Below are 194,646 nucleotides of genomic sequence, written 5' to 3'. Positions count from 1 at the left end.
GACTCGTGCGGATCGCCATCGACTCAGCTGACACTGATCCGCAACGGTGGGCCGACCTGGGGGTTCGTCTAGGACCACTTCCTCCAGCAGAGCGAAAGCGACTGATCGATGGGCTCGACCTCTTCAGCGAGATTGCGGAACTGGACTCGGATCAGCGCCTTCTATTGTGGGAACCAATCTACAAGGAGGTCAGCCGGAATCGCGCGTTCCGGACTGCGGCGTGGGCGATGGATGGCGACAGTCTTGCCCGTTTGGAAATAGTCGCCGAACGACTTAAGCCCACGACGAATGCGCAGCGGTATGCTTATCTTTTCGAGTGGCATCCGGATTTGCCTGAGATTGATCTTATGAATCACGAAGAATATGCCGCAGAAGTCCTCAGATTGCGGACGCAAGCTGTGACCGAGATACTCGCCGAAGGGTCGATTGATGGTCTGCAACGGTTGGCGGAGAAGAGCATTGCATCAGGCCAACTAGGATGGGTTGTCGGAGCTGTAGTTTCTGAAAATCTCACGCCGGCACTTCTTTCTTGGCTCGATTCCGAGAATCTAAGAATCAGGAACACTGCGGCGGCTTGGGCCGAACGTAAGCTATCGGACCACGGTATCCGATGGCTTCATGAGACGCTTCGGCGTCCGGAGGCCGCCCATCCTGCTCGGCGAGAGGCAATTGCTCTAAGTGTGCCCGCTCGTCCTGAATATTGGGACGCGCTGAACGACATCGATCCAGAGCTCATAAATACGTACTGGAAAAATACGTCGGCGAGATTTATTTCGGCCGTCGACATTGACCGTGCGGCACGAGAACTTCTTAGCCACGGGCGAGCTTGGGCCGCTGTACAGTTGATAGCAAGTCCCGGAGTTCTAGGGGGAGAGGGGGAATCGTTCTGTTCGCCAGCGCTTGTGGCCGCAGTACTCGACAAGGCGATAGTTACCGATCCAGCGGGTACTCAGCCGTCGTCGCTTGCATACGAAGTTGGACGTCTTCTTGACTACTTGGAAAGAGAGAATGTCGAATTTCAATTGCGAATGCGATACGAGTTCGCGCTCTTTCGATTTCTTGAAGATCAACGGGAACCACGAGCTTTGTTTAAGGCGCTTGACGGCGACCCGAGTTTTTTCGTCGACCTTATTTCTAGAATCTACCGTGGAAGAAATGAGGTGCGACGCCAGCTTAGCGAGCACGATGAGGCGATTGCTCGTCATGCATGGTGGATCATTAAGAACTGGCGTAATCTCCCGGGGCGCCGTGATGACGATACGGTTGATGCGGAACACCTCAACCGCTGGGTGCGCGAGGCTCGGCTCGCGCTTGCAGAGGCTGATCGGGCTGACGTGGGCGACGAACAGATAGGCGAAGTCCTTGCGGCGAGTCCAGCTGGCGCTGATGGTATCTGGCCTGCCGAACCTGTCCGGGAACTTCTGGAGGTAATCGGTAGCCCATCCATGCAGAACGGACTGCATATCGGGGTGATGAATGACAGAGGCGTCACTACACGTGGGGTTTACGACGGAGGTGAACAGGAGCGAGTCCTCGCGAGCCGCTACCGCGAATGGGCGTCTTTGGCGAAGATTAACTGGCCTCGGACGGCTCGTATCCTACAAAATATTTCGGAAGACTACGAACGACAGGCTCAGCAAGAGGACAGGCAAGCGCGATTTTGGGCTGACTCGGACTAGGCTAAGGTCAAGTGTTAATGGATGTGGCCGTGCCGCCCTCAACCCGGTAAAACACCTTGCCCTCATGCACCCGAGTACCCAAGGCGTCATAGAATGCCTGCGCTGCCGTGTTTTCCAGATCGGTCGTCCACTCGAACCGGCTGCACCCCTGCTCGGTGGCCATGGCCTGAAGCCGCTCCATGAGCAGCCGCCCCACACCGTGCCTCCGGGCGTCCGCGGACACGTACAGCTCCTTGAGAAACAGCGAGTGAGTGACTCCGGCAGCAGGCCACAAGTAGGAGTACGAAGCCATGCCGACCAGTCGGCCCTTGTCCCGGGCCAGCAAGACGTAGGCCACAGGGACCGGGCCGAAGAGAAGCCGCCGGATCTGGGCGAGACGCTCGGCAGGCTGCTCGGTGGGCGGCGCGCCGTAGAAGGAGTCCAGCTCGGCCATGAGGGCGGCCAGGTCTTCGGCGTCGTCCTGGCTGGCAGGCTGTACCGAAATCGTCACCCGCGAGAGTTTAGGCCCCGCCTCCGACAGATCCGGCAGGCAGTTCGAGCACTTCGTACAACTGCCGGACAGCAGGCAGCGTCCGGTGATGGCGGGCGGTGGCCTGGGCCAGGCCCCGAGCCCGCTGGAGGATGAGCCCGTCCCGCCGCCCCGGTGGCAGTTCCAGAAGGGTCCGCGCGACGCGGGCGGCCCCTTCGGCGACCTCGCCGTCATGGATGAGGCAATCGGCCCGGTCCAACTGGATGAGGGTGCGGTCCATGTAGTCGCTGGCCGGGTACAGGGTCAAGGCCCGATCGGTGGCCTCCCAGACCCGGCTTCGGTCGTGGAGATGGGTCAGGGCGTTGCCCTCGTGGAAGCGGAGTTGGGCTTCGTTGTAGCCGAAGGCGGACTCCGTCACGTCTTCTGTAGCCAGGCTGCTCAGGATGGCTTCGGCCCGGCGCAGGGCCGCGTCGGTTTCGGCTTGCTGCCCGAGGACTGCATGGGCGCGGGCCTGGAGCGCGGCGGCCAATACAGCCCCCACGCAGGGCGTTTGGCCCGCAAGGGCCTGGGCTTCCTTCGCCGCCGCGATGGCCTCAGGCACGGAGCCGCCGTAGTAATAGGTGTAAGCGTCCTGGGCCCGAACCCACGACGCCACCGCCGGATCTCCGGCTTCCCCGGCGGCCAACCGTGCCGTCCGGCCCCAGGCCCGGGCGGGGCCGCGCTGTCCCATCTTGATGAGCGACAAGCTGATGAGCCCGGCCAACTGCGCCGTGATGCGGGTGAGTTGCCTCGTCGTGCTGGACGGCTGGCGGGTTGACAAGGCGTGTTGCACTTCGGCGAAGTCGGCGGCCAAGTCGTCCAGCTGCACGGCGGCGGGCAGGTACCGCGTCGYCCGCCCGTGCCCGGCAACGAGCTGCTCCCAGTCATCGAGCGTGGCCGCGGCCGGTGCGCCGGTGGTGAGGTGGCCCTCGGCCTGGCGGCGCAGCTGCTCCAACTGGTCTACGGGACCGGCGAGCGTGACGCCCCCTGGCTGTGGCGGCAGCTTGAACCACAGCAACGCTTCGGGGATGCGCAGGGCCCGCGCCCAGCGGATGAGCCGCACCAGATCGGTGACGGGTTCGCCGGACTCGATGCGGGACAGCTGGGCCTGGGTCAGGCCCATCCAGCCCGCCACGATCTCCTGGGACAGGGGCGGGCTGTGGAAGGGGTGGGTGCGGTAAGCGGTGATCACCCGGCCCATGTGCCAAGCCGCGAGGGCGTCCCGCAGCTGGTCCGTCTCCCAGAACTGGGCGGGAACTTCCGGAGCCGCAGCCACCAGCTCCCGGGCCTGGCGGGCGCAAGCGGCGCATTGGGAGCCGGAGTTATCGCGGGCCAAGCGCGTGCCGCAGCGGCAGTACCGGCGGGAGGGTTCGCCCTCGTCCACCATGGCGCCCCCATTTCGCGCGAGACCAGATCATCCGGCCGGTTCCGCAGTCTAACCATCACGGTACGTGGTGGCGATTCCCCCATACGTCCGGCGCAWGATCCACATTCCCGGAACGTCTTGGCCGGGCCGGGTGGGTGCGCGAGTGTCCGGCCAGGCCCCGGGGCCGGGTGCGAGAAACCGTCGCCTGGCATATCCGCCCGGCCCCGGGTGCCCGCCACACGGGGCGAAGGCGAATGGCAGGAGGCAGGCAGTGGGTGGCTGGATCAGCGGGGCCTGTCCGGGAGAGCCACCGGAGCACGACAACTTGCCCTTACGCCTCCTCCAGATGGAGTGCCGGGTCGTGGTGGCGCAGATGGAGGAGTTGGAAGTCAATCTGGTCCGGCACCAGGACCGGCTGCCAGCGGAACCACTGGAATACGCCGCGCTGCTGGAGCGGACTGAAACCGTCACCGAGGAGGCCCGGTGGATCGAGACGCAGCTGGCGAAGCTGGCCGGGAGGGAACAGCGGCGAGCGTCCGGCCGGAACCAGTCCGACGCATCCGGCCCTACGCCGTCCTGAACGGCTACGGGGAGCAGCTTGCCACCTTCACCGACTGGAGCGAGGCCCATGCCTGGGCGCATCTGGCGGCCGAGAAGCCGGACGCCGTTCTCCCGCTCGAAGTCGAGGACCGATCCCAGCGGATTACGCGACGGATTGGGCAGGGCACCTGCGAGCTGATCGCCTGGACGATTTTCACCAAGATCGGTGGCTGTGAGCCGGTGGAAGATCCGGCCTTTCCCATCTGTGAGCCGGGAGAGGCTGGCCCTAYGGCCGCTATGACTCCTTGAGCAGGTMCAACGGATCAACGTGGAGGGYGGCCGCCAGCCGTTCCAGGGACCGCAGCGTCAGGTTGCGCTCGCCGCGCTCAAGGCCGCCCATGTAAGTGCGGTGGACGCCGACGACATCGGCGAAGGCTTCCTGGCTGAGGCCGCGTCCCTCGCGGTAGCGGCGCAGATTGCGCCCCACGATGCGCTGCAGGTCGCCCTCCATGACAGACCTGACGGTGCCCGGCCTGCTACTTGTAGGTCTACAGACTTATGAGTAGCATCGGGCCTGTCAGACAAATCCCGCGAGAAGAAAGGAGGTGGGAACATGACCGGCGGCGAGGGTAGCTGATGCACCGGGGGCAAGCGCCCCCGCAAAGCTCCGGAGGTTATCGGCATATGGCCGAGGCTCCGGAGCTTTGTGCTGCGCCCGAGGTACTCGCCGCCAGTGATCACAAAGTGTTACAATAATCGCGAAACACCATGGCAAACTTGCACGAAGACTATGACAAGCTCCAAACCGCCTTCATCGGCCTCGTGGTTGCCGTGCTCGGGGTCGGGTTGCTGGTGCTCGCCAAGAACTTGCATCTTTTTCCGAAGCTCGCCTGGCTCTCATTCTTCCCCGTGAGCGAGATCGGCGGCATCCTGTTTTCCTTCGGCCTGCTCGGGATCGGCCTGGACTACTTTCAGCGGAAGCAGGCGGGCCGCCTCCAGACAGAGCAACTACGGCAGGTCATCACGGAGGAAGCGCCCGCTCTGCGGGATGCCGTCATCCGCGGGTTCGCCTTCGATCAAGCAGACCTGGCGCGGGTGGCCACGCCCGAGATGCTGGACGAGATTTTGCGCAACAGCCTGGCGCTGCGTCTCGGCGACGCCACCTTCGCCCGCGAGCTGTACGACGACATCCGGGACCAGGCCATCGCCGCCACGGAGCGGTGGCACGACGCCCGGGTGGAGCTCACGCTGTCGCCTCTAACCATGGTTAGAGGCACTCCCGGAGGGAGTGCCTCTGCCGCTACCCGCACTCCGATGTTCGCCCTGACTGCCCGGTGGGAGTACACGACTATCCCGGCCAGCTCCATGCGCCGCTTCGTCTGCGTCTCCGACCGTCAGGAGTACCGGGACCTGAGCCAGGAGGCCGGGCCAACCTCGGCCTGGTGGTTCCGGGCCGTGGACGATCTCGACGGCGGCTCCCCGGAAGCCTTCGAGCTGGTCCAGTTCACGGTGGATGGCCAGGAGCGGCGCATCCGCCGTAGCTCCCGCGACGGGAGCCAGACCTACAGCGTCTCCGTCGGCAAGGCCGCCGTTGAGGCGGGTGAGCCGGTGGTGATCTCTTACACCTACCGGACGTTGGTACGCCAGGACGGAAGACTGATCAAAATTGATGTGGAAAAGCCCACCAGAGGGCTAACGGTCCAGCTGGACTACCGCGACGCGGATGTTCGGGACGTGCGGCTCCTCGACTTCTTCGCCAGTAGCAACCACGCCCGCATCAGCGAGGCGCCGGAGTCGGTGCCGGAGCAGGCGATCCGGRCCGAGTTCGACGGGTGGGTGTTGCCACGGTCAGGGGTGGTTCTGGCGTGGGAGCTAGAGAAATCCGAAAAATTGCAATAAGACACCCCAACCGCTCGACCGTTTCCGAAGGCTACCGTCGAGCTGTGGGGGAGGCTTAGCTAGCCTCTCCGATCTTCAACTTATTAGTTTACGTCACCCATTTTGAGATCCTCTTTAATTTTCAGATTATATCAAAACCTCCACGAAATGCCAGAGATGTTCCCTCGCTCGACTGGCTCACAAAGCGCATGTTCTACATATCCGGAGGTGTCGACCTCTAGAGGCTGTCCATTTTCTGGCCCTGTCGAGAATAGACCCGCTTTTACGTTATTAAAACACCAAATGCTCGCCGGGATCTTGCTGGGGTGGAACTGAAGCCTAAAAACCTCCTCTTCGACTCGCTGCTCCTCGGCACTCGTAAATACCAGCGGCTTGGAGGGGGCTGTAAGGTTGTATCTGAGACGGAACCCAAGAGGGTGACTTTCGCCCTTCTTGAGTTCGCGAGGAAGTTCAATAGGTATAGCCCAGTTTTGGACGCCGTCGAATTGAACATCAATCAAGCGGCCGCGCTTTATAGGGCCGTCGACTTCTACTGTGTTTCTCACGCAGTCGCCCAGATACACCAAGGTCTTCGTAACTATGCGGATTCCGTCGCGGGTTGCCTTGGCGGTTGCGCTGTAGTCAATGATACTGAGCCAACCGTTCTCGTCGTAGTAAGAAGTAAATTCATTGCCTCGCCAGACATAACCGCGGTCTTCGTTCATCACTGGCTCTCTTAGTGCTCTGGCTAGTCGATCCGCTAGCGCCGGAATTACCGTCTCATTTTCCCAGTCAATGATGGTCTCAATGCTCATACCGATACGCCTCGCCAAGACGTCTCGACGAGGCATCAAATCACCGTGGGCTGCCCACTCCTCAAGTCCCATACAGCACATGGCGACTTCTGACCTGGGCACATTCTTTACTCCTACAGTGCCCTCTAGGCTCCGGGCAACCTTGGTGAGAATCTGCTGAAACTCGCGAGCCTGAGCATCAAGGGAGCCCTCCAGTTGGCCTAGCTCCAAGAGCGGTTGCCGGTACTRCCCCGACCTGCCGGTGGGCATCTTCTGCCGCCCGATGCGTTCTACCGTTGCTCCGGCGCGCTGCCGCAGAGATGTCAGCGCACTCGTGAGCTGGGCCGCTAGCCGATGGATCTCATCTTCAGTCGCGCGTTGCATGCGGTGATCCTATCGGTGCTGCCTCGATCCGGATAGACCGATTAATTGGTAGCCCGCTTCAGGGGCCTGACTACCAATTGGTAGTCAGGCACTCCGTTAATCGTACTCGCCCCCGCTGTTTGGCCCATCCTGACCTTAGGCCACCTGCAGATCGGTGTGTTGGCATGAGAGACAGTTTGTTAACTTGAAGTCTCGTTGCGAGTATCTGCCAAAAGATCCGCGAGTTTAGCATTCAATTTTCAATGACGTGCTCCGACGATTTGGTGCATGGAAACGATGCTGGTCCTCGGTCTGGCCGTTGTCATCGCGGCCGTCGCAACTGGGCTCAGTCTTGTCTGCTACCTGAACGGCCTGCAGAGCGCCGCAGACACGCAGCGACTTCGCACCGTGCAACAGGAGCAGAGACAACGGTCGAGAACGGATGCCCCGAACCCCCAAAGCGAGGTATTGCCAGATGAACGATCTTGAACTCTACCGCGCCACCGGCCTCGACCGCTTCACCACCCAAGGCCGCACTGTCGCCCGCCGCCTGCGGGAGGTGGACGGCGAGGCCGTCATCCGTGCCCGGGCCGTGGCACGGGCGGAAGACCTCGCCCTCCTGCAGGCACAACTACGGGCGGCTGGTGGCGGGCAGCTGTACCGCGCGATTGCCCGGCAGGTCGTGCAGACGGATGCCCTCATCTCCRCAGTCTCGGAGGGCAAGCCAGGAGTGGAGCTGAACCTCAGGAAGATGGAGGAGATCCTCCACCTGGGCCTGACCGACCTCCTCGCCGGTTATATGACGAGGGGTTGACGTGGCCACCGACAAGGAGATCAAACTAGCTCGGCTGCGGGCTTGTGCCAAGTCGATACGTGCAGAGCACGAAGCTCATGCGCAATGGATGTTGCATACCTGGCCGGACCTCGCGCCTGCGGTAATCGCACTGCAAGCCGAGGCGGAGGCCGTGTTGGAGGAAATCATCCAGGAGTTCGAGAACGGGTGATCAGCACCATCATCGAAATCCTGGCCTACGCCTACTTCCTCGGCCTGGCAGCCTGGATGGCCCCCAAAGCTTGGCGTGAGATCCGGCGAAAGAGGCCATGATCCACACGCTTCTGAACACCTGGCCCGGCTACCTCATCCTCACCTGCGCAGGTTTCGGCGCCGCGTTCATCCTGGCGCTTGCCTGGCTCCTGCTCGTCGAGGAGCTACCTCGGCTGCGGGTTCGCCTACGTGAGGCGGTGTCGTACCGCCTCCATCTTCTCCTCATCCTCGCACTCTCCCGACTCCTCAAACTGGAGGTAGCCCGTGAAATCTCTAAAGATGCCAAGCGGCGCGACCGGTAAGGGCCTGGCGGCAGGCCTGGCCGGAGCCGCCGGCGTGCTCCTGGTGATCAAGCTGGCCTGGTGGGTGCTTGCGCCCATGCAGCCGGTGCTGCTCGCCTTCGTCATCGGCCATGCCGTGGTGAAGCTCTACACCGCCGCGGCCAAGGCCCGGGCCCGGGTGCTTCACGCGCAGATAGAGGCCAGGCGGGGGCGTCGTGACCGAGACTGACCGGCCCGAGCCGCCGGAAGACGATGACCTGAGGCCGGATGACAGCGGCGACGCCCCCGGCCGCCGGTTCGTAGGTTCGGCTCTCGCTCACGCCGTGCGGGCGGGCTGGTGCTGTTCGCGCTGCGGCGGCGGCTTCTGCCTGCATGTTTCGCCGTCCCGGTGCCCCTCATGCGGGGCGCGGTCCGGCCGCCGCCGGAAGCGCCCACCCGAGGAGCCGGAGGCGTGAGAAAGAAGCTCGGCGAGACGCTGGGTTTGGTTGTGGCGGTCTGCGTCGGGGTGAAGGTGGCGGCCGGGTTTGTCTCGGCCGCCCTGCCCGCCCTGGTACCCGTCTTCATCATGGTCCTGGTGGCCGTCATCATCCTACGCTGGCGTTCTCACCTGTGAGTTGTTCCAGGTGTTCGTATTTCGTTCGTACTCATTTTTGGCACTTTACCTGCGGAAGTGCTAGCGGTAGCAGGCTATAACTATTCGCGTAGCACGTCCGCACCCGAACTCGCCAGGAGGTGTCTTTCGTGCGGCCAAATTCCSGGGGGAMAGTAGGCAAGTAATCATGCAAGGAGGGTGTGTATGAGTCGTCGTATTCGCATTACGGGGGTGCCCCGCGAGAAACCACAAATTGGCCTGTACGTACTGGCGCTTATAGAGCTGGCCCGGCAGCAGCAGGTACGGGCCAAGGAGGGGCGGGCAGCAGAAACGCAGGAAGCCCAGGCCCAGGAGAAGGAGGCCCGGGATGAGCAGTGATCTTCTGTTCTGGACCTGCCTGGTCGTCTGCGGCCTGCTCACCTCGGCTATGGCGGGGATCGTGGCCCTGCGGGCACGGGAAGAGGCCCGCTGGCGGCGGGACCTGGCGGTTTTCGCCCTGCGTTTTCCCCGAGGTATGGAGCCGATGGCGGTGACCGCGATGCTCACCGGCCTGTCGGGGCTGGCCGCGCCCTGGTGGCGGCGGGCCTGGGCCGTGCGCGGGGTGGTGATCGAGGTATCGGCCACCGCCGCCGGGATCGCCCATCACCTGCTGGTGCCACGGGTGGACACGGCCGTGGTGCTGTCCGCCATCCGGGCCGCCCTTCCGGACGTGGCCGTCACCGAGGACCCCGCTTACAAGACTCCGACGGCCACGGCCGCCGTGAGCCTTGGCCTGTCCACCCTGCGCCGCCCCCTGGATACGAGCCGCCCCGAAGTGGTGTCGACGGCGCTGCTGGCGAGCCTCCAACCGCTGGCCGCTGGGGAACGGCTCGTCATGCAGTGGGCCCTGATGCCCGCCCGGCCAACACGGCCGGTGGCCGACAGCACGGGGCCGGGGTCCGCTGGGTTCATCGGGCAGGTGATGGAGCGGCTGGTGTCCGGGCCGAGGCTCGACGCGGCTGCCGCCAAGGACCTGCGGGCCAAGCAGTCCGGGGCCATGTGGGTGGCTGCCGGGCGGATTGGAGCCACGGCCCGGACGCAGGCACGGGCGGGGCAATTGCTCGGCAGGGTGAACGCCGCCATGCACACGGCCCACGCCCCTGGGGTGAGCTTCTACCGTCGTCGCCTCGGGCGGGGCCGGGTGGCCGCAGACTTGGCCGCCCACCGCCTGCCGGTGGTGACGTTCCCGCTGGTGCTGAACGTCTCGGAGCTCGCGGCGCTCGTGGCCTTCCCCTTGGGCTCCGTGATGCTGCCGGGTCTACGGCTGGGCGGAACCCGGCAGCTGGCACCGTCCTCCGACATCCCCATGGGGCCGCGGGTGCTGGCCCGGTCAACCTTCCCGGGCGCGGAGCGACCCTTGGGGCTGTCGGTGACGGACTCGCTTCGCCACCTGCATCTGATAGGCCCGACTGGATCAGGCAAGTCGTCCTTGATCACGAACCTCGTGACCCAGGACATGAAGGCCGGGCGCGGCGTGGTGGTCCTTGATCCCAAGGGCGACCTCGTGGCGGACGTCCTCGACCGCGTACCCGAAAACCGCCGGGATGACGTCGTGATCTTGGACCCGGCGGACGAGGCCCGTCCCGTAGGGCTGAACCTGCTGTCCGGCAGCCACCGTGCTCCGGAGCTGGCCGCTGATCAGATCGTCGGCATCTTCCACCAGCTGTACAAGGCATTCTGGGGTCCGCGCACCGACGACATCCTGCGCTCCGCGCTGCTCACCTTGGCGGCCGAACCCGGCATGACGCTGACCGAGGTGCCGCTGATCCTCACCGACGCCGGATTCCGGCGGCGGCTCGTGGCCAAGGTGGATGACCCGGTAGCCCTCGGCCCCTTCTGGGCCGCCTACGAGGCCATGAGCGACGCAGAACGTGCCCAGGCCATCGGCCCCGTGATGAACAAGTTGCGGGCCTTCCTCCTGCGCCGCCGGGTGCGCAACGTCCTGGGCCAGGCCACGCCCCGGCTGGATCTGGCCGACGCCTTGGCCCGTCGCCGCATCGTGCTCGTGCCCCTGACCAAGGGCGTCTTGGGCGAGGAAGCGGCGGCGTTAGTCGGGTCCTTGGTGGTTGCCCGCGTCTGGCAGGCCACGCTTGGCCGCAGTGCGATTGCGGCGGAGCAGCGGCCCACCACCTTCCTCTACGCCGACGAGTTCCAGGACTTCATCAACATGCCCCAGAACTTCGGCGACATCTTGGCGCAGGCTCGCGGCTTGGGGTTGGGCATGACCTTGGCCCATCAGCACCTCGGCCAGCTTCCGAATGATCTCCGGGAAGCAGTCCTGGCCAACGCCCGCTCCCGGGTGATCTTCCAGACCTCGGCCTCGGACGCGGGGCGGCTCGCCAAGGAGCTGTCGCCCCATCTGGGGGCGTCGGACCTGCAAGGGCTGGGCGCGTACGAGGTGGTGGTGTCGCTGTCGGCGGGCTCGCGGGTGGCTCCACCCGCTACCGGCGCGACGTTGCCGCCGCCTCCGCCCACGGGCCAGGCGGCCGCCCTGGTACGGGCAGCTTCGCGGCAGCGCTGGGGCCAGGACCGGGAACCCGTTGAAGCCGCCATTCGGGCTCGGCATGAAGGCCGCCGTCCTGCCGGACGGGTTGGCCGCCGGGAGGTGTCCGAATGAGCCGGGGACTTCCGGCCGCTGTGCCGGTCGCGTCGAGTTGGCTGCCACGTTTGCCGTGGCCGGGCGCGGTGTCCCGGCCAAATGTGCAGACGACTCCCCAGCTCCTTCGTGAGGTGCATTCATGAGCCGGGGCTACGTCACCGCACGGCAGGTGGCGGCTCTGGCCGCAACCATCACGCTCCGGGAGCGGGAGATTCTTTCAACCGTGGCGGTGGTGCGCGTAGCCACCGGGGCGCAGTTGGTCCGGCTGCACCTGGGCGGCGTCTCGGCGCGGCAGGCCCGTGGCGTCCTGGCCTCGATGGTGGCTCGGCGGCTGGTGGGGCGGCTGCCCCGGCGGATTGGCGGGGTGCGGGCCGGCTCGGCGGGGTTTGTCTACACGCTCGACGTGGCGGGCCTGCGACTGATGGCCCCGGAGCGGCAACGTTGGCAGCGGCCGTGGCCGGTGGGGACGCCCTTCCTGGCGCACTCCTTGGCCGTGACGGAGCTGTTCGTCTCGCTGCGCGAAGCCGAAACCGCCGGGCTCGTCGTGGTAGCTGGCTTCCAGGCGGAACCGGCCAGCTGGCGCAGCTTCCCCGGTGTCGGCGGCGGGCGGATGGTGCTGAAACCGGACGCCCGGGTCGCCTTGAAGCTCGGCCGCTACGAAGACACCTGGATGGTGGAGGTGGACCGCGCCACGGAGTCCATGCCGACCATCCGCCGCAAGTGCGAGGTCTACATCCGCTACTGGCAGTCCGGCCGGGAGGGCGAGGTCTTCCCCCGGGTGCTGTGGCTGGTGCCGGACGAAGCCCGCCGCGATCAACTCCTAGCCGTCCTGAGCCGCCTCCCCGCGGACACCTGGCAGCTGTTCACCGTCGCCACCTTCAGCGAGGCCATACCCMGCCTGATCCAGGGGGCAGGCGTATGACGGAGCTACCCCGCAACACCATCCTGGCGGGCGACGCCGCTACCCGCTTGAGCGAACTGCCTACAGCCTCGGTGGACTCCGTGATCACTTCGCCTCCGTATTTCGCGCTGCGGGATTACGGCGTCGATGATCAGCTGGGCCTGGAGGCCACGGTGGACGACTGGGTAGCAGACCTGCTGCCGGTCTTCCGCCAACTGGCGCGGGTCATCAAGCCCACAGGCAGCGTCTGGCTGAACCTGGGCGACAGCTTCAGCCGCCACGCCAAGTACGGCGCGCCGCCCAAGGGCTTGCTGCTGGCACCGGAACGGCTGGTCCTGGCGCTGGCGGCAGACGGGTGGTTGATCCGAAATAAGGTGATTTGGAGCAAGACCAACCCCATGCCGTCGTCGATCTCGGACCGCCTGACCTTGACCTACGAGGTGGTCTTCTACCTCACCCGCAGTCCCAGATATTGGTACAACCTGGATGCCATCCGGGAGCCACACCGCTCCGGCGGCGGCAAGGCCGCGGCCAAGGCCGACTACGCCAAGCCGACGTACCGGGGGCCGCTGGCCGCCTCCAACGAGGGCCTGCGACGGGAGCGTCCGCCGGGGCAACCGGGCCATCCGCTCGGAAAGAACCCTGGGGACGTTTGGCAGCTGGCAGCGGCCAACTTCCGGGGATCGCACTTCGCAACGTTCCCGCCGGGTCTGGTCCGCCGTCCGCTCCTCGCAACCTGTCCAGAGGCGGTCTGTACGGCCTGCGGCCAGGGCTGGAAACGGCGCTACACCGTGCGGCATATGTGGAACGCGAAAGATCAGGAAGCCACAACGACCCGTGAGGCCGGTGACTTCATCCGGTGCGACTGCGAGGCCCCGACCGTCCCGGGCGTCGCCCTTGATCCATTTTTTGGAACCGGGACCGTAGGGGTGGTGGCCTGCCAAAACGGTCGTGATTGGCTCGGCATCGAGCTGAACCCGGAGTACGTGAAGCTGGCCGAAGATCGGATATCGAAGACCTGCGGGCCGCCCGGAGAGGCGACGGTCTGCCCCGTTTGACACCTCGCCGGTGTCGTGCGGCCGAAGTCCTCATCCAAAGGGATGAGCGGCCGCACCCGCACCGAGGAGGTTTCCGTCATGACGGAGCCATCAGGCAAGTCCGGGGCCTACAAGACCCTGGCAGTCCGGCTGCCGAATGCCCTGCATTCGCAGCTGGAGCTGATCGTCCGGGTGGACGACTCCACCATGGGGGCGGCCCTCCTGGCCGCCGCCGAGTTCTACGTCGAGGCCAAGCGCTCCGCGCCGGACTTCGCCGAGAAGGCGCAGGCCGTTATTGCCGAAGCCGAGGTCCAAGCCGCGGCCGCCCGCCAGGCGGTTGAAGCCCTGCTGAGGCCCGCCGCCGAAACGCCGGTGCCTGGCGAGAGCCCTGTCAAGCCTGGAACGCGGGGCGCCAAGTGAGGTAGCCAAACAGCTACATCCAATCGGCCGGAGGGGTGCGCGAACGCGCATCTCTCCGGCCATCAACCTGCCAGTTTTTGCCTGTGCAAAGCTAAAAAACGGGCGTTCGTGTGGGTCCAAATTCCTGGAAGAATGACGGGTATTTTGGGCCGGAAATGAAATAGAATGGGCTGGGTCGCACAATGATTTTTGAAGAACGGGAGGTCACTTATGGAAAAGCTATCATCAAATGTCGAACAGGCTTCGCAGAAGAAGGCCGTCATCTACCTGCGGGTAGGGCGTACGCCGGGGTGGGAAGCCGCCATCGACCGCCAGCGCCAGGAGTGCGAGGACCTCGCCAGCCAGCTGGGTGCGCAGGTCACCGGCGTCTACGCCGATCACGGTGGCTCCGGCAGGTTCGGCGACCGGCCGGGCCTACAGAAGCTGCTGGGCGACCTGAGACGAAGCCGTGATGTGTCCTGGTTCCTCGTGGCCTCCCGCGACAAGCTGGGCCGGAACATTACTGACAATCGGGGCGTCCGACTTGCGTTGGACGGACTCGGGGTGCGGCTCGTGAGCGCCGCCGAAGGCGTGCCGAGTCACGCACCAACCGAGGTGGACCGCTTCGCGGCGCAGGTCCACAGCACCGTGGCCGAGCTGTACCGCCACCGGAGCGCCCGGTGAACACCGCAGCGGCCGGGGCCGCGCTGCCACCCCTCCCGCCAATGGACCTCGCCATAGCCGAGCCGGAACGCAGCAAGCGAGCCGTGATCTACCTTCGGGTGTCGACTGCCAAACAGGTGAAGCGTGACGATGACCCAGACGGCTGCTCTCTCCMCGCCCAACGCGACGCCTGTGAGCACAAAGCTGAGAGCCTGGACGCTGAGGTGGTTGCGGAGTTCGTTGACCGKGGTGAGTCGGCCAAGACCGCTGACCGGCGTGAGTTCCAGAAGATGCTGGTCTTCGTCAAGCAGCAAGGCGACATCGATTACGTCATCCTGGACAAGGTGGACCGCTTCGCCCGCAACCGACGGGACGACGCCAACATCATGTTCGAGCTGAAGACCGTGGGTACGACGCTGGTCAGCGTCAAGGAAAACATCGACGAGACCCCCGGAGGGCAGCTGCTGCACGCCATCATGGCGGGCATTGCCGAGTTCTACTCCCGCAACCTCGCCACCGAAGCCCTGAAGGGCATGACCCAGAAGGCGAAATTTGGCGGGACGCCAGGCCGGGCCCCGGTCGGCTACCTCAACACCCGGCAGCGCATCGAGGGCCGCGAAGTCGCCATCGTCATTATCGACCCGGAGCGGGCACCGCTCATCCGGTGGGCCTTCGAGGCCTACGCCACGGGGGAGTGGACCATCCGCACCATCACCGAAGCCTTGGCCGAGAAGGGACTTAAGGCCCTGCCACACGGCCCCAAGGTGCCGGGGCCGCTGGCCCCCTCCCACGTCTCGCGAGTCCTGCGTAACCGGTACTACATCGGCAAAGTGCTCTTCAACGGCACCGAGTACGAAGGGCGCCATGAGCCCCTCATCTCGGACAGCCTCTTCCAGCGCGTCCAGGAGGTACTGAAGGCCCACGACCTGGCAGGGGAGAAGCAGCGCGTCCACAACCACTACCTCAAGGGCACCGTCGCCTGCGCTTGGTGTGGCAGCCGCCTGTGCATCACGAGGGCCAAGCAGTACTTCTACCTCTTCTGCTTGGGCCGTCACCAGCGCCGCACCGACTGCACCATGCCCTACCTGAGCGTGGAGGCCGTCGAGCAGGCAGTGGAGCGCTACTACGCCAGCGTCCGCTTCACCGAAGCCGAGCAGGACGAGATCCGCACCCAGCTCCGCGCGGAGCTTGATCGCCAGCATGCGCAGTCCGACCCGGAGCTTCAGTGGGCCAAGCGTCGGGTCGCGGAGTTGACCGAAGAGYGGCGGCGACTCGCCCGGGGTGTCGTGACTGGCAGCATCCCGGAGGATCTGGCACACGAAGAGCAAGCGCGGATCGCCAGGGAGCTACGGGGTGCCCAGAACCTCCTCGTTGCCGCCGAGACGGTCTACGAAAGCGTCGAGGAGACCTTGAGGCTGGCTCTGGCCTGGGTCGGCCGCTGCGGCGACGTCTACCAGGCAGCCGACGCCCGCATCCGCCGCCTGAGCAACCAGGCGATCTTCAAGAAGCTCCTCGTGGAGCCAGACGACGATGGCCCCGTGGTCACGGGTGTCGTGCTCAGGGAGCCCTACGCCAGCCTGGCCGGCACCGCCTTCCAGCGCGCGACCATCGACCGGACACCGGCCTCAGACGCAGCGAACCTCGGCCACGATCTTGTTCCCGGAAGGGATCTTGAGCGTGGGCGAGGTTCGAAAGAGATCAATTTGGTAGCCCGGGTGGGATTCGAACCCACACTGTCGGTGGTTTGAGCACCGTCTCTCTGCCGTTGGAGTACCGGGCCTGGCGGGGGAGGTACGTGGGGCGTCTCCGGGGTGAACGCGGCGTGGCGGTCGCGCCTCGGTCCACCTGTCGCTGCGCCTCAGGAGGTGCTCCCGCTGATGACTCTAGCCGGGTAGGGTGCGTTTCGACCTCTCGCCCCGCCCGTCGGGGCTCGGGCGGTATCCCGGGATCGGTCCGTGGTGTCGGTGTCAGGCACCGGCCGCGGCGGATGTGCTCCCGGCTCCGCCGTCGCCGCGGCGGGTGGAGCGTGACGTCATCGCGTGCCAGGCGGTGGCAGGCGTCCGGCGGGACCGACCCGGTCCCGAGGGCGTCGCCGCCAAAACCATGACGGTGAGCTGCCGCCAACCGGCCGCTGGGCGCATGCATGTGCGCCCGGTGCCGGCAGAATGGTGACGACGCCGACCGATCCCCATCGACGCCGACCTCAGGAGAACGTCTCGATGAGCAGCCAGCCATCCTCGACTCCGCGCCGGGTGCTGATCGCCGAGGACGAGGCGTTGATCCGTCTCGACCTGCGCGAGATGCTGCAGGAGGAGGGCTACGAGGTCGTCGGTGAGGCCGGTGACGGTGAGGCGGCCGTCGCGCTGGCCGGCAAGCTGCGGCCCGACCTGTGCATCCTCGACGTGAAGATGCCGAAGATGGACGGCATCGAGGCCGGTGCGAAGATCGCCAAGGAGCGGATCGCCCCGGTCGTCATCCTCACCGCGTTCAGCCAGCGGGAGCTGGTCGAGCGGGCGCGGGAGGCCGGCGCGATGGCCTACGTCGTCAAGCCGTTCCAGAAGAAGGACCTGCTGCCGACGATCGAGATGGCGATGAGCCGGTTCACGGAGATCGTGAGCCTGGAGGCCGAGGTCGAGGACCTGCAGGGCCGGCTGGAGGCTCGCAAGATCATCGAGCGGGCCAAGGGCGTGCTGCAGACCGAGCACAAGATGACCGAGCCGGACGCGTTCCGCTGGATCCAGCGGACCTCGATGAACCAGCGCCGCACGATGCGCGCGGTCGCCGAGGCGGTCCTCTCCGGGGAGGCCCTCCCCGGCCAGTGACCCGCGAGCACAGGCCTGACGGCGCGGACGACGGCGACCGCGACGACGAGGGCCACGGGCACGGCCAGAGCCGGGGTCAGGGTCAGGGTCAGGGTCAGATCCAAGGGCAGAGCCAGGGGCTGGAGGGTCAGGGCCAGCAGGAACAGAGCCTGCAGAACCAGGGCCTGCAGAACCAGGGCCAGCAGGATCAGGGTGCCATGGGCCCGGCCGGGTCGCCGCTGCGACGGGTGGGGCGGTGGCTCTCCGGGAGCGCCCGGGGCGGCGAGATCGTCGCCACCGATCCGGTGGTGGGCGGCGGCGTCGATCCGGACGGTCCGCTGGTGCCGGGCTGGCAGGCCGCCAAGGCGTGGTTCGCGGCGGCGGGGCGGTGGGTGCGGCGCTCCGCGCTGGCGACGGGCGCCTGGGTCGGCCGGCGCGGCCGGACGCGGCGCGGGCGGGCGGCGCTGGCGGGGCTGCTAGCCCTGCTGGTCGCCCTCCCGACGGGCCTGACGCTCGGCCTGCTCACGCTGCGCGACGGCGGCGGCGCCGACGGCGGGCCGGGCGGCTCGCGCGGGCCGCTGGTGCTTCGGCTCGGGGTGATGGCGCCGCTGTCCGGTGACCTCGGCAACATCGGCGGGGCGGTGCGCGACGCGGTGACGCTCGCCGTCGACGAGGTCAACAAGGACCAGGCGATTCCCGGCTGGAAGGTCGAGCTGGTCGCCAAGGACGACCTCTCTCGGCCGGACGGCGGCGCCGCGGCCGCGGAGGCGTTCGGCAAGGAATCGTCGCTGATCGGGGTCGTCGGGCCGCTCAGCTCCAACGTCGCCCGCATCGCCGTGCCGGTGCTGGATGCCGCTGGCGTCCCGGTCGTCTCGCCGTCCAACAGCGCGCCGGAACTGACCGCGCAGGACGAGCCGGCCCGCACCCGCAAGCGTCCCTACGACCGCTATTTCCGGCTCAGCGGCAGCGACGCGCTGCAGGCGAAGGCGGGCGCCGACTACGCCGTGCACACCCTGCGGCGGACCAGGATCATCGTCGTCGACGGCGGCCCCAGCTACGGCGACACGCTCGCCGGGCGCTTCGCCAGTTACGCCCTCGCGGCCGGCGCCCAGGTGCTGACCACCTACCAGGTGAAGGGCGACGGCGCCGACGGGAAAGAGGTCCAGGAGGTCGCCGAGGGCATCCAGGAGCTCAGTCCGGACCTCGTGTACACCACCACCGGCTACCTGTTCGCCAGCGCGCTGCGCCAGCGTCTGGCGGACGAGGCGATCTCGGTTCCCCTCATGGGAACCGACGCCATGCTCAGCGCGCGCTACCTCGACTCCGCCGGCGAGGCGGCCGAGGGGGACCTCGCCACCGACCTCGCGGTGCCGCTGTCCCGCCTGCCCGCCGCCGGCGCCTTCGCCGCCGAGTACCTGAAGCGCTGGGGGCCGGTCGTCGGCGGTCCCGAGCAGCCCGCCATTCCTGACAAGAAGTCCGCCTCGCCGACGCCGTCCTCCCCGTCGGCTGGACCGTCCGGTTCGGTGGCCCTGCCGGGGGCCGGCGCCCCGCGTCCGGGTGGGAGCGGCGAGCAGGGCGGGGGTGGGCAGGGCCTGGGCACGGCGGGTACGCCGCGCGCCGATGACTCCGGCGCGGACGGCGCGGGCGCTGGCGCGGATGGCTCGGGCCGTGGCGACGAGCCGCCGGCGGTGACCGACCAGGAGGCGGACATGATCCCGGCCCTGGCCGCCTATGCCTACGACTCCGCGCGCGCCCTCCTGCGCGCCGCCGCCGTCGTCCTCCCCGGCCGGGCGGCCATCGACGACGCGACCAGGGCGGCGATCGCCGCCCAGATCGCCCGCGGCTCGTTCGCCGGCGTCACCGGCCAGGTCGCGTTCGACGCCTTCGGTGACCGCCGCGACCCGCCCGCCGTGATCTACGCGATCGCCAACGGCCGCTTCGTCCCGACGGTCCTCCCAGCCAGATAGTCCGTGCTCTGGGGGCGCTGTCCCACCCATCGGGACTACAAAAAGTGACGACACGCTTACATTTAGCTTTTGGTTTGGTCTGATCGGCCGTTAGGTTGCCGCCCGTCCGGCGATCGTCGGGCCCGCGTGGGGGCGTCCCGGTTACCGGGTCCCCGTCGATCCGCGCCAGCGGACCGGCGGGGAAACAGCGCCCACGCGGTCGGCACGGCTGGGCGAAGGGACAGACCATGGGTGGTCTGGGGCGGCGGCTTCGGCTGCTGGGAGCCGTCGCGGCGATGGCCGCGGTGGCGGTGGCGGCGGCCGGCTGCGGCGGTGGCGGCGACGACGGGGCCGGGGCGAAGAAACAGTTCGCGATCGGCTTCCAGGGCCCGCTGTCCGGCGAGAACCAACAGCTGGGCATCAACGCCTACGACGGCGTGCTGACAGCTGTCGACGCGGCCAACCGGAGCGGAACGCTGCCGTTCACGCTGCGCATCGTCGCCTCCGACGACCAGGGCTCCCCCGAGCAGGGCCCGACCGCCGCGCAGAAGCTCGTAGACAACTCCCAGGTCGTCGCCGTGGTCGGCCCGATCTTCTCCGGCGCGACGAAGTCCAGCGAGCCGCTGTACAGCCAGGCCGACCTGCTGTCGGTGAGTCCGTCCGCGACCAACCCGCAGCTCACCAGCCTCGGATTCGACAGCTTCTTCCGGGTGATCGCGCCCGACACCGTCCAGGGCACCGCCGCCGCGGACTACATCGCCAAGGCGCTCAAGGCAAAGCGGGTGTTCTCGCTCGACGACCGCAGCGACTACGGCACCGGCCTGTCCACGGCGCTCGAGAAGGCGCTGAAGGCCGAGAAGGTCACGGTCACCCACGACAGCGTCAACCCGACCAAGGACTACATCTCCGAGGCCACGAAGATCATATCCAACGGTCCGGACGCCGTCTACTACTCGGGGTACTACGCCGAGTTCGCGCTGCTGGTGAAGGCGCTGCGCGGCAAGGGCTACGAGGGCAAGATCCTCGCGGGCGACGGCTCGAACGACGACCAGCTCATCGAGCAGGCCGGCGCGGGCATCACCGAGGGCACGCTGCTCACCTGCGCCTGCGGCGACGCGAACTCCGACCCGAAGGCCGCGTCCTTCGTGTCCGAGTTCAAGCGGGTCAACAGCGGCATCAAGCCCGGCACCTACTCCGGCGAGGCCTACGACGCCACCCAGGCGATCATCTCCGTGCTCGCCAGGGAGGGTACGGGCGCCACCCGTGCCTCGGTCCTGCGCGACTTCCGCGCCGTCGACATGCCGGGCGTCACCAAGCAGATCAAGTTCGACAGCCACGGCGAGGTCGCGGGCTCGACGGTGTACGTGTACGAGGTCCGGGACGGCAAGCGGGTCGTTCTCGGCCCGACGACCGCCCTGCTCAAGCCGTGACCCCTGCTGACGAGGTCGCGGCGGTATCGCCGGCCGGCCACGCCCCCGACGCCCCGGCATCGCCGGAGGCGTCGGGGGCGCCCGGCGCACCACCGGCGTCGGAGCTGTCCAGCGGCCAGCCTGGCGATGGTGTGGACCAGCCGGATGGCGGCGCGCGGGACGGCAACGGCCTGACCGATCTTGCCGGTAGCTGGGACCGCCGGGTGCGCACGGGGAGATGGGGAGCGCGGTCCGCGCGTGGGTAGCGGGGGGCAGGTCGCGCGGCTGGCCATCGACGGGCTCACGGTCGGCGCGCTCTACGCGCTGATCGCGCTCGGCTACACCCTCGTCTACGGCGTGCTGCGGCTGGTCAACCTCGCGCACGGCGAGGTGTTCATGCTCGGCGCGTTCGGCGGCCTGTACGCGGCCCGCGCACTGATGCCCGCCGGGGTTGCCGGCGGCGGTCCGGGCGTCCTGGCCTGCATCGGGCTGGTGGCGGCCGGGATCGCCGCCGGCGGCCTCGCCGGGGCGCTGGCCGCTCTCGGCCTCGAGCGGGCCGCCTACCGGCCGTTGCGCCGCCGTGGCGCGCCACGGATCGCGTATCTGGTCAGCGCCGCCGGCGCGTCGATGTTCGCCGTGAGCCTGGCCGGCAAGGAGTTCGGCCGGCGCGACGTCTCCGCTCCGAGCCCGTTCACCGACGAGGCGGTGCTGCGCGTCGCCGGCGCCGGGGTCTCCGCCGAGGCGCTGGCGGTCGTCGTCGCCGCGTTCGGCCTGCTGCTCGCCGTCGACCGCCTGGTCGCCTGGTCGAGGCTTGGGCGCTCGATCCGGGCGGTGGCGCAGGACGCCGAGTGCGCCACCCTGCTGGGCGTCGACCGCGAACGGGTGGTCGTCGCGACGTTCGTGCTCGGTGGGCTGCTCGCCGGCGCCGGCGGCTTCCTCTACGCGATGACCTTCCAGGCGTCCTACACGATGGGCTTCGTTCCCGGGATCAAGGCCTTCGCGGCCGCCGTCCTCGGTGGCCTCGGCAGCGCGCGCGGGGCGCTGGCCGGGGGCCTGTTGCTCGGCCTGGTCGAGAGCTTCGGCGGCTACTACCTGCTCGACGCGGGCTATCAGGACGTCATCGCCTTCGTCGTGCTGTTCGCCGTCCTCCTCCTGCGCCCCTCGGGCCTGCTCGGCGCCCGCCTCGGACGTCCGGCATGAGTCCGGACGAGCCGGCGGCGGGGGAGGCGCTGGCGGGCATGCCGTCGGTCGCCGAGCGGGTGGCCCAGCTGCGCGCCGCGGGCGCGCCGCCGGACGCCGTGGCGGATGCCATGGCGGGCAGTGCGGCGGGCGGCGCGGCGACGACTGGTCCTGCGCCGCCCGGCGTCCGACCGGATGACTCCGTTCCGCGACCCCCCGAGCCCGCGCGGCGGCGCGGCCCCGGGGACGTCGTCGGTGGGGACGGGGACACGGCGAGGCCGGGCCGGTGGTGGCGCCGGCTGGGTGGGTGCCTGGTGCTCTCGGCGCTGGCCGCGCTGGTGACCGGGCCGTCCGGGAACGCCGACCGGCCGCTCGCCGGGACCCGTGGGTCGCTGGCGGGCGAGCGCGGCGCGCTCTTCCTCGCCGCCGCGCTGCTGACCTGGGCGGGGCTGACCTGCTGGCCGCTGCTGCGCGGCCCGGCCGGCCGCCTGACCGCGTCCCTGGCGGGGATCGCGGCCGAATGGGCGGACGACGCCCGGGACCGGTCGGGGTCGCGCCACCGCCGGCCGAGGCGCTCGCGGTGGGGAAGGGCCGCCCGGCGGCGCCCGTCGCTGGACGAGGCGGCCTCGCGGCGGGGCCGGATCGCCGTCGAGGCCGAGCCGGCGGGCCGGAGCGGGCCACCGCCGATTCCGATACCGGCGCCGATGCCGGAGCAGCGCGCGGTCGAGGATCACGCTGTGCCGCCCACGGACCGGACCTGGGCGGTCCGGTCGAAATGGGGAGACGGGCCCGCTCGGCCGGTGGCGGCCGAGCCAGCACCGGCCGAGCGGGTGGCGAGGAGCTCCGTCGAACCCACGCCCGCCGGGACCTCGGCTCGGGGACCGTGGCATCGGGGCCGTTGGTACCGGCGCCCATGGGCGCGGGGTGCCGGGTACGCGCTGGCGCTGGGGGCGGCGGTGGGCGCGCCGCTGCTGGTCTCGACCACGGCGCTGCAGGTGATGGTCAACGACATCGGGCTGTACGCGCTGCTCGCGCTGGGGCTGAGCATCACCGTCGGCCGGGCCGGCGTGCTCGATCTCGGCTCCGTCGCCTTCTGCGCGATCGGCGCCTATACCGCGACGTACCTGTGTGCTCCGGGCGCGATGCCCTGGCACGCGCCGTTCACCGTCTCTGCGCTGGCCGCGATGCCGATCGCGATGGCCGCCGCGGGCCTCGTCGGCCTCGTGCTGGGCGCGCCGCTCCTGCGCCGGCACGCCGACCTGTTGGCGATCGTCACCCTCGGCTTCGGCGGGGTCGTCCAGCTGCTCGCGAACAACGCCGAGGGGATCACCGGCGGTGCCGGCGGCGTGTTCGGGGTGCAGGCGCCGTCGGTGCGGATCGGCGGCGTCCACTACGCCTTCGGGCTGGACCCGTTGCCGTACTACTACCTGCTGCTCGGCCTGATCGTGCTGGTCCTCGTCGTGCTCGCAGGCTGGGACCGGTCGCGGGCCGGCCGGGCCTGCGCCGCGTTCCAGCAGGACGAGCTGGCCGCCGAGGCCCTGGGCGTCCGCGTCATCCGGACGAGGCTGCTGGCCTTCGCGGCCGGCGCGTCGGTCGCCGGCCTCGCCGGCGCGGTCCTCGCGACCAAGCAGTTCTTCAACCCGCAGACGTTCAGCCCACAGGCGTCGATGCTCGTGCTGACGGTGGTCGTCGCGGGCGGAGTGGGCTCGCGCCTCGGCGCCGTCCTCGGCGCCGTCGTCCTGCAGGGCCTGGCCTTCCTCCTGCGCGACCACGTGCCAGCCGCGGACCGGTTCCTCTATTTCGGCGCCCTCGTCATGATCATGACGGTCTTCCGGCCTGGACGCCTCCTTCCCGCGCTCCACCGGCCCGCCGCCCGACGCGGCACGGCGCCGTGACCGTCCCGGAGCCGGGCCGCCGGACCCCGGCGGTGGTGCCGGCTCGCCCTGGTCCGCGCGTCGGCTGGAAGCCGGACGCGCCGACCGTGCCCGCGCCAGGCTCGACGCCGCCGCCGCGGCCGATTCTCGACCTGGCGGGGGTGACGCTGCGCGTCGGCGGGCTCACCTGCCTCGCGGACGTCTCGCTGCGTCAGCGGCGCGGCACGGTGCTGGCCGTGGTCGGCCCGAACGGCGCGGGCAAGACGGCGCTGCTCGACTGCCTGACCGGGAGCCGGCGCCCGAGCCGCGGCAGCGCCCACTTCTGGCCGGCGCGCGGCCCCGGCGGGCCGGTCGAGCTGTTCGGGCGGTCGGCACCGGCGGTGGCCCGGCTGGGCATCGCCCGCACCTTCCGGGAGACCAGGCTGTTCGACCAGCTCACCGTGCTGGACAACGTCCGGGTCGGCGTCGAGGCGGCGGCGCGCGGCGGCACCCGCCGGGCGCTGGTCCCCGGGACGCCTGGGCGCGGGGGGATCCGCGCGGCCCGGTCCGCGGCGCGGGAGCTGCTGGACCTCGTCGGGCTCGCCGACCGGGCGGCCGAGCCGGCGGCCGGCCTGCCCCGCGGCGCGCGCCGGCGGCTCGAGGTCGCCAGCGCGCTGGGCACCCGTCCGTCGTTGCTGTTGCTGGACGAGCCGGCCGCCGGCGTCCCGGCCGCCGAGCGGGCCTGGCTCGCCGAGCTGGTCGGCCAGGTCCAGGCCCGCGGCGTGAGCGTCCTGCTCGCCGAGCACGACCCGCGCCTGGCCCTGGCGGTCGCCGACACGGTCGTCGTCCTCGAGGCCGGCGCCGTGGTCGCGACCGGCACGCCGGCCGAGGTCGTCGGCAGCCTTGCCGCCCTCGGGGCGTACCGGGCACCGAGCCCCGCCGGGACCTGACCGTCGCGCCGGCTGCCGGGACGTTCTTTTGCGCCAGGCTGTCCGTGGGGTCCCGCCGACTGGCCGCCTGGTTGTCTCCACGTCGAACCCGCCGGTTGGCGCCGAGACGTCCCCCAGCCAATTGGTGGGGGGAGCCATCGAGGCCGGCAAACAGGGAGATGAGTTGGCGGATACGGCGTGGCCGCGCCTGGGAGCGCACAACCGCGGGTCATCGCGCGCGGGCCCCGTTGACGTGGTTACCGAACGCTCCTAGCGTCTCACCCGCAGTGTGGAAACCGGGGGCGGGTGAGTAGAAAACGTCTTGGCATGGGGAAGGCCCGGACGGCACCAAAGCCCGCCCCCGGATCGTCCCGCGCGTCGTGGACTACCTGCTGCCGGGGATGCCGGGGATGGCGCCGCCGGCGGGCGGCCTGGACCGGAGCACGCAGGTCAGCCGGCAGGTGCAGACCGGGCGGCCGTCGTCGTCCGTGATCTTGATCTCGAACGTCGCCACCGAGCGACCGGCGTGCAGGCGGGTCGCGACCGCCGTGACCCAGCCGGTGGTCGCCGCCCGGTGGTGGGAGGCGTTGATCTCGAGGCCGACGGCCGCGTTCTCGGGGCCCGCGTTGAGCATCGCCGCCATCGAGCCGACCGTCTCCGCCAGCACCACCGACGCGCCGCCGTGCAGCAGCCCGTACGGCTGCCGGTTGCCCTCCACCGGCATCCGGCCGACCACGCGCTCCGGCGCCGCCTCGAGCAGCTCGATGCCCATGCGCTCGTTCAGCTCGCCGCGGTGCAGGTTCAGGGCGGCGACCAGCTCGGCCTGGCCGGCCGGCGCTCCGCCCTGGGTGGCACCGTCCGCGCCCGTCTCGACAGTCACCAGCCGACAATATGGCGACCGGGCAGGCGGCGCGGGCGGCGCGGTCGGTGGATTGTCCTACCGGCGGCCTAGACTTCGCCGGGTGTCCGGTTCGACGACGCAACCCGATCTGAGTAGCCCCTCCGACGTCCCGGTGGACGCCGCGCCACAGGCGGCGGCGGACGCACCCGGCGACGCCCCCGCGCGGGCGCCCGCGAAGCGTGCCCCGAGGGCCGCCGGCGCCGGGGCGCCGGCCAAGGCGCCCGCGAAGGCGCCGGCCAGGGCTGCCGGGAGGTCCGCGGCCACGGGCGGCGGGCCCGGCGGGCCCGCTCCCGGAACCGGTCGGCTGCTGCTGCTGGACGGGAACTCGCTGGCCTACCGGGCGTTCTTCGCCTTGCCGGTGGAGAACTTCTCCACCACCACCGGGCAGCCGACGAACGCCGTCTACGGCTTCACGTCCATGCTGATCAACGCGCTGCGCGACGAGAAGCCGACGCACGTCGCCGTCGCGTGGGACCTGCCGGCGCCGACCTTCCGGCACGCCCAGTACGCCGAGTACAAGGCCGGCAGGTCCGAGACCCCGTCGGACTTCGTCGGCCAGATCAGCCTGATCCACCAGGTCTGCGACGCGCTCGCCGTGCCGAGCATGTCGGCCGCCAGCTACGAGGCGGACGACATCATCGCGACCCTGGCCGTCCAGGGCGAGGCGGCCGGCATGGACGTCCTCATCGTCACCGGCGACCGTGACGCGCTGCAGCTCGTCACCGACCGGATCACCGTGCTGATGACCCGCAAGGGCATCAGCGACATGATCCGCTACACGCCGGCGGAGGTGGAGGCCAAGTACGGCCTCACCCCGACGCAGTACCCGGACTTCGCCGCGCTGCGCGGCGACCCGTCGGACAACCTGCCCTCGATTCCCGGCGTCGGCGAGAAGACCGCCACCAAGTGGATCCAGCAGTTCGGCGGCCTGGCGGACCTGGTCGACCGGGCCGACGAGGTCACCGGGAAGGCCGGCGCGGCGCTGCGGGAGCACCTGGCAGGCGTGATCCGCAACCGGGCGCTGACCGAGCTCGCCCGCGACGTGCCGCTGGAGCGCGGCCCCGCCGACCTGCGCCTGGTCCCGTGGGACCGCGAGGCGGTGCACACCCTGTTCGACACCCTGCAGTTCCGGGTGCTGCGGGAGCGGCTCTACCAGGCGCTCGCGATCGTGGAGCCGGCGGCCGGCGACGGCGGTTTCGCGGTCGAGTACACGATCCTCGGCCCGGGTGACGTCACCGAATGGCTCGCCGAACACACGGCGGGCGGTGCCCGCACGGGCCTGCACCTGCGTGGCACCTGGGGCCGCGGCACCGGGACGGTCGCCGGGATCGCGCTGGCCACCGCGGATGGCGCCGGCGCGTGGATCGACCCGTCGCAGCTGGTGCCGGCCGACGAGAACGCGCTGGGCGCCTGGCTCGCGGACGAGACGAAGCCGAAGGCCGGGCACGACGTCAAGGGCTCGATGCTCGCGCTCGCCGAGCTGGGCCTCACCCTCGACGGCGTCACCAGCGACACCGCGCTCGCCGCCTACCTCGCCCTGCCGGGCCAGCGTTCGTTCGACCTCGCGGACCTGGTGCTGCGCTACCTGCACCGGGAGCTGAGAGCCGAGGACGGCCCGTCGGACGGCCAGCTGACCCTCGAGGTCGAGGTCGAGGGCGTCACCGAGGCGGACGAGGCCGAGGTGGACGTCGTGCGCGCCCGCGCGGTCGCCGAGCTCGCCGACGCCCTCGACGGCGACCTGGAACGCCGCTCGGCCGCGCGCCTGCTGCACGAGATCGAGCTGCCGCTGCTGACCGTGCTCGCCGGGATGGAACGCGCCGGCATCGCGGCCGACGCCGACTACCTGACCGACCTGCAGTCCCAGTACGGCGCCGAGGTCACCAAGGTCGTCGAGGCCGCGCACGAGATCGTCGGCCGGCCGTTCAACCTCGGCTCGCCCAAGCAACTGCAGCAGATCCTGTTCGACGAGCTGAACCTGCCGAAGACCAAGAAGATAAAGACGGGCTACACGACGGACGCGGACGCGCTCGCGTGGCTGGCCGTCCAGACCGACCACCCGCTGATCCCGACGCTGCTGCGCCACCGCGACGTGGCCCGGCTCAAGACCGTCGTCGAGTCGCTGCTGCCGATGATCGACGACGCCGGCCGCATCCACACCACGTTCAACCAGATGATCGCGGCGACGGGCCGRCTGTCGTCGACCGACCCGAACCTGCAGAACATCCCGATCCGCACCGCCGAGGGCCGCCAGATCCGCCGCGCCTTCGTCGTCGGCCCAGGCTACGAGACGCTGCTGACCGCGGACTACTCGCAGATCGAGATGCGGATCATGGCGCATCTGTCCGGCGACGCGGGACTGATCGAGGCGTTCGCCTCCGGCGAGGACCTGCACACGTTCGTCGCCGCGCAGGCGTTCAACCTGCCCGTCGCCGACGTCGACCCGGAGCTGCGGCGACGGATCAAGGCGATGTCCTACGGCCTCGCCTACGGCCTGTCGGCCTACGGGCTGGCCTCCCAGCTCGGCATCGCCCCGGACGAGGCCCGCGAGCAGATGGAGGCCTACTTCGCCCGTTTCGGCGGGGTGCGGGACTTCCTGCGCGGCGTCGTCGACCGCGCCCGCACGGACGGCTACACCGAGACGATCCTCGGCCGCCGCCGCTACCTGCCCGACCTGACCAGCGACAACTCCCAGCGCCGGCAGATGGCCGAGCGGATGGCCCTCAACGCCCCGATCCAGGGTTCCGCCGCCGACATCATCAAGATCGCGATGCTGGGTGTGGAGCGGGGACTGCGCGAGCGCGGCCTGCATTCCCGCCTCCTCCTCCAGGTCCACGACGAGCTCGTCCTCGAGATCGCCCCCGGCGAGCGCGCGGACGTCGAGTCCCTCGTCCGCGCCGAGATGGGCGGCGCGTACACGATGTCCGTTCCGCTCGACGTCTCCGTCGGCGCCGGCCGCACCTGGGACGACGCGGGACACTGACGACGCGGGACACTGGCGACGGTCCGAGAGACGTCGCCGGAACGGGCGCCTAGAAGCGGCTGGTGGCCGGGCGGGGCCGCCGCCGGCCGGAGGAGTCGGCCTCGGCCGCCGCCAGGTCGTCCCGGCCACGCCGGCCCGGCGGGCCGGTGCCCGCGGGGGAGCCGCCCGCCGGGGAGTTCCCGGCCACCTGGCCCTGCGCGGCGCGCAGCTTGGCGAGGGTGAAACGGGCCTGGCCGCAGAACATCGTCACCGCGCACCGCACCGCCGGGTCGAGCTGGGACTGGTGCTCGGTCCAGCGGACGGTGATCATTCCCTGGATTCCGCCCTCGCCGAGCAGCGGCACCATCAGCGCGGACGCGATCCCCAGTCCGCGCACCTTCTCGGTCGGGATCATCGGGTGCGTCTCCGCGTCCGGGATGAAAACCGGACCGGTCGCGGACGCCAGCTCGCGGATCGCCTTCTCGTCGTCGCTGGTCGCGCGCACTCCGATCTCCGTCAGCGGCAGCGTCCCTTCGACGACGGACACGCCGGCGGCGCGGAAGACGGTCGAGCCGGGCAGCTCGGGCAGCATCACGGCGACCGCGTCGGCGTGGGCCAGCGTCCGCACGACGTCCGCGCACAGGGTGGCCGCGGCCGTCAGGTCATGGTGGTGCCAGAACGTCTCGAGCTGTTCCAGCCCGGCGCCCGCCTCCGCGAGCAGCATCCGCTGGAGCCGGGCGTCCAGCAGGCTCATGGCGTGCCTGGCAAGGGTGTCCAGCGCGGTCCGCTGACCGGTGGTGAGCCGGCGCGGCACCCGGTCGGAGACGCACAGGGCGCCGATCACGTGGCCGTCGGCGGTCCGCAGCGGTGCGCCGGCGAAGAAGGTCACAACCTGTGGCTCCAGCCTGGCCAGGTGCGCGTAGCGCAGGTCGCGGGAACAGTCCTGGATCTCCAGGTATCGGCCATCGGCGACGATGTGCGACCCCGCGCCGACCCGGGCGCGGAGCTCCGTCGGCTGGACGCCGTGACTGGCCTTGAGCCATTCCCGATCAGAATCGATGAACGTCAGATAGCCGAAGCCACAGTCGGCGAGCTGGGCGGCGAGGGTGACGAGAGCGTCGAACTCCGGCTCGGGCGCGGTGTCGAGGATCCGGTACCGACGCAGGGCGGAGAGCCGGCTCGGCTCGTCCGGCGGTTTGGGGGCGACCAGCCCGGTCCGCTCCCAGGTCCTGATCGCCTCCTCCGAGGCCTTCGGCTCCGGCTCGTGACGGCCCGGTGCCCGCGCCTGGCTGGCCCCGGCGGACTCGGCCCGCTCGCCGGTCCGGTGCCCGTTGCTGGACGGGGCGACGCCGGCCACCGCGCGCCCCGCCAGGCGCGCGGCGTCCGCGCGCGTCGCGTCCGCCTGGGCCTGGCGGGGATCGCCCCAGGCGGCGGTCAGCGGGCCGCGGCCGGGCGTGCGCCAGGCATCGCCGCCGGTGCCGCCACGGGTGCCGACCTCGGCTCCGCCTGACCCCGGCGGCGCGTCATGACCGGCGGGCCGAGGCTGGTCGGCGTGGACCTGTCGGACGTCCACACCGCGGGCCAGCAGGATCTCCAGCTCCTCGGCCGGCAGCGGCGGCGAGAGCACGTCGCCCTGCAGGAGGTCGCAGCCGAGCTCGGTGAGCATCCTGGCCGACTGCTCGTCCTCGACGCCCTCGCCGACGACGCGCAGGCCCAGCCGGTGGCCGAGGTCGACCACCGACCGCACGATCGCGACGTCCGGCAGGCTGCCGCGGGCGTCCGCCACGAAGCTCTTGTCGATCTTCATCTCGTCGAACGGGAGCGCCTTGAGGATCTCCATCGAGCTGTAGCCGGTGCCGAAGTCGTCGAGCGAGAGCTTCACGCCCGCGGTCCGCAGCTCGCCAAGCATGGCGGCGGCGCGCGCCGGCTGGGAGACCAGCGCGCTCTCGGTGATCTCCAGGGTGAGCATCTCCGGCGGCAGGCCGTGATGTTCCAGCCGGCGGGCGACCTTGCCGGGCAGGTCGTCGATGACGAGCATCCGCGCGGACAGGTTGGCCGAGACGGGGAGGCGCAGGCCGGCCCTGACCCACCGGGCACACTGGGCGAGCACCTCGTCCAGCTCCCACCAGGTCAGGCCGATGATCAGTGAGGAGCGCTCGGCCATCGGCAGGAACGAGCCGGGTGGCAGCAGCCCGCGCTCCGGGTGGCACCAGCGCATCAGCGCCTCGGCGCCGGCGATCCGGCCGGTCGCGGCCTCCTGTACCGGCTGGTAGTACATCACGAGCTCGCCCTTGGCGATCGCGTTGCGCAGCTCGGCGTGCAGGGCCAGCTCCCAGGAGCGCACGCCGACCGTCCCGGCCATCCCGACGCTCCAGACCCCGAGGCGCGCGCCGTCCCGCTTGGCGTTCGCCAGCGCCGCGTCCGCGCACGGCAGCACCTTCGACAGCCGGTCGCCGTCGCGCGGCGCGGAGGCGATGCCCGCCGTGGACTCCAGCTCGATGTTGATGCCGCGGATGCGCACCGGCCCGTCGAGCTGGTCGAGGACCTTCTCGCCGAGCCGCGCGAGCCATCCGCCGCCGGGTTCGACCCGGTCGTCGGCCTGGTCCTCGCCGGACAGCACGAGGACGAACTCGTCGCCCCCGAGCCGGCCGACGAACGCGGGCCGCGGGTGCACCTCGCGCAGCAGGTCGGCATACTCGCGCAGCGCCTCGTCGCCGGCCTGGTGCCCCAGCGCCGAGTTGATCTCCCCGAACCGGTTGATGTCCAGCACGATCACCGCCTGGGCGCGACCGGCGACCAGCGCCTCGGTGATGGCTGGCTCGCCGGCGTGCATGAGCCCCGCCCGGTTGGTCAGCCCGGTCAGCGGGTCGGCGAACGCCTGGCCGCGGCCCCATCTGAAGAACCCGTAGGTGAACATCGCCGACCCGATGGCACTCATCAGGATGGCCAGGTAGGTCAACGGGTAGACGGTCAGCTCGCCGCGCGCGGCCAGCGCGCAGGTCAGGGCGAGGCAGATGACGACGGTCAGCGCGGCCACCCGGCTGGGGCGGCGCGACACCAGGCCGGCGTAACCACCGGCCCACGGGTACCAGGCCAGGAAGGCGAGCGGCGTACGCGACGCGACGCCGATCACCGCGATCGTCAGCGCGGCCGTCATCGCGAGCGTCACGACCAGTGCATCGCGCTGGGTGTCGCCGTCGGGCGCGAAAAGGATATAGCAGAGAGTAGCGGCGGAAAGCAGAAAAGCCCCGAAGGCCTCGGGTTCCCGATAGGACAGCGGCAGGGGCAGGGTGAGCATGAGCAGCAGGAACAGCGTGCCAGCCAGCGGGAGCACGGCGAGGAACCCGCGCTCCCGGATCCAGCCCCTCCCTCGCATCCGACCAGCCCTCCTCGCACCGGGACGCTTCGGACAGCGCGAAGGATGTGCGTCTGCGCGCCGCCTTTGGCGTGGTGCCGGCCTCAGGTCGTGCCCGCGTGCCGGCGGGAGCCAACGGCCCGACCGGGGTCCAGGCCGGGTTCGACCGCCCCCCGGCGGCACGGCCCGTTTTCAGTCAGTCACACCATGTCCAGCGGCCGGCGCAGGGTAACCCGGCAGGCTTCCTTTCCCGGCCGCCCGCGACATGATCTGCCTACGTAAAGTGCCCGTACGGGCACGCTCCGTGCTGACCGATGGGCAAACCCGCCGCCATCGGTCAGTGCGGGAGCGTGCCGGCGGGACCCTCCAACGACGGCGCTGCCTCGGCCTCGGTTCCGGTTCCGGCCTCGGCCACGGCCACCGCGGCGGCGGCGCGACCGTTGGCGCGGCCGTGCAGCAGCGCGAGCGTGGCGTCGGCGCCGAGGAAGAGCACCGCGAGCCATGAGACGATCGCGACCTTGTCGAACTCCGCGACCCAGGAGCCGTTCACCGGCAGGTCGTAGCGGACCTGTACCTCGATGACGTAGGCCGCCGCCGCGGCGAGCGCCGCGACCGAGCCGACCCGCAGCAGCACCCGCCCGCGTGGCGCCAGCGCCGCCACCAGCGTCACCGCCGCCGTCGCGGCGCCGGCGGCCGGGCTGGCTATGAACGCCCCGATGGCCGCCGTCGCCAGGACCAGCAGGACCACCTGGCCCAGCGGCAGCCGCGGCGTGGCGGCGAACGGCCGGTCCAGCAGCGGGAGGTCGCGGACGGGCCCGGGCCAGCCGGCCCTGCGCCGCCGCCGGCCCGTCACCCCGAGCAGCGCCAGGCACAGCACCACGGTCACGACGGAGACGGTCAGCGCGGCGAAGACCACCCGCTGCGGCGTCCAAGTGAGCTGGACCTTGAAGCTCTCCGACGTCGGGTCGATCCGCCAGCCGTTGGCATAGGCGTCGACGAGCTGGGGCGAGCCGATGTCGGTGTTCTCGTCGATCTTGCCGTGCCATCCGGGGGAGAGGCTCTGCCCCAGCACCAGCCAGAACGGCGTGCCCGGCTTGGCGCCGGTGACCGTGAGGACGACCGTCGTCGCCCCCGCGACCTCCACCTTCACCGCCGGCGCCGCCGGGGCGGCGGCGCCGGCCGCGGTGCCCGACCGGGCCGCGAGGTCGGCCGTGCGCTGCTCGCGGGAGGTGTCCAGAGCGTTGATCGACGTCGCGTCCGGCCAGGTGGTGCCACCCATGTCGGAGGCGAGGACCAGCCGGTCCAGGTCGATCCCGGTCTTCGCCCCGTTCGCGGTGCGCACCACATGGTCACCGGCGGTCAGGTGCACCGGGGTGCCGCAGGTGCGCAGGTCCAGGCCGAGCCGGCCGGACGCGTCCTTGGTCGTGCCGTTGATCCGCACGCCGACCGGCTGACCGTCGACGGTCAGCAGGTCGGTCCGGCAGTCCGAGGTGAAGTCGGCCGGCAGCTGGGCGTTCGACGCGGTCTGGCCCGTGCCGGACACGCCCGGCAGCTCGATCTCCGCGATGCCGACGGGCATGGTCAGGGTCGAGCCGGAGATCGTGTCCGTCGTCGTCACCGGGCGGACCGCGTCGACGACGAAGCGGATCTGGTGGCCCTGGCCCACCGGCAGCGGCAGCGTCACCGTGGTGGTGGCGCCCCGCTGGCCCGTCGCGTCGGCGACCGGCGGCACGTCGACCGTGCCGGCCCGCTGGCCGTCGACCTCGACGCCGAGCCTCGTCGGGACCGAGTGCCGCCCATCGGTCACCAGGGTGACCTTCGCCGTCGACAGGGTGACGTCGTCCAGCGATGTCAGCTGCAGCCAGTTGCCGGTCTGGTCGCCGAAGCCCGGCGACCAGGCGGTGGCGGTGTCACCGTCGAAGGCGGCCGAGCCGCGCGCCTCGATGTCGCCGGGCAGCCGGCCCGACGAGTCCACCAGCGGTGGGCCGGCCGGCCGGCCGAGCAGCTTGTCGATCAGGTCGTCCGAGGCGTACGCGGACAGGCGCGCCGTGCCGGTCAGGCTGAACGTGCGGTCGGTCGGCAGGGAGAACACCCGCGCGATCGTCGACTCGGTGTCCTCCTTGAACGGCTCGGCCGGGTTCGCCCGGTCCCGCGTCATCGTCAGCACCAGCGGGTGGTCGAGCGAGCCCTGGCCGGCGGTGGCGAGCAGGTCGGTCGGCATCCGCAGCAGGTCCTGCGCGACGGCCGGCTTTCCGTCCGCCTTCGGGATCTCCACCTCGGCGAGCCCGACCGCGGACAGGCCGTCGTAGCTCTTCTGCTTGCCGAAGTTGGTCGCGTCGACCTGGATCGTCAGGGTCTTGAACGTCCGCTTCGGGAAGGTGATGACCTGGCCCTGGCCGGTCCTCGAACCGTCGATGAGGTCGGCCGTCACCGGCGCGCCGCCGTCGAAGGTCAGCGTGACCTTGGTGATCCACCGGTTGCGCGGGCCGGTGAGCGGTTGCACCAGCCGGACGTGGTCGGTGGTGGTGGGGGCGGCGAGCGTCGTCTGCCAGCGCTCGCCCGCGGGGTCGGTGAACGCGCCGACCCGCCACGCCGTCGTCGGGTCGGCGTCGATGGCGTGCACCGGGCGGTCGGCCGGGCCGTAGGCGAACGTGTTGCCGTAGCTCGACGCGGTCACCGCCGCGACCTGGGCCTGCTCACCCGGGGCGGTGAGCACGGCGACCGTCTGGTTGGAGGTGTCCTGGTCCGGGAACAGCGGCAGCCGGTTGTCGTCCGGGTCCTTCGCCAGCGCGGGGACGCCGGGCTGCTCGACGTAGCCGAAGTTCTCCCGGATGCCGGTCCAGCGCTCCGCCCGCAGCCGGTTGGAGTCGCTGACGAGCAGCTCGGCGCCGTCGGCGAGCGCCTGGTGCAGCCCGTCCGGGTCGCCCGCGAGCGCCGCCGTGTAGAGAACGGCCCGGTTGTTGTCGATGACGTCGCTCAGCAGGCCGGAGGCGGCCGCGTCGACCAGCGCCTCGCCGTTGCCGCTGACCAGCAGCGGGCGGCCGGTGGTGGCCGAGCGGACGATCGGCGTCGGGTCCTTGACCGCGAAGTCGGCGAGCGTCGGCGGGTCGGGGACGGCCGGGTCGGTGCCGAGGGTGATCTCGTCGAGGTAGGGGATGGTCGTCGTCTCGCTCACCGGGGGGCCGTACGTCGTCGGCTTCTCCAGCCCGTTCGGCAGCGGCGTGGTGAACAGCTCCCAGTCGGCCCGGGGCCGCGGGCCGCGGAAACGCTCGTACTGGTTGTTACCGCGCAGCACGACGTCCCCGACGCCCATCAGCCGGGCGACGTCGTAGAGCGAGGACGTCTCGAAGACGCCCTCCTGCAGCCGGCGGTCGAGCGAGCGGACCAGGTCGACGCTGCCGGCCTCGCCGTAGGGGACCAGCTCGCGCTGGATCGTCGGGCGGTCCATCAGGCCGTAGGTGACGGAGTCGAGCGTCGAGCCCCAGCGGTAGTGGGCGAAGTCGGAGCCTGGGAGCTCCAGCACCCGGGTGGCGTTGCCCTTGGCGCCCAGCGCGTCGGCTAGCGCCTGCTCGTACTCCGGGACGTTCTCCGGCCGTTGCAGGCCGGATTCCAGGAACTGGCCGCGGAACAGCGGTGCCATGTCCAGCGCGAGCAGCACCAGCACGACCACCGTCACGGCGGTCGGCAGCACGGCGCCGGGACGCGGCCGGAAGGTCATCCCCTGCCTGCGCCGGCGGCCCCCCGCGCGGCGGCCCGCCCCGCCGGCGCCGGCAGGGGAGCGCAGGGCCGCGGCACGCGCCACCGACCGCTCGGTGAACGCGGCGAGCGCGCCCGCCAGCAGCACCGACAGGCCCAGCACGACCAGCGGCGCGGCGCGCGGCAGCGAGCGCAGCGCGAGCCCCGCCGTCGACCCCTCGGCGAAGTCGCGGAAGAACCGGCCGAGCGGCGACGGGTCGTCGTACGGGTACACGCCGACGGCGACCGTCGTGCCCAGCACGACCAGTCCGACGAAGTAGGCGCGGTGGCCCCAGCGGATCAGCGACGCCGCCGCCAGCCCCAGCAGCGGCACGGCGAAGCTCACCGCCAGCAGCCACAGCGCCTGGGTGTAGCCGACCGCGGGGGTGATCCACGGGCCGAGCGCGTCCTCGCCGTAGAAGAACCAGTTGCCCAGGCCCCGCAGCACCTCGGAGGCCTGCGAGCTGCTGGCGACCGTCTTGACCGTCTCGGTGAAAGCCAGCACGTTCAGGCCGTAGCCGGCCTGTGTGTAGAGGCCGGCCACCCACCAGGCGTTCGCCAGGATCGTCAGGATGACGGCGCGGCCGATGAGGCCGGCGGCRGCGCGCGGCGTCGCCTCCCGGGTGCCCCAGATCGCGAACGGCACCCACAGGATCGGTGCCAGCATGATCAGGATCAGGCTGGAGGCGTTGATGCTGCCGACCGAGGTGACCACCAGCGCGAACGCGGCCGGCCATCGCCACGCGTCGGCGCCCCGCCAGCTRCCCTTCCCCTCGCGGGCCTCGCGCAGGCCGCGCACCGTGATCCCGATGAACCAGCCGAGGCCGGCGTAGGGCAGCAGGATCGCGGAGATCCGCGCCTCGTACTCCAGCGAGTACGGCGTGAGCATGTAGCCGAACGCGGCGACGACCGAGTACCGGTCGGGCCAGCCGAACGAGCGCAACAGGAACAGCACGCCGGCACCGGCGACGAACAGGATGGTGCCGGTCCACAGCCGCTGGGCGACCCAGTCCGGCAGTCCGACGACGTCCAGCACGTAGTACCAGAGGCCCTGCGGGAACAGGTAGCCGATGTTCTGGTGGGTGACGGTACCCATGCCGACGTCCGGGTCCCACATCGACACCGCGCGGCGCAGCAGCCGGCCCGGATCGAGGTAGAGGTACGCCTTCGTGTCGGCGCCGATCCGGCCGGGCGACGTGCGCAGCAGCGGCAGGTAGGCGACGGCGGCGAGCAGCAGCGTCGCCCAGGACGGCCGCGGCGGGCGCCAGCCGCGCCACCCGCGACGGTCGTCGGCGCCGGGCGCGGCGCCGGCCGACTCCGGGGTCCCTGCCGGATCGGCGGCAGGGTCCCTGCCGGATTGGCGAAGCCGATCTGGGAGGTCGGCGATCGGGGAAGTCCGGGCCGTGGCCGGTGTGGGCGCGGAGGCTTCGTCGGTGGTGACGGCCGCGGTGCCGGCCGCGTCGCCGCCGCCGGGGCCGGTGGGTCCGGAGGGTCCGCCCGGGTCCTGCGTCGTCAAGGTCACCGCAGCGGCCCGTGCAGCCGGTCGAGACCGCCGGGGCGGGGCGCGCGGCGGCTGTGCTTGGCGGCCTCCTGGACGAGGGCCGCATAGGTCTGGCGGGCGGTGTTGGCCCAGGTGAACGTGGCCGCGTGCGCCAGCGCGCCCGCGACGAGCCGGTCGCGCAGTTCCTGGTCGCCGAGCACCCGGCCGAGCGCGCCGGCGAGGTCACGCGGCTCGACGAGCAGACCGGACAGCCCGTCGGCGACGGCGTCGGTGTGCCCGGCGATGTTCGTCGCGACCGACGGGGTGCCGCAGGCCGCCGCCTCCGTGATCGTCATGCCCCAGCCCTCGCGGGCCGACGCGCTGGTGAGTACCCAGGCCCGCCGGTAGAGCGCGAGCAGGCCCTCGTCGTCGACCCGGCCCGCCAGCTTCAGCCAGTCGGTGGCGTTCGCCGCCCGGATCTGGGCCTCCAGCGCCGGGCGCTCGTAGCCCTCGCCGACGATGGTCGCCTCCATCGTCGGGTGCTGCTGGCGCAGCCGGACCAGCGCGTCGATGAGCAGGTCGAACCGCTTCACCGGCACCAGCCGGCCGACCGCCAGGACCAGCGGGTGTGGCGAGCGCTCTCCGAGCGGGGCGTAGCGCCCGTCGATGCCCGGCGGGATGACGGAGATGTTCGCCGGGGGCAGCCCGAGCATCTCGATGATCTCGTGGCGGGACGACTCGGACAGCGTCAGCATCCGGGTGCGCCGGTAGAGCGGCGGCGCGATGGTGCTCTCCAGCGTCTCGCCGATCTTCGCCAGCGGCGGCTTGAGCACCATCCGCCACATCTCGCCGTGGACGTGGTGCAGGAACACGACCCGGGGGCAGGGCKCCCACACCGGTGAGAAGAACGGCATGCCGTTCCAGATCTCCACCAGCCCGTCCCAGGGGCCGCCGTGGCCGAGCGCGCCGGAGATCGCCGAACGCGGGAACACCATGTACCTGCCCGCCTTGCGCACGACGGAGTAGCCGTTGCGGGTGGCCGTCTCCAGGTGGCCGGGGGCGTGCGCGGTCCGCATGCTCACGTCGACGCCGGCAGCGGCCCAGGCGGCGGCGACCTGGTCGGCGTGCAGCTCGGAGCCGCCGGCCTCCGGGTCGTCCAGGTCACGCCAGGCGAGCATGTGCACCCGGCGGACACCCGAACGCTCGACGAGCTCCGCCAGGGTGGGCTCGCGCACCTCGATCCACGGGGCCTTGCGTGGCTCGACGAGTCCCACAGCCGAGCCGAGGCGCCCGGGGGCGCCCAGCTGCCCGGTGATGCCCGAACGGCCCATGCCTTCGTCGAGCGCGCTCATGCGGGCGCCACCTCCGTCGCGGCGCGGCCGGCACCCGGCGCGGACATCGTCCGGCGGGCCGCGCGGGCGACGAGCAGCCCGGTGACCGTTGCGAGCACGGCCTGGACCGCGAGGTCCATCCGGGCGGTGGTGACCGGCGACCCGCCGGCCAGGGCGATCAGCCCGACGGCGGCCGCGGCGGTGAGCCCGAGCGCGACCAGCACAGCGCGCGAGCCCAGGGCCAGCAGGTAGTGGGTGAACAGCACAGTTGCTCCGAGACAGGTCATCGCTGCGGCCAGGGGGAGGAGAGCGCCGGAGGCGTCGGTGAAGCGGGGCCCGAAGGCCAGGGACAAGAGGGTCGCGGGCGCTGCGGACGCGGCCGCGAGGAGCGCGGCGGCCGGCAGCGCGAGGATCGCCAGCGTCGCGCCGAGCTGGTGCAGGGCGTGCTCGCCCTGGTGGCGGCGGTCGGCCGCCTCCGGCAGCAGGAAGCCGGCGAGCACCACGGCCCCGAACATCAGCACCTTGCAGGTGACGGACACGGCCGCGTACTGGCCGGACTCGCCGGGCGAGAGCCGGCCCTGGACCAGGACGTCGACGTTCTGCAGCAGGGCGAGGAAGGCCAGCGCCGTGAGCGCGGCGCCCAGCTCCGCCGCCAGCCGGCGCTCCCGCCCGCCGGGCGAGGCCGCGGTTCCGCCGGCGGCGGCCGCCACTGCCGCCACTGCCGCACTCGCCGCCACGGTCGCGCCGGCGGGTTCGGCTCGGCCAAGCGAGCGGCGGGCGTGCGCGAGCGCGGCCAGCACGCCGAGGAGGACCGCTGTGGCGGCGCCCGTCGCCCCCAGCCCGGCGAGCACCAGGCCGACCGTCGCCGCGCCCTTGACCGCCGCGTCGACCAGCAGGTTCGCGGCGAGCTCCCGGTAGCGGTGGGCCGCCTGCAGCAACCCGCGGTCGACGCACAGCAGGCACCAGGCCGCGCCGGCGGTGAGCGTCTCGGCGACCCCGCCCGGCCCCGGCAGCGACAGCTGGTGGGCGAGCGGATCGCGGACCACCAGTGCCAGCACGGCGACCGCGGCCACGCCCCGCAGGCCGGCGCGGCGCACCCGAGCCGCCCAGCCGGCGACCAGGTCGGCCCGCCCGGTGCGCGTCCAGGTGGTCACCCGGCGGACCACCCCGACCAGCAACGCGCTGCCCGGCATGGAAACGATCATGAAGAGGGCGAACAGCTGGGCGGTCGCTCCGTAGGAGCGGGTGCTCATCGCGCGCGCGATGACGAGCGTGACGCCCAGGTTCGCGACGTTCGAGAGCAGGCCGGCGAGCGCCAGCGGCGTCGCTCCGCGGACCGCGCAGCGCAGCCGGCCGCCACCGACCGCGGCGGCCGTGGCCGTGGATGCGGCGGCGGCGGCGACCGGAGGCACGGCGGCGACAGGAGGCGCGGTGGCCGGCGGGGCGGCGGCCGGGGCCGGGGCCGGGGCCGTGGTCGTGGTCGACCTGGATTCCGCGTCCGGCGCGGACGGGCCCTCGGCCGGCCCGGGCGGGACGAGGGCGTCGCTCGTCGGCTTGGCCCAGTCCACCGGGACCGCCGCGTCCCGCCCGGCCGAGAACAGGCCGGCGGGGCCGCCCTGGCTCGCCGGACGGGGCGTCGGTGTCGCGCGCGGGGGAACGTAGGGACGCCGTGACATACTGTTACTGTCACGCGGTGTAGCCGGCCGCGCTCCCGGTGTATCCGGTAGCGCGGCCGGCGCTGCCGCAGATGCTGCCGTCGGTGCACGGCGTCCCACCCAGGCACGGCCGTGGGCCGGGGTGGTCGCGCCGAACCGAGGACCGGTCACCGAATCGTCAGCGCCTGCCCCGCGGTCTCCCGCTCCAGCGCGAGGTCCGCGTCCACCATCATGTCGACGAGGGCGGTGAAGGTGACCGTCGGCTTCCAGCCCAGCTTGTCCATGGCCTTCGACGGGTCACCGACCAGCAGGTCGACCTCGGCCGGACGGAAGAACCGCGGGTCCTGCTTGACGTAGGGCTCCCAGTCGTCGATGCCGACCCGGGCGAACGCGGCCTGCAGCAGCTCGCGGATGGAGTGCGTCTCCCCGGTCGCGATGACGAAGTCGTCCGGCTCGTCCTGCTGGAGCATCCGCCACATCGCGTCGACGTAGTCACCGGCGAAGCCCCAGTCCCGGCGGGACTCGAGGTTGCCCAGGGTGATCGAGTCCTGCAGCCCGAGCGCGATCCGGGCGACGGCCCGGGTCACCTTCCGGGTGACGAACTCGATTCCGCGGCGCGGCGACTCGTGGTTGAACAGCATCCCCGAGCAGGCGAACATGTCGTACGACTCGCGGTAGTTGACGGTCAGGTAATGCCCGAAGGTCTTGGCGACGCCATAGGGAGAGCGCGGGTGGAACGGTGTGGTCTCCCGCTGCGGCGTCTCGCGGACCTTGCCGAACATCTCGGATGAGCTCGCCTGGTAGAAGCGCATCCGGGAGACGTCGCTGCCGGCGGTGATCCGCAGCGCCTCGAGGATACGCAACACACCCATCCCGGTCGTCTCGCCGGTCAGCTCAGCCTGTTTCCAGGACAGTCCGACGAACGAGATGGCGCCGAGGTTGTACACCTCGTCAGGCTGGGAGATCTCCACCGCGCCGATCAGCGAGGACAGGTCGGTGAGGTCGCCCTCCAGGAGCTGGACGCCCGGAATGATCCGCTCGACCGTGGCCACCTTCGGGTTGGACTGGCCCCTGACCAGTCCAAACACCTCATAGCCCTTGGCCGTGAGCAGCTCTCCCAGATACAGACCATCCTGGCCGGTGATCCCTGTAATGAGCGCGCGGGGCACGATCACCCTCCCGTCTGTGTGCGGCACGCTGCCGTCGAAAGATTAGCGTTCGGTAATGCACGCAGGTCAGCCGGGGGACGTGGTCGTCCCCACGGGGGCACGATCCGCGCCTGTCGGACGAACCAGCCCAACAATCGCGGGAAGCAACGCCTGACCAACGATTCGCCCACCTGGGGCAGTAATGTGCACGCCGTCGTCCCGGGTGAGGATGCCGTTCACGTGATCGGTGTAGCGATTACCCGGCGTGAGTACGCCGTTGAGATCCGAGATGGTCGCCACACCCCGATGCCGGTCGGCCGCGGCGCGCAGCAGCTGGTTGAACCTTGCCACTCGTTCCGGCCTCGTCTCCGGGTACTGCGACCCATCCGGCCCCTCCCGGGCGGCGACCGCGGGTGTGGTGAACAACACCACCTTCGCGCCGCCCGCGGACAGCGTGGTGATGGCCAGGTCCAGCTGGGCGGCGAGGTAGGCGTCGAACTTCGGCTCGCCGACGTGGCTCCAGTCGCCGTCCAGCAGCTGGTCGGTGACCTCCCAGCGGCCGATCAGCAGCGCCGCGATGTCCGGATGGACCTCGTTCACCCGCTTGGTGAACCGTGCCGGCCACTGGTCACAGCCGATCGTCGTCGGCCCGGGCTTGCCGTCCAGCTTCCTGGTCGGCAGCCGGGCCACCCCGCAGCCGAGCATGGAGGCGTCCGCGAGCTGCACGTTCATCGACGCCGCCACCTCGCCGAACTGGCTGCCGATCAGCGTCGTCGCCAGCGAGTCGCCGGCGATGAGCATCCGCAGCGGCCGGTTTCCCTGCGCGTCGGGCGCCGCCGTGGGCAGCGCCCCACCCGCCTGGACGCTCGCGGCGAGCTTCTCCAGGTCCGCGGGGCTGCGGGCGCTGGACGCCTGGGTGCTCGTCGCCAATATCGCCACGGCGACGACCCCGGCCATCACCACCGGCGTGGTCACGACCGGCCTCGGGATCCGGATCGACCGGCGCCGGATCGGGTTCTCCACCAGGTAGAACGACAGCAGCGTACAGGCCATGGTCGCGGCCACTCTGGCGGCCAGCAGAACCGGCCCATGTAGGCCGGTCCGTCCCGCGGTAACCGTCAGCAGGACCGGCCAGTGCCACAGGTAGAGGCCATAGGAGATCTTGCCGATGTAGGTCAGCGGCGAAATCGACAGCACCTTCGCCACCGCCGAGCCCGGCACCTCGACGATCGACGCGACCAGCACCGCCACGATGATCGCGACGCCGAGGAACCCGCCGGCATACAGACCGCGCGCCTGGYCGTCGACCGTCGCCCACAGCGCCAGCAGCGCGACCAGCGCCAGTCCGCCGGCGTACCCGAGCACCTTCTTGCCGCGTGCCGTGAACCCGGCCCGCCGCTGGGCCCGCCACACCGCCAGCGCCGCGCCGGTCAGCAGCGCCTGGACGCGCACCTCGGTGCCGTAGTAGATCCGGGACGCGTCGACGCCGACGAGCAGCAGCACGATGCCGATCAGCGCGCTCAGCTCCGCGCCCAGCACCGCCACCGCCAGCGCCGCCGACTGCGCCTTGCGCCGCTGCCCCTTCCACTTGTCGACCGTGCGCGCGCTGTGGCGCATCAACAGGAACACGATCAGCGGCCAGAGCACGTAGAACTGCTCCTCGACCGCCAGCGACCAGGTGTGCAGCAGCGGCGACGGCGCCGAGAAGTGGTCGAAGTAGCTCTGGTTCGACAGCGCGAACCGCCAGTTCGCGACGTAGAACAGCGACGCCAGCATGTCCAGGCGGATCTTCGTGATGTCGCCCGGCGTGGCGAGGAACCGTGCGTAGGCCGAGATCGCGAGCAACAGGAGCAGGAAGGCGGGCAGCAGGCGCCGCGCCCGCCGCGTCCAGAAGTCCTTGAGGTCGATGCGGCGGGTGGCCCGGTACTCGGCGACCAGCAGGCCGGTGATCAGGAACCCGGACAGCACGAAGAACGTGTCCACGCCCAGCAGGCCGCCGGGAACCCACGACAGCCCCGCGTGATAGGCGATCACGGCGAGCACCGCGAGCGCGCGCAGCCCGTCCAGGCCGGGGGAGTGGACGATCGGTGCGAGGAAGGTCCCGGTGGTGTCCGAGTCCCCCGGGCCGATCGCGGTCGCCGCCGGCGCGGCCGCAGGGTCCAGGAGCATCAGCCCCGCGGTCTTCGGCTCCGGGTCGGCCTCGCCGTCGCCGTCGCGATCGGCGGCGCGTTCCTGGGGCGAGCGGCGGGTGTAGACCGGGTCCGGCGCACGTGTGGGCTCCGCGCCGCGCGCGCGGCCGCCACGCTCGATGGCGCCGCGGACGAGGGCGATGGTGTGCTGGCTGGCGTCCTCATCGTCGGGTGCCGGCCGTCCGGCCGGGCGGGTGGCCGGCCGGCGGGTCTCCTCGCGGGCGGCGTCGCCCCGCCGCGCGTCGCCGGGGCGCCCGCCGCCGGCACGTTCAGGCCGCTCGCCTCCGCCTGGGATCCCGCCGTTCCCGCGGTTCCCGCTCGATCGGCGGAGCCGATCGGGGACGTCTGGACGCTCGGGGTCCCTGCCGGACGGGCGACGGGGTTCCCGCTGGGTCGGCGGTCCACCGGGCCGTCGATCGGGCAGGTCCGGGTCACCGGCGACGCCGCGCCCGCGCGCGGCGCGCTCGCCCGTGACACCGCGGTACGGCCCGGCGGGCGGGCGGAACGTGTCGCGGTGGCTGTCCCGTGGTCGCGCGCCGACGTCGTCGCGACCCTCGCTGGTCCGGCGGCCACGGGCAGCGCCGTCGCGCGCGCCGTCACCGCGGCCGGCGCCCGCGCCGCCGCGTTCCTCGTCGTGGTCGTGACCGTCGTCCCGGTGCTCGTCGTCACCGTGGGCGCCGCCGCCGCGGCCGTCGTCCTCGCGACCGTCCTGCTGGTCGTCGCCGGGCCGGCCGGGCCGGGCGGGCTGGTGAGCGCGGAAGCGAGTGGCGTCGGAGATCCGGACGGTGTCAGCGTCTTTGCCGCTCAGCCGGGGCCTCCTCCCGCTCGTCCGCCAGTCATGATCGGCGGCCAGCGTCCGGCTGACCGCTCTGCGAAGTATGCGGCAGACCCGGCGTGGTCCCGCGCGCGCGTCCTTGGCTACACCGCTCGACTAGCCTCCGGTCGCGCGAGGCTTCGCCATCGTCGCGCGACCTTTGGCTGTACCGCTCACCGGCCTCGCGCTCGCGCGCGACTCCGCCAGAGGCTAATCGTCACACCTATCGCGCTCAGATGACCGGAAGCGCCTTGGTACCTTCCGGCCGTGACCGAGACCGCTATCACGCCGGTTGTGGCGGAGGCGCCCGAGGCTGGCGGCGTGCGGCCGCGGGACCGGCGCTGGTGGCTGCTGCTGACCCTGATCATGGCTGTCGGCCTTGGCGTTCGCCTGTGGTACCTGTTCGGTTGGATGCATCCGGCGGTCGTGCAGGGCGACCCGCTCTACTACCACGAGGCGGCCAACCTGTTCGCCGACGGGCGGGGCTGGCCCGACCCGTACGAGCTCCACCTGAACCACCGGTACGTGCCGGACGCGCAGCACCCGCCGCTGACCAGCGCGCTGCTCGCGTTGCCGTCCCTGGTCGGCCTCAGCACGTTCCTCGAGCACCAGGTGTTCGAGTGCCTGCTCGGAACGCTGGCCATCCTGATCGTCGCGCTGACCGGGAGGCGCGCCGCCGGACCCGCGGCGGGGCTGGTCGCGGCCGGGCTCGCCGCCGTCTACCCCGGTATGTGGATCAATGATCCGCTGCTGATGTCGGAGACGACCGGGATCCTGGCCTGCTCGGTGGTGCTGTGGCTCGCCTATCGCTTCTGGGACCGGCGCGGCTACCTGGACGCCGCCCTGCTGGGGCTGGCCACAGCCGCGGCGGCGCTCGCCCGGGCCGAGTTGCTCCTGCTGGCGGTCTTCCTGGTGACGCCACTGGTCCTGCTGGCCCGCTCGCCCGGCGGGCCGGCGGCCCATCGTCCCGCGGATGCCGGAGCGCTCCCGGCGGCCAGGGCGTCGTGGCGGCGGCGGGTGGGGATGCTCGCCGCCGCGGGGGCGGCCTGTGTCCTGACGATCGCGCCGTGGGCCGTCTACAACCTGAGCCGGTTCAGCGAGCCGGAATACCTGTCCACGGGTCTCGGCACGACGCTCGCGGTCACGCACTGCGACACGACATACCACGGCACGTTCCTCGGCTGGTGGGACTTCAAGTGCATCCTGAAGATCCAGAACGAGCCGACCGAACGCTCCGAGCGCGATGTCTTCTATCGCGAGGCCGCCTACCGGTACATCGGCGACCACAAGGCCGAGCTGCCCAAGGTCGCGCTGGCGAGGGCCGGGCGGACCTGGGGGGTGTTCCGGCCGTTCCAGCAGGTCCGGTTCGACACGATCGAGTCACGGCCGGTGGGTCTCAGCAAGGTGGCGCTGTTCTCGCTGTGGGTGCTGCTGGCCGCGGGCGCCGTCGGCGCGGTGCTGTTGCGCCGGCGCCGCGCGTTGCTGCTGCCGCTGCTGGCACTGCCGGGAGCCCTCACCGTCGCCTCGACGATGGTCTACGGCACCAGCCGGTTCCGCGCGGTCGCGGAGCCGGCGGTGGTGCTGCTGGCCGCTGTCGCGTTCGCCTCCATCCGCGCCCGCTTCGTCCCCCGCGGCCGGCACAGCGGCTCCCGGGCGACGGCGCGCGCCGGGCAGCCCGCGGCGGTTCCGGTTCCGGCCCAGGCCCAGACCCCGGCCGCGTGAGCATGCCCGGTCCGCTGATCACCGTCGGTTCGTCCGTGGTCCTGAGTGGTTACCCGCGACGGCTCGGGCGGGGCCGTGACGGCGCTGGCTGGTACCTTGCGACCGTGCCGGACCGCAGCCACCCCCGGCCCGCGTCATGACCGGGGCCGGGCTTCGCCAGCTCGGGCGCCCGGACGACCCGACGACCGTCGCGGTCGACGCCGGCACCACCGTCGTGTCCGGGGCCCCGCTGGCGCCGGCGGACGAGCCCTCCGCGCCGGCGGCCCCCACCCCGCGCCGGGACACGACGGTCTTTCCCGGGTTCGACGGGCTGCGGGCGATCGCGGCGCTGCTCGTGGTCGTCGTGCACGCCGGCTTCATGACCACCCTGACGTTGCGGTCCTCGCTGGGGCCATATGCCGCGCGGGCCGAGATCGGCGTCGCGGTCTTCTTCCTGATCTCCGGCTTCCTGCTCTACCGACCGTTCGTCGCGCGCCATCTCGCGCTCGCCGACCGGGGCGGCGGCCGGGACGTCCCGGAGGTCGGTGGCTTCCTGCTGCGCCGGTTCATGCGGATCGTCCCGCTGTACTGGCTGGTGTTCGTGATCAGCCTGGTCGTCGTCACCGACAAGATGATCGTGGCGAACGTCCGGGGCCTGCTGGAGTGCCTGCTGTTCGTGCAGGGTTACCGACAGTCGTGGGCGCTGCAGGGCCTGACCCAGGCCTGGACGCTCGACGTTGAGGTCGCGTTCTACCTGTTCGTCCCGCTCTACGCGTGGCTGCTTGGCCGGCGGGTTCGCGCGCCGCGTACCCAGCTGTGGCTCGAGCTGACCGGCGTCGCCGCGCTTTACCTGCTGGGCACCCTGGTGCACTGGCGGATGATCGGCACCGACTCGGGGCTGGCCGACGGGTGGTCGGTGTGGCTGCCGGTCTGGTGGGACCTGTTCTCCCTGGGCATGTTCCTCGCGGTGGTCTCAGCCTGGTACGGCCGGCAGGGGCGCCACCCGCGCTGGTCGACGCTGCCGTTCTCCGGCACCATCTGCTGGCTGCTCGCGGCCGTCTGCTACTGGGTGGCCAGCAAGAAGATCGGGCTGCCGCTGTGGCCGATCTACGACGCCACCGTCCGGACCGATCTGGGCAAGCACCTGTTCTACGGCCTGTTCGGCTTCTTCCTGCTACTGCCGGTGGTGTTCGGCCCGCAGCGGCGCGGGGTCGTGCGCCGTTTCCTGGCCAGCCGGGTGATGACCTTCCTCGGTTCGATCTCCTACGGCATCTACCTGTGGCACCAGACCGTCATCGACGTGGTGATGGCGCGCAGCGGCTGGAAGATCTGGCAGGTCTCCTTCGCCMCGCTCTTCGCGGTGGTCCTGGTGATCACCGTGGCGCTCTCGACGCTGACCTACTACCTGGTCGAGCGGCCGTGCCAGAACCTCGCCCGTGACTGGGCCCGTCGCTGGAAGAACCGCCCCCGGCGCGGACGCGCGGCGACGGCCGCCTCCGCTCCTGTGGCCGCCTCGGAAGCGGCTCCGCACCCGGTCGTGGCCGGCGCCCATGGCCCGGTAGTGGTGGCGCAGGGCCGCCCGGCGCCGCTGCCGGCGCCAGCGTCCGCGGCGGCGCCCGTGACAGGGTCAACCCGGGGCGTCACGGCCGGGAGAGCGCTGGACGAGACCACCATCCCGCCCCTTCCCGAGCCGCATCAACCCGATAGGATCGGCCGACAGGACAGCGCGGGCGGCCGGTTCGGCCCAGGCGATCGACCATGACCGGTGGCTGCCATGCCGCCGCCCCAGGGGCGGCTTTTCCAGGGCCGTGATGGTGCCCGGGGCCGGGCCCCCGAACCCCTGATGTCGGGCTTCGCCCGACCTGCGACGCTGCGGGGTCCCCTCGGCGCGAGCGTGCCCGTCGGCTCCCGTTGACCTCGCCGGAGAGGCTTCCCTAGACTGGAGTCAGCACGAGGGTCTGTGGGTCTCGGACCGAGCAGATCCACTCGAGCAGTCGTTATCGGTTCTGACAGTGTCGTTGTCAGCGCAATGTCGTTGTAGCGCGTTCTCTGTCCCTCCGTCCCGGCGGTTCGACCCGGCTCTCGCGCTGACGTCAACCCCTAGTCGGAGYCGACCCCTTGACGAGCACCACCGACGTTCGACCCGTGGAGACCGTGACCAGCCCGCAAAGCCCGACCACACCACAGGTCGCGGTCAACGACATCGGCTCGGCCGAGGACTTCCTCGCCGCCGTCGACAAGACGATCAAGTTTTTCAACGACGGTGACATCGTCGACGGCACCATCGTCAAGGTGGATCGCGACGAGGTGCTGCTGGACATCGGTTACAAGACCGAGGGTGTCATCCCGTCCCGTGAGCTATCGATCAAGCACGACGTTGACCCACACGAGGTCGTCTCGGTCGGTGACCACGTCGAGGCTCTCGTCCTCCAGAAGGAGGACAAAGAGGGCCGGCTGATCCTGTCCAAGAAGCGCGCCCAGTACGAGCGCGCCTGGGGCACGATCGAGAAGCTCAAGGAGGAGGACGGCGTCGTCACCGGCACCGTCATCGAGGTCGTCAAGGGCGGTCTGATCCTCGACATCGGGCTGCGCGGCTTCCTCCCCGCATCGCTGGTGGAGATGCGCCGCGTCCGTGACCTTCAGCCGTACGTCGGCCGTGAGCTCGAAGCCAAGATCATCGAGCTGGACAAGAACCGCAACAACGTGGTCCTGTCCCGCCRGGCGTGGCTGGAGCAGACGCAGAGCGAGGTCCGCTCCGAGTTCCTGTCGCAGCTGGCCAAGGGGCAGATCCGCAAGGGTGTCGTCAGCTCCATCGTCAACTTCGGCGCCTTCGTCGACCTCGGTGGGGTCGACGGTCTGGTGCACGTCTCCGAGCTGTCCTGGAAGCACATCGACCACCCGTCCGAGGTGGTCGAGGTCGGCCAGGAGGTCACCGTCGAGGTCCTCGACGTCGACCTGGACCGCGAGCGGGTCTCGCTGTCGCTGAAGGCGACGCAGGAGGACCCGTGGCGCCAGTTCGCCCGGACGCACGCCATCGGCCAGGTCGTTCCCGGCAAGGTCACCAAGCTCGTGCCGTTCGGCGCGTTCGTCCGTGTCGACGAGGGCATCGAGGGCCTGGTCCACATCTCCGAGCTGGCCGAGCGCCACGTGGAGATCCCGGAGCAGGTCGTCAACGTCGGCGACGAGATCCTCGTCAAGGTCATCGACATCGACCTCGACCGGCGCCGGATCAGCCTCTCGCTCAAGCAGGCGAACGAGGCCTCCGGGCTGGCGGGCGACGGCGAGACGTTCGACCCGAGCCAGTACGGCATGGAAGCCAAGTACGACGAGGCGGGCAACTACGTCTACCCCGAGGGCTTCGACTCCGAGACGGGCGAGTGGCTGCCGGGCTTCGAGGAGCAGCAGGCCGAGTGGGAGCGGCAGTACGCCGAGGCCCAGTCCCGCTTCGAGGCGCACCAGGCGCAGATCCGCGCCGCCCGCGAGGCCGAGGCCGCCGCGGTCGCGCCGAGCTCCTACACCTCAGAGTCGCAGCAGCCGGCTTCGGCGATCGACGAAGAGGCCCTGCGCCGCCTGCGGGAGCAGTTCGGCCGGGGATGATCTCTCTCTAGTCAGCCCCTGAAGACGCCCCCGCCGAAACCGGCGGGGGCGTTTTCGTCTGCCTCGGGCGCCGCGTGGCCTGCTGGCCTCTCGGCCCGGTTTGCTACTCGGCACCACTCCAGCTCAGCAGCCGCGCACCGATCACCGCGGTCTGGAGGACGTAACGATCCGCCGGGGCGGTGGGGTCGTGGTGGGTCAGCTGGTGGATACGAGCCAGGCGGTAAGTGAGGGCACGGACCGAGAGGTGCAGACGGCGGGCGGTGGCCAGCGCGACGGCACCGGTGGCGAAATAGGCGTCCAGGGTCTCCAGCAGCGGGCCGGGGCCACCGCGGGCGGCTCGTAGTGGGCCGAGGACGGTCTCCACCAGCTCGGAGAGCGGCTCCCGGTCACGTAGCAGCACCTTGTAGATGAGCAGGTCGTCGGTGTGCACGGCCTGGCCGGCGACGCCGAGCCTTCCGGCGAGCTCGACCGCGCTCGACGCCTCGGCGAACCCGATCCGCACGCCCGTCACGCCGGTGCGCACCCGGCTGACCCCGACCCGCCACCCGGGCACGTTCCCCAGCGCCGCGGTCAGGGCCGCCACCGCCCGCGGAGCCCCCGAGGCGGCACCGGCCCCGCCGGCCGGCAGGGGAGCGAACCGCGCGGCCGGCCCGTCGCCCGCGGATCTGGCCAGGCCGGGGCCGCCCGGCCCGGCGGCCCGGTCCACGCTGGCGCCGAGGTCGGCGGCGTCGCCGGTCGCCGCGTCGCCGGTCGCCGCGTCGCGCTCGGCTTCCTGCGGGACGACGCAGACGAGCAGGCCGCCCTTGGCGACGACCAGGGGCGGGGTCGCGCAGATGACGCCGAGTGCGGTGTCGACGGCGCGGCTCGTCCCGCGGCCGTCGACGAAGCGGCGGTCCCCGGCGGCGACCAGGACGAGGTGTGGCGCCTCCAGTCGCAGCCCGAACGCGAAGGCACGTTCCAGGACCAGGCCCGGGTCGGTGGCGGTGCCGGTGAGCAGGTCGTCGACGAGCTCGCGGCGCAGGGACTCCTCGGCCCTGGCACGGGCCGTCCGGGCCGCCTCGTAGCCCTCGCAGACGGCCGCGACGGCGTCGTCGCTCGCCCGCAGCACGGCCGCGGCGGCGGCCCGCGTCCGCTCGGCCGCACCCGGGGCCTCAGGCCCGGCCCGGCGCCGCGACCGGGCGGACCGGGGCGGCATGGGTCGGGCCGGGCCGCCGGGATCTCGGGTGCCCCAGTCCGCCGGGTCGTCGCCCGTCTGGTGCTGCGGCGCCGCGGCCTGTTCGGTGGCGGGCAGCGACGGCCAGGCCCGCCAGGTCGCGGAAAGGTACAGGTCGACGAGCGCGCGCAGGGCGGCGCCCGACTCGGCCGCCGCCTGGCCGAGCTCGCTGAAACGGGCGAGTTCGGCGACCGTGAGCCGGCGGCCGGTCTGAGCCGCCGAGGCGAGCGCAGGCAGGTAGTCGCCGAGCAGGCTGGCGGGCAGCCGGGCGTCCTGGGCGGCGAGCACCGCGGCGCGTGGCAGCCGGGTCAGGCTCGTCCCCGGCAGGCCCGCCGCCTCGCCGAGCTCGTCGTCGACTGGCATCCGCCACCCCCTCCCGCACGCGGGCCGCGCCCGGGCTGGCCGTGCGTCCGAAGTCTTCTTCTTGCCGAGTCTCGGCAATTTGAGGATAGCGAATCCCGCCAACATCGATGCGCTACTGCCGGGACCTGGAAGGGTCTCAGCGGGTGAACTAGATACAGGTCAGCGCGCCACCCGGCGTGGCCGGCCGGCACCCGTACCCCATCCGCCGACTACCCGGACTCACCTGGAGACAGCCGTGCACGTCCCCTTCTGGGCCTGGGCAGCCTTCGTCGCCGCCCTCGTCGCCCTCCTCGCCATCGACCTGCTCGCCCACCGGCGGGCCCACGTCATCAGGCTCCGCGAGGCGGCGCTATGGAGCGCGCTCTGGGTGAGCCTCGGCATCGGCTTCGCCTTCGTCATCTGGGCCTGGCAGGGGCCGGCCGCGGCCGGCGAGTACACGGCCGCCTGGCTGCTGGAGAAGAGTCTGTCGGTCGACAACCTCTTCGTGTTCGCCCTGATCTTCGGGTACTTCCGGGTGCCGCGGGAGTACCAGCACCGGGTGCTGTTCTACGGCGTGCTCGGCGCGCTGGTGCTGCGGTTCGCGTTCATCGCGGGCGGCATGGCGCTGCTGAACACCTTCCACTTCATCATCTACGTGTTCGGCGCGTTCCTGGTCTACACCGCGGTGAAGATGGTCCGGGACTCCGGCGTCGACGTGGACCCGGGCCAGAGCCGGGCGGTGAAACTGCTCCGCCGGGTCATGCCGGTCACCGACGAGTACCAGGGCCAGCGCTTCGTGCTGCGCCGGGCGGGCAAGCTCGTCGCTACGCCGCTGCTCGCCGTCCTGGTCGCGGTGGAGACCGCCGACGTGCTGTTCGCGTTCGACTCGGTGCCGGCGGCGCTCGGCGTCACCGACGAGACCTTCCTGGTCTACTCGGCGAACGCGTTGGCGATCCTGGGTCTGCGGTCGCTGTTCTTCCTGCTCTCTGGCGCGCTGGACCGGTTCCACCACCTCGGCACCGGCCTGGCGGTGATCCTCGCCTTCATCGGCGTGAAGATGCTGCTCACCGACGTCGTGCACATGCCAATCGCCGTCTCGCTCGGCGTCATCGGCGTGCTGCTGACGGCCTCGGTCATCTGGTCGCTGGTGACGCCTCCGCCGCCGGCCGACCCCGATGAGGAGGACCCGGGCGCCGCGCACCTGCCCCCCGTGGCCGCGGTGGGCGCGGTCACGGGGGGCGGCCAGGACGCCTCGATCCGGTCGGAGGACCCCACTGCGCCACGGGACGGCGACGTCCTGAGCGGCTCGTCGCGAGCCGACCGCTAGGAGACGCCGCCGGGACGAGACGACGACGAGGTCTCCCGCCCCGGCGTGGAACGCCCCTGGTGCCCGGCACACGACGTGTGCCGGGCACCAGGGCGTACGGGCACCCCGATCGCCGGGCCGGTGCCGACCGAACCGCGCGTCACCCAGGCTCGCCGGGTGCCGCCTCGGGCCGGTCCGCGCGCCGGCGAACCCGGGACCGGATGGCCTGGGCGGCCAGGCGCAGCGCGCCGACCACCAGCAGGAGCAGCAGCCCCTCGGTGGCGTGGCTGTCCAGCCAGGTGACCAGACCGCGGGCCCACGGCGCGACGGCGCGCGCCGCCAGCAGGTAGGTCGTCGTCGAGATGACCGTGCCCGGGATGAGGAAGCGCAGGAAGCGCCGCCAGGGGACGTCGCCGCCGCCCAGCGCCGCGTCGACGGCCGCGTTGGTGTTGATCAGGCAGAAGTACAGCAGGGCCCGCTCGGTCGAATGGCGTGAGAGGGCGCCGACGAGGCGCTGCCCGCCGGGACGCAACATCATCAGTGAGCGCAGGTTCGCCCTGGCGACGCCGAAGTAGCCGACGTCGACCAGCGCCCGCAGCGGCACCGCGATCAGCAACGTCGGCAGCACCGGAGCGGACCCGCCGACCAGGAGCAGGATCGAGGGCGTCGGCCGCAGCGCGACGAGCAGCAGCGGCGCGGTCGACGCCAGCCGGGTGGACAGCGCCAGCCCCAGCACCCCGCCGCCGATGAGCACCGCCAGCAGCGCGACCGGCCAGAGCCTGGCCGCCCACCGCGCCCCGCGCCAGCCCGCCCCGCGCCACCGCGCCCCGCGCGACCGCGACTCCGCTGGCTCCGGCTGTTCCTCCACTGGACCAGCATGCCCGCGGCGTCTCCTCTGCCCGGCGCGTAGGGCAGACTCGGCGGCGTGCTGACGGTGGGACTAACCGGTGGGATCGGGTCGGGTAAGAGCGCCGTGTCGGCCCGGCTGGCGGAGCACGGCGCGGTGGTCGTCGACGCGGACAAGCTCGCGAGAGAGGTGGTCGAGCCCGGCACCCCTGGGCTCGCGGCGGTCGCCGAGGCCTTCGGGCCGGGGGTCCTGCGCCCGGACGGCAGCCTGGACCGCGAGGCGCTCGGAAAGATCGTCTTCGTCGACCAGGCGGCGCGCAGACGGCTGGAGGGCATCACCCACCCGCTGATCCGGGACGAGACCGCCCGCCGGTTCGCCGCCCCGCCGCCCGACGCGATCATCGTGCACGACATCCCGCTCCTGGTCGAGGCCGGGATGGCGAAGGGTTACGACGTCGTGGTCGTCGTCGAGGCGCCGCGCGAGCTGCGGCTCGAGCGCCTGGCCGGCCGCGGGCTTCCCCGCGACCAGGCCGAGGCGAGGATGGCCAACCAGGCCGACGACGCAGCCCGGCGCGCCGTCGCCGACGTCCTGCTCGACAACGCGGGGACCCTCGCCGAGCTGCACGCCCAGGTCGACGCCCTGTGGCGTGACCTCGTCACCCGCCGCGATGCCCAGCTGTGACGTCCGGTCGTGACGCTCGGCCGTGACGTCCGGGGCGACGCCCGTCATGGGGTCCGGCGGTGACCGAAGGTCGTCCTCCGCATACGCGACGATCATGTATTTAGATTGGCTAAGGAAGTAGCGTCCGTATATGGCACGCGAATGGGACGCCACGACGTACGACAGCCTGCCCCTCCCGCACGAGCGGTGGGGGCGGCGGACACTCGCTCGGCTGGAGCTGAGCGGCACCGAGACCGTGCTCGACGCAGGTGCCGGTACCGGGCGGGACACGGTCGCGCTGCTGGAGGCGGTGCCGGATGGCCGGGTGATCGCGCTGGACGCGTCCGAGAAGATGCTGGCCGCGCTGCTCGCCCGGCTCGCCGACCGGCCGGACCTGCGAGACCGCCTGACGGTGCTGCGGGCCGACCTGACGACGCCGCTGCCGCTGTCCGAGCAGGTCGACGCGGTTTTCAGCGTCGCGACCTTTCACTGGGTCCCCGACCACGACGCGCTGTTCAAGAACCTTGCCGCAGTCCTGCGCCCAGGCGGTCAGTTGGTCTTCGACTGCGGCGGTCACGGCAACATCGCGGCCGTCGAGCGGGTGGTTGGTGAGCTCGTCCCCGACCGGCCGGTGGTGTGGCCCTTCGCGACCGCCGAGGAGACCGCGGACCGGCTCGGCGCGACCGGCTTCGTCGACGTCGAGACCTCGCTCGACCCGGACCCGACCCGGCTCGACGATCCCGACATCCTGCGTCGGTTCCTGGAGACGATCCTCCTGGGCTCCGACCTGGACCGGCTGCCCATCGACGAGCGGGCCGGGTTCGTCAACACCGTCGCCGAACGACTGCCCGAGCCGGTCATCGACTACGTCCGGCTGACCGGCACCGCCCGCCGCGCGGGCTGAGGCGGGCGCCAGGCTCGGCCCGGCGGATGTGGCGGCATTCGCGAGGTGCGTCCGGACAGGGTGTGTTCGGGCAGGACGTGTCCGGATGGCGTGTGTCCAGATGGAGATGGGTACCAAGTCTGGACAAGGTGCGCCGGAGGCGGAAAGGTCGGTCACGTTGCGCACCATCCGGGGGCTGGGCTGGCGCGGACGTGTCGGCCCAGCCCCGAGACCGCCACAAGGGAGCCGACGTGCACCTCGAGCCCCGCAGCATCGCACCCACCCGGCAGACGCCCTGCGCCCTCCCGCCGAACATCCTTGAGCGGATCATCCGCAACGGCACCGAGGAGCAACGCGACTGGGCGCTGAGCACCTTGTCGCTGGACACGACCAACCGGATGATCCGTGTCCACAACGCGCAGGTGGCCGCCGCGCTGCCGCGTCGCCGGCCGCGCCCGGTGCCCGCGTCGCCGTCCGCGCGTCGCACGATCGCCGACGCCCAGGGCGCCGAGACGCTGCCGGGCAAGACCATCCGCACCGAGGGGCAGGCGTCGGTCAGCGACGTCGCCGTGAACGAGGCCTACGACGGCCTCGGCGCCACGTTCGACTTCTACTCGACGGTCTTCCACCGCGACTCGATCGACGACGAGGGCCTGGCGCTGCTCGCGACGGTCCACTACGGCGACCACTACGACAACGCCTTCTGGAACGGCGAGCAGATGGTCTTCGGCGACGGCGACGGCGAGCTGTTCAACCGGTTCACGATCTCGCTCGACGTCATCGGCCACGAGCTCACACACGGTGTGACCGAGGACGAGGCAGGGCTCGCCTACCTGAACCAGGCGGGTGCGCTCAACGAGTCCGTCAGCGACGTTTTCGGGTCCCTGGTGAAGCAGTACAAGCTGGGCGAGAAGGCGGAGGACGCCGACTGGCTGATCGGAGAGGGCCTGCTCGCCCCCGGAGTGCAGGGTGTGGCGCTGCGCTCGATGAAGGCCCCGGGAACCGCGTTCGACGACCCGGTCCTGGGCAAGGACGACCAGCCGGCGAACATGTCCGGCTACGTCCGCACCACCTCGGACAACGGCGGCGTACATACCAACTCCGGTATCCCGAACAAGGCCTTCTACAACGCCGCGATCGCCTTCGGCGGCCATGCCTGGGAAAAGGCAGGCAAGATTTGGTATGAGACGCTGCGTTCGTCGCAGCTGCGTTCGAACGCCTCGTTCGTCTCGTTCGCGAACGTGACGGTCACCCAGGCCAGGGCGCTCTTCGACGCGGACGCGGTCAAGGTCGTCCAGAACGCCTGGCGCGCGGTCGGCGTCAAGATCTGACGGGCGTCCGGGTCCGCCGGGGCACGCGGAGGCCGGCGAGTTGCTGGGACCGGCACCCTCGCCGGGCCTCCGTGCGGCGGACCCGGGTGCTGCGCCGCCGCATGCCGGCGGGGAGGACAGCGGAGAGGACAATCGCCGTATGACTGGGGCCGAGCGGGTGCGCGTCGTGCTGGAACGGTCCGGCGGGTTCGCCGGCCGGACGATCCGGCGCGGCCTGGACACCGACGACCTGCCAGCCGCGGCGGCGGACCGCCTTCGCGCGCTCGTCGCCGGGCTTCCGGAGGCGCCCGCGCGGGCGATGGCCACCGCGCCCGACCGGTTCGCCTACACGGTCGAGGTCGACGGCGGTGACCGCCGCGGGCGGCACCACTTCGCCGAACCGGTTCCCGCGGAGGCCAAGGATCTGATCCAGTTACTCTCCCGGGCCCCGCTGCTGCCCGCTCCTCGCTAGCGGGCCGCGGCCCGGAGGTCACTTGGGGCGGGGGCCTACCTACCCGTTTGGCGATCGAGACCGTCAAGAAACGGCGCAGGGGCGGCGAGATCGGTTCTCGCGGAGATTCTTCTTTGGTATTCCGCGCGTTACCCGCGGCGTTTCCGGGGTGGGGACACGGGTATCCACTCGGCCTTACCGTCGAGCACGTCGGAGGCTGCCGTGTTCCAAATCCTGTGGATCGTGATCGGCGGGGCGATCGTCGGTCTGCTCGCCCGCGCGCTGATGCGCCGAGGAGGCGTTCCGCTGTGGGCGACCGTCGTCCTGGGTATTATTGGCGCCCTTATCGGTAATGTCATCGCGAGCGCAATCGGGGTGCGCCATACGGGCGGAATCGACTGGATCCGCCATATCCTTCAGATCGGCGTCGCCTGTGGCCTCGTCGCGCTGGCGTCCCCGTTCTTCCTGCGCAGGCGTACCGGTGGCGGTGGTGTCGGCGGCGGGCCGTCGATGTTCGGCGGCGCGGGCCGCCGCTCGCACACCCGCGACCGCTCGCACATCGACCTGCGATAGCCACCCGCCGGGTGCGACACCCCGGTTCTCCCCGTCCGCCGGCCGAGGGCGACACGCCTCGGCCGGCGGACGCATGCTCGCTGACGGCTGACGGCTGACGGGTGCCGGGCGGATCGGCTCGGGGCGAAAATGATTTGTCCGTCGTCGGGTGGTCCCGCATGCTGATCAGACGTGCGTACCTGAGCCGGGCAGGCTTCCCGGCGACGACAACCTTCTCGGTGCCGACAATCTCGTCGTGCCGACAATCCGCGGACGGATGGCCGAAATAGGCCGCTTACCGCAAGAAGCAGGAGCAACAGTCATGAGCCCCGTGGCGCGGCTCGGTGGTGGGCGTGCGCCGATCTGGATGTGGACTCGGCCTGAGAGCGTGGAGAGCGCCGCGCTGGACCAGCTTCGCGGGATTGCCTCGCTTCCCTACATCCATCACCACGTAGCCGTCATGCCGGACGTACACCTGGGCAAGGGGGCGACCGTCGGCTCGGTCGTGGCGATGCGGGACGCGGTCTCCCCGGCCGCGGTCGGCGTCGACATCGGCTGCGGGATGGCGGCGCTGCGGACGAACCTGACCGCCGCCGACCTGCCCGACGACCTCGGCGCGGTGCGGTCCGCCATCGAGGCGGCCATCCCGGTCGGGCACCGTCATCACGCCACCGTGTCCAGCAGGGTCCGGCGGAACGCCGACCTGTGGGACACCTTCCCGGAGCTGCACCCGAAGGTCTCCGGCCTGCTGGGCAGGGCGATGACGCAGCTCGGCACCCTGGGGTCGGGCAACCATTTCATCGAGCTGTGCCTCGATGCCGACGACGCCGTCTGGATGATGCTGCACTCCGGTTCCCGCAACATCGGCAAGGAGCTCGCCGACGCGCACATCGGGGTTGCCAAGGGCCTGGCGCACAACACCGGCCTGCCCGACCGGGACCTCGCGGTGTTCCTCGCTGGCACCCCGGAGATGATCGCCTACCGCCGAGACCTGCGCTGGGCGCAGGAGTACGCGTGGCGCAACCGGCAGACCATGCTCGCCCTGTACACCGACGCGCTGCGCGGCTTCTTCCCGGCGCTGCGGGTCCCGTGCCCACCAGCCGAGGGCCCGCACGCCGGCGACCCGGCCTTCGCGAACGTCAACTGCCACCACAACTACGTCGCGGAGGAGCATCACTACGGTGCTGACGTGCTGGTGACCCGCAAGGGTGCGATCTCGGCTCGGGCCGGCGAGTACGGCATCATCCCCGGCTCGATGGGTACCGGCTCGTACCTCGTTCGCGGCCTGGGTAACCCGGAGGCGTTCGCCTCCGCGCCGCACGGCGCCGGGCGGCGGATGAGCCGAACCAAGGCGCGCAAGACGTTCACGATCGACGACCTGCGCACCCAGACGGCCGGCGTCGAATGCCGCACCGACCCCGGGGTGATCGACGAGATCCCCGCCGCCTACAAGGACATCGACGAGGTCATCGGCTTCAGCGGCGACCTCGTCGAGGTGGTCGCGCGGCTGCGCGCCGTCCTCTGCGTCAAGGGCTGACCCCGGACGGGACCGCCGCGACCGTCGTCACCGTCAGGACCCCGTCATGGCCATGGCACGGCCAATGGACTGAGGACGTTCATCGGAACGGACCTTACGGTGGGTCCTGTTCGTTGGACAATACGTTTCGACACATGGCGGTCCCGGCTGGCCAGTGGCCACGCGTCACCGCGTGGCCACTGGCTCCTGGAAACAGGGGAGGACGTGCATGCCCGACGTCAGAGTGGTTTCGAACGACGACACCAACGACAACCCTGGCGACGCCAACGACAACGACCTCACACACCTCACGGCCCCTGCGGCACCGGCGGGCCTGTCCGGCCCCACCGAGCAGGCAGGCCCGGCGCAGTCCGCCTACCACAGCTTCGACGCCGAGCGGTTGGAGATCCAGACCGGCTCGATGCGCGTCGCCGCCACCTTCGAGCCGCCGATGCTGTCGATCGACGGTGACATAGATGTCTCGGTCCTGCCTGCGCTCGTCGGCACGCTCGCGAAGGTCGCCCACCACGGCCGCGGCGACGTCCGCGTCGACCTGGCGAGGCTGCGCCGCGTCGACGTCGGCGGCCTGCGGGCGTTGGTGGCGTCGGCGGGGAACCTGAACCGCGACGGGCGGCGGCTCGTGCTGCACGCGGTCGCGCCCTGGCTGCTCGGCCTCCTGATAATCACCGGCTGGGACGACGCGCCCGGCCTGCGCCTGCTTCCCGGGCCGGTGCCCACCGGATAGCCGGGCCGGCACCGCGCTCAGCCGACGAGTGCGGCGAGCGCCGCGCGCAGGGCGCTGGTGTGGGCGGCGACGTCGCCGTCGGTGGTGGCCGGGGACATCAGCGCCATCATGTGGAACGGGGTCATCAGCACGCCCCGGTTGAGYAGGGCCAGGTGCAGGTACGCGTCCAGGCGCTCGTCGAAGGCGGCCGAGGCCTCCGCGCCGTCGCGGGCGGGCCGGTCGCCATGGGGGCCGGCGCCGGCCATGTACTCGACCCGGCAGCCCAGGCGCACCGTGTGCCAGCCCAGCCCGGTCACGGCGAACAGCTCGGCGGCCTCCGTCTCGAAGCGGGCCGCGAGCCTCGTCATCCGGCTGAACGCCGCCGGGGTGAGCACCTCGGTGAGGGTCGCCCGCGCGGCGGCGAACGACACCGGGTTCGCGGCGAGCGTGCCGCCGATGCCGTTGACGTCCGTCAGCTGTGGGACGTCATGCTCCAGCACGCGAGCCGCCACGGCGGCTGTCATCCCGTAGGCGCCGATCGGGATCCCGCCCGCGATCGGCTTGCCGATCGTCAGGAGGTCGGGCCGGAGGCCGTGGGCGGCGGTGTAGCCGCCGGGTCCAGCGCAGATCGTGTGCGTCTCGTCGATGACGAGCAGTACCCCGTGCGCGTCGCACAGCTCGCGCAGCCCCGCGTGGAAGCCCTCGTCCGCGAGCACGATGCCGACGTTGGTCAGCGCGGGCTCCGTCAGCACACAGGCGACGTCGCCGTGGGCGAGCTCGCGGGCCGCCGCCGCCAGGTCGTTGAACTGGACGACCCGGGTCGTGCTGGCCGGGTCGACCTGCGGCCCGAGGCTGCCCGGCCGGGGGACGACGGCGCCGCGCTCGTCCAGCGTCGCCGCGGTCTCGTCGACGGTGCCGTGGTAGCAGTGGTCGAAGACCAGCACCTTCGGGCGGCCGGTGATCTCGCGGGCGAGCCGGAGCACGAACCGGTTGGCGTCGGTCGCGGTTAGGGTGAACTGCCACAGCGGCAGGCCGAACCGGTCGCGCAGCAGTTCGGAGACGACGGCCGCGTCGGGCGAGGGGAGCATCGTGGTGATCGCCGAAGCCGCCTGCGCGGCGACCGCCGCGACGGTCGGGGCCGGGCAATGGCCGGCCATCGCTCCGGTGTCGCCGAGGCAGAAATCGACGTAGTCGTGCCCGTCGACGTCGGTGAGCCGGCTCCCGGACGCGGACGCGACCACCACCGGATAACTGCCCGGCCAGCGGGTCATCCAGTTCATCGGGACGCCGTCGAGCTGCGAGCCGCGGGCCCGCTCGTACGCCGCGCCGGCGGCCGGATGGGTCTCGACGAACCGAGCGGTCTCGGCCGCGAGCAGCCTTTCCAGCCTTTCCAGCTCAATGACCGACATAGGCGCTCAGTCTACGAACAGTCGCCCGGCACAGGCAGTACGGCGGCCGGGCCCGAAGGTGCGCCCCCGCTCTGTCAGCTACCCGGCATCGCGATGTTCAGGGGGGCTGACTCCGCCTAGCTTCGCACCATCGTGCTGTCTGGGGGAGGACCGGGATGAAGCGAACGATAGCGACACCGTTGCTGGCGACCGTGGCGACTGGACTGCTGTTCGCCGGTGGCTGCGGGGGTTCCTCGGGGTCTCCGGGGGACACGTCCATCCCAGGCGCGCCGAGCACCGCGACGACAGCCGAGCCGATAGCGACCGCTCCCGCCGGGGACGCGCCCGCGACGTCGTTGCCACCGGGTGCCCAGCAGGGCCTGTTCGACCTCAACGACGACGGCACCCTCGACCCCACCTGCGGCACCCAGGACTTCGGCGGCGGGCTGGTGCTGCGCATCCCCTGCGGGGACTTCAGCGGGTACGCCCACACCCCGGAGGACGGGACCACGCTGGTGCCGGACTCGCTCTACCGGCTGCCCGGGCCCGACACCGTCGACCTCACCGGCATCTCGGGCGGGAATCTCGCCGCGCAGGACGAGGCGGGCCGCGAGGTCTTCATCCTGATCTTCAACAGTGACGGCCTGTTCGAGACCGGCAGCGACGCCATCAACAGCACCGACACCATGGACGCGACCATCAGGTTGATCAACACGCACTACGCCGGCGGCGACATCCAGGTCCGCGGCCACGCCGACGCGACCGGCTCGGCGAGTGTCAACCAGCCACTGTCGGAGCGCCGGGCGGCCACCGTCCAGCGCTACCTCACCGACCACGGGGTCCAGGCCGCCTCGGTCACGTCCATCGGGTTCGGCAGCGCGCACCCGCTGGTCCTGGAGACCAACCCGGACGGCTCCGCCAACCCMACGGGCCAGCACTTCAACCGCCGCGTCGAACTCGTCGTCCGCCTCCCCAAGAAGTAGTGCCCGGGCAGTCCGCTGACACCGCGCCACCGGGACCGCGCCGTCACCAGCCCCTGCTGCGCCATTCGGCGAGGTGGGGGCGCTCGCGGCCGAGGGTGCTGTCCTTGCCGTGGCCCGGGTAGATCCAGGTGGTGTCCGGCAGCGGGCCGAAGACCTTGGCCTCGAGGCCGTCCATCAGGGACGTGAAGGCGGCCGCGTCGCCCCGCGTGTTCCCCGGTCCGCCAGGGAAGAGGCAGTCGCCCGTGAACAGGTGCGGGGCGGACGGCTCGGCGTCGTGGAGCAGGGCGATCGAGCCGGGGGTGTGGCCGACCAGGTGGATCGCGCGCAGGGTGACCTCGCCGACCTGGATCTCCTCGCCGTCGCGCAGCAGCGTCACGGTGGCCACCGGGATCGCGGGCGCGTCGTCCGGGTGCGCGACGGTGGTCGCGCCGGTGGCCGCGACGATGTCGGAGAGTGCCTGGACGTGGTCGGCGTGGCGGTGCGTGGTGACCACGGTGGCCAGGCCCTCGTCGCCGATCACGCGCAGCAGGGTGTCCGCCTCGTTGGCCGCGTCGATGAGCAGCTGCTCGCCGGTGGCGGCGCAGCGCAGCAGGTAGCAGTTGTTGTCGAACGGGCCGACCGCGACCTTGGTGATCGTCAGGTCGGGCAGCTCCCGGACGTCCGCCGGCCCGCCCACCGTGACGTCGCCCGTGTACCCGCGCACGCTCATAGCTCCTCCTGCACTGCCACCGGCGGCCACTCGGCCGCGCGCCCGACGTCTCCGGCGCCACCATTCTCCCCGAGCACCCGCTGAGGACCGGCCGGGCACGGCTGGAAGGCACCCGGCGGGGGCTCACCAGCCAGCGGCGGCCGGGTTCGCGGGCGGGCCGGCGGGGCGCGGCCCGCCGGGGCGTGGCCGGACGCTGTCGAGACCGGCGAGCGCCATCCGGGTCCTGATCGGGACCGCGTGCCAGCGCGACCGGGCGGCGGGCTCCCACCAGGGCAGCGCGACCGCCTGGATCAGGCCGGCGAGGATCCACCCGGCCCTGGCGGCGTCGGGCCACCGGCCAAGGACCGCCTTGCGGGCCGCCAGCAGGGCGAGCTGGGCCGCGTGCACGGCCAGCCAGCCCCGGCCTATGGTCGCGCGGTGGCGGACGGCGTAGGCGACGGCGGCCCGGCCGAGCTCGCGCTGGAGCTCCGCGTCCCGGCCGGCGGTGCCACCGCCGGTGTGCAGCACCGGCCAGGCGTCGTCGCACCAGTCGATCCGCCCGTCGGCGGCGAGCAACCGGGCGAACAGGTCCGTCTCCTCGTAGTAGAGCCAGAAGGACGGGTCGAAACCGCCGATCCGCAGGAACGCCGACGTGCGGATCGCGAAGAACGCCCCGACCGGGTACCGCAACGCCGGCCAGCGCGCCACCGCGGCGGTCTCGCCGCGCAGCGCGGTGAAGGCGCTGGTGCCGGTGGTCGGCAGCACCGCGGTCGACCGCCCCGGCCCGCCGTCATGCGCGCGGATCGAGAACCCGAGGGCGTCGACGTCGGCGGCCGCCTGCGCGAGCAGTTTCGGCAGCATCTCCTGGGTGTCGGCGGGAATGGCGACATCGCTGTTGACGACCAGCAGCCAGTCCGGAAGGCCGCCGGGCGCGTCTACCTCCGGGGCGGCCGTCAGGGCTCGTTTGACCGCGAGATTCACCGCAGCGCCATAGCCGATGTTGCCGTGCCCCGTGTAAACGCGTACGCCGTCGGGCACGGCGCCGTGCGGCCTGCCGAGCTTGTTCTCGACCAATGCGACCCGGCAGCTCGCCATGCCGGCGAGCGCGCCGAGCAGTCTGTTCAGGTGGGGTGAGCCGCCGTAGGAGACGACGACCGCGAGCAGGCTGTGCAATATTCCGCCCTCCTGGGCGCGGGCCAGCCGCTCTTCGTCGTGATTTCGGCGACCAGCGTGCTTGATGACCGGTCTCACCGTAACCACCTCGGCGAGGCAGGCCCGGAAATTCTTTCCGGCGAGTCGGGGAAACAGCATGACCCTGGTCACGTCATACCAACTCGCTATCTCCCTGAATTTTCGTTCCGACCAGATGAAACATAGACAGCATACGGATCCGAATCGTTGCTGGAAGGACGAAAAGGCGTGTTGTGTCCGCCTTGTAATCGTCGCTCCGATACAGGGATGGCCGGTCGCGAGCGGTGCGGTGCGGGGGGCGGGAGGCCGCCGGGGACGGCGCCGCCGCGCGGAGGCCGCAGGTGGCGGACGGCGACCTCGCCCCACCAACCCACCAGCGCGCCCGACCCGGCCCGGCGGTCCGGCCCGCTGGGCCGCCGCCGGGGGTGGCCCCGATGTGGCCCCTCCGCGGGCACCGCATCCCGGGTCGCTAGTATCGAACGGACGTTCGGGAAGGCGTCCCGCGTCCGAGAAGTGTCGTATCCCATCCGTACGCTGGGAGTGCCTTTGTTCGGGCCCGGGTTGTCCGTATCGGGTTGAGCGCAGGGCAAGGAGCGTCGCCGGGCCGGGACCGCGGGTCAGGGCCCGCGGTCGGCGCTCCGGGTGCCGAAGTGCTGTCCCGTGGTCCCACGAACGCGATGCCAGGTCTGGCGCGGGTGGGGCCGACGAAGCCGAGAAGACGTGAGGAACGCGGATGACGGACCGTCTCGTCGTGCGGGGTGCGCGCGAACACAACCTGCGCGACGTCGACCTCGATCTCCCCCGCGACGGGCTGATCGTCTTCACCGGGCTGTCCGGCTCGGGGAAGTCCAGCCTGGCGTTCGACACGATCTTCGCCGAGGGGCAGCGACGCTACGTCGAGTCGCTGTCGGCCTATGCCCGCCAGTTCCTCGGGCAGATGGACAAGCCGGACGTCGACTTCATCGAGGGCCTGTCGCCGGCGGTCTCGATCGACCAGAAGTCGACCAACCGCAACCCACGCTCGACGGTCGGCACCATCACCGAGGTCTACGACTACCTGCGGCTGCTGTTCGCCAGGGCCGGCCGCCCGCACTGCCCGAAGTGCGGCCGGCCGATCGCGCGGCAGACCCCGCAGCAGATCGTCGACCGGCTGATGGAGCTCCCCGAGGGCACTCGTTTCCAGGTGCTGGCCCCGGTGATCCGCGGGCGCAAGGGCGAGTACGTCGACCTGTTCGCCGAGCTGCAGGGCTCCGGCTTCGCCCGTGCCCGGGTGGACGGCACGGTCGTCCCGCTGACCGACCCGCCGAAGCTGGAGAAGCAGAAGAAACACACGATCGAGGTCGTCGTCGACCGGCTCGCGATCAAGGAGACCGCCAAGCGCCGGCTCACCGACTCGGTCGAGACCGCGCTGCGCCTCGGCAACGGCCTGGTACTGCTCGACTTCGTCGACCGCGACCCGCACGACGAGGACCGCGAGCGGATGTACTCCGAGCACCTCGCCTGCCTCTACGACGACCTGTCGTTCGAGGAGCTCGAGCCTCGCTCGTTCTCGTTCAACACCCCCTACGGCGCCTGCCCCGAATGCACCGGCCTCGGCACCCGCAAGGAGGTCGACCCGGAGCTCGTCGTCACCGACCCGACGCTGTCGCTCGCCGGGGGTGCGATCGGCCCCTGGTCCGGCGGGCACAACAAGGAGTACTTCGAGCGGCTGCTGTCCGCGCTGGCCGAGGACCTGCACTTCTCGATGGACACCCCGTGGGAGGCACTGCCCGACCGCGCCCRCAAGGCGGTGCTGCACGGCAGCGGCGACACCGAGATCCACGTCGGGTACACCAACCGCTACGGCCGCAAGCGCTCGTACTACACGAGCTTCGAGGGCGTCATCCCGTTCCTGGAGCGCCGCCTGCGCGAGGCCGAGTCGGACACGAGCCGCGAGCGCTACGAGGGCTACATGCGCGACGTGCCGTGCCCGTCGTGCCGGGGCGCCCGGCTCAAGCCGGAGTCGCTCGCCGTGACGGTGGGCGGCCGTTCGATCGCCGAGGTCTCGGCGATGTCGATCGGCGACTGCGCCGGCTTCCTCGGGGACCTCGACCTGACGGAGCGGGAGCTCTCGATCGCCGGCCGGGTGCTCAAGGAGGTCGACGCGCGGCTCGCGTTCCTGCTCGACGTCGGCCTCGACTACCTCTCCCTCGACCGTTCCGCCGGCACCCTCGCCGGCGGCGAGGCGCAGCGGATCCGGCTGGCGACGCAGATCGGCTCCGGCCTCGTCGGCGTGCTCTACGTCCTCGACGAGCCGTCGATCGGCCTGCACCAGCGCGACAACCGCCGGCTCATCAAGACGTTGGTGCGGCTGCGTGACCTGGGCAACACGCTGATCGTCGTCGAGCACGACGAGGACACGATCCTCGCCTCCGACTGGGTCGTCGACATCGGCCCGGGCGCCGGCGAGCACGGCGGCCGGGTCGTCGTCTCCGGGCCCGTCTCCGAGCTGCTCACCAGCGAGGAGTCGCTGACCGGCGCGTACCTGTCCGGCCGGCGGTCCATCCCCGTCCCGGCGGTGCGCCGCCCGCCGACGAAGAGCCGGACGCTCACCGTCCACGGCGCCCGCGAGCACAACCTGCGCGACGTCACGGTCTCGTTCCCGCTCGGCTGCCTGGTCGCCGTCACCGGCGTCTCCGGGTCCGGCAAGTCGACCCTGGTGAACGACATCCTGGCCGCGGTGCTGGCGAACAAGCTCAACGGCGCTCGCGAGGTCCCCGGCCGGCACCGCACCGTCTCCGGCCTCGACCACCTCGACAAGGCCGTCCGCGTCGACCAGTCACCGATCGGGCGGACCCCGCGCTCCAACCCGGCGACCTACACCGGCGTGTTCGACCACATCCGGCGGCTGTTCGCCGAGACCACCGAGGCGAAGGTGCGCGGCTACCTGCCCGGCCGGTTCTCGTTCAACGTCAAGGGCGGCCGCTGCGAGGCGTGCTCCGGCGACGGCACGATCAAGATCGAGATGAACTTCCTTCCGGACGTGTACGTCCCCTGCGAGGTGTGCGCCGGCGCCCGGTACAACCGGGAGACCCTCGAGGTCCACTACAAGGGCAGGAACATCGCCGAGGTGCTCGACATGCCGATCGAGGAGGCGGCCGAGTTCTTCGCCGCCGTCCCGCCGATCGCCCGCCACCTGCGCACCCTCAACGACGTGGGCCTCGGCTACGTCCGGCTCGGCCAGTCCGCGCCCACGCTGTCCGGCGGCGAGGCGCAGCGGGTCAAGCTCGCCTCCGAGCTGCAGCGCCGCTCCACCGGGCGCACCGTCTACGTCCTCGACGAGCCGACCACCGGCCTGCACTTCGAGGACATCCGCAAGCTGCTCGGCGTGCTCGGCCGCCTCGTCGACGCCGGCAACACCGTCATCGTCATCGAGCACAACCTCGACGTCATCAAGACGGCGGACTGGCTGGTCGACATGGGCCCCGAGGGTGGCACCGGCGGCGGCCGGGTCGTCGCCGAGGGCACCCCGGAGGCGGTGGCCGCGAACCCGGCCAGCCACACCGGCGTCTTCCTCCGCGAGATCTTCTCCGGCCGCGCCGAGAAGTCAGCGACCGCCGACGCCTCCCAGCTCACCTCGGTCATCGGAGCCACCAGCGCCGCCTGACGTTTCGCGACGCCGGGGCCGCGCGGCTCGGCGGCCACGGCGTCCGCCGCGCGAACACCCGCGCGGCGGGGTTGATCGTGTCGCCGGCTAGGGTTGCCCGGGAGCGAAGGCGTGGCACCCGGTAACCTGCCCGGCGCCGAACCGAACGAGACGGAAGGCTGAGGCTGGTGTCCACTGCGGTCGTTGTACTCGTGCTCGACGGCGCCATCGAGCACCGCGTCGACATCTCCAGCCTGGTCGACGCCACCACGCCGTGGGAGGCGCGGCTCGCCACGCTGATGCGGGAGATGCAGGGCTGGCTGACCCGCGGCGAGGTGACGGCACTCCCGCTGGACGGCGGCGGCCAGGTGCTGGTCGCCTGGCGATCGATCAAGACCGTCGAGATCCGGCAGTAGCTGGCGGCGCGGCCATTGGGTGACGTGGCCGGTGGGGTGACGTGGGTGTCCCGTGCTTGGACGGGCGAGAAGGTGGCACCCTGACGGTGTGAGCCGGGACGAGCCGAAGGGACGACAGCGGACGGTGCCGACACATCAGCCGGCCGACCCCGGGCCGCTCGCGGTCGCGCTCACCGAGGACGAGGCCGTCGCCGCCGCGGTGGCGCTGGTCGCGCTGGCACCCGGCCCGGCGAGCGACGCCGCGCGGGAGGCACTGCACAAGGTCCTCACGGCGCTCGGCCCGGCGGGCCATGACAGGGTCACGGAGCTCGCGGCCCGGATGTGGGCCCGGCCGGACGGGCTGCCGCGCATACCGGCCACCCCGGTCATCGAGGACGCCATGCGTGACGGTGTCGCCGTCAGCATCGACTACGTCGACGCGGCCGGGAGGTCCAGCCACCGGCGGGTCGAACCGCACGCCTTCGCCTACGCCCGCGGCAACTGGTACCTGATGGCGTGGTGCCTGGACAAGGACGCGCCGCGCTGGTTCCGCTGGGACCGCGTCGAGCGCGCCGAACTCACCACCACGCCCATCCAGCCCCGCGTGGCCTTCTCCGTCTATCCCGCCCCGAGCCCCCGCGCCTGAAGGGCCGGCCGCGCCGTCAGCGGCCCGGGTGCTGGTTGGGACGGCCGAGGCCGGAGGGGATCACGGCGCGGCCGCGCGCCGGGGCCGTCTCGATCGCGCGGCGGATCTCCGCGGGGCCGACCGTTCCGACCACCCGGGGATGTCCCCGCTCGTCGCGCTGCTCCTCGTCGAGGACGAGGACGCAGCCGGCGGCGGGCCGGCTGGCGAGCCGGGGGACGACGACCGTGAGCGGTTCGTCCGGCCGGGCCGTCGGGACCGAGGACAGCGGGATCGTCACCCGGCTCACCTTGGCGAGGTCGCGGTCGTCGAGCGGCACGGAGGCCAGGTCACGCACCAGGGCGGCGCCGGCCAGCGACTCGTCGAAGTCGTGCACCGTGAACACGGTCGACATCGGCCTCCCCGGCGCCGCGGCGGAACGCAGCGCCTCGTCCACGGTCTGCCAGGCCGGCAGCCGGGGCGGCGGCGGGAGCATCACGTCCCGGACGAACACACCCTCGAGCGCGGTACCGGCGCGCTGGCGCGCCTGCGCCAGTCGGGAGGTGCCCAGCGCCATCCAGCCGAGCAGCACCGCCCACAGCCCGATCAGCCCGACGAGGAAGCAGGCGACGACCCCCGCGGCGATCATCGCCCAGCCGATGGCCACGCCGGTCCGCGCGACGACCGCCTCGGCCCGGCGGGGATCTCCGGTGCGGCGCAGCACGGACGCGGCCAGGATCCGCCCGCCCGGGGTCCGTGGCGACGGCAGCAGGTCGACCAGGGTGATGAGCAGTGTGAACGTCCCCACCCAGAGCGCGACCTGCCCGGCCAGCGCGAGCGTCCCGCCGGGCGCGAGCGCGCCGAGCGTCACGAAGACCGCGCCGCACAGGCCAGTCGCCAGCAGGCCCGCGCGGGCGATGGCCGCGTCCACCCGCGGGTCGAGCCCGCCCGGCCAGGACCGGCCCTGGCCGGCCGAGTCGGGAGGCTGCTCCGGCTCGGCCGGCCGCCGCGCGCCGCCGGCGGGCTCGGCCGGGTAGGGCTCCGTGGGAACACCCCAGACGATCTCGTCGCCGGGGCGCCTCCAGCCACCCGGCTCACCCGGTCCACCCGGCCCGCCCGGCCGGGCGAGCACGAGCCGGCTGCCGAACGCCCCGAGCACGATCGCGTGCACCTCGAGGCCGGCCCGGCGGGCCGCGACGGCCCGCAGCAGGTCGGCGACGACCAGGATCGCCAGCAGCAGGAGGGCACCGAGCAGGCCGGCACTGACGTACGCGGATCCCGTCCGGCTCGGGACGGTGACCGGCAGCGTTAGCCAACCGAGCAGCGCGGTGATGACCGCTACCGAGACAATCAGCCCCGGACGCACGATGATCCGGGGGATCCGCCTGCCCCGGTCCGCGTCATGGGTGGTCATTGCGCTCGTGGCTCCTTCCGAGGTTGCCCCGCGCGGTGATGCCGGCCTACGCGGTCGCCCTTCGCTCACTCAACGTCTGTCGTGCCCCTCGCCCTCCCACCCGAACCGGCGATCTCGCTACCAGCGTGGGCATTTTGCCGGTCTGCGCCGGACCCGCCCGGGCAGGGCCCACCCGCTCGGCACGGGCACATCCGCCCGCGAGGGCGTGTCGGCTCGTCCTGGGAACTGTCGGAGCCGTGTGGTGTTCTAAAGGGCATGAGCACGACGTTCGAACGCCCGACTCTGAGCGTGGAGCGCTCCAGCGCGCCCTTCACGGTCGTCTCCGACTACCAGCCGTCCGGTGACCAGCCAGCGGCGATCAAGGAGCTGGCACGGCGCATCAGGGCCGACGAGAAGAACATCGTGCTGCTCGGCGCCACCGGTACCGGCAAGTCCGCGACGACGGCCTGGCTCATCGAGGAGCTACAGCGTCCGACGCTGGTGATGGCACCGAACAAGACCCTCGCGGCCCAGCTGGCCAACGAGTTCCGTGAGCTGCTGCCGAACAACGCCGTCGAGTACTTCGTCTCGTACTACGACTACTACCAGCCCGAGGCGTACATCGCGCAGACCGACACCTACATCGAGAAGGACTCCTCGATCAACGAGGAGGTCGAGCGGYTGCGCCACTCCGCGACGATGAGCCTGCTCACCCGGCGGGACACGATCGTCGTCGCCTCCGTGAGCTGCATCTACGGCCTCGGCACGCCGCAGGAGTACATCGACCGGATGGTCCGTCTCACCGTCGGCGAGGAGATCGACCGCGACATCCTGCTGCRCCGGCTGGTCGACGTCCAGTACGCCCGCAACGACCTGGCTTTCACCCGCGGCACGTTCCGGGTCCGCGGCGACACGGTCGAGGTGTTCCCCGTCTACGAGGAGCTGGCGGTACGCATCGAGCTCTTCGGCGACGAGATCGAACGGCTCTCGTACCTGCACCCGCTGACCGGCGAGATCGTCCGCGAGGTGCAGCAGGTGCACGTCTTCCCGGCGACCCACTACGTGGCGGGCCCCGAGCGGATGGAACGGGCGATCACCGGCATCGAGGAGGAGCTGGCCGCCCGGCTGGAGACGCTGGAGGGGCAGGGCAAGCTGCTGGAGGCGCAGCGGCTGCGGATGCGGACCACCTACGACATCGAGATGATGCGCCAGGTCGGGTTCTGCTCCGGCATCGAGAACTACTCGCGCCACATCGACGGCCGCGCCGCCGGCACCGCGCCGCACACGCTGCTCGACTACTTCCCCGACGACTTCCTGCTGGTCATCGACGAGTCGCACAACACGGTGCCGCAGATCGGTGGCATGTACGAGGGCGACATGTCCCGGAAGCGCAACCTGGTCGACCACGGCTTCCGGCTGCCGTCGGCGATGGACAACCGGCCGCTGCGCTGGGAGGAGTTCCTGGAGCGCATCGGCCAGACCGTCTACCTGTCGGCGACACCCGGCCCGTACGAGCTGAGGGTCGCGGACGGCGTCGTCGAGCAGATCATCCGGCCGACCGGGCTGATCGACCCGGAGATCATCCTCAAGCCGACGAAGGGCCAGATCGACGACCTCGTCCACGAGATCCGGCAGCGGGCGGAGCGCGACGAGCGGATCCTGGTCACCACGCTCACCAAGAAGATGTCCGAGGACCTCACCGACTACCTGCTGGAGCTAGGCATCCGGGTGCGTTACCTGCACAGCGAGGTGGACACCCTGCGCCGGGTGGAGCTGCTCACCGAGCTGCGCCGCGGCGACTACGACGTGCTGGTCGGCATCAACCTGCTGCGCGAGGGCCTCGACCTGCCCGAGGTGTCGCTGGTCTCGATCCTGGACGCCGACAAGGAGGGCTTCCTGCGCTCCGAGCGGTCGCTGATCCAGACGATCGGCCGCGCGGCCCGCAACGTCGCCGGCCAGGTGCACATGTACGCCGACAAGATCACCCCGTCGATGCGTACGGCCATCGAGGAGACGAACCGCCGCCGCGCCCTGCAGGTCGCCTACAACGAGAAGAACGGCGTCGATCCTCAGCCGCTGCGCAAGAAGGTCATGGACATCCTCGACGACATGGTCCGGGAGAACGCCGACGGGGAGCTGTACGGCGGCGGCCGGGCACAGTCCCGTGGCAAGGCGCCGGTGCCCGGGATGAAGTCACGCGGCGGCAGGCAGGACGCCGTCGGCCGCTACGCCGCGGAGCTCGCCGGGATGCCCCGCCACGATCTGGCGAACCTGATCCGCCAGCTGGACGACCAGATGCACGAGGCGGCCAAGGAGCTCCAGTTCGAGCTCGCCGCCCGCCTGCGCGACGAGATCGGCGAGCTCAAGAAGGAGCTCCGCGGCATGACCGCCGCCGGCGTCGACTGACCGGCCGGCGGTGACGCGAGCCTGGCCGGCGTGGAAACGCGCCGGCCAGGCTCGCGCGCGGATCAGCTGATCCTGATGGTGGGCAGGAGCTTCGCGACCTCCGAGGGGATGCCGCCGTCGAGGATGCGGAAGGGTATCCCCGGCAGGTACCAGCTGCGCGGGTGGAAGACGTACCCGTCATCGACGCAGTGGGCGGTCCACTTGTCGTACGCGCCGACCTGGCTGGCCACGTTCCAGGGGCCCTGCTCGACCGGCGCCGCCGGGTCCGGACGGGTGTCGCCGGGGGACCCGGGCGCGACCGCCGATCCGCCGGACGCGCCGTTCGGCCTCGCGCAGCCCTGGCTGTCGGGGCCGGAGTTCCAGCCCTCGTCCTGATGAGCCTCGAACGGCTGTCCCGCGTGCCCTGCGACGCTGCCAGCCTCGATCAGGATGCCTGGGCAGGCGAGGTTGTACATCCTCCGGTCGAGCTGGCCGGGCACCAGGCACGCCCAGCGGTCCCGTGGCGCCCCGGGGCCACCGGAAAGGTCGGCGCCCTGGGAGAAGACCGTCCAGCCCTTGGGCGGGATCAGCGAGACGCCACCCTGGAAGGTCATCCGGCGGGACTCGTCGGGACCGATCCTGATGCTGCGGAGCAGGTCTTCGTCGGCCTGCGGATGTCCCAGGTAGTCGAGGACGCGGAACGGGACCTCGGCCAGGTACCAGCTGCGCGGGTGAAAGACGAACCCGTTGTCGCAGTGGGCGTTCCACTGGTCGGTGGCGAAGGACCGGCCGTTCACGACCTCGTAGTCCTGGTCGCCCTGGTCGACCAGGGAGGGGCTGTCGGGCTCGAGCCCGCCGGGCCAGACCTCGTTGACCATCCCGTTCGCCCCGTCGGCGGGCGGCGTCGGGCAGGGCGCCTGGCCCGTACCGGGGTACCAGCCCATGTGTTGGTGCGGCTGGAACGGCTGCCCCTCCTCGCCCACGACGGTCCCGGACTCGACGAGGATCCCGCCGTCGCACGTCCAGTCCATCCGCGTCTCGGTCGGCGGCGGCACGAGGCAGATCCACATGTCGCGCGCGGAGCTCCCCGCATAGCTGACCGTCCAGCCGGCCGGCGGCACCAGCGACACCCCGCCGAACAGGTGCAGCCGGCGGGACTCGTCCGGAGTCGGTGCGGGCGACCTGGCCGGGACGACCGTAGCCGCACCGGAGTCACGGCCCAGGCCCAGCCCGAACACCACCGCGACGGCGGCGACCGCGACCGCGGTCACGCCGGCGACCACCGCCGTGCGGACCTGCCGGTGATGGCGCGCGTCGGCCCGCCGCGCCAGGTCCTCGGCGCGGTGCGGGTTGTCGGGCATGTCGGTGGCGGCGGCCCGCAGCAGCCTCGTGAGGTCGTTCGTCTCGTTCATCGAGCCTCTCCGCTCCGCGGGTGGGCGTCCAGGGACGGGCGTGTGCCGAAGGCTGGTGGGTGGGCCGCCGAGGCCAGGCCCGGAGACTCGGCCAACAGGGCACGCAGGCGGCTCAGCCCGTGGAAGGTGAGGCTGCGGACCGTGCCTGGTTTGCAGCGGAGCAACCGCGCCGTCTCGGCGTCGGAGAGGTCCTCGTAGTGGCGCAGCACGACCGCGGCGCGCTGCCGCGCGGGCAGCCGCCGCAGCGCCGCGACCAGGCGCGACCGCTCGTCGGCCGCGTCGGTCGGGTCGGCTCCCGGCAGGTCCGGCAGCGTCGCCACCGGGCGCTCGCCCGACGACCGGCGCCGCCACCAGGAGCACGAGAGGTTGACCATCGTCCGGCGGGTGTAGGCCTCCCAGCGGTCCGGGTCGACCTTTCCGCGCCGCAGCCAGACCGCGAGCAGCGCGCTCTGGACGAGGTCCTCGGCGCGGCCCGCGTCGCCGGTCAGCAGGTAGGCGGTCCGACCGAGCGCCTGGCCGCGGTTGCGCACGAACTCGGTGAAGTCGTCATCCACAAGTCGGTCCTTCGTGCCTGCCCGGCCTCACGTGGGCCGGTGGTGCAGTGAGGACGAGATGACGCCACCCCGACGTTCGGAATTGTCGGGAAGCCGACAAACAGCGCCCGAGCCGGTCCGTTAGCCGGCGGACAGCACGGCGAGGGCGGACGTGACGAGATGGCGCATCAGGCCGGGGCGGGTGCCGCGGTAGCGGGCCAGGAACTCGGCGGGCGGCAGGAGGACGCGGCCCGCCGACTCATGACCGTCCGCCCAGGGGAGCAGGTGGCGGACCCGGGCGACGTAAATGATCATATAGGTCAGGTCGTCCGGGCCGAAGTGGTCCGACTCGATGACTTCGACCAGCGCCAGGTCGCCCAGCTCGGCCCGGATCTCCTCCCGGGTCTCCCGGCGGGCCGTCTCCTCGGGGGAGGAGTCGCGCCACTGGACGTGGCCGCCGGGCAGGTCGAGCCCGCGCGCGAGATCCGCGAGCACCAGCCGGCCGTCGTCGGCCACCGCGACCACCGACGCACTCGTCACCGCGTCGAACGCGGGCCGGGCCGCCGGCCCGAGACAGGTCAGTCGCGACGGGCCGCGCGCCGACCGTGACCGCGACGTGGGCCGCCGGTCCTCGTCCGCCGCCGGACCGCCCGCGGTCGTCACGAGAACGGCGCGGTCAGGCGCGGAGAAGCTCGTCGAGGACGGCGTCGAGCTCGCGTTCGGGATGCTCCTGGCCGGCGGGGACGACCCGCTCGGTGCGCTCCAGGAAGTCGCGAAGTGGCTCGGCACCGAGAACGACGGTCGAGTGCGAGGCGCCGTCAGTGAGCACCAGCTGTACCTCCGAGCGGCGCGGATCGGGGGTGAAGCGCACGTCGCCGTCGCCGGTCGGCTTCTCCAGACCGGCGCGCAAGGAGTCCCGCGGGGCCACCCAGTTGCCCTGCGGCAGCGCCGGATGGTCGGGCCGGGAGACCAGGGAAAGGCTGACGGCCAGCGGGTCGCAGGCGCGCCAGGTGACCACGAGGACGGTGACCCGTCCGGTCGTCGACGCGTCGTCGATGATGAACTCGGTGCTGACGTCCAGACCCTGCACGGGTGGGTCCCTCCCTCGCTGCGCCTGCCAGGCCGACGACGCCGCTTTCTCCCAGCAGCCAAGTTCCCAGTTGCTGATTTGAGGGTCGCAGCGTCGCGTCCCAGGTGCCAGCCGGGTGTGGACGGCTTGCCGACAGGCAGCCGCTACCCGCGGCGACATCGCCGCTGTGCTGTCTTCCTGGTGGCGCTCTCGCGGGAGGTCCCCGACAGCGGATGCGCCCCTACAGCCGTGCACCCATCCGGTGATGCGGCCTTGCTGTTGTGCGCGGTATTGCAATACCGCGGTGCGCCTTCGGCCCCACTGGCTCGGGCCTTGGGGCGACACCACCATGTGTCTGACGGAGGCGCGAGCGCCCCCAGCGCCGCTCACCCTGTGCCGGTCACCCTGTGCCGCGCAAACGGCACCGGCCAGATCGAGCGGCGGCGCGCACTCGCGCAAGCACGCTACGTCCACGATACGTGGTACRCCTCGCCCGCGCTTGGGTGGGTGAGGAAACGGCGGCAGGAAAAAGGTCCGTCCGGGTGGGTCCCGCGGGTGACGGCGCCGTCGGGCCGCGGCGCGCCCGGGCCCGGGGCGTGGCGCGCTGGCCGTCGGGAGGGTGGCGCACGGGCCGTGATGAAGTGGTGAGAGCCGCATCCGCCGTGAGCGAGACACGGTAAGGACACGGAGCGGGTGGCTTCGGGGGGTACCCCTCGACAAGCATCAACGCTCTGCGTGATGAAATGGTTACGTGGAGGCGCTGTCTGACCGTGACCCGGGTCGCCGTAGGCTCGACCTATGGCTGATCCGGCGTCCTACCGACCCGCGCCGGGCTCGATCCCCGAGACCCCGGGCGTATACCGCTTCCGGGATCCCCATGGCCGCGTCCTCTACGTCGGCAAGGCCAAGAACCTGCGCGCCCGGCTCGCCAACTACTTCACCGACGTCTATGCGCTGCATCCTCGTACCCGCACGATGGTCACCACAGCGAGCTCCGTCGAGTGGACCGTCGTGTCCACCGAGGTCGAGGCGCTCGCGCTGGAGTACACCTGGATCAAGGAGTACGACCCGCGCTTCAACGTCCGCTACCGCGACGACAAGAGCTACCCGAGTCTCGCCGTGACACTGCAGGAGGAGTTCCCGCGGCTCCAGGTCATGCGTGGGCCCAAGCGCAAGGGTGTCCGGTACTTCGGCCCCTACGCGCACGCCTGGGCCATCCGGGAGACGCTCGACCTGCTGTTGCGGGTGTTCCCGGCGCGCACCTGCTCCGCCGGTGTCTTCAAGCGCGCCGGGCAGGTCGGCCGCCCGTGCCTGCTCGGCTACATCGACCGCTGCAGCGCGCCCTGCGTCGGACGGGTCAGCGCGGACGAACACCGCCAGATCGTCCAGGACTTCTGCGACTTCATGGGCGGCCAGACCGGCCGTTTCCTGCGCCGGCTGGAAACCGAGATGCGGGACGCCGCCGAGCTGCAGGACTACGAGCGGGCCGCCCGGCTGCGCGACGACGCCGGCGCGCTGCGCCGCGCGATGGAGAAGCAGGCCGTCGTGCTGCCCGACGGCACCGACGCCGACGTCGTCGGGTTCGCCGAGGACGAGCTGGAGGCGGCGGTCCAGGTCTTCTACGTGCGTGACGGCCGGGTGCGCGGGCAGCGCGGCTGGGTCGTCGACAAGCTGGCCGACGTCGACACCGCCGACCTCGTGGAGCAGTTCCTCACCCAGGAGTATCTGGGGGACAAGGACCTGGGTGACGGCGCCCCGGCGGGCGCCGAGGGCGGCGCGGGCGGCGAGGGCCAGGCCGACATCCCGCGGGAGATCCTCGTCCCGGAGCTGCCGGCCGACGCCGAGGCGGTCAGCGAGCTGCTCGGCCGCTATCGCGGCGGGCGGGTGGACGTGCGCGTCCCGCGGCGCGGCGACAAGCGGACGCTGTTCGAGACGGTGGAGCGCAACGCCAAGCAGGCGCTCATGCTGCACCGCACGCGGCGCGCGAGCGATCTGACGGCCCGCAGCCAGGCGCTCGCCGAGCTGCAGGAGGCGCTCGGCCTCGCCGACGCGCCGCTGCGGATCGAGTGCTTCGACATCTCCAACACCCAGGGCACCAACGTCGTGGCAAGCATGGTCGTCTTCGAGGACGGCCTGCCCCGCAAGTCGGAGTACCGGCGCTTCTCTGTCCGAGGAGTCGCCGGCCAAAGGCCGCGCGACAATGGCGAAGCTCGCGCGGCCGGAGGCCCCCAGCAGACGGCCGGCCAGGACGACGTCGCGAGCATGTACGAGACGGTGGGCCGCCGGTTCAGTCGGTACCTCGCCGAGCGGTCCCGTACGGGCGAGCTGCCTGGCGCGGAGGACGACGAGGCCCGGGGCGAGGCCGGGCCGGCCGAGGTCCCGGCCGGCGATCCGCTGGTGGTCGACGGGCGGCCGCGCAAATTCGCCTACCCGCCGAACCTCGTCGTCGTCGACGGCGGGCCGCCGCAGGTGGCCGCCGCGGCCCGGGCGCTGGCGGAGCTGGGGATCGAGTCCGGGCCCGGCGGGGTGGCGTTGTGCGGGCTCGCCAAGCGCCTGGAGGAGGTCTGGCTCCCGGACGACCCGGACCCGGTCATCCTGCCGCGTACCAGCGAGGCGCTGTACCTGCTGCAACGGGTGCGCGACGAGGCCCACCGGTTCGCGATCACCTATCACCGGCAGAAGCGATCCGCGTCGATGACGGTGTCGCTGCTGGACGGCGTGCCAGGCCTCGGCGAGACCAGGCGCAAGGCGCTGCTGCGCACGTTCGGYTCGGTCGCGAAGCTGCGCGCGGCCAGCGTCGAGGAGATCGCCGGCGTGCCCGGGATCGGCCCGCGCACCGCCGCCGCCGTCGTCGCGGCGCTCGCCACGAGCGCCCCAGGGGCGTCGGCCGCGCCCGCGCCGGCGGTCGACCCGCTCACGGGCGAGATCCTGGATGCCGCCCCGCCGCCGCCAGCGGCGGCGGGCTCGAAGGCAGCGGGCCCGAAATCGGCAGAGAGTTCCGAGCCAGCAGAGGATTCCGAGCCAGCAGAGGGCTCTGAGACAGAGGAAGAGCACGCCGTGACAAGGGGGACCACGCCGTGACCGCCGCCGCACCCAGTGTGCCGCTGGATCTCGCGATCATCACCGGGCTGTCAGGCGCCGGCCGCAGCACCGCGGCCAAGTGCCTGGAGGACCTGGGCTGGTTCGTCGTCGACAACCTGCCGCCGGCGCTGCTGTCGACGATGGCCGAGCTGGGCCGTCGCTCCGGCGGCGGCGTCAGCCGGATCGCGGCCGTCGTCGACGTGCGCGGCCGGGCGTTCTTCGCCGACCTGCGGGCGGCGCTCGACGCGCTCGACGCCGCCGGCACCCGCCCGCGGGTGCTGTTCCTGGAGGCGTCGGACGACGCGCTGGTCCGCCGGTTCGACCACGTCCGCCGTCCGCACCCGCTGCAGGACGACGGCCGGGTCGTCGACGGCATCAGCCGGGAGCGCGCGCTGCTCGCCGAGCTGCGCGGCGAGGCCGACCTGGTGCTGGACACCACCGACCTCAACGTCCACGAGCTGCGATCGAAGATCAACGCCGCCTTCGGGCAGCCGGGTGGCAATCGGTTGAACGCCACGGTCATCTCGTTCGGCTACCGCTACGGCCTGCCGCTGGACGCCGACCTGGTCGCCGACTGCCGGTTCCTGGCCAACCCACACTGGGTGGAGGCGCTCCGGCCGTTCACCGGCCGCGACCCACAGGTGCGCGACTATGTTCTCGAGCAGCCGGGTGCCAAGGAGTTCATCGACCGGTACGCCGAGCTGCTGCGCCTCGTCGGCGAGGGGTACCTGCGCGAGGGCAAGCGGTACCTGACCCTCGCCGTGGGCTGCACCGGCGGGCGGCACCGCAGCGTCGCCGTGGCCGAGGAGCTCGCCGCCAGGCTCGCCGCGACGGGCGTTGGCGTCCAGATCGTGCACCGCGACCTGGGTCGGGAGTGACGCCGGTGCCCCATCACCCCCACGACCTGCCCGGAGATCCCATGACCCAGGTTCGGGCGGACCAGCTGCCGGCGCCCGGGGCGCCAGCCGTCGTCGCCTTCGGCGGCGGGCACGGCCTCGCCGCGTCGCTGTCGGCGCTGCGCCGCATCACCGACCGGCTCACCGCCGTCGTCACCGTCGGTGATGACGGCGGGTCTTCCGGTCGGCTGCGCCACGAGCTCGGCGCGCTCCCGCCCGGCGACCTGCGGATGGCGCTGGCGGCGCTCGCCGGCCCCGACCAGTGGTCACGGACCTGGGCCGACGTGTTCCAGCGCCGGTTCGACGGTCCGGGGCCGCTGGCCGGGCACGCGCTGGGCAACCTGGTGCTGGCCGCGCTCGCCGAGCAGATCGGCTCGCCGGTGCTGGCGCTGGAGCTGGCCGCGCAGCTGCTCGGGGTGAGTGGCCGGGTGCTGCCGCTGTCCGAGGACGGGATCGACATCGTCGCCGAGGTCGCTGGTCTTGACCCTGACGACCCGGCGGCGACGCGGCGGGTGCGCGGCCAGGTGGCGGTGGCCACCACCGCGGGCTCGGTCTGCGAGGTCTGGGTGGAGCCGGCGGAGCCGCGGGCCTGCATTCCCGCCTGCGCCGCTGTCGAGGAGGCCGACTGGCTGGTGCTCGGCCCCGGCTCGCTCTACACCAGCATGCTGCCGCACCTGCTGGTACCGGAGATGCACAAGGCGATCACCGGCGCGGCGGCGCGCCGGCTGGTCGTGCTGAACCTGGTCTCGCAGCCCGGGGAGACCGAGGGCTTCACTCCCCAGGCGCATCTGCGCGTGCTCGCCCGGCACGCCCCGGGGCTCACCGTGGACGTGGTGCTCGCCGACCCGGCGACCGTCCCCGACCCCTCGGCGCTCGCGGAGGCGGCCGCCGACCTCGGCGCCGAGCTGCACCTCGCGCCGGTCCGTTCGGCCGACGCGGCGGGGATCCACGATCCCACGCTGCTCGCGGCCGCCTTCGAGGCCGTCTTCGCGGCATCCGGTCCCGCGTCCAGCGGCATCCCTGGCCCGTCGGCCGAGGCCGCGGTGCTGACGATGCGCGCGACCCCTAGCCCTCCCGACCTGCGGGTGACCGCCCGCGACCTCAAGGAGTGATCGGTGTGGCGGCGATGACGGCCACCGTGAAGGACGAGCTCAGCCGGCTGCGGGTGGCGAAGCCCTGCTGCCGGCGCGCGGAGATGGCGGCGTTGCTGCGTTTCGGCGGTGGCCTGCACATCGTTGGGGGCCGGATCGTCGTCGAGGCGGAGCTCGACACCGGGGCGGCCGCGCGCCGGCTGCGCCGGGAGATCGCCGAGGTGTTCAGCTTCCCGTCGACGATCGCGGTGCTGGCCGCCGGCGGCCTGCGCCGGTCGGTCCGCTACATCGTGCGGGTCGAGCGCGACGGTGAGCAGCTCGCCCGGTCGACCGGCCTGCTCGACCAGCGCGGACGTCCCGTCCGCGGACTGCCGCCCCAGGTCGTCACCGGTTCGGCCTGTGACGCGGCGGCGGCGTGGCGAGGGGCGTTCCTCGCGCACGGCTCGCTCACCGAGCCGGGGCGGTCCTGCTCGCTGGAGGTCACCTCGCCCGGCCCGGAGGCGGCGCTGGCGCTCGTGGGCGCGGCCCGCCGGCTCGGGGTGCAGGCCAAGAGCCGGGACGTCCGTGGCGTCGACCGGGTGGTGATCCGCGACGGCGACGCGATCAGCGCGCTGCTGACCAGGATCGGCGCGCACGACAGCCTGCTGGCCTGGGAGGAGCGGCGGATGCGCCGCGAGGTCCGGGCGACCGCCAACCGGCTGGCGAACTTCGACGACGCGAACCTGCGCCGCTCGGCCCGGGCGGCCGTGGCCGCCGGCGCGCGGGTGCAGGCCGCGATGCGCATCCTCGGCGACGACGCTCCCGAGCACCTGCTGGCGGCCGGCCGGCTGCGGCTGCAGCACGCCCAGGCGTCGCTGGAGGAGCTCGGCGCGCTCGCCGACCCGCCACTGACGAAGGACGCCGTCGCCGGCCGGATCCGCCGCCTCCTCGCCCTCGCCGACAAGCGCGCGAGCGTCCTCGGCATCCCCAACACAGAGGCCAGCGTTTCGCCCGAGCTGCTGGAGAACGCCTGATGTGCGGTGACCGGCGCGAGTGATCCGGCCCCCGTTGGGCCTCGGATACCGAACCCGGCGGCGCAAAGTCGTTAGGCTCTGGGGCGGCAACGGAACATGACGTCGGTACGACGGTTGGGAGTCCGCGGACGTGGCTACGCGAGTAGGGGTCAACGGTTTCGGTCGCATCGGCCGAAACTTCTGGCGGGCGCTGGCGGCGAGCCCGCAGACGGGGCTCGAGGTTGTCGCCGTCAACGACCTGACCGACAGCAAGACMCTTGCCCATCTTCTGAAGTACGACACCACCCTGGGCACGCTGTCCGAGACGGTCAGCGTGGTCGACGGCGGCATCCAGGTCGGCGACAGCACGATCAAGGTGCTCGCGGAGCGGGACCCGGCGGCGCTGCCCTGGGGCGAGCTGGGCGTCGACATCGTCATCGAGTCGACCGGCCGGTTCACCGACCGCGAGCCGGCCGCCAAGCACTTCGAGGCGGGCGCGAAGAAGGTCATCATCTCGGCTCCGGCCAAGGGTGAGGACCTGACCGTCGTCATGGGCGTGAACGACGACGTCTACGACCCGGCCAGCCACCACGTGCTGTCGAACGCGAGCTGCACGACGAACTGCGTGGCGCCGCTGGCGAAGGTCCTCGATGAGGCGTTCGGCATCGAGAACGGCCTGATGACCACGATCCACGCCTACACGAACGACCAGGTGATCCTGGACTTCCCGCACAAGGACCTGCGCCGGGCCCGGGCGGCCGCACAGAACATCATCCCGACCACGACCGGCGCGGCCAAGGCGACGGCACTGGCGTTGCCGAAGCTCAAGGGCAAGCTGGACGGCATCGCGATGCGGGTGCCGGTGCTCGACGGCTCGGTCACCGACCTGGTCGTCAACCTGGCCAGGCCGGCCAGCAGGGACGAGATCAACGCGGCCTACCAGGCGGCGGCCGACGGCTCGCTGAAGGGCTACCTCGTCTACACCGAGGACCCGATCGTGTCGTCGGACATCGTGGGCACCCCGGCGTCGTGCACCTTCGACTCGCTGCTGACCATGTCCACGGGCACCTTCGTGAAGGTCGTGGGCTKGTACGACAACGAGTGGGGCTACTCGAACCGCCTGGTCGACCTGACCGCCCTGGTCGCCAGCCGGCTCGGCTGATCGAGCCGAAGCTAGCGAACCCGCTGTGACGAGCCGCCCGGTGCCCTCGGCACCGGGCGGTGTCGTCTGTGCCATCAGATCTTCCCCTTTCTTCCTTCCTCATCACTGGAGACGCCAAGCGTGAGGACGATCGACGACCTGCAGGTCGCCGGGCATCGGGTGCTGGTCCGCAGCGACCTGAACGTGCCGCTCGACCGGTCCGGCGACACCCCGCGGATCACCGACGACGGCCGGGTGCTGGCCAGTGTGCCCACCATCAGGACGCTCGCCGAGCGCGGCGCCCGCGTGGTGGTCTGCTCCCACCTGGGCCGGCCCAAGGGCGAGTACGACGAGAAGTACTCGCTGGCCCCGGTGGCCGCCCGGCTCGCCGAGGCGCTTGGCCGGCCGGTCGCCTTCACCGGCGACGGCACCGCCGACATCGCGGGCTCGGCCGCCGCGAGCGTCGTCGCCGGGCTCGGAGACGGCGAGGTGGCGCTGCTCGACAACCTGCGGTTCAACTCGGGGGAGACCAGCAAGGACGCCGCGGCGCGGGCCGCGTTCGCCGACGAGCTGGCCGCGCTCGCCGAGTTCTACGTCGGCGATGCCTTCGGCGCCGTCCACCGGGCGCACGCGAGCGTCTCCGACGTGCCGAAGCGGCTGCCGCACGCGGCCGGCGGGCTGGTGCTCGCCGAGCTGGACGTGCTGCGCAGGCTGGCAGGCGACGCCGGCAGGCCGTACGTCGTCGTGCTCGGCGGGTCGAAGGTGTCGGACAAGCTGGGCGTGATCCGGGCACTGTTGCCGAAGGTCGACGCGCTGCTCGTCGGCGGTGGCATGTGCTTCACGTTCCTCGCGGCCCAGGGCCACGGCGTCGGCGCGTCGCTGCTCGAGGCCGAGATGATCGACACGTGCAAGGACCTGCTCGCGGAGGGCGGCGAGCGGATCGTGCTGCCGTCGGACGTCGTCATCGCCGACCGGTTCGCCGCCGACGCCGCCACCGACGTCGTGCCGGCGGCCGGCATCCGCGACGGCTGGCTGGGGCTCGACATCGGCCCCGACTCGACCAGGCTGTTCGCCGGCAGGCTCGCGGGCGCACGGACGATCTTCTGGAACGGGCCGATGGGCGTCTTCGAGATGGCGCCGTTCGCCGCCGGCACGAAGGGTGTCGCCGAGGCGATCGCGTCGCAGGACGGCTTCACCGTCGTCGGCGGCGGTGACTCGGCCGCGGCCGTGCGCACCCTTGGCATCCCCGAGTCGTCGTTCAGCCACATCTCGACCGGTGGCGGCGCGAGCCTGGAGTTCCTGGAGGGCAAGTCCCTGCCCGGCCTCGCGGCGCTGGAGGTGCTGGGCTCATGACTCCGCCTCCGCTGGGGCGCACAGGTGGCAAGCCGAGTGGCAAGCCGGTTGGTGGCCCGAAGTCGAAGGGCACCGGCCGGCGCACCCTCGTCGCCGGCAACTGGAAGATGAACCTCAACCACCTCGAGGCGATCGCGCTCGTCCAGAAGATCGCCTACGACCTCAAGCCAGACGAGCTGGACCGGGTCGAGACGGTCGTGTTCCCTCCGTTCATCGACCTGCGCAGCGTGCAGACCACGATCGACGGGGACAAGCTCGCGCTCGGCTACGGCGCCCAGGACCTCTCGCCGTTCGACTCCGGGGCGCACACCGGCGACGTCGGTGGGCCGATGCTGGCCAAGATCGGCTGCACGTATGTGATCGTGGGGCACTCGGAGCGGCGCACCGACCACCACGAGACGGACGCGGTGGTCGCGGCGAAGGCGGCCGCCGCCTACCGGAACGGGCTGACGCCGATCGTGTGCATCGGCGAGCACGAGGACGTCCGGGTGGCCGGCAGCCACATCGAGCACTGCCTGGCGCAGCTGGACGGCTCGCTCGCGGGCGTGACGCCGAAGCAGGCGGAGACGCTCGTCGTCGCCTACGAGCCGGTCTGGGCGATCGGCACCGGCCGCACGGCCTCGGCGCAGGACGCGCAGGACATGTGCGCGGCCGTCCGCGGYCGGCTGGCCGAGAAGTTCACGCCCCAGGTCGCCGCCGGGATCCGGGTGCTCTACGGCGGCTCGGTCAAGGCTGCCAGCGCCGCCGAGCTGTTCACCATGCCGGACGTGGACGGCGGGCTGGTCGGCGGCGCGAGCCTGGCGGCCGAGGAGTTCACCGCGATCGTGCGCAGCGGGCCGCCGGCCTAGGGTTCGGTTCCATCGGGCGTGTTCTGGGGCCCGGGTCGCTGTCAGCGGCCCGGGCCTCTTGCTTTGGGCGGCCCGCCCGATGGGCGGACCGGCGGGTGGCCCCGCGGAGGCGTGGCCACCCCGAACGGGGGGTCGCCGCCTCCGGCGCGCGGTGTTGTGTCGACGTTGGGTATGGGGGTGGTTGAGCCCCCTGGCCCGTGCTCCGCGACGGTCGTTCTCCGGGCGTCGCGAAAGTTCGCTCGCCGTGGCGGGGCGGTGGCCGTGCCGGATGCCGCGGGTGCGCTTCGTCGCGCTCTGCTCTGTTACGGCTGAGCTGGCCGGCGCGTTGCGCCAGTACGTCGGCGGCCGCGCACGTTCTCCCCGATGTAACGCATACGTAACTTAACGGTCATCGTGTGGCAAATGGGCAACGTTTCCTCAGCACTTCATAACATCCGCTATCCAGTGTGCCCGGACAACGCTACCGTGCGTTGACTTTGGTGCTTTGGGGGGAACGTTTATTTTGGCTGCCCTGGAGGTGGTTCGTGGCGGTGCCGGTTCAGGTGGAGCCCACCGACTTGACGCCCGGTCCGCCGGCGGTCAAGCCGGTCGCCGGCCGGTCGCTCTGGCGGATCGCCTGGTCGCGGCTGCGTAGGGACAAGGTCGCGCTTGCCAGCGTCGCCTTCGTCATCCTCGTCGTGCTCATCGCGATCTTCGCGCCCGTGCTGACGTCGATCGTCGGAGTGAATCCGGACGAGCCCAACTACGGCCTGCTCGACCCGAACACAGCCCTTCCCGCGGGCTCGTTCGGCGGCGTGAGCTCCCATCACCCCTTTGGTGTCGAGCCGCTCAGCGGGCGCGACGTCTTCGCCCGGGTCGTCTACGGCGCTCGCATCTCGCTGCTGGTCGCGTCGCTGGCGACGCTGCTGTCCGTCGTCCTCGGCACCGTGATGGGGCTGATCTCCGGCTACGTGGGCGGCTGGATCGGCGGCCTGATCGCCCGGCTGATGGACCTGCTGCTCGCCTTCCCGCTGCTGCTGTTCGCGATCGCGATCGTCGCGGTGATCCCGGACAGCGCCCTTGGCCTGAACGGCAACACGCTGCGCCTGCTCATCCTGGTGTTCATCATCGGGTTCTTCAGCTGGCCGTACATCGGCCGGATCGTCCGGGGCYAGGTGCTCTCGCTCAAGGAGAAGGACTTCGTCGCGGCCGCGCGTGGCACCGGTGCCGGGTCCATCCGGATCATGGTGAATGAGCTGCTGYCGAACCTGGTCGCGCCGATCCTCGTCTACAGCACCCTTCTGATCCCCACGAACATCCTCTTCGAGGCCGCGCTGTCCTACCTCGGCGTGGGCGTGAAGCCGCCGACCTCGTCCTGGGGCGACATGCTCTCGACCGCGGCGGGCGGGCTGTTCAGGGTCGATCCGACGTTCATGGTCGTACCGGGCGTGGCGATCTTCCTTACCGTGCTGGCGTTCAACCTGCTCGGCGACGCGCTGCGGGATGCCTTCGACCCCCGAGGCGGCGGCTGACAGCCGGCACGCGGCCACCATCTCGGGGCCAACACCCTGGCGCGGCGGCGAGACCCGCCGTACCGCGCCGGTCAGCCGGATCCCTCCCGCAACGGCGCGGGTCGGGGTCCGCACGCACGGACAATCCTCGGCCCATCCCGGGGCAGCACCGCACAAGAAGAGGGGAACCGGATGAGGAAACACTCGGTCTGGATCAGGACCGGCGTGTTCGTCGCGGCTGTGGGCTTGGCCCTCGCCGCCTGCGGCAGCAGCGACGACGACGGCACCACCGCTGGGGGCAGCAGCGGCCCGGCCGCCTCCGGCCTGCCGACGACGACGGACCAGCTGTTGTACGCGTCGGACAAGAAGGGCGGCACCCTCAAGGCGCTGTCCAGCGGCGACTGCGACTCGTGGGACCCGGCGCGAACCTACTACGCGACCTGCTGGGACCAGCTGCGCTGGATCACCCGCTCGCTGCTGACCTACGAGACCAAGCCGAACTCGGCCAAGCTCGTGCCGGACCTGGCGACCGAGGTCCCGACGTCGCCCGACGGCGGGAAGACCTGGACCTACAAGCTCAAGGCCGGCATCAAGTTCGAGGACGGGTCCGCGATCACGTCCAAGGACATCAAGTACGGCATCGAGCGGTTCTTCGCCCAGGACATCATCAACGGTGGTCCGACGTTCGTCATCGACTCTCTTCAGACCGACCCCGAGTACCCGGGCCCGTACAAGGACACCAGCCCGGACAAGCTGGGCCTTTCGTCCGTTGAGACGCCGGATGACACGACCCTTATCTTCCACCTGAACAAGTCGTTCCCGGACTGGAACTACATCATGGCCCAGCCGGGCGCGTCGCCCGTGCCGCAGGCGAAGGACACCGGCGACAAGTACACGTCGCACCCGGTGGCGTCCGGCCCGTACAAGTTCGACAAGTACGTGCCGAACCAGTCGCTCACCCTGGTCCGCAACGACCAGTGGGACCAGTCGACCGACGAGATCAACAAGGCGCTGCCGGACAAGATCGAGATCACCATGGGTCTCGAGTCGGCCGAGATCGACAACCGGCTGATGTCCGGTGACGCCGATGTCTTCCTCGACCAGACCGGCGTGGACATCGCGGCGCGCAACCAGCTCCTCGCCGACCCCACGCTGCGCAAGGCCCGCACCACGGTCGACCTGACCGGCTTCCTGCGCTACCTGAGCGTGGCCACCACGGTGAAGCCGTTCGACAACGTCCACTGCCGGCTCGCGGTCGCCTACGCGGTCAACAAGCAGGGCCAGGTGGCGGCGCGCGGCGGTCCCACGGCCGGCGAGCCCGCGACGACGATGCTCCCGCCGACCGTTGCCTACTACCAGAAGTTCAACCTCTTCCCGACGCCGAACGACGCCGGCGACCTCGCCAAGGCCAAGGACGAGCTGAAGGCCTGCGGCCAGCCGAACGGGTTCACCACCAAGATCACCGCCCGTAGCAACCGGCCGCTCGAGGTCAACCAGGCGACCGCGCTCCAGGCGGACCTGAAGAAGATCGGTATCACCGCCTCTGTCGAGAAGTTCGACTCCTCGCAGTACTTCTCGGCCGTGATCGGCATCCCGAAGAACGTGCAGGAGAAGGGCTACGGCCTGCACATCACCGGCTGGGGCCCGGACTGGCCCTCGGCCTACGGCTTCTTCAGCTCCATCGTCGACGGCCGGAAGATCCTGCCCCAGGGCAACAGCAACTACGCCGAGCTCAACGACCCGACCGTGAACTCGGGCATCGACGAGGGTCTCGCCGCCAGCGACGACGGCGCGGCGCAGGCCGCCTGGACCAAGGTCGACAAGGGCGTCGTCCAGTCCGGCGCGTATGTCCCGCTGATCTACGACAAGGCGATGAACCTGTACAGCGACCGGGTCACGAACATCCAGTTCTCGCCCGGCTACAACATGGCCAACTTCGCCGCGATGGGTGTGGTGCGGTGACCGAAGGCCGGCAGCCGCCGGCCTGAGCCACGGATCCGGCCGCCGGGTGGGCGCTCCCGCCCATCCGGCGGCCGGATCCGCGCGGCAACCCAGGAGCTGGCAACCCAAGACCCACCGAACCAAGACCCACCGAGACGCTGACAGAAGCGGAGGCCACCAGAGATGGCTGGATTCGTGATCCGCCGGGTGCTTGGCGGGATCGTGATCCTTTGGCTCATCAGCGTCATCACGTTCCTGCTGTTCTTCCTGGTACCGAGGACCCTGGGCTCGAACCCCGCGGTCCTTTTCGCCGGCCGTTCGCCGAGCGAGGCGGCCATCGCCGGCGTCACGAAGAAGCTGGGCCTGGACCAGCCGCTGGTGGTCCAGTACTGGCACTTCCTCAAGGGAATCTTCATCGGCCGGCACTTCGACGCCGGGCCGGACAAGACCTGGTGCCCGCCGCCCTGCTTCGGGTACTCGTTCAAGAACAGCGAACCGGTCTGGACCGAGATCACCCGGGCGCTGCCGATCACCGTCTCGCTGGCGTTCGGCGCCGCGGTGCTGTTCCTGCTCTTCGGCGTCGGGATCGGCATCCTGTCGGCGCTGCGCCGCGGCTCGGTCCTCGACCGGGCGGCGATGACCGTCGCGCTCGGCGCCGTCTCGCTCCCGGTCTACTTCACCGGTCTCGTCCTGCTGCTGCTGGTCAGCTACCAGTGGCGGATCTTCCCGAACATCCACTATGTGGCGTTCCTGGACAACCCCCTGCTCTGGGCGCGCAACCTGCTGCCCGCCTGGATCGTGCTCGCCTTCCTGTACTCCGCGATGTACGCCCGGCTGACCCGGGCGAGCATGCTCGACGTGCTCGGTGAGGACTACATCCGCACCGCCCGGGCCAAGGGCCTTCCGGAGCGCACGGTCGTCGGCAAGCACGCGCTGCGGGCCGCGCTGACCCCTGTCGTCACCATCTTCGGCCTCGACCTGGGCTCGCTGCTCGGCGGCGCGGTGCTGACGGAGAGCACATTCGGCTTCCGTGGGCTCGGAAAGACGTCCATCGAGGCCATCTCGACCGGGGACCTGCCGACCATTCTCGGGGTCACGATCTTCGCGGCGGGCTTCGTGGTCCTGGCCAACATCCTCGTCGACGTGTTCTACGCCGTAGTCGACCCCCGGGTGCGCCCGACATGACCGCTTCCCAGGTGCCAGAGACCGCGCGAGCAAGCCACGACAGGACGAGGAGGCAGCGATGACCACGCGGCCCGAGTCATCGGATGCCGCGGGCGCCGCGGGCGCCGCTCTCGTGAAGGGGGACCGGCCGTATCTCGACGTGCGCGACCTGCGGGTGACGTTTCGCACGGACGACGGCGACGTGCGCGCCGTCAACGGGCTGTCGTTCAGCCTCGAGCGCGGCAGGACCCTCGGCATCGTCGGCGAGTCCGGCTCGGGCAAGAGCGCGGCGAGCCTCGCCGTCATGGGCCTGCAGCGCGGCCGGCGTACCACGGTGGACGGCGAGATCTGGGTTGGCGGCGAGAACCTCGTCACCTCGTCGCCGGAGCGGGTCCGCTCGCTGCGTGGCCGGGAGATGGCCATGATCTTTCAGGATCCGCTGTCGGCCATGCACCCGTACTTCAAGATCGGTGACCAGATCATCGAGGCCTACCGGGTGCACCACGACGTGTCCAAGAAGGTGGCGAAGAAGCGGGCGATCGAGCTGCTGGACCGGGTCGGCATCCCGTCCGCGGCCCGCCGGGTCGACAGCTACCCACACGAGTTCTCCGGCGGCATGCGCCAGCGAGCCATGATCGCGATGGCGCTGTCCTGTGACCCCTCGCTGCTCATCGCGGACGAGCCGACGACGGCGCTCGACGTCACGGTCCAGGCCCAGATCCTCGACCTGCTGAACGACCTGCAGAAGGAGTTCAACTCGGCGATCGTCATCATCACCCACGACCTCGGCGTGGTCGCCGAGATCGCCGACGAGGTGCTGGTGATGTACGCCGGCAACGCCGTCGAGCATGGATCGGTCCAGGAGATCTTCAGCGCGCCGCAGCACCCCTACACCTGGGGCCTGCTCTCGTCGATCACCCGGCTCGACCGGACCYGCGCCGAGAGGCTGCGCGCCGTGCCGGGCAACCCGCCGAGCCTCATCGCCGTGCCGGACGGCTGCCCGTTCCACCCTCGCTGCCAGTACGCCAACCTCGCCGGCCCGGCGACGCGCACCGAGCGGCCTACGCTGGAGACGGTCGCGCCCGGCCACCGGGTGGCCTGTCACCTGCCGGTCGAAGCCCGTGTCCGGATCTTCCGTGAGGAGGTGGCACCGAGCCTGTGAACAGCCACGAGGTGACGAAGCCCGGCGCCGCGGGAGCGGCTGAGACCGGGGCGGACGCTCCGTCCACGTCGAAGCCGGAGCCCGGCCAGCCGGCCGTGCTGACCAAGCCCGGCCGGCCGGCCGAGACGCCCGAGGCGGAAGCACTGCTGCGGGTCACCGACCTGCAGGTGCACTTCCCGGTCACCCAGGGCGCGCTGATCGCGCGCAAGATCGGCGCGGTGCGCGCCGTCGACGGGCTGAACTTCGCGATCCACCGCGGCGAGACGCTGGGGCTGGTGGGAGAGAGCGGCAGCGGCAAGAGCACCACCGGCCGGGCGATCGCCCGGCTGCTGGAGCCGACCGGCGGCACGGTCGAGTTCGACGGGCGGGACATCACCCACCTGTCCGCCCGCGCGATGCGGCCGCTGCGGCGGGACATTCAGATGATCTTCCAGGACCCGTACACGTCGCTGAACCCGCGGCACACCGTCGGGTCGATCGTCGCCGCGCCGCTGAAGATCATCGGTGACCTGTCGGGGGATGCCCTCAGGGCTCGCGTCCGGGAACTGCTCGAGCTCGTCGGCCTTTCTCCCGAGCACCTCAACCGCTACCCGCACGAGTTCTCCGGTGGCCAACGCCAGCGCATCGGCATCGCCAGGGCGCTCGCGACCAATCCCAAGCTCGTGATCGCCGACGAGCCGGTCTCCGCGCTCGACGTCTCGGTGCGCGCCCAGGTCGTCAACCTGCTCGGTGACCTGCAGTCCGAGCTCGGGCTGACGTACATGTTCATCGCCCACGACCTCTCGGTGGTGCGCCACATCAGTGACCGGGTCGCCGTGATGTACCTTGGCACGATCGTCGAGATGGCCGATCGGGTCGGTATGTACGAGCATCCGTTGCACCCGTACACCCACGCCCTCCTGTCGGCCGTCCCGGTGCCGGACCCGGCGAAGCAACACCGGCGGGAGCGGATCCTGCTGCGGGGCGACCCACCAACCCCGCTCAACCCGCCCGCCGCGTGCCGGTTCAACCCACGTTGCTGGAAGGCCGAGGAGGTGTGCAGGACCGTGGAGCCACCTCTGGTGGAGATCCAGCCGGGCCACCAGGTCGCCTGCCACTTCCCCGAGGAGCGGGAGCTGGTCTAGATGGCAATCGGGCTGTCCATCGTCGTGATCATCACGAGTGTCATCCTCGTGATGCTGGTGCTGCTGCACCGGGCGAAGGGCGGCGGCCTGTCGACGCTGTTCGGCGGTGGTGTCTCGTCGTCGCTCGGCGGCTCGTCGGTGGTCGAGAAGAACCTCGACCGGCTGACGATCGCCGTCGGGACGATATGGATCATCGCGATCATCGGGCTCGGCCTGCTGCTGAAGAGTTGAGCCCGCGCCGCGCCGCCGGCCGCGCGAGGCGCCGGTCGGCCCTTCACCCTGTCCCCGTGCTTGCGGCGTTACTCGCCGTCGCCGCCGTGCTCGCGGGCTGCGGCGGCTCGTCGAACGGCCCCGTTCCGACGGCCTCGGTGAGCCCGTCCACCGCCGCCCAGCCGACCGACAAACCAGGCGGCACCCTGCGCCTGGTGACGTCCGCCATGCCCACCGGCGACCCCGGCTGGGCCGCCACGACCGCCGACCGGGTTTTCACCCGGCTGGTGAGCCGCACGCTGTACGCCTACCCCGCCGACTCGGACGTCGACAACTCCGTCGTCCCACGCCCGGACCTCGCCGCCGGTGCGCCGCAGGTCAGCGACAACCGCCAGGTGATCCGGGTGCGGCTGCGTTCGTCGGCCCGCTGGGACACCCCGGTTCCGCGCCGGATCACCGCGTCCGACGTCGCCCGTGGGATCAAGCGGCTGTGCGCGCCGCCGACCCCGTCGCCGCTGCGCGGCTACTTCTCGGCGACCGTCGTCGGGTTCAACGACTACTGCACCGCGCTGTTCACGAAGCCGATCGACCAGGTCAGGGACTTCATCGAGACCCAGTCACCCGCCGGCATCCAGGTGATCAACGACACCGACATCGCGTTCCACCTGACGGAGCCCGTCAACGACTTCGTCGACGTGCTCGCGCTGCCGGCGTCGGCACCGGTGCCCTACGAGGCGCTGGACTACCTGCCGAACTCGCCCGACTACCTGGCGAACCTGGTCTCCGACGGGCCGTACCGGATCACCTCCAGGACCAGCGGCACGTACCTGCTGTCCCGCAACCCGGAGTGGAACGCCTCGATCGACTTCGTCCGCCGAGCCCTGCCGGACCACATCGAGATCCGCACCGGGGTGGACGCGGCGACCGCGCAGGCGGAGATCGAGGCGGGCAAGGCGGACATGGCCCTGGACGCCGCCGTCCCGCTGGACCGCGCCGCGGCCCTGCTGGCGGCGGGTGACCCGCGGCTGTCGGTACCGACCACCGGATCGACCATGTTGCTCGCAGTCGCCCAGCACGGGCCCGCGGCCGCGGCCCTCGACGACCTGGCCGTCCGGGAGACGCTCGCGACGTGCATCGACCGGATCGCGGTCGTCAAGGCGCTCGGCGGTCCGCCGTTCGCCACGGCCGCGACGCAGCTGCTGCAGTCGACGATGACCGGCTACAGCCCGCTGGACCCGTTCCCGACCCCGTCCGGCGCCGGCGACGCCACCCGGTGCGGGCAGGGGCTCGCGAACGCTCCGGGCGGGCCGGTGAGCACGCTGACGTTGCTCACCTCCGACAGCCGGCCCGACGCGGTCGTCGCCTCGGCCCTGGTCGAGACGTTCGCGAAGGTGGGCGTGAAGCTGGACGTCCAGGCGCGCTCGGCGGCGGACTTCGCGACGGCGGCGGTCAGCCCGCTGGCGCAGAGCTGGGACCTGGCACTGACGACCATCACCCCGCTGTGGTTCGGGGACGCGGGGCGAACCGTGTTCCAGCCGTTGCTCGACCCGAACTGGGTCGGCCAGCGAGCCGTGGACGGCGGCTACGACACCAGGGACGTCGTCGCGACGATGGGTGTGGCCCTGCGCGCCACGACCGAGACGCTGCGCGCCGGGGCGTGGGCGGACCTGGAGGCGACGGTGCTGCGCGACGTCGCCGTCATCCCGCTCGCCGTGGTCGCCGAGCCGCGGTTCCACAGCTCCTCGGTGCTGGCGTTCACCCCGGTCCCGTCGCTCGGCACCGGCGACCCGGCCGGCGTCTCCCTGGGGCCGGCATAGCGGCTTCCCGGGCGTCCGCGGACGGCCCATGGGGTCTGGAATCCCCCGGTGCGTCACGTGGTGGCACCCGCGTCCTACACTCGCCCCAGAGCGAACCGGGTTATACCTGGTCCGAGGTCTGATGTGGCTGGCGCCGGCTCGTTGGCTGGCGCCGAAAGCGGCCTGGCTGGCGCTGGCTGACCTTGCCGGCGCTGACCTGGCTGGAACTGAGGAGAAGGAGTACGCGGGCCGTGGCAGGTGGCAACGCCATCCGGGGGAGCCGGGTCGGGGCGGGACCGATGGGAGAGGCCGAGCGGGGAGAGACGGCCGCTCGGCAGCGGGTGTCCTTCTGGTGCGCGAACCAGCACGAGACGCGGCCGTCGTTCGCCGCGGAAGCCGCGATCCCAGACCAGTGGGACTGCCCGAGCTGCGGCTACCCGGCGGGTCGTGACCGGGACAACACCCCCGCGCCGCCCAAGATCGAGCCGTACAAGACCCATCTCGCCTACGTCCGGGAACGGCGTAACGAGAAGGACGGGGAGGCGATCCTCGCGGAGGCCCTCGCCAAGCTTCGGGGGTCCCCCACCTCGTCCTGACCGCTCCCCTGGAGTGACGCCGGCGCCGGCGCCGGGCACCCGCCGCCGCCGACGCCAGGATTTGGCGTTGTTCCGGAACCGGCCAGTCTGACCCGTTACGCTTCGCTCAACCTGGGCCACGGCCCGTGCGTTGCGTGCGAGCGGATCGGCGGGCGGATGGGGACCGAGGCCACTGCCGGGCACGTCGAGCCTGTCGAGCCCGTCGGGCCGGCGGAGGTCGCTCTGCCGGCCGGGCCGACGGGGGCCATCGGGCGGCTGATCGCCGGGCGGTACCGGCTGGCGGATCTCATCGGCGTCGGCGCGATGGGGGCCGTGTGGCTCGCGCGTGACGAGCTGCTGCATGTGGACGTCGCGGTCAAGGAGATCCGGCCGCCGTTCGCGTTCGCCGGCCCCGGCGTGGCTGGTGGCGCCGGTGGGCCTGGCGGGGGCGCCCACGACGGCGCCGGCGGGAACGGCGCGCAGGGCGCGGACGGCGGGAGCGCGGACGGCTGGGTGGCCTCGACCGCCACCTGGGTGGCGCAGGCGTTGCAGGAGGCCCGCAGCGCCGCCCAGCTGCGGGCGAACCCGCACGTGGTCACCGTCCACGACGCCGTCGTCGACGACGGCGCGCCGTGGATCGTCATGGAGGCCGTCGCCGCCCGCTCGCTGCAGGAGGCGGTCGCGCGGGACGGGCCGTGCCCCCTCGCCGAGGTCGCGCGGATCGGGCTCGCCGTGCTGGACGCGCTCGTCGCCGGGCAGCGGCTCGGCGTGGTCCACCGCGACGTCAAACCGTCCAACATCCTGCTCGCGCACGACGGCCGGGTGCTGCTCACCGACTTCGGGATCGCGGCCTCGGCCGCAGACCCGACCCTGACCCACCAGCCCGTCGGCGCCGGCCTGCCCAGCGGCACGCCCGCCTACATGGCGCCCGAGCGGCTGCGCGGCGGCCCGGCGACGCTCACCGCCGACCTGTTCGCCCTCGGCGCGACCCTGTTCTACGCGGCGGACGGCCTGGCCCCGTTTCATCGGGACTCCCTGCTCGCCTCGCTGCACGCCGTCCTGAACCACCAGCCGGAGCCGGCCCGCGACGTCGGCCCGCTCGCCCCGGTGATCGCCGGTCTGCTCACCAAGGACCCCGGGGCTCGGCTGCGCGCCGACGGCGCCGCCGCCCTGCTTACCCGCGCCCTGCGCCTCCTCACCAACGACGCCAGGCCTGCGGCGCAGCTCCCGCCGTCTCCMGATGGACCAGGACCCATCTCCCCTCCGGCGGGCGTACCGGTTCTCCACGCGTCGCCGCCCGACCGGCCGCCGCTACCCGACGGTCCGCTGGCAGAGCGGTCTCCCCACGGGCGGGCGCCCGAGCCGCCCGGATCCAAGCCGCCCGCACCCGAGCCGCCGACGACGACGCCTCCGCGGTTGGGGCGGCCGGGGGCGTCGAGTGCCGCACCAGTGCCGTTGGGCCAGCTGGACCCGGCGGCCGGTGGGCCTGGCGAAGACGGCGGCGGCGGCGGCCGTGCGGGCCTTCACCGCCCGTTGCCGCTGCCCGTGCCGCCCGGCGTGGCCGCGGTGGTCGCCGTTCTCCTGCTTCTGGGGCTGGCCGCCTGGGGAATCGGGGCGGCGCGTGGCGGAACCGGCCCTTCGCCGCCCTCGTCCACGCGGGCCGGGACGGCGCCCTCCGGCGGCGTGACGTCCGCGGCGGCGTCGGGCCCAGCCGGCGCCACCGCGGCCGGTACGGGAGCCGCGGCGACCGCCGGCACCGGTGGCAGCGGGGGCATTGCCGCAACCGGCGGCGCCAACGGCGCTGGCGTCGTGCCGGTGGGCATGCTCGGCCGCTGGCACGGCACCGTCACCCAGGGCGTGGACACGTCCGGCGTGGCGCCGGACGGTTCGACCTTCACCCTGCCCCCGATCCGTTTCGAGGTGACGCTGGACCTGCGGGGCGGTGTCATCGGCCAGACCGTCGGCACGTCGCGGTCGTCCGAGGGCTGTGTCGCGGACCTCGTGCTGCGGGAGGCGGGCGTGGCCCAGATGGACGTCCAGGAGATCCTGACGCAGAACAACATGGTCTGCATCGGCGTCTTCCGAGTCAGGCTCACCCTGAACGGTGACGGGACGCTCGGCTATTACTACGACCCCACGGTCGTCACCTCCGCCGGCCTGGCCACGCTTACCCGGGGATAGCGCGGATCCGGAGGCTCGGTGGTGTCAGCGGTGGCCGCCGCCCCGGCGGCCACCGTCCGCGCGGACGGCGGCGCGGTGCCGGGACTGAGGAACACCGGGAGCCGCCTGGGCCGGGACATCCCACGTCAACGCCAGCTCGCCGCCCGGCGGGAGCTCCCGCCACTGGTCGCGCAGCTCCCGCAGCCGCCGCGCGGCCGCCGGCCCGCCGGCCGGGTCGAACGGCGGCGCGCCGGTACCGACGCTGCCCCAGGCGGCGGTCAGCGCGGCCTCGACGCCCTGGTCCACCTCGTCGACCGCCCGGTGCACGACGCCGGCCACCACCTCGGCCAGCATGAGGTGCCGCTGGTTCGCGGCGAGGATCGCCCGGGACCGCCGCTCCGCGTCATGACGAGGACGACCGGCAACCACTCGCATGCTGGCGAACATGACCCCGGACGCGACGCTGCCCCAGAAGCCCCGGGCCATGCGGAACTCGCGTTCGGCGACGAAATGCGCCAGGTCGTGCGGCACGGAGTACTTCCGGTCGTAGGACGTGAGCCGCAGGACCACCCCGTCTGGCCGGATGATCGATGCGACCGACCCACCGCTGCGCGTCTCGTCAGGCGAGAAGGTCACCAACACGAGATCAAGTCTGGGTCACACCCCTAGGGCCCGCAACGGGATTTCACCGTCACGGGGACTCGACGCCATCGGCGCCGCGCCGGCGAGAACCGGCCTCAGGTGCTCAGGCTGGAACGGGAGGCGGCCGCGCGGTCGACGAGCCAGAGGGTGCGTTCCAGGCCACGAGCGCCGGCCGCGGGCAGGTCCAGCGGATCGGCGCCCGTGACGGCCGTGGCCACGGCGTCCGCCTTCTCCTCGCCGGCGGCGATCACCCACACCTGCCTGGCGGCCTGGATGGTCGAGAAGGTGAACGAGACCCGGTTGGGCGGTGGCTTGGGGCAGTCGCGGACGGCGACGACCGGCTCCGTCGCGGCCGCGGCGGGGGAGTGCGGGAAGATCGACGCGACGTGGCCCTCGGGGCCGATGCCGAGCAGCAGCACGTCGAACGCCGGCACGGCCGTGCCCGCCGGCGCGCGGGCGGCGAGCGCCGCCGCGTAGTCGGCGGCGGCCTGCTCTGGCTTCGCGTAGCCACCAGCCACGCCCACGGACCCGCCCGCCGGGGCGAGGGCACCCGCCTCGAACACCCGCTTCTCGTCGACGGGCACATGGTCGAGCAGCGCCTCGCGGGCCTGGCTGGAGTTGCGGTCCCGGGAGTCGGCGGGCACGAACCGCTCGTCTCCCCACCAGACGTCCACCTTCGACCAGTTGACCGCGTCCAGCGCCGGACTCGTGCGGACGGCGCGCAGCAGCGCGATGCCGATGCCACCGCCGGTCAGCACCATCGAGGCCTCGCCGCGCTGAGACTGCGCGTCGACGAGCGCGGTGATGAGCCGGGCGGCCGCGGCCTTCGCGAGCAGGCCGGCGTCCGGGTGCACGATCAGCTCCATCAGCTGCCGCCTCCCGCCACCGGCCCGCTGTCGGCTCCGGCCGCGGGTGCCGCCGCCGCCGCGACGGCGGGCGGTGACTCCATCGGGTCCTGCCAGATGTGCTCGCGGTGTCCCGAGCGCCTGGCCAGATCGGGGATGCCGCTCCAGGCGGACAGCGCCTCCGCGTAGATGACGTCGTGGTCGAGGCGGCGCAGCTCCTCGGCGAGCAGGTCGCCGACGTCGAGCTGGCGCAGCGGCAGCCGGCGCGCCGGCACCCCGGGCCTGGTGATGGTGCCCGAGCGGGTGTCGGCGCGGGCCACCGCGACCTCACCGTCGTCGACGGCCACCCGGACGGCCTGGATCCCGCGCTTCCCGGTGCCCGCCACGTCGACCGGCACCCCGAGCTTCGCCCGCAGCCACCCGGCGAACAGCTGGGCGCTCGGGTCGGTCGGTTCGGCGTCGATGTGGGCCGAGCGCGGACGGTCGGAGCGTCCGTCGAACGCGGCGGCGAGCAGCGTGCGCCAGCCGGAGATCCTCGTCCAGGCGAGATCGGTGTCGCCCGGCTCGAAGTCGGCCGCGCGCAGCCGCAGCGCGGCCAGCGGGTCGGGCGCCCGGTCGCAGTCGGTCACCCGCCGGTCGGCGAACACCCCGAGCGGGTCGAACGCGATCCGCGTCGGCGGCTCGTCCTGCCACCAGGTGACCACCGGCGCGTCAGAGGCCAGCAGCGGCAGCACCACCGACTCGGCGTGCAGCGCCAGCCGGCCGTACATCCGCATCACGATCGCCTCGCCGGGGCCGAGCCGCCCGCCGATCGAGACCTCGGCGTCCAGCCGCGGGTGCGGCGCGTCGATCTGGCGGCGCACCACGATCAGCAGCCGGCACGGGTGCGCGGCCGCGGCGGCCGTGGCCGCGCTCTCGGCGGCCGCGACGTTCTTCTCGTCGACGACCACGACGAGCGTGAGCGCGAGCCCGAAGGCGAGCGCCCCCGCCGCCCGCCGCTCCGCCGACAGCGCCTTGACCACCGCCGACCCGGTCGTATCCCAGAGAGTGGTCACAGTGAGCTCCTTGTGACGAGGAGGGCGGGCTGACGGTGCACGCGGAGGCGCGGCCACGAGCTCAGCGATGTGCCCCCGCAGAGTTCATGGTGATTGTTCCGTTCACACGAGACGCGACCGAGCTGGCGCGTAGGCGTGCCTCCGCGGAGGCCCGGCCCCGAGCGAAGCGATGGGGTTGGGCCGCAGCGGAGGTCGCCGGAGCGCCCGTTCGCGGAGGAGGACGCGGCGCGGAGGTCCCGTGGGAGCGAAGCGAGTACGGGGCCGGAGCGCCGCGCCCGGACGGAGCGAACCAGAGACACAGCCCGGACGGAGCGAACCATGTCAGGGCCGGCGCCAGCGGCGGCCGTCGCGGGCGAGCATCTCGTCGGCCGCGGCCGGTCCCCAGCTGCCGGACCGGTACGGGAACGGCTTGGTCCCGGACCAGAACTCCTCGAGCGGGTCGATGATCCGCCACGACTCCTCGACTTCGGCGTTGTCCGGGAACAGCATCGCGTCGCCGAGCAGGACGTCGAGGATCAGCCGCTCGTAGGCCTCCGGCAGCGCCTCGGTGAACGCCTCGCCGAACAGGAACTCCATCGCGACGTCGCGGACCTCCATCGCGGTTCCCGGCACCTTGGAGCCGTACTTCAGCGTCACGCCCTCGTCCGGCTGTACCCGGACGACCAGCTGGTTGTGGCCGAGCTCGGTGGTGTCGGTCGCGTCGAAGGGCAGGTGCGGCGCCTGCTTGAAGCTGATCGCGATCTCGGTGACCCGGCGGGGCAGCCGCTTGCCGGTGCGCAGGTAGAACGGGACGCCGGCCCAGCGGCGGGTCTCGATGCCCAGCTTCACCGCCGCATAGGTCTCGGTCGTCGACGTGGGCGGGATGTTCTCCTCGTCGAGGTAGCTGCGCCCCCGTTCGCCGGCGAGCCAGCCCTGCTCGTACTGGCCACGGATCGCGTAGTGGGCCAGGTCGGTCGGCAGCGACACCGCGCGCAGAGTCTTGATCTTCTCGGTGCGGATCGTCTCCGCGCCGAAGCTGACCGGCTCCTCCATCGCGGTGAGCGCCAGCAGCTGGAGCAGGTGGTTCTGCAGCACGTCGCGGGCGGCGCCGGTCTCGTCATAGAAGCCGGCGCGGGTGCCGATGCCGACGTCCTCGGCCATCGTGATCTGCACCGAGTCGACGAACTGGGAGTTCCAGATCGGCTCGAACAGCGTGTTCGCGAACCGCAGCGCGAACAGGTTCTGGACGGTCTCCTTGCCCAGGTAGTGGTCGATCCGGAACACGTCGGCCTTGCCGAAGACCTCGTCGACGAGCGAGTTCAGCTCACGGGCGGACTTCAGGTCGTGCCCGAACGGCTTCTCCACCACGACGCGCCGCCAGCCGCCAGCCTTCGCCTCGTCGGCCAGACCGGTGCGCTCCATCTGCTTGAGCACCACCGGGAACGCCGACGGCGGGATCGACAGGTAGAACGCCGCGTTGCCGAAGATGCCGTGGCTGCTCTCGAGGCTTCTCAGCTCCTCGGCAAGCCGGTCGAAGCCAGCGTCGTCGTCGAACGAGCCGCGCACGAACCTGATCGACGACGCCAGCCGGTCCCAGGTCTCCTCCCGGAACGGCGTGCGGGCGCCCTTCTCCGCGGACTCCCTGGCGAACTCGATGAACGGCTCGTGGCCCTCCCAGTCCCGGCGGGCGAAGCCGAGCAGCACGAACCCGGGCGGCAGCAGGCCGCGGTTGGCCAGGTCGTACACCGCCGGGATGAGCTTCTTGCGAGAGAGGTCCCCGGTGACGCCGAACACCACGAGGGCACTGGCGTCGGGAAGCCGGGGCAGCCGACGGTCTCGCGGATCGCGCAGCGGGTTGCCACCTGCCGTGGGCGCCACCTGCGATTCCCCCTGTCTGTGCTGGCTGAGTAGGTTGCCTGGGTCTGGCGGCTCTGTGTGCTTCGGCTCTGTGCGCTTTGACGCTGTGTGCTTCGGCTCTGTGTGCTTCGGCCGTGGGTGCTTCGACCGGTCCGGCCGGGCCGGCGGGTCGCCCTCGCCGGCCCGGCGGCGGCCGGTCAGTGCGCCTCGAGCTGCCCGCGGACCGCGTCGAGCAGCTGGTTCCAGGAGTCCTCGAACTTGGAGACGCCCTCCCGCTCGAGGACCTCGACCACGTCGTCCACGTCGACCCCGACGCCTCCGAGGGCCGCCATCGTCGCGTGCGCGTCGGCGTAGAGCGGCCGGATCGTCTCGCCGGGCACGTCGCCGTGGTCGCCGAACGCCAGCAGCGTCGCCTCCGGCATCGTGTTCACGGTCCCCGGCGCGATCAGCTCGCGCACGTAGAGGGTGTCCGGCAGCGTGGGGTCCTTCGTCGATGTCGACGCCCACAACGGCCGCTGTGGGCTCGCGCCGGCGGCGGCGAGCGCCGCCCACCGCTCGGTGCCGAACGCCTTCTCGTAGCGCTCGTAGGCCAGCCGGGCATTGGCGATGGCCGCCTTGGCGCGCAGCGCCTTCGCCTCCGGGGTRCCGATCTTCTCGAGCCGCTTGTCGACCTCGGAGTCGACGCGGCTGACGAAGAAGGAGGCGACCGACTGCAGATCCGAGACGTCGACACCGTTCGCGATCGCCTGCTCGACGCCGCTCATGAAGGCGTCCATCACCGCGTCGTAGCGGTCCAGCCCGAAGATCAGTGTGACGTTGACACTGATCCCGGCCGCCAGCGTGGCCGTGATCGCCGGCAGGCCCTCCACGGTGGCCGGGATCTTGATGAACAGGTTCGGCCGGTCGACCATCCACCACAGCGAACGGGCCTCGGCCAGGGTCCGTTCGGTCAGGTGCGCCAGGCGCGGGTCGACCTCGATGGACACCCGCCCGTCGACGCCTCCGCTGGCGTCGTAGGCGGGACRCAGGATGTCGCAGGCGGACCGCACGTCGGCGGTGGTGATGAGGCGAATGGCCTCGCCCACGTCGACGCCGCGGACGGCGAGGTCGTGCAGCTGCTCGGCATACGCCTTGCTGGACGTGATCGCCTTTTGGAAGATGCTCGGGTTAGTGGTGACGCCGACGACGCTGTGAGTGCTGGCCAGGTCGGCGAGGTTGCCGCTGAGAAGCCGGTCACGGCTGATGTCGTCCAGCCAGACCGCCACTCCGGCGGCGGAGAGGTCGGAGAGCGGGTTGGTCATGGTCGGTAGATCCTCTCAGCGGAGACGCCGTGCACAGCGGCTCCCTACCCGGTGATGCATAGCTCATCCGCGCAACCGCCGCCGGTTTGGACGGTCGCCCCCACGGCCGGCCCGTGGCCCTGGCCACGTCCTCCAGCCGTTTCGGGCCCGGGTGCGCGGACCTCCTGTGGCCTAGTGTGCCCGCCGAGGTCACGCTCGTGAACAGGGTGCCCACATGAACAGCTGGAGATCTCACCGCTCGGGCAACGGTTGCTCGCCTTGCGGAGAACGTCGGCCGCCCGGCCGGCATGCCCGCGCGTCCCGCGGGCGGTTAGACTCCGACGCGACGTAGAACTCGACCCGCCCAGGCGGGCGCAAACGGTGCCGCCCCGCTCCTGGGGTGAGAACGCGAGGTCGCTCTGTCCACCCTGGCAGCCCTGCGCCGCCGGCAGCCCGTGCCGCGCCCGCGCGTGGCCGGTTCCGGCGTCCATCGGGCAACCGCCGCGGGTGGCCAGACGGGCACCGTGACCACAGCTTCCACCCAGACGCCGGCGATCGCGGACGCCGTCGAGGTAGCCGACATGTCGACCATTTCGGAGCCCGTCACCGCCGCACCGGGTACGGCGACCGCCGGCTCCCAGGTACCGGCCGGCGCGACCGGCCGCCTTGCGTTCGCTCTGGCCAAGGCGCGGGCGTACATCGCGCTCACCAAGCCGCGCATCATCGAGCTGCTGCTCATCACCACGATCCCGGTGATGATCCTCGCGGACCGTGGCCTGCCGTCGCTGTGGCTGATCGCGGTGACACTGGTGGCCGGCACGCTCTCCGCCGGCAGCGCGAACACCATCAACTGCTACGTCGACCGCGACATCGACGAGCTCATGGCACGGACCAAGCGCCGCCCGCTGGTCAGGGCGACCGTCACCCCGGTCGAGGCGCTGTGGTTCGGCATCGTGCTCGGCGTCGTGTCCACGCTGCTGTTCGGGCTGCTGGTCAACTGGCCGTCGGCGCTGCTCGCCGACGGCGCGATCGCCTTCTACGTGTTCGTCTACACGCTGGGGCTGAAGCGGCGGACCCCGTCGAACATCGTCATCGGCGGCGCGGCCGGCTGCTTCCCGGTGCTCATCGGCTGGTCCGCGGTGACCGGCACGGTCGGGTGGGGCGCGGTCGTGCTGTTCGGCGTCGTGTTCTTCTGGACGCCGCCGCACTTCTGGGCGCTGGCCATCAAGTTCAAGGACGACTACGCGGCGGCCGGCGTGCCGATGCTGCCGGTCGTGGCGCCGCTGCGCGAGGTCGCCCGCAAGATCCTGATCTACTCGTACGTGATGGTCGCGACGTCGCTCGTGCTGTACCCGGTCGCCGACGCGGGGCTGGTCTACCTGGCCGTCGCGGTCGTCGTCGGCGCCTGGTTCCTGCTGGAGGCCCACCGGCTCGTCCGCCGGGTGGCCCGCGGCGAGCCCGCCCGCCCGATGCGCCTGTTCCACTACAGCATCACGTACCTGACCATCCTCTTCCTCGCGGTGGCCGTCAGCCCGCTGGTCTAGGCGGCGGGACCATCGCGGGTCCGAGAGTGCCCAAGGATTCGTCAGGCTGAGGCTGAGGCTGGGATCGGAGCTCGGCTGTAGGCCGGGGATCGGCGCCAGTCAGCTGCTCAGAGAGTTCGCCGGCCGCCTGGAGCGCGAGCGGGCAGCCGTGAACGTCGAGACATAGCTGCGGCTTACCTGCACCAGGAGTGCTCTCCCGAGTCGGAGCAAGTCGAACCGTCGGCCCTGTGCGCCTGCCGTGCCTATGGGTCTGTAGTGCCTGTGCGCCTGTAGTGCCTGTGCACCTGCCGTGCCTATGCGCCTGTCGTGACCGGCGCGGCCGGCTGAAGCCTGGCCTCATCGTCATCATCCGGAGCGTCAGCGACGGCCTGGGCGTCCAACTCCGGGGCCTGGGGGAGTGCCGGCCGGTCGGGGAGGGCCAGCCAGAGGCGGAGGGCAGCGATCCACATCAGGGTGGCGCCGGCTACGTGGAGGGCGACCAGGCCGGCGGGGATGCCGAGGAAGTACTGGGTGAAGCCGACGGCGGCCTGGGCGACGATCGTCACCACCAGCACGTCGGCCCAGCGGCGGGCCTCCGGGGAGGCCCGCGCGATCCGGACGGCGAAGACCATCGCGACGGCGAGGCCGGTGACCAGCATCGCGCTGTCCGCGTGCAGCTGCGCGACGTTGACGATGTCGAAGCCGAACCGCTTGGCCTTCTCGTCGTCGCCGCTGTGCGGCCCGGTGCCGGTGACGACGGTCCCGAGGACGAGAACCCCAGCGGCCACGATGACCAGGACCCGGGCGAGCCAGAGCAGCTCGCGGCGGACGGAGACGGTGACGGGGCCCGCGCCCTGCCTCGCCCGGCGGTAGAGCACCACGCCGTCGACGAGCAGCAGCATCGAGAGCAGGAAGTGCGCGGCGACGGTCGCCGGGTGCAGGTCGGTGAGCACGGTGATCCCGCCGAGCACGGCCTGACCGACGAAGCCGGCCCACAGCCCGAGCGACAGCCACACCAGGTCGCGCCGCCGCCGCCGGTCCGCCAACCGCAGCGCCGCCAGCGGCGTGACCAGCATGAACACGCCCATCAGGATGCTGACCATGCGGTTGCCGAACTCGACCGCCCCGTGCAGCGCGTACTGGCTGTGCGGCGTGAACGAGCCGTCGCCGCACTGCGGCCAGGTCGGGCAGCCGAGCCCCGAGCCGGTCAGCCGGACCGCGCCGCCGGTGACCACGATCAGCCCGAGGAACACCAGGCTGATCAGCGTGAGGACCCGGAACACCCTCGGGCTCACCACCGGCAGCCGGTCCCAGAGGGTCGCCACCGGATTGCTTCGACGGGCTGTAGAAGACATCGCGGCCATCCTACGTCTCGGTCGCGGGACACCCGGCCCAGGCGGGACACCCGGCCGGGGCGGTCATTCCCAGCGGAAGGTGCGCGCCGCCAGTGCCACGGAGGCGACAGCCCAGCACACCAGGACGATGATCGGCCCCGCCCCCGGGRACGCGGCGTCGGCCAGCACGGCCCTTACGCCCTCGGACAGGGCCGCCGTCGGCAGGCCCTCGGCCAGGGCGCGCAGCCAGCCTGGCAGCTCCGACAGCGGGAACACCACCCCGCCGACGAGCAGCAGCAGCAGGTAGACGCCGTTGGCCGCGGCCAGGGTCGCCTCGGCGCGCAGCGTGCCCGCCATGAGCAGGCCCAGGCCGCTGAACGCGGTCGTGCCGAGGACCAGCAGCACCGCCAGCCAGCCGATGCCGGCGGCGGTCCCGGGCAGCCGCGGCTCCCAGCCGAGCGCGAGCCCGACCGCGACGAGCAGCACCACCTGCAGGACCTCGATCGCGAGTACCGCGAGTGTCTTGCCGGCGAGCAGCACCCAGCGGGGCAGCGGGGTCGCGCCGAGCCGTTTGAGCACGCCGTAGCGGCGTTCGAACCCGGTGGAGATCGCCTGCCCGGTGAATGCGGCTGACATCACCGCGAGGGCGAGTACCCCGGGCACCAGGAAGTCGACCGAGTCACGGCCGTCGGACGGCAGGACGTCGACGGCGGAGAAGAACAGCAGCAGCCCGATCGGGATGATCAGGGTGAGCAGCACGGACTCGCCGTGGCGCAGGTTGAGGGTCAGCTCCATCCGGGTCTGCGCGCCGAGCATCCGGGGCCACCGGGCGGCGCCGGGCGCGGGCCGCAGGTCCAGCGGGGCGCGGACGGGGGCTGGCGCCTCGGCCGGGGCCAGGGTTCCCACCGGGTCGGCCGCGCTCACGGGGTCAGCTCCGAGCCGGTCAGGTCCACGAAGACGTCCTCCAGGCTGCGCTGCTCGACGCGCACGTCGGTCGCCGGCACGCCGTTGTTCGCGCACCAGGCCATGACCGCGGCGACGAACGCGGCGTCGACGGTGCCACTGACGATGTAGTGCCCGCCGGCGCGCTCGACGGCGCGCGAGCCGACCGGCAGCGCGGTGAGCAGCTGGTCGAGGTCGAGCCGGCCCGGCGCGCGGAACCGCAGCTCGCCGTCGGCGCCGCCGCCCTTCAGCTCGACCGGGGCGCCGGCCGCGACCACCCGACCGCGATTGATGATCACGACCTGGTCGGCGAGCTTCTCCGCCTCGTCCATCGCGTGCGTGGTGAGGACGACCGTCACCCCGGCGGCGCGCAGCTGTTCGACCAGGTCCCAGGTGTCATGGCGGGCTCGCACGTCGAGGCCCGCCGTCGGCTCGTCGAGGAACACCAGCTCGGGTCGCCCGACCACGGCCATCGCCAGCGAGAGCAGCTGCTTCTGGCCGCCGGACAGCCGCCGGAACGGTGTGCGGGCCGGGGCCCCGACCAGGCCCACCCTGGCGAGCAGCGCGTCCGGGTCGAGCGGATGGGCGTGGTGCGCGGCGACGAGCCGCAGCATCTCGTCGGCCCGGGCACCCGGGTACATCCCGCCGGCCTGGAGCATCACCCCGACCCGGGGGCGCAGCCGGGCGTCCCGCGGGTCGGCGCCGAGGACCCGGACCGTGCCGGTGTCGGCGCGCCGGAACCCCTCGCAGATCTCGACCGTCGTCGTCTTGCCCGCGCCGTTCGGCCCGAGCAGGGCGGTCACCCTCCCGGCCGGCACCTCGAACGACAGGCCGTCCACCGCGCGGGCCCGCCCGTACGACTTGACGAGGTCGACGACTTCGACAGCCAGGATCTCGCCCACGCGCCGATCCTACGGTGCCCCCGCCGGCACCCTTGCGCATGATCCGCCGGCTGGCCCCCGGCCCGCGCGGGGCACGGGCCGGGGGTCAGCGGCGCGGCCCCTGCCGAGGGGGCGCCGAGGGGCCGCCTGCCCGTGGCCGGTCCACGCCGACGCCCGGCCGGCGTCGTCCGTCACCGGCGCCGGCCGATGTCTCGGTGCCCGGGTCGACGAGCGCGCCCCAGGCGACGAGCCGCTCGTAGAGCAGCTCGGGGGTGGTCGAGTAGAGGCGCGAGAGCGACGTCAGGTCGGAGCGGCGCAGCCGGAGCACGTCGCGGGCGTTCTCCGAGCGCAGCACCTGCACGATCGCGATCCAGCGCCGCAGCGGGCCGGTGCGGGTCGGCGGCAGCTTGCGCAGCCGGCGCAGGTCGATCACCAGCGGCGGCAGGCCGTCGGTCTCGCGGTGGTCGGTGGTCGGTGGGACGAGCAGGGTCGCGGGCACGTCGTACAGCTCGGCGAGCTCGACGAGCCGGTGCACCCGCATGACTCGGCTGCCGCGCTCGTAGGCGCCGAGGGTGCCGGCGGTCCATCGGCCGGCGGTGATCTCCTGCACGTCGAGTAGCGACATGCCACGCCGGTTACGGACCGCGCGCAGGCGCCGGCCGAGCTCGACGGCGTAGTCCGTGTCGGTCACGGTCTCCGTCCGGGGGACAGGGGGCGAACGGGAGCGCCAACCGCCCCCGTGACAGACTGTCATGGTTCGGTTTCGCAGACAGTAGATTCGCCGGGATTCGCCAGCCCGATTGTGTGGTCTGTTCGTTGCCCTGCGCGCCAAATATCCGATATGTCGGGAAAGGTCACCCTGATCGATGCGAAACGGTGATGGCCCGTCCGGGCGGCCTTCGTGGCCGCCCGCCGACGGCTGGCCCCGGCGGGGCCCGTCTGGTCGATCCGTCAGTCGCGAGACCAGTCCAGGGAGCGGTCGAGGGCGCGCAGCCAGTCGGCGTAGAGGCGGTCGCGCTCGGTGGCGGCCAGCCGTGGCTCGTAGCGGACGGCGGTGCGGCGCAGCGCGGCGAGGGCGGCGCGGTCGGGGAAGAAGCCGGTCGCGAGGCCGGCGAGGTAGCCGGAGCCGAGCGCGGTGGTCTCCAGGTTGTCCGGCACGTCGACCGGGACGCCGAGGATGTCGGCCTGGAACTGCATGAGCCACGGGTTGGCGGCCGCGCCGCCGTCGGCGCGCAGCTCGGTGACGGGCGTGCCGGCGGCCCCCATCGCCGCGGCGATGTCCCGGGTGCGGTAGGCGATCGACTCCAGCACCGCGCGGGCCAGGTGCGCCCGGCCCGTGCCGCGGGTGAGCCCGACGAGGGTGCCGCGCGCCCGGGCGTCCCAGTGCGGCGCGCCGAGGCCGGCCAGCGCCGGGACGAAGTAGACGCCGTCGTTGCCGGTCAGGGACGCGGCGAGCTCGGCCGTCTCGGCCGCCGAGCCGATCACGCCCAGCCCGTCGCGCAGCCACTGCACCGCGGCGCCGGTCGCGAGTACGGCCCCCTCGAACGCGTAGTGCACCGGCTCGCCGGCCAGCTGGAAAGCGACGGTGCGCAGCAGCGCGCCCCGCGCGCTCGGGGGCGGCGGCGTCGGGCCGGTGTTGAGCAGGACGAACGAGCCGGTCCCGTAGGTGTTCTTGGCCTGCCCCACCTGGACGCAGGCCTGCGCGAACAGCGCGGCCTGCTGGTCGCCGATCGCCGCGGCGACCGGCACCGCCACCCCCAGGAACGCGGCCGGGTCGGTCTCGGCGTACACCTCGGAGCTGGGACGCACCTCGGCGAGCAGCTCCATCGGGATATCGAGCAGCTCGGCCATCGGCACCGACCAGCTGGCCGACGCCAGGTCGAGCAGCATCGTGCGGGAGGCGTTGGTGACGTCGGTGACGTGCGTCCGCCCGCCGGTGAGCCGCCAGGCAAGCCACGTGTCGACGGTGCCGAAGGCCAGCTCGCCGCGCCCGGCGCGGCGGCGCAGCTCCGGGTCGGAGTCCAGGATCCAGGCGATCTTGGTGCCGGAGAAGTAGGGATCGAGCACCAGGCCGGTGCGCTCGGCGACGGCCGGGCCGTGCCCGTCGGCGGCGAGCCGTTCGCAGGCGGCGGCGGTCCGCCGGTCCTGCCAGACGATCGCCGGGTGGACGGGTTGACCGGTCCGCCGGTCCCACAGGACGGCGGTCTCGCGCTGGTTGGTGATGCCGACGGCCGCGATGTCGGCGGCGCGGCGCCCGGCCGCCGTGAGCGCGGCCGCCACGGTGTCGACGACGCCGCGCCAGAGCTTCTCCGGGTCCTGCTCGACCCAGCCCGGGCGCGGGTAGGACACGGCGACCTCGGCGTGCGCCCGGCCCACGACGTGGGCGTCCCGGTCGAGGACGCAGACCGTCGTGCCGGTCGTCCCCTGGTCGATCGCGACCACCACCGGCTCGGGCACCGCCGCATGCTATCGCCGATCACCCGGCCGGAAGGGGCCATGGCCGGCCGGGCCTGGGCTGCTGAGCCCAGGTTGGCCAAGCCTTGGGGCTAGCCAAGCCCTGGAGCTAGCCGAGCCGGCCGAGGTCGACGGCGCCCTCCGGGGCCTTGGCGGTGGTCGCCGAGTCGTAGTCGGTGAACTCGATGCGGCCGTTGTCGCTGCCGACGACGTCGATCCGCAGCGGGACCGGGTCGCCGGTCGCGGCGGCGTAGAGGGTGACGCCGGAGCCCTTCACCAGGACGGCGTCGCGGCCCGCGAACGTGGTGGGGGTGACGGTGCCCGACAGGGTGCTGAGGTATTCGGTCAGCGAGAGCGCCAGGCCTTCGACGGTGAGGAAGCGGTACTGGTTGGCCTGGGTCGGGGTGAGCCGTACCCACTGGCCGGCCAGGAGGGCGGAGGCGTCGCTCTCGCCGATCTCCTGGTAGTAGCCCTGGTCACCGCGGATGAAGGTGTCGGCGTTGGCCTTGACGACATCGATCTTGTGCTTTCCGCTGGTGAACGTGCCGCTGGTGCCCGCGCCCGCCATCCGCAGGTCCCAGCTGGACGCGCTGTTGTCGGCGCTGCCGCTGGCGAGCCGTCCGAGCACCCGGACGCTTTCGGCATGGCGGAAGGCATCGAGTGTCCGATTGCCGACCTCGGTCGCCGAGGCCTTGGCGAGCCCGTTGTCCTTCGGTCCGCCGCCACCGCAGCCGGCGAGGCCCGCTGCCAGGAGCAGGGCCCCCACCAGCGCGGCTACCTGTCGTGCCGCTTTGCCCGGAACGCCCGAACGTGTCGGCATGACCCGTTGCATCCGCATCGTGCCAGTGTGCACTTCACGTCGCGGCCGCCCGCAGGGTGGTCTGGATAATAGAGGGGGGCGCCCGGCCGGGAAGAGACTGACGGATCACAGTGGTGGGACGCCGGTTCGACGGTGGCCGGTAAATAGGGCACACTGGTGTTGTGAAATCCACGCAGGACCTCGACGCGGGCCCAGGTGCCGCGGTCTCGCCGGCGTTGATGCCGGCGGGGGCCGATGTGCGCACCCGGGATCGTGTCGTGCGCATCCTGCTGGAGGCGGGGGCCTCGACCGCCGCGGACCTCGCGCGCCGGCTCGACCTCTCGCCGGCGGCGGTGCGTCGCCACCTCGACGCGATGGTCGCGGACGGGATCATCACGCCCACGACCGTGCACGCCCGTGGCCCGCGAGGCCGGGGGCGCCCGGCCCGACACTACGCGTTGACCGACGCGGGGCACGAGGAGGCCGGTCCGACGGCTTACTCCGACCTCGCGGCCGGTGCGCTGCGGTTTCTCGACGAGGTCGCGGGCGGCGGCGCGGTCGCCGCGTTCGCCGAGCGGCGCGGCCAGGAGCTGGAGACCCTGCTCGCGGCCGCGGTCGAGGGTGTACCGGAGGAGGACCGTCCCGCGGCGCTCGCGGCGGCGATGACCGACGCCGGCTACACGGCCAGCGTCTCCGAGGTGCCCAGCGGTACCCAGATCTGCCAGCACCACTGCCCGGTCCAGCATGTCGCCGAGCGCTTCCCCGCGCTGTGTGACGCGGAGACGGCGGCGCTGTCCCGGTTACTCGACAGCCACGTCCAACGGCTCGCCACCATCGCCCACGGCGACGGTGTCTGCACGACGCACGTCCCCGGCAAGACCGCTACCGGCACCGGGTCCTCGGTGCCGACGAGGAACTCTCCCGTGCCCGTGAGGATCATAACGACATGACTACCTCTGCCGAGACCGCCCTCGAGGGGCTTGGCTCGTACAAGTTCGGCTGGGCCGACGCCGACGCCTATGCCGACGACGTCGAGCGTGGCCTGTCCGAGACGGTGGTCCGCGGTATCTCGGCGAAGAAGTCCGAGCCGTCGTGGATGACCGACCTTAGGCTTAAGGGCCTGAAGCTTTTCGAGCRCAAGCCGATGCCGACGTGGGGCGCGGACCTTTCGGGCATCGACTTCGACAACATCAAGTACTTCGTCCGCTCCACCGAGAAGCAGGCGGAGAGCTGGGACGACCTGCCCGCGGACATCAAGGACACCTACGACAAGCTCGGCATCCCGGAGGCGGAGAAGCAGCGCCTCATCTCCGGCGTCGCTGCCCAGTACGAGTCCGAGGTCGTCTACCACAAGATCCGTGAGGACCTCGAGGAGCAGGGCGTCATCTTCCTCGACACCGACAGCGGCCTGCGCGAGCACCCGGAGATCTTCAAGGAGTACTTCGGCTCGGTGATCCCGGTCGGCGACAACAAGTTCGCCGCGCTGAACACCTCCGTCTGGTCGGGCGGCTCGTTCATCTACGTCCCGCCGGGTGTGCACGTCGATATCCCGCTGCAGGCCTACTTCCGGATCAACACCGAGAACATGGGCCAGTTCGAGCGGACACTGATCATCGTCGACGAGGGTGCCTACGTGCACTACGTCGAGGGCTGCACCGCGCCGGTCTACTCGTCGGACTCGCTGCACTCCGCGGTCGTCGAGATCGTCGTCAAGAAGAACGCGCGCTGCCGGTACACGACCATCCAGAACTGGTCCAACAACGTCTACAACCTGGTGACCAAGCGGGCCGCCTGCCAGGAGGGCGGCACGATGGAGTGGATCGACGGCAACATCGGCTCCAAGGTGACGATGAAGTACCCGGCGGTGTGGCTGCTCGGCGAGCGGGCCCGCGGCGAGGTGCTCTCGATCGCGTTTGCCGGCGCGGGCCAGCACCAGGACGCCGGCGCCAAGATGGTGCACGCGGCGCCGCGCACGTCGTCACAGATCATCTCCAAGTCGGTGGCCCGCGGCGGCGGCCGGACGTCCTACCGCGGCCTCGTGCAGATCCACGAGGGCGCGACGCAGTCGCGCTCGACCGTGAAGTGCGACGCGCTGCTCGTCGACACGGTCAGCCGGTCCGACACCTACCCGTACGTCGACGTCCGCGAGGACGACGCGTCGATCGGTCACGAGGCCAGCGTCTCCAAGGTCGGCGAGGACCAGCTCTTCTACCTGATGAGCCGGGGCCTGGCCGAGGACGAGGCGATGGCGATGATCGTGCGCGGCTTCGTCGAGCCGATCGCCCGTGAGTTGCCGATGGAATACGCCCTCGAGCTCAACCGGCTGATCGAGCTGCAGATGGAAGGCTCGGTCGGCTGATGGCGGTCATTGACGCCACCGGCCGCCCGCCGATGGTGCCGGCGCCRAGCGCCCCGGTCCGGTCCCGTGACCCCGAGGCCCACCCCGTGCCGACCGGTCGGGAGGAGGCCTGGCGGTTCACCCCGCTGCGCCCGCTCAAGCCGCTGATCGCCGGCCAGGAGCCCGACGGGAAGATCGACATCTCGGTCGCGGCGCCGGAGGGCGTCGAGGTCGAGTTCGTGGACTCGGGCGACCCGCGCGTCGGCCGGGTGCTCACCCCGGTCGACCGGGTCGCGGCGTTCGCGACAGTGCGGGCCGGCGGCGCCGTCGCCGTCACGGTCCCGGCCGAGGCCGAGCTGACCGAGCCGGTCATGGTGGCGCTGCGGGGCGAAGGCGGGGTCTGCTACAGCCACCTGGCGATCGAGGTCGGCCCGTTCGCGCGCGCGACCGTGGTTCTCGACCACACCGGCACGGCGAAGTACGCCGGCAACGTCGAGGTGTACGTCGGCCACGGCGCGTCGGTCACCTTCGTCTCGCTGCAGGACTGGGACGGCGACGCGGTGCACGCCGGGGCGCACGCCTTCTCGCTCGGCCGGGACGCGAAGCTGCGGGCCACCCACATCACGCTGGGCGGCCACCTGGTGCGGATCAACCCGACGGTCGACTACCGCGGCCCCGGCGGGGACGCGGAGCTGGCCGGGCTGTTCTTCACCGACGCCGGACAGCACCAGGAGCACCGCCTGCTGGTCACCCACCAGGAGCGCAACTGCCGCAGCCGGGTGACCTACAAGGGCGCCCTGCGGGGCCTCGACGCGCACTCGGTGTGGATCGGTGACGTGCTCATCGGCGCGGACGCGGTCGGTACCGACACCTACGAGATCAACCGCAACCTGGTGCTGACCGACGGGGCGCGGGCCGACTCGGTGCCGAACCTGGAGATCCTCACCGGTGAGGTGGCCGGCGCCGGCCATGCCAGCGCGACGGGCAGGTTCGACGACGAGGTGCTGTTCTACCTGATGGCCCGGGGGATCCCGGCCGAGGAGGCGCGCCGGTTGGTCGTGCGCGGCTTCTTCGGCGAGGTGCTCGACCGGGTCGGCATCGAGTCGCTGCGTGAGCGGGTGACCGCCACCGTCGACGCCGAGCTGGCGGCGGTGGGCTCGTGAGTCGGCAGAGGGTGTGCGCGCTCGACGACGTCGCCGAGGAGGCGGCGCTGGGCGTCGAGCTTGATGTAGAGGGTGCGGACGAGCCGACGCCGGTGTGCGTGGTGCGCTCCGGCGGACGGGTGTTCGCGATCCGGGACGAGTGCTCGCACCAGGACGTCCAGCTGTCGGACGGCGAGGTCGAGGACGGGAAGATCGAGTGCTGGCTGCACGGCTCCCAGTTCGACCTGGAGAGCGGCAAGCCGACCTGCCTCCCGGCCACCGACCCGGTGCCCACCTATCCCGTGACCATCGAGGGCGGCGACGTCTACGTCGACCTGGCCGCCGCCAACCTTAAGTGAAGGTGACCTGACCGGTGTCGACCTTGGAGATCCAGAACCTGCACGTCACGGTGGAGACCGACGGCGAGGGCCCGCGCGAGATCCTGAAGGGCGTCGACCTGACCGTCCGCAAGGGCGAGACGCACGCGATCATGGGGCCGAACGGCTCCGGCAAGTCGACGCTGTCCTACTCGATCGCCGGCCACCCGAAGTACACGGTGACCGAGGGCTCGATCACGCTGGACGGCGAGGACGTGCTCGCGATGAGCGTCGACGCCCGCGCCCGCGCCGGCATCTTCCTGGCCATGCAGTACCCGGTCGAGGTGCCCGGCGTCTCCGTCTCCAACTTCCTGCGTACCTCCGCCACGGCCGTCCGGGGCGAGGCCCCGAAGCTGCGGCTGTGGATCAAGGAGGTCAAGGAGGCGATGAAGGACCTCGAGGTGGACCCGGCGTTCGCCGAGCGCGGCGTGAACGAGGGCTTCTCCGGCGGCGAGAAGAAGCGTCACGAGATCCTGCAGATGACGCTGCTCAAGCCGAAGATCGCGATCCTCGACGAGACCGACTCCGGCCTCGACGTGGACGCGTTGCGGGTCGTCTCCGCGGGGATCAACGCGGTCCGCGCGACCGGCGAGACCGGCACACTGCTGATCACGCACTACACCCGGATCCTGCGCTACGTGCAGCCGGAGTTCGTGCACGTGATGGCCGGCGGGAAGATCGTCGACGAGGGCGGCCCGGAGCTCGCGGCCACGCTCGAAGAGGGCGGCTACGACAGGTACGTCAAGGTCGGCGCGGGAGCGTGAGCGCGATGGCTGGCACTCTCAAGCTCGACGTCGCGGAGTTCGACGTGGAGCTCGTCCGCAAGGACTTCCCGATCCTCGACCGGGTCGTGCACGGCGACAGGCCGCTCGTCTACCTCGACAGCGCGGCGACGTCGCAGAAGCCGCGCGCGGTGCTCGACGCCGAGCGTGAGTACTACGAGCTGCACAACGCCAACGTGCACCGCGGCATCCACGTGCTCGCCGAGGAGGCGACCGCGCTCTACGAGGCCGCCCGCGACAAGGTCGCCGCGTTCATCGGCGCGCCCGACCGGCACGAGGTCGTCTTCACCAAGAACTCCTCCGAGGCGCTCAACCTCGTCGCCTACGCGTTCAGTAACGCGGCGTCCCACGGCGGCGAGGCCGAGCGCTTCCGGCTCGGCCCGGGCGACGAGGTCGTCATCACCGAGATGGAGCACCACTCGAACCTGGTGCCCTGGCAGATGCTCTGCCAGCGCACCGGCGCGACGCTGCGCTGGCTTGGTCTGACCGACGACGGCCGGCTCGACCTGTCCAACCTGGACGAGGTCGTCAACGCCCGGACGAAGGTCGTCTCGTTCGTCCACCAGTCGAACATCCTGGGCACGGTCAACCCGGTGGCGACGATCGCCGCCCGCGCCCGCGAGGTCGGGGCGCTGACCGTGGTCGACGGCTCGCAGTCGGTGCCGCACCTGCCGGTGGACGTGGCGGCGCTCGGCGTCGACTTCTTCGCCTTCACCGGGCACAAGATGTGCGGCCCGACCGGCATCGGCGTGCTGTGGGGGCGCCGGGAGCTGCTCGAGGTCATGCCGCCGTTCCTCGGTGGTGGCGAGATGATCGAGCTGGTGACGATGGAGGGGAGCACCTACGCCCCGCCGCCGCACCGGTTCGAGGCCGGCACCCCGATGATCGCCCAGGCGGTCGGGCTCGGYGCCGCCGTCGACTACCTGACGGGGCTCGCGGGCGGGGCCGGGATGGCCGCCGTCGCCGCGCACGAGCACGCGCTCACCATCTACGCGCTGGAGCGGCTCGTCGAGGTGCCCGGACTGCGGATCATCGGCCCGGCCGAGGCCGTCGACCGGGGCGGGGCGATCTCGTTCCTGCTCGCGGGCAAGGACGGACGAGCGATCCACCCGCATGACGTCGGCCAGGTCCTCGACGAGCAGGGGATCGCCGTTCGCGTCGGCCACCACTGTGCCCGGCCGGTGTGCCTGCGCTACGGCGTTCCCGCGACGACCAGGGCGTCGTTCCACCTTTACACCACCACCGGCGAGATCGACGCGTTGGTGGAAGGGTTGGCCGGGGTGCGGAGGTTCTTCGGAGCGTGAAGCTGGACTCGATGTACCAGGAGATCATCCTGGACCATTACCGCAACCCGCACCACCGTGGGCTGCGCGAGCCGTTCGACGCCGAGGTGCATCACGTCAACCCGACCTGCGGCGACGAGGTCACGGTGCGGGTGAAGATCCTCGATGACACGGTCGTGGACGTCTCCTACGAGGGCGAGGGCTGCTCGATCAGCCAGGCGTCCGCGAGCGTGATGACCGACCTGGTCATCGGCCGCAGTGTCGAGGACGCGATGACGCTGGAACGCGAGTTCCTGGCGCTCATGCAGTCCCGCGGCACCGTCGAGCCGGACGAGGACGTCCTCGAGGACGCGGTCGCGTTCGCCGGGGTGTCGAAGTACCCGGCCCGGGTCAAGTGCGCGCTGCTGGGCTGGATGGCCTGGAAGGACGCCACTGCCCAGGCCGCCAGCGGGTCGCCCACCGACTCCGCCGCCGAGGCATCCCCCCTTCCTCTAGAGGCCGGGTCCGTTCCCGAGCAGGAGAAGCAGGCATGAACGACAGCACCGCTCCTTCCGACACCGCTCTGGCCGAGGACGCCCCGCTGCCGGAGGCCGTGACCGCGGGCGCCATGGTGCCCGGCGCGGCCAGCCAGCCCCGGCTCAGTGCCCCGTCCGTCGACAAGGCGGCGATCGAGGACATCGAGGAGGCGATGCGCGACGTCGTCGACCCCGAGCTCGGCATCAACGTCGTCGACCTCGGCCTCGTCTACGGGATCACTGTCTCCGACGACAACGCCGCCACCCTCGACATGACGCTGACGTCAGCCGCCTGCCCGCTCACCGACGTGATCGAGGACCAGGCCCGGTCCGCGCTCGTCGACGGCCCGGACTCGCTGGTCACCGACATCACGATCAACTGGGTCTGGATGCCCCCGTGGGGCCCCGACAAGATCACCGAAGACGGCCGCGAGCAGCTCCGCGCCCTTGGTTTCAACGTCTGACAGGTCGAGGACGGGACGTCTCGGTGGCGCATCCCGGTGATGCGGGCACCGGCAGGCGACGGACGCGACGGAGATCGTCACGCTGGAGCCGCACGGAACGTCGCCGCCCCGCCGTGGCTTCTGAGGTATGCTGCGACTGCGCATGGGAAGGTTCCGCGCGCTCGTGCCGTGCCGGACGCAAGGGCCGGCTCTCGCCGGAAGTCCATCGGACTTCCGGCGAGTTTTTTTTACGTCATGGTCTTCCGCTCAGGCAGCCGGGAGCCAAGCTGCATCATGAGCGGCACCGTGGCCTGAGCGCCGGTCGATACGCCAACAGTGATCACAGCTAGGCGGTCTCCAGTCGCCAGGCGTGATTCCTGGTGCGCGATGATGACCGTTCTGTGCCCGAACTCCAGCTGCCCGACGGCGTACTCCATCGGCCGCCCGGTTACCTCGCGGACCTGGCGGTACACCGGCGCACTGAGTGTTGGCCGTACCTCGGTGATTGTGACGACGCGTACCCGTCGGTCCTGCCCCGAGGCCTGGCCGCCCACGGCGCCAGCCGGACCGATGTACAGCGCGCGTCCACCGGCCGGCATGAGCAGAAGCGTCCGCTCGCCCGGCAGGGCGGCTCCCACCGGTACGTACACGACGTGCGTCGCGCCCGCCACCCTGATCTGCCGCCTGAGCTGGTCCAGGCAACGTTCCACCACGCCAGTGGCGATTCCGCTGGGCAAGCCCGGGTTGGGGCGTCGGTCCAGCAGGAGGATCGGGAATCCGTTGTGCTCATTGATGTCAACCCCGATGGGGAAGAGATCCACACTTCTGCCGGGTCGAACCCCTCGCGGCATGGCCGTGACGGGCGCCGAGGCTGGTACGCCACCGTCCCGGCTGTGGAGCCGCACCGACCGTCCGGGACCGTCGACGCTGGACACGATCACGCGGCACGGGGGCGGGGGCATCCCGGCGGCCGGATGGAGGAGCCGGGCGACCGTCGCTCGCCGTTCGAGCACCGCCCGGCCGCGAAACCCGGCCATCGTGGCCAATGCGGCGTCATCCAGGAGAAGCCAGCCGTGATCTCGGCGGCGCCGGTGGACGGTCTCCCGGGCCGCGACCCAGACGGGAACATCGAGTTCGTGCGCGAACTGGCACGCCGGGATGAGATCCATGTCGCGGCTGAGTAGGACGATTCCACGGGCTGATGAGTCACCCTGCTGAATCTGGGTGGCCAGACGGCAGATCTGGACGGCGCAGAGGACGTCGACCAGCTTCTCCTCCAACTCTCCTCGGGTGTCCGACAACCGCAGCCGGCCGGGCAGAGTCCTGGCACCGGGAGTCGTCTCCCACCGCCGCGCGAACTCGTTGTTGTCGGCCAGCGCCGCCGCCAGCCTGCCTCCGGGGGTGACCGACCGTGGCCCGTCCGCCGGCTCGATGCCAAGCGCGAGGTCGGCGGAGACCACCTCGAGCCCGTAGGCCCGGAGACCGCCGACGAGTCCCGGGTACGTCACGTGCCTGGCCTGGCCGAAGGCCCGGCTGACCTGGCTCCGGACATTCCAGCCGTCGACGACGACGGCGACCGGGAACCGGCCGGAGTCGTGGTCGACGGCTGGAGGTTGAGGTCGTTCGCGCATGGTCATGGTCGTTTTCCTCCGCGGAGCCCGCGAGCGCTGGCACGTCGCATCGACCAACCGATCCATGGGGCGAACTCCGGAAGTCTGTGGGCGACACGGTCACTTTATGGTAGCGCGTGCATATGGGTGAGCATATGCACGTGCATCTGGCGATGAGTGTCGTCCTGGACCGCATGGGGGCGCTTCGATGGTGGGTCGGCGCGACCGGTGGTGCGCTCGTACCTTGGCTTGATCGAACGCTGGCGGATCCGTGCGACTTGCCGGCTGTTGGCAGGCCTGTTGGAGCCGCGGGGTGTCGCCGGCGGACTGGTGCGCCGGCGCAACTGTCGCGGGTCCAGAAAATCTTGTAACGCTGTGTTTGCGGGTCGGCACTGGAGGTATGTAGCTAGTGCCGTCGAGGACGAGTCCGAAGCCAAAATAGGTAAGAACTACGAGGCGACGGGTGATCGCCCCCGGCGGTTGAAGAGCCCAAGTCCACAAGGACTTGGGCTCTTTTGGCTGCCCGGTGGCCGGGTGTCAGCCGGCGAGGAGGGACTCGTAGAGGCGGGCGGTCTGGCGGGCGACGGCGGGCCAGCCGAACTCGGTGACGGCGCGGTCGCGGCCTGCCCGGCCCATGGCTCCGGAGCGCGCGGGATCCGCCAGGAGCTCGTTCATGGCCGCGGCCAGCGCCGGCGGGTCGTCCGGGGGGACGAGGAGGCCGGTAACCCCGTCGTCGACGACCTCGGGGATGCCGCCGACCCGGGAGGCGACGACCGCGGCGCCGCAGGCCATGGCCTCCAGGTTGACGATGCCCAGCGGCTCGTAGACCGACGGGCAGGCGAACAGGGAGGCGTGCGAGAGCAGCTGGATGACCTCGGGCTTCTGGAGCATGCCGGAGATCCAGATGACGCCGTCGCGGCGGGCATGGAGCGCGTCGACGAGCTCGGTCACCTCCGCCAGCAGCTCGGGGGTGTCTGGAGCGCCGGCGCACAGGACCAGCTGGGCGCGCGGGTCCAGCTCCGCCGCCGCGCGCAGCAGCACCGGTACGCCCTTCTGCCGGGTGATCCGGCCGACGAAGACCACCGACGGGCGGTCCGGGTCGACGCCGTGGCGTTCCAGCACGTCGGTGCCCAGGTCGGGGGAGTACTCGTCCGTGTCGATCCCGTTGCGGATGACGTGGACCCTCGCCGGGTCGACACCGGGGTAGGCGTCGAGGATGTCGGTCCTCATGCCAGCGCTGACGGCGACGACGGCGGACGCGGCCTCGATGGCGGTCTTCTCCGCCCAGGAGGACAGTCGGTAGCCGCCGCCGAGCTGCTCGGCCTTCCACGGGCGGCGCGGTTCCAGCGAGTGCGACGTCAGCACGTGTGGCACCCCGGCGAGCATCGCCGCGAGGTGGCCGCCCAGGTTCGTGTACCAGGTGTGCGAGTGGATGAGGTCCACGCCGCCCAGGTCGATGGTCGCCGCGCCCGCCATGGACAGGTCCAGAGAGAAGGTGCGAAGAGCGTCGTTCGCGCCGTCCAGCTCGGTCCACGGCCGGTGACGCCGGACCGCCGGGACCGGGCCGCCTGCGCTGGGCGACGGGATGGCCGGGTCATCCGCCTTCGGGTCGCCCTCGCAGTGGACGGTCAGGTCGACGAGGCGAGCGAGCTCGCGGGCCAGGTACTCGACGTGCACGCCGGCGCCGCCATAGACGTTCGGCGGGTACTCCCGGGTCAGCAGCGCGACGCGCATCCCACGTGGTCCTTTTGCTGAGGTGTTGGTGTTGCTGGGGGGTTGGTGCCGGACGAGGCCGAGACGGCCGGCTACTCGACGGTGACGCCCTTGCCGACGACGGTGATGCCCTCGGCGCTGACCGTGTACCCGCGAGCCAGATCGTGCTCCTTGTCGACGCCGACCTCGGCGCCGGGCGGGACGACGACGTTCTTGTCGAGGATCGCGTCCCGCACCACCGCCCGCCGGCCGACCACGGTGTTGTTCATGACCACCGCGTTCTCCACCCGTGCCCACGAGTTCACCCGCACCCCGGGGGACAGGACCGAGCGGCGCAGCAGGCCACCGGAGACGATCACCCCGTTGCTCACGATGCTGTCCACCGCCATGCCGGTGCGGCCGGGGGCGTCCCGGACGAACTTCGCCGGCGGCAGCGACGGGACGCTGGTCAGGATCGGCCAGTGCGGGTTGTACAGGTTGAACACCGGTTCGAGGGTGCACAGGTCCATGTGGGCGTCGAAGTAGGCGTCGATCGTTCCCACGTCCCGCCAGTAGCCCCGGTCGCGCTCCTTGGCGCCGGGAACCTCGTTCTCGCTGAAGTCGTAGACGCCGGCGAGGCCCTGGTTGACGAGCCTCGGGATGATGTCGCCGCCCATGTCATGCACGCTGTCCGGGTCGGCGGCGTCGGCGTGCAGGGCGTCGAGGAGCACCTTCGTCGAGAAGACGTAGTTGCCCATCGACGCGAACGTCTCGTCGGGCGAGTCCGGGAGCCCCGGCGGGTCGGCCGGCTTCTCGAGGAACGCCTCGATCGTGCGGCCGTCGGCCGCCGGCCGGATGACGCCGAACCCCTCGGCCTCCGTGCGCGGCACCCGCAGCGCGGCGACCGTCACCCCGGCGCCGGTCTCGATGTGCTGGGCGACCATCTGGCGCGGGTCCATCCGGTAGACGTGGTCCGCGCCGAAGACGACCACGATGTCCGGGGACTCGTCATGGACCAGGTTGAGCGACTGGTGGATGGCATCGGCGCTGCCGGCGAACCACTGCGGGCCGAGGCGCTGCTGGGCTGGCACCGGGGTGATGTAGTTGCCCAGCAGGGTGCTCATCCGCCAGGTGGTGGTGATGTGCCGGTCCAGGCTGTGGCTCTTGTACTGGGTGAGCACCGCGATCCGCAGGTAGCCGGCGTTCACCAGGTTCGACAGCGCGAAGTCGACCAGCCGGTACAGCCCGCCGAACGGCACCGCGGGCTTGGCACGGTCGGCGGTGAGCGGAGCCAGCCGCGTCCCCTTGCCACCAGCGAGCACCAGGCCGAGCACCCTGGGCCCCGGCCCCCTCATCTTGACCGACCAGGCAAATCCGGCACATCTCGCAGCCTAGTGCGCCGAGCTCGCCCGCACACGCCCTTGCTGACGTCGTTGAGCTGGCATTTCGATGACCGGGCCGGGGCCGACCGGCGAATGGACCCGCGAATCGGCCCCGTGCCGAGGACGGTCGGTCAGGTGCCGCTCCAGGCGGTCTCCTGGACGGGGGAGCGGCCGATGAGCGGACTCCACCAGGACTCGTTGTCGCGGTACCAGGCGATCGTCGAGCGCATGCCGTCGGTGAACTCGATCTGCGGTGCCCAGCCCAGCTCCGCGCGCAGCTTGCCGGAGTCCAGCAGGTAGCGACGGTCGTGCGACGGGCGGTCCGGCACGATCGTCTTGAGCGTGTCGGGCAGGCCGAGCTCGGCGAGGATCGTGTCGGCGATGGTCTCGATGTCAGCCTCGACGCCGCTGCCGACATGGTAGGTCTCGCCGATCCGGCCGCGTTCGAGCACCGCGTCGATCGCCCGGCAGTGGTCGGTGACGTGCAGCCACTCGCGCCGGTTCTTYGTGGACGCGTACAGCGGCAGCGGCTCGCCCCGCAGCGCCCGGGCGATGAACAGCGGGATGACCTTCTCCGGGAACTGGTACGGCCCGTAGTTGTTCGAGCAGTTCGTGATGGTGATCGGCAGGCCGTAGGTGTAGCCGTAGGCGCGTACGGCGTGGTCACCGCCGGCCTTGGCCGCGTTGTAGGGGGTGCGCGGCAGGTAGGGCGAGTCCTCGGTGAAGGCTCCCGGGTCGTCGAGGTCCAGGTCGCCGTAGACCTCGCAGGTGGAGATCTGGTGGAACCGGCCGACGCCCACCGTGCGGGCCGCCTCCAGGAGGGTCTGGGTACCCATCACGTTGGTGGAGAAGAAGTCACCGGGCCGCAGGATCGCCAGGCTGTTGTGCGACTCGGCGGCGAAGTTGACCACCGTGTCGACCCTGTGCTCGCGCAGCAGCGACTCGATGAGCTCCCGGTCGCGGATGTCGCCGTGGACGAACGTCGCCTCGCCCTCGTCCGCCGCGGCGTCGAGCACGTCGGCGAGGTTCTCGCGCAGGCCGGCGTAGGTGAGCGCGTCGAGCGCGACGATCCGGTCGGCCGGGTGCCAGGTGCGCCAGTAGCGCACGAAGTTCGATCCGATGAAGCCGGCGGCACCGGTCACCAGCAGCGTCGTCATGGCGTGTGCGGCCTTTCCGATCGAGGTCAGGGCCAGAGATGTCTGGAGCGCCGGTCGCGCGGCGGCCGCGCCTGATCCGTGGCGCCGCCGCCCAGCCTCTCACGGTCCTGGCCTGCTCGGGAGCGCGGGTCGCGGCGGGCGACGCAGGACCACGGGCGACCGTGGTGTCTTAGGGGTGGCCTTCCGGTGTTCTGGTGGAGTGGTTCTGGTCACCGTTGGGGTAGATCGGTTGGTTATGTCGTGGAAACATCCGCGCCCTACGCTGCGGCCGTGGCGGACCTGTTCGAGGGATATCCGGCGGAGGTGCAGGCCACCGCCGCTTGGGACGAGGTTTTCGAGGCTGCTGACACGCCTCGAGAGGTGTACGCGGCTCTCTACGACGCGTTGCGGCCACTGAGCAGTGGTGACCTGGCGGCCCGCAAGGCGGCGCTCGACCGGGCGTTCCGGGACGCGGGGATCACGTTCATCCTCTTCGGGGAGGAGCGCCCGTTCCCGCTGGACCTGGTTCCCCGGCTGCTGTCGGGCTCCGAGTGGGACACCATCGAACGTGGCGTGGTCCAGCGGGTGCGCGCGCTGGAGGCGTTCCTCGCCGACGTCTACGGCCGCGCCGAGGTCCTCGAGGAGGGCATCCTGCCGCGCCGGCTGGTGATGTCCAGCTCGCACTTCCACCGGGCCGCGCACGGCATCGACCCGCCCAACGGGGTGCGCTGCCACGTCTCCGGCATCGACCTGATCCGCGACGAGGACGGTCGCTTCCGGGTGCTCGAGGACAACGTCCGGGTGCCGAGCGGGGTCAGCTACGTCATCGAGAACCGCCGGGCGATGACCAGGGTGTTCCCGGAGCTGTTCGCCACCCACCGGGTCCGCCCGGTCGCCGACTACGCCTCGCATCTGCTGCACGCGCTGCGCGCCGCGGCGCCGCCCGAGGTGGCCGATCCGACGGTCGTCGTGCTCACCCCGGGCATCTACAACTCGGCCTACTTCGAGCACGCGCTGCTCGCCCGGCAGATGGGCGTCGAGCTGGTCGAGGGCCGTGACCTCACGATCCGTAACAACCGGGTGACGATGCGCACCACCGAGGGTGAGCAGCCTGTGCACGTCATCTACCGCCGGGTCGATGACGACTGGCTCGACCCGCTGCAGTTCCGGCCCGAGTCGGTCGTCGGCTGCGCCGGGCTGGTCAACGCCGCCCGGGCCGGGCGGGTCACGATCGCCAACGGCGTCGGCAACGGCGTCGCCGACGACAAGCTCATGTACACCTACGTCCCGGAACTGATCCGGTACTACCTCGGCGAGGAGCCGATCCTGCCCAACGTCGACACGTACCGGGTCGAGGATCCCGACCAGCGCGCCTACGTGCTCGACCACCTCGACGAGCTCGTCGTCAAGCCGGTCGACGGCTCCGGTGGCAAGGGCATCGTCATCGGGCCGCAGGCCACCGACGAGGAGCTGGCGACGCTGCGCACGCAGGTGATCGCCGACCCGCGGGGCTGGATCGCGCAGCGCGTGGTGCGGCTGTCGACGTCGCCGACGCTGTCCAGCGACCGGCTCGGCCCGCGCCACATCGACCTGCGGCCGTTCGCCGTCAACGATGGCAACCGGATCTGGGTTCTGCCCGGCGGGCTCACCCGGGTCGCGCTGCCCAGAGGCAGCCTGGTGGTCAACTCCAGCCAGGGCGGCGGCTCGAAGGACACCTGGGTACTCGCGCCCGAGCTCGCCGAGGGCGAACGCCCCGGCGCCTACGGCCGCCACGTCGTCGGCGACTTCGAGACCGCCCAGGGCCCCGACCTAGGACCAGACTCGTCCGGCGAGCAACAACAACAGCAACAACAGAACCAACAGCGCGACCAGGACGAGGCGGTGGCCACATGCTGAGCCGGATCGCGGAGTCCCTGTTCTGGATCGGCCGGTACGTCGAGCGGGCCGAGAGCACGTCGCGCATCCTCGACGTCCACGTCCACCGCGTGCTGGAGGACCCCTGGTTGGACGAGGCGTCGGCCGGGCGTGAGCTGCTCGCGGTGATGGGAACCCCGCCGCCCGCCGGATCTGTCGACTCGCACCTGGTCGTCGAGCTGCTGGGCTATGACCGGAACAACTCGTCGAGCATCGTCGGCGCGATCTCGGCGGCTCGGGAGAACGCGCGCAGCGCCCGGGTGGTCGTGTCCAGCGAGGCCTGGGAATGCCTCAACGCGACCTGGAACGAGCTCGACCACACCGAGCAGCTCGCCCGCCGCCTCGGCCCGCACATCTTCTTCCGGTACATCCGCGAGCGCACCGCGATGCTCGCCGGGCTGGTGGACGCCACCCTGGCCCGCGACGACGGCTGGCGGTTCCTGGCGCTCGGCCGCAGCCTGGAGCGGGTCGACATGACCGCCCGGCTGCTGTCGTCGAGCATCGGCGACGACCCGAACTCGCAGAGCTGGGTGAGCCTGCTGCGTTCCTGTGGCGCGCACGAGTCCTACCTGCGCACCTACCGGCGCGCGGTCGACGCCTCCCGGGTCGCCGAGTTCCTGCTGCTGGACCGGCTGTTCCCGCGCTCGGTCTACTGGTCGCTCGCGCTCGCCGAGCAGATCCTCGCCGAGCTCGACAGCGGCCGCCGGGGTGGGCGGACCACGGTGCATGACGCGGCCCGCCGTGGCGTGGGCCTGGCCCGTACCGAGCTGGAGTTCCGCGGCGTCGACGAGCTGGTCGAGGACATGCCGGAGCTGCTGCGCGGCATGCAGCGGACCTGCTCGGAGGTCAGCGCCGCCATCACGGACCGCTACTTCGCCCGGGAGTCGCCGCGTGCCTGGGCCACCAAGGTCCCGGTCTGACCCCGCTCCGGAAGGACTGACATGAGCTGGCAGATACGCGTGGAGCACTCGACGGGTTATCGGTACTCCAGCCCGGTCCTGTCGTCGTACAACGAGGCGCGGATCGTTCCGCAGACCGGCAGCGGGCAGCTGACGCTGGAGGCGACCGTGCGCACCGAGCCGGCGGTCACCACCTACCGGTACTGGGACTACTGGGGTACCCAGGTGACCGCGTTCGACATCCACACCCCGCATACGGAGCTGGTGGTCACCGGGCGCTCGTTGGTGCGCACCGCGCCCGAGCATGAGCCGCCCGCCGGTGCCGCGAGCTGGCCGGCGCTGCGCTCCGACGAGACCGCCGACCGGCACGTCGAGTTCCTCCGCCCCGCCCGCTACACCCCCGACCACCCCGAGCTCGTCGAGGCGGGCAGGGAGCTCGCCGCGGCGCACGACCCGGCCGACTTCGTGCTCGCCGTCGGCGACTGGGTACGCGACCGGCTGACCTACCGCCCGGGCACGACCGGCGTGCACACGTCCGCCGTCGAGGCCTGGCGGCAGTGCGAGGGCGTCTGCCAGGACTTCGCGCACCTCGCGCTGGTACTGATGCGCGCGGCCGGGATGCCGGGCCGATACGTGTCCGGCTACCTGCACCCGCTCGTGGACGCCGAGCCGGGGGAGACGGTCGAGGGCCAGAGTCACGCCTGGGTGGAGGGCTGGTTCGGCGACTGGTGGGGCTTCGACCCGACCAACGCCGTGCGCGCGGGCGAGCGGCACGTCGTCGTCGCCCGCGGCCGCGACTACGACGACGTGTCGCCCATGCGCGGCGTCTACTCGGGCGGCACCTCGTCGTCGCTTGGCGTCACGGTGAACGTCACCCGCCTGAGCTAGGTAGCGGCCGGCGGGCCCGAGCCGGCCGGCTGGCCACCCGAGCGGGCGGTGGCTGAGTGACGCCGGTTTAACACCCTGGGCGAGGATCTCGCCGCCCCGGCGCACGTACCCTGGAGATGATGCCTCCGCCGTGACGCGGGCCGAGCGCCTGTCGACCGCGCGGGGGCGGCGTGGGCCGCCGGTCGTTCTCGCGGGCGGGCCTCGTCCACGCCCGAGTCCATTGCCCCGGGGCCGAGCCCCGGACCGATCGGAAACGGCCTCAGGTACCTGATGGAGCGCCTCGTCCAGCTGGAGTGAGCGAGCGAGCCAAGTCGGCCCGCCAACGGGCTGACCGCTGGCCGCCTACCCGCCTTCCTGCCTGCCCTGACGAGCGGCCGCCGCGCGCGGTCGTGGCTGTCCTCCCACGTCCACGTCCCGAGAGGCCACATACTTCATGATCATCGCGACCGACCTGGAGCTGCGGGCCGGAGCCAGGATCCTCGTCGAGCCGGTGTCGTTCCGAGTGCAGCCGGGGGACCGGATCGGTCTCGTCGGACGCAACGGCGCGGGCAAGACGACCCTCCTGAAGACGCTGGCGCGGGAGACCCTGCCGTTCGGCGGCAAGATCGACGTGCGAGGCGAGGTCGGCTACCTGCCGCAGGACCCGCGCAGCGGCGACCTGACCGAGTCGGCCCGCGACCGGGTGCTGTCCGCCCGCGGCCTCGACGAGCTCCTGCGCGACATGGACAAGCTGCAGGTCGAGATGGCCGAGCTCGCCGACGACACCGCCCGTGACCGGGCCATCCGCCGCTACGGCCGGCTCGAGGAACGCTTCGGCGTGCTCGGCGGCTACGCGGCCGAGGCGGAGGCCGCGCGGATCTGCTCGTCGCTCGGCCTGCCCGACCGCGTGCTCGCGCAGGCGATCGGCACCCTGTCGGGCGGCCAGCGCCGCCGGGTGGAACTCGCCCGGATCCTGTTCGCCGGCGCGGGCAACGCCGACGCGACGCTGCTGCTCGACGAGCCGACCAACCACCTCGACGCCGACTCGATCGGCTGGTTGCGGGACTTCCTGCGGGCCCACACCGGCGGCCTGATCGTGATCAGCCACGACGTCGACCTGCTCGACAAGTCCGTCAACAAGGTCTTCCACCTGGACGCGAACCGCACCGCACTCGACGTCTACAACGTCGGCTGGAAGACCTACCTGACCCAGCGCGAGCAGGACGAGAAGCGGCGCAAGCGCGAGCGGGCGAACGCCGAGAAGAAGATCGACTCGTTGAAGGCCCAGGCCGACAAGATGCGCGCCAAGGCGACCAAGGCACGGGCCGCGCACCAGATGGACCGCCGCGCCGACCGGCTGGCCGCCGGCCTCGCCGAGACCCGGGTCGCGGACAAGGTCGCGAAGCTGCGCTTCCCGAACCCGGCGCCGTGCGGGCGCACCCCGCTGACCGCCGAGGGACTGTCGAAGTCCTACGGGTCGCTGGAGGTCTTCACCGACGTCGACCTGGCGATCGACCGGGGAACCAGGGTCGTCGTCCTCGGCCTCAACGGGGCCGGCAAGACGACGCTGCTGCGGATCCTCGCCGGGGTCGAGCCGGCGGACACCGGCCGGGTCAACCCGGGCCACGGGCTGCGGATGGGCTACTACGCGCAGGAGCACGAGACGCTCGACCACGACCGCTCGCTGCTGGACAACATGCGCTCCGCCGCCCCGGACACCTCCGAGGTGGAGCTGCGCCGCATCCTCGGCGCGTTCCTGTTCAGCGGCGAGACGGTCGACCAGCTCGCGGGGACGCTGTCCGGCGGCGAGAAGACGCGCCTCGCGCTGGCCGGGCTGGTCTGCTCGGCGGCGAACGTGCTGCTGCTCGACGAGCCGACCAACAACCTCGACCCGGCGTCGCGCGCGGAGATCCTCTCGGCGCTGGCGACCTACCAGGGCTCCGTCGTGCTCGTCACCCACGACCCGGGCGCCGTGGAGGCGCTCAACCCCGACAAGGTGCTCATGCTGCCCGACGGCGTCGAGGACAACTGGTCCCCGGACCTCCTCGAGCTCATCGACCTGGCCTAGAACCAGCGGGAGCCGCCGGACCGGTGGCGGGGGAGGGCGCCTCGTCACCGGGTGTTCGCACTATCAGCTGCCACCTGCCTGTAGAAGCACCCAGCGGCCCGCCCGCTTGGGGGAGTTGGCAGACTTGCCGGCAGGTCGCGGGTCGGAAGGCCCGGTTTCTGGTGAGGAGACGGTTTCGGGTGAGTGCGGGCGGCGGTACCAAGGCGGTTCTGGCGGCATTGGCCGCCAACCTGGGGATCGCGGTGGCGAAGTTCGTCGCGTTCCTGTTCACCGGGTCGTCATCGATGCTGGCCGAGTCGATCCACTCGGTGGCCGACTCCGGCAACCAGGGGCTGTTGCTGCTCGGCCAGCGCCAGTCGGTCCGGCCGGCCGACGAGGACCACCCGTTCGGGTTCGGCCGCTCACGCTACATCGCCGGCTTCCTGGTCGGCATCGTGCTGTTCAGCGTCGGTGGACTCTTCTCCGTCTACGAGGGCGTCGAGAAGCTGCGCCACCCGCACCATCTGGAGTCCGGCCTCGTCGCTGTCATCGTCCTGCTGGTCGCGATCGGATTGGAGGGGTTCTCGTTCCGGACCGCGATCCGTGAGTCACGCCACCACAAGGGAGACGCGACCTGGTGGCGCTTCATCCGGGAAGCCCGGGCGCCCGAGTTGCCGGTGGTGCTGCTCGAGGACTTCGCGGCCCTCATCGGCCTGGTGTTCGCGCTCGCCGGCGTCGGGCTCACGCTGCTGACCGACGACCCGATCTGGGACGGCGCCGGCACGCTGGCCATCGGCGTGCTGCTGCTGATCGTGGCCATCGTGGTGGCCGTCGAGAGCTACGGCATGCTCGTCGGCGAGGCCGCGACGCCCGCCGTGGTCGCCGCGATCCGGGCGGCCCTGGTCTCCGCGCCGTCGGTGACGGCGGTGATCCACATGCGCACCCTGCACCTCGGGCCGGACGAGCTGCTCGTCGCCGCGAAGATCGGCCTCGACGAGGGGCTGACCGTCGCCGAGGTCGCCGCGGCGATCAACGAGGCCGAGCGCCGCCTGCGCGCCGCCGCTCCCACCACCTGCCGCGTCTACCTCGAGCCCGACATCCCCCGCGCCCCCGCCGAGCTGACCGCGAGCTGACACGGCCCAGGCCCGGCCCGCGCCCTGCTCGGATCGAGCGGCCGCGGGAGTCGGGGCATACGGGGTGGGCGGAGGCCGCCATACGCGAGGTGGATATATCTCGGGCCGGGGTCGTCGGAGCCGGTAGCAACGTCGGGCCGATGTACGTCGGCAAGGCGGCTGTCAGGGCCAGCGCGGGTCTCAGGTTCAGGGGCTCCGCCTGGCGGGGGCGAGGCGTATGTTCACGCGCAAGAGGTCCTGGAGGCCGTAGCGGAGATGACACCGACCCGAGTTCTCGGCCGTCTCCTGCGCTCCCCGGCATTCGTGATCTATGTCGTACTCTCGGCTCTCGCGGTCGTCCTCGTCGTCAACATAACCCCGTGGCTGCTGTTCATCCTGTTGCCGGCCTATGGCTTCGGGCTGGCCCTGGTGCTGCAGAGAACATTCAGGACCTAGCGGTGGGCAGCTGGGTCACCGGTTCGTCACGGCTGGCTGGAAGCCGTGGTCAGGTGACCGCGGGCTCCAGCCGGTCGGGTTGGCGACTACTCGAAACCGGCACTAGCCGGGCGTGAGGAGAGTGGCGACGGCGACGGCGACCACGGCGCCGGCGCCGACCAGGCCGTAGGGCAGCGTGCCGGCGCTGCTGGTGTCGCCGGGGAGCGCCGGGCGCGGCCGGGGGGCGAGCGCCGGCACCACCAGCCACGGGAACAGCGGTAGCCAGCTCGTCTGCACGCCGCCGGCCGCCAGGCCCGCCAGCAGGGCGAACAGCGCCGCCGCGGCCGCGCCGACGAGGAAGGGCCAGCCCGGCGTCATCGAGACCCGCCGCGCGGCCCGCGCCAGCGCCGGGCCGCAGCACAGGGAGACGGCCAGCAGGTCGGGCACCAGCCAGGTCAGCGCGGCGTGGTCGAACGGGTCGGCGCCGGCCCGCCCCAGGCCCTCCGGCCAGGAGTACCCGGTCAGTCGCACGGCGAACAACGGCGCGAGCGCGCCCGCGCCGGTGATGACGTTCAGCATGGGGCGGCGGCGCACGAAGTAGGCCGCGGCCACCGCCACCCCCAGCCACAGCGCCGGGTAGGCGAACAGCCCGGACACGCCGAGCAGCAGCCCGGCGCCCAGCGCCCACCAGGCGCGCCGTCCCCGCTCGGAGCCGACGACGCCGACGGCCACCGCCGACGCCGCCACCGCCGCCGTGACAGCGTCCGGACCGCCGGCGGCGAACGGCGCCCACGGCGCGAGGACCAGTACCGGCAGCAGCCGGCGGGCCGCCGGCGCGTGGCACAGCGAGCGCACCGCGAGCCCCACCATCGGCACGACCAGGGCGCCGATCAGGGTGAAAGCCACCCCGACCGCCGTCGCGCCGCGGATCCCCAGCTGGCCGAGCACCCAGACGAGCAGCTCCGGCCCCGGCGGCTGGCCGCTCACCCGGTCCAGCAGATCGGACGGGTGCCGGTCGGCGGCGGCCAGCAGGCCCACCGGTGCCCCGAGGCCACGTGGGGAGGCTACCCCCAGCGCGAGCCACCAACCGGCGCTCACGACGTACGACAGCCCCAGCAGCGGGCCGAACGGGGGCGACGGCCGGCCCGTCCGGCGCCGGGCGACCAGCGCGACCGAGCAGAGCACCAGCGCGGCCAGCGCCAACGGCAGCAGGGTCGCGGTTCCCAGCCGCGGCGGCCAGGCGAGCGGCAGCGTGCCCCAGGCGATCCTCGCGTCCGTAGCCGACCCATCGGACGCGTACGTGACGCCGGAGGTGGCCAGCAGGGCGGTGACGCCGGCCAGCGCCGCCGTCGCCAGGACCCACGAGACGGCCTCGCCAGCCTGCCCCCCCAGCCAGCTCCGCGGGGTGGACCCGGCTCGACCCACGCACTGCGCGCCCGATCCGGCCGGCGCGACACCCGGTGAGGGTGATCCCACGCCCGCGCCGCCGGCCGCGGGGGCGCTCGTGGCCGGGACACCGGTGGCCGGGACATCGGCGCCGGAGGGGTCGGCGCGGGGAGGATCGGCGCCGGACTCGGGCCTCGAGGCGGTATCGGCGGCGGTCATGCGGCGAGGCCCGGTACCGCGATCACAACATGACGGTAACCACTGCCAGCGCGACCTGCCCGGCCGGCTCCCGGCGCCAGCCGCTGGCGGCGGCTGCCGAGCGGCGGTTGGCGGGGTGTGTGGGCCCGTGTGGGCTCGTGTCACCCGCGACGCGCCGGGTTCCCTGTTAGGAACGGCGGCGGTGATTGGGGAGACTGACGCCGTGACGTTGATCCGATCCGGGCGCGCAGGTCATCGGCCCGCGGCCAGGAACCGTTCGGGCGTCGGGACTTGTGCCCGCGCGCGGGCGGAGCGGGAGCGACGTCGGCTCCACGGGCGCGGCAGGGGGCCACTGATCGCGTGTGATGGATCACATGTGCTTCGAGTGGCGCGTTTCCCGAAGCTGAGTGAAGATCGGTTCGCAGATCATCTACACGGAGGGGGCCACGTTGGCCGAGCTTAGGAAAGGGACCCGGATCACCGGCGCCGAGCGTGACAAGCTGGCCGCCGAACTTCGTAAGAAGTACGAGTCCGGGCAGAGCATCCGACTCCTCGCGGAGTCGTCGGGCCGGTCGTACGGTTTTGTGCACCGGATCCTGTCCGAGTCCGGAACGACCCTGCGGGGCCGTGGTGGGGCGACCCGGGGCAGCAAGAAGAAGAGCGCCTGATCGTGCCCACGCCGGCCGCCGCCTGGACGGCGGCGGCCGGTCTTGGACTGACCGTCACGGGTTCGTGCGCGACGGTCACGTTCCACCCATCGACCGAAAAACAACGGACCGAGAAACAACCGGCCGGAAACCGTCCGCCCGGAAACCAACCTCCCGGCGAGCAGCCGGCCTCAGACCAACCGGTCACGGACGACCTGGCTGCCGCAGCCCGGCTGCCTTCGGTGGCGGCGGCGCTCGCGGCCGTCGGCCGGGCGCTGCCAGGCGACATCCGGGTGGTCGTCCTGCGCGGCGACATCTGGTCCGCGCTGAGTACTCCGGACCGCGCCGCCCTGGATGGCGCTGACCTGACGACGGACGCCGTGGAGCGTCGCGTCGCCGAGTGGCAGGCCGGGTTCACCTGGCTGTCGGCCAGGGCCGACCTGGTCAGCGTCGCGGTGGTCGCCGGCCCGGCGAGCGGCGCCGGCCTGCAACTGGCGCTGTCCTGCGACCTGCGCGTCCTGACCGAGGACGCCGTCCTCTCGCTGCCCGAGGCCTCGCTGGGGCTGGTACCCGGCCTCGGCGTCAGCGCCACCCTCGTCGCGCTCGTCGGTTACCCGACCGCGCTCGACCTGTGCCTGACCGGCCGCGGGCTCACCGCGGCCGAGGCGCGCGCCGTCGGCGTCGCGCAGCGGGTCGTGCCCAGGGCGAGCCTCGATGCCGCCGTCGACGACCTCGTCGCGGCACTGCTCGCCGCCCCGCGCGCCGCCGCCGCCGAGACGAAGGCGCTGCTGCGCGCCGCCGCCGGCCGCGGCCGCGACACGGGGTCGGTCGCCGAGCGCGCCGCCCTCGCCCGCTGTCTCGCGGACCATCCCGCCGGCTGACCATCGGAGCCGGCGGCGCCTCGCCTCCTTGACCTCAACCCCGGTTGAAGTTTTAGCGTTCCTGTTCGGCGCGGGAACACCGCCGCCTGGCGGCCGCACCCAGCGGGGTACGGCAGGAATGGTGGGCATGGGGCTGGTCCTTGCAACCAGGTAACGAGGCTGGTTCGCATGGCCACGCGGCGACATCGGTCGGCCCGGCCATGGGCCGAGCGGACACGGGCGGAACATGAACAGAAAGTGACGAGGGCGGCGGATGGCGGGACCGGCAGGGGGACAGGCGGGCGCGTGGACGACCATGCGCGGCTTCCAACGAGACAGGTCGGTCACCCGGCAGAAGCTGCGGCCGGGGACGACGCGGCGGATCATCGCCTTCGCTCGGCCCTACCGGCGGCTGCTGATCGGGTTTCTGCTGGTCGTGGTCTTCGATGCGGCCCTGGGTACCGCCCTCCCCTTGATCTTCAAGGCGATCATCGACGACGGGATCATTCCCGGCCGGGTCGGTGTGGTCGAGGTGCTCGCCGGCGTCGTCGCGGTGATCGCCCTCGTCGACGCCGGGATGTCGCTGCTGCAGCGCTGGCTTTCGGTGCGCGTCGGCGAGGGCCTGATCTTCGACATGYGCGCCCAGGTGTTCGACCACGTGCAGCGCCAACCGCTGGCGTTCTTCAGCCGCACCCAGACCGGCGCGCTGATCACCCGGCTCAACAACGACGTGCTCGGCGCCCAGTCGGCGTTCACCAACACCCTGTCGGCGGTGTTCTCCAACGTGCTGACCGTCAGCTTCACGCTGGCCGCGATGTTCACGCTGTCCTGGCAGGTGACGCTCATCGCGCTGGTCCTGCTGCCGGTGTTCGTCCTGCCGGCGCGGGCGCTCGCGCCCCGACTGGCGGCGCTCACCCGGGAGAGCTACAGCCTGAACGCCGAGATGAACACGACCATGACGGAGCGGTTCAACGTGGCCGGCGCCCTGCTGGCCAAGCTCTACGGTGACCCGGCGCGCGAGGCCGGCGTGTTCCGCCGCCAGGCCGGGCGGGTCCGCGACATCGGCGTCACCCAGGCGATGTACGGACGGATCTTCTTCGCGTCGCTGACGCTGGTCGCCTCGCTCGCGACGGCGGTCGTCTACGGCCTCGGCGGGCGCTACGCGGCGCAGGGGCACATCGCGGTCGGCACCATCGTCGCGCTGACCGCCTACCTCGGCCGGCTGTACATGCCGCTCACCCAGCTGTCGAACGTGCAGGTCGACGTGATGACCGCGCTGGTGTCCTTCGAGCGGGTCTTCGAGGTTCTCGACCTCGAGCCGGCCATCGTCGACCGGCCGGGAGCGGCGGAGCTCCCGGTGCACGCAGGTGGGACCAGTCTCGAGTTCGACCACGTGTCGTTCCGCTACCCGGCGGCGAGCGAGGTCTCGCTGGCCTCGCTGGAGTCGGTCGCCGTGCTCGACCCGCGCGTCCCGGCGCCGGTGCTGCACGACGTGACCTTCCGGGTGGCGCCAGGCGAGCTCGTCGCGCTGGTCGGTCCTTCGGGAGCGGGCAAGACGACGATCAGCCAGCTGGTGCCGAGGATCTACGACGCGGTCGGGGGCGCCGTCCGGGTCGGCGGCGTCGACGTCCGGGACGTCACGCTCGCGTCGCTGCGCGCCGCCGTCGGCGTCGTCACCCAGGACGCCCACATGTTCCACGACACGATCCGGGCCAATCTGGCCTATGCCCGCCCGGACGCGACCGACGAGCGGATGTGGGCGGCGCTGGACGCGGCGCGGATCGGCGCGCTGGTGCGGTCCCTGCCCGACGGGCTGGACACCGTGGTGGGGGACCGCGGCTACCGCCTGTCCGGCGGCGAGAAGCAGCGGCTCGCGATCGCCCGGCTGCTGGTGAAGGAGCCGAGCGTCGTCGTGCTGGACGAGGCCACCGCGCACCTGGACAGCGAGTCCGAGGCGGCGGTGCAGCGGGCGCTGGGCGCGGCGCTGCGCGGGCGGACGGCGCTGGTCATCGCGCACCGGCTCTCGACCATCCGGGACGCGGACCGAATCCTCGTGATCTCCGACGGCCGGGTGGCCGAGGAGGGGCGGCACGCCGACCTGCTGGCGCGCGACGGCCTGTATGCCGAGCTCTACCGCACGCAGTTCGCGGCCGGCTCCCCACTCTCCCCGGCGCCGGCGCCGGCGCCGGCGCCGGCGGAGGCGGAGGCGGAGGCGGGACCGATCGGGGAGTTCGGCGCTCTGGAAGGTCCGGTGGAGCGCCTGGCCTCCGCCTGAGACGGACGCTGGGGCGCTCGCCGGTGTGGTCGGTCCCGGAGGCGTATGTGTCGCCCAGTTGGGGAGCCCTGGTGGCCTTACGTCGAGATACGTGCCGTATACGGCCATACTCGGCTGAGGCGGCGTTTCAGGACGGCGGCGTCTCGTTATTCCGTTGTCGTTGGTGACGACGTAAATCCACCGTCGACCGAAGCGTTGTTGGAACCGCGCGGTGGCGCGTCGCGCGACGGCTCGGGCTCGTCGGTCGGAAGGGCGATGTCCACATCGCCCGACGGCCTGCGGTGAATCGCCGGATTGACGCTCATGCCACGCTCCGGAAGTCCTTGAGCCGCTGTACCATCGCTACCTCCGCACACGTCGGTGAGCGCATCAGGAGGATCGTCGCTCGCCCCTACATTCCGGGGCGTCTGGATGTCGTCCCGGGCGCAGCGGCGGGCGTCAGGCCTGCCATACCGGTGGCCGCGTCGGCGCCGCCCACCTCGCCACTCGCTTTCCGGTGGTCGCGCCTGCCATGGCCGCGGGCCCTCCGGGCGCGGGCAGGCCGGCGGTTGTCGTCGATCCGACGCCGCCCGGTGCACCCCCGGTCGAAGATCGCGCGACGATGCGTAACCTTGAACGGCCGTGGGCGCCAAGATGCACAGGGAAGAGCCGGCGGATGCCGGTGACTTGACCGTACGCCGTTGCGCTCCACGCTGCACCGGTTACGGGATGTACGGTTACTCCAGGACTGTCCGCCGAAGGTGGCGGGTGAAGAACGACGCGCCGGCACAACAGTGTGGGCCGGCGTCCAAACCAAGACGATCATTTTCTAGGCTGGAACTCGTGCCACGAAGAGCCAAGATTGTCTGTACGTTGGGACCGGCCACCAACTCCCCAGAGAGGGTGCGCGCCCTCGTCGATGCCGGAATGGACATAGCAAGACTTAACTTCTCGCATGGCAGCCACGAACAGCATGCCGCTGTGTACCGGCGGGTTCGGGAGGCCAGTGACGCGGCCGGGCGTGCCGTCGGCATCCTCGCCGACCTGCAGGGCCCGAAGATCCGGTTGGGGACGTTCGCCACCGGTGGGGTGACCCTCGTCCCCGGCGAGCAGTTCACGATCACCGTTCGTGACGTCGAGGGCGACCAGCACCAGGTCGGCACGACCTACCCGGGCCTGCCCGGCGACGTCAAGGCGGGTGACCGCATCCTGGTCGACGACGGCCGGCTGGCGCTGGCTATCGACGGCGTCACCGACACGGACGTCCACACCACCGTCGTCATCGGCGGTCCGGTCAGCAACAACAAGGGGATGAACATCCCGAGCGCGGCGCTCACCGTCCCCGCGCTGACCGAGAAGGACGAGGAAGACCTGCGCTTCGCCCTCGAGCTGGGCGTGGACATGATCGCGCTGTCGTTCGTCCGCTCGGCGGCGGACGCCAGCAAGGTCCGCGAGATCATGGACGAGGCCGGGATCCGGATCCCGGTCATCGCGAAGATCGAGAAGCCGCAGGCGGTCGCCGAGCTGGACGGCATCATCGAGGCGTTCGACGCCCTGATGGTCGCCMGCGGGGACCTGGGCGTCGAGCTGCCGCTCGAGGACGTGCCGCTGGTCCAGAAGCGGGCGGTCAGCGCCGCCCGCGAGCGGGCGAAGCCGGTGATCGTGGCGACTCAGGTGCTCGAGTCGATGATCAGCGCGCCGAGGCCGACCAGGGCGGAGGCCAGCGACTGCGCGAACGCCGTCCTGGACGGCGCTGACGCGATCATGCTGTCCGCCGAGACGAGCGTGGGGGCGTATCCGATCGAGTCCGTCTCGACGATGGCCCGGATCATCGAGACAGCCGAGAACGACCTGTCCCGGATCCCAGCGCTGCGGACCGCGCCACGCACCCTCGGCGGCGCGATCGCCCAGGCCGCGGCCGAGGTCGGCGCCGCCGTCGGGGCGCGCTACCTGGTCGCGCACACGCTGTCCGGGGACACCGCCCGCCGCCTCGCCCGTTACCGGTCGCACGTCCCGGTGCTCGGCTTCACGCCGATCCCGGCGGTGCGCAGCCAGATGGCGCTGCTGTGGGGAGTCGAGACGTTCGTCGTCCCGTTCGCCAACAGCACCGACGAGATGGTCCGTCAGGTCGACGAGGCGCTGCTCAAGATCGGCCGGTGCAGCCCGGGTGAACTGGTCGTCGTCGTCGCGGGCACGCCGCCGGGCGTCGCCGGCATGACCAACACGATGCGCGTCCACCGGATCGGCGAGGCGGTCTGAGCCCTCCCGGCCCCCGGACACGCCCGGCCGCCGCACCGATTCCTCGGACCCGGCCGGGTCCGGTTCCTAGGTCACCGAGGCCACCGCTGGTTCGGACCCGGCCTGGCCGGTGGGGACTCCCACCGGCCAGGCCGGTCTTCGGCTCGGGGCTCTGCGGCGGAAGGGCTGGCCGCGGGCCGGCGGCGGCGGCGCGCATAGGCGCCGCGGCGCTCGCTCGGTAAGGTGCCCGCCTGTCGGCGTTTTGTGGTCCTGGCGTGGGCCGTCGCGGGAGCGGGCTGCAGGAGTCCTCCCACCCGTGGCGATCGAGCCAGGGCGAGCCGGCGGCGTGGACCAGGCGGCGGGAGCGGGTGGATGGTCGAGAAAGGCAACGAGGCGACGGGGCCGGACGGGGCCGAGCCGCCCAGAGCCGGCTCCGGCTCCGCCGGCGCGCGACCCGCCGCCGCGGCCGGTCAGCAGCCTGGCCAGAGCCGGGCCGCCGGCGCGCCCGCGAAGCCCGGTACGCCCGGTACGCCCGGCGGCGCGGGGACCCCCGTCGAATCCGCCGAACCCGGCGCGTCCGGAGCTGGCGGCGCGCGGAAGGCCCCAGCCGATGCCGCCGGGAGCCGGCCGGCCGCGGCTGCCGGCGCGTCCCGGCCGCCGGCCGCGCCCGCGCCCGCGCGCCCCGCGGGCTCTCCGCCCCAGCCCCAGGCCTCCCGGGCCGCCGCCGCTTCCGGCCAGCAACGACCATCTTCCGCGCCACCCGTGCCGGGGCGAGGCCCCACCTCGCTCACCCGCGCGGGAGGTTCCGTACCTTCCGCGCCTTCCTCTGCGTCGCAGACCCGGTCGGGAGGAACCGGCCCGCCGGGGACGGGCAGGACGTCGTCCACCGCCGCGCCGCCGTCGGCCGCTCGGCCGTCGCAGGCCAGCCCCTCCTCCTCGTCCTCGGCCGCCCCATCGGTCCCGTCCTCCGCGCGTCCGGGCGGCACCGCGGGCGGCGCGGCGGCGGCCGGCCGCCCGGCGGAGACGCCGTCGGCGACGCGACCTTCGTCGACTTCAGGTCAGTCCGGGCGCCCCGGGCAGTCGGCACCCGGCAAGGCCGCGCCTGGTTCATCGACCCGGCCGGCCTCCTCCGCGCCGGCGGCGCCGAGAACGCCGGGCGCGGCCGCCGGCGCGGGTTCGGCCGCCGGCGGTTCCACCGCGGCCGGGCCCGCGGCGGGTGGTTCCGCGGCGGGTGGTTCCGCGACGGAGCGCCGCCCGCCGGTGGCCAGGCAGGAGCCGTCGGCGCGTCCATCGACCTCCTGGAACGCCCCGTCGCGTCCCGCCGGCGGATCCGGCCCCGGCGCGCCCTCGTCACCCGCCGCCCGCGGGCCCGCGGGCACCGGGTCGGCGAAGCAGCCCGTCGACGCGAGTCGGAGCTGGTTCGGCCGGGTCGACAAGGACGACGACGACGTCGTCGAGACGCCGGGGCGGCCGGCCGGGCGGGCGACGTCGGGATCCACCCCCGCGCCCGCCGCGGGCCCGGCTCCGGTGCCGGCGGCGAGGCCGTCGCCCGCGCCGCGGGACGCGGCGGCGCCGCCGCGCTCGGCGCCCGAGCCGCTCTCCGGCGCCCGGGGCGGCTCCGCCGCGCCGTCGCGGCCGCCGGGCGCGGCCGAGGAGCGCGCGTCCTCGACCCGCGCGGGCGGCCAGGAGCCGGCCGCGAAGCCCAGGGCCGCGCCGGAGCCGGGAACGCCGGCCGAGTCGCCGACGGTGTGGGTGTCGCTGCGGCGGACCACGCCCCGGCCAGCCCGGCGCGCTGGCGCCACCGAGGTGGCCAGAGCCCAGACACCCAGGGCCCAGTCACCCAGGGCCGAGCCCACGACGTCCAGGCCCGGGCCGGCCCGGGCGCAGGCCGCGGCGGCCGAGCCCGGCAGGACGGAGCCAGCGGGACGGGGCGGCGAGACCCGGCCGTCCGACACCCGCCGCTCCGGGGGACAGCACCAGGCCGGCCCGGCGGAGGTGAGCCCGGAGAGCACCGCGGCCCTGCCCCGCGTCGGGCCCCGGGCAGGGGCCCGGCCGGCGGACGCCAGGGCCACCGAGGCCAGACCGGCGCTCCAGACCTCCCAGCAACCCGCCAGACCCGCTTCTGCGCAGCCCTCCCGCATCGGCGACCCGCCAGCGGACAGATCGGACTGGCGAAGCCGGTCTGACCTGGGCCCCGGGCTTCGCCGGGCCGGCGGTAGCCCCGGCGTCGATCAGGGAGAGAACGCGGGGCCCGTCGATCCGGGAACTCCACCGATGGGACTCTCCGCCCGACGCACCGAGGCTCGGCGGGAGGCGGCGCGAGCGGAACGCGGCGCCGAGCTCGGCCGTGACGCGGACGAGGTCCCGGCCGAGGGGGACCACGGCTCTGACGAGTCCGAATCCGAATCGGAGTCCGGGTCCGGGTCCGAGTCCGGGCTCGACGGCGGCGGGAGGCCRCCGGCCGCGGAACAGGACGCCGGGCGCCCGGCTCGCGGATGGCTGCCGGATCCGCCGGAGGCGCCGACGGCCCGGCCGGTCCGCGGCCGGATGGCCTCCCTGACTCTGGTGGTCGCCGGGCTGGCCGCGGCGGGCGCGGCGCTCGCGCCCTGGAGCACGCTCGCGTCCAGCGACGAGGAGCGCACGTTCACCGGCCTGACGGTGGGAGACGGGCGGTTCACGGTGGTGCTGGGGCTCGCGCTGGCCGTGCTCGGCGTCGCGGGGCTCGCCCGGCGCCGGCTGTCGGGTGACGGGCCGCTTGGTCCGGTGCTCGCCGGCCTGCTCGTCGTCATGGCCGGCGGCGACCTGCTGATCGGGCCGCCCACGCTGGCGACCTTTCGCGGGATCTCCGCCGACCAGATCGTGGTGCGGCCGGAGGCCGGGCTCTACGTCTCACTCGTGGCCGGCGTACTCGCCCTGGTGGCGGCGCTGATGCCACGCCGCGGCGCCCCGGCGCGAGAGGACGAACCCGAGGACAGCCCGATGCCGCCCCTGTCCCGCCGGCCCGACGCGCGGCACCGTCCGGAGCCACCGGCGCCCAGGCAGGCCGGCGACCACCGCGCCAACCGGACGCGCTAGGACGCCTTCGCCCCCGGTCGAGGTCCTGGGCGGTTTGGGCCTCGGTGTCGGTTACTCATGGTGGTCGACGGGCATCGGATTGTTACCCGTGGTACCACCGACCCGTGGCCGAGCAACTGGTTCCGCCAGGCGCGGACGCGCCCGACTTCCAGGCAGATCCCGATACGCACGCCGTGCCGGGCGCGCCTGACGTCGCCGGGTCGCGGGGCGCCGTCGGCTCCCGGCGGACGGAGCCGCGGCGGACCGAGCCCCGGCGGGCTGGGCAGACGCGGGGCGGGACGGGGCCAGGCACGCCGCGCGCCGGCGAGGCCGAGGGCGGCAGGCAGGGAAGGGACCCAGATCACCGCGTCCAGGTGGCCAAGGCGGCCTGGCGCGCCGCGGCGGCTGCCACCGCCGACCCGCGATGGGCTCGGCCGGGCACGTCCGTGGCCTGGCCGGGCTGGGACGCCGTCTACCCGGAGTCGGGGGCGTCTGCCCGAGCCGCGGCGAGCGGACCCGTGGACGCGGGCTCCCGGCCGGCCGCCACGGCGCGAACGCGGCCAGGCTGGTGGTCCCGGGGCTGGGCCGCACTGGTCCTGCCGGCGGCGCTGGCGACGGCTGGGGCGCTGCTCACGGTGATCTCGTCGACGATGACCTGGGCGACGGTGCGCGCCTTCGGACTGATGGAATATTCGGTCGCCGGGCTGGACGCGGGCCAGCACGGCCGGCTCACGCTCGGCCTCGGGATCCTCACGGGACTCGCCGCGGCGGGCCTCGCCGCCCGGCCGGGCGGGCACGCCGGCCGGCTGGTCGCTGGCCTCTCGGGTGTCACGGGCCTCGCCACGACGCTCGTCGCGTTGATCGACATCGGCTACCTGCGCGGCGGCGGGCTGCTGGCCGGGTCGGGCATCGAGGCCACCACCGTGATCGGGCCAGGGCTGTGGCTGGTCCTCGTCGGCGGCCTGCTGGCCATCGCCGCCGCGCTGCTCGCCCGCCCGGGGCCGGGGCGTGGGCGTTGGAGAGGGCCACGCGAGGACGGCCATGGCGACGGCCGCGGCGGGTCGTGGCTGTGGCCGCCGGACGACGATCCCCGCTGAGGTGCTGACGACCCGGCCGAGGTAACCCCAGCCGTGGATCGCCCGCCCGGTCCGGATGACCCCCTGATAGGGGACGGGAAAGCGGGACTATTGGGGTCGTGACCGAACTATCCGTTTCCGGCAGACTCGGTGTCGCACCAGCCGGGTTCGGGGGACCAGGACAGCCTTGGGGGAGGACGTCCATGGTCACCGGCTGGGTGGCGCCGGCCGTGCGCGGGGTACGGCCTGGCGCTGCCGTGGCGGGTGCCGGCAGCCCGCGAGCCTGCCGGCACCCGCGCGGGTCAACATCCGCGCGCCGGGTGACGCCGCGATGCCCAAGGGTGTCAGGCGTGCGGTCCCAGACCGGTGGGGCCGGGTGGGTCGAGGTAGCCGTCCTCCACGGCGCGATGGAGAAGATCGATCTTGGTGGTGGCCTCGCGGCCGATCTCGCGGTACTTCCTGCGGACCCGGTCGATGTACTGCTTGGCGGTCTCCACCGCGATGCCCATCTTGCTCGCGACCCGCTTCATCGACATGCCGGCCGCATAGAGCTGCAGCGCCTGGCTTTCCTGGGCGGACAGCCGGGGTCGGTCGGGGGCGTCGTCGGTGAGCAGCAGGAATGCGAGCGACGGCGAGATCCAGCCGGTGCCGTCGGCGGTCGCGTGCACCGCCCTGGCGAGATCCTCCAGCTGGTCGGTCTTGGCCACGAACGCGGCGGCGCCCGCGCGGATCGCCAGGCGCACCGTCGCGGGGTCGGCGGTGGCGCTGTAGACCGCGACACCCATCCCGCGGTCGATCAGCTGGCGGATGGTGTCCGGCGGGTTCGTTCCGTCACCGAGGCTGAGGTCCAGCAGTACGACGTCGGCATGCCGGCCCGGGCCGGCCAGCAGCTCCTCGGCCGACCTGGCGGTGGCGACCAGCTCGACACCGGGCAGTTGGCGCAACGCCACGCTCAGGCCTTCTAGCACTATCGGGTGATCATCTACCGCCGCGACGGTTACCGGCGACCACGGATCGCCGTCGGTTGAGTGCTTCTCGACATCGCCGGAGCTGTCTTCACCGTCGCCGCGGGGGGCGAGAGCTGGGCTTTCCGACGAGTCGTCCGGGGGGCGGGCATCGGGGGGAGGCGGGGGGGCAGGGGGAGGCACCGCACCATTTCAGCAGACGGTGACGAGGCCAACCTTCTCGGCATAAGAGCCGCAGGAAATCCCGGCTTCGCGACGGCGGTGGTCGGAGTCGCGACCATCAACAGCCGCAGTCGCAACCATCGCAACCGTCACAACAGTCGCAGCAGTCCCCGCAGCCTTGGCAGCAGTCCCCGCAGTCTCCGCAGTCTCCGCAGTTGCCGGAGCAGATGCCCTGCTTCTGCTGGCCGTCGAAGGGTGACGTGTAGTGGCCGCAGCACATCTGACAGGTGCAGAACATCCCGGCCGCGGCGAGACAGGTCGGGAGGGTGACCCGGCGGCCCGGCCGCCCTGGGCCAGGACCGCCCGGACCACCCGGTCGGCCGGGGCCGGGCGGACGGCCAGGCTGCGGCTGGGCGCCGCGGAACGCGTTGTCGACCGCCAGCTCCAGCTCGTGGACGAGCAGCAGGTGCGCCAGGCGGGCATGCCGGTTGCGGCGGGCGGCGGTGCGCGCGGGGGCTCCCGGGTCGGGGGCGAACTCGACGTCGCGCAGGGCGAGCGCGATCCCGAGCAGCGCGTCGTCGCACAGCGCCCGAGCCTGGGCGAGGGTCGTCCCGGTGGCGGTCAGCGGGTTCCAGGCGTCCCTGGCGTCGTCGGCCACCTGGTCGGCGACCGCGTCGACCAGGTGGGCGAGCCGGCCGAACAGCCGGCCGACCTCGGCGAGCGGCTCCGCGTTGCCCGGCCGGCCCGCGAGCGCCGCCGTGTGCGCGAACGCCCGAGACGCGGCCTCCTCCGCCGGCGCGGTCACCGCGGTCAGCGCCGTGCCCGGCCCGGCCGCGGCCTCCACGGCCTGCTGCCGCCCGGCCGCGCGCGCCAGCGCGTCCACGTCGAAGCTCAGCTCGGCGCCGAGGCTCGCGCCGCCACGGGCGGCCGCGCCGGCGAACCGGCCGGCGAGCGCCGCGACCGGCCGGCGGGCGAACGGCCCATCGCCGTCGGCGACGTGGTCGTCGACGTTCGTCGCGGCGGCGGTCAGCGAGACCGCGGCGGCGAGCATCGCGCCCGGGTCGTCCCGCGTCGCCACCTCGGCGGTGCGCAGACCGCGCAGGGCGCACGGCCCGGCCTTCCTCGTCGCCGCCTCGCCGGTCTGTGCGGCCACCAGCACCGAGAGCACCAGTCCGTCGACGTTCGTCGCGGCCCGCGCCCAGTGACCCTGCCGGTCTCGCAGCGTCAGGCACATACCGCACAGGTGGGACATCCAGACGGCGGTGAGGTCCTCGCCCAGGCGGTGCCGGCAGGGCCGAAGTATGCCGAACATGGCGGTACCTTCTCAGACGAGCGCCGCTTTGTCCGTACTGTGTCCGTCGGACGGCACCTGGCCGATCGTCGGGAACGATTAGCCTGGCGGTCATGGCCGACCGTCTTTACTTTCGCCAGCTGCTGTCGGGCCGGGACTTCGCCGCCGGCGACCCCGTCGCCGCGCAGATGGTCAACTTCTGCTACGCCATCGGGGACCGGGAGACCGGCGAGGCGGTGCTCGTCGACCCGGCGTACGCGGCGGACGACCTGCTCGGGATCCTCGAGGCCGACGGGATGCGGCTCGTCGGCATGCTCGCCACCCACCACCACCCGGACCACGTCGGCGGCAGCATGATGGGCTTCTCGCTCGCCGGGATCATGGAGGTGCTGGCCAAGGCGCCGGCGCCGGTGCACGTCCACAAGAACGAGGCCGAGTTCGTCCGGCGGGTCACCGGCGTCTCCGAGACGGACCTCGTCTCCCACGACCATGACGACACGGTCGAGGTCGGCGCGATCCCGATCCGGCTGCTGCACACCCCCGGGCACACCCCGGGCAGCCAGTGCTTCCTCGTCGACGGCCGGCTGGTCGCCGGCGACACCCTCTTCCTCGACGGCTGCGGCCRCACCGACTTCCCCGGCGGCAGCCCGGCGGACATGTACGAGAGCCTGCAGCGGCTCGCCGCCCTCCCGGACAACCCGGTCGTCTACCCGGGCCATTTCTACTCGCCGCCGCTGCGCAGCGCCTCCATGGCCGACGTCACCGCCACCAACATCGTCTACCGTCTCCGCGACCAGCAGCAGTGGCTGCGGGCCTTCGGCTGACCGGGCCGCGGCCGCCCCGAGATCACTGACGGGTGACGAGGCCCGCGCGTAGCTTCGCCGCCGTGATGCCCCGCGTCGACTCGATGACGCGGATCACGGCGCGGGCGATGGGCAGCAGGCTGTCACGGTCGACCTTGTCGAGGGTGTCGGCCTCGTCGAACAGGTACCAGGGCGCGGACAGGAACTGGACGATCGGGACACCGGCCGTGTGGTAGAAGGCGCCGTCGGACAGCGGGGCCGGGCCGAACGCGTCCGGCGCCAGCAGCATCGACCGGCCGAGCCGCTCGGCGACGAGCGCGTCGTGGACCGTCGACTCCAGCGCCGGGATCCTGCTGGTGAAGAACCAACGGGGCACGCACCGGCCGGTCGGCGCGAGCCGGCCGTCGCGCTCGGCGATGTCGCGGGCGGCGTGCTCCAGGTGCACCTCGAGGACGACCTTCTCCAGCTCGGCGCGGTGCTTCGCCACGTAGTCGACCAGCCCGGCACCGCCGTAGAAGTGCCCGCCGTGCAGCAGGAAGCGCATTCGATGGGGTCGGTTCGCCGCCGGAACCCGCGCCCAGTAGGCGGCCTGGGCGAGCACCATGGCGATCCCGGTGCCGTCCTCGACCGCCGACGCCCATGGCCCGTCGTGGTGCGAGCCGACCAGCACCAGCTCGTCGTCGCCCGCGGGTCCCGGCAGGTCACCGACGATGTTGTCGCTGCTGGCCGGCGCGGTGCTGGCCGCGACGTCGAGGCGGATCCGGACCGGCCCGCGGGTGAGCTGGTCAGCCAGCCACCGGCCGTCACTCCCGTTGATCCACACGCCGGGGATCGCGGTCGTGCGGCCGTTGTACGGGAAGTAGTAGCGACAGTCGTCGCCGGGGTAGTCAAGCAGCGTCCCGACGAACGCGACCGCGCCCGCCCCGACGGCCTGCTGGGCGATGCCGTCGGAACCGGCGGGCAGCGGCAGGACCTGCGTCTCACCGGCGAACGTGCCATCCGGGTCGTACACCCGCTGGGCGGAGTCCTTCGGAGCGCTCCCGAAGGTGGCGGGCAGCGCGGGCGGCAGCGCGACGACCTTGGCGTCGACCAGCGCCGCTCGCCCCGCCACGGCGCCCGGGACCGCCTCGTCGAAACGCGCGAGCTCGACGTCGAGCCCCTCGGCCGGGGCGGCGAGCGGTACCGGGAAGCACCTCAGCTCGCGCGGCGCCGCGCCCGCCGGGGTCGCCACCAGCGAGTACCGCGTCGGCTCCCACCTGGTGACCGCCACCGGTTCCGTGTGCACGTCGACCAGGCCGAGCTCGCGGAACCTCGCCGTGATGAACCCCTCGACCCAGGTGTCGGCCGGGTAGCCGGGCCGGCGCACCCCCTGGGCCACGATCTGCTCGATCCAGCCCACCATCTCCTCGACGCCGGGCAGGGCCGGCGGCCCCGCCGCGGTCGCGGTCGCCCCCGGCGCAGGGGGCGCGCTCCCCGACCGGCACCCGGCCACGCCGGTGACCGTCGCGGCCGCGGCGGCGAGCGTCCCGCCGAGGAACTCACGCCGCCCTAGCGGCCCGCCAGTCCACCCGCCGGCGACCGCCCGCTCCCGCGCCGGCGACCGCGCCGCGTCCCCGTTCCCGTCCGGGGCCTCTCGGTGCCTGACCATCGCCGCGCCTCCTGTGTCCCTTGACCATTTCCGTGGATCTTCGGGGAAGGCCCCGCCGAACGCCAGCCGGCCGGCACACCTCTTCGGCTAGGGCGCGGGCCGGGTGGTGACGCGTTCCAGGGCCTCGGCGAACCGGTCGAGATCGGCGAGGGTGCTGTAGACGTGGGGGCTCACGCGCAGCGCCGGGACCGCGTCACGGGCCCGGGTCTCGTCGATGGCGGTGGCGAGGACGTTCTCCTCGCGCTGGAGCCGGCCGCGGACGGCCGCCGGGTCGACGCCGGAGGGCGGCCGGAGGGTGACGATCCCGGACGGGGAATCGAGGTCCTCGCCGAGCCGCCAGCCCGCGACCGCGTCGAGCCGCCGACGGGCCGCCCCGCCCAGCGCCTGAACGCGGGCGCGCACCCGCTCCGGGCCCGCCTCGACGTGCTCGGCCAGTGCGACCGCGAGCCCTACCCGGGCCGCGACCGGCGCCTCGCCGACGTCGAACCTGCCGACACCCCCGAACGCGACCAGCCGCCCGCCGCCCGGGGCAACTGGGTCGGGCTCCCAGCGGGCCGTGTACCCCGTCGGGGCGGGCACGCCGAGCCGGTCGACGAAGTCGGGCCGCACGGCCAGGAAGCCGACGCCGCGCGGGCCACACAGCCATTTGCGTGACGTTCCGACGTAGGCCGAGACGCCGCCGGTGGCGCCGGCGGCGGCCACGTCGACCTGGCCGAGCGACTGCGCGACGTCGAGCAGCATCGGTACCTCGGCGTCCCGGCACAGCGCGGCCACCGCCGCGGTCGGCTGGACGAGGCCCCGCTGGCTCGGTATCTCGGGGAACGTCACCAGGTCCAGCCGGTCCAGCGCTGCCGGACCGTCACCTTGGCGGAGACGGTCGACGTCGATCCGGCCGTCGGGGAGCACCGGCAGGTCGACGAGTTCCAGGCCGTCGCGCAGCGCGCGGGCGCGCAGCGCCAGCAGGTTCGAGGAGAAGTCGCTCGGCACGATCCCGACCCGCCCGCCCGGCGGCAGCGGCCAGGCGTCCAGCAGCGCGGTGAATCCCGAGGTCGCGCAGTGATGGAAGGCGACGTCGGCCCCGGTGAGCGTCGGGTCGAGCAGCCCGGCCAGGGCCGACCGCGCCGCGGCGAGGCGTTCGGCCGCGCCTTCCTGGGCGCCGTACGAGCCGAGCGTCGCCTCGGCCGCCAGATGCGTCGCCTGCGCGTCGACGACGGCCTGGCTCGTCGCGCCCGCCGCGGCCGCGTCCAGATGGACCACCGCCAGGCCGTCGCGGGCCGCCCGCCATCGCCGGCCCAGCTCGGGCGAGGGCACCGGTTCCTCGCCGCCCGTGTTCGTCCCGCCAGGGGATTCCGCCCCGCCGGCGGCCCCCGCCCTGTCATCAACTACGTCGGTCACAGTGCCAGAGTGGCATCCGACGGCCAGTCCCAGGAGGGGACGACCAGGGTTCTCGGCGCCCGGCTCGGTGAGGTTCCCCTCGTCGCACGCAGGCGGCCGGGTGGGCCGCGGCGGCGAGCCGCCCGGCCAGGAGAGAGGCGCGCGGCGATGAGCGACGGGGTGACGACGAGGGCTGTCCGGCTGGTGGCGGTCGGGGAGCCACTACAGGTCGTGGAGGACCTCTGGCTGCCAGCCCCGGGGGACGGCGAGGTGCTCGTCCGCGTCGACCACGCGGGCGTCAACCCGATCGACACCTATGCCGCCGTCGGGACCGTCGGCGACACCGCCCGGCTGCCGCGGACCATCGGCGTCGAGGGCACGGGGACCGTCGACGGCACCCGCGTCGTCGTCACGGGCTCCGGTGTGGGGCTCCTGCGGGACGGCACCTGGGCCGACGCGGTCGTCGCGCCGCGCGACGCCGTCATCGAGGTGCCGGCGGAGCTGGACCCGGCGCAGGCGGGCGCGCTCGGCACGGTGGCGGTGACCGCGTACGAGTCGTTGCACGCGCTCGGCAAGGTCACCTCGGATGACCGCGTGCTGGTGCTCGGCGCCGGCGGCGGGGTCGGTGTCGTCGCCGTCCAGCTCGCGAAGATCGCCGGGGCGAGCGTCGTCGGGCAGGTCGGGTCGGCGGCCAAGGCGGCCGCGGTGGCGGCGCTCGGCGCGGACCGGGTGGTGGTGGCGGGGGCGGAAGACCTGGTCGCGAAGGTCGGCGACCTCCGTCCGACGCTCGTCATCGACCCGCTGGGCGGTGGTTTCACCCCGGGCGCGGTGGAGCTCGCGGCGATCGGCGGCCGGATCGTCATCCTCGGCGTCTCGGCCGGCTAGGACGTCTCCTTCCCCGGCCGGACCTTCTACCGCAAGGGACTGAGTCTGCTCGGCTACGCGGGCCTGGTCACGACCCCCGAGCGGCGCGCCGCCGCCGTACGCGCCGTCGCCGCGGACATCATCGCCGGCCGGCTGCGGATCCCCGTCGACGAGGTCGTCCCGCTCGCCCGCTTCGACGACGCCGTCGCCCGCCTGCGCGCCCGTTCCGTCCTCGGCAAGGTCGTCCTCGCCACCCAGCGGTAGCCCACGCACAGCGAACACACGGCCGGAGCGTGTTCGCTGCGCGTGGGACGGTCGGGAGAAGCGCCCGAACGGGCCGGTGGAGTACGGAGCGGCGCAAGCGGGTCCGACCTGGGTGGAAGCGGTCGCAGTGTGGCAGAACACCGCCGGTGGTGAGCCGGTCCGGTGGCCGGTGCGGGTCGGGGTCGGGCAGTCTCGTGGCATGGCCGATTCCGCGGCGGCCTCGGCGCTGCCCGCCCGTCACGATGTTCCGGGCCACGCCGAGCCGGGCGAGCGGCCCTCGCGCGCCCGGGCGGGGATCGTGGCGCCGCCGGGGCCGGAGATGGACTTCGTCACCGGCCGGGTCGCGCGGCCGATGCCGCCGCGGGCGGGGACGCCGCCCGCCCGGGTCGCCGTCATCGGGGCCGGCGCCGTCGGTGGCTACTTCGCGGCCCGGGCCGCCGCGGCCGGCGCCGAGGTGTGGCTGTGCGTCCGCCGCCCGTTCGACCGGCTGGTCGTCGTCTCCACCGGGGCGGACGGCGGCGACGTCGAGACCGAGGTGCCGGCCGAGGTGGTCACCGACCCGGCGGTGCTGCCCACATACGGGTTCGACTGGGTACTGCTCGCCACCAAGGCCCACCAGATCCCGGCCGTGGCGCCGTGGCTCGCCGCGACCGTCGGGCCGGGAACCGGCGTCGCCGTGCTGCAGAACGGGGTCCGCCACGCCGAGCGGGTCGCCGCGTTCGCGCATCCCGAACAGGTGCTGCCCGCCGTCGTCTACATCAACGCCGAGGCGGAGCGGCCGGGCGTGGTCCGCCACCGCGCCGGCGGCGTGCTCCAGGTGCCCGACGTCCAGCTGGCCGAAAGGCTGGCCGAACGGGTCTTCCAGGGCGGGGAGATCCGCCTCACCGACGACTTCGCCACCGCGGCCTGGACGAAGCTGTGCGTCAACAGCGCCGCGAACACCGTGACGACGCTGACCGGGCGCCGCCTGGAGGTGCTCCGGCGTGACGACGTCGCCCGGCTCGCGCTCGCGATCATGGCGGAGACGGTCGCGGTCGCCCACGCCGACGGCGCCGAGGTGCCCGACGGGCTGCCGGAGTTCACCGTGCGCCGGCTGCGCGGCCAGCCGCCCGGCGCGGGCACGTCCATGCTCTACGACCGGATCGCCGGCCGCCGCCTCGAGCACGAGGAGCTGATCGGCGCCGTCGTCCGCATCGGCGCGGAGCACGGCATCCCCACCCCGACCTGCCGGACCGTCCTCCCCCTGCTCGCCGCCATCAGCGACGGCGGCGGGGAGGCGGTGGGGTAGCCGTCAGTCGGTGGGGTGGGTCGAGTCGGTCTGGGGCTCCGGGACGAGCTTGGCGACGATGTACTCGGCGATCGCCAGCGACGCCGTCGCGCCGGGCGACGGGGCGTTGCGGACGTGCAGGACGCGGCCGTGGTGGGCGAGCACGAAGTCGTCGACGAGGCTGCCGTCCCGGGCGACGGCCTGCGCCCGCACCCCGGCCGGCCCGCGCACGACGTCCGCGGCGGACAGCTCCGGCACGTACCGGCGCGCCTCGGCGACGAACGCCCGCTTGCTGGCGGTGCGCAGCATCTCCTTCGCGCCGGTCTTCCAGTGCGCCTTGGCCAGCTTGCGCATGCCGGGCCAGGCGAGCGTCTCCCGCAGGTCGCCGCCCTTGACGGTGCCGACGGTGTAGCCCTCGCGGGCGGTGGCGAGCACCGCGTTCGGGCCGACGAGCACCTCGCCGTCGACCCGCTTGGTCAGGTGGATCCCGAGGAACGGGTAGCGCGGGTCGGGCACCGGGTAGATCAGCCCGCGGACGAGGTCGCGCCGCTCGGGGCGCAGCAGCCAGTAGTCGCCGCGGAACGGGATGATCCGGGGCGACGGGTCCTCACCGGTGAGCCGGGCGACCTGGTCGGACTGCAGCCCGGCACACGAGACCAGCAGGTCGAACGGGCCGACCTGCTCGGTCACCTCGCGCAGCTCGCCCTTCGCGGCGGCGCTCTCGCCGTCGGGGTGGTGCCCGTTCGGCGTCACCGGCGCGGTGCCGCGCACCCGCAGCCGCAGCCACACCCCGTCGGTCTTCTCCTCGATGCCGACGACCTCGGCGCCGGTGCGCACCGTGCCGCCGGCGTCCTGGACGTCGGCGCGCAGCGCCCGGCAGACCGCCGGGTAGTCGACGATCGCCGTCGTGGGGGAGTGCAGCGCGGCGACGCCGCGCGCGTGCGGCTCGATCTTGCGCAGCCCGTCGCCGTCGAGCCATTCGCAGCGCGGCACGCCGTTCGCCTCGGCCCGGCGGGCGATCTCCTTGAGCCTGTCGATCTCGGTCTCGTCGACCGCGACGACGACCTTGCCGCACTCGTCGTAGCGGATGTCGCGCGCCTCGACGTACTCGCGCAGCAGGCCGACGCCGCGCCGGCACAGCGTCGCCTTCAGCGAGCCGGGCGTGTAGTAAAGCCCGGCGTGCACCACCCCGCTGTTGCGGCCGGTCTGGTGGCGGGCGATGTCCTGCTCTTTCTCGAAGACGGTCACCGCGGCCGACGGATCCACCTGCTCGAGACGCCTGGCCACCGCCAGCCCCAGGATCCCGCCGCCGACCACCGCGATACGTCCCGCCACCTGTCGCCGCCTCCGTTTCGCGAGCCCCACCCGGCCTCGACGTCGTCCAGTATCCAGGCCCGGCCGTCCGGCCTGGTCCGCAGGTCCCGTGCTTGCCCGGCTGTTCCAGGAATCTCCCGTGACGGCCGGCACCGGACAGGCGAGGATGCCTGGGCCGGCAGGCGGTGGCGGACGGCCGGCCGGCGGAGGGAGAGCCAGTGAGCGGGCACGAGGTGCGGGTCCTCGAACCGGCGGAGCGGCCCGCGGCGGTGGAGGTGTTCCACACGGCGCTGGTCGCGATGACCAGGCGCACCTACTTCACCCCCGAGGACCCGCACGGCGACGCGTACTTCGAGAAGGGACGCCTGTTCGGCGCCTTCGTCGACGGCCAGCTCGTCGGCACCACCGACGGGTTCACCGGCTGGCTCGCGGTCCCCGGCGGCCGGCGCCTGCCGCACACCGCCGTCACCGGGGTGGGCGTGCTGCCGACGCACACCCGTCGCGGCCTGCTCACCGCGCTCATGCGCGCCCAGCTCGCCGACGCCGCCGCCCGCGGCGACGCGGTCGCCACGCTGCGGGCCAGCGAGGCGACGATCTACKGGCGGTTCGGGTACGGCCTGGCGACCCAGACGGGACGGGCCGTGGTGACGAGGGCCAGGGCGCGCTGGTGCCCGACGGCCCCGCGCGGCGGCCCGGTGCGCCTGGTCGACCCGGTCGAGTCCTGGGACCTGCTCGCCCGGATCCACGAGAGACTGCCGGCGCACCAGCCGGGCGCCATCGGCCGCCCCGGCCTGTGGTGGAACGTGGGGCTGCGGCGACTGCGGGACCACGACCGCCCGTCCTACGTGGTCGTGCACGGCGAGCCGGGCGCCGAGGACGGCTTCGCCTGCTACCACCCCGACCTGTCCACCGACTGGCACCTGGAGGGCGACCGGACGATCGTCGTCGACGACCTGGTCGCCGGCACACCCGCCGCGAGGGCCGGCCTGCTGCGCCACCTACTGCGCCTCGACCTGGTCGACAAGATCGTGATCGACGACCTGCCGCTCGACGACCCGCTGCCGGCGGCGCTGACCGACCACCGCGCCGTCCGGTTCCTCGACATCGAGGACGAGACGTGGCTGCGGCTGCTGGACGTGCCGGCGGCGCTGGCGGCCAGGACCTACCAGGGCGCCGGAAGCGTCGTCGTCGAGGTCGTCGACGACCTGCTGCCGGCGAACTCGGGCGCCTACGAGATCAGCCAGGAGGGCGCGACCCGGCTGCCCGCGTCCGCTCCGGTGCCAACCGGCCTGAGAGTCGACGTGGCCGGCCTCGGCGCGGTCTACCTGGGTGGGACGCGCTGGTGGCAGCTTGCGGCGGCCGGCCGGGCCGACGTGCGCGACCCGGCCGCACTCACGACGGCCGACGCCCTGTTCGCGACCGGCACTCTTCCTTACAGCGGCACCCGCTTCTGAGCCGGCCGGGTCCTGGCCGCGCGGTCCCGCGCGGCCAGGACCCGGCGCCCGGCGCTTCGGCCTAGGCGCCGATGGCGTGGAAGCCGCCGTCGACGTGGATGATCTCGCCGGTGGTGGCGGGGAACCACTCGGACATGAGGGCGACGCAGGCACGGGCGGCGGGCTCGGTGTCCTGCACCTCCCAGCCGAGCGGCGCCTTGTCGTCCCAGACCGCCTCGAACTTCTCGAAGCCGGGGATGCTCTTGGCGGCCATCGTGCGCAGCGGGCCGGCGGAGACCAGGTTCACCCGCACACCGCGGGGGCCGAGGTCACGGGCGAGGTAACGGGCCGCGGAGGCGAGGCCGGCCTTGGCGACACCCATCCAGTCGTAGCTCGGCCAGGCGACGGAGGCGTCGAAGTCCAGGCCGACGACGCTCGCGTGCTCGCCGAACAGCGGCAGCGTCGCCCGGGTGAGCGCGGCCAGCGACCAGGTCGACACCTGCAGCGCGACACCCACCTCCGGCCAGGCGGCGTCGACGAACGGCTTGCCGCCGAGCACCGACTCGGGCGCGAAGCCGATCGCGTGCAGCACCCCGTCGAGGCCGTCGACGTGCTCGAGGACCTTGTCGGCGAGTCCGCCGAGGTGCTCCTCGTCGGTGACGTCCAGCTCGATGACCGGGGCCTCGGTCGGCAGCCGGCGCGAGATCCGGCGGGTGAGCGACAGCCCGCGGCCGAAGCCGGTGAGCACGACGGTGGCGCCCTGCTCCTGGGCGATCCGGGCGACCGCGAACGCGATCGACGCGTCGGTCAGCACGCCGGTGACGAGAACCCGCTTGCCTTCGAGAAGTCCGCTCATGGTTGGCATCCTGCCAAAGCGGCCCACGCGGGTGACACATCCGGTGGTGCAGTGGCCGGCGCGTCGCGTGACCGACCCCCGGACGCGCTCAGCGGCAGGCGACCGTGCGGCGCGGAGGCGCGCCTCCGCGGAGGCCCGGCCCCGAGCGAAGCGAAGGGGTTGGGCCGCAGCGGAGGTCGCCGGAATGCCGTGCCCGCACGGAGCGAACCAATGTCACAACGGAGGGCCGCCGGTGGCGGCGGTGGCGGGCTTGCGGTTCAGGCGGCGCAGGCCGGCCCGGGTGATCGGCTCGACGAACCGGGCGGCGAGCGGGCCCACCACCGCCATCAGCAGCACGTAGCTGGCGGCGAGCGGCCCGAGCCGCGGGCTGACCCCGGCCGAGACCGCGAGCCCGGCGATGACGATCGAGAACTCGCCGCGGGCCACCAGCGCGGCGCCCGCGCGGAACCGGCCCAGCGTCGCCACCCCGGCCCTGCGCGCCGCCCACCAGCCCGTCGCCACCTTCGTCGCCACCCCGGCGACGGCGAGCAGCGCCGCCACCCCCAGCACCGGCGGGATCTCGGCCGGGTCGGTGTGCAGGCCGAAGAACACGAAGAACACGGCGGCGAACAGGTCGCGTAGCGKGGTCAGCACCTCGCGGGCCCCCTCCGCCACCGGCCCGGACAGCGCGATGCCGACGAGGAAGGCGCCCACCGCGGCCGACACCTGCAGCCGCTGGGCGACGCCCGCGACCAGCAGCGCGAGCCCGAGCGCGCGCAGCAGGATGATCTCGTCGTTGCGCTCGGCCTTGGGGTTGAACACGAGCCGGGTGACCTTGGAGCTGTGGCGCAGCGCGACGAACAGCACCGCGACCAGGGTGCCGAGCGCGATGGCGAGCGTGAGTGAGCCGCGCGCGATCGTCTGGTGGGCGAGCAGCGCGGTGACGATCGGCAGGTAGACGGCCATCGCCAGGTCCTCGATCACCAGGACCGACAGCACCACCGGGGTCTCCCGGTTGCCGAGCCGGCCGAGGTCGCCGAGGACCTTCGCGATGATCCCGGACGAGGAGATCGCGGTGACGCCGCCCATCACCACCGCGGCGGTACCGCCCCAGCCGAGCAGGAAGGCCGCGGCGACGCCGGGCATGGCGTTGAGCAGGAGGTCGACGGCGCCCGCCGGGGCCTGTCTGCGCAGTCCGTGGATCAGCTCGTCGGCGGTGTACTCCAGGCCGAGGGTGAGCAGGAGCAGGACCACGCCGATCTCGGCGCCGGTCTTGATGAACTCCTCGCTGGCGACCAGCGGCAGCAGCCCGCCCTTGCCGAAGGCGAGCCCGGCGACGAGGTAGAAGGGGATCGGGGAGATCCCGACCATGCTGGCGAGGTGCCCGATGACGCCGAGGCAGAACAGGACCCCGCCCAGCTCGATGAAAATCGAAGCGGTGTGTTCCATACCGTTGTCCCGCCGTCAACCAGTGCGGAACAGCTCGGCGACGGCGGCGGTGTTGTCCGGCGTCCCGACGACCACGACGACGTCGTCCGGCTCGAACCGGAAGTCCGGCCGGGGCGAGGCGAGCACCTCATGGTCACGCACGACGGCCACGATCGAGGCGCCGGTGCGGGTACGAGCCTGGGTGTCGCCCAGCAGCCCGCCGGCGTACGGCGACTCCGGCGCGATTTTGATCTGTTCGCCGACCAGGCCCGCGAACACCTTGCTCAGGTCGGCGAGCTTCTCCACGATGTGCGGCGCGCCGAGCAGCTCCGACAGCGCGTCGCTCTCCTCGGCGGTGAGCGTGAGTGACTCGGCGACCGAGTCCGGGTCGTCGGCGTCGTAGATCACCAGGTCGCGCCGCCCCTTGTGCCGCGACACGACGCCGACCCGCCGCCCGCCACGGGTGTTGAACTCGTGCCGCAGCCCGATCCCGGGAAGCGCGGTCTCCTCGATGTCCACGATAGGGGCCTTTCGTCGCCTGTCGTCGGTCAGAGCCGCGAGATCGACGGCTGCCGGCTCGGCGTCCGCTGACGACCCCCGCTCCCGCGCCGGCCGAGGCCGGTAGCCAGGCGGCCAAGTTATTGGGTCGCCCACGGCCACACTAACTGGTCCCTGCCTGGCTCAACCGGCCCGCRCCGGGAGCGATCCCCCCACTCCGGCCGACCCCRCCTGGGCTGGACGAGTCGGGAAGGCGACGGCGACCGCGGTCACGAATGCGCCGCGGGCCAACTTCTACCAGGCAGTATGAGGTCAGGGCGTCGGGGGAAGGACGCGTCGAAAGCAGGAGGGAGCCACCAGTCGTGCTCAGGTCGCCAGCCCGCCTGCTACGGCGGATCGCACTGACAGTGTTCGGTGTCGCCGTCCTCGGTCTTGGCGCGGCGATGCTCGTGCTGCCGGGGCCGGGTTTCCTCGTCGTCGCGCTCGGCTTCTTCATCCTCGGCCTGGAGTACGACTGGGCGCGGACCCGCTTCGAGTCCGCCCGGCAGAAGGCCGCCGACCTGGCCGACCTCGCGGCGTCGCGGGTCTGGTCGACGGCCGGCTCGATCCTGTTCGGGATCGCGATGGTGGCCGCCGGCATCCTCTGGATCATCTACGACGACCTGCCTGGCTCGTCGGCCTGGAGCGGTGGCAGCGTGATCTTCGGCGGCCTGGCCGTGCTGGCCACGATCATCGTCAGCCTCTGGCAGGCCAAGCAGGCCCGCGAGTCGGGCCAGCCCACCCCGGCCGAGGTACTGGAAGCTCGCCGCGACGCCGCCGAGGACACCCCCGCCGACGGCGCGCACGGCGCGCACGACGAGCCCGCTCCCGCTGCCTCCCGCCCAGCCGACCGCTGACACGGTGGCCGCCCTGCTGGCGCTGTGTCACTAACCCTGCGCTATTGGCCCTGGGTCTCGGTGGTGATGCCGATGACTCCGGCCTGGGCCTGGACGCACTCGAACAGCTTGGCCCGGTCGGAGCTGGACGCCGTGGTGAGGTTGTAGCGCAGCGGATAGGCGCGGGTGGACGCGAGGTTGTTGTCGTCCCGTGGCTCCTGGATGGCGCCGCCGACGGTCGGGCAGGCGGCGCGGACCGCCTCCTTCTGCGCGTCGGTCGTCTCCGCCTTGAAGACGACGACCGCCTCGACGGTCGGCGGGGGCCCGTCGACGACCGCGTACACCCCGAACACCACGATCCCGACCAGCGCGATCAGCCCGAGCACGACCGCGGGCCGTCGGCGCCGGTCGAGCAGGTAACGCCGCGTGCTCACCCACGCCGACGGCTTCGGTGGCCGTGGCCGTGGCACTGGCGCGGCACTGGCGACCGCGGCGTTCGTCGGCGACGTGCCGCCGGCCGTCGAGGGCCCCGTGCTGTCGGATTGGTGATCCGGCCACGCCAGTGGGTCCGGGGATGGTGCAATCTGTAGGGCCGTTGGAGCTTCGGAAACCGGCGAGGGGGCCGTTCCGGGAACCGGCTCCGGTGCTGGGGGGCTTGCGGTCACGTCGAGGAATCCCTGTCGGGTTGGGACATCAAATCTGGTCCGGCCCACGCGAGGACTACTCGGTTGGGCCATACCCCCAACCTAGCCCGCAGGTCGGGCTCGTAATCTGTACCGCCTTGTGAGGCCCACAGCGGCCTCCTGACGCCGCCCATCGCCGCGCGGCACCAGAACCTCCTGAACACCCCGGCGGAGCCCGCCCGGTGCAAGCGCGCGTTCGTCGTCCGCGTTGCGCCGGGCCCCGGGCGATGCCGCACATCGCGCTAGGAGCAGTAGTGGCATCCCTCATCGAGGACTACGCGCTGATCGGCGACACGCACTCGGCGGCGCTCGTCTCCCGAGACGGTTCGATCGACTGGCTGTGCCTGCCCCGGATCGACTCGCCGGCGTGCTTTGCCGCGCTGCTCGGGGACGAGAACGCCGGGCACTGGAAGATCTCGCCGGTCGAGCCGGTCGTGGGCGTGACCCGCCGCTACCGCGGCGACACCCTGGTCCTCGAGACGGACATGACCACCGCCACCGGGACCGTCCGGATCACCGACGCGATGCTTCCCCGCGCCGGCACGCACGCCGTGCTGCGGCTGGTGGAGGGACTGACCGGCAGGGTACGGATGCGCAGCGAGACCCGGATCCGGTTCGACTACGGCTCGATCGTCCCGTGGGTGCGCCGCCGCGACGAGCACACCATGACCGCGACCGCCGGGCCGGACGCGGTCACGCTGCGCACCACCGCGCCGATGGAGGGCCACGACCTCGCGACCTTCGCCGAGTTCGAGGTGTCGGCCGGCCAGTCCGTCCCGTTCTCGCTGACCTGGTACCCGTCGCACCAGCCGACGCCGCCGGCGCTCGCCGTCCGCCAGCTGATCGCCCAGACCGAGGCCTGGTGGACCGACTGGATGGCCGGCTGCACCTACGACGGCCTCTACCAGTCCGCCGTGCGCCGCTCGCTGATCACCCTGAAGGCGCTCACGTTCGCTCCGACCGGCGGCATCGTCGCCGCGGTCACCACCTCGCTGCCCGAGCACATCGGCGGCGTCCGCAACTGGGACTACCGCTACTGCTGGCTGCGTGACGCGACGATCACCCTGCTGGCCCTGCTCGACGCCGGATTCACCAGCGAGGCACTGGCCTGGCGCGAGTGGCTGCTGCGCGCGGTCGCCGGCGACCCGTCCCGTGTCCAGATCATGTACGGGGTGGCGGGGGAGCGCCGGCTGCCCGAGTACGAGGTCTCCTGGCTGTCCGGCTACGAGAACTCCGCGCCGGTGCGGGTCGGCAACGCCGCCGTCGACCAGTTCCAGCTCGATGTGTACGGCGAGGTGCTCGACGCCCTGCACGTCGCCAGGATGGCCACCCAGGTCGACGGCCGGGACGACTCCTGGCCGCTGCAGGCCAAGCTGATGGACTTCCTCGAGACCGGCTGGCGCAAGCCGGACGAGGGCATCTGGGAGGTCCGCGGCCCGCGCCGGCACTTCACCCATTCCAAGGTCATGGCCTGGGTCGCCGCCGACCGCGCCGTGAAGGGCATCGTCGAGTCGGGGCTGCCGGGGCCGGTGGAGCGCTGGACGGCGCTGCGCGACGAGATCCACCGCGAGGTCTGCGGCCGTGGCTTCGACGCCGACCGCGGCACCTTCACCCAGTTCTACGGCTCGAAGGAACTCGACGCCGCGCTGCTGTACATGCCGCTGGTCGGCTTCCTGCCGGCGACGGACCCGCGCGTCGTCGGCACGGTCGCCGCGATCGAGCGCGAGCTGCTCGAGGACGGCTTCGTCAACCGGTACCCGACCGCCGAGGACGGCGCCGTCGACGGCCTGCCCGCCGGCGAGGGCGCGTTCCTGGCCTGCACGTTCTGGCTGGCGGACAACTACGCCCTGTCCGGCCGGGTCCGCGAGGCCCAGGAACTGTTCGAGCGGCTGCTCGCGCTGCGCAACGACGTGGGGCTGCTCGCCGAGGAGTACGACCCGCGCCTGGGCCGGATGACCGGTAACTTCCCACAGGCGTTCAGCCACGTCCCGCTGGTCAACACGGCCCGCACGCTCACCGACGCGCTGCGCGGCACGCCCCGCTCCCGCACCGACCGCRCCTACCCGCCCGGCCATTTCTTCGGTTAGGTCCGCTCCAGCAACGTGGCCGATGAGCGGTGGCCGGGCTGAGCCGGTGCGAACATAGCGGGTGACGTCCCGCGACACAGTCGTCGCGGGGCGTCAATACGTCAGTAACTCGTCAGAACCGGACTCCCAAGCGCCAGTGTGATCGATCCCGGCTACTACTACTCTTCCGGATATGGACGACCACGCAGGTCAGGTCGCGGCCACCGGACAGCAGCTGACCCCGCAGAACCTCGAACGGCTGGCCAAGCTGGCCAGGGAGCGTGGTGACCTCGACACCCTGCTCACGGCCCTGGACGCGTTGGTCTCGGTCAGCAGGGAGCGGGTCGCCTCGGCCACCAGCGGAGTCGCCGACCTAGGGCATCTGGCGGCCGTGCTCATCGAGCACGGCGACGCGCTGCTCGACCACGGCCGGGCGGCGCCCGCCCAGGAGAACTACGAGGAAGCGCTGCGGATCAACCGGCACCTGGCGACGGCCGACCGCAGCCCCGAGTCGGAGCACCGCCTCGGCGTCAGCCTGGAGCGCGCCGGTGCCGCGCGGGCCGCCCTCGGTGACCTGGTCGGCGCGCTGGACATCCAGACCGAGTGCCTGGCGCTGGCGCACCGGCTGCTCGCCGACGGCGGGTCCCCGGCGCCGCAGGCCCGCCAGCGGCTCGCGAACACCCTGGAGAAGATCGGCGACCTGCGTCAGCAGCAGGGCGACACCACCGCGGCGCTGGACGCCTACACCGAGGCCCTCGAGGTGCGCCGCGGGCTGCTCTCCGTCTACGGCGACGTCGCCCCGCTGCTGCGTGACATCTCCCGCGGCCTGCTCGACGTCGGCGACATGCTGCGGCTGCGCGGCGATGCCGCCGGCGCGCTGGCCCGCTACGCCGAGGGCGTGACGACGGCCCGCCGGGCGCTCGCCGTGGCCGGTGGCACCGACATCGACCCGACCGTGCCGCGGGCCCTCTTCCACTCGCTGAGCCTGGTCGGCAACATGCGCTACGACCAGGGCGACGTCGCCGGCGCGCTCGAGTCCTTCGCCGAGTCGCTGGCGCTGGTGCGCTGGCTGCGCACCGAGTACGGCGAGCACCCGACCGTGCTGCGCGACCTGTCCGTCGGGCTCGACAAGGTCGCGGGCGCCAAGGAGGCCCTCGGCGACCTGCCCGCGGCGATCGAGGGCTTCGAGGAGGCGCTGGGCGTCGAGCGGCGCCGTCACCAGATCGTCGGTGACCGCCCCGAGATCCTGCGCGACCTGGTGTGGGCGCTCGAGCAGGTCGCCCGCGTCCGCGCCGCCGGCGGCGACGCGGCCGGCGCCCAGGCCGCCGGCCGCGAGGCCCTCTCCCTGCGCGACCGCTAGCCGCCGCCGGCGGCCGCGAGCAACCGACGGGCCGTTTCGACGATGGCGGCGACCTCGACCGGCGCCTCGGGCGCGCCCGGGCCCGTGGTGACGGTCGGCCCGACCGCGGCCAGCCGGTCGCCGTGGACCCCGGCCAGGAAGCCGAGCTGGCGGGGGTCCCCGTCGACCACGGTGACCAGTGGGGCGCGAGCCCACGCCGGGAACATCTCGTCCAGGACGCCGAGCGGGCGGCCGCCGGGGGCATCGTCGTCGGCGGGGCGGGGGTGGGCGTCGCGGGCGCGCAGGGCGTCGAACAGCAGGTCCGCCGACGTCGCGACGGCCACGCCCACGCCCGCGCCGAGCTCGGCCTCCAGCTGGTCCGCCGCGACCAGCACCTCGGGCAGGACGGCGCCCATCCCGACCAGGGTGACCACCGGTCTGCGGCCGCCGTCGCGCAGCCGGTAGCCGCCGCCGAGGACGGCGGCCCGCCGGCGGGCCCGGTCGGGCGCGGCCGGCGGGACGGCGCCGAGCCGTTGGTCGACGGGCCGGGCCGACAGGCGCAGCAGGCTCGACGAACCGTCGGCCCGGCCGAGCCGGCCGAGCGCGGCCAGCAGGCACCAGGCCAGATCCTGGGCAAACGCCGGCTCGTAGCGGGTCACCTCGCCCGCGCCGGTCGCGCCGGTTGCGGACAGCGTGGCCGCGAGGCCGGCGAAGCGCCTGTCGGCGCCGGTGTCGGCGACCGCCAGCACCGACCGGCCGTCCGCGGCGCAGGCCGCCGCCCAGGCCGGGACGACCCGGCCGGCGGTGAGTTCGTCGGTCACGCCGATCGGCAGCAACGGCAGGCCCTGCCGGTTCCACGCCACGGCGAGGTTGCCCAGTACCCCGGTGAACGCGCCCGGCGAGAGCGCTCCGGCGACGTGGCGCCGCCCGCCCGCCGAGATCGTCGGTGGCTCGGTCGGGTCGGCCGCCGCCAGACCGGCATCGGGCGGCTGTCCGGAACCATCACGGCCGTCTGGGCCGTCTGGGCCGTCTGGATTGGACGGACCGTTCGGGTTGGTCGGGCCGTCTGGCCGATGGCCGGCGGTGGACCGGGACGGGGCTGGGGCGAGCCAGCCGGCGACGACGGTGTCGGCGTCCCTGGTCGAGATCGTGACGACGGCGCTGGCCGCCCGGGGCGCGAGCCAGGCGAAGCTACGTAGCAGGTCGCCGAAGGCCGCCTGAGTGGACGAAAGCCCCGCCGTCGTCCCGTTGGCCTCCAGGCCGTCGGCCGGGTCCAGGTCGGCGGGCAGGGCCGGCGGGTCCGGCGCGGGCGGCGGTGCCTGGTCCAGGTATGAGGCGACATGGGTGGCCAGCCGGCCGCCACGCGAGCCGGCGGGCGGGACGGGCTCGCCCGCGACCGTCACGGCCGAGCTCCTGGCCGTCGGCACGACCACCGCCCCCGCGTTCATCGGGCGGATGGACATGACGCCGGTGCCGCGTGCCCCGGCGCCCGAACCGCTGGCGGACACCTCGCGGACGCCCGGGTCACGGGTCCAGGCGTCGTGCGCGTGCGCGAACAGCACGGTGGGCCGGTCGGCGTCCACCTCGTCCAAGGCGTCGATCAGCAGCGCGAGGTCATGGCCACCGAGGTCGCGCAGGGCGGTGTGGATCTCGTCGTCCGTGAGGCTGTCGACCAGCCCGGCGATGCCGACCCCGCCGGCGCCCGGCCCCGCCAGGCGCCGGCGCAGCTCCGGCCCGCGGGTGACGAGCAGCTCGTGGTACTCGTCCTGGCTCATCCCGGCGAGCCGGCCGCGAAACGCCTGCCCCCCGGGGCGGCGGAACAGCCCGGCCAGCCGGCGTCCATACCGCAGGGTGAGCACCTGCCAGCCCGCGGCCTCGAACATCCGCGCCGCGCGGTCCGGGCCGGCCGGGCCGGACAGGCCCGCGCGCTCGGCGCCCTCGGACTGGGCACCCACGGCGGCGCCGGTGACCAGCACCACCCAGAGCAGCTCGCCGAGGTAGGGCGTGCGCTCGTCGGCGACGGCCTCCCAGACGGCGGCGTCGCGCAGCTCCGGGTACCGCAGGATGCAGACCGTCCGGCCGCCGGGGACGTGGTCGAAGCGGGCACCGGCGAGCCGGCGCGCGAGCGCTCCCCAGACCGTCCCGCTCGGCCCGACCGTGCCGGCTCCGGTGGCCCGCAGCGCCCGGGCCGACCGTCCCGTGGGCAGGGACAGTCTCCTGCCCCGCAGCTCCCACGGCATCGGCGAGGCCTGGATTTCCCGCCGGACCGTCGGCGTCGGTCCCGGGGCGTCGGCCGGGCGGGCGGCCTCCAGGACCTCGTGGACGGCCGCCAGCAGCGGCACGGCGTGCGGGGTGACGCTGACCCGGTCCTCGGTGCGCAGCGAGTCGAACCAGAGCACGGTGGCGACGGACGACGCGGCGGACGTCAGCGAGCGACGCTGGTCGGCCACCTGCTGGCTCATCTCGCCGCGGCGCGTCGCGACCTCGACGCTCTCGGTGGCGATCGCGCGCAGCCGGTCCTCGATCTCGGCGAGCGCGGCGAGGTCGAGCACGCCGCCTGGCGGACCGGGCACGATCGCTCCCGGCTCCAGCGACCGCGCCGACGGCGGGGCTGGGGGTGGGAGCGGCACGGGCGGTCCCAGCGCGGCGCCGGCTTCCGCCGAACCGTTCCACGGCCGTGGTCGCCCCTCCGGCGCCCGCGACGGCGACGGTTCCGGACCGGCGGGCTKCCGATCCGGGCGGATCGGCTGCTGCCAGGGGGCAGCCAGGCCGCCCTGGGCGTCAGCGGCGCGGTTCTCGTGCGGCCGGGGTGGCCGGGATGGCCGGGGTGGTGGGCGTCGTGGGCGGGCCGGCATCGGGACCTGGGCCGGTGAGTACACCTCCCGAGCCGCGTCGCCCGAGTCGGAGGCGACGCTCCGGTCCGTGGCCTCGCCGCCCGGCCGGTCCGCGACGGCCGCCTCGTCCGCTGGCAGGCCGGCGGCCGTGAGCCGCTGCCCCTGCCCTGGTGAGTGGTCCGGCCGCTCGGGCGACTCGTAGGAACGCTCCCGCGGCCGGTATTCCACGTGGCGTATCCCCGGCCTGTACACCACCGGCCCCCAACCGATTAACGATCTACAACTGGTCGTCGGAGTGCCGTCGAAACGGCGGTCGGGCCGGGGAACCGAAGTCCTCCCGGCAGGAGCCCTGAACCTCGCTGAGCGGGTGCACCCCCGGAGACCGGAGGCCCGCTCACCCCAGTCCGGACGCGTGGCACTGGCACCGCGTTGTCCTGGTGGTTCGCGTCCCGTCGGATGTCGCCTGGTCCGCCATCCATCTCACCACCCCGTACGGGGTCGGTGCTCGCCGCCCGGCCCCGGCCAGCCAGCCGAAGCCATCCACTGGCCAGCGGCCCGCCCGCGTCGGCCGCCCCCCGCTGGCCCAGGCCGCCGCCGTGGTCAGGGGGACTGGCGGAGAGCGGCGAGGCGGGCGCGCAGAGCGGGTTCGTCGGCGGCCGGGGCGTCGATCTCGACGATCTTGGTTCGGCTGGTCGCGCCGCGGACGAGAGCGACGTCACGGCGGCGCAGGCCGAGCGCGTCCGCGAGCGCCCGCAGCGCCGCCTCGGTGGCCTTCCCGTCGACAGCCCTGGCCGCGACCCGGACCATCAGGTTCGGCTCACCGCCCGGAGTGGCGGCCTGCCCGCCGACCGCCGTCCGGCCGGCTCCCGGTTGCACCCTGATCGTCACCCGCACGGACCTATCGTCCCCGTCGCGGCTCGCCGGGCGACCGCGGGGATCGGGCGCACGGCGGCCGACAGGCTGGCGCGGTGGCGCCAGGCAGCCCGGTGGGCGGCTACGATCCGCCCCATGGTCGAGAACGAGGGTCAGGGTCGGGTCGCGCTGGTCACCGGCGGCAACCGGGGGATCGGCGCCGCCTGCGCCGCGGCCCTGGTGGCGGACGGGCAGCGGGTCGCGGTCGCCAGCCGCGGCGGGGAGGCGCCGGAGGGCATGTTCGGCGTCCGGCTCGACGTCACGAGCGTCGAGTCGGTGGAGAAGGCGTTCGCCGAGGTCGAGGCCGAGCTCGGGCCGATCGACATCGTTGTGTCCAATGCCGGCATCGTCAAGGACACGCTGCTGCTCACGATGTCCGAGGACGCGTTCCGCGACGTCGTCGACACGAACCTGCTGGGCGCCTACCGGGTCGCCAAGCGCGCCGCCCGCGGCATGCTCCGGCGGCGCTACGGCAGGCTGGTGTTCATCTCCTCGGTCGTGGGCCTGTCAGGCCAGCCTGGCCAGTCGAACTACGCCGCGTCCAAGGCGGGTCTCGTCGGCTTCGCCCGCTCGCTCGCCCGCGAGCTCGCGCCCCGCAACATCACCGCCAACGTCGTCGCTCCCGGCCCGATCCGCACCGACATGACCGACGCGCTCACCGACGCCCAGCGTGAGCTGCTCGTCGGCAGCGTCCCCGGCAAGCGGATGGGCGAGCCGGAGGAGGTCGCGGCGGCGGTGGCCTTCCTCGCCTCGGAGCGCGCCGGCTACATCACCGGCGCCGTCCTGCCGGTCGACGGCGGCGTCGGCATGGGTCACTGACGGTCGGCGCGGGAGCCAGGCTCGCCCGCCGCCCGGCGGGAGGCCTCGTGCCGTGGCGCGTCGGCGGGCTACCCACGGGCAACTGTCGCGCCGTCCTGGCCGACGAGGACCCACCGCCCGCCGTTTCTCTGGCGGCGGGAGGGGGAGAATGGGCTGATGCGCCAGACTTCCGGGGTGGACCAGGACGCGCTGCTGCTGGTCACCTTCGGCGGTCCGGAGGGGCCCGCGGACGTCGTCCCGTTCCTGCGCAACGTGACGCGCGGCCGGGGGGTGCCCGAGGAACGGCTCGCCGAGGTCGCCGAGCACTACCAGAGCCTCGGCGGGCGTAGCCCGATCAACGACCAGAGCCGGGAGCTGCTGGCGGCGCTGCGCGCCGAGCTCGCGCCGTTGCCTGTCTACTGGGGCAACCGCAACTGGCGCCCGTACCTGCGCGACGCACTGGCCGAGATGCGCGCGGACGGGGTCCGGCGGGCCGCGTGCTTCATCCCGTCGGTCTTCGCGACCTACTCCGGCTGCCGCCAGTACCGGGAGAATCTCGCCGACGCGCTCACCGAGGTTTCCGCCGGCGGCCAGTGCGCCGGCGACAACGGCGAGGCGGACGGGAGCGAGGCGGACGGCGGCCTCGAGCTGATCAAGCTGCGGGTCTTCTTCGACCACCCCGGGTTCGTCGGCCCGATGGTCGACCGGGTCGCGGCCGCCGTCGACGCGCTGCCGGCCGGCCGTCGCGACGGCGCGCACCTGGTGTTCGTCGCGCACTCCGTGCCGCGCTGGCAGGCGATCGAGAGCGGGCCGACCGGCGGCGCCTACGAACGCCAGCTGAGGGCGTCGAGCGAGATCGTCGCCCGGGGCCTCGCCGAGCGGCGCGGCCAGGAGCATCCCTGGGACGTCGCCTACTGCAGCCGCAGCGGTTCCCCTCGGGTGCCCTGGCTGGAGCCGGACGTCGGCACCCGGCTGGCGGAGCTCGCGGCCGATGGTGTGCGAACCGTCGTGATCGTGCCGATCGGATTCGTCAGCGACCACATGGAGGTCATCCAGGACCTGGACCGGGTGGCGCTGGACCAGGCGAAAAAGCTCGGGCTCACCGCGGTGCGGGCCGGTACTGTCGGGTCGGACCCGCGGTTCGTCCAGATGATCGTCGAGCTGCTCCGGGAGCGGCGGGACCCGGGCGTGCCACGACGGGCGCTGAGCGCCCTCGGTCCGTCACCTGACGTCTGCCCGACGGAGTGCTGTTCCTCGGCCTCCGCCCAGGACCGCCGGCCGGCGGCGGCCGGTACCTCCGACGACGCCCGCGGCACCGGCCGGTACCCCGACGATGGCCGGGATACCCAGGGCGCGGGGATACTGGGGAAAGGTCCGCCGGCCGGCTAGCGCGCCGCGGACTGGCGCCACCTGACCGGATCCTCTGACCCGGATCCCTGGTCACGCATCGTCCGGCCGTGGGCGGGTATTCCGGGCCGGGTATTCCTGATCGTCTGACGGAGAGTGCGCAAGGCATGCAGCGATACGTGTTCGACCCGCCGGAGCGGTTCGTGGTCGGAACCGTCGGGCAGCCGGGCGAGCGTTCGTTCTACCTCCAGGCGGCGTCCGCCGGGCAACTGATCACCATCGGGCTGGAGAAGGCCGAGGTGACGGCGCTGACCGAGGGCCTGTCGGCGCTGCTCGGGCAGGTCGGCCAGCAGCAGGGCATCGCCGTGCCGGCCGCCGCCGACATCGAGGTGGACCTGGCGCCGCTGGAGGCGCCGTTCGAGGAGGACTTCCACCTCGGTCAGCTGACCGTCTCGTGGGACGGCCGGCGGGTGTTCGTCGAGGCGGCGGGGCTCTCGGCCGGTCAGCTGGGGACGCCCGTCAGCGAGGAGGACCTCGACTCGCTGCGCGTCGGCCTGTCGATCCCGCAGACCAGGGCGTTCATCGAGCGTGCCCGCAGCATCGTCGCCGCGGGCCGTCCCTCCTGCGTCCTGTGCGGTCGCCCCGACGGTCCCGGCGGCCACTTCTGCCCCCGCCTCAACTAAGGCACCTCCTCAATCCAGGCACGGTTCCTCGGGCACGGTTCCTCTGGAAATCCCGAGGTCGTCCGGACTCGACCGCCCATGCATTTGGGACTAAAGTCCTTAAGTGCTGGGGGGCGTCGGGGGATGCGGCTTGCCGCCGCCTGCCGGCGGCGCGTCTCGGGCGCGCCGCCGGCAGCCGCCGCCGGAGGCAGGCCCCCGCCGCCGACAAGCTCCGGCGCCGACAATCACCCGCACCAGGTGCGTGTACGCCGCGGACCGAGCACCGCCCGCCGCCTTTCTCCGGAACGGTGCCGCCGCCGGCTACCCGGACGGCGGTGACGGAGTGGTCGACGGGATGGGCGGCGCGGAGGTGGCGGGCCCGGTGATGCCGACGACGACGATCGTGGCCAGAGTGACCGGTGAGCACCCGGTCGGTGCCGTCGTCAGGGTCAGCGTGAGTGCGCCCGGCATCGGGGTGGGGAGCCGGCCCATGTCGACGCTGGCCAGCAGGGCCGGGGCGGTGGCCGGCCGGGTCGGGACGGTGCTGTCCGACTCGGTGAGCGCGGTGCCATTGGTCGCCGAGGCGCTGGCGACGGTGTGGATCGTGGTCTGGCCGGCCGAGGCGGTGCTGGGCGCCGTATAGGTGCCGGTGATGTCCAGGCTGGTCCGGTCGCTGGTCCGGTCGCTGGTCCGGTTGATCGTCGCGGTGAAGCTGGACGCCACGAGGGCTATCGCCGGACAGTTCGGGTCGGCGGTGATCGTCACGACGGGGAACGGCGTGGTGGACCCGCTCGGGCTCGGGCTCGCGCTGCCCGATGGGCTGGCGCTTGTACTGGGGTTGGCGCTTGTGGTGGGGCTTGTGCTGGGGCTGCCGCTCGGGCTGGCACCGCCGGTGGGGCTGGCGCTCGTCGTCGGGCTCGCGGTCGGGCTGAGCGAGGCGCTGACGGTGACGGTCGGCACGAGGCCGGGGCTGGCGCTGATCGTCACTGGCGACGTCGCGCTCGGCGTCGGCGCGGGCGCGCTGGCGGTTGGCGTCGGGGCACGGCTGGTCGTCGGGCTCGTCGACTGTGGCCGGCTGGTGCCGGAGGTCGTCCTGGGCCCTGTGTTCCCGGCCCGGGAGGTCTCCACCGGGAGCGGAAACGTGGTCGGCGCCGCGTTGGAAGGAGTCGTGTCGGCGATGGTGAACGGGACGGTGTCGGATGTTCCGTCCCAGGGCTTCGCCGTCAGTGTGACGACACCGTTCGCCCCGGTCCGCGAGCCGCCRGGCCCTCCCGCGGGGCCGCCGTCCCCCGAGGTGTCGTGCCCGCCGCCCAGAAGAAGCAGCAGGCCGATGGCCGGCACGGCGAGCAGCTGCGTCAGGCCGAACGTCCGACCGCGTTTCCCGACGCGAGGGACTCGCCGGTGCCGGGCCCGGTGCCGTGGACCTGTCGGCGCGGGCACCCCCGAGGCGAGGGACTCGGCGGGCGGGGTGACAGGCGGGGTGGCGGGCGAGCCAGGGGTGGCATCGGCGCTGTTCTGCCCGGCCTCGGCGCTTTCGGGGCTCGAGGGATCTGGGTTGCCCTGCCGGCTCACCTGTGAGCGGGTTCCTTCCCAGGACGAACGACGCCTCCAAGATGAACGACGCCGCGTGCCGTGTTAGCTACTCGTTCCGTCACAGTACCGGCAATCCGGAAGCGCCCAGGCGTCATCACCCGAACGGTGTCAGAACGTTGGCTCGACCACCACCAACGGCCGCCCACCGGTGGGCCTCCGCTTTATCCGCTCGAAAGGTGATGACGTTCTTTGACGCCACCGAACGGTGATCGGCCCTTCCTGAGAAGCAATGAGCTGGCCGAGCGAGGCGGCGGCGCGGCGAGACCGTATCGCCAAGGATGGCGCCGTCGGCGCCTTTGATATTGATATGTCCCGATTCACCGGCCGCCAGCGGGAAGACCGTTGTCGAGGGGGGAGCGATCCGGTCAGCGGGTGGGCGGGGTGGCGGCGTGCGCCGGGTCGAAGGCGTCGTAGGCCGCCTCATAGGCACGGCGGACGGCGGCGGACAGGCCGCGGAGCGCCTCGGAACGGCGGGTGATCTCGGCGGCGGTGACGGCGGCCCCGTCGTCCAGGGCGGCGAGGTCGAGCAGGGCGCGCAGCCGCTCGGCGCGGGCGAGCAGGGCATGCGCGACCGACGGGTATCCGGGGCCGAGCCCAGGACCCGGGTCCTCCTCGGCGCGATCGCGCAGCAGGGCGAGCACCTCCGGGCGGGCGCTGGCGACGTCCAGGTCCAGCAGCGCCGACGTCGTCGCCGCGATCGCCTGGGCGAGCTCACGTTCCGCGGCACGCACCGGGGTCGGCGGCGCCGGCAGCCGGGCCGCGGGCAGCACCCGCCAGTGGACCGACTCCAGCCCCCCCTCCACCGCCGGGCCATGCACCTCCACCGTCGGGACCAGCAGCAGCGGCGGGCTCGGGCCGATGACCAGCACCGCCTCGCCGGCGGCCAGCGCGTCGGCGTTCACCGCCGGTGGGCCTGGCAGTCCCGAGATGTCGCCAGGGACCGGCAGGACCAGCCGGAACCGCTCGGCGCGCGCCGAGCGCAGGGCGCCCAGGCCGAGCAGCAACGGCTCGTCGCCGAGCGTGTGCCGGCAGGGGCCGAGCGTCCGCTGGACGTGTGTCAGGACGTCATCGGCGCCGACGAGCCCGGCGAGCCAGGCGTTCGCCCAGCCGGCGAGCACGCCGGACCGTGGCGCGGGCAGAAGAGCGGGGCACACGCGCCTACGGTAGGCACTTCCTCGCCGAGATGTGACCCCGACGGGAGCAGAACTGCCCCGAGAGGCCGTGGTTCGCGCAGGTGGGCCGCCCTCTCGGTCCGCCACGCCCGGGCGGTCAGCCATTCTCGGCGAGCCGGTTACGCGGCGCGAGGCAGGTCGGCTCCGCCTGCGGACGCGTGGCCACCGGCGTCCGTGCCGAGACCGCCGCCGACGTCGCCGAGACCGCTGAGGCCGGCCGTCCCGGCGGGCAGCGACAGCGGGGCGCCACGGCGCGGCAGGGCCGGCAGACCGTGGACGGACAGGAAACCGTCGACGGTGGCCGACCAGGGGAACATCTCCGCACGGGCGCGGGCGGCCAGCCGCCGGTCGGCCGGATCCAGCGCGAGAACCTCCTCGACGGCGTCGGCGAAGCCGTAGCCGCAGCCGGCGGCCACCCGGCCGCAGCGCGGGTCGACCAGCTCCGCCAGCGCGCTGCCGTGGTGGACGACCACCGGCGTCGCGCTGGCCATCGCCTCCAGCGCGGCGAGGCCGAACGTCTCGACCGGCCCGGGCGCGAGCGCGACGTCGGCGCTGGCGAGCAGGCTGGACAGGCGGTCCCGGTCCGCGACGAAGCCCAGGAACACGACCGRCAGGCCGGCGGCGCGGCGTTCCAGCTCCTTGCGGCCGTTGCCGTCGCCGGCCAGCACCAGCCGCGCCGGGATCTTGCGGCGGACCAGCTCGGCGAGGGCGTCGATGGCGATGTCGACCCGCTTCTCCGGGTCCATCCGACCGATCGAGACGAGCAGCACGTCCGAGTCGCGGGCGAACGCCCGGCGCAGCGACCGGTCGGCGGTCCGGGCGCCGAACCGGTCCAGGTCGACGCCCAGCGGCACCTGCCGCAGGTTGTCGGCACCGATGCGCCGGAACTCGGCGGCCGCCCAGGCGGTGGTCGTCACCACCGTGTCGTAGCCGGCGGCCAGCCCGCGGTTGGAGACGTCGGCGGCGGCGCGCACCGGCAGCACCCCGCGCAGCGAGCACGGCGTCTTCGCGCCGAGCAGCCGGTCGACCCGCTCGTGGGAGACGACGAGCGAGTGCACGTCGCGCTTGCGGGCCCATCGGCCGAGCCGGCGCAGCGTGGTGCGGTCGTGTACCTCGAGGCGGTTCGGCGCCGCCTCGTCGAGCAACGCGGCCACCCGCCACGGCTCGGTGATCATGCGGTAGCTGGTGCCGAGGACCAGGGGCGAGCGCACCATCAGCGTGGTGACGCCATCGGCGTGGCGCACCCCGTCGCGGCGCGCGGGCAGCACCCTGACCACCTCGTGGCCGGCGGCCACGTAGCCCGAGGCCAGGTGACGCAGCGTCGTGCGGATACCCCCGGACGTCGGCGCCACGAAGTTGGCGACCTGCGCGATCCTCATGCGGCCCACTCTCCATCGGCTCGGGGCGGCGGCTGTCCGGCCGCGCCTGGGCTGGTGCTCAGGGTTGGTTGGCGGGTCCAGTAGGGAGGTCGGGTCGGCTCGCGGGGTCAGGACAAGCGCGGGCGTGGGCGTGATGAGCAGCCGGCCGGGCGGTGGTGCCCGGCCGGGCGGGGTCGCGGGTGCTCAGCGCCAGGCGTCTCCGTCCCGGTTCGCGCTGATGTTGGCGCCGAGCACGTCGCGGTAGTGGCCGAGCAGTTCGTCCCCGATCGCCCGCCAGCCGCAGTCGGCCACCGAGGCGCGAGCCTCGTTGCCCATCGCGGCCCGGCCGGGACCGTCGATCACGAGCGTGGCGACCTGGGCGCGCAGCGCCGCGGAGTCACCCGGCCGGTAGTGCAGCCCCGTCCTGCCGTGCTCGACCACGTCGAGCAGCCCGCCGGCCGCGGGCCCGACCACCGGCACGCCGCTGGCCTTCGCCTCCTGCGCCGCCTGGCAGAACGTCTCGTACTGGCCGGTGTGCACGAACACGTCCAGGCTCGCGAGCGCCGACGACAGCCCCTGGCCGGACTGGAAGCCCAGGAACGCCGCGCCGGGCAGCAGCCGCTCCAGGCGCGCCCGCTCCGGTCCGTCGCCGACGACCACCAGCCGGGTGCCCGGCAGGCCGCTCACGGCGCCGAGCAGCTCGACGCCCTTCTCCCTGGCGAGCCGGCCGACGTAGCCGACGAGGACCTCGCCGTCGGGCGCGAGCCTGGCGCGCAGGTCGTCGTCGCGGTGGTCCGGGTTGAACCGGTCCAGGTCGACTCCCCGGCGCCAGCGGGCGACACGCTGGACGCCGGCGCCGACCAGCGCGTCGACCGCGTCCCAGGACGGCGCCAGGGTGCGGGCGGCGAGCCGGTGCACGGCCGCGAGCCACCGCCAGATCGAGCGGTCCAGGGACGCGAGGCCGTAACGGCGGGCGAAGCCGGCGAGGTCGGTCTGGTACACGGCGACGCTGGGCACCCCGAGCCGGTGGGCCGCGAAGGCCGCCTGCGCGCCGAGTCCGGCGGGGGCCGCCAGGTGGACGACGTCGGGGGCGAACCGGCGCAGCGCCGGGGTGAGGCTCGGCCACGGGGTCGCGAACCGGAACTGCGGGTAGCCCGGGAGCGGCGCGGACGGCGTCCGCAGCACCGGGGCGCCCGCGTAGACCCGGGGCGCCTTGCCAGCGGCCCGGGCCCCGGGGGACGGCGCCACGACGAGCGCCTGGTGCCCCTCGGCCTCCAGGTGCTCCAACACGCGGCAGACCGTGTTCGTGACCCCGTCCACGTGGGGCAGGAAGGACTCGGTGACCACCGCAACGCGCACAGGGCCACGGTGACAGGGCAGGGAACGCAGACGTATACCACTAGCCGGCTACGACATGAACGTTGCCCCACAGATAAGTAGTGATCGTCCAGTGGGCCGCGCATGTTCGTCGGATGGCTGGTCGTTCGGCTGGCTGGTCGTTCGGCTGGCCGGTCAGCGTCGCGGTGGGCGGCGCGGGCCGAAGAAGCCGACATCCACCGGTGTGGCCGGCCGGGGCGGCGGAGCCGCCGGGGCACCGTACGGGGAGTCGCCGGTGGGCTGGTTCGACGCGGGCGGCACCGACCAGGCGGGTTTCGGCCCGGGCGCGGGGAACGGCCCCGAGCCGGCCTCGCGTTCCGGCTCGGCGGACGGCCCCGGCCCGGAGCGTGGGCCCGTGGGAGCTGAGCCAGGACGCGCGCTCGCGTCGTCCGGTCCGCGGTGGTTCCCGCCGTCCTGGAGGTCGCCCTCGACGACGGGGTGGGCGGCGGACTCGAGGGCCGCTGGCGCACCGTCGACCGAACGGCTGGCCGCCTCGAATCCGACCGGGCGGCCCCGCGCCGGCGCCGGCCCGCCGTTGGCGACCACGACCGCCACCCACGGGATGAYCAGCGCGGCAACGATGGCCAGGAACCGGATCCATCCGTGGAAGAGGACAACCGCGAGCACGAAGCAGAGCACGCGGAAAGCCATCCACATCAGGTACTGGCTCTGCCGGCGGCCGATGTCCACGTGGCGCGGGTCGGCGGCCGAGGTGATGAGCGCCGGCTGCTGGCGGCGCAGCCTCATCCGCACGTCTACTCCCAGGATCGTCCGGTTCGGTCCGCCCGCTGGACAGCGAGCCCCGCTCGGCGCCCCCATCCTGCCCAGCTTCTCCCTAGTGTCCGCCTGCCCGCGCGCATTCACCAACCTCCGCCGCCACCGCGGTGGGAGATCGTGAGCGGGGCACGGCCGCGGCCGCGCAGGTCACATGGGTCGCACCGGATGCGAATGGCCGACGCGGGGCCAGACGGCGCCATAAGGTTGCCGACGTGCTGCCGCTGCAGGGAATGACCGTCGTCAGCCTGGAACACGCGGTCGCGCTGCCGTTCGCGACCCGTCACCTGGCCGAGTACGGTGCCCGAGTCATCAAGATCGAACGGCTGGGTTCGGGTGACTTCGCCCGTGCCTACGACGACGCGGTGCGCGGGGAGATGTCCGCGCACTTCTCCTGGCTGAACCGGTCGAAGGAGTCCTTCGCCGTCGACGTCAAGGTCCCCTCCGGCCTGGCGGCGCTGGAGCGGCTGGTCGCGGGCGCCGACGTCGTCGCGCAGAACCTCTCGCCCGGGGCCGCCGCCCGGCTCGGCCTCGACGCCGCCACCCTCACCGCCCGCTACCCGCGGCTGGTCGCCGTCGACCTCTCCGGCTACGGCCCTACCGGCCCATACGCCGGGCGGCGGGCCTACGACATGCTGATCCAGGCCGAGTCAGGCCTGGTCTCGGTGACCGGCACGCCGGAGCACATGGCGAAGGCGGGCTTCGCCGCCGCCGACGTCGCCGCCGGGACCTACGCCGCCCAGGCGATCCTCGTGGCCCTGCTGCGCAGGGAACGGACCGGCGAGGGCGCGGCGCTCGCGCTCACCATGCTGGACGCGATCACGGAATGGAACGGCTATGCCGTCCAGTTCGCCGAGCACACGGGCCGCGCGCCGGCCAGGGCCGGCGTCGGTCATGCGTCGATCGCCCCCTACGAGGCGTTCACCACCGCCGACGGCGACAGCGTGCTCATCGGGGTACAGAACGACCGGGAATGGGCCCGCCTGGCCGCCGGCCTGCTCGGCCGTCCCGACCTGGCCGACGACCCCGAGTTCGCCACCAACCGCGGACGGGTGCGCAATCGGGCACGAACCGACGCGATCGTCGCGGAGGTCGTCGGCGCGCTGCCCACCGCGGCGGTGACGGCGGGCCTGGACGCGGCCGGGATCGCCTACGGCCGGGTCAACGAGATGGCCGACGTTCTCGCCCACCCTCAGCTGGCCGCCCGCGACCGTTGGGTGGACATCGACTCGCCCGTCGGCCTGGTGCGCCAGCTGCGCCCGGTCGTCGAGTTCCCGGGCGCCCCACCCCGGCTCGAGCCGATCCCCGCCCTCGGCGAGCACACCGAGAAGATCCTCGCCGAGCTGGGCTACACCCCCGACCAGCTCGCGGACCTGCGCGCCGACGGCGCCATCTAGCCGGCTCCCACGCGGTCACCGGAAAACGGCGCGGCCGCGACGAGCGGCGGCCGGCGGGGAGGGAGCATGGGTCCTGTGCCGCATGTGAGCTTCCTGACCGACTACGGGCTCGCCGACGGGTTCGTCGCCGCCTGCCACGGCGTGCTGCTGCGTCGCGGCGTGAGCGCGCTCGACATCACCCACCTGATCGACCCCGGCGACGTCCGGCGGGGCGCGGCCGTGCTCGCCCAGACGGTGCGCTACCTGCCGGTCAACGTCCACCTCGCGGTCGTCGATCCGGGTGTCGGCACCAGCCGGCGAGGCGTCGTGCTGGTCACGCCGGGCGGGATGCTCGTCGGGCCCGATAACGGGCTGCTGGCGCCGGCCGCGGCGGTGCTCGGCGGAGTCACCGCGGCGGTGGCGCTGGCCGCCCGGCCGGGGGTGCCGGCGACGTTCCACGGCCGGGACGTGTTCGCGCCGGCGGCGGCCGAGCTCGCTACCGGCACACCCCCGGCGGCGCTGGGGCAACCGGTCTCCCCGGCGGAGATCGTCCGGCTGCCGCCGGTGCTGGCGCGGGTGAGCGAGCCGGAGACCCGGGCGGACCGGGCCGAGGCGAAACTCGAGGCCGAGGTCGTGCTCGTCGACCGGTTCGGCAACGTCCAGCTCGCCGCGACCGGTGACCTGCTGGCCCACGTCGGCCTGGTGCCCGGCCAGCGGGCCGAGGTTCGCGGCCTGGCGACCCAGAACGCGCCGCTGGTGCTGCCGGTCGGGGTGACGTTCGGCTCGGTCGAGCCGGGTGAGCTGGTGCTGTACGTCGACTCGGCGGGGATGGCCGCGTTCGCCGTCCGCGACGGCGACGCGGCCAGCAGGCTGGGCCTCGCCCCCGGCGACGTGGTCACCCTGTTCCCCCGCCGCGCGCGGCCGGACCGTGGCGGCTGGTCGACCGAATAGGTCGACCGAACAGGCAGGCACCGATGGCGCCAGCCGGTCAGCAGAAGCCGGGGGTGCTCTCCCAGGCGGGCCCGGCGTCAGGGGCGTCGTCGCGCAGGACGGTGCCCTCGATCTTCCCGTACGGCCRGTCGGCGGCGTAGAAGACCGTGTTCGGGTTGTCGAGGCCGTAGGGCGCCAGGTCGACGAGGAAGTGGTGCTTGTTCGGCATCGACATCCGGATCTCGGCGACCTCGGGGTGCGCGGTCAGCACCTCCTCGCCCATCTTGTACAGCGTCTGCTGCAGCGCCAGGCTGTGCACGGACGCGAACGTCTCGAGCAGGATCGTCCGAATGCTGGCGAACAGCTTCCCGTAATCGTGCTCGACGCCGACGAGGCGCCACCGGGCGGTGACCTCCGTGGCCAGGATCCGGTCGTCGGTCTCGGGGAGCGTCGTGTAGCGGTCCCGCGCGAAGCCCCAGAACTCGGACCCGGTCGACTTCAGCACCACGAGCCCGGCCAGGCCCGACACGACGCGGGCGTCGTCGCCGTCGACGGTGACGACGGTCATGCGCCGTTCGGAGCCGGCGCGGCTGAACGCGTGGTCGTGGCCGGCGCCGCCGACCTGGATGCGCTCCCAGCCGTACTGCTCGATCTCGACCCGGGCGCCGGTCACCCAGTCGAACGAGCCGGTGAAGTGCCGGCCGAGGCGCAGCGCGAACTCCTCGATCTCGCCGACCCCGTCCCGGGCGAACGCGTAGACCGTGTTCTTCTGCGCGTCCGTGGTCAGGATGTGCGCGTTGTCGCCGGTCAGGTGCGCGTCGGCGAAGTCCCCGCGCAGCGCCGACGACACGTTGAGGTCGGTGATCTGGTGGACCGGGGTGGACCGGTCCACGTGCACCAGCCGGACCTCGGCCTTCCCGAACTGGTTCGGTCCGAGCACGATCGCCATGGCTCCTCCTGAGGTCGGTCTGGCCTGGATGGCCATCGTCGCCCCGTCAGGTGCGGGGCCTGGTGACGGCGACGTTCGGCGGATGTTTCCCCGATCTCCCGACCTGCCCGCGGCCGGCGGTGGCGGCTGACCTGCGGTGGCCGACCGGCGGTGGCCGACCGGCGTGCGTCGCGAGGCCCGACGCGGACCGCCGGCGGGCGGCAGGTATGCGCGGAGAGCAGGCTGGACTACGTCGCGCATTTATTTGGGGCCAATTCCGTGACAGCGGAGGACCGTCGACGACCGGGCCGTGGAGCGCGCGCCGGTGACAGGCGGATGTTGTTCTCCGGCCCGGTGGACGGTGGGAATTTGGCTATGCCCCCGGTGGTTCTGGTGAGGCACTCTGGTGGCGGTTCGGGCATCCGTCCGAGTAGCCGGGCGACGCCGTGGGGGAGTCGTTCGGGCGCACATCGCGGCTGGCATTGACGTGGGTTGGGAAACGTTCACGGAAGTGGGCATTCCTCCAGCCGAGGTCCGGTCGCCGCGAGCGGGACGGCCCGGGGGCGCGTCCGGTGGTCGGCCGTGGGGACGGCGATCACGGTGTGGCGACGGATGTTGGCTCCGTCCGGTGGCGTGGGGACGCCGGCGCTTGGCCCGCGGACTTCCGGGGGTGCGGCAGGGGGGCCGGCCGAAGGGCGCGTTCATGATGAATTCTCGCGCGCCCGGAGACGGCCGACACAGATGGCCACGTGGCGTGGGAGGGCTTCGTGAGCATTGCCCGGAGAGGGCGACTCTCTGTATTTGCTTCATCGACGAATAGTGATGGTCGCCCGGGTGACAACCGTATTTCGCCTGCTCGGGGCGACGGATGCCACGCCACTGGGTACCGTCCGAGCCAGAGTTATCGCGTGGACGCGCCAATGGCCGTCCCGAAGATCGGAAGAAGGCAAGTAATGGTCTTCTCCGCGGGCGAACGCGGCGGTAGGGCGGCCCAGCTCGCCCCGCGTCGCGGCAGGCATATCCATCAACTGCTGTTCGGGCTGGTGGCAGCCCTGCTCGCGGTCGTGCTGACGGCCTGCTCCGGCGGGGGTGGGGGCGAGCCGCCCGCGGCGGCGACCTCGAAGGCACCGCCGAGCGCGAGTATCAAGATCACCCCGACCGACGGCGCGTCCGGCGTCGCGGTCACCGACAAGGTGGTCGTGACCGCGAACGCGCCCTTGGCCGAGGTCACGATCGCGCGCGCCGCGAGCGTCTCGCAGAAGACCGACGCCGGCACCCTGGCCGGCGAGTACTCGGCCGACCGGCGGACCTGGACCTCCACCGCGGGCCTGTTCGCCGACAGCCAGTACCAGGTGAAGGCCTCGACCACCACGACCAGCGGCGTCACCGGTACGGTGACCAGCCAGACGGCCTTCACCACCGGCGTCCCGGCCAAGCCGTTCAAGGTGTCCTGGGAGCCGGTCGACGGCCAGACCGTCGGCGTGGGGACGCCGATCGTGCTGACGTTCAGCGGACCGACCGCCGATCGGGCCGCGGTGCAGCGCCACCTGTCCGTCGTCACCAGTCCTCCGCTGGAGGGCTCGTGGAGCTGGGCCTCCGACCGGGTGGTGCGCTGGCGGCCGAAGGACTACTACCCCTCCGGGACCAAGGTGCACGTCGAGGCGAACCTCGCCGGGCTCGAGGCCGGCAACGGGCTGGTGGGCGTGAAGGACCGGGTGATGGAGTTCACCATCGGCGCCCAGCAGATCAGCCACGTCGACATCGCCGCGCACACCATGAAGGTCTACAAGGACGGCCAGCTGGTACGCACGATGGCGATCAGCGGTGGCAAGGGTGGCAAGCGGACGCTGTTGACGATGGACGGCCCGCACAACGTCATCGGCAAGGCCCAGAAGGTGACCATGGACTCGGCGACGGTCGGGATCCCCTTGGGCGACCCCGACTACTACTACGAGGAGGTCGAGTGGAACGTCCAGATCACCAGCGGCGGGCAGTACGTCCACTCGGCGCCCTGGTCGGTCGGTGACCAGGGCCGGGTCAACGTCTCGCACGGCTGTGTGAACGCCGCTCCGGCGGACGCGCAGTGGTTCTACGACTTCAGCCAGATCGGCGACATCGTCGATGTTGTCAACAGCGGGCGGGCGCCGGAGACCGACCAGCTGGGCAACGACTGGTCGATCCCGTGGGCGACCTGGGTGGCCGGCAGCGCGCTGCCGGCCAGCGCGACCGGTGACGCGGGCGCGGTCGCCGCGCCCGCGAGCGCCGGCTCCGGCCATCCCGGAGCCTGACCTGGAGTTCGGTGTCGGCCACGTTCAGGCACGGTCACGGGGGCCTGGCCCGCCGTCCCACCCGGGTGGGACGGCGGGCCAGGCCCTCTGCCATGTCCCGCGTGCCTTGTGTGAAGTTCGGCCCGTCCGGGCTTTCGAGGCGGGCCCGGTGGCACATGTGTCGGAGGCGTCGGGTTGAGTAGAGGGATGTCAATGGGCCAGGGCGGGACGGGTGTCCCGGCGAAGCGGGCGGAGGAGGCGCGGCCCGGCGCCGTGGGTGCGGAACGCGACCGGGCGCCCACCGGGCCGGCCTCCGAGCTGCCCACGGCGGTGGCCGCGCGGGGCGAGGCGCCCGGCGGGGCCGCGGAAGCCCACGCCCAGACCCCCGCCCGGACCGGCGCCGACCGGTGGCGGCGGCGGCTGCGCGACCCCGAGACGGGCCGGCCGGTGTGGTGGATCGAGATCCTGATCCTGCTCGCGCTGTACTACTGCTACACCGGGACCCGCGGTTTCGCCGACGGCTCCGTCGACCAGGCGACGAGGACCGGTGAGCGGCTGCTGCGCTGGCAGGCCGACCTCGGGCTGGACATCGAGCTGGGGCTGAACCACTGGCTGCAGACCGTGCCCGCGCTCGCGATCACCTGCTGCTACTACTACGCGACGCTGCACTTCATCGTCACGCCGGTCGTCATCCTCTGGATGCACCGGCGTCACCCGCGTAAGTACTCGCGCGCCCGCTGGACCCTGGCCTTCACCACGATCCTCTGCCTGGTCGGGTTCTTCCTGTTCCCGACGGCGCCGCCCCGGCTGCTGCCGAACGCCGGCTACATCGACACCATGTCCTACTACAGCAACTGGGGCTGGTGGAGCGCCAGCGCGAGCGCCGCCCCGCACGGCCTCGACAAGGTCGCCAACCTGTACGCRGCGATGCCGTCGCTGCACTGTGCCTGGGCGCTGTGGTGCGGGGTCCTGATCGCGCGCAACGCCCGCTGGAAGTGGCTGCGGGTGCTCGGCGCGCTCTACCCGGCGGCCACCGCCTTCGTCGTCATGGCCACCGCGAACCACTACATCCTCGACGCGTTCGCCGGCTGGGCCGTGCTGGGCGTCTCCGCGTTGGCCGCGATGGCGCTCACTCGTCGCTCGTCGCGCCGGTTCGCCGCGCACCGCCCCTCGGCGCCGCCGCTCGAGGCCGTCCCCACTCCGACCGTCGTGGGGCAGCAGCCCGCCGTCGACGCCGAAGCCATCGCCGGAGCGGAGGTCACCGTCGACGCGGAGGCGGCCGCCGACCCGGCGCCCGACGTGTCGGCCGCCGCGGCCGCTCCCGGCCAGCGCCCACCCGGTGAGGCCGCCGAAGGCCTTCCCACTGGTCAGGCGCGCCCGGCCGGCGGGGGCCTCGCGACCCTCACCTGACCTACCACCTGACCGCCCGCCCTCAGGACGAGGACCTGCTCGACGGTCTCGGTGGCCCGCTCCCCGGGCCGGCCTCGTGCCCATGGGTGCCACCTGTCGCGGTGTGCCGGAGTGGCGCGTGCCTGGTCACGGGGTCGATGTGCGACAGTTGCGGCTGTCGTGGTTGATGTCCGGCATCCCGGTGATGCCGGAAAGGGTCGCGTCGACGCGTGCCCGGCAGCCGCGCTCGCCCGCGTCCTCAGCTCGGAGTCCGTTCATGTTCCTGCCCGCCGTGGCGCGCCCGCGCCGTCCTCGGCCGGTCGCGTTCGCCGTCTCGCTGCTGGTCGTCTGGCTGCTGCTCGCGTTGCTGGCGATCGCGGCGCGGCGCGGGCCGATCGAGAAGGACCTGGGGCGGCGGGCGAGCGAGGCGGTGCGCCGGGTTGGCGTGACGCAGGTCGCCGTGACCGTCGCCGGGACGTCGGTCACCCTGCACGGCGACTTCCCGAGCCTCGCCGCCGCTCAGACGGCGCTGCGGGCCGCTCGCGTCGACGGTGTCAGCTCGGCCCAGCTGGGCGCGGACGCGCGCGTCGCCACCCAGGGTTCTGACGGCTCCGGTGGGGCTCCGAGCGGGGACGAGGGCGATGACGGGGCTCGCGGCGCCGGTGGGGGTGACGAGGTGACCAGGGCAGCGCTGGCGGCCGCGGCCAGCGGCCATCCGGTCACGTTCGCGCGCGGCAGCGCCGCGTTGTCGCCGGCTGACCTGGCGGCGCTCGACGGGGTCGCCATCGTCCTGCGCGCGGGCGCGCTACCGGTGGTGGTCGCCGGACACGCCGACAGCACCGGCCCGGCGCCGTACAACGAGGCGCTGTCGGTCCGCCGCGCCGAGGCCGCCGTCGCCTACCTGGTCGGCAGGGGGGTGCCGGCCGCCCGGTTGCGCGCCGTCGGCCTCGGCGAGAGCCACCCGGCCGCCGACAACGCCACCCCGGCAGGGCGCGCCGCCAACCGCCGCGTCGAGATCACGCCCGATCCGAGCGCCTGACGGCCCTGACCGCGCCGGTCCCGCCCTGAGCCGGATGATTGTCGGACGATGGTTCTGTCGTAGTTCCCGCATTGGGCGAAAATCGTCGCCCGTGGTCATTGGACCGGCCTTGGGCATGGTAGGTACACGTCCATGGCGGACTCGAGCATGGGGCTGCACGAACAGCCCGACAAGCTCACACCAGATCTTGTCGACCGGCACCGGGCAATCGTGTCGTTGATGGAGGAACTAGAGGCGGTCGACTGGTACGACCAGCGGGTCTCGGCGGCGACCGATCCCGAGCTCGCCGAGATCCTCGCCCACAACAGGGACGAGGAGAAGGAACACGCGGCGATGACGCTCGAGTGGCTGCGCCGCCAGGACGCGGTACTCGACCAGCAGCTACGGACCTACCTCTTCGCGGACGGCCCGGTGCTGGAGGCCGAGGCGCGGGCCATGAACCGGGACGGCGTCGCCGAGGCGCCGGCCGAGCCGGGCGTGGCCTCGCCAGCGGGGGTCGACTACTCACTTGGCATCGGCGGCCTGAAGGGAAAGTCCGAATGAACCACCTGCTCCGCGGGCACGCGCCGCTGACCGACGAGGCATGGAAGGTCGTCGACGAGGAGGCCCGGACCAGGCTCACGGTCAACCTCGCCGGCCGCAAGCTGGTCGACTTCTCCGGCCCGCACGGCTGGGAGTACTCGGCGACATCGCTCGGGCGTGCCACCCCGGTCGGGACACCCCCGTCGGAGGGGGTGCGAGCCCGGCTGCGCCGGGTGCAGCCGCTGGTCGAGCTGAAGGTCCCGTTCACCCTGGACCGCCGTGAGCTCGAGGACATCGACCGGGGCGCCGACGACGTGGACCTGTCGGCCCTCGAGGACGCCGCCCGGGCGATGGCGACGACCGAGAACTCGTTCATCTTCCACGGCTACCAGGAGGCCGGGATCGTCGGCATCGTCGAGGCGAGCTCGCACACGGCGCTGTCGTTGCCGGACGACACCAACCTCTACCCGCGCACCGTCGCCAAGGCGGTCGCGATGCTGCGCCACGCCGGCATCGGCGGCTCCTACGGTCTCGCGATCGAGCCGGACGGCTTCACGGCCATCGTCGAGACCGCCGAGCACGGTGGCTACCTGCTGCTCGACCACCTGCGCCACATCCTGGACGGGCCGGTGGTGCGCGCTCCGGGCATCCGCGGCGCCGTGGTGCTCAGCCAGCGTGGCGGGGACTTCGTCGTCGAGTCCGGCATGGACCTCTCCGTCGGCTATGCCGGGCACAGCGGGGACGTCGTCGAGCTCTACCTGGAGCAGAGCCTGAGCTTCCGGGTGAACGAGCCGGACGCGGCCGTGGCGTTGAGCCCGGCCTAGGGCGGCCGGGTTCGCGGCGGGCGGGCGAGCGGGCGGGCGATCCTTCGGGGCGTCCGCCCGTCCGCGTTACCGGGCTGGTCGCCGTGCGTAGCGACGGCGTCGGAACGTCACCGGAGGGTCGGGAGGGCGTCGCGGGGCGGCGGGCGGGGCGGGATGTGACGATGTACGCAGCGCGAGACTGATGGTTAGGCTGCCTTGCGTTAGGTGAGCCTAACTGGCACTCTGTATTCGTTAGGGAAGCCTTAGCTTAGGGTTGATCCCAATGCGAGGAACCCGGACAACGAACCCGAAGTGCCTGGTCGGCGGTGGAACACGCCGGCCCGTCCCGCGTGGTGAGGTGCGGTGCTGGTCTGCTCGTGCTTTGCTGTGTCCGACCGGACGCTACGCAGCGTAATCATTGCGGGTGCCCGCGATGCCGACGAGATCGGCGAGCGCTGCGACGCCGGCACCGGATGCGGCGGCTGCCTCGAAGAGATCTCGGAACTCTTGCTGTGTCATCGCGGCGGTGAGCCGGTCGCTGGTACGGCGCGGGCCGCCTGACGCCCGCGCCGGTTGGCCGCTCGACAAGACGCCTACACGGCGTCGTCGAGACGGCCGCTTCCCGTGGTGCGGTGATGAGTGGAGGCCTTGCGTGGTCCGTGGCGACGACGAGGTGATCGAGATCCTGAACGCGGTGCTCACCAACGAGCTCACCGCGATCAACCAGTACTGGCTCCACTACCGGATCCAGGAACACTGGGGCTACCACGGGCTTGCGCACCACTACCGTGACGAGTCCATCGACGAGATGAAGCACGCCGACAAGATCATCCATCGCGTGCTCTACCTCGATGGCCATCCCAACCTGCAGCGGCTGCACACCCTGCGCACGGGCGAGACAGTGCCCGAGATGCTCGAGCTCGACTATGCCCGCGAGCTGGAGAACGTCGAGACGCTCCGCAAGGGTGTGACGCTGGCTCGCGGCAAGTCCGACTTCGGCACCGCCGTCCTCTTCGAGCACCTCATCCACGAGGAGGAGGAGCACATCGACTGGCTGGAGGCTCAGCTCGAGCTGATTCGCCAGGTGACCGCGGCCCAGTACCTCGCCGAGCAGATCCACAAGCACGGCTCCGACTGAGCTCATTTCGCCCAAGATCCCCCTGCCAGGGGAATCTTGGACGATGCGCATGGCGGCCTGAAGCGGCTACGTGGGGTGACCGTTTCGCGCCGCCAAGCGGACCTAACGGAATGTACTCGGACGACTRCCGCTAGACTGCCCAGCGGAGGGCCTGGCCAGCGCAGATGGTCGCGCGGCCGGCAGACGCTGYGCGGGAGGTGCGTTGGTCGCCGCGGTGACTGGGCTGGTGGCCGACGCGGTCTCGGCTGGGCTCCTGGTGGTGAACACCGAGGGCCGGGTCGTCTGGGTCAACGCCGCGCTGGCCGCCGTCGTCGGCGCCGGGTCCGGGGGCCGGGACGAGGGCGGTGACGCCGGCGCCGAGGACCCGAGCGCGGCCGACGGCGTCGGTGACGGCGCTGACGGCGCTGACGACCACGCGGACGAGCGGCTCACCGGGCAGCTGCCAGCGGACCCGCCGGATCCCCGTCGCCGATCCGACCTGGACGCCGGGCTCCGTCGCCCCATAGCCGATCCAGAATCCGGCGACCGGCTGCCCGAGCGCGCCAGGGCGCGTCACGCGGTCGCGGAGGCGCGGCTGCCCCTGTCGGGCCTGGTACCCGGCGCGGCTCCGGTCGACGTCCGCTGGACCGCGCCCGACGGGTCCGCCCGCTGGTTGCGGCTGCGCTGCCAGCCGCTCACGTCGCCCGGCGGCAGCTGGGCGGACGGCCTCACGCTCTACGAGCTCTTCGACGTCACCGCCGGCTATCGGCCGGACACCGCCGTGGGCGGCGACGAAACCTGGCGGGGCACCTCCGAGTGGGACGACGCGGCCTGGGGCCCGAGCGTGGACGCGGCGACCGTCGCCATGGCCCGCCCCGCCGGCAACCTGCCCACGCCCGCGGGCAAGGGTGTCGGCCGGCCCGTCCTCGCGGACGCGGGCTCCTCACCCGTCCCGCCGGCGGTCGCGACGCCTGACCGGCTCGACCGCATCGAGGTGCTCACCCGCACCGGAACCTGGGAGTGGGACCTGGCGACGGGCGAGGTCGCCATGTCCCGCAACCTGCTCGCGCTGCTTGGTTTCGACTCGACCGAGAAGGTCGAGTTCCGCCAGATCCTGACCATGCTGCCACCCGTCGACGAGCGCATGATCCGCGACCATGTCGGCGACGCGATCGAGTCCGTCGGCACGTTCACCTTCGTCCACCGGATCCTCGACCGCGCCGGCCAGGGCGAGCGGGTCTTCGAGTGCCACGGTGAGGCCGTCGCCGACGAGTCCGGGCGGGCGGCGCGCGTCCTCGGCACGGCGCACGACATCACCGACCTGCACCGCGTCCAGCAGGAGCTGGCGAACCTCGCTGAGCGGGACGCACTGACCGGTCTGTTCAACCGGCGGGGCATCACCAGGGAGCTGCGGGAGCACCTCGCCGCGTTCCCCGCCGGCCGCGCCGGATCGCTGCTGATCATCGACGTCGACCATTTCAAGGACATCAACGACCTGCGCGGCCACGCCGTCGGCGACACCGTCATGCGCGGTCTCACCCAGATCCTGCGCGATGAGCTGCCGGCCGCCCTGCTCGGCCGGCTCGGCGGCGACGAGTTCGCCGTCCTGCTGCCGGATGGCGACGGCGAGACCGGCCTCACCGTCGCCGACCAGCTCTGCCAGGCCGTCGCGCGCTCGCCGATCCCGGTCGACGACCTCGCGCTGCGGGTGACCGTCAGCATCGGCGTCGTTCCGCTGGCCACGGTCGAGGACGACACCGCCGCGCTCGCCCAGGCCGACCTCGCCCTCTACGACTCCAAGGGCGCCGGGCGCGACCGCGCCCGGCTCTTCAGCGACGAGCAGTACGAGCAGGCGGCCCGGCGGGTGTCCGTCACCCAGCGGGTGCGTGCCGCCCTGGAGGCCGGCACGCTCGCCGTGGACGCGCTGCCGCTGGTCGACCTCGCCGCCCGCCGGGTCATCGGCTACGAGCTGCTGGTGCGGCTGCGCGACGGGCTCCTCCCGGAGCTGTCGCCGCGGGAGTTCCTCGAGCCGGTCGAGCGGACCGAGCTGGTGCTCCGGCTGGACCGGTGGGTGGTCAGCCAGGCCATCGCCGCGCTCGTCGCCGACGGGCCGCGCGGGCCGCTCTACCTGCACGTCAACATCTCGGCCAGGTCCGTCGAGGACCCGGGCTTCGGTGACTTCGTCCTCGACGCGCTACGGGCCGCCGAGGTGAACCCCGCCAGGCTCGGGCTGGAGATCGCGGAGCGGTCCACGCTGGTGAGCATCGAGCCGGCCCGCCGACTGGCGGAGAAGCTCACCGCGGCCGGTTGCCGATTCATCCTCGACGACTTCGGCGTCGGCATGGGCTCCGTCGTCCACCTGCGCACGCTGCCGTTCAGCGGCATCAAGATCGACGGTGAGTTCGTCCAGCAGGCGGACGTCAACGCGCAGGACATCGCCCTCGTCGACGCCGTCGTGCGGATCGCCCGCACGCTCGGGATGTACACGATCGCGGAGGGCGTCGACCGGGAGTCGCTGGCCAGTGCCCTGGGCGACATCGGCGTCGACTACGCGCAGGGCTTCCACGTCGGGCCGCCGCGCCCGCTCGCCGAGCTGCTCGCCGAGCGTCCCGCGGCCGGCGACCCCGCGGGGCCCGGCCGTGCCGACGCGGACCGTGCCGAGGCCGAGCGGGCCGAGCTCGCGCGCGCGGATCTCGAGCGAGCCGAGTTCGAGCGAGCCGAGCTGGAGCGACTGGAGTTCGAGCGGGCCGAGCTGGAGCGACTGGAGCTGGAGCGAGCCGAGCTGGAGCGACTGGAGTTCGAGCGGGCCGAGCACGCGCGGACCGAGTTCGAGCGCGCGGAGCGTGAGCGGGTCGAGCGTGAGCGGGCCGAGTTCGAGCGGGCCGAGTTCGAGCGGGCCGAGCGTGAGCGGGTCGAGCGTGAAAGGGCTGAGTTCGAGCGGGCCGAGCTGGAGCGCGTGGAGCGGGAACGCACGGAGCTGGAGCGGGTGGAACGCGAGCGCGCCGAGCTGGAGCGCGCGCGGCGTGAGCGCGCAGAGCGTGAGCGGGTCGAGTTCGAGCGGGCGCAGCGGCTGGAACGGGAGCGCGCCGAGCGGGACCGGGCCGAGCGGATCCGCCGTGACCGGCTGGAGGCGGAGCGCCGGCGCGCGGAGAACCGCGGCTCGGTGTCCTGGGAGCGGCCAGGCCTCGGCGACCTCCCGCCCGGTTCGATGCCACCCGCGACCGGGCCGACGTCGCTGACCGGGCCGACGTCGCTGACCTACCCGGCGTTCCCGGGGACGACGCCGCCGGACGACGCCGCCGGACGCGGCCCGGCCGACGCCCAGAGCGCCGGGGGAGCCCCCACCTGGTCCTACGGGCCGGCGACGCCGCCGCCGTACCCGCCGCCGTTCCCGCCCTTCCCCTCGGTAGCGCCGCCGTCCGGCGACGAGGTGCCCGACTACCCGCCGACGGGCGGGTTCGCGCTTGGCGGGCCTCCGAGCGGTCCGTTGTCGATCGGCGGCGCCGCCGGACCCGCCTTTCCCGACCCTGGGCGGGCGGGCGGCGGGTACTCCCGGGGCGGCTTCAACACCGATGGCCTGCCGCCCGACGGCTACCAGGGCGGCGGTTACGGCGGCTACGACGCATCCCGGCGCGACCCGCTAGGGCTCGACCGGGTCGGCTACCTCGGGCGTGACCCGCTGTTCGGCGCCCGGGTTCCCCCGCCGGACGACGGCGGCGACCGACCGGGCGACGACGGCGGCCGACCGGGCGGCGCCTCGGCGACTGGTCGCGAGGGCGGCCCGCGCGGTGGCTGGGACAGGGCGCGTGGCTGGGGCGCCTCCGGCGGTGCCGGACCGGCGCCGTGGGACATCGTGTCCGTGAGCGGAGTCGTCGCCGCGGGCCCCGGACCGGACGCGGGGAACGACACCGGCGGCGGGGGAACCGGTCTGGACATCGGCGGAGGTGTCGGCGGACCGTTCGGCGGCCCGCCTGGCGGCATCGGCCGGGACGCGCCCGGCCCCGGTGTCGGGGATGTGCCCGCGGCTGCGGGCGACGCCGGCCTCGGCGCGGTGTGCGACGGCGATGGCCCCGGCGTCATGGGCGACGGCGCCGACGGGACGGGGTGGCCCACCGCCGGCCAGTCGGGCCCGGCCGCGGGGGAAAGCCCCGACCGCGGCCTCTGGGAGGTCCGGAACACCGAGCTCGGCCGGGAGGCACGTCCAGGTCCGGGCGCCACCACCGGGGAGCCGCCGGGCGAGGACCAGGGCCGCCCGTCCGGCGGCCGGTCCGCGCGCCGCCGACCGGTCGGCGAGGACGGGGCCGTCGGGCGGCGGCGGGTGGGTGGCCGGCAGTGGGCCCGACGGCACACCGCCGACCCGCTCTCGGCGGCCGACGGCGCCAGCGGTGCCGACGGCCCGCCCCAGGAGGAGGGCCCGGCGTCGACGGCGCGGCGCGCGACCGACCCGGGTACCCAGTGGCCGCGAGCCGAGGAACCGGAGACCGACGCCGCCACCGGCCCGCCGCCGGCGGCCCGCGACTCGGCCGAGACCCAGATCGTGACGATCAACAACATCGGTCATCACACCGGCGGCACCGCTGGCGGCCTTTACCGCTGGCCGTAGCTCCCTCGCCAGCGCCGACTCCTGACCGACGGCGGTCGCCGCTGGGGGCCGCCGCTGGGGGGCCGCGCGAACCCAGGACCGGTTCACGGCCTGGTGACAGGTGTAACACGGGGGCGCGCCGGCGGTCGGTGAACGGTATGCGCGCACGTCGGTGAACGGATGTCCGGAACTCGCCCGATGGTGTGGTCGCATTTTGTGAAACGACCTGGAAACAACCGCCTCCCACCGTAACGATCTGGTGAAGGCGGCCCGCAGTGGTGGCGGCTGGATGATAATTGCCCTAACGTCGGAAATTTATTGGTCACGAATTTCTCGCCGGGCGCCGCCCGGAAAAATGACGGGTCGCGCGGATTAACTTCCGGGTAACTCGGGGGTCCCGCCCCGGTAACCGCTCTCCCTACACTGATCGATATCAGCGTCCTAGGGAGGGCAAGGAATTGTTCGGAAAGTCCTGGCGTAGGCTCGCACCGCTCGCGGTGCTGCCCGCTCTCCTGCTCGCGGCCTGTGGGGGGTCGGGGGATTCATCGTCTGACGGCGGTTCGTCGTCGGACACGATCAAGGTCGGCCTGCTGCATTCACTCAGCGGGACCATGGCCATCTCGGAAGTGACGGTCCGGGACTCCGAGCTGCTCGCTATCGAGCAGATCAACGCCAAGGGCGGCGTGCTCGGAAAGAAGCTCGTGCCGGTGGTCGAGGACGGTGCCTCGGACTGGCCGACCTTCGCCGAGAAGGCCCAGAAGCTCATCTCGCAGGACAAGGTGGCCACCGTCTTCGGCGGCTGGACGTCCGCGAGCCGCAAGGCGATGCTGCCGGTGTTCGAGCGCAACAAGGCGCTGTTGTGGTACCCGGTGCAGTACGAGGGCCTGGAGCAGAGCCCGTACATCTTCTACACGGGCGCCACCACCAACCAGCAGATCGTTCCCGCCCTGGACTACCTGAAGGAGCAGGACAAGAAGAAGATCTTCCTGGTCGGTAGCGACTACGTCTTCCCGCGTACCGCCAACAAGATCATCAAGGCCTACGCCGAGGCGAACGGGATGGACATCCTCGGCGAGGAGTACCTCCCGCTGGGCTCCACCGAGGTCTCGACGATCGTCAACAAGGTCCAGCAGGCCAAGCCTGACTTCGTGTTCAACACCCTCAACGGTGACTCGAACGTGGCGTTCTTCAAGCAGCTGAAGTCCGCCGGCATCGGTCCGGACCAGATCCCGACCATGTCCGTGTCCATCGCCGAGGAGGAGGTCAAGGCGATCGGCACCGAGTACCTGGCGGGCCAGTACGTCGCCTGGAACTACTACCAGACGACGGACACCCCGGCGAACACCGAGTTCGTCAAGGCCTTCAAGGCCAAGTACGGCTCCGACAAGGTGACCTCCGACCCGATGGAGGCCGGCTACAACGCGGTCAACCTGTGGGCGGCGGCGGTCACGAAGGCCGGCACCACCGACGTCGAGGCGGTCAAGAAGGCGGCCGGCGGAATCTCGCTCGACCTGCCCGAGGGCAAGGTCACGATCGACGGTCCGACCCAGCACGTCTACAAGACCGCCCGGATTGGTCTTATCGGCGCCGACGGCCAGATCAAGTCGATCTGGGACTCGGGGAGCCCGATCAAGCCCGATCCATACCTGAAGGGCGCGGAGTACCCATGGGCCAAGGGTCTGTCCTCGTAGGCGCGTGGGTTAGATAACAGAGGGCGGTTGATGTGAACGGGTTCCTGAACCAGTTGCCAATCGGGCTGAGTATCGGGGCGGTGCTGCTGCTGGCTGCACTGGGCCTGACATTCACGTTCGGTCAGATGGGCGTCATCAACATGGCGCACGGYGAGTTCATCATGGTGGGCGCCTACACGACGTACATGCTGCAGAGCTGGGCGGGGCACAATGCGGTAATCGCGGCCCTGCCGGTGGCGTTCGTCGTGGCGGGTCTGTTCGGGGTAATTCTCGAACGGACGCTGATCCGCAGGTTCTATGGGCGGCCACTGGACACGCTGTTGCTCACCTGGGGCGTCAGCCTCATCCTGCAGCAGCTGGTTCGGGACCTGATCGACRACCGCGGCGTCCAGGTCGTCGCCCCCGACTGGCTCATCGGGGGCGCCGACGTGGGCGGTATCCRGATTCCCTACAACCGGGTGTACATCTTCTGCCTCGCGGCGGTGTGCCTGGTGGGAATCGGGCTGTACATGAGCAAGACCCCGGCCGGCCGGCGGATGCGGGCCGTGATGCAGAACCGTGAGCTCGCGGCCTGTAGCGCGGTCCGCACCGACCGGGTCGACCAGATCACGTTCTTCATCGGCTCCGGGCTGGCCGGTGTCGCCGGGGTCGCACTGACCCTGGTCGGCACGGTCAGCCCCACCCTCGGCRCCAAGTACATCGTCGACGCGTTCCTCGTGGTCGTCGTCGGCGGTCTCGGCCAGCTGCGCGGCGCGCTGATCGCGGCGTTCGCGCTCGGCCTGCTCAACAGCTACGTCGAGTTCTGGTCGAACGCGAGCCTGGCGAAGGTGGTCGTGTTCGTCGCGATCGTCGCCTTCCTGCAGGCTCGCCCCCAGGGCATGTTCGTCCTTCGCAGCCGGGCGCTCACATGAGCGCCCCGCTGACGGCCACGGAGCCGACCGCGGCACCGGAGAACGAGACGGCCGCCGCGAAAGGCGGGTGGCGGGCCCGGCTGGTGACGCCCCAGCTGCCCTGGCGGCTCGTCTTCGTCGCGGTCATCGTGGTCGGCGTGATCGCGCCGTACGTGCTGGACCCGGCGTTCCGCCTGCCGCTGTTYACGAAGTACCTGTGTTACGCCATCGTCGGCATCGGCATCGGCCTCGCCTGGGGCCACGGCGGCATGCTCACCCTCGGTCAGGGCCTGTTCGTCGGCCTCGGCGGCTACTCGATGGGCATGTACCTCAAGCTGCACGACGCCGGTCCCGGCCACGTCCCCGACTTCATGGACTGGAGCGGCGTCGAGAAGCTGCCGGCGTTCTGGGAGCCTTTCCGAAGCCCGGTCGTCGCGATCGCCGCAGTGATCATCCTGCCGATCGTGGTGGCGACGCTGCTGGGTCTGCTGGTGTTCCGCCAGCGGGTGCGCGGCGCCTACTTCGCGATCCTCACGCAGGCGCTCGCCGCTGCCTTCGTGATCCTGCTGATCGGTCAGCAGGGCTACACGGGCGGCACGAACGGCCTGACGAACTTCAGCGGGTTCTTCGGCATCGACACCTACGCCGACCAGGGCCACCGGACGCTGTACTTCATCACCGCCGGCGTGCTGCTGGTCGTCTTCCTGCTGMTGCGCCTGGTGGTCGCGAGCCGGTTCGGCCGGCTGCTGCTGGCGATCCGGGACGGTGAGGACCGCGTCCGTTTCCTCGGCTACGACCCGACCGTCATCAAGACCATCGCGTTCGCGATCTCGGCGGTCACCGCCTCGGTCGGCGGCGCGCTGATCGTGCCGGTGGTCGGCATCGTCAACCCCGGCATGCTCGACATCGTCCCGTCGATCGAGCTGGTGATCGCCGTCGCCGTCGGCGGCCGCTACTCGCTCGCCGGCGCCATCATCGGCGCGGTCGTCGTGAACTGGGCACGGTCGACGTTCTCCGAGGACTACCCGTCGGCCTGGACCTACTTCCAGGGCGCACTGTTCATCGGCGTCATCGCCTTCCTGCCCAGGGGCCTCGCAGGGCTCCTGAAGCAGGTGCGCGAGGGCGCGCCGGTGCTGATGGGACGGCTGGGCATCAAGCCCCCGGCCCGGCCCGGCCCACCCGCCGGCCCACCGGCCGTCGCGCTGGCCGGCGACCACGCGGTGGTCGTGCCCGAGCAGGGCGCGACCAGGCAGGAGGCGGTGTGATGACGACGTCCGAGGAGACCACCACCATTCCGGCCCAGCGTGCCGACGGCGTCGGCGAGGCGCTGCTGGAGGTACGCGGGCTGCGGGTCGTGTTCGACGGGTTCGTCGCCATCAGCGGTATCGACTTCACCGTGAAGCGCGGCGAGCTGCGGTTCCTCATCGGTCCCAACGGCGCCGGCAAGACCACGCTCGTCGACGTCATCACCGGGCTGACGAAGCCCGCCGCCGGCTCGGTGCGCTTCGCCGGGACGGAGCTGGTCGGCCGGCGCGAATACCGGATCGTGAAGCTCGGGATCGGCCGGACGTTCCAGACGGCGACGGTGTTCGAGGACCTGACGGTCCTGGAGAACATAGACCTGGCGGCGAGCTTCCGCATCCCCGTCCCGAAGCTGTTCCTGCGGCGCAAGGGCATCAGCGACCCGGTGGCGCAGGTGCTGGAGACGACGCAGCTCGCCGAGCTGGCGGACCGGAAGGCGGGGATCCTCTCGCACGGCCAGCGGCAGTGGCTGGAGATCGGCATGCTGCTCGCCCAGGACCCCCAGCTGCTGCTCCTCGACGAGCCGGTCGCCGGTATGACGAAGGACGAGCGCGAACGCACCGGCGTGCTGCTTCAGCAGATCGCCGAGGAACGCACCGTCGTGGTCATCGAGCACGACATGGAGTTCCTTCGTCGGTTCGCCAGCGTCGTCACCGTCCTGCACGAGGGCAAGGTCCTGACGGAGGGCACGGTCGCCGAGGTGCAGGCGGACCCGCGGGTCCAGGAGGTCTACCTGGGCCGCAAGAAGGAAGACGACGAGTCTGGTGGGGCGGCCGCGGCCGCGCTTGGGCTGGAGGTCACCCCATGAGTGACGAGCTGATGCTGAAGGTCACCTCGCTGGACGTCGGCTACGGTCGGGCACAGGTCCTCTTCGGCGTGAACCTGGAGGTGCCCGCGGGGGCTCTGGTCTGCGTCATGGGCCGCAACGGCGTCGGCAAGACCACGCTGCTCAACGCCATCATGGGCATCCTGCCTCCCTCCGCCGGCACCATCGAGTTCCAGGGCCAGAACATCACCCGGATCGCGACCTACGACCGGGTGCGGCGGGGGATGGGCTACTGCCCACAGGGTCACGAGACCTTCCCGCAGCTGACCGTCTACGAGAACCTCCAGGTCACCTGGGAGGCGGCCAAGGGCAAGAAGGGCGCGATCGACGAGGCGCTGGACGTGTTCCCGCGCCTGCGGCCGTTCCTGAAGCGCCGCGCGGGCTTCCTCTCCGGCGGCCAGCAGCAGATGYTGGCCATGGCCAGGGCGCTGGTGACCGGGCCGACGATGCTGATCCTCGACGAGCCGACGGAGGGCATCCAGCCGTCCATCGTCGCCGAGATCGAGGAGGTCATCGAGCGGCTGCACACCGAGGTCGGCCTCGCGGTCCTCCTCGTCGAGCAGTACATCGACACCGCGATCAAGCTCGCCGACAGCTTCATCGTCCTCGACGCCGGCCTCGTCGCCCACGCCGGCACCGCCGCCGACCTGCACGACGCGGACCTGGTCCGTCTCCTGGCAGTCTGAGGCGCTCTCGTTGCCGGACGCTCCGCGCCCGCAACCGGGGCGATGATGGGCTGATCGTCGTGGCGGGTCGAGTAGCGCCCATTGCTCGCGAGGCATGATTGCTCGCGAGGCAGGATCTTCATCATGGTTGATCTGGTACTGGTCCGCCACGCCGTCTCGGTCCCACCAATCCGCGACGGTCCGGACGAGTACCAGCGTCCGCTCACCGAGACGGGCCGTGACCAGGCTGGCGCCCTTGTCATGGTCCTCGCGGGCTGCGGTGTTTCGCGAGTCGTATCCAGTCCGTACCTTCGTGCGGTCCAGACCATCGAACCGACCGCGAGGGCTCTGGGACTGCCCGTGCGTCGCCACGGGGAACTCCGAGAGTGGCGGTCAGGTCTGGCTCCGACTCGCGATTGGCAGGCTCACTACGAGTGGAGCTGGGCTCATCCCGATATAGCCATCGACGCGGGCGAGTCACTCACCGCGCTCACCGCTCGGGCGGTGAGCGCGGCTCGTAACCTGGTGGCGTCGGCTGCCCCCCGCACGACGATCCTGGCAGCCACGCACGGCATGTGGATCGCCCGTGTGTTTCTCGGCCTTGGGCTGTCGATCAACTGCGCCTTCTGGTTGTCGATGCCGATGCCCGCGATCTACACGCTCAACTTCGACGGCCCCGACCTACGGCGGATTCTCGGCCCGGGTCTCGAGAACGTCGGGCCGTGAGCAACAGCGCTTGATCCAGTCCTCTGACGTCGGGCGCKGCGACGACGTACCCGTGGCTGGTGGCAGAAAATGATCAATAGCCCTGCGCCAGCCGACCGAAACGCCGCGATCGACGCCACCCGAACAGCCAAGGGCGTCCTGCGCCCGCAGGCGTTCCGCGGAACCGTTGATCTTCGCGTTCCGCGGAACCGTTGATCTTCG

Annotated in this window: 161 protein-coding genes, 1 tRNA gene and 1 pseudogene; 106 read left to right on the top strand and 57 right to left on the bottom strand. The window is 72.3% G+C overall.

The window, feature by feature from the left end; translation table 11 throughout:
- Positions 1-1,679: hypothetical protein (locus tag BCD49_RS43155; protein WP_206744930.1), on the top strand; the 1,679-nt coding region annotated here is incomplete at its 5' end.
- A gap of 7 nt (positions 1,680-1,686) precedes the next feature.
- Here BCD49_RS43155 and BCD49_RS17895 read toward each other — a convergent pair.
- Together BCD49_RS17895 and BCD49_RS45090 are read right to left on the bottom strand one after the other, a co-directional pair.
- Positions 1,687-2,169, bottom strand: a complete 483-nt coding sequence (locus BCD49_RS17895) for a GNAT family N-acetyltransferase (protein ID WP_007515292.1) — start codon at positions 2,167-2,169, stop codon at positions 1,687-1,689.
- A 10-nt stretch (positions 2,170-2,179) separates the two neighbouring features.
- The gene (locus BCD49_RS45090) at positions 2,180-3,574 is read right to left on the bottom strand and encodes a helix-turn-helix domain-containing protein (protein WP_071041699.1); all 1,395 of its coding nucleotides are present in this window, start codon (positions 3,572-3,574) and stop codon (positions 2,180-2,182) included.
- A gap of 340 nt (positions 3,575-3,914) precedes the next feature.
- On the opposite strand from BCD49_RS45090, the gene BCD49_RS43595 reads away from it, so the two are divergent.
- A complete protein-coding gene (locus BCD49_RS43595; RefSeq protein ID WP_035931132.1) occupies positions 3,915-4,133 on the top strand; it encodes a hypothetical protein in 219 nt (72 codons plus the stop codon).
- 255 nt (positions 4,134-4,388) lie between these two features.
- Here BCD49_RS43595 and BCD49_RS17880 read toward each other — a convergent pair whose 3' ends face one another.
- On the bottom strand, positions 4,389-4,604 hold the full coding sequence (locus BCD49_RS17880) for a helix-turn-helix domain-containing protein (RefSeq protein ID WP_071041698.1): 216 nt from the start codon (positions 4,602-4,604) through the stop codon (positions 4,389-4,391).
- A 257-nt stretch (positions 4,605-4,861) separates the two neighbouring features.
- Between BCD49_RS17880 and BCD49_RS17875 the strand changes: the two genes are divergently transcribed.
- Positions 4,862-5,992 carry a hypothetical protein gene (locus tag BCD49_RS17875; RefSeq protein WP_083401528.1) on the top strand — a complete coding sequence of 377 codons (1,131 nt, stop codon included), beginning with the start codon at positions 4,862-4,864 and terminating at the stop codon, positions 5,990-5,992.
- 131 nt (positions 5,993-6,123) lie between these two features.
- Here BCD49_RS17875 and BCD49_RS43150 read toward each other — a convergent pair whose 3' ends face one another.
- On the bottom strand, positions 6,124-7,149 hold the full coding sequence (locus tag BCD49_RS43150) for a helix-turn-helix domain-containing protein (RefSeq protein ID WP_131803491.1): 1,026 nt from the start codon (positions 7,147-7,149) through the stop codon (positions 6,124-6,126).
- 454 nt (positions 7,150-7,603) lie between these two features.
- On the opposite strand from BCD49_RS43150, the gene BCD49_RS17870 reads away from it, so the two are divergent.
- From BCD49_RS17870 to BCD49_RS46405, 12 genes are all read left to right on the top strand, one after another.
- Positions 7,604-7,942, top strand: a complete 339-nt coding sequence (locus tag BCD49_RS17870) for a hypothetical protein (RefSeq protein ID WP_071041697.1) — start codon at positions 7,604-7,606, stop codon at positions 7,940-7,942.
- 1 nt (position 7,943) lies between these two features.
- Positions 7,944-8,132 carry a hypothetical protein gene (locus BCD49_RS17865; RefSeq protein WP_007515300.1) on the top strand — a complete coding sequence of 63 codons (189 nt, stop codon included), beginning with the start codon at positions 7,944-7,946 and terminating at the stop codon, positions 8,130-8,132.
- Positions 8,133-8,229: 97 nt separating this feature from the next.
- Complete coding sequence (locus BCD49_RS17860) at positions 8,230-8,475, top strand: hypothetical protein (RefSeq protein WP_007515302.1); 246 nt, start codon at positions 8,230-8,232, stop codon at positions 8,473-8,475.
- Positions 8,453-8,683, top strand: a complete 231-nt coding sequence (locus BCD49_RS17855; RefSeq protein WP_027141275.1) for a hypothetical protein — start codon at positions 8,453-8,455, stop codon at positions 8,681-8,683. Before BCD49_RS17860 ends, BCD49_RS17855 begins: the two co-directional genes overlap by 23 nt.
- Positions 8,684-8,905: 222 nt before the next feature.
- Positions 8,906-9,067 (top strand): hypothetical protein, encoded by a 162-nt coding sequence (locus tag BCD49_RS43590; RefSeq protein WP_007515304.1) that lies wholly within the window; start codon positions 8,906-8,908, stop codon positions 9,065-9,067.
- Positions 9,068-9,250: 183 nt separating this feature from the next.
- On the top strand, positions 9,251-9,424 hold the full coding sequence (locus BCD49_RS43585; protein WP_007515305.1) for a hypothetical protein: 174 nt from the start codon (positions 9,251-9,253) through the stop codon (positions 9,422-9,424).
- 160 nt (positions 9,425-9,584) lie between these two features.
- Positions 9,585-11,702: a type IV secretion system DNA-binding domain-containing protein gene (locus BCD49_RS17850; protein WP_198536204.1), complete on the top strand. Its 2,118-nt coding sequence runs from the start codon at positions 9,585-9,587 to the stop codon at positions 11,700-11,702.
- A 121-nt stretch (positions 11,703-11,823) separates the two neighbouring features.
- Positions 11,824-12,606 carry a replication-relaxation family protein gene (locus tag BCD49_RS17845; protein WP_071041696.1) on the top strand — a complete coding sequence of 261 codons (783 nt, stop codon included), beginning with the start codon at positions 11,824-11,826 and terminating at the stop codon, positions 12,604-12,606.
- Positions 12,603-13,643, top strand: coding sequence for a DNA-methyltransferase (locus BCD49_RS17840; protein WP_007515309.1), 1,041 nt, complete (start codon positions 12,603-12,605; stop codon positions 13,641-13,643). Before BCD49_RS17845 ends, BCD49_RS17840 begins: the two co-directional genes overlap by 4 nt.
- Before the next feature lie 78 nt (positions 13,644-13,721).
- Positions 13,722-14,042, top strand: coding sequence for a hypothetical protein (locus BCD49_RS17835; RefSeq protein ID WP_007515310.1), 321 nt, complete (start codon positions 13,722-13,724; stop codon positions 14,040-14,042).
- A gap of 210 nt (positions 14,043-14,252) precedes the next feature.
- Positions 14,253-14,705, top strand: coding sequence for a recombinase family protein (locus BCD49_RS46410; protein WP_007515311.1), 453 nt, complete (start codon positions 14,253-14,255; stop codon positions 14,703-14,705).
- A gap of 41 nt (positions 14,706-14,746) precedes the next feature.
- Positions 14,747-16,432: a recombinase family protein gene (locus tag BCD49_RS46405; RefSeq protein WP_442960502.1), complete on the top strand. Its 1,686-nt coding sequence runs from the start codon at positions 14,747-14,749 to the stop codon at positions 16,430-16,432.
- Here the strand turns inward: BCD49_RS46405 and BCD49_RS17825 are convergent.
- Positions 16,389-16,464: transfer RNA gene (locus tag BCD49_RS17825), tRNA-Leu, on the bottom strand. The genes BCD49_RS46405 and BCD49_RS17825 overlap by 44 nt on opposite strands.
- 439 nt (positions 16,465-16,903) lie before the next feature.
- Here BCD49_RS17825 and BCD49_RS17820 point away from each other — a divergent pair.
- The 6 genes from BCD49_RS17820 to BCD49_RS17795 all read left to right on the top strand — a co-directional run bounded on the left by BCD49_RS17820 (position 16,904) and on the right by BCD49_RS17795 (position 24,822).
- The gene (locus BCD49_RS17820; RefSeq protein ID WP_007515313.1) at positions 16,904-17,506 is read left to right on the top strand and encodes an ANTAR domain-containing response regulator; all 603 of its coding nucleotides are present in this window, start codon (positions 16,904-16,906) and stop codon (positions 17,504-17,506) included.
- Complete coding sequence (locus BCD49_RS17815; RefSeq protein ID WP_232794371.1) at positions 17,503-19,452, top strand: branched-chain amino acid ABC transporter substrate-binding protein; 1,950 nt, start codon at positions 17,503-17,505, stop codon at positions 19,450-19,452. Before BCD49_RS17820 ends, BCD49_RS17815 begins: the two co-directional genes overlap by 4 nt.
- Positions 19,453-19,679: 227 nt before the next feature.
- Positions 19,680-20,861: a branched-chain amino acid ABC transporter substrate-binding protein gene (locus tag BCD49_RS17810; protein ID WP_007520330.1), complete on the top strand. Its 1,182-nt coding sequence runs from the start codon at positions 19,680-19,682 to the stop codon at positions 20,859-20,861.
- A gap of 237 nt (positions 20,862-21,098) precedes the next feature.
- Positions 21,099-22,040: a branched-chain amino acid ABC transporter permease gene (locus BCD49_RS17805; protein ID WP_007520332.1), complete on the top strand. Its 942-nt coding sequence runs from the start codon at positions 21,099-21,101 to the stop codon at positions 22,038-22,040.
- Entirely contained in the window at positions 22,037-23,914 is a 1,878-nt protein-coding gene (locus tag BCD49_RS45075) for a branched-chain amino acid ABC transporter permease (protein WP_007520334.1), read from the top strand. Before BCD49_RS17805 ends, BCD49_RS45075 begins: the two co-directional genes overlap by 4 nt.
- Positions 23,911-24,822 carry an ABC transporter ATP-binding protein gene (locus BCD49_RS17795; protein WP_232794370.1) on the top strand — a complete coding sequence of 304 codons (912 nt, stop codon included), beginning with the start codon at positions 23,911-23,913 and terminating at the stop codon, positions 24,820-24,822. Before BCD49_RS45075 ends, BCD49_RS17795 begins: the two co-directional genes overlap by 4 nt.
- Positions 24,823-25,186: 364 nt before the next feature.
- Here BCD49_RS17795 and BCD49_RS17790 read toward each other — a convergent pair whose 3' ends face one another.
- Positions 25,187-25,681, bottom strand: coding sequence for a PaaI family thioesterase (locus BCD49_RS17790; protein WP_007519439.1), 495 nt, complete (start codon positions 25,679-25,681; stop codon positions 25,187-25,189).
- A 328-nt stretch (positions 25,682-26,009) separates the two neighbouring features.
- Here BCD49_RS17790 and polA point away from each other — a divergent pair, with 328 nt between their 5' ends.
- Positions 26,010-28,682: a DNA polymerase I gene (polA, locus tag BCD49_RS17785; protein WP_035931544.1), complete on the top strand. Its 2,673-nt coding sequence runs from the start codon at positions 26,010-26,012 to the stop codon at positions 28,680-28,682.
- 49 nt (positions 28,683-28,731) lie between these two features.
- Here polA and BCD49_RS40720 read toward each other — a convergent pair whose 3' ends face one another.
- From BCD49_RS40720 to BCD49_RS17755, 6 genes are all read right to left on the bottom strand, one after another.
- Positions 28,732-32,037, bottom strand: coding sequence for an EAL domain-containing protein (locus tag BCD49_RS40720; protein ID WP_007519442.1), 3,306 nt, complete (start codon positions 32,035-32,037; stop codon positions 28,732-28,734).
- 316 nt (positions 32,038-32,353) lie between these two features.
- Complete coding sequence (locus tag BCD49_RS17775) at positions 32,354-37,273, bottom strand: alpha-(1->3)-arabinofuranosyltransferase domain-containing protein (protein WP_007519443.1); 4,920 nt, start codon at positions 37,271-37,273, stop codon at positions 32,354-32,356.
- A complete protein-coding gene (locus BCD49_RS17770; protein ID WP_083401527.1) occupies positions 37,270-38,583 on the bottom strand; it encodes a glycosyltransferase family 4 protein in 1,314 nt (437 codons plus the stop codon). Before BCD49_RS17770 ends, BCD49_RS17775 begins: the two co-directional genes overlap by 4 nt.
- Positions 38,580-40,238 (bottom strand): hypothetical protein, encoded by a 1,659-nt coding sequence (locus BCD49_RS17765; protein WP_241832348.1) that lies wholly within the window; start codon positions 40,236-40,238, stop codon positions 38,580-38,582. The genes BCD49_RS17770 and BCD49_RS17765 overlap by 4 nt, the downstream gene beginning before the upstream one ends.
- Positions 40,239-40,384: 146 nt before the next feature.
- Positions 40,385-41,386, bottom strand: coding sequence for a GDP-mannose 4,6-dehydratase (locus BCD49_RS17760; protein WP_007520124.1), 1,002 nt, complete (start codon positions 41,384-41,386; stop codon positions 40,385-40,387).
- A gap of 66 nt (positions 41,387-41,452) precedes the next feature.
- Positions 41,453-43,534, bottom strand: coding sequence for an acyltransferase family protein (locus tag BCD49_RS17755; RefSeq protein ID WP_083401526.1), 2,082 nt, complete (start codon positions 43,532-43,534; stop codon positions 41,453-41,455).
- A 165-nt stretch (positions 43,535-43,699) separates the two neighbouring features.
- Between BCD49_RS17755 and BCD49_RS17750 the strand changes: the two genes are divergently transcribed.
- From BCD49_RS17750 to rpsA, 4 genes are all read left to right on the top strand, one after another.
- Positions 43,700-44,608: a hypothetical protein gene (locus BCD49_RS17750; RefSeq protein WP_007520122.1), complete on the top strand. Its 909-nt coding sequence runs from the start codon at positions 43,700-43,702 to the stop codon at positions 44,606-44,608.
- Positions 44,609-44,635: 27 nt separating this feature from the next.
- Positions 44,636-46,090: a glycosyltransferase family 39 protein gene (locus BCD49_RS17745; protein ID WP_007520121.1), complete on the top strand. Its 1,455-nt coding sequence runs from the start codon at positions 44,636-44,638 to the stop codon at positions 46,088-46,090.
- A 136-nt stretch (positions 46,091-46,226) separates the two neighbouring features.
- A complete protein-coding gene (locus BCD49_RS17740; RefSeq protein ID WP_071041694.1) occupies positions 46,227-47,831 on the top strand; it encodes an acyltransferase family protein in 1,605 nt (534 codons plus the stop codon).
- Positions 47,832-48,187: 356 nt separating this feature from the next.
- Positions 48,188-49,666 carry a 30S ribosomal protein S1 gene (gene rpsA, locus BCD49_RS17735; RefSeq protein WP_071041693.1) on the top strand — a complete coding sequence of 493 codons (1,479 nt, stop codon included), beginning with the start codon at positions 48,188-48,190 and terminating at the stop codon, positions 49,664-49,666.
- Between the two features lie 103 nt (positions 49,667-49,769).
- On the opposite strand, the gene BCD49_RS17730 is transcribed toward rpsA, so the two are convergent.
- A complete protein-coding gene (locus BCD49_RS17730; RefSeq protein ID WP_027141269.1) occupies positions 49,770-51,242 on the bottom strand; it encodes a PucR family transcriptional regulator in 1,473 nt (490 codons plus the stop codon).
- 235 nt (positions 51,243-51,477) lie between these two features.
- Between BCD49_RS17730 and BCD49_RS17725 the strand changes: the two genes are divergently transcribed.
- Positions 51,478-52,548: a TerC family protein gene (locus BCD49_RS17725; RefSeq protein ID WP_007514567.1), complete on the top strand. Its 1,071-nt coding sequence runs from the start codon at positions 51,478-51,480 to the stop codon at positions 52,546-52,548.
- Positions 52,549-52,687: 139 nt separating this feature from the next.
- Here BCD49_RS17725 and BCD49_RS17720 read toward each other — a convergent pair whose 3' ends face one another.
- On the bottom strand, positions 52,688-53,395 hold the full coding sequence (locus BCD49_RS17720) for a hypothetical protein (protein ID WP_007514569.1): 708 nt from the start codon (positions 53,393-53,395) through the stop codon (positions 52,688-52,690).
- 66 nt (positions 53,396-53,461) lie between these two features.
- Between BCD49_RS17720 and coaE the strand changes: the two genes are divergently transcribed.
- From coaE to BCD49_RS17685, 7 genes are all read left to right on the top strand, one after another.
- A complete protein-coding gene (gene coaE, locus BCD49_RS17715) occupies positions 53,462-54,055 on the top strand; it encodes a dephospho-CoA kinase (RefSeq protein WP_007514570.1) in 594 nt (197 codons plus the stop codon).
- Between the two features lie 130 nt (positions 54,056-54,185).
- Entirely contained in the window at positions 54,186-54,938 is a 753-nt protein-coding gene (locus tag BCD49_RS17710; protein ID WP_007514573.1) for a class I SAM-dependent methyltransferase, read from the top strand.
- A 230-nt stretch (positions 54,939-55,168) separates the two neighbouring features.
- A complete protein-coding gene (locus BCD49_RS17705) occupies positions 55,169-56,248 on the top strand; it encodes a M4 family metallopeptidase (protein WP_007514574.1) in 1,080 nt (359 codons plus the stop codon).
- Positions 56,249-56,387: 139 nt separating this feature from the next.
- The gene (locus BCD49_RS17700) at positions 56,388-56,699 is read left to right on the top strand and encodes a protealysin inhibitor emfourin (RefSeq protein ID WP_007514576.1); all 312 of its coding nucleotides are present in this window, start codon (positions 56,388-56,390) and stop codon (positions 56,697-56,699) included.
- A 201-nt stretch (positions 56,700-56,900) separates the two neighbouring features.
- Positions 56,901-57,251 carry a GlsB/YeaQ/YmgE family stress response membrane protein gene (locus BCD49_RS17695; RefSeq protein WP_007514578.1) on the top strand — a complete coding sequence of 117 codons (351 nt, stop codon included), beginning with the start codon at positions 56,901-56,903 and terminating at the stop codon, positions 57,249-57,251.
- Positions 57,252-57,552: 301 nt separating this feature from the next.
- On the top strand, positions 57,553-58,767 hold the full coding sequence (locus BCD49_RS17690; protein WP_007514579.1) for an RtcB family protein: 1,215 nt from the start codon (positions 57,553-57,555) through the stop codon (positions 58,765-58,767).
- A 208-nt stretch (positions 58,768-58,975) separates the two neighbouring features.
- A complete protein-coding gene (locus BCD49_RS17685) occupies positions 58,976-59,491 on the top strand; it encodes an STAS domain-containing protein (protein WP_007514581.1) in 516 nt (171 codons plus the stop codon).
- Between the two features lie 17 nt (positions 59,492-59,508).
- On the opposite strand, the gene BCD49_RS17680 is transcribed toward BCD49_RS17685, so the two are convergent.
- Complete coding sequence (locus BCD49_RS17680) at positions 59,509-60,879, bottom strand: transaminase (protein WP_007514583.1); 1,371 nt, start codon at positions 60,877-60,879, stop codon at positions 59,509-59,511.
- A 155-nt stretch (positions 60,880-61,034) separates the two neighbouring features.
- Here BCD49_RS17680 and BCD49_RS17675 point away from each other — a divergent pair, with 155 nt between their 5' ends.
- Entirely contained in the window at positions 61,035-61,841 is an 807-nt protein-coding gene (locus tag BCD49_RS17675) for an OmpA family protein (RefSeq protein WP_007514585.1), read from the top strand.
- 43 nt (positions 61,842-61,884) lie between these two features.
- Here BCD49_RS17675 and BCD49_RS17670 read toward each other — a convergent pair whose 3' ends face one another.
- Positions 61,885-62,550, bottom strand: coding sequence for an MBL fold metallo-hydrolase (locus BCD49_RS17670; RefSeq protein WP_007514586.1), 666 nt, complete (start codon positions 62,548-62,550; stop codon positions 61,885-61,887).
- A 123-nt stretch (positions 62,551-62,673) separates the two neighbouring features.
- A complete protein-coding gene (locus BCD49_RS17665) occupies positions 62,674-63,702 on the bottom strand; it encodes a glycosyltransferase family 2 protein (RefSeq protein ID WP_035931528.1) in 1,029 nt (342 codons plus the stop codon).
- A gap of 751 nt (positions 63,703-64,453) precedes the next feature.
- On the opposite strand from BCD49_RS17665, the gene uvrA reads away from it, so the two are divergent.
- The 3 genes from uvrA to BCD49_RS17650 all read left to right on the top strand — a co-directional run bounded on the left by uvrA (position 64,454) and on the right by BCD49_RS17650 (position 68,386).
- Positions 64,454-67,366, top strand: a complete 2,913-nt coding sequence (gene uvrA / locus BCD49_RS17660) for an excinuclease ABC subunit UvrA (RefSeq protein WP_071041692.1) — start codon at positions 64,454-64,456, stop codon at positions 67,364-67,366.
- 167 nt (positions 67,367-67,533) lie between these two features.
- Complete coding sequence (locus BCD49_RS17655; RefSeq protein ID WP_007514589.1) at positions 67,534-67,761, top strand: hypothetical protein; 228 nt, start codon at positions 67,534-67,536, stop codon at positions 67,759-67,761.
- A gap of 124 nt (positions 67,762-67,885) precedes the next feature.
- On the top strand, positions 67,886-68,386 hold the full coding sequence (locus BCD49_RS17650; protein WP_007514590.1) for a helix-turn-helix transcriptional regulator: 501 nt from the start codon (positions 67,886-67,888) through the stop codon (positions 68,384-68,386).
- A 16-nt stretch (positions 68,387-68,402) separates the two neighbouring features.
- Here the strand turns inward: BCD49_RS17650 and BCD49_RS17645 are convergent, their stop codons facing one another.
- Entirely contained in the window at positions 68,403-69,776 is a 1,374-nt protein-coding gene (locus tag BCD49_RS17645; protein WP_007514591.1) for a hypothetical protein, read from the bottom strand.
- 255 nt (positions 69,777-70,031) lie between these two features.
- On the opposite strand from BCD49_RS17645, the gene uvrB reads away from it, so the two are divergent.
- On the top strand, positions 70,032-72,161 hold the full coding sequence (gene uvrB / locus BCD49_RS17640; RefSeq protein WP_071041691.1) for an excinuclease ABC subunit UvrB: 2,130 nt from the start codon (positions 70,032-70,034) through the stop codon (positions 72,159-72,161).
- Between the two features lie 62 nt (positions 72,162-72,223).
- Here uvrB and BCD49_RS17635 read toward each other — a convergent pair whose 3' ends face one another.
- The 4 genes from BCD49_RS17635 to BCD49_RS17620 all read right to left on the bottom strand — a co-directional run bounded on the left by BCD49_RS17635 (position 72,224) and on the right by BCD49_RS17620 (position 75,175).
- A complete protein-coding gene (locus tag BCD49_RS17635; protein ID WP_007514593.1) occupies positions 72,224-73,552 on the bottom strand; it encodes a hypothetical protein in 1,329 nt (442 codons plus the stop codon).
- Positions 73,549-74,106: a SigE family RNA polymerase sigma factor gene (locus BCD49_RS17630; RefSeq protein ID WP_007514594.1), complete on the bottom strand. Its 558-nt coding sequence runs from the start codon at positions 74,104-74,106 to the stop codon at positions 73,549-73,551. Before BCD49_RS17630 ends, BCD49_RS17635 begins: the two co-directional genes overlap by 4 nt.
- A gap of 120 nt (positions 74,107-74,226) precedes the next feature.
- Positions 74,227-74,748 (bottom strand): NUDIX hydrolase, encoded by a 522-nt coding sequence (locus tag BCD49_RS17625; RefSeq protein WP_027141267.1) that lies wholly within the window; start codon positions 74,746-74,748, stop codon positions 74,227-74,229.
- Between the two features lie 13 nt (positions 74,749-74,761).
- Positions 74,762-75,175 (bottom strand): SsgA family sporulation/cell division regulator, encoded by a 414-nt coding sequence (locus BCD49_RS17620; RefSeq protein ID WP_007514596.1) that lies wholly within the window; start codon positions 75,173-75,175, stop codon positions 74,762-74,764.
- Between the two features lie 777 nt (positions 75,176-75,952).
- Here BCD49_RS17620 and uvrC point away from each other — a divergent pair.
- From uvrC to BCD49_RS17540, 16 genes are all read left to right on the top strand, one after another.
- Entirely contained in the window at positions 75,953-78,235 is a 2,283-nt protein-coding gene (gene uvrC / locus BCD49_RS17615) for an excinuclease ABC subunit UvrC (RefSeq protein ID WP_007514597.1), read from the top strand.
- Entirely contained in the window at positions 78,232-79,113 is an 882-nt protein-coding gene (gene rapZ / locus BCD49_RS17610; RefSeq protein WP_007514598.1) for an RNase adapter RapZ, read from the top strand. The genes uvrC and rapZ overlap by 4 nt, the downstream gene beginning before the upstream one ends.
- A 41-nt stretch (positions 79,114-79,154) precedes the next feature.
- Positions 79,155-80,243, top strand: coding sequence for a gluconeogenesis factor YvcK family protein (locus BCD49_RS17605; protein WP_007514599.1), 1,089 nt, complete (start codon positions 79,155-79,157; stop codon positions 80,241-80,243).
- A 14-nt stretch (positions 80,244-80,257) separates the two neighbouring features.
- Positions 80,258-81,235 (top strand): DNA-binding protein WhiA, encoded by a 978-nt coding sequence (whiA, locus tag BCD49_RS17600; RefSeq protein WP_198536236.1) that lies wholly within the window; start codon positions 80,258-80,260, stop codon positions 81,233-81,235.
- Between the two features lie 130 nt (positions 81,236-81,365).
- Entirely contained in the window at positions 81,366-82,376 is a 1,011-nt protein-coding gene (gene gap / locus BCD49_RS17595; protein WP_071041690.1) for a type I glyceraldehyde-3-phosphate dehydrogenase, read from the top strand.
- 120 nt (positions 82,377-82,496) lie between these two features.
- Entirely contained in the window at positions 82,497-83,708 is a 1,212-nt protein-coding gene (locus tag BCD49_RS17590) for a phosphoglycerate kinase (protein WP_007514604.1), read from the top strand.
- Positions 83,705-84,556 carry a triose-phosphate isomerase gene (gene tpiA, locus BCD49_RS17585; RefSeq protein WP_007514606.1) on the top strand — a complete coding sequence of 284 codons (852 nt, stop codon included), beginning with the start codon at positions 83,705-83,707 and terminating at the stop codon, positions 84,554-84,556. The genes BCD49_RS17590 and tpiA overlap by 4 nt, the downstream gene beginning before the upstream one ends.
- A gap of 524 nt (positions 84,557-85,080) precedes the next feature.
- On the top strand, positions 85,081-86,067 hold the full coding sequence (locus tag BCD49_RS17580) for an ABC transporter permease (protein ID WP_071041689.1): 987 nt from the start codon (positions 85,081-85,083) through the stop codon (positions 86,065-86,067).
- A 171-nt stretch (positions 86,068-86,238) separates the two neighbouring features.
- Complete coding sequence (locus BCD49_RS17575) at positions 86,239-88,008, top strand: ABC transporter substrate-binding protein (RefSeq protein ID WP_007514610.1); 1,770 nt, start codon at positions 86,239-86,241, stop codon at positions 88,006-88,008.
- 162 nt (positions 88,009-88,170) lie between these two features.
- A complete protein-coding gene (locus BCD49_RS17570) occupies positions 88,171-89,172 on the top strand; it encodes an ABC transporter permease (protein WP_007514612.1) in 1,002 nt (333 codons plus the stop codon).
- 58 nt (positions 89,173-89,230) lie between these two features.
- On the top strand, positions 89,231-90,313 hold the full coding sequence (locus tag BCD49_RS17565) for an ABC transporter ATP-binding protein (protein ID WP_071041688.1): 1,083 nt from the start codon (positions 89,231-89,233) through the stop codon (positions 90,311-90,313).
- A complete protein-coding gene (locus BCD49_RS17560; RefSeq protein WP_007514616.1) occupies positions 90,310-91,437 on the top strand; it encodes an ABC transporter ATP-binding protein in 1,128 nt (375 codons plus the stop codon). Before BCD49_RS17565 ends, BCD49_RS17560 begins: the two co-directional genes overlap by 4 nt.
- Positions 91,438-91,668 (top strand): preprotein translocase subunit SecG, encoded by a 231-nt coding sequence (gene secG, locus BCD49_RS17555; protein ID WP_007514618.1) that lies wholly within the window; start codon positions 91,438-91,440, stop codon positions 91,666-91,668. It begins immediately after the preceding gene.
- Positions 91,669-91,724: 56 nt separating this feature from the next.
- Positions 91,725-93,464: an ABC transporter substrate-binding protein gene (locus BCD49_RS17550; RefSeq protein ID WP_007514620.1), complete on the top strand. Its 1,740-nt coding sequence runs from the start codon at positions 91,725-91,727 to the stop codon at positions 93,462-93,464.
- A gap of 230 nt (positions 93,465-93,694) precedes the next feature.
- Positions 93,695-94,039 carry an RNA polymerase-binding protein RbpA gene (locus BCD49_RS17545; protein ID WP_007514622.1) on the top strand — a complete coding sequence of 115 codons (345 nt, stop codon included), beginning with the start codon at positions 93,695-93,697 and terminating at the stop codon, positions 94,037-94,039.
- A gap of 156 nt (positions 94,040-94,195) precedes the next feature.
- Complete coding sequence (locus tag BCD49_RS17540) at positions 94,196-96,199, top strand: serine/threonine-protein kinase (RefSeq protein ID WP_007514624.1); 2,004 nt, start codon at positions 94,196-94,198, stop codon at positions 96,197-96,199.
- 24 nt (positions 96,200-96,223) lie between these two features.
- Here the strand turns inward: BCD49_RS17540 and BCD49_RS17535 are convergent, their stop codons facing one another.
- The 5 genes from BCD49_RS17535 to tal form a co-directional block, all read right to left on the bottom strand.
- Positions 96,224-96,814 carry a hypothetical protein gene (locus BCD49_RS17535; RefSeq protein ID WP_157845320.1) on the bottom strand — a complete coding sequence of 197 codons (591 nt, stop codon included), beginning with the start codon at positions 96,812-96,814 and terminating at the stop codon, positions 96,224-96,226.
- A gap of 101 nt (positions 96,815-96,915) precedes the next feature.
- Complete coding sequence (pgl, locus tag BCD49_RS17530; protein WP_007514628.1) at positions 96,916-97,686, bottom strand: 6-phosphogluconolactonase; 771 nt, start codon at positions 97,684-97,686, stop codon at positions 96,916-96,918.
- Positions 97,686-98,720 carry a glucose-6-phosphate dehydrogenase assembly protein OpcA gene (locus tag BCD49_RS17525; RefSeq protein WP_071041687.1) on the bottom strand — a complete coding sequence of 345 codons (1,035 nt, stop codon included), beginning with the start codon at positions 98,718-98,720 and terminating at the stop codon, positions 97,686-97,688. The genes pgl and BCD49_RS17525 overlap by 1 nt, the downstream gene beginning before the upstream one ends.
- 321 nt (positions 98,721-99,041) lie before the next feature.
- A complete protein-coding gene (gene zwf, locus BCD49_RS17520) occupies positions 99,042-100,577 on the bottom strand; it encodes a glucose-6-phosphate dehydrogenase (RefSeq protein WP_007514632.1) in 1,536 nt (511 codons plus the stop codon).
- 176 nt (positions 100,578-100,753) lie between these two features.
- Complete coding sequence (gene tal, locus BCD49_RS17515; RefSeq protein ID WP_071041686.1) at positions 100,754-101,857, bottom strand: transaldolase; 1,104 nt, start codon at positions 101,855-101,857, stop codon at positions 100,754-100,756.
- A gap of 560 nt (positions 101,858-102,417) precedes the next feature.
- Here tal and BCD49_RS17510 point away from each other — a divergent pair.
- Positions 102,418-103,380 (top strand): heme o synthase, encoded by a 963-nt coding sequence (locus BCD49_RS17510; protein WP_007514635.1) that lies wholly within the window; start codon positions 102,418-102,420, stop codon positions 103,378-103,380.
- 293 nt (positions 103,381-103,673) lie between these two features.
- Here the strand turns inward: BCD49_RS17510 and BCD49_RS17505 are convergent, their stop codons facing one another.
- The 6 genes from BCD49_RS17505 to BCD49_RS17480 all read right to left on the bottom strand — a co-directional run bounded on the left by BCD49_RS17505 (position 103,674) and on the right by BCD49_RS17480 (position 109,790).
- Complete coding sequence (locus tag BCD49_RS17505) at positions 103,674-104,714, bottom strand: COX15/CtaA family protein (RefSeq protein ID WP_007514637.1); 1,041 nt, start codon at positions 104,712-104,714, stop codon at positions 103,674-103,676.
- A gap of 63 nt (positions 104,715-104,777) precedes the next feature.
- Positions 104,778-105,617, bottom strand: coding sequence for an ABC transporter permease (locus tag BCD49_RS17500; protein WP_083401523.1), 840 nt, complete (start codon positions 105,615-105,617; stop codon positions 104,778-104,780).
- On the bottom strand, positions 105,614-106,537 hold the full coding sequence (locus BCD49_RS17495) for an ABC transporter ATP-binding protein (protein ID WP_007514641.1): 924 nt from the start codon (positions 106,535-106,537) through the stop codon (positions 105,614-105,616). Before BCD49_RS17495 ends, BCD49_RS17500 begins: the two co-directional genes overlap by 4 nt.
- A gap of 85 nt (positions 106,538-106,622) precedes the next feature.
- Positions 106,623-107,207 carry a helix-turn-helix domain-containing protein gene (locus BCD49_RS17490; RefSeq protein ID WP_007514643.1) on the bottom strand — a complete coding sequence of 195 codons (585 nt, stop codon included), beginning with the start codon at positions 107,205-107,207 and terminating at the stop codon, positions 106,623-106,625.
- A 260-nt stretch (positions 107,208-107,467) separates the two neighbouring features.
- Positions 107,468-108,973, bottom strand: coding sequence for a glycerol kinase GlpK (glpK, locus tag BCD49_RS17485; RefSeq protein ID WP_106410590.1), 1,506 nt, complete (start codon positions 108,971-108,973; stop codon positions 107,468-107,470).
- A 106-nt stretch (positions 108,974-109,079) separates the two neighbouring features.
- Entirely contained in the window at positions 109,080-109,790 is a 711-nt protein-coding gene (locus tag BCD49_RS17480; protein ID WP_063630350.1) for a hypothetical protein, read from the bottom strand.
- Positions 109,791-109,951: 161 nt separating this feature from the next.
- Between BCD49_RS17480 and BCD49_RS17475 the strand changes: the two genes are divergently transcribed.
- From BCD49_RS17475 to BCD49_RS17440, 8 genes are read left to right on the top strand one after another with little or no spacing between them, the layout of a single operon-like run.
- Complete coding sequence (locus BCD49_RS17475; protein ID WP_007514649.1) at positions 109,952-110,719, top strand: helix-turn-helix domain-containing protein; 768 nt, start codon at positions 109,952-109,954, stop codon at positions 110,717-110,719.
- The gene (gene sufB / locus BCD49_RS17470; RefSeq protein WP_071041685.1) at positions 110,716-112,128 is read left to right on the top strand and encodes a Fe-S cluster assembly protein SufB; all 1,413 of its coding nucleotides are present in this window, start codon (positions 110,716-110,718) and stop codon (positions 112,126-112,128) included. The genes BCD49_RS17475 and sufB overlap by 4 nt, the downstream gene beginning before the upstream one ends.
- A complete protein-coding gene (sufD, locus tag BCD49_RS17465) occupies positions 112,128-113,270 on the top strand; it encodes a Fe-S cluster assembly protein SufD (RefSeq protein WP_007514653.1) in 1,143 nt (380 codons plus the stop codon). The genes sufB and sufD overlap by 1 nt, the downstream gene beginning before the upstream one ends.
- A complete protein-coding gene (locus tag BCD49_RS17460; protein WP_007514654.1) occupies positions 113,267-113,608 on the top strand; it encodes a non-heme iron oxygenase ferredoxin subunit in 342 nt (113 codons plus the stop codon). The genes sufD and BCD49_RS17460 overlap by 4 nt, the downstream gene beginning before the upstream one ends.
- Positions 113,609-113,622: 14 nt before the next feature.
- Positions 113,623-114,390 (top strand): Fe-S cluster assembly ATPase SufC, encoded by a 768-nt coding sequence (gene sufC / locus BCD49_RS17455; protein ID WP_007514655.1) that lies wholly within the window; start codon positions 113,623-113,625, stop codon positions 114,388-114,390.
- 5 nt (positions 114,391-114,395) lie between these two features.
- Positions 114,396-115,712 carry a cysteine desulfurase gene (locus tag BCD49_RS17450; RefSeq protein ID WP_007514656.1) on the top strand — a complete coding sequence of 439 codons (1,317 nt, stop codon included), beginning with the start codon at positions 114,396-114,398 and terminating at the stop codon, positions 115,710-115,712.
- Complete coding sequence (gene sufU, locus BCD49_RS17445; RefSeq protein ID WP_007514657.1) at positions 115,709-116,224, top strand: Fe-S cluster assembly sulfur transfer protein SufU; 516 nt, start codon at positions 115,709-115,711, stop codon at positions 116,222-116,224. Before BCD49_RS17450 ends, sufU begins: the two co-directional genes overlap by 4 nt.
- Positions 116,221-116,670 carry a metal-sulfur cluster assembly factor gene (locus BCD49_RS17440; RefSeq protein WP_007514658.1) on the top strand — a complete coding sequence of 150 codons (450 nt, stop codon included), beginning with the start codon at positions 116,221-116,223 and terminating at the stop codon, positions 116,668-116,670. Before sufU ends, BCD49_RS17440 begins: the two co-directional genes overlap by 4 nt.
- Positions 116,671-116,897: 227 nt before the next feature.
- Here the strand turns inward: BCD49_RS17440 and BCD49_RS17435 are convergent, their stop codons facing one another.
- From BCD49_RS17435 to rfbB, 4 genes are all read right to left on the bottom strand, one after another.
- The gene (locus BCD49_RS17435; protein ID WP_007514659.1) at positions 116,898-118,286 is read right to left on the bottom strand and encodes an NYN domain-containing protein; all 1,389 of its coding nucleotides are present in this window, start codon (positions 118,284-118,286) and stop codon (positions 116,898-116,900) included.
- A gap of 510 nt (positions 118,287-118,796) precedes the next feature.
- The gene (gene glgA, locus BCD49_RS17430; RefSeq protein WP_007514660.1) at positions 118,797-119,993 is read right to left on the bottom strand and encodes a glycogen synthase; all 1,197 of its coding nucleotides are present in this window, start codon (positions 119,991-119,993) and stop codon (positions 118,797-118,799) included.
- 71 nt (positions 119,994-120,064) lie between these two features.
- On the bottom strand, positions 120,065-121,306 hold the full coding sequence (glgC, locus tag BCD49_RS17425) for a glucose-1-phosphate adenylyltransferase (RefSeq protein ID WP_007514661.1): 1,242 nt from the start codon (positions 121,304-121,306) through the stop codon (positions 120,065-120,067).
- A 158-nt stretch (positions 121,307-121,464) separates the two neighbouring features.
- The gene (rfbB, locus tag BCD49_RS17420) at positions 121,465-122,490 is read right to left on the bottom strand and encodes a dTDP-glucose 4,6-dehydratase (RefSeq protein WP_007514662.1); all 1,026 of its coding nucleotides are present in this window, start codon (positions 122,488-122,490) and stop codon (positions 121,465-121,467) included.
- Between the two features lie 270 nt (positions 122,491-122,760).
- Between rfbB and BCD49_RS17415 the strand changes: the two genes are divergently transcribed.
- The 6 genes from BCD49_RS17415 to BCD49_RS17390 all read left to right on the top strand — a co-directional run bounded on the left by BCD49_RS17415 (position 122,761) and on the right by BCD49_RS17390 (position 129,764).
- On the top strand, positions 122,761-124,365 hold the full coding sequence (locus tag BCD49_RS17415) for a circularly permuted type 2 ATP-grasp protein (protein ID WP_035931122.1): 1,605 nt from the start codon (positions 122,761-122,763) through the stop codon (positions 124,363-124,365).
- Entirely contained in the window at positions 124,359-125,303 is a 945-nt protein-coding gene (locus BCD49_RS17410; RefSeq protein ID WP_007514664.1) for an alpha-E domain-containing protein, read from the top strand. The genes BCD49_RS17415 and BCD49_RS17410 overlap by 7 nt, the downstream gene beginning before the upstream one ends.
- A 21-nt stretch (positions 125,304-125,324) precedes the next feature.
- A complete protein-coding gene (locus BCD49_RS17405; RefSeq protein WP_007514666.1) occupies positions 125,325-126,170 on the top strand; it encodes a transglutaminase family protein in 846 nt (281 codons plus the stop codon).
- Positions 126,171-126,603: 433 nt separating this feature from the next.
- On the top strand, positions 126,604-128,217 hold the full coding sequence (locus BCD49_RS17400; RefSeq protein WP_007514668.1) for an ABC-F family ATP-binding cassette domain-containing protein: 1,614 nt from the start codon (positions 126,604-126,606) through the stop codon (positions 128,215-128,217).
- 179 nt (positions 128,218-128,396) lie between these two features.
- Positions 128,397-129,329: a cation diffusion facilitator family transporter gene (locus BCD49_RS17395; protein WP_007514669.1), complete on the top strand. Its 933-nt coding sequence runs from the start codon at positions 128,397-128,399 to the stop codon at positions 129,327-129,329.
- Positions 129,330-129,584: 255 nt separating this feature from the next.
- The gene (locus BCD49_RS17390) at positions 129,585-129,764 is read left to right on the top strand and encodes a hypothetical protein (protein ID WP_007514670.1); all 180 of its coding nucleotides are present in this window, start codon (positions 129,585-129,587) and stop codon (positions 129,762-129,764) included.
- Positions 129,765-129,866: 102 nt separating this feature from the next.
- Here BCD49_RS17390 and BCD49_RS17385 read toward each other — a convergent pair whose 3' ends face one another.
- Complete coding sequence (locus tag BCD49_RS17385) at positions 129,867-131,348, bottom strand: hypothetical protein (RefSeq protein ID WP_007514671.1); 1,482 nt, start codon at positions 131,346-131,348, stop codon at positions 129,867-129,869.
- A 428-nt stretch (positions 131,349-131,776) separates the two neighbouring features.
- Between BCD49_RS17385 and BCD49_RS17380 the strand changes: the two genes are divergently transcribed.
- The 3 genes from BCD49_RS17380 to BCD49_RS17370 all read left to right on the top strand — a co-directional run bounded on the left by BCD49_RS17380 (position 131,777) and on the right by BCD49_RS17370 (position 135,109).
- On the top strand, positions 131,777-131,995 hold the full coding sequence (locus tag BCD49_RS17380; protein ID WP_027141265.1) for a helix-turn-helix domain-containing protein: 219 nt from the start codon (positions 131,777-131,779) through the stop codon (positions 131,993-131,995).
- A 221-nt stretch (positions 131,996-132,216) separates the two neighbouring features.
- A complete protein-coding gene (locus tag BCD49_RS17375; RefSeq protein WP_232794366.1) occupies positions 132,217-132,855 on the top strand; it encodes an enoyl-CoA hydratase/isomerase family protein in 639 nt (212 codons plus the stop codon).
- Between the two features lie 253 nt (positions 132,856-133,108).
- Entirely contained in the window at positions 133,109-135,109 is a 2,001-nt protein-coding gene (locus tag BCD49_RS17370) for an ABC transporter ATP-binding protein (RefSeq protein ID WP_083401522.1), read from the top strand.
- A 146-nt stretch (positions 135,110-135,255) separates the two neighbouring features.
- Here BCD49_RS17370 and BCD49_RS43580 read toward each other — a convergent pair whose 3' ends face one another.
- Complete coding sequence (locus tag BCD49_RS43580) at positions 135,256-135,414, bottom strand: hypothetical protein (RefSeq protein WP_157845319.1); 159 nt, start codon at positions 135,412-135,414, stop codon at positions 135,256-135,258.
- Positions 135,415-135,931: 517 nt separating this feature from the next.
- Between BCD49_RS43580 and pyk the strand changes: the two genes are divergently transcribed.
- Entirely contained in the window at positions 135,932-137,347 is a 1,416-nt protein-coding gene (gene pyk / locus BCD49_RS17365) for a pyruvate kinase (protein WP_071041683.1), read from the top strand.
- 449 nt (positions 137,348-137,796) lie between these two features.
- Here pyk and BCD49_RS43145 read toward each other — a convergent pair whose 3' ends face one another.
- Both BCD49_RS43145 and BCD49_RS17360 read right to left on the bottom strand, forming a co-directional pair.
- Positions 137,797-138,312: a hypothetical protein gene (locus tag BCD49_RS43145; protein WP_131803486.1), complete on the bottom strand. Its 516-nt coding sequence runs from the start codon at positions 138,310-138,312 to the stop codon at positions 137,797-137,799.
- 72 nt (positions 138,313-138,384) lie between these two features.
- Positions 138,385-139,281, bottom strand: a complete 897-nt coding sequence (locus BCD49_RS17360; RefSeq protein ID WP_131803483.1) for a hypothetical protein — start codon at positions 139,279-139,281, stop codon at positions 138,385-138,387.
- A gap of 319 nt (positions 139,282-139,600) precedes the next feature.
- Between BCD49_RS17360 and BCD49_RS42285 the strand changes: the two genes are divergently transcribed.
- Positions 139,601-140,401, top strand: coding sequence for a hypothetical protein (locus tag BCD49_RS42285; protein WP_007517468.1), 801 nt, complete (start codon positions 139,601-139,603; stop codon positions 140,399-140,401).
- Between the two features lie 104 nt (positions 140,402-140,505).
- Complete coding sequence (locus BCD49_RS17350; protein WP_007517470.1) at positions 140,506-141,477, top strand: hypothetical protein; 972 nt, start codon at positions 140,506-140,508, stop codon at positions 141,475-141,477.
- A 323-nt stretch (positions 141,478-141,800) separates the two neighbouring features.
- Here the strand turns inward: BCD49_RS17350 and BCD49_RS17345 are convergent.
- Both BCD49_RS17345 and BCD49_RS17340 read right to left on the bottom strand, forming a co-directional pair.
- Positions 141,801-142,457: pseudogene (locus BCD49_RS17345) on the bottom strand (response regulator transcription factor); the annotation flags it as partial.
- Positions 142,458-142,701: 244 nt separating this feature from the next.
- Positions 142,702-143,895 (bottom strand): DUF5685 family protein, encoded by a 1,194-nt coding sequence (locus BCD49_RS17340; protein WP_007517474.1) that lies wholly within the window; start codon positions 143,893-143,895, stop codon positions 142,702-142,704.
- A 92-nt stretch (positions 143,896-143,987) separates the two neighbouring features.
- Between BCD49_RS17340 and BCD49_RS17335 the strand changes: the two genes are divergently transcribed.
- Positions 143,988-144,698, top strand: coding sequence for an MBL fold metallo-hydrolase (locus BCD49_RS17335; protein WP_071041681.1), 711 nt, complete (start codon positions 143,988-143,990; stop codon positions 144,696-144,698).
- A gap of 22 nt (positions 144,699-144,720) precedes the next feature.
- Here BCD49_RS17335 and BCD49_RS17330 read toward each other — a convergent pair whose 3' ends face one another.
- Both BCD49_RS17330 and BCD49_RS17325 read right to left on the bottom strand, forming a co-directional pair.
- Positions 144,721-146,325, bottom strand: a complete 1,605-nt coding sequence (locus BCD49_RS17330) for a M28 family peptidase (protein ID WP_007517477.1) — start codon at positions 146,323-146,325, stop codon at positions 144,721-144,723.
- Positions 146,326-146,412: 87 nt separating this feature from the next.
- Entirely contained in the window at positions 146,413-147,636 is a 1,224-nt protein-coding gene (locus BCD49_RS17325) for an aminotransferase class V-fold PLP-dependent enzyme (protein WP_007517479.1), read from the bottom strand.
- A 231-nt stretch (positions 147,637-147,867) separates the two neighbouring features.
- On the opposite strand from BCD49_RS17325, the gene BCD49_RS17320 reads away from it, so the two are divergent.
- The 3 genes from BCD49_RS17320 to BCD49_RS17315 all read left to right on the top strand — a co-directional run bounded on the left by BCD49_RS17320 (position 147,868) and on the right by BCD49_RS17315 (position 150,115).
- Positions 147,868-148,584 (top strand): quinone oxidoreductase family protein, encoded by a 717-nt coding sequence (locus BCD49_RS17320; RefSeq protein WP_007517480.1) that lies wholly within the window; start codon positions 147,868-147,870, stop codon positions 148,582-148,584.
- Between the two features lie 39 nt (positions 148,585-148,623).
- Positions 148,624-148,827: a zinc-binding dehydrogenase gene (locus BCD49_RS45070; RefSeq protein ID WP_083401529.1), complete on the top strand. Its 204-nt coding sequence runs from the start codon at positions 148,624-148,626 to the stop codon at positions 148,825-148,827.
- Positions 148,828-149,026: 199 nt separating this feature from the next.
- The gene (locus BCD49_RS17315) at positions 149,027-150,115 is read left to right on the top strand and encodes a 2-dehydropantoate 2-reductase (protein WP_106410636.1); all 1,089 of its coding nucleotides are present in this window, start codon (positions 149,027-149,029) and stop codon (positions 150,113-150,115) included.
- Between the two features lie 3 nt (positions 150,116-150,118).
- Here the strand turns inward: BCD49_RS17315 and BCD49_RS17310 are convergent, their stop codons facing one another.
- Positions 150,119-151,429 (bottom strand): L-2-hydroxyglutarate oxidase, encoded by a 1,311-nt coding sequence (locus BCD49_RS17310; protein ID WP_007517484.1) that lies wholly within the window; start codon positions 151,427-151,429, stop codon positions 150,119-150,121.
- Positions 151,430-151,626: 197 nt separating this feature from the next.
- Here BCD49_RS17310 and BCD49_RS17305 point away from each other — a divergent pair, with 197 nt between their 5' ends.
- Complete coding sequence (locus tag BCD49_RS17305) at positions 151,627-152,862, top strand: GNAT family N-acetyltransferase (RefSeq protein WP_071041680.1); 1,236 nt, start codon at positions 151,627-151,629, stop codon at positions 152,860-152,862.
- 61 nt (positions 152,863-152,923) lie between these two features.
- Here BCD49_RS17305 and fabI read toward each other — a convergent pair whose 3' ends face one another.
- The 3 genes from fabI to BCD49_RS17290 form a co-directional block, all read right to left on the bottom strand.
- A complete protein-coding gene (gene fabI, locus BCD49_RS17300) occupies positions 152,924-153,697 on the bottom strand; it encodes an enoyl-ACP reductase FabI (RefSeq protein ID WP_007517486.1) in 774 nt (257 codons plus the stop codon).
- A 213-nt stretch (positions 153,698-153,910) separates the two neighbouring features.
- Positions 153,911-155,125, bottom strand: coding sequence for a cation:proton antiporter (locus BCD49_RS17295; protein WP_071041679.1), 1,215 nt, complete (start codon positions 155,123-155,125; stop codon positions 153,911-153,913).
- 15 nt (positions 155,126-155,140) lie between these two features.
- The gene (locus tag BCD49_RS17290) at positions 155,141-155,623 is read right to left on the bottom strand and encodes a cation:proton antiporter regulatory subunit (protein WP_007517490.1); all 483 of its coding nucleotides are present in this window, start codon (positions 155,621-155,623) and stop codon (positions 155,141-155,143) included.
- Positions 155,624-155,964: 341 nt separating this feature from the next.
- On the opposite strand from BCD49_RS17290, the gene BCD49_RS17285 reads away from it, so the two are divergent.
- Positions 155,965-156,498 carry a PGPGW domain-containing protein gene (locus tag BCD49_RS17285; RefSeq protein WP_007517492.1) on the top strand — a complete coding sequence of 178 codons (534 nt, stop codon included), beginning with the start codon at positions 155,965-155,967 and terminating at the stop codon, positions 156,496-156,498.
- Between the two features lie 41 nt (positions 156,499-156,539).
- Here the strand turns inward: BCD49_RS17285 and BCD49_RS17280 are convergent, their stop codons facing one another.
- On the bottom strand, positions 156,540-156,911 hold the full coding sequence (locus tag BCD49_RS17280) for a hypothetical protein (RefSeq protein ID WP_027141261.1): 372 nt from the start codon (positions 156,909-156,911) through the stop codon (positions 156,540-156,542).
- Between BCD49_RS17280 and BCD49_RS45870 the strand changes: the two genes are divergently transcribed.
- From BCD49_RS45870 to BCD49_RS17270, 3 genes are all read left to right on the top strand, one after another.
- Positions 156,904-157,026, top strand: coding sequence for a hypothetical protein (locus BCD49_RS45870; RefSeq protein ID WP_007517496.1), 123 nt, complete (start codon positions 156,904-156,906; stop codon positions 157,024-157,026). The genes BCD49_RS17280 and BCD49_RS45870 overlap by 8 nt on opposite strands.
- Positions 157,027-157,414: 388 nt before the next feature.
- Entirely contained in the window at positions 157,415-159,247 is a 1,833-nt protein-coding gene (locus BCD49_RS17275; protein WP_071041678.1) for a glycoside hydrolase family 15 protein, read from the top strand.
- 172 nt (positions 159,248-159,419) lie between these two features.
- Positions 159,420-160,586 carry a tetratricopeptide repeat protein gene (locus BCD49_RS17270; protein ID WP_071041677.1) on the top strand — a complete coding sequence of 389 codons (1,167 nt, stop codon included), beginning with the start codon at positions 159,420-159,422 and terminating at the stop codon, positions 160,584-160,586.
- Here BCD49_RS17270 and BCD49_RS17265 read toward each other — a convergent pair.
- Both BCD49_RS17265 and BCD49_RS17260 read right to left on the bottom strand, forming a co-directional pair.
- Positions 160,583-163,627, bottom strand: coding sequence for a hypothetical protein (locus tag BCD49_RS17265; RefSeq protein WP_071041676.1), 3,045 nt, complete (start codon positions 163,625-163,627; stop codon positions 160,583-160,585). The genes BCD49_RS17270 and BCD49_RS17265 overlap by 4 nt on opposite strands.
- Positions 163,628-163,999: 372 nt before the next feature.
- Positions 164,000-164,293: a DUF167 domain-containing protein gene (locus BCD49_RS17260; protein WP_007517509.1), complete on the bottom strand. Its 294-nt coding sequence runs from the start codon at positions 164,291-164,293 to the stop codon at positions 164,000-164,002.
- A 114-nt stretch (positions 164,294-164,407) separates the two neighbouring features.
- On the opposite strand from BCD49_RS17260, the gene fabG reads away from it, so the two are divergent.
- The 5 genes from fabG (at position 164,408) to BCD49_RS44140 (ending at position 168,757) form a co-directional block, all read left to right on the top strand.
- The gene (gene fabG, locus BCD49_RS17255) at positions 164,408-165,130 is read left to right on the top strand and encodes a 3-oxoacyl-ACP reductase FabG (RefSeq protein WP_007517511.1); all 723 of its coding nucleotides are present in this window, start codon (positions 164,408-164,410) and stop codon (positions 165,128-165,130) included.
- A 156-nt stretch (positions 165,131-165,286) separates the two neighbouring features.
- A complete protein-coding gene (locus BCD49_RS17250; RefSeq protein WP_007517513.1) occupies positions 165,287-166,498 on the top strand; it encodes a ferrochelatase in 1,212 nt (403 codons plus the stop codon).
- Positions 166,499-166,623: 125 nt separating this feature from the next.
- The gene (locus tag BCD49_RS17245) at positions 166,624-167,139 is read left to right on the top strand and encodes a DUF3090 family protein (protein WP_007517515.1); all 516 of its coding nucleotides are present in this window, start codon (positions 166,624-166,626) and stop codon (positions 167,137-167,139) included.
- Positions 167,140-167,380: 241 nt separating this feature from the next.
- Entirely contained in the window at positions 167,381-167,761 is a 381-nt protein-coding gene (locus BCD49_RS43140; protein WP_007517517.1) for a hypothetical protein, read from the top strand.
- 9 nt (positions 167,762-167,770) lie between these two features.
- Complete coding sequence (locus BCD49_RS44140) at positions 167,771-168,757, top strand: hypothetical protein (RefSeq protein WP_007517518.1); 987 nt, start codon at positions 167,771-167,773, stop codon at positions 168,755-168,757.
- A gap of 319 nt (positions 168,758-169,076) precedes the next feature.
- Here the strand turns inward: BCD49_RS44140 and BCD49_RS17230 are convergent, their stop codons facing one another.
- The 4 genes from BCD49_RS17230 to BCD49_RS17215 all read right to left on the bottom strand — a co-directional run bounded on the left by BCD49_RS17230 (position 169,077) and on the right by BCD49_RS17215 (position 173,365).
- Positions 169,077-169,865 (bottom strand): hypothetical protein, encoded by a 789-nt coding sequence (locus tag BCD49_RS17230; RefSeq protein WP_198536202.1) that lies wholly within the window; start codon positions 169,863-169,865, stop codon positions 169,077-169,079.
- Between the two features lie 137 nt (positions 169,866-170,002).
- The gene (locus BCD49_RS17225) at positions 170,003-171,262 is read right to left on the bottom strand and encodes a glycosyltransferase (protein WP_083401519.1); all 1,260 of its coding nucleotides are present in this window, start codon (positions 171,260-171,262) and stop codon (positions 170,003-170,005) included.
- A gap of 183 nt (positions 171,263-171,445) precedes the next feature.
- Complete coding sequence (locus BCD49_RS17220; RefSeq protein WP_198536201.1) at positions 171,446-172,600, bottom strand: glycosyltransferase family 4 protein; 1,155 nt, start codon at positions 172,598-172,600, stop codon at positions 171,446-171,448.
- Positions 172,601-172,753: 153 nt separating this feature from the next.
- Complete coding sequence (locus tag BCD49_RS17215; protein WP_071041675.1) at positions 172,754-173,365, bottom strand: DUF3099 domain-containing protein; 612 nt, start codon at positions 173,363-173,365, stop codon at positions 172,754-172,756.
- A 242-nt stretch (positions 173,366-173,607) separates the two neighbouring features.
- Between BCD49_RS17215 and BCD49_RS17210 the strand changes: the two genes are divergently transcribed.
- On the top strand, positions 173,608-174,789 hold the full coding sequence (locus tag BCD49_RS17210; RefSeq protein ID WP_007517525.1) for a CaiB/BaiF CoA transferase family protein: 1,182 nt from the start codon (positions 173,608-173,610) through the stop codon (positions 174,787-174,789).
- Between the two features lie 66 nt (positions 174,790-174,855).
- Positions 174,856-175,719, top strand: a complete 864-nt coding sequence (locus BCD49_RS17205; RefSeq protein ID WP_007517527.1) for an SAM hydrolase/SAM-dependent halogenase family protein — start codon at positions 174,856-174,858, stop codon at positions 175,717-175,719.
- 37 nt (positions 175,720-175,756) lie between these two features.
- On the opposite strand, the gene pucL is transcribed toward BCD49_RS17205, so the two are convergent.
- A complete protein-coding gene (gene pucL / locus BCD49_RS17200; RefSeq protein WP_071041674.1) occupies positions 175,757-176,647 on the bottom strand; it encodes a factor-independent urate hydroxylase in 891 nt (296 codons plus the stop codon).
- A gap of 932 nt (positions 176,648-177,579) precedes the next feature.
- Between pucL and BCD49_RS17195 the strand changes: the two genes are divergently transcribed.
- The 14 genes from BCD49_RS17195 (at position 177,580) to BCD49_RS17130 (ending at position 194,445) form a co-directional block, all read left to right on the top strand.
- Positions 177,580-178,914: a L,D-transpeptidase gene (locus BCD49_RS17195; RefSeq protein WP_007517533.1), complete on the top strand. Its 1,335-nt coding sequence runs from the start codon at positions 177,580-177,582 to the stop codon at positions 178,912-178,914.
- Positions 178,915-179,100: 186 nt separating this feature from the next.
- Entirely contained in the window at positions 179,101-180,303 is a 1,203-nt protein-coding gene (locus BCD49_RS17190; RefSeq protein WP_106410589.1) for a phosphatase PAP2 family protein, read from the top strand.
- 256 nt (positions 180,304-180,559) lie between these two features.
- Positions 180,560-181,321, top strand: a complete 762-nt coding sequence (locus BCD49_RS17185; RefSeq protein WP_007516163.1) for an OmpA family protein — start codon at positions 180,560-180,562, stop codon at positions 181,319-181,321.
- A 132-nt stretch (positions 181,322-181,453) separates the two neighbouring features.
- Entirely contained in the window at positions 181,454-181,864 is a 411-nt protein-coding gene (locus BCD49_RS17180; protein WP_027141257.1) for an encapsulin-associated ferritin-like protein, read from the top strand.
- A complete protein-coding gene (locus tag BCD49_RS17175) occupies positions 181,861-182,667 on the top strand; it encodes a family 1 encapsulin nanocompartment shell protein (RefSeq protein WP_007516161.1) in 807 nt (268 codons plus the stop codon). Before BCD49_RS17180 ends, BCD49_RS17175 begins: the two co-directional genes overlap by 4 nt.
- Before the next feature lie 342 nt (positions 182,668-183,009).
- Positions 183,010-183,207: a (2Fe-2S)-binding protein gene (locus BCD49_RS17170; protein WP_027141256.1), complete on the top strand. Its 198-nt coding sequence runs from the start codon at positions 183,010-183,012 to the stop codon at positions 183,205-183,207.
- Positions 183,208-183,298: 91 nt separating this feature from the next.
- Positions 183,299-183,784, top strand: a complete 486-nt coding sequence (gene bfr, locus BCD49_RS17165) for a bacterioferritin (RefSeq protein ID WP_007516160.1) — start codon at positions 183,299-183,301, stop codon at positions 183,782-183,784.
- 214 nt (positions 183,785-183,998) lie between these two features.
- The gene (locus BCD49_RS17160) at positions 183,999-188,366 is read left to right on the top strand and encodes an EAL domain-containing protein (protein WP_232794361.1); all 4,368 of its coding nucleotides are present in this window, start codon (positions 183,999-184,001) and stop codon (positions 188,364-188,366) included.
- Positions 188,367-188,803: 437 nt separating this feature from the next.
- Positions 188,804-190,036: an urea ABC transporter substrate-binding protein gene (urtA, locus tag BCD49_RS17155; RefSeq protein ID WP_007516157.1), complete on the top strand. Its 1,233-nt coding sequence runs from the start codon at positions 188,804-188,806 to the stop codon at positions 190,034-190,036.
- Between the two features lie 32 nt (positions 190,037-190,068).
- The gene (gene urtB, locus BCD49_RS17150) at positions 190,069-190,947 is read left to right on the top strand and encodes an urea ABC transporter permease subunit UrtB (RefSeq protein ID WP_071041673.1); all 879 of its coding nucleotides are present in this window, start codon (positions 190,069-190,071) and stop codon (positions 190,945-190,947) included.
- Positions 190,944-192,191: an urea ABC transporter permease subunit UrtC gene (gene urtC / locus BCD49_RS17145; protein WP_071041672.1), complete on the top strand. Its 1,248-nt coding sequence runs from the start codon at positions 190,944-190,946 to the stop codon at positions 192,189-192,191. Before urtB ends, urtC begins: the two co-directional genes overlap by 4 nt.
- The gene (urtD, locus tag BCD49_RS17140) at positions 192,191-193,036 is read left to right on the top strand and encodes an urea ABC transporter ATP-binding protein UrtD (protein WP_007516154.1); all 846 of its coding nucleotides are present in this window, start codon (positions 192,191-192,193) and stop codon (positions 193,034-193,036) included. The genes urtC and urtD overlap by 1 nt, the downstream gene beginning before the upstream one ends.
- A complete protein-coding gene (urtE, locus tag BCD49_RS17135) occupies positions 193,033-193,740 on the top strand; it encodes an urea ABC transporter ATP-binding subunit UrtE (RefSeq protein ID WP_007516153.1) in 708 nt (235 codons plus the stop codon). Before urtD ends, urtE begins: the two co-directional genes overlap by 4 nt.
- Positions 193,741-193,863: 123 nt before the next feature.
- Positions 193,864-194,445: a histidine phosphatase family protein gene (locus BCD49_RS17130; RefSeq protein WP_007516152.1), complete on the top strand. Its 582-nt coding sequence runs from the start codon at positions 193,864-193,866 to the stop codon at positions 194,443-194,445.
- Positions 194,446-194,646: the final 201 nt, after the last annotated feature.

The organism is Pseudofrankia sp. EUN1h (genome assembly GCF_001854645.1).
In the GTDB taxonomy this organism is placed as follows: Bacteria; Actinomycetota; Actinomycetes; order Frankiales; family Frankiaceae; genus Pseudofrankia; species Pseudofrankia saprophytica.
Note: the sequence above shows the minus strand (reverse complement) of the source record. Positions and strands in the feature narration are given on the sequence as shown.

Bases quoted from the DNA above. Each gene is read 5' to 3' on its own strand.
- BCD49_RS17860 (WP_007515302.1), top strand. From the start codon at position 8,230: ATGATCCACACGCTTCTGAACACCTGGCCCGGCTACCTCATCCTCACC.
- BCD49_RS17855 (WP_027141275.1), top strand. From the start codon at position 8,453: ATGCCAAGCGGCGCGACCGGTAAGGGCCTGGCGGCAGGCCTGGCCGGA.
- BCD49_RS43585 (WP_007515305.1), top strand. From the start codon at position 9,251: ATGAGTCGTCGTATTCGCATTACGGGGGTGCCCCGCGAGAAACCACAA.
- BCD49_RS17850 (WP_198536204.1), top strand. From the start codon at position 9,585: ATGCTCACCGGCCTGTCGGGGCTGGCCGCGCCCTGGTGGCGGCGGGCC.
- BCD49_RS17840 (WP_007515309.1), top strand. From the start codon at position 12,603: ATGACGGAGCTACCCCGCAACACCATCCTGGCGGGCGACGCCGCTACC.
- BCD49_RS17835 (WP_007515310.1), top strand. From the start codon at position 13,722: ATGACGGAGCCATCAGGCAAGTCCGGGGCCTACAAGACCCTGGCAGTC.
- BCD49_RS46410 (WP_007515311.1), top strand. From the start codon at position 14,253: ATGGAAAAGCTATCATCAAATGTCGAACAGGCTTCGCAGAAGAAGGCC.
- BCD49_RS17820 (WP_007515313.1), top strand. From the start codon at position 16,904: ATGAGCAGCCAGCCATCCTCGACTCCGCGCCGGGTGCTGATCGCCGAG.
- BCD49_RS17810 (WP_007520330.1), top strand. From the start codon at position 19,680: ATGGGTGGTCTGGGGCGGCGGCTTCGGCTGCTGGGAGCCGTCGCGGCG.
- BCD49_RS45075 (WP_007520334.1), top strand. From the start codon at position 22,037: ATGAGTCCGGACGAGCCGGCGGCGGGGGAGGCGCTGGCGGGCATGCCG.
- BCD49_RS40720 (WP_007519442.1), bottom strand. From the start codon at position 32,037: ATGCGAGGGAGGGGCTGGATCCGGGAGCGCGGGTTCCTCGCCGTGCTC.
- BCD49_RS17765 (WP_241832348.1), bottom strand. From the start codon at position 40,238: ATGTCACGGCGTCCCTACGTTCCCCCGCGCGCGACACCGACGCCCCGT.
- BCD49_RS17730 (WP_027141269.1), bottom strand. From the start codon at position 51,242: ATGCCAGTCGACGACGAGCTCGGCGAGGCGGCGGGCCTGCCGGGGACG.
- BCD49_RS17710 (WP_007514573.1), top strand. From the start codon at position 54,186: ATGGCACGCGAATGGGACGCCACGACGTACGACAGCCTGCCCCTCCCG.
- BCD49_RS17700 (WP_007514576.1), top strand. From the start codon at position 56,388: ATGACTGGGGCCGAGCGGGTGCGCGTCGTGCTGGAACGGTCCGGCGGG.
- BCD49_RS17690 (WP_007514579.1), top strand. From the start codon at position 57,553: ATGAGCCCCGTGGCGCGGCTCGGTGGTGGGCGTGCGCCGATCTGGATG.
- BCD49_RS17685 (WP_007514581.1), top strand. From the start codon at position 58,976: ATGCCCGACGTCAGAGTGGTTTCGAACGACGACACCAACGACAACCCT.
- BCD49_RS17670 (WP_007514586.1), bottom strand. From the start codon at position 62,550: ATGAGCGTGCGCGGGTACACGGGCGACGTCACGGTGGGCGGGCCGGCG.
- BCD49_RS17645 (WP_007514591.1), bottom strand. From the start codon at position 69,776: ATGACCACCCATGACGCGGACCGGGGCAGGCGGATCCCCCGGATCATC.
- BCD49_RS17635 (WP_007514593.1), bottom strand. From the start codon at position 73,552: ATGAACGAGACGAACGACCTCACGAGGCTGCTGCGGGCCGCCGCCACC.
- BCD49_RS17605 (WP_007514599.1), top strand. From the start codon at position 79,155: ATGACCCAGGTTCGGGCGGACCAGCTGCCGGCGCCCGGGGCGCCAGCC.
- whiA (WP_198536236.1), top strand. From the start codon at position 80,258: ATGACGGCCACCGTGAAGGACGAGCTCAGCCGGCTGCGGGTGGCGAAG.
- BCD49_RS17575 (WP_007514610.1), top strand. From the start codon at position 86,239: ATGAGGAAACACTCGGTCTGGATCAGGACCGGCGTGTTCGTCGCGGCT.
- BCD49_RS17570 (WP_007514612.1), top strand. From the start codon at position 88,171: ATGGCTGGATTCGTGATCCGCCGGGTGCTTGGCGGGATCGTGATCCTT.
- secG (WP_007514618.1), top strand. From the start codon at position 91,438: ATGGCAATCGGGCTGTCCATCGTCGTGATCATCACGAGTGTCATCCTC.
- pgl (WP_007514628.1), bottom strand. From the start codon at position 97,686: ATGGAGCTGATCGTGCACCCGGACGCCGGCCTGCTCGCGAAGGCCGCG.
- BCD49_RS17510 (WP_007514635.1), top strand. From the start codon at position 102,418: ATGTCGACCATTTCGGAGCCCGTCACCGCCGCACCGGGTACGGCGACC.
- BCD49_RS17505 (WP_007514637.1), bottom strand. From the start codon at position 104,714: ATGTCTTCTACAGCCCGTCGAAGCAATCCGGTGGCGACCCTCTGGGAC.
- BCD49_RS17480 (WP_063630350.1), bottom strand. From the start codon at position 109,790: ATGCCGACACGTTCGGGCGTTCCGGGCAAAGCGGCACGACAGGTAGCC.
- BCD49_RS17440 (WP_007514658.1), top strand. From the start codon at position 116,221: ATGAACGACAGCACCGCTCCTTCCGACACCGCTCTGGCCGAGGACGCC.
- BCD49_RS17435 (WP_007514659.1), bottom strand. From the start codon at position 118,286: ATGACCATGCGCGAACGACCTCAACCTCCAGCCGTCGACCACGACTCC.
- glgA (WP_007514660.1), bottom strand. From the start codon at position 119,993: ATGCGCGTCGCGCTGCTGACCCGGGAGTACCCGCCGAACGTCTATGGC.
- glgC (WP_007514661.1), bottom strand. From the start codon at position 121,306: ATGAGGGGGCCGGGGCCCAGGGTGCTCGGCCTGGTGCTCGCTGGTGGC.
- BCD49_RS17410 (WP_007514664.1), top strand. From the start codon at position 124,359: ATGCTGAGCCGGATCGCGGAGTCCCTGTTCTGGATCGGCCGGTACGTC.
- BCD49_RS17405 (WP_007514666.1), top strand. From the start codon at position 125,325: ATGAGCTGGCAGATACGCGTGGAGCACTCGACGGGTTATCGGTACTCC.
- BCD49_RS17400 (WP_007514668.1), top strand. From the start codon at position 126,604: ATGATCATCGCGACCGACCTGGAGCTGCGGGCCGGAGCCAGGATCCTC.
- BCD49_RS17390 (WP_007514670.1), top strand. From the start codon at position 129,585: ATGACACCGACCCGAGTTCTCGGCCGTCTCCTGCGCTCCCCGGCATTC.
- BCD49_RS17385 (WP_007514671.1), bottom strand. From the start codon at position 131,348: ATGACCGCCGCCGATACCGCCTCGAGGCCCGAGTCCGGCGCCGATCCT.
- BCD49_RS43580 (WP_157845319.1), bottom strand. From the start codon at position 135,414: ATGAGCGTCAATCCGGCGATTCACCGCAGGCCGTCGGGCGATGTGGAC.
- BCD49_RS17340 (WP_007517474.1), bottom strand. From the start codon at position 143,895: ATGTTCGGCATACTTCGGCCCTGCCGGCACCGCCTGGGCGAGGACCTC.
- BCD49_RS17330 (WP_007517477.1), bottom strand. From the start codon at position 146,325: ATGGTCAGGCACCGAGAGGCCCCGGACGGGAACGGGGACGCGGCGCGG.
- BCD49_RS17320 (WP_007517480.1), top strand. From the start codon at position 147,868: ATGAGCGACGGGGTGACGACGAGGGCTGTCCGGCTGGTGGCGGTCGGG.
- BCD49_RS17315 (WP_106410636.1), top strand. From the start codon at position 149,027: ATGGCCGATTCCGCGGCGGCCTCGGCGCTGCCCGCCCGTCACGATGTT.
- fabI (WP_007517486.1), bottom strand. From the start codon at position 153,697: ATGAGCGGACTTCTCGAAGGCAAGCGGGTTCTCGTCACCGGCGTGCTG.
- BCD49_RS17270 (WP_071041677.1), top strand. From the start codon at position 159,420: ATGGACGACCACGCAGGTCAGGTCGCGGCCACCGGACAGCAGCTGACC.
- fabG (WP_007517511.1), top strand. From the start codon at position 164,408: ATGGTCGAGAACGAGGGTCAGGGTCGGGTCGCGCTGGTCACCGGCGGC.
- BCD49_RS17250 (WP_007517513.1), top strand. From the start codon at position 165,287: ATGCGCCAGACTTCCGGGGTGGACCAGGACGCGCTGCTGCTGGTCACC.
- BCD49_RS17245 (WP_007517515.1), top strand. From the start codon at position 166,624: ATGCAGCGATACGTGTTCGACCCGCCGGAGCGGTTCGTGGTCGGAACC.
- BCD49_RS17205 (WP_007517527.1), top strand. From the start codon at position 174,856: ATGGGTCCTGTGCCGCATGTGAGCTTCCTGACCGACTACGGGCTCGCC.
- BCD49_RS17195 (WP_007517533.1), top strand. From the start codon at position 177,580: ATGGTCTTCTCCGCGGGCGAACGCGGCGGTAGGGCGGCCCAGCTCGCC.
- BCD49_RS17185 (WP_007516163.1), top strand. From the start codon at position 180,560: ATGTTCCTGCCCGCCGTGGCGCGCCCGCGCCGTCCTCGGCCGGTCGCG.
- BCD49_RS17180 (WP_027141257.1), top strand. From the start codon at position 181,454: ATGGCGGACTCGAGCATGGGGCTGCACGAACAGCCCGACAAGCTCACA.
- BCD49_RS17175 (WP_007516161.1), top strand. From the start codon at position 181,861: ATGAACCACCTGCTCCGCGGGCACGCGCCGCTGACCGACGAGGCATGG.
- urtD (WP_007516154.1), top strand. From the start codon at position 192,191: ATGACGACGTCCGAGGAGACCACCACCATTCCGGCCCAGCGTGCCGAC.
- BCD49_RS17130 (WP_007516152.1), top strand. From the start codon at position 193,864: ATGGTTGATCTGGTACTGGTCCGCCACGCCGTCTCGGTCCCACCAATC.